Origin of the sequence: Streptomyces lienomycini, assembly GCF_027947595.1 — a bacterium.
In the GTDB taxonomy this organism is placed as follows: domain Bacteria; phylum Actinomycetota; class Actinomycetes; order Streptomycetales; family Streptomycetaceae; genus Streptomyces; species Streptomyces lienomycini.
This window is the reverse complement of record NZ_CP116257.1, coordinates 5217501-5446809: the sequence shown is the minus strand read 5'-3', so window position 1 is coordinate 5446809 and position 229309 is coordinate 5217501. Positions and strand designations below refer to the sequence as shown.

Here is a 229309-nt window from a genome sequence, read left to right as displayed (position 1 = left end):
GCAGCCTGGAGGCCGAGATCAAGGACCGCGGCCAGGGCCAGGAGGAGAAAGCCGTCGCGGCCTGGCTGGAGGAGCACCCGGACATGGTCGGCCGGATGACCCCGTAGCAGCACGAGCCGCAGTGCTCCGCGGTACGTCGGTACCGCGCGGCACCGCGTGACGGTCACCCCGAGGGGTGGGCCCGGCGACGTCTCCTGACGGCACGCCGCCGGGCCCACCCCTCGGGTCGTGTCCGGCCGGGACACGGTAAGGATCTGGCCAACCACGGAGCGCCAACCTCATGCCCGAGCAGCGCCCCACCAGTGCGGAAGCGGCTGGCGGGAACACGGAGGACCGCCCGGGCCTTGAACCGGTAGGACGTCCGGCACGGCGCGCGGACGGCCCCGCCGATGGCGAGAACTGTGAGGTCGCGGCCACCGCACCGTGACATCGATGTGACGGCCGCGTGAAACGGTTTGCCGAACATGCGTAGGGTGCAGAGAACTCAACAGGAGGACGGCGCCCCGACAGGGGCCCGGCGGCGGCACGACGACGGGTGAAGGAGGGAGCCGGAGCGATGGGCGACCACAAAGATCAGCACCTCCGGGTGGGCGCGGCCGTACGGCGGCGGCGCCGGGCCCTCGAACTGACCCTCGCCGTGGTGTCCGAGCGCAGCGGCCTGTCCGTGCCCTTCCTGAGCCAGATCGAGAACGACCGGGCCCGGCCCAGCCAGAGCTCCCTCGAGAAGGTGGCCGACGCCCTGCGCACCACCGCCGTGGAGCTGCTCGCCGCGGCCGACCCCGCGTGCAGCGTCGACGTGGTCCGCGCCGAGGACCCCGACCCCGAGCTGGCGCCCAAGGTCCGCTCCCTGGTGCGCGGACACCACCAGATGCACGCCTCCGAGTTCACCGGCGACCACGACGCCGGGCGGGAACTGCAGTACCGCAACGACCAGTTGATGTTCGTCGCCGAGGGCGCCGTGGAGATCGAGGCCGAGGGCCGCGCCTACCGGCTGGGGCGCGGCGACACGCTGTACCTCACGGGTGGGGTGCGGCACCGCTGGCGGGCCACGGTGCCCGACACCCGGCTGATCGTCGTCGCCGTCGCCGAGCACATCGAGGCGGTCCGGGAAGGGCCCCGCAGGTGAGGGCGGGCCGGTGAGGGTCGTCTCCCTGGTGCCGTCGCTGACCGAGGCGGTGGCCCGCACCGTCCCCGGCGCCCTGGTCGGCGCCACCGACTGGTGCACCCGGCCCGCCGGCCTCGACGTCGTACGCGTCGGCGGCACCAAGAACCCGAGGACCGACCGGATCCTCGCGCTCGCCCCCGACCTGGTCGTCGCCAACGAGGAGGAGAACCGCGCCCCCGACCTCGACGCCCTGCGCGCCGGGGGCGTCGAGGTGCTGGTGACCGAGGTGCGCACCGTGCCCCGGGCCCTCACCGAGCTGGACCGGGTGCTGACCGCCTGCGGTGCCCCCTCCCGGCCCCGCTGGCTGGACGAGGCGGAGGCCGCCTGGTCCGACCCGCCCCCGCCCGAGCGGCGCGCCACGGCCGTCGTACCGATCTGGCGCAGGCCCTGGATGGTGCTGGGCCGCGACACCTTCGCGGGAGACGTCCTGGCCCGCCTCGGCGTCGACCACCTGTACGCCGCGCACGCCGAGCGCTACCCGAAGATCCCTTTGGACGCGCTGCGGGCGGCCCGCCCGGACGTGGTGGTCCTGCCGGACGAGCCGTACCGCTTCACCGCCGAGGACGGCCCGGAGGCCTTCCCCGGCCTGCCCTGCGCCCTCGTCGACGGGCGGTACCTCACGTGGTACGGGCCGTCACTGGCCGAGGCGCCCCGGGCACTGGCCGCGGCCCTGCGAGCAGCGCGCCGCTGAGCAGGCCCCGCGCGGTGCGCACGGCGGCCACGGCCCACGCGGCGACGAGGAGGGCGTACAGGGCGACGGAGAGCCCGTCGTAGACCACGAGCCCCGTCCGGCGGGCCAGTGCCTCGGCGCCGGTGACGCAGGTGCCCACCGGGAAGGTGAACGACCACCACGTCATCGAGAAGCCCATGCCCTCCCGCCCGGCCCGTACGACGTGCGCGGCGGCGAGCGCCAGCCACATCAGCGCGAAGCCCGTCACGGGCACCCCGTACAGCACGGCGAAGACCGAGAATCCCTCGGCGTACGGCCCCGGCACGACCCCCGGAGCCACGTCCGCGAACTTCCCCACGGCGGTCGTCGACTGCCCGAGCGGCCCGAGGACGAGGAACAGCGACGGGGTGAGCGCGAGCGGCAGCGGCCCGCCGGTGAGCAGCCGGCCGAAGATCACCGGCAGCGTCACCAGGGTCGCGAACAGACTCACCCCGAACATCGCGACACAGGCGAGCAGCAGCGTTTCGCGGGGCTGCCCCGCCGGCAGGTGCGGCACCAGCAGCGGTCCGACGGCCGCGGACACCATCGGCGCGACCAGCGGCAGCAGCCACACCGGGCTGGCCTGCCCCGGCTCGATCCGGTGGCGGACGGCCATCAGGTACGGCACGGCGACCGCCGCCGCGAGCCCGATCAGCGTTCCGGCGCCGAACAGCACGGTGTCCAGGGCGAGGGCGGCCGGGGTGCCGATCCAGTCCCGGCCGACGGTCAGGGCGCCGCCGCCGACGGCCAGCAGGGCCATCGACAGGCAGCCGTAGAACGGGGCCGCGGCCGGGTCGAGGAGGTGGGCGCGGGCCTGGTCGCGGTGGTGGAGCCAGTGCAGGGACCGTGCGGCGAGCAGGGCCACGAGCAGGACCAGCGACAGGGCCCAGACGGCGGTGCAGAGGGCGCGCAGGCCGGGCAGGTGCCCGGGCAGCGCGGCTCCCGCCGTGCCGACGATGGCGGTCCCCATGACGCAGGCGTACCAGTTGGGCCCGAGATGACGGACGGCCGGGAGCCGCCGGACGGCCGGGCCGGCGACGGGGGCGGAGGGAGACGAGGGAGGGCGGGGCTGGGCTGCGGTGACCATGCGTCCACGGTCCCGGCGGGCGCGTCACCTGACCAGGGGCCACGTTTCTATCAGGGCATAAGCTGAAGTTATGAGCAGGAGTGCGGGGAGCGGCGCGGGGAACGGCACGGGCGGTGGCGTGAGCCGCACGGAGGGTGCGCACGACGACCGGGCACGGTCCGGGGCGGGCTCGCTGGCGCACCGGGTGCCGGACCTCGGGGCGATGGAACTGCTGCTGGCGGTGGCCCGGCTGGGCAGCCTCGGCGGGGCGGCGCGCGAGCTGGGCATCACCCAGCCGGCCGCCAGCAGCCGCGTCCGCTCGATGGAACGGCAACTGGGCGTCGCCCTGGTGGACCGCTCGCCGCGCGGCTCCCGGCTCACCGACGCGGGCGTGCTCGTCACGGACTGGGCGCGGCGGATCGTGGAGGCCGCCGAGGCGTTCGACGCGGGCGCGCAGGCGCTGCGGGACCGGCGGGACTCCCGGCTGCGGGTGGCGGCCAGTATGACGATCGCCGAGTACCTGCTGCCCGGCTGGCTGGTCGCGCTGCGCGGCCAGCTGCCGGACACCGCGGTGTCGCTGCTCGCGGGCAACTCGGCCACGGTCGCCGAGCGCCTGCTGGCCGACGACGCCGACCTGGGCTTCGTGGAGGGGCTGAGCGTGCCCTCCGGCCTCGACTCCGCGGTCATCGGCCACGACCGGCTCATCGTCGTGACCGCGCCGGGCCACCCCTGGGCCCGCCGCAGGCGCCCGCTGGCGGCGGCCGAACTGGCGGCGACGCCGCTGATCCTGCGGGAGACGGGCTCGGGCACCCGGCAGGTCCTGGACGCGGCACTGGGCGGCCTGGCCCGCCCCCTGATCGAGCTGTCGTCGACCACGGCGGTGAAGGCCGCCGCGGTGGGCGGCGCCGGACCCTCCGTCCTCAGCGAACTCGCCGTCGGTGAGGAACTGACCACCCGCCGCCTGGTCAGCGTCCCCGTGGCGGACGTCGTCCTGGCCCGCGACCTGCGAGCCGTCTGGCCCACCGGCCACCGCCCCACGGGCCCGGCCCGTCAACTGCTGTCCCTGACCCGGGCGTAGGAGGCCGTGAGCCGTGCGGCCCGCCGGTCGCCGGTGGGACCCGCTCAGCCCGCGCGTGCCGCGTCCACCAGCGCCCGCATCACCCGTACGTCCTCGCCCATCTCCGGATGCCACTGCACCCCCAGGACCCAGCCGGCGGCGGACGGCGGTTCCACGGCCTCCACGGTGCCGTCCGCCGCGTGTGCCGACGCGACCAGGCCGGTGCCGAGCCGGTCCACCGCCTGGTGGTGGTACGTCGGCACGAACGTCTCCTCCGGCACGGCACCGGCGTACCGCGTCCCCGGCACCGGGCGGACCGGGTGGTCTCCGATCACGCCCACCGCCTCGGCGTGCCCCTCGATGTGCTGGACGAGGGTGCCGCCCAGGGCGACGTTGAGCAGCTGCATGCCCCGGCAGATGCCCAGCAGCGGGACGCGCGCGGCCAGGGCCGCGTCGATGAGCGCCAGCTCCCAGGTGTCCCGGGCGGGGGCCGGCGGGCCGGTGCGCGGATCGCGCTCGGCGCCGTAGCGGAACGGCTCCACGTCCGGGCCGCCCGCGATCACCAGCCCGTCGACGCGGGCGACGACCGCGGCGGCGTGCTCGGGCTCGTCCGGCGGGAGCATCACGGCCAGTCCGCCCGCCCGCCGCACCAGCCGCGGGTAGCCGGCCGGCAGCAGCGCCGCCTCCAGCTCCCACACGCCCCAGCGCGCCGCGGACTCCAGATACGTGCTGACACCGATCAGCGGCCTGTCCGCCATCCACCCTCCAGAACATCCGACCAGGTAAATCCGATCAGGTAATGGGCTGCGTCCACACCTTTGCCGCAGCGCGCCGCCACGGCAAGGCGGTCACGTCAGGAACCCGCGCAGCAGCGCCGCCGTCCCCGCGCAGTGCTCCCGCGCGATCTCCCGCGCCCCGTCCGCGTCCCCGTCCAGCACCGCCGCCACCAGCGCGGCGTGCTGGCGCTGGGAGTGCTCCAGGTTGCGCACCAGCAGCGGGATGCAGTCCAGCAGGTCGTTGAGGGTCGCGCGGACGGCCGCGTACTGCGCCGCCAGCGCCGGGGAGCCGCACAGCTCCGCGAGGGTGAGGTGGAGCATCGTGTCCAGCCGCCGGTACTGCGCCAGCGGCGCCTCCCGCGTCCCCGCCAGCGCCTGCCGCAACCGTGCGGCCCGGGCGTCCGTCAGCCCGTGTGCCGCGCACAGCCCGGCCGCGCCCACCTCCAGCACCTCCCGGAAGCGCAGCACGTCCTCGATGTCGACCCCGGCCACCCGGCGCCGCAACTCGTCCCCGCCGCCGCCGTCCGCGCGGGGCAGCACGAACGTTCCGCCGTACCGCCCGCGCCGCGCCTCCACCAGCCCCTGGTCCTGGAGCACCCGCAGCACCTCGCGCAGCGTCACCCGGCTGATCCCCAGCCGCTCCGCCAGCTCCCGTTCGGCCGGCAGCCGCTCGCCGCCCGCCACCAGACCGAGGCGCACGACCTGGAGGATCTGCTCCAGCGCCTCCTCGAAGCCGTTCCCGGCCCGCACCGGCCGCAGTACCGGCGCCAGCCGGTCCGTCACGCTCCCGCCACTCCCGACGGATTCCTCCCGCACGCGGCCGCGCCCCCTTCCCAACCAAAGGTTCCCGGCCATACCTTATGGCTCCCGGCCAGAAGGAGGCCCGCCCGTGGCAGACCGCACACCCCCGCTCGGGGTCGAGGAACTGCACGCCCTCGTCGCCGCCGGTGACATCGACACCGTCGTCCTGGCCTTCCCCGACATGCAGGGCCGCCTCCAGGGCAAGCGGTTCGCCGCCCGCTTCTTCCTCGACGAGGTCCTGGCCCACGGCACCGAGGGCTGCAACTACCTCCTCGCCGTCGACGCCGAGATGAACACCGTCGACGGCTACGCGATGTCCTCCTGGGACCGCGGCTACGGCGACTTCGCGATGCACGCCGACCCCGCCACCCTGCGCCGGCTGCCCTGGAACGAGGGCACCGCGATGCTCGTCGCCGACCTCGCCTGGGAGGACGGCTCCCCGGTGCTCGCCGCGCCCCGCCAGATCCTGCGCCGCCAGCTGGAGCGGCTCGCCGGACACGGATACACCGCGCAGGTCGGCACCGAGCTGGAGTTCATCGTCTTCCGGGACACCTACGAACACGCCTGGGACGCGGGCTACCGCGGCCTGACCCCGGCCAACCAGTACAACGTCGACTACTCCGTCCTCGGCACCGGCCGCGTCGAACCCCTGCTGCGCCGCATCCGCAACGAGATGGCCGGCGCGGGCCTCACCGTCGAGTCGGCGAAGGGCGAGTGCAACCCCGGCCAGCACGAGATCGCCTTCCGCTACGACGAGGCCCTCGTCACCTGCGACCAGCACGCCGTCTACAAGACCGGCGCCAAGGAGATCGCCGCCCAGGAGGGCATGTCCCTCACCTTCATGGCCAAGTACAACGAGCGGGAGGGCAACTCCTGCCACATCCACCTCTCGCTCGCCGACACCGGGGGCGACAGCGTGATGGCCGACGGGGCGGGCATGTCCGACGTCATGCGGCACTTCCTCGCCGGACAACTGGTGGCGCTGCGCGAGTTCTCCCTCCTCCACGCCCCGCACATCAACTCCTACAAGCGCTTCCAGCCCGGCTCCTTCGCCCCGACCGCCGTCGCCTGGGGCCACGACAACCGCACCTGCGCCCTGCGCGTCGTCGGCCACGGCCGCTCGCTGCGCTTCGAGAACCGGCTCCCCGGCGGCGACGTCAACCCCTACCTCGCGGTGGCCGGCATGGTCGCCGCCGGACTGCACGGCGTCGAGCAGCGGCTGGAGCTGCCCGAGCCCTGCCCCGGCAACGCGTACGCCGCCGACTACGAGCACGTCCCCACCACCCTGCGCGAGGCCGCCGAACTGTGGGAGAACAGCACCCTCGCCAAGGCGGCCTTCGGGGACGAGGTCGTCGCCCACTACCGCAACATGGCCCGCGTCGAACTGGACGCCTACGACGCCGCCGTCACCGACTGGGAACTGCGCCGCTCCTTCGAACGCATGTGAGGCCCCCTTGTCGCACGAGTTCCACGAGTCGCCCGAACTGGTCGTACTGAACCCCGCCACCGAAGAGGTCGTCGCCACCGTCCCCGCCGCCACCGCGGCCGACGTGGACGCCGCCGTCGCACGCGCCGCGCGGGCGCAGACCGCCTGGGCCGCCCTCGCCCCCGGCGACCGGGCCCGGCTGCTGCGCCGCTTCGCCGCCGGTGTCGACGCGCACCTGGAGGAGCTGGCCCGACTGGAGGTCGCGGAGGCCGGGCACGTCATCGGCAACGCCCGCTGGGAGGCCGGCAACGTCCGCGACCTGCTCGACTACGCCGCCGGGGGAGTGGAGCGGCTCACCGGACGCCAGATCCCGGTCGCCGGCGGCCTGGACGTCACGATCCTCGAACCCCTCGGCGTCGTCGGCGTCATCGCCCCCTGGAACTTCCCGATGCCCATCGCGGCCTGGGCCACCGCACCGGCCCTCGCGGCGGGCAACGCGGTCCTCCTCAAGCCCGCCGAGACGACCCCGCTCACCGCGCTGCGCCTGGCCGAACTCGCCCTGGCCGCAGGCCTTCCCGAGGGCCTGTTCCAGGTGCTGCCCGGGCACGGGCCGGTCGCGGGCGACGCGCTCGTCGAGCACCCCGGCGTCGCCAAGATCGTCTTCACCGGGTCCACGGCCGTGGGCCGACGGGTGGCCGCCAAGGCCGCGGCGCTGCTCAAACCCGTCACCCTCGAACTCGGCGGCAAGAGCCCCAACATCGTCTTCGCCGACGCCGACATCGAGGCCGCCGCGGCCGCCGCGCCCATGTCCTTCCTCGACAACAGCGGGCAGGACTGCTGCGCCCGTACCCGCGTCCTCGTCCAGCGGTCCGTGTACGACCGCTTCCTCGCCCTCCTCGCCCCCGCCGTCGAAGCCGTCCGCGTCGGCGACCCGGCCGACGAGAGCACCGACATGGGCCCGCTGATCTCCCGCGCCCAACTGGACCGCGTCCGCTCCTACGTCCCCGACGACGCCGCGGGCATCCGCGGCAAGGCACCCGAGGGCGGCCCCGGCTTCTGGTACCCGCCGACCGTCCTCACCGGCGTCGACGCGCACGCGCGCGTGGCCGTCGAGGAGGTCTTCGGGCCCGTCGCCGTCGTCCTGCCCTTCGACGACGAGGCCGACGCGGTCCGCCTGGCCGACGCCACCGCCTACGGCCTGTCCGGCTCGCTGTGGACCCGGGACGTCGGCCGCGCCCTGCGCGTGTCGAGTGCGCTCCGCGCCGGGAACCTGTCCGTCAACTCCCACGCGAGCGTGCGCTACTGGACGCCGTTCGGCGGATTCAAGCAGTCCGGCCTCGGCCGCGAACTCGGTCCGGACGCGCTGACCGCGTTCACCGAGACCAAGAACGTCTTCATCAGCAACACCCCATCGAGCACGGAGGGCCCCGCACAGTGAGCGAAGACATCGTCTGCCGCAGGCTCGTCGGCCGTACCGCCGTCGTCACCGGGGCGGGCAGCGGCATCGGCCTCGCCGCCGTCCGCAGGCTCGCCTCCGAGGGCGCCCACGTCGTCTGCGGCGACGTGGACGAGACCCGGGGCAGGGCGGCGGCCGAGGAGACCGGCGGGATCTTCGTCAAGACCGACGTCACCGACCCGGAGCAGGTCGAGGCGCTGTTCGCGGCGGCGTTCGACACCCACGGCAGCGTCGACGTCGCGTTCAACAACGCCGGGATCTCGCCGCCCGACGACGACTCCATCCTGGAGACCGGCCTGGAGGCGTGGAAGCGCGTCCAGGAGGTCAACCTCACCTCCGTCTACCTGTGCTGCAAGGCCGCCATCCCCTACATGCGGCGCCAGGGCCGGGGGTCCGTCATCAACACCGCCTCCTTCGTGGCCCGGATGGGCGCGGCCACCTCGCAGATCTCGTACACCGCCTCCAAGGGCGGCGTCCTCGCCCTGTCCCGCGAACTGGGCGTGCAGTTCGCACGGGAGGGCATCCGCGTCAACGCGCTCTGCCCGGGACCGGTCAACACCCCACTCCTCCAGGAGCTGTTCGCAAAGGACCCGGAGCGCGCCGCGCGCCGCCTGGTGCACATCCCCCTCGGGCGGTTCGCCGAGGCCGAGGAGATCGCCGCCGCCGTCGCCTTCCTGGCCAGCGACGACTCCTCGTTCGTCAACGCCACCGACTTCCTGGTGGACGGCGGGATCTCGGGGGCGTACGTCACACCGCTGTAGCACGGCGCTGACGGCGTCCTACAGTGCCGGGATGAGCATGACGCCGCCGCCCGGCTGGTACCCCGACCCGTCGGCCCCGCACCAGGAACGCTGGTGGGACGGCACGGCCTGGACGCAGCACCGGCGGGCCACCGCACCCCTCGGGTTCGGGCCCGCCGAGGGACCGCCGGTACCGTACCCGCCGCCGGAGCAGTCGGACGGCGGCCGCGGGAAGGCCGTCGCCCTCACCACCGCCGCGGCCGTCCTGGTGGCGGCGATCGTCGCCGGCGTGCTCGTCCTGGACGAGGACGACGGCGGCCCCGGGGCACGGACGCCGGCGGTCACGGCGAGCGCCACCGGCCCCTCGCCGGTGAGTGACCCGCCGTCCCCCTCGCCCACCCCGTCCGAACCCTCCGCCGACGACCCCGCGGTGGTCGAGGACCAGCTCAACGGCGTCACCTTCCCCCTGCCGGACGGCTGGGTCAGGCCGCGGCACGTCACCGAGGACGACGTCATGATGACCACCGACGGCACCTACGACTGCCCCGCCGACGGCAGCGTGTGCCGGCACGGCCTCGTCGTCTCCCGCACCGTCACGGCGAACGCCGAGTCCTCCCCCCGGGTCCTGGCCCGGCAGGACATCGAGGACGCGGCCGACGACGCCTACGACCGCGACGTGGTCGGCAACAGACCCTTCGGCGGCATCGAGTCCCACGAGGAGGTGGCGTCCGGCCCCGTCGCCGTCGCCGGACGCGCCGGGTACTACGTGCGCTGGCGCGTGACGACGAACAAGGGGCCCGGCGGCTACGTGCAGTCGCTGGTGTTCCCCTCCACCGTCGGCACCGAGTCCCCGGTCCTCGTCCGCTACGTCTTCGACGCGGGCGAGGACGGGCCGCCGCTGGCCGACATGGACCGGATCACCAAGGGCATCCGGCCCGTCGGCGACGCGGCCACGGGCGGCGGCGTGGGCAGCGGCATCGGCCCCACCGACTGACCGACGGAGCCCGTGGGGTCACAGCACCTAGAGGAAGGTGAGTCCCTCGCCCCGGTACGTCGGCACCGTCGCCGTCACCGCGTCCCCCTCCACCAGGTGCAGCGCGTCGAACCGCTCGCACAGCTCACCGGCCTTGGCGTGCCGGAACCACACCTTGTCGCCGATGAGCAGGTCGTCGGCGGGCGTCCCCAGCAGCGGCGTCTGCACCTCGCCGGCGCCCTCCTGGGGGTCGTAGCGCAGCCCTTCGGGCAGATACGGCACCGGCAGCCGGTCGGCACCCGCCGCGCCGGACGCCGGATATCCGCCGCCGAGCACGGTCACCACGCCGACGCCCGGCCGCCGTACGACGGGCTGCGCGAACAACGCCGCCGGACGGCCGCGGAACGACGTGTAGTTGTCGAACAGCCGCGGCACGTACAGCCCGGACCCGGCGGCGATCTCCGTGACCGCGTCCTCGGCGGCGGTGTGCTGCACGCTGCCCGTGCCGCCGCCGTTGACGAACTCCAGGCCGGGCGCCACGGCCCGGACCGCCCGCACCACGGCGGCCCGCCGCTCGGCCAGTTCCCGGCGCGCGGCGGCCTGCATCAGCCGCACCGCCCGCGACCGCAGCGGCCGCCCGGCCACCGCGTCCCCGACACCCGCGACATGACCCTCGTACGCCATGATGCCGACGACCTCGAACCCGGGCCGGCGGGCCACCGCGCGGGCCAGCTCGGCGACCTCGGCGGGGGAGTGCAGCGGGGAGCGGCGGGCCCCGACCCGCACCCGTCCGCCGAGCAGCCGGAGCGAGGTGTCCAACTCCAGGCAGACCCGCACGACTTCGCGGCCGCCGTCGCGCGCCGCGTCGACGAGGTCCAACTGCGCCGGGTCGTCGACCATCACGGTCACGGCGGCGGCGAGCTTCGGATCGGCGCTCAGTTCGGCGTATCCGGCACGGTCCGCCGAGGGGTAGGCGAGCAGCACGTCCTCGAAACCGGAGCGCGCCAGCCACAGGGACTCGGCCAGCGTGAACGACATGACGCCCGCGAAGCCGTCCCTGGCCAGGGCGCGTTCCAGCAGCGCACGACAGCGTACGGACTTGCTGGCAACCCGGATCGGTTTCCCGCCGGCCCGGCGGACCAGGTCGTCCGCGTTGGCGTCGAAGGCCGCCAGGTCCACGATCGCCACGGGGGCGTCCAGATGGGCGGTGGCCCGGTCGTAACGGGCCCGGTCGGTGGCACGCGCAGTCATGGACGCAGCCTGCCAGACAGGATTACCGCAGGGTAGGGGGACGATCCGGGCCAATGCCACCGGCGCGCGGACTGGTTCCCCCTCGGGCGGGGTCACGCCGTAGAGTGACGCGCACGCACGGCGGGCCCGACCCCGGCGGCGGGGCCCCGGAGCCCGCGCCGGGATGGCGGTCCGCCCACGCGGGTATGCGTGTCCGGGACGGATCGTTCCGCGCCGGGCCCGGGGGCAGGGGACCACGACACCGGCCCGCGTCGGAGAAACGGGCCGGGCCCGAGGAAACGGGGGGTGCATGAGCACGGAAGCGCGCCGCGCCTCCCTTCCCCCACACCCCGAAACCCCGCCGGGCCCCGAGACACCGCCGCATCCCGAGCCGCCGTCGCGCCCGGAAACCCCGCCGCGTTCGGAGACGCCGCCTCGTCCGGAAATGCCGTCGCGTCCTGAGACGCCGCCTCGTCCGGGAATGCCGTCGCGTCCGGGGTCCCGGTCGGAGTCCGAGCCGCCGTCGGGTTCCGGGACGCCGCCTCGTCCGGGGTCCTCGCCGCGTTCCGAGACGCCGCCCTACCCGGGTGCCCCGCCGCGTCCCGGTGTCCCGCCCCGTCCGGCGCGGGCGCCGGGTGAGGGCGGTGGTGAGCAGGGCGTCCCGACGCCCGACACCCGACTGCGCACCGGTGTCGGCTCCGACCCGGTGGGCGAGGACGCCCAGGGGCGGCCCACGGCGTCGGGCGACGGCAGCGCGGCGACGCCCGTCTCCCCGGACCGCGGCACCGAGGGCTCCCGGCACCGCAACCCGCTCTTCCGGCTCGGCACCCCCGGTCCACCGAGCCCGCGCCCCCGCCGCCCCGCGCCTCCGCCCGCTTCCCCGACACGGCGCCGAGCGTCGGCCGCGGGGCCCCGGACCGGAGCGGCGTGCCGCAGGAGCCGTCCCGTCGCACCGACCCTCCCGCGGAGACCCCGGCGGAGACGACCACACGCCTGCGCCCGATCCCGGCGACGGCGACGGCAGCGGAGGCGGAACCCGGCCCCGCCTCGGGACGGATGCCCGCACCCGCCGCCGGATCGGCGCCCCGCACCCGCGCGGGGCGGCCCCCGCCCCCTTCTCCGACCCGGCGTCCGCCGTACCCGACGCCGCCTTCGCGTGGAACGCGCCGGACGGCACCGCGACACCTCCTGGAGACGGGCGGCCCCGGGTGTCGTTCGGGGAGCCCGAGGGGTACGACGGCTCGGCCCGCCCCCGTCCGCTCGGTGGGCGCCCGCGTCCCCAGGTCGTCGCCGCGGCCGTCTGCCTCGTACTCGGAGCGGGGCTGCTCACCGGAGCCGTCACCGGCAGCTGGCTCGCCGGGGACCCCGGCGACGAGGGCGCGCGCAGTGCCTTCACCGAAGCCCGCGACCTGTGGCACAGCGTTCCCGTCGACCAGCTCTTCCCGCCCACCGTCCAGGGCCGGGGCGCCGGCCCCGGCGGAGCCGACCGCACCTGGACGCGGGTCGCAGTCGCCCCGGACGGCGACTGCGCCGGAGCCTTCGACCGGCTGCTGGCCAAGGTGCTCGACCCGGTCGGCTGCGCCCGCCTGCTGCGCGCCACCTACACCGACGCCACCCAGAGCCACGTCACCACCGTCGGCCTGCTCTTCACCAAGGCCGACGCCGCCGCCATGACCTCGCTGGCGGGCCGCTTCGACAAGGAGGGCCTGGGCCGCCGGGACGACCTCATGCCACTGCCGTACGCCGTCAAGGACACCGTCGCCGCGGACTTCGGCGCGCGGCAGCGGGCCGCGTGGACCGTCTCCGTGCTCACCGACGCCCCCGTCGTCGTCTACGCCGTCTCCGGCTGGGCCGACGGCCGCACCGTCGACGAACCCCAGCCCGCCGAGGAGGCGACCGAGTCCGGCGCCACGTCGGCACCCGCCCAGGCCGGCCTCGGCCACGAGGCGCAGGGCCTCGCCGACCGCGTCGAACGCGCCCTGCGCAAGAACGTCGGCCCGGCCACGGAGCACCCGTCGTGAACGCCCCCCGAAGCCCCCGACCCCCCCGAACCATCCGGACCATCCGCCCCCGCCGGTCCACCCGCCGCACCGGCGGCGCCGTGAGCCTGCTCCTCGCCGCCGCCCTCGTCATCGTCCCGGCACCCGCGGCGCACGCCGACGGCATCCGCGCCCAGCAGTGGGCCCTGGACGCCCTGCACACCCAGGACGTCTGGCGCACCACCAAGGGCGCGGGCGTCACCGTCGCCGTCCTGGACACCGGCGTCGAGGCCGACCACCCGGACCTCGCCGGAAACGTCCTCGCCGGCAAGGACCTGGTCGGCTTCGGCGCGAGCGAGGGCGACCGCTCCTGGGCCCGGCACGGCACCGCCATGGCCGGGATCATCGCCGGTCACGGGCACGGCATCGGCGACACCGAGGGCGTCATGGGCATCGCCCCGGAGGCGAGGATCCTTCCCCTGCGCGTGATCCTGGAGGACGGCGACCCCTCCCGCGCCAAGGCCCGCAAGACCCGCGGCAACGCGCTGGCCGAGGGCATCCGCTGGGCCGCCGACCACGGCGCCGACATCATCAACCTGTCCCTCGGCGACGACTCCGCCTCCGCCCACCCCGAACCCGCCGAGGACGAGGCCATCCAGTACGCCCTGAAGAAGGGCGTGGTCGTCGTCGCCTCCGCGGGCAACGGCGGCGAGAAGGGCGACCACGTCTCCTACCCGGCCGCCTACCCGGGGGTGATCGCCGCGACCGCCGTCGACCGCTACGGCACCCGCGCCTCCTTCTCCACCCGCCGCTGGTACGCCACGGTCAGCGCCCCCGGCGTCGACGTGATCATCGCCGACCCGGACCACCGCTACTACGAGGGCTGGGGCACCAGCGCCGCCTCCGCGTTCGTCTCCGGCGCCGCCGCCCTGGTGAAGGCCGCCCACCCCGGTCTCACCCCGGCCCAGGTCAAGTCCCTGCTGGAGGACTCCGCACGCAACGCCCCCGCCGAGGGCCGCGACGACTCCCGCGGCTTCGGCTTCGTCGACCCGGCCGCCGCCATCGAGGCGGCCGGACGGCTGAAGCCGGAGGGCCTGAAGGCCGCGGCGTACGACGACGAGTACTTCGGCTCGGGACCGGCCGCCCCCGCGTCCGACGACGACACCTCCGCCTGGGCGGCCCCGCTGGCCGGCGGCGCGGGCGGCGTCCTGGTCGTCGCGGCCGTCGTCCTGTGGCGGGGCCGCCGCGAACGCCACGACGACTTCTGAACACCGCCGCGGCCCCCGGGTCCGGCCGCGGCTAGCCGGTGAACACGGCCACCGCCGCCCGCGCCGCCGCCTCGGTCAGCGAGATGCCCTCCGCCTGCGTGCCGCTGCCCCGCGACACCACCGCCACCAGGTAGCCGTGGCCGCCCGACTCGACCCGGCCGATGCTGTTGACGACCCACAGCCCGGTGGTGCTGCGCCGCAGCCAGCCGTTCTTCAGCGCCCACGCCGAACCCCCGCCCCCACCGCCGTCGTCGGCCGGGTCGGCCGCGGCCGACACACCCCACCGCTGACCGACGGAGATCCGCCCCATCATGCCCCGCACATACGCTCGCGACGCCTCACTCAGCCGCGAACCGTCCGCCACGAACACCTGCCGCAGCAGCGCCACCTGGTCGGCGGCCGTGGTCTGCGTCAGACCCCACAGGGGGCCGTCGCCACCCGCGGTCCCCGTCAGCCCGAAGCGCTCGTTGGCGGCGTCGAGCCCGTCGGCCGCACCGATCGCCCGCCACAGCGCGGACGCCGAGTCGTTGTCACTGTCCTCGATCATCGCGACGGCGTACGTCCTCTCCCGCGCGGTCAGCGAACGCCCCGCGTCCTGCGCCCGCAGCAGCAGCGCCGCCAGGATGTCCACCTTGACGACGCTCGCGGTGTCGAAGACCCCCGTGCCGTACGAGGCGCCCTCGCCGGAGTCCGGGTCGAGCACCGCCACCGACACCTCGGCGCCGTCCGCCACCGCCACCGACGCCATGGCCGCGGCCAGCCGCGCGTCACGGTCCACCACCGGCTCGACCGTCTCCACCGATGCCTCCCCGCCCGAGGGTGCCGAGGCGGACGACGATACGGCGCCGCCCGCGTCCGGACGCGCGTGGCCCTGCCAGTACACCGCGCCGGTGGCCGTGGCGCCGACGACGGCGAACGCGGTCAGCGCCGACCACACCGGGACACGGCGCCGGTGCCGCCGCCGTCGTCGCCGGTGCCGCCGGGTTCCGGGGGACTCCATGGCGATGATGGTCCGGGCGGTTGCTGTGCGAGGCGTGGGACGGACGTGAGAACCGGGTCGGAGAACCGTGAGAGGCCGATGAGTGGCGCCGAAGACGGGTGCATGACGGGTGAGGCGAGCGGAACCGTTCTCGACCCGGAGTCGCCCGCCGGCGGGGGACGCGTCGGCGAGCTGATCCGTACGCTGGATGCCGCCCTGCGTCCCGCGCCCGCCGCACGGGGCCCGCGACGAGCCGCCGACGCCCTGGACTAGGGTCGGGGACCGTGGCGAACAAGAACATTCCCGACTCCGCCTTCTCCGACGACGACGGCTCCGCCGACCCCCGGCTGAGCGCCGCGCTCGCCGCCTGGGCCGAGGACCGCAGCGCCGTGACCCCGGTGCTGGAGGCGCTCAAGGGCGCCCGGCTGCTGGTGCCCGTCGTCGCCGTCCTCGGCGAGGTGGAGGAGGACGCGAACGGGCTGCGCCGCGAGAAGACCAGCGACATGGCCGTACCGACCCTGAAGGCCGGCGACCGCACCGCACTCCCCGCGTTCACGTCCACCGAGTCGCTCGCCCGCTGGGACCCCGCGGCCCGCCCCGTCGCCGTACCGGTGCACCAGGCGCTGCAGGCCGCCGCGCACGAGAAGGCGGACACCGTCGTACTGGACCTGGCCGGGCCGGTGCCGTTCGAGCTGACCGGGGCGGTGCTGCTGGCCCTCGCCGAGGGGCGTACGACGACCGACCCGCTCGCGGACCCGGCCGTGGGCGAGGCCGTACGCGCCGCCCTGGCCGTCGAGCCCGCCGTGCTCCGCGCCCACCTCGGGCCGGGACGGGCCGACGGCACCCTGGCGCTGGTCCTCGACCCGGGGGCCGACGCGGCGACCGCCGCCCGCGCCGTCGCCGAGCGGCTGGCCGCCGACGACACACTGAGGGCCCGCCTGGTGCGCGGCCTCGACCTGGCACTGCTGCCGGCCGGGGCGACGCCGCCGGGCGAGCCCTTGTACGTGCGGGGGTAGCTCCGGGTGCGCGGGCGGCACCTCAGCCGTAGATCGCGCCCGTGTACTTCTCGCCCGGACCCTGGCCCGGCTCGTCCGGGACGAGCGAGGCCTCGCGGAAGGCCAGCTGCAGCGACTTCAGACCGTCGCGCAGCGGCGCCGCGTGGAACGAGCTGATCTCGGTCGCGGTGGCGTCCAGCAGACCGGCCAGCGCGTGCACCAGCTTGCGGGCCTCGTCCAGGTCCTTGTGGGCGTCGCCCTCCTCGGTCAGGCCCAGCTTCACGGCGGCGGCGCTCATGAGGTTCACGGCCACCGTCACGATCACCTCGACCGCCGGGACCTCGGCGATGTCGCGGGCCATGGCGTCGAAGTCGGGGTTCGCCGAGGACTCAGCAGGGGTCTCACTCATGCCGCACACGATAGGCGCAGCGCGGGGCCCGTCCCCACTCGGTCCCGGTTAGCCCTTCCCCCGCCGAACTGCTAACCTTGTGTAACGACCGGTCGGACACGTACGCCCACGGCAGCGGATCCGGCCCACAAGTGGAGGCTTCGAACTCCCACCTGGCCGTCCTCCGGGCGGCGGGTCACCGGTCAGGCGGTCCCGTCCAGCGGCGGCGACCAGCCCGAAAGCGCGCCCCGCGGTCATCGCGGCGGTGCTCCGGTAGCAGTTCGAGGAGCCCCGCCTGTGATCGTCCGGGGCATTTTTCATGTGCCGGCGCGGTTAGGTCTATCGAACACAGACGTTACGCGGCTGTCCGCCAGACCGCCGCGTGGTGCTACCGAGGAGGATCCATCAGCGCCGAGCCCCGCATCAACGACCGGATTCGCGTTCCCGAGGTGCGACTTGTCGGTCCCAGCGGCGAGCAGGTCGGGATTGTCCCGCTTGCCAAGGCCCTGGAGCTTGCGCAGGAGTACGACCTCGACCTCGTCGAGGTCGCGGCGAACGCCCGTCCGCCCGTGTGCAAGCTCATGGACTACGGGAAGTTCAAGTACGAGTCGGCCATGAAGGCCCGTGAGGCGCGCAAGAACCAGGCGCACACGGTCATCAAGGAGATGAAGCTCCGGCCGAAGATCGACCCGCACGACTATGACACCAAGAAGGGTCACGTCGTCCGGTTCCTCAAGCAGGGCGACAAGGTCAAGATCACGATCATGTTCCGTGGCCGCGAGCAGTCCCGCCCCGAGCTGGGCTACCGACTGCTGCAGCGTCTCGCGGAGGACGTCCAGGACCTCGGCTTCATCGAGTCGAACCCGAAGCAGGACGGCCGAAACATGATCATGGTTCTCGGTCCGCACAAGAAGAAGACCGAGGCGATGGCCGAGGCCCGCCAGGCGCAGGAAGCGCGCAAGGCGGACGCGAAGGCCAACCCCGGCAAGTCGCAGAACGCCGCGGAGACCGAAGGCGAGGCCGCCGAGGCTCCGGCCGAGGCACCTGCCGAGGCACCCGCCGAGGCGTGACCCCCGGGGGCGTCAGTCCCCAGGACCCAGACCGATACAAGAGCGACGCTCCACCCCGTGCCCGGTTTCACGACCGGGCACCGGAGCGCCACCGACGAGGAGAGAACGGCGCTATGCCGAAGAACAAGTCGCACAGCGGTGCCAGCAAGCGCTTCAAGATCACCGGCTCCGGCAAGGTGCTCCGTGAGCGCGCCGGCAAGCGCCACCTGCTCGAGCACAAGTCGTCCCGCGTGACGCGTCGCCTCACCGGCAACGCCGAGATGGCCCCGGGCGACGCCGCGAAGATCAAGAAGCTTCTCGGCAAGTGACGTACGGGCGCCACTGAGCGCCGTACGGCAGGACCGGGACCCCATCAACACCGGGCCGCGTGAGGACCACCGCGGCCCCGCTACAAGGAGTTAACAAGTGGCACGCGTCAAGCGGGCAGTCAACGCCCACAAGAAGCGCCGGGCGATCCTCGAGCAGGCCTCCGGCTACCGCGGTCAGCGTTCGCGCCTGTACCGCAAGGCCAAGGAGCAGGTCACCCACTCGCTGGTCTACAACTACAACGACCGCAAGAAGCGCAAGGGTGACTTCCGCCAGCTGTGGATCCAGCGCATCAACGCCGCTGCCCGCGCCAACGGCATCACGTACAACCGCTTCATCCAGGGCCTGAAGGCCGCCAACGTCGAGGTCGACCGCAAGATCCTCGCCGAGCTGGCCGTCAACGACCCGAACGCGTTCGCCGCGCTCGTCGAGGTCGCGCAGAAGGCGCTGCCGAGCGACGTGAACGCGCCGAAGGCCGCGTGACGCTGCGCCGGCTTGAGCCGTAGTCGAAGGGACCCGCAGGCTGGAGCCTGCGGGTCCCTTCGGTTGCCGTTGTGTTCGGTTCGTTGTCTGCCGCGGGTGCGTTGTGGCTGGTCGCGCAGTTCCCCGCGCCCCTTTGGGGCGCGTTGCAGTCCACGACGATTCAGATGTGAAGGTGAGCAAGAGTGCGTCCTGTCAGCCCCGAGCTGATCTCCCCCCGGTCCCCCCGTGTCGCCGCCGCGCGGCGGCTCGAGAAGCGGAACTTCCGGGGGAAGGAGCGGCTGTTCCTCGCCGAGGGGCCGCAGGCCGTGCGGGAGGCCGCGGGGTTCGGGCAGACGTTGGTCGAGCTGTTCGCCACCGTCGAGGCCGCGGAGCGGTACGCCGACATCGTCGGCGCCGCCCGGGAGGCCGGCGCCCGGGTGCACCTCGCCGCCGACTCGGTGATCGAGGACATCTCCACCACCGTCACCCCGCAGGGCCTGGTCGGGGTCTGCCGGTTCCTGGACACGCCGTTCGACGAGATCCTCGCCGCCCGCCCCAAGCTCGTCGCCGTCCTCGCCCACGTCCGCGACCCCGGCAACGCCGGGACCGTGCTGCGCTGCGCCGACGCCGCGGGGGCCGAGGCGGTCGTGCTCACCGACGCCTCCGTCGACCTGTACAACCCCAAGGCCGTACGCGCCTCCGTCGGCTCGCTGTTCCACCTGCCGGTCGCCGTCGGCGTCCCCGTCGAGCGGGCCGTCGCCGGGCTGCGGGACGCCGGGGTGCGGGTGCTGGCGGCAGACGGCGCGGGCGACGACGACCTCGACGCCGAACTGGACGCGGGCACCATGGGCGGGCCCACCGCCTGGGTGTTCGGCAACGAGGCCTGGGGGCTCCCGGAGGAGACCCGCGCCCTCACCGACGCCGTCCTGCGGGTCCCGATCCACGGAAAGGCCGAGAGTCTGAACCTCGCGACCGCCGCCGCCGTATGTCTCTACGCGTCGGCGCGTGCACAGCGTGCCGCCGGAGGGTGCCGCTCCGTCACCACGAGCTAGTAGGGTGACCAGCTCAGGGCCCCTGCGCGGTTGAGAGGTGGGGTACGGGGATGAGCGTCGGCACCAGCAGCGCACCGGGTGCACGGGGAGCGCCGCGTCCGCCCGCGCCCCGCACGCCCGAAGATCCCGCCGATCCCGCCGACCTCGGCATCCATCCGGACCAGCTGCCCGACGGCCTCGTCGTCGCCGACGAGCACGGCCGGGTCGTCTGCTTCAACGCCGCCGCCGTCCGTATCACCGCCACTCCCGCCGCCGAAGCCCTCGGACAGCCCCTGGAGAGCGCACTGCCCCTGGAGGACCTGGAGAGCCGCCGCTGGTGGCAGCTCACCGACCCCTACGGCGGCCTCGCCATCCGCGTCCGCCAGCCCGAACGCAACCTCCTGCTCCCCGGCGGCCGGGAGGTCCTGGTCACCGCCCGCTACGTCCGCACCGAACCCCTCGGCCCCGTCCACCGCGTCGTCGTCACCCTGCGCGACACCGAGGCCCGCCGCCGCACCGAGCGCAGCCACGCCGAGCTGATCGCCACCGTCGCCCACGAACTGCGCTCCCCCCTCACCTCCGTCAAGGGCTTCACCGCGACGCTGCTGGCCAAGTGGGAGCGGTTCACCGACGACCAGAAGCGGCTGATGCTGGAGACCGTCGACGCCGACGCCGACCGCGTCACCCGGCTCATCGCCGAGCTGCTCGACATCTCCCGGATCGACTCCGGCCGCCTGGAGGTGCGCCGCCAGCCCGTCGACATCGGCGCCGCCGTCGGCCGGCACATCCAGGCGTACGTCGCCGCCGGCCAGGAGGCCGACCGGTTCCTGCTCCGCGTCGCCCAGCCGCTGCCCGACCTGTGGGCCGACCCCGACAAGGTCGACCAGGTGCTCAGCAACCTGCTGGAAAATGCCGTGCGGCACGGCGAGGGAACCGTCACCATTGACGTCACGCCCACGGCGTCCCCCCGCGAGGGTGAGGACACCGGCACGTCGGTCACGGTGAGCGACGAGGGGGCCGGCATCCCGGAGGAGTCCATGAACCGCGTCTTCACCCGCTTCTGGCGGGGCAGCAAGCGCGGCGGCACCGGTCTCGGGCTGTACATCGTCAAGGGCATCGTCGAGGCCCACGGCGGCACCATCACGGTCGGCCGCGCCCCCGGCGGCGGCGCCGAGTTCCGATTTACGTTGCCCGTGGCGGCACCGGCCTACCTCACCTGAGACCCACCTCGGACGGCCGACGACCCCACGGGCGTGATTCAGCGTTCCACCGCCCCGTTAGACTCGGTCTTTGGCACCTTTGCGTCCAGCTCCGCGGACGAAGCGCAGACGAAGCGCCTGCGCCGTGTCCGAGGACCGTGGACGGGGCGTCCCAGCCAGCCAATCGGAAGCACGGGAAGAGATGTCGGCACCGAATAAGTCGTACGACCCGGTCGAGGTCGAGGCCTTGAAACCGGAAGAGATCGAGCGCATGCGGGACGAGGCGCTCGCCGCCTTCGCCGCCGCGGACTCCCTCGACGCGCTCCAGGAGGCCAAGGTCGCCCACACCGGCGGCACCTCCCCGCTGTCGCTGGCCAACCGCGAGATCGGCGCCCTGCCCCCGCAGGCCAAGGCCGAGGCCGGCAAGCGCGTCGGCATGGCCCGCGGCGCCGTGAACAAGGCGCTCGCCGCCCGCCAGACCGAGCTGGAGGCCGAGCGGGACGCGCGCGTCCTGGTCGAGGAGGCCGTGGACGTCACACTGCCCTACGACCGCGTACCGGCCGGCGCCCGCCACCCGCTCACCACCCTGTCCGAGCGCATCGAGGACGTCTTCGTCGCCATGGGCTACGAGGTCGCCGAGGGCCCCGAGGCCGAGGCCGAGTGGTTCAACTTCGACGCCCTCAACATCGGCCCGGACCACCCCGCCCGCGGCGAGGCCGACACCTTCTTCGTCCAGGGCCCGGAGGGTGGCTCCGAATCCGGCGTCGTGCTGCGCACCCACACCTCGCCCGTGCAGATCCGCTCCGCGCTGGAGCGCGACCTGCCGGTCTACGTGATCTGCCCCGGCCGGGTGTACCGCACCGACGAGCTGGACGCCACGCACACCCCCGTCTTCCACCAGGTCGAGCTGCTCGCCATCGACGAGGGCCTGACCATGGCGGACCTCAAGGGCACCCTGGACCACATGGTCCAGTCGCTGTTCGGCGCGGAGATGAAGACCCGGCTGCGGCCGAACTTCTTCCCCTTCACCGAGCCGTCCGCCGAGATGGACATGCTCTGCTACGTCTGCAAGGGCGCGTCCGTCGGCAACCCCGACCGGCCCTGTCGCACCTGCTCCAGCGAGGGCTGGATCGAGCTGGGCGGCTGCGGCATGGTCAACCCGCGGGTGCTCACGGCCTGCGGTATCGACCCCGAGAAGTACAGCGGCTTCGCCTTCGGGTTCGGCATCGAGCGGATGCTGATGTTCCGCCACAACGTCGAGGACATGCGAGACATGGTCGAGGGTGACGTCCGGTTCACCCGGCCGTTCGGGATGGAGATCTGATGCGGGTCCCGCTTTCCTGGCTGCGGGAGTACGTCGACCTGCCGGCCACCGAGACCGGCCGCGACGTGCAGGCCAAGCTGATTTCGGCCGGGCTGGAGGTCGAGACCGTCGAGCACCTCGGCGCCGACCTCAAGGGCCCCCTCGTCGTCGGCCAGGTGCTGACCATCGAGGAGCTGGAGGGCTTCAAGAAGCCGATCCGCTTCTGCACCGTGAACGTCGGTCAGGCCAACGGCACCGGTGAGCCCCAGGAAATCGTCTGCGGCGCCCGGAACTTCGCCGTCGGCGACAAGGTCGTCGTGGTCCTCCCCGGCGCCACCCTGCCCGGCGGCTTCTCGATCAGCGCCCGCAAGACCTACGGCAAGACGTCCCACGGCATGATCTGCTCCAGCGACGAGCTGGGTATGGGCGACGACGGCACCCACGGCATCATCGTGCTGCCGCCGGAGACCGAGGTCGGCAAGGACGCCATCGAGCTGCTGGAACTGGTCGACGAGGTGCTGGACATCGCCGTCACCGCCAACCGCGGCGACTGCCTGTCCATCCGCGGTGTCGCCCGTGAGGCCGCCATCGCCTACGGCCTGCCGCTGCGCGACCCGGCCCTGCTCGACGTGCCCGGCCCCAACGCCTACGGCTACCCGGTGAAGATCGCCGACCCCACCGGCTGCGACCGCTTCACCGCCCGCACCGTGACCGGCCTCAGCGCCGAGGCGCGCTCCCCGATCTGGCTCCAGCGGCGGCTCCAGAAGGTCGGCATGCGCCCGATCTCCCTCGCCGTCGACGTCACCAACTATGTGATGATGGAGCTGGGCCAGCCCCTGCACGCCTACGACCGCTCACTGGTCCAGGGCACCATCGGCGTACGCCGGGCCCAGGAGGGCGAGAAGATCGTCACCCTCGACGGCACCGAGCGGAAGCTGCACGCCGAGGACCTGGTCATCACCGACGACCGCGGCCCGATCGGCCTCGCCGGGGTCATGGGCGGCGCCAACACCGAGATCGCCGACCACGGCGACACCGAGAACGCGACGAGTGACGTGGTCATCGAGGCCGCCCACTTCGACCAGGTGTCCATCGCGCGCACCGCCCGCCGGCACAAGCTGTCCTCCGAGGCGTCCCGCCGCTTCGAGCGGGGCGTCGACCCGCAGGCCGCCGCCGCTGCCGCGCAGCGCACCGTCGACCTCCTGGTGCTGCTCGCGGGCGGCACCGCCGAGGCCGGGGTCACGGAGATCAGCGCCCCGTCCGCGCCGCACACCATCAGCGTCCCGGCCGACCACCCGGACAAGGTGGCCGGTGTCGCCTACGGCCGCGAGACCGTCGTACGCCGCCTCCAGGAGGTGGGCTGCGACGTCTACGGCCAGGACGAGCTGATCGTCACCGTGCCGTCCTGGCGGCCCGACCTCACCGACCCGAACGACCTCGCCGAAGAGGTCATCCGGCTGGAGGGCTACGAGAACCTGCCCTCCACGCTGCCCCGGCCCCCGGCGGGCCGCGGCCTGACCTCCCGGCAGCGGCTGCACCGCCGCGTCGGGCGCGCGCTGGCCGGTGCCGGATACGTCGAGGCGCTGAACTACCCGTTCGTCGGCGAGCAGGTCTTCGACCAGCTCGGTCTCGACGCCGACGACCCGGCCCGCCGCGTCGTCAGGCTCGTCAACCCGCTCAGCGACGAGGAGCCCGCGCTGCGGACCTCGCTGCTGCCCGGTCTGCTGGGCGCGCTGCGCCGCAACGACGGCCGGGGCGCGCACGACCTGGCGCTCTACGAGACCGGCCTGGTCTTCCACCCGCGCGACGAACAGCGCGTCGCCGCCGACCTGCCCGTCGACCGGCGCCCCAGCGCCGACGACCTCGCCGCGCTGGACGCCGCGCTGCCCGACCAGCCCCGGCACGTCGCCGCGGTCCTGGCCGGTGCCCGCGAGCAGGCCGGCTGGTGGGGCAAGGGCCGTCCGGCCGACTGGGCCGACGCGGTCGAGTCCGCCCGGACCGTCGCCCGCGAGGCCGGCGCCGAACTGGGCGTCCGCAAGGGCCAGTACGGGCCCTGGCACCCGGGCCGCTGCGCCGAGCTGTTCGTCACCGTGGACGGCGAGGAGCGCGTGATCGGGCACGCGGGCGAGCTGCACCCGCGCGTGCTCAAGACGCTGGGCCTGCCCGCGCGCACCTGCGCGATGGAGCTGGACCTCGACGCCGTGGCGCGGGTCGGCGACGACACCCCGCAGGCGCCGGGCATCTCCACGTTCCCGGTCGCCACGCAGGATGTCGCCCTGGTGGTCGACGCGTTCGTCCCGGCCGCCGACGTCGAGACGGCGCTGCGCGACGGTGCGGGTGAACTGCTGGAGTCCATCCGGCTGTTCGACGTCTACGACAACGCGGAGCAGCTCGGTGAGGGGCGCAAGTCCCTCGCGTACGCGTTGCGCTTTCGCGCGGGGGACCGGACGCTGACGGTCGACGAGGCGTCGGCCGCCCGCGACGCGGCGGTGGCCCTCGCGGGCGAGCGGGTCGGAGCGGTGCTGCGTAGTTAGGGCGAGGTTCGCCCAAGGGGCGTGGGGTTTCTGCCGGTTCGGCGGCTGCGGGTACGTCGTGGTCGCTCGCGCAGTTCCCCGCGCCCCTTGAGGGACGTCAGCGCAACGTGCCCTGCTTTTCAGGGACGCGGGGCTGTGACATGTGCGGCTCCGCCGCGTGGGCGCGACCAGCCACAGCGAAGCCGCGCCGGAGAACGCGCCGCAACTCTCTCACGCCCCCGGTGGAGCCAGCTCGCCGTCCGCCCCGCCACGGAGTGTCGGGCAGACGGCCGGGCGGACGGCGTGGATTCGGGCCGCCGCACTGTACGAGGGGGAGCCGGCGGCCCGGCCGGCCTCTTTCGAGGCCCTTCAGTCAACCGGCACGGAACTCTCCGCGACAGCGCGCACACGCTGCGGATGCGCGTACTCCGTTCGCACCCCGTGTGAAGACCGACGCACTACGCTGTCGGCACCGATTCACCGGGGGGCACCCATGCAGCCCAACACCCTGCTCGACGCGATCCTCGACGAGGCCGGGATCTCGCACGCGGGACTGGCCGCGCACGTCAACCAGGCGGGAAGAGCCCGCGGTCTCGCACTGAGATACGAACACACCGCCGTCGCCCGGTGGTTGAGAGGGCAGCGGCCGCGCGGCCAGGTGCCCGACCTGATCTGCGAGGTCCTCGCGTCCCGGCTGCACCGCCCCGTCACGCTCGACGCCATCGGCCTCGGCGTGCCCGGCGAGCCCGCCGCCCCGCACACCGGCTCGCTGTCCGGGTTCGTGGAGCGCGCGACCGCCCTGTGGCGCTCCGACCAGCAGCAGCGCCCGCACATCCTCGGCGCCCCGGCCCTCACCGGCACGCCCGCCGTGATGCCGGTGTGGGAGTGGGAGAACCCGCCCGAGGACACCGACGTCTCCCGCGGCGGGCGGCACCGGGTCACCACCGCCGACCTGGACATGGTGCGCTGCGCCCGCACGCACTACGAGCAGATGTACCGCAAGGCCGGCGGCATCGCGACCCGCGCCCGCATCGTCGGCTTCCTCAACTCCGAGGCCACGCCGCTGCTGCGCGGCAGCTACACCGACGCCACCGGGCGTCACCTGCACCGGGCCACCGGGGGCCTGGTGGCCGTCGCCGGGATCTGCGCGTACGACTCCGACGCGCACGGCCTCGCGCAGCGCTACTTCCACCAGGCGCTCCGGCTGGCCAAGGCCAGCGGCGACCGGGGGCTCGGCGCCTACGTCATCGCGCTGCTGGTCAACCAGGCGCTGTTCCTGCGGGAGTACCGGCAGGCCGTCGCCTTCGCCGAGGCCGCGCTGCGCGCCGCGGGCCGGCACATCACCCCGGCGCTCGCCTCCGACCTGTACGCGATGCAGGCCAAGGCGTACGCGCACCTCGGCGACGGCACCGGAGCCCTGTCCTGCATCCGCCGGGCCGAGCAGGCCGCCGAGCGCATCCGGCGCGGCCACGAGCCCGACGAGACCGGCTACGTCCAGCCGGGCCTGGTCAACGTCCAGGTCGCCGAGGCCCTGCTCAGACTCGGTGAACTGGCGGCGGCCGGGGAGCACGCCGCGGCGGCCGTCGACACCCCCGCGCACGACCGGGGCCGCGTGCACCGACTGGCCATGCTCAGCACCATCGAACTGCGCCAGGGGCACGCCGACAAGGCCGTGGCGACCGCCGTGCGGATGGCCGAGCAGGCCCGGGGCATGGAGTCCCAGCGTCTGCGCGACCGACTGCGCGCGGTACGCGAACACCTGGTGAGCAGCGGGTGCGCGGGTACGGACGAGGCCGCCGAACTCATCGACGGGGCCCTGCGCGTACCGCTGTAGCACTCCGGGCCCCTGCGCCACCCCTGCGCCGTGAGCGGCCGTCGTGCGCCTGCTGCCGGGCCCACCGCTGCTGCGATATTCCACCTACTCCAGGAGAGGTGGCAGAACCGTGCAGTGGACGAAACAGAGCGAACAAAACGTGTACTCGAATCGCTGGTTCAGCGTCAGTCTCGCCGATGTGGCGTTACCGGACGGCCGGCATCTCGACCACTTCCTGATCCGGATGCGCCCCGTGGCCGTGGCCACGGTCGTGAACGAGGCGGCCGAGGTCCTGCTGCTGTGGCGGCACCGCTTCATCACCGACAGCTGGGGCTGGGAACTCGCGGCCGGCGTCGTCGAGGACGGCGAGGACGTCGAGACGGCGGCGGCCAGGGAACTGGAGGAGGAGACCGGCTGGCGACCCGGACCGCTGCACCACCTCATGAGCGTGGAGCCCTCCAACGGCCTCACCGACGCCCGGCACCACATCTACTGGGCCGACGAGGGCACCTACGCCGGACACCCCGTGGACGACTTCGAGTCGGACCGCAGGGAATGGGTGCCCCTGAAGCTCGTCCCCGACCTGGTCGCCCGCGGGGAGGTCCCGGCCGCCAACATGGCGGCCGCGTTGCTCCTCCTGCACCACCTCAGGATCGGGCGGGATCAGCCGTAGGAGTAGAAGCCCGAGCCGCTCTTGCGGCCGAGGCGGCCCGCGTCGACCATGCGCTGGAGCAGCGGCGGAGCGGCGTACAGCGGCTCCTTGTACTCCTCGTACATCGAGTACGCGACCGAGGCGACCGTGTCCAGGCCGATCAGGTCGGCCAGCTTCAGCGGGCCCATGGGGTGGGCGCAGCCCATCTCCATGCCGTTGTCGATGTCCTCGCGGCTGGCGATGCCCGACTCGAACATCCGGATCGCGGAGAGCAGGTACGGGATCAGCAGCGCGTTGACGACGAAGCCGGAGCGGTCCTGGGCGCGGATCGCGTGCTTGCCCAGCACCTTCTCGGTGAACAGCTGCGCGCGGCTGAGCGTGCCCTCGGAGGTGGTGAGCGCCGGGATCAGCTCGACGAGCTGCTGCACCGGGGCCGGGTTGAAGAAGTGGATGCCGATGACGTGGTCGGGCCGCGAGGTGGCGACCGCCAGCTTCACCAGCGGGATCGAGGAGGTGTTGGAGGCCAGGATCGCGTCCGGCCGGGTCACGACCTGGTCCAGCACCTGGAAGATCTCGGTCTTGACCTGCTCGTTCTCGACGACGGCCTCGATCACCAGATCGCGGTCGGCGAACTCGCCGAGGTCGGTGGTGAAGCTGAGGCGTGCCTGCGTCGCGTCCCGCTCCTCCTCCGAGATCTTGCCGCGCTCGGCGGCCTTGGTCAGCGAGTTGTACAGCCGGGTACGGCCGATCTCCAGAGCCTCGCCGGTGGTCTCGGCGACCATCACCTCCAGGCCGGAGCGGGCGCACACCTCGGCGATGCCCGCCCCCATCTGACCGCAGCCCACCACGCCGACGCGTGCGATATCTCCCGAGATGCCGGTCACATCGTCCCTTTCGCTGACTCCACGGCTGGCAGCAGGTCCGCCGGGGTCCCCGGCGTCTGCTCCGATCGAGCACGTTACCTCCGAATGGCCACGGATCCGTCCTCCGGGTCGGGCATGCTGAGGCCCCGTACACGATCCGTGACCCCGCGGATCCGCAGCGTTCAGGAGGACTTCCCATGGGCCGTGTCTCGCGCCGTGCCTTCACGGTGGCGGCGTTGTCGGCGTTCACCGCGGTGCCCAGGGCGTCGGCGGCCCCCGGCCCCGCCGAGCCGCCGCCCTCGCGCAGCGCCGCCGCCGGGATGCGGGGCATGTGGCTGGCCACCGTGGCCAACCGGGACTGGCCCACCCGGGCCGGACTGCGCGCCGCCGAGCAGCGCGCGGAGCTGGTCGAGCACCTCGACAACGCGGTCCGGCACCGTCTGAACACGGTGTTCCTCCAGGTGCGGCCGTCGGCCGACGCGCTGTGGCCCTCGGCGTACGAGCCCTGGTCGCAGTACCTGTCCGGCAGCCAGGGCCGCGACCCGGGCTGGGACCCGCTGGGCACGGCCGTGCAGGAGGCGCACGCCCGCGGCCTGCAACTGCACGCCTGGTTCAACCCGTACCGCGTCGCCACCCACGCCGACCCGGCCCGCCTCGTCTCCTCCCACCCGGCGCGTAAGAACCCCGGCTGGGTGGTGCCCTACGGCGGGCAGCTGTACTACAACCCGGGGCTGCCCGAGGTCCGGGCCTTCGTGCAGGACGCGATGATGGACGCGGTGGAGAAGTACGCCGTGGACGGCGTGCACTTCGACGACTACTTCTACCCCTACCCCGTGGCAGGCCAGACCTTCGAGGACGGCGGGACCTTCAGCACCCTCGGTACCGGCTTCGCCACGAAGGCCGCCTGGCGGCGGGACAACATCGACCGGCTGGTGCGCGAGACCGCGGAGCGCGTGAAGCGGATCCGGCCGGCCGCCCGCTTCGGCGTCAGCCCGTTCGGCGTGTGGCGCAACGCCGCCACCGACGAGCGGGGCTCGGACACCCGCGCGGGCGTGCAGACGTACGACGACCTGTACGCCGACACCCGCACGTGGGTCCGCGAGGGCTGGATCGACTACGTCGTGCCGCAGCTGTACTGGAACATCGGCCTGGACGGCGCCGACTACGCGAAGCTGCTGCCCTGGTGGGCCGAGGTGGCCAAGGGCAGCCGCACCCAGCTGTACGTGGGGGAGGCGCTGTACAAGTCCGGGGACCCGGCGCAGCCCGCGGCCTGGCAGGACCCCGCCGAACTGTCCCGCCACCTCGCGCTGGCCGCGCGGTACCCCGAGGTCCGGGGGCACGTTTACTTCTCCGCGAAGGACGTCGCCGAGGACCGCGGGGGCGCGATGGCGCGGCTGGCGGCCGACCACTACACGCAGCCGGCCACCGCCCCGCGCTGACCCGCGTCCGCGACAGCGCTAGAGCCGCATCTCCCGGTGCCGGATCTCCGCGTCGGGGCCGGGCGAGCACACCGCTTCGTGCCCGTCCTCCTCGAACCGGACCCGGTACGGGGGAGCGCCCTGCGCGCCCATGACTTCGACGATCTCCGCGACCTTGTCGTGTTCACCGACCACCCGGCCGTGCTGGACCAGCTGGTCGCCCTTGGTTGCGTGCATCCGTGAGGCCTCCTCACCTGTGTGCCGCGCTCAGCCCCGGGCCCGCTGGGTGACGGCGATGCACACCAGGACGGCCGCGGCCGTCAGCGGAGCGGCCACCGTCAGGTGCTCGCCCAGGAGAAGTACCGACCACACCAGTGTGAGCAGCGGCTGGGCCAGCTGCAACTGGCTGGCCTTCGGGATGCCGATCGCCGCCATGCCCCGGTACCAGACGACCAGACCGAGGAACTGCGAGCCGATCGCCACCCACAGCAGCCCGGTCACACTGTGCGCCGTCAGGTGCACCGGCTCGTACGACAGCGCCACCGCCGCCATCGGCACCGTCACCGGCACGCACAGCACCAGCGCCCAGCCGATGACCTGCCAGCCCGGCATCACCCGGGCCAGCCGGCCGCCCTCCGTGTAACCGGCCGCGCACACCAGCAGTGCCGCGAAGAGATACGCGTCGGCCGAGGTCAGCGCGCCGCCGCTCTGCTGCACCGTGAACGCGATGACGGCCGCCGCACCCGCCAGGGCCGCGATCCAGAAGGTGCGCGAGGGGCGGGTGCCGATGCGCAGGGCGGACAGCAGCGCGGTGGTCAGCGGGAGCAGGCCCACCACCACGGCGGCGTGCGCGGTGGTCGAGGTCTGCAACGCGAGCGTGGTCAGCAGCGGGAAGCCCAGCACCACCCCGGCGCCGACCACCGCGAGGCCGAACCAGTGCCGCCGCTCGGGCGGTGCCACCCGCAGGAGGAGCAGACAGGCCCCGGCGACCGCGGCGGCCAGGATGCTGCGCACGGCGATCAGGGACCAGGGGCCGAAGCCCTCCAGACCCCAGACGGTGGCGGGGAAGGTGAGGGAGAAGGCGACGACACCGAGGGCGGCCTGGACGGTGCCGAACGACCTGCCGCCGGTGTCCGCGTCCGTCGCGCCGACTGCTATCCCGGAAGGTGCGATAGCGCTACTCTGTGCTCTCATGCATGAGCGTAGCAGTGTCGCTGACCTGGTGGCCGTGTTGCGGCGGGAGCTCGACCGCTACTCACCCGGCGGAAAGCTCCCGTCCAGCCGGGCCCTCGTCGACCGGTTCCGGGTGAGCCCGGTGACGGTCTCCCGGGCCCTGGCCCAACTGGCCGCCGAGGGGCTGGTCGTCACCCGGCCCGGCGCCGGCGCCTTCCGGGCCCGGCCGCGCCCCTCGGCCGCACCCGCCGGGGACACCTCCTGGCAGGAGGTCGCCCTCAGCGCCGACGGCGCCGCCGACCTCGTACCGCGCTCGGTGGACGCCTCCGGCGTGCTGGTCTCGCTGGCCGCGCCACCGCCCGGCGTCGTGGAGTTCAACGGCGGCTATCTGCACCCGTCGTTGCAGCCGGAACGGGCGATGGCGGCGGCTCTGGCCAGGGCCGGGAGACGGCCCGGTGCGTGGGGCCGGCCGCCGATGGAAGGGCTGCCGGAGCTGCGCGAGTGGTTCGCGCGCGGTATCGGCGGCGCCATCACGGCGGCGGAGGTGCTGGTCACCGCGGGCGGCCAGTCCGCGCTGACCACCGCCCTGCGCGCGCTCGCCCCGCCCGGCACCCCCGTCCTCGTCGAGTCCCCGACCTACCCCGGCATGCTCGCCATCGCGCGGGCGGCCGGACTGCGCCCGGTGCCCGTCCCCGTGGACGCCGACGGCGTGCGGCCCGCCCTGCTCGCCGACGCCTTCCGCGCCACCGGCGCCCGCGTCTTCGTCTGCCAGCCCCTGTTCCAGAACCCGACCGGCGCCGTACTCGCCCCCGAGCGGCGCGGCGAGGTGCTGCGCATCGCGCGGGCGGCCGGTGCCTTCGTCGTCGAGGACGACTTCGTGCGCCGGCTCGTGCACGAGGACGCGGGCCCGCTGCCCGCCCCGCTCGCCGCCGACGACCCGGACGGCGTCGTCGTCCACGTCTGCTCGCTGACCAAGGCGACCTCGCCCAGCTTCCGGGTGAGCGCCCTGGCCGCGCGCGGGCCGGTCCTCGAACGCCTGCGGGCCATCCAGGTCGTCGACACCTTCTTCGTGCCCCGACCGCTCCAGGAAGCGGCGCTGGAACTCGTCGGCTCGCCCGCCTGGCCGCGTCATCTGCGCGCTGTCTCGGCCGAGTTGAGGGCCCGGCGGGACGCGATGACGTCCGCGCTGCGGCTGCACCTGCCCGAGGTGTCGCTGCCCCACGTCCCGTCCGGCGGCTACCACCTGTGGCCGCGACTGCCGGAGGGCACCGACGAGCGAGCCCTGACAGCGGCCGCCCTGCGCGCGGGCGTCGCGATCACCCCCGGCCGCCCGTACTTCAGCGCCGAACCCCCGGCCGCCCATCTGCGGCTGAGCTTCGCCGCGGTCGCGGGCGTCGGAGAGATCGCGGAAGGGGTACGACGCCTGCGCACCGCCTGCCCGCGGGCGTGGGGCGGTTGACGCGGGCGGGCCGCCACGGCGCCGGGACGCGGTCGGTGAGCCGTGGTACACCCTGGGTGACCACAGGTAACACCCCTTGACCGGGGTGGCTCCGCGCTCCACCATCACCGCATGGCGCTTCGGGTCACGTTCGTCGCGGCTGCGCGCAGCTCACCCCTGCTCGCGGAGCGCTTCGACGACGGCCGCCCCCTGGACCAGGCCGGATGGGACGAGGTGCTGCGCGCCGCGGGCACCCTGCTGCCGCTCGCCGCGGCCGAGTTGCGCTACTGCTCGCCGACGCCCCGCAGTCGCGCCACCGGAGACGCCCTCGGCTGCGCGCCCCTGGTGCAACTCGCCCTGAGGGAGTGCGACATGGGCCGGTGGCGCGGTCTGACGCTCGGTGAGGCGATGGCGCGCGAGCCGGCGGCCGTGGACGCCTGGCTCGCCGATCCGCGCTCCGCCCCGCACGGCGGGGAGCCGCTGCTGGCCTTCATCACCCGGGTCGGCGGCTGGCTCGACACCCGTCCCGGCGAGGACGGCGACCGCATCGTCGCCGTCGCCGAGCCCTCCGTGATCCGGGCCGCGCTGGTCTACGCGCTGAAGGCACCGCCCGCCACGTACTGGAACCTTGACGTCCAGCCGCTGTCGACGACCACGGTGACGGGCCGCGCGGGCCGCTGGAGCCTCCGGTTCGCCGGCGTGCCGGGCCAGGGCGCTACGAACCCGGTGTTTCGCGAAGGTAATCCGTTGTGAGCAGCAGGTCCTTGGCCGGACCGCCCACCCGCCACACGGTCCGCCAGCGGCCCGGGCCCCGGACGGTGAACTCGCCGCGGTAGAGGTCGGCGGCGCACGGGTGGTCGGCCACGTGGTGTCCCGAGGTCAGGTCCAGGCCGTGGAAGGGGCGGCCGTCGGCGAAGCGCACGTCCGCCGCGCCCGGCGCGTTCCCCGGTTCGTAGCGCAGCGTCCGCTCGGCGGGCCGGGTCACGCCCTGCCAGGTGAAAGCGCCCGACTCGCGGCTGATCAGCCCGCCGGTCTCGAGCGCGTCGAACGCGGTGACCCCCGCGAACCGTCCCTCCAGGCCGTTCGCCAGATCCCGCACCGACCGCTCGGTGCGCCAGCGCCCCGCGAGGTACGCCAGTACGTCGTGCACCGGCCACCACTCGCCCATGTCCACTCGCTTTCCCACTCCGGCCCACGGGTTGCCGCGCGACCCATCGACGCGTCTGGTCCTCTCCCTATCTTGCCGTTCGACGTACCGACCAAGGCCCGACATCCCGAATGGCGGGTTCACCCACCTCCGGCGAACCCGGCGACGTTCCCGCGGACGGGCAGCGGTGGCCCGGCACTACGCACGTTCCCGGACCAGTGACGAAGCCGGCCTGCGGCGTCGTCCTTCCGGGCTAGCCTGCGGGGCATGATCGTATGGCTCAACGGCACCCACGGGGTGGGCAAGACGACGACCGCCGCACTCGTGCGGCGGCTGCTTCCGGACTCCCGTGTGTTCGACGCCGAGAAGGTCGGCGAGACGCTCATGGACATCAGTCCGGGGCTGCCCGAGACGGACAACTTCCAGCACTGGGCGCCGTGGCGGCCGCTCGTCGTCGAGACCGCCCGCCGGGTGCTCGACTACACCGGCGGCACCCTGGTGATGCCGATGACGGTGCTGGTCGAGGAGTACTGGCGCGAGATCGGTGCGGGCCTCGCCGGCCACGGTATCCCCGTGCGGCACTTCGTCCTCCACGCCGACCAGGACACCCTGCGCGGGCGTATCGCGGGGGACACCGTCCTCGGGCCGGACTCGCCGTTCCGTCTCCAGTACCTCCAGCCCTACGCCGAGGCGGCCCGCACCTGGCTGCACGCCGAGGCCGAGGTCGTGGACACCACGCACCTCACCCCCGACCAGGCCGCCCGGCGGATCGCGGAGGCCGTCAAGGGCTGAGGGCGCCGCAGTCCGGCGCGGGACGGGTCGGCATCCATCGCGTTGCATAAACGTGCAGCGAAACGTATAGTCATGCTCTCTAGGAGGAGGGTTTCCCATGGCGGTACGTGCGGCGGTGGCCGGAGCGAGCGGGTATGCGGGCGGTGAGCTGCTGCGCCTGCTCCTGACCCACCCGGAGGTCGAGATCGGCGCCCTGACCGGCAACTCCAACGCGGGGCAGCGGCTGGGGGCACTCCAACCGCACCTGCTGCCGCTGGCCGACCGGGTGCTGGAGCCGACCACGGCCGACGTGCTCGCGGGGCACGACGTCGTCTTCCTCGCGCTGCCGCACGGACAGTCCGCCGCCGTCGCCGAGCAGCTCGGCCCGGACGTCCTCGTCGTCGACATGGGCGCCGACTTCCGGCTCAAGGACGCGGCCGACTGGGAGACGTTCTACGGCTCCCCGCACGCCGGTACCTGGCCCTACGGCCTCCCCGAACTGCCGGGTGCCCGCGCCGCGCTGGAGGGGTCCAAGCGCATCGCGGTGCCCGGTTGCTACCCCACGGCCGTGTCGCTGGCCCTCTTCCCGGCCTACGCCGCGTCGCTGGCCGAGCCCGAGGCCGTGATCGTCGCCGCCTCCGGCACCTCCGGCGCGGGCAAGGCCGCCAAGCCCCACCTGCTGGGCAGCGAGGTCATGGGCTCCATGTCGCCCTACGGAGTCGGCGGCGGCCACCGGCACACCCCCGAGATGATCCAGAACCTCGGCGCGGTCGCCGGCGAGGCGGTCACCGTCTCCTTCACCCCGACCCTCGCCCCGATGCCGCGCGGCATCCTCGCCACCTGCACCGCGAAGGCCAGGCCCGGCGTCACCGCCGAGTCGGTCCGGGCGGCGTACGAGAAGGCCTTCGCCGACGAACCGTTCGTGCACCTGCTGCCCGAGGGCCAGTGGCCCGCGACCGCCTCCGTGTACGGCTCCAACGCTGTCCAGGTCCAGGTCGCCCACGACGCCGCCGCGGGCCGGATCATCGCGATCAGCGCCATCGACAACCTGGCCAAGGGCACCGCGGGCGGTGCCGTCCAGAGCATGAACCTCGCCCTCGGTCTCGACGAGACCACCGGACTGACGACGATCGGAGTTGCGCCGTGAGCGTGACGGCAGCGAAGGGATTCACGGCGGCGGGCATCACCGCCGGGATCAAGGAGAGCGGCAACCCCGACCTGGCCCTCGTGGTCAACACCGGCCCCCGCCGCTCCGCCGCGGGCGTCTTCACCTCCAACCGCGTCAAGGCCGCCCCCGTCCTGTGGTCCGAGCAGGTGCTCAAGAGTGGCGAGCTGACCGCCGTCGTCCTCAACTCCGGCGGCGCCAACGCCTGCACCGGGCCCAAGGGCTTCCAGGACACCCACGCCACCGCCGAGAAGGTCGCCGAGGCGCTCGGCACGGGGGCGGGCGAGGTCGCCGTCTGCTCCACCGGGCTCATCGGCGTACTGCTCCCCATGGACAAGCTGCTCCCGGGCGTCGAGACCGCCGTCGGTCAGCTCTCGGAGCACGGCGGCGAGAAGGCCGCCATCGCCATCAAGACCACCGACACCGTCCACAAGACGTCCGTCGTCAGTGGGGACGGCTGGACCGTCGGCGGCATGGCCAAGGGCGCGGGCATGCTCGCCCCCGGCCTCGCCACCATGCTCGTCGTGATCACCACCGACGCCGACCTGGAGACCGGGGCCCTGGACCGCGCCCTGCGCGCCGCCACCCGCGTCACCTTCGACCGGGTCGACTCCGACGGCTGCATGTCCACCAACGACACCGTGCTGCTGCTCGCCTCCGGCGCCTCCGGCATCACCCCGGAGTACGACGCCTTCGCCGAGGCCGTACGCGCCGTGTGCGACGACCTCGGGCAGCAGCTCATCCGGGACGCCGAGGGTGCCAGCAAGGACATCAAGGTCGAGGTCGTCAACGCCGCCACCGAGGACGAGGCCGTCCAGGTGGGCCGCACCATCGCCCGCAACAACCTGCTCAAGTGCGCCATCCACGGCGAGGACCCCAACTGGGGCCGCGTCCTCTCCGCCATCGGCACCACGTCCGCCGTCTTCGAGCCCGACCGCCTCAACGTCGCCATCAACGGCGTCTGGGTCTGCAAGAACGGCGGCGTCGGGGAGGACCGCGAGCTGGTCGACATGCGCTACCGCGAGGTCCACATCGTCGCCGACCTCGCCGCCGGCGACGCCACGGCCACCATCTGGACCAACGACCTCACCGCCGACTACGTCCACGAGAACAGCGCGTACTCCTCATGAGCAACGGACCCACGCGGAAGCACACCGCGCTCCCCAAGGCCCAGATCCTCATCGAGGCGCTGCCCTGGCTGACCCGGCACCACGGCAAGACCGTCGTCATCAAGTTCGGCGGCAACGCCATGATCGACGAGGACCTCAAGGCCGCCTTCGCCCAGGACGTCGTCTTCCTGCGCCACGCCGGTCTCAAGCCCGTCGTCGTGCACGGCGGCGGCCCGCAGATCAGCGCCGCCCTCGACAAGCACGGCATCGTCAGCGAGTTCAAGGCCGGCCTGCGCGTCACCACCGAGGACGCCATGGACGTCGTACGGATGGTGCTCGCCGGGCAGGTGCAGCGCGAGCTGGTCGGGCTGCTCAACCAGCACGGACCGCTCGCCGTCGGCCTCACCGGCGAGGACGCGCACACCCTCACCGCCACCAAGCACCAGCCCGAGATCGACGGCGAACGCGTCGACATCGGCCGGGTCGGCGAGATCACCGAGATCGACACCGGCGCCATCGAGGCACTGCTGGCCGACGGCCGCATCCCGGTCGTCTCGTCCATCGCCCGCTCCCAGGACGATCACCATGTCTACAACGTCAATGCTGATACGGCGGCTGCGGCACTCGCTGCTGCGCTCGGCGCCGAGACTCTCATGGTCCTCACCGACGTCGAGGGCCTCTACGAGGACTGGCCGCGCTCCGACGAGGTGATCAGCCGCCTCACCGCCTCCGAGCTGGAGAAACTGCTGCCCGACCTCTCCAGCGGGATGGTGCCGAAGATGGAGGGCTGCCTGCACGCGGTGCGGGGCGGCGTCACCACCGCACGCGTCATCGACGGCCGGGTCCAGCACTCGATCCTGCTGGAGATCTTCACGGACGAGGGCATCGGCACGATGGTCGTGCCGGACGAACAGGGGGAGTCGTGAGCAACGAAGAGCTGACCGAGCGGTGGCAGGGCACGCTCATGAACAACTACGGCACCCCGCGCCTGCCCCTGGTGCGCGGCGAGGGCGCCCGCCTCTGGGACGCCGACGGCAACGAGTACCTGGACTTCGTCGGCGGCATCGCGGTCAACGCGCTCGGCCACGCCCACCCGGCCGTGGTCGAGGCGGTGAGCCGGCAGATCGCCTCCCTCGGCCACGTCTCCAACCTCTTCATCGCCGAGCCGCCCGTCGCCCTCGCCGAACGGCTGCTCCAGCACTTCGGCCGCGACGGCAAGGTCTACTTCTGCAACTCCGGCGCCGAGGCCAACGAGGGCGCCTTCAAGATCGGCCGACTGACCGGCCGGCCGCACATGGTCGCCACCCGCGGCGGCTTCCACGGCCGCACCATGGGCGCCCTGGCGCTGACCGGCCAGCCCGGCAAGCAGGAACCGTTCCTGCCGCTGCCCGGCGACGTCACGCACGTGCCCTACGGCGACCCGCAGGCGCTCGCCGCCGCGGTAACCGAGGAGACGGCGCTGGTGATCATCGAGCCGATCCAGGGGGAGAACGGCGTCGTCGTCCCGCCCCCCGGCTACCTGAAGGCCGCCCGCGCCATCACCGCCGCCACCGGTGCGCTGCTCGTCCTGGACGAGGTGCAGACCGGCGTCGGCCGGACCGGGCACTGGTTCGAGTACCAGGCCCACGAAGGTGTCCTGCCCGACGTCGTCACCCTCGCCAAGGGCCTCGGCGGCGGACTGCCCCTCGGTGCGACCATCGCCTTCGGCCGCGCCGCCGACCTGCTCCAGCCCGGCCACCACGGCACCACCTTCGGCGGCAACCCGGTCGCCTGCGCCGCCGGACTCGCCGTCCTCGACACCATCGCGGACGAGGGGCTGCTGGACCACGTCAAGCGGCAGAGCGAGACGCTGCGCGGCGGAATCGAGAGCCTCGGCCACCCGCTGGTCGCCCACGTCCGGGGGGCGGGACTGCTCCTGGGTATCGTGCTCACCGAGCCGCTCGCCGCCCGGGTGCAGCAGGCGGCTCAGGACGCCGGAATCCTGGTGAACGCGCCCGCGCCCGATGTCGTACGGCTGATGCCCGCGCTGAACCTCGGCGACGACGTGGTGGAGGCGTTCCTCGGGGCGCTGCCCGGCATCCTTGACCAGGCCGCCGAGACGGCCCACGGGGACGGACGATCCGGAGAATGAGACGACGATGAGCCACGCGCAGGAGCACGAGCAGACGGCGGGGCCCGCCCTGCCGCAGACCCGCACCGCACGCCACCGCCGGATCGTGGACATCCTCAACCGGCAGGCGGTGCGCTCGCAGAGCCAGCTGGCGAAGCTGCTCGCCGACGACGGGCTCACCGTCACCCAGGCGACGCTCTCCCGGGACCTGGACGAGCTGAACGCGGTCAAGATCCGCAACACCGACGGCGACCTCATCTACGCGGTGCCCAGCGAGGGCGGCTTCCGCACCCCGCGGGCCCCGCTCGGGGAGTCGGCCAAGGAGGAGCGGATGCGGCGGCTCTCCGCGGAGCTGCTGATCTCCGCGGAGGCGTCCGCGAACCTCGTGGTCCTGCGGACCCCTCCGGGGGCGGCGCAGTTCCTCGCGTCGGCGATCGACCAGGCGGAGCTGCACGACATCCTGGGGACGATCGCGGGTGACGACACGTTGATGCTGATCAGCAGGGAGCCTGCGGGTGGGCAGGCGCTGGCGGATCATCTGCTGCGGTTGGCCCAGAACGGGGGCTGAGCGCCGCGGCGGCTTCCCGTGTCCGTCGACCGCGGGTAGGCGGTGGCTGGTCGCGCAGTTCCCCGCGCCCCTGAGGGCGCTGCGGCGAGGTCGGCCACAAGGTCCCCCGCTCCCTGCGCCCCTGAGGGCGTTGCGGCGAGGCCGGCCACAAGGTCCCCCCGCAACCTGCGGGCATTCGTGCCTCCCCCAGTGCCTGAACGGCCTGGGAGGGACCCCCAGGCGGCGCGGGTGGGCGCAGGCGGCACCCCGCGAGCGCGGGATGCCACGCCGGTGCCTCAGCCCAGACGAGCCGCCAGCCCTCCCGTGCACCGCACCTCGTCCCCGGCCGTGATCAGCAGCCCCTCGACGCCGGGCAGCGACTCCAGCCACCGCAGCCCCTCCCGCGAACCCCTCGCGAACGCCGCCGTCGCCCAGCAGTCCGCCCACGTCAGCCGGGGCGCCACCACCGTCACGGACACCAGGTCGGTCACCGCCGAGCGGCCGGTGCGCGGGTCGACGACATGGGCGCCGCGCTCGGCGGAGCCGGACGTCGCCACGGCCAGCTCCGCCGCGCCCGCCGCCGAGACGACCGCCGCGAGCCCGCCAGGACGCAGCGGATCCGACACCCCCACCCGCCACGGCCGCCGCGTCCCCGGAGCGCCGAGCAACTGGACGTCTCCGCCGCCGTTGACGCTGACGCCCCTCGCACCCGCCGCCGCGATCCGCCGTGCGGCGCGCTCCACGGCCCACCCCTTGACGATCCCGGTCGGGTCCAGCCGGCCCTCGTACCGGGTACTGAACCAGCCCTCGCTCACCCGCTCCGCCTCGGCCGCCAGCTCCAGCACCTCGGCGACCTCGGGCGCGCAGGCGGCGACGGTCAGTTCCCCGCGCGCCAGCCGGGAGACCTCGCTGTCCTCCCGGTACGTGCTGAACACCTCGTCGGCCCGGTGCAGCCCGGCGACCGCCTCGTCCAGTGCCTCCCGTACGGCCGGGGGTTCCCCGCCGCGGACGTCGAAGGAGAAGACGGTCCCCATCGCCTCCTCCACCCGACGTACCGCGACGGGAGCCCCGGCGGGCCCGGTCGCGGCGTCAGCCACCGGCCCGGTCCAGCGCCGACTGGAGGGACTGCTTGTATCCGGCGCTGGTGTAGGTGGCGCCGGACACGGCGTCGATGTCGGCGCTGCCCGCGGTGACGGCGGCCCGGTTGAGCCGGGGCACGGCGTCCGCGGTGATCCGGTCGCTCTGCCCGCCCTCGGGCGCCCGCACGGCCTCGGCCTTGGTGATCTTCCCGCCGCTCACCGTGAGCCTGACCTGCACGGTCCCATACTGGGTCTGCGCGGCGTCACCCGTGACCGTGCCCGTCCTGGCTTCCCGGCCGCCCTGCGGCGACTGTGCCGCCACGGGCGGGGCCGCGCCGCCCGCCGCCGAGGCGGAGCCCGGGTCGGACGCCGGTTTCAGCGACAGCAGCAGCACGATCCCGGACACGGTCGCGGCCCCGGCGAGCACGGCACGCCGAACGGAGTGGCTCTTCCTCATCTGCCTGGACTCCCGATGTCCGTCGCTCACATCGCGAACGACTCGTGGTGGATACGGCGAGCGGGGACCCCCGCGCCGCGCAGTGCCTCGTACACCGACTGGGCGAAGCCGGGCGGACCGCACAGGAAGACGTCGTGACGCTCGACGTCCGGGATCTTCCGGGCCAGCGTCTGCGCGGAGATGTCCGGGCGCTCCCCGTCCGGGCTGTTGACCGCGTACATCAGCCGCGCCCCGCGCTCCTCGGCGATACCGGCCAGCTCGTCCCAGAGCGCCAGGTCCTGGGTGCTGTTGGCCCGGTAGAGGAGCGTGATGTCGCCGGACGCGCCGGGCAGCGTCTCGAACAGCGCCCGCATCGGCGTGATCCCCACCCCGCCCGCCACCAGCAGCACCTTGCCGCGGCTGCGGCGCTGCGCGGTGAGGGCGCCGTACGGGCCCTCCGCCCACACCCGGGTGCCCGGCGTCAGCTCGCGCAGCCGGGCGCTGTGGTCGCCGATCGCCTTCACGGTGATCCGCAGCATGTCCGGGCGCGGCGCCGCCGACAGCGAGTACGGGTGCGAGCTGAACCGCATCCCGGGCGCGAGGAACCGCCAGCGGAAGAACTGGCCCGCCTCCGCGCCCAGCCGGTGCAGCCGGCGCCCGCCGACCAGCACCGACACGATCCCGGGCGTCTCCTCGATCACCGCTTCGACCCGCATCCGGTGGCGCAGGTTGAGCCGGAGCGGGGTCAGGACCCGGTACCAGAGCACGAGCGCGGTCACCGATCCGTACAGGGCGTACCAGACGGTCCCGGCGACCGGTTCGACGGCGAACTCGTTGCCGGTGGTCAACTGGTGCCAGAAGGTCAGGAACACCGCCGCGTAGGTGAGCAGGTGCACGTGGTACCAGGCGTCGTAGGGGATGCGGCGGCGGACGGGGCCGACGGACAGGAGCCCGATGACGACCAGCAGGCCGGTGCCGACGGCCGCCTTGCCCATGTCGGGCAGCCGGTTCACGGAGTCGACGGTCTGCGCGACGACGTCGCCGAGGCCCCGGCCGGCCTGTGCCGCGTAACCCCACATGATCAGGAAGACGTGGGCGAGGACCAGGCAGAGGGTGTAGCGGCCGGTCATGGCGTGCCAGCGGGCGACCCGGTCGGACCCCACGCGCCGCTCCAGCGCCGGCACCCGGGCCATCTGGAGCACGACCAGCGCCGTCAGGTACCCGGCGAGCAGACCGGTGATCCGGCCCGCGCCGAGGATCCTGCCGGTGTCGTCGGAGATGGCGGGCGTGTTGCGCCACCACAGCCACAACACGCCCGCCGCGCCCGCCCACACGGCGAGCAGCAGGGGGACGGCGGGGGAGCGGCGCGGACGGATGCGCCGCATCGTCTGACGACGGGCGGCACGGCCGCCGGCGAGCGTGGTGGTCACGGTTCCTCCGTGGGGACTTGACCCTTGGCCCACAGATACGCGCCGCGCCGGGCGAGTGTTCAGCCCGGGCCGGTACAGGCGCCCGGGACCGGCACCGGGCGGGCGCCGTTCAGTAGCGGGTGACCGCCGTCGCCCCGCCCGAGGTGCCGATCGCGATGTGCGGCCGGGCCGCCGGGCTCGCCCAGGTGAGGATCCGCCGCATGGCGTCCTCGGGCACCGACACGCAGCCCGCCGTCGCCCCGCGCCCGTCGACGTGCAGGAAGATGCCCGCGCCGCGGCCGCGCACCGGACGGTCGTAGTTGAAGCCGACGACCAGGGCGTGCGCGTACTGCGTGGGGTAGGTGATCAGGCGCTCGGCCTCGGTGGCCCGGCAGTCGGCGGGGCGCGGCTCGGTCCAGCGGTTGTAGGAGCGGGAGCCGTTGTCCTGGCACCACCAGGAGTCCTGGCGGACCGGGCGGTACCGGTAGGCCGTGCCGCGCGGCGCCGCCTCGGTGCCGAAGGCGTACGGCAGGTCGTAGAGCCCGGTCGGGGTGGTGTTCGTGCCCTGCACGCGGGTCGGCCCGTCGGCCAGCCCGCCCGACCCGAAGCGGGCGGGTGCCGAACCGGCCGCCACCCAGCGGCCCCCGCCCCCGCTCCCTCCCTCGCGGTCCCACCAGGTGACGGTGCCCGTCGTGGCGTCCGTGTCCGGCGCGACCGCGGTGATCAGCTGCGCGCCGCCGCCGGTGTCCGCCATCCGGTCGGGCAGCGGCCGGGGAGCGGTCCCGCCGGCGGGGGCGGCGCCGAGGGCGAGGAGGGAGGCGGAGACGAGGACGGCGACGAGGACACCGGGGCGCATGGCTCAGACGGTAGAGGGAGGCAGCGGCAACGGCAGCCCGGGGAGGCCGTCGATGCTCGACGCGATGTACTCCTTCTTGGTGAAGTACGCGCTGAGCGAGGCGTCGTCCTCGCGGGCGAACCGCTTGCCGTGCAGGTCCCGGTCGCTCTCGTACGCCATGAAGGGGACGGCGTAGCCGCAGGTGTCGCGGATGAGTTCGGCGGACACGACGATGACCGCGCGCAGTCCGTGCGCGGTGGGGTCGATGTCCGGGAAGTGGGTGAGCAGTTCCGGGAAGCGGGGGTCGTCGCGGAAGACCGGCTCGCCGCGGCCGTGCACCCGGACGATGTTCGGCGGGCCCTGGAAGGCGCACCACATCAGGGTGATGCGGCCGTTCTCCCGCAGGTGGGCGATGGTCTCCGCGTTGGAACCGGCGAAGTCGAGGTAGGCCACGGTCAGTTCGTCGAGCACGGCGAAGCAGCCGGTGAGGCCCTTGGGGGACAGGTTGACCGTGCCGTCGCCGGCCAGGGGAGCGGTGGCGGTGAAGAAGAGGGGCTGCGCCTCGATGAACGTGCGGAGTCTGCCGTCTATGCGCTCATAAGTCTTTCCCATGTCTAACGATTATGAGGGGGCGGGGCGCGGTATGCGCCGCCAACCTGCAAGATTGACGAAACATGCAGAGTTCTGCATACTCATGCATGACAGTGATCGTACGGTGAGGAGCGACCCAAGTGAGCAGCAACAGCGGTGACGTCCGGCTCTGGGGCGGCCGGTTCGCCGACGGTCCCGCCGAGGCCCTGGCCAAGCTGTCCGCGTCCGTCCACTTCGACTGGCGGCTCGCGCCCTACGACATCGCCGGGTCGCGGGCCCACGCGCGCGTGCTGCACTCGGCGGGCCTGCTCACCGCGGACGAACTGACCCGGATGGTCGCCGGTCTCGACCGACTGGAGTCGGACGTCGCCGACGGCTCCTTCACCGGCACCATCGCCGACGAGGACGTGCACACCGCCCTGGAGCGCGGCCTGCTGGAGCGGCTCGGCCCGGACCTCGGCGGCAAGCTGCGCGCCGGCCGCTCCCGCAACGACCAGGTCGCCACCCTCTTCCGGATGTACCTGCGCGACCACGCCCGGACCGTCGGCGCGCTGATCGCCGACCTCCAGGACGCGCTGGTCGGCCTCGCCGAGGCCCACCCGGACGTCGCGATGCCCGGCCGCACCCACCTCCAGCACGCCCAGCCGGTGCTCTTCGCCCACCACGTCCTCGCCCACGCCCAGGCGCTGGGCCGGGACGCGGAGCGGCTGCGCCAGTGGGACGAGCGCACGGCCGTCTCGCCGTACGGCTCGGGCGCGCTCGCGGGCAGCAGCCTCGGCCTGGACCCGGAGGCGGTCGCCCGGGACCTCGGCTTCGAGCACGGCAGCTCCGGCAACTCCATCGACGGGACGGCCTCGCGCGACTTCGTCGCCGAGTTCGCCTTCATCACCGCGATGATCGGCGTCAACGTCTCCCGGATCGCCGAGGAGATCATCATCTGGAACACGAAGGAGTTCTCCTTCGTCACCCTCCACGACGCCTTCTCCACCGGCTCCTCGATCATGCCGCAGAAGAAGAACCCCGACATCGCCGAGCTGGCCCGCGGCAAGTCCGGCCGCCTCATCGGCAACCTCACCGGCCTGATGGCCACGCTCAAGGCCCTCCCGCTCGCGTACAACCGCGACCTCCAGGAGGACAAGGAGCCCGTCTTCGACTCCATCGACCAGCTGGAGGTCCTGCTCCCCGCCTTCACCGGCATGATGGCCACCCTCACCGTGCACCGCGAGCGGATGGAGGAGCTGGCCCCGGCCGGGTTCTCGCTCGCCACCGACATCGCCGAGTGGCTGGTCAGGCAGGGCGTGCCGTTCCGGGTCGCGCACGAGGTGGCCGGCGAGTGCGTGAAGGTCGCCGAGGCCGGCGGCAAGGAGCTGGACGAGCTGACCGACGAGCAGTTCGCCAAGATCTCCGACCACCTCACCCCCGAGGTGCGCACCGTCCTCGACGTCCCCGGCGCCCTCGCCTCCCGCAGCGGCCGCGGCGGTACGGCGCCCAGCGCGGTCGCCGTCCAGCTCGCGGAGGTCAAGGCGGACGTGGCGGCCCAGCACGCCTGGGCGGATGCCAAGAAGTAGCGTCGAGCAGCGGCAGCCGGTGTGCCCGAGGGGTATCGCGGTTACGTTGGTCAACAGCGTCAGGAGCCCCAGAGCTTCAGCAGTCGACCGAACGGAGCCCGCGATGCCCTTCGCCCGCCTGGCCACAGCAACGACCCCGACCTGCCACATCGGCCTCGGTCTCGCCGCCGTCGGGCGCCCCGGCTACATCAACCTCGACCGCGACCGCGACCTGGGAGAGGACCGCGGTGTCGGGGCGCTGCGCACCCGCACCCACGACCTCCTCGACGCCGCCTACGCGCAGGGCGTCCGCTACTTCGACGCGGCCCGCTCCTACGGGCGCTCCGAGGAGTTCCTCGCCGACTGGCTCCGGGACCGCCCCGACGTCGACGACGTGGTCGTGGGCAGCAAGTGGGGCTACACCTACACCGCCGACTGGTCCACCGAGGCCGAGAAGCACGAGGTCAAGGACCACGGCCTCGCCACGTACGACCGCCAGCGCGCCGAGACCGACGCCCTGCTCGGCGACCGGCTCGACCTCTACCAGATCCACTCGCTCACCCCGGACAGCCCCGCCCTCACCGACAAGGACCTGCACGCCAGGCTGGCCGAGGCCGCCGCACAGGGCCGCACCGTCGGCTTCTCCACCAGCGGCCCCGCCCAGGCCGACGCCATCCGCGCCGCGCTCGCCGTGACCGTCGACGGCGAGCCGCTCTTCCGTACCGTCCAGTCGACGTACAACGCGCTGGAGACCTCCGCCGGACCCGCGCTGGCCGAGGCGCACGAGGCCGGGCTCACCGTGATCGTCAAGGAGGGCATGGCGAACGGACGCCTCGCGGACCGCCACGCTCCCGCCGCCCTCAAGGCCGTCGCGGAGGAGACCGCCCTGGGCTGCGACGCCGTCGCCCTCGCGCTGGTCCTGCGGCAGCCCTGGGCCGGCGTCGTCCTGTCCGGCGCCGCGACCGTGAACCAGCTCGGCTCGAACCTGCACGCCGCCGTCATCGACTTCGACGGCGACCAGGTGGCACGCCTCGGCGCGCTCGTCGAGGACCCGCACGCCTACTGGGAGCGGCGCGGACAGCTGCCCTGGCACTGAGCCCCCTGAGCGGTGACCACCCCGAGCGGTGAGTCACGTACGCCTCGGATGAGACGTGAATGTCTCACGTGGGTTATCGTTGTCTCATGGCCGTCGATCGTGAACAGGTGCTGCGCAGCGCCGCAGCCCTGCTGACCCGAAAATCCACCGCGACCATGGACGAGGTCGCCAGGGCGGCCGGACTGAGCCGTGCCACGCTGCACCGGCACTTCGCGGGGCGCGACGCCCTCGTCCGGGCCCTGGAGTCGCTCGGCATCGCCGAGTGCGAGGCCGCCCTCGACGCGGCCCGCCTCGACGACGGACCGGCGGCCGACGCGGTGCGGCGGCTCGTCCGCGAGATCGAGCCCGCCGCCGGTCTGCTCGCCTTCCTCTACACCGAGAACCAGCTCTTCGAGGGCGAGGAGCAGAACGCGGGCTGGGCCCGCCTCGACGCCCGGATGGCCGCGGTCTTCCGCCGCGGCCAGGAGAGCGGCGAGTTCCGCATCGACCTCACGCCCGCCTGGCTCACCGAGGCGCTGTACGGCCTGCTGGCCTCCGGCGCCTGGGCCGTGACCGAGGGCCGCGTGGCCCGCAACGACCTGAACCACATGATCGTCGAGCTGCTGCTCGGCGGCGCACTCCGGAGAGAGCAACCATGACCCGCACCCCGCAGTCGGCCAACCCGAGCGAGGAGGTGAAGCGCCCCGGCCGCTGGCTGGCGCTGTCCGTCCTGGTGCTGGCCGTACTGCTGGTGGCCGTCGACGCGACCGTCCTCGGTCTCGCGACCCCCTACATCAGCGAGGACCTCGCCCCGTCCGGCACCCAGCTGCTGTGGATCGGCGACGTCTACTCCTTCGTCATCGCCGGTCTGCTCGTCTCCATGGGCAGCCTCGGCGACCGGATCGGCCGCAAGCGGATCCTCCTCCTCGGCGCCACGGCGTTCGGCGCGATCTCCGTCCTCAACGCCTACGCGCACACGCCCGAGGTGATGATCCTCGCCCGGGCCCTGCTCGGCGTCGCGGGCGCCACCCTCATGCCCGCCACCCTCGCCCTGATCCGCAACCTCTTCCACGACCCGCGCGAACGCAGCCTCGCCGTCGGCATCTGGGGCGCGGCGGCCTCCGCCGGCGCGGCCGTCGGCCCGGTCGTCGGCGGGTTCCTGCTGGAGCACTTCTGGTGGGGCTCCGTCTTCCTGATCAACCTGCCCGTGATGGCCGTCCTGGTCGTCGTCGGCGTCAAGACGCTGCCCGAGTCCCGCAACCCGAACCCGGGCCCCTGGGACCTCATCAGCGTCGTCCTGTCCCTGGTCGGCATGGTCGGTGTCGTGTACGCCGTCAAGGAGGCCGCCGCCCACGGGTTCGCCTGGGCCACGCTCGCCGCGGGCCTGCTGGGCGCCGCCGCGCTCTACGGCTTCGTCCGCCGCCAGCTGACCATGCCGGTTCCGCTGCTCGACATGCGGCTGTTCCGCAACCGCGGCTTCAGCGGCGCGGTCCTGGCCGACCTGCTGACCATCCTGGGCCTGTCGGGCCTGGTGTTCTTCCTCTCCCAGTACCTGCAACTCGTCCAGGGCAGGCGGCCCTTCGAGGCGGGCCTGGCCGAACTGCCCGCCGCCGTCGGCGCGGTGGCGGCCGGGCTGATCGCCGGACGGGCGGCGCGGCGCTTCTCGGTCCGCGCCGTGGTCTCCGGAGGACTCGCGGCCGTCGGTCTCGCGCTCGCCGCGCTGACCGTCATCGGCCAGCACACCGCGTACCCGCTGCTCGGCGCGGCCCTGCTGGTCGTCGGCCTGGGCGCGGGCTTCGCGTTCACCGTCACCGCCGACGTGATCCTCTCCAGCGTGCCCGGGGAGCAGGCGGGCGCCGCCTCCGCGGTCTCCGAGACGGCGTACGAACTCGGCGCCGCCCTCGGCATCGCCGTACTCGGCTCCATCGTGACCGGTGTCTACCGCGACTTCACCGGTCCCGCGGGCACCCCGGACGCGGCCCACGAGTCACTGGGCGGCGCGGTGGAGGCCGCCGCCGAGCTCCCCGCCCCCACCGCCGAGGCTCTCCTCGACTCCGCCCGGCAGGCCTTCGTCGACGGCCTGACCCTCGCGGCGGGCGCCGGCGCCGTCGTCCTGCTCGCCGCCGCCGCGGCATCCTGGTTCCTGCTGCGGGGCCAGCGCCTGGAGGACGGGGTGGAACACCCGTAGCCCCACCGCACGCCCACGCGAAACGGCGGGCCCCCGCGACCGCGGGCCCGCCGTTTCGCCTTCGCTGCCCGAGCGGCGCTACGCCGCCTTCGCCTTGCTCGCGTACATGTCCACGTACTCCTGGCCGGACAGCCGCATGACCTCGGTCATCACGGAGTCGGTCACGGCCCGCAGGACGTAGCGGTCGCGGTCCATGCCCTCGTAGCGGGAGAACTCCATCGCCTCGCCGAAGCGGACCGTGACCTTGCCCGGCCGCGGCAGACCCGCGCCGCCCGGCTGGAGCTTGTCGGTGCCGATGACGGCGAACGGGACGACCGGGGCGCCCGTCATCAGGGTGAGCCGGGCGATGCCGGTGCGGCCGCGGTAGAGGCGGCCGTCGGGGGAGCGGGTGCCCTCCGGGTAGATCCCGAAGACGTGGCCCTCCTCCAGGATCCGGCGGCCCGTCATCAGGGCCGCCACCCCGCCCCGGCCGCCGTCCCGGTCGACCGGGACCATGCCGACCCCGGTGAAGAACCAGGCCATCAGCCGCCCCTTGAGTCCCTTGCCCGTGACGTACTCGTCCTTGCCGATGAAGAAGACCTGCCGGTCACAGGTCAGGGGCATGATCACCGAGTCGATGAAGGTGAGGTGGTTGCCGGCCAGGATCACCGGACCGTCGCCCGGGATGTTCTCCACACCCTCCACCCGTGTGCGGAACATCAGGCGCATGATCGGACCGAGCACTGCCTTGATGAACACGAAGCGGGACAACGGGCCCTCCGGTGTCGGGGATGCGGTATGAGTCTGTGCAGGTGAGGACATTACTCGCGGTCAGGGGGGTCACGCACCTCGGGTCACCCGGGTCTTACACCGTGTTGACGTGTGTTCACCTGCGGTGCCGTGACGTTTCCCGGCCGCGACGCCCGCACGGGATGTGAGGCAGGTCGCCCTGGCGAGGACCGGCACCCCGGAGCCCCGGGGACGCCCGCCCGGCCCGGATCGAAGCACGGGTTCGGCCCGGACCGTGTGAGGCACGCCGCCCGGGCGGCACCACCGACCCTCCTGCTGTTCGCCTACCCGGCCACGGCGCCGGCAAGCGACGGCGGGCAGCCTCCCGCCCGTCGGCCCCGCCCGCGCGACATCCCCCGGCGTCCGCGTGTTCGCGTCGCGGTCTCCCGCTCGTCATGTACGCGCCCTTACGATCGGCCCGCACCGGACGGTCAACGGCAGGAGGCTCCATGGCAACGCGGGACTCGGACGAGCGGGCGGGCGGCGGCACCGGACGGCGGGCGCTCCTCGGCGCGGCGGTGCTCGGCGCGGGCGGGGCCGTCCTGGGCGTGCCCGGCGCCGCGAGCGCCGCCGGCCCCCGGCACGGCGGCGGACACGGCGGCCTGAAGGGGCTGCCCGTCCCGACCGTCATCGGGCACCGCGGCGCCAGCGGCTACCGCCCCGAGCACACCTTCGGCTCCTACGAGCTGGCCCTGGACCTGGGCGCCGACATCGTGGAGGCCGGCGACCTGGTCCCGACCCGGGACGGTCACCTCGTCTGCCGGCACGAGCCGGAGATCGGCGGCACCACCGACGTCGCCGACCACCCCGAGTTCGCCGACCGCAGACGCACCAAGACACTCGACGGCGCCTCGGTCACCGGCTGGTTCACCGAGGACTTCACGCTCGCCGAACTCAAGACGCTCCGCGCCGTCGAGCGCATCCCGGCCAACCGGCCCCACAACACCCTCTACGACGGCCGGTGGGAGATCCCCACCTTCGAGGAGGTGCTCCGCTGGCAGAACGACCAGACCCGCAGGCGCGGCAAGCAGGTCTGGATCTACCCCGAACTCAAGCACCCCACCTACTTCCGCAAGCTGGGCCTGGGCACGGAGGAGCGCCTGGCACGGCTGCTGCGCCGGTACGGCAAGGACCGCCGGAACTCGCCCGTCATCATCCAGTCCTTCGAGCCCACCAGCATCCAGCGGATGAACAAGCTGGTCGCCAACCCCCTCGCCGTCCTGCTGTCCGGCGCGAACAGCCGCCCCTGGGACTTCGTCGAGACCGGCGACCCGCGCACGACCGCCGACCTCGTCACGCCCGAGGGCCTGAAGGAGATCGCCTCCTACGCGCAGGGCATCGGCCCCACCCTCGACCTGATCATCCCGAAGGACTCCACCGGCCGCCTCACCGAGCCGACGACACTCGTCCGCGACGCGCACCGCGCGGGCCTGATCCTGCACCCCTACACGATGCGCAACGAAAACCCCTTCCTGCCCGCGGAGTTCCGCAAGGGCGCCGACCCCGACGCCTACGGCGACGCCTTCGGCGCGTTCCGGACGTACTTCGCCACCGGCATCGACGGCGTCTTCACCGACAACCCGGACACGGGCGTGCTGGCCCGTGCGGACTTCGTCAACGACTGAATCCGCGTCCCCCTCTTGGGGGTGAGCTTCGGCCGTCCGGGCAACCCGCCGCCCGGACGGCCGCGTCGACGTGCATATGTCGCACGACCTGGTCACCTCTCTGCGCCCCCTGCTCACCGCCGAGGCCTCGGCCGAGGCATATGCGTCCGGAGTCGAGCCCGGCGACCTCGAACAGGCGGTCTGGCTGCGCCTGCTGGAACGCCTCCAGGCCGACGGCCCGCCCCACGACCCGCACCGCTGGCTGCGCAGCGCCGTCCGCACCGAGGCCCGCCGCACCCGCCGTACGGCGCGCGACGAGCGGCCGTACGGGACCGAACCCGCCGGGGCCGCCGAGCACGAGCCCGAGCAGCTCGCGCTCACCGCGGCCCGGCACCGCGCCCTGCGCGACGCCGTGCGCCGACTGCCCGGACGCTGCCCCCGGCTGCTGGAGGCGCTGTTGTCGCCGCGGGACCTCACATACCGGGAGATCGCGGGGGAGTTGGGTATCTCACAGGGCAGTCTCGGTCCGGAACGCTCCCGATGTCTGGGATGTCTGCGGCGATTGCTGACGCCGGAGGTTGCGGCCCGCTGAGGACGGGGATAGGAGTGGGGGACCCACAGGTGATCAGGTGAGCGGGAGGCATGCGCACATGGGCATGAGCGTGACCATCTCGGCGGCGACCGGAGCGGACGCCGAGCAGATCTTCCGGCTGCAGTACCTCTGCTTCCAGAGCGAGGCGGCGCTGTACGCCAACTACCGCATCGACCCGCTGGTCCAGACCCTGGACTCGGTGCGCGAGGAGGTCGCCGCCGACTGCGTCTTCGTGGCGCGGCTCGGCGACGAGGTCGTCGGTTCGGTGCGGGGGCGGGTGACCGAGGACGGTGCGGCGTCCATCGGCAAGCTGTGCGTCCACCCCCGCCTCCAGGGGCACGGCATCGGGGCCCGGCTGCTGCGCGCCGCCGAGTCCAGCCTGGGGGAGGAGCGCGGCGCCAAGCGCTTCCGGCTGCACACCGGGCACCGCAGCGAGAGCAACCTGCGCCTGTACCGGCGGGTCGGCTACGAGAGGGTGGGGACCGCCGAGGGCGCGGACGGCGTACTCATGATCGTCCTGGAGAAGGCGGCCGGAACGTACGCGACCACGGCCTGAGCGACGCGGGGACCGCCGGGCCCGGAAGCCGTCACGCGGTGCGGGCCCGGCGCAGCCAGTACAGGGCCGTCAGCGGCAGCAGCACCGGAATGAAGAGGTACCCCATCCCGTAGTCCGACCACACGGTCGCGTCGGGGAAGGCGGACGGCTCCACCAGCGTCCAGGTGCCCACGGTCAGGACGCCCACCAGCTCGGCGGCGCAGCACACCAGCGCCGCCCTGCGGGCCCGCTCGCCGCCGCGCACCAGGGTGTACGTGATGAACCCGTAGACGACGCCCGCGACGGCGGACAGCGTGTAGGCGAGCGGCGCCCGGTCCAGCTCGGTCGCGATCTGGTACACGGACCGGGACACCGCGCCGACGACCATCACGCCGTACAGCCACACCAGCAGGATGCCGGGGCCGCTGATCAGCCGCTGCCGGGGCTGCTTCTCCTGCGTGGCCACCATGTCAGCCTCCCCAGATGTCATACAGCCGCACCTCCAGCACGGCGAGGACGACACCGCCGGCGGCGACCGTCACCGAGCCCCAGCGGGTGCGCTCGGCCAGCGACATGAACCCCGCCGCCGGTACGCAGGCGAAGGCGCCCAGCAGATACGCCACGAAGATCGTCGTGCCCTGCTCCGGTTCCTCGCCCCGCGCCAGCTGCACGACGCCGACCACCAGCTGGACCAGCGCCAGTGCCGAGACCACGGCCATGCCGATGAAATGCCAGTCCTTCGTCGGCTGGTCACGGTAGGCCGCCCAGCCGCACCAGGCGGCGAGCAGCAGCGCGGCGACGCCGGTCACCAGCATCAGGACGTCAAGCATGGCAGCGAGCCTATTACGCCCCGAAAGGCCCGCTGCCCCCGGGCCCGCGTCCCCGCGCCGCGGGGACGCGGACCGTGGCGTTGGCCACAACCCGCCGGGCCGGCGAACGGGTCGCGCCCCGGTCGTCGACACCCTCTCGCCCTTGTCGGTACTGGTCACCGGGGCCGGAGCCGGGACCTCCGCCCGGGGCCGATCCGGACGCCCGCGACCGCCCGCCGTCCACCGCTGTCCAGTATCCGGACAGCGGTCTCCGGCCAGGGGGATACGTCTGCTTTACTGATCGGCATGAGCACCACGAGCGACCGCACCCCTGCGACCGAGGCGACGACGACGCCCGGTGCTCGTTGTATGTGCCGCCGAATGTGCGCCTTCTAGAGGGCCCCCGCACCACCTGAGCCTCGCGCCCCGAAGCGAGCGCCCGCTCATGCCCGTCCGCGCCCCACGCGCACGCGGCCGAGCCACGCCCCGCGCACACGTTTCTCCCCGGCCCCACCGCCATGGCGCACCGCCACCGCGAGAACCGTGCCGCGTTCCGAAGGGCTCCCAGAACCCGAAGAACAACGCCCCGTGCCCGGCGCACACCACCGCGCCGCGCACTCGACAGTGACGGAAACCCACGTGATCACCACATCGGGCCTCACCAAGGTCTATCGTTCACGCGGCCGTGAGGTCACCGCCCTGGACGGCGTCGACCTGCACGTCCGCGAGGGCGAGGTGTACGGCGTCATCGGCCAGTCCGGCGCCGGCAAGTCCTCGCTCATCCGCTGCGTCAACCTCCTGGAGCGCCCCACCGCCGGCACGGTGACCGTCGCCGGGCAGGACCTCACCGCGCTGGCCGGCCGCGGCCCCCGCGCCGGCCGGGAGCTGCGGCAGGCGCGCAGCCGCATCGGCATGGTCTTCCAGCACTTCAACCTGCTCTCCTCCCGGACCGTGCGGGACAACGTCGAACTGCCGCTGGAAATCCTCGGCACATCCGGGAAGGAACGTTCCCGCAAGGCGCTGGAACTGCTCGACCTCGTCGGTCTCGCCGACAAGGCCGGGGCCTACCCCGCCCAGCTCTCCGGCGGCCAGAAGCAGCGCGTCGGCATCGCCCGCGCCCTGGCCGGCGACCCCAAGGTCCTCCTCTCCGACGAGGCCACCAGCGCCCTCGACCCGGAGACCACCCGCTCCATCCTCCAACTGCTGCGCGACCTGAACCGGCAGCTCGGACTGACCGTCCTGCTCATCACCCACGAGATGGACGTCGTCAAGAGCATCTGCGACTCCGCCGCCCTCATGGACCGGGGCCGCATCGTCGAGTCCGGCACGGTCGGCGAACTCCTCGCCACCCCGGGCTCCGAACTGGCCGCCGCGCTCTTCCCGGTCGGCGGCGAGCCCACCGGCGACGACCGCACCGTCCTCGACGTCACCTTCCACGGCGAGGCCGCCACCCAACCGGTCATCTCCCAGCTCTCCCGCACCTACAACATCGACATATCGATCCTCGGTGCCGCCATCGACACCGTCGGCGGCCTCCAGGTCGGCCGGATGCGCATCGAACTGCCCGGCCGCTACGAGGACAACGTCGTACCCGTCGGCTTCCTGCGCGAACAGGGGCTCCAGATCGACGTGGTGAACGAGGCGCCGGACGCGACGGCCGCGCCCGCCGACCCGACCGCGCCCGCCTCGCTCGTGAAGGAAGGTGCCAAGTGAACTGGTCGCAGATGCAGCCGCTGCTGGAGCAGGCCTCCTGGGAAACCCTGATCATGGTCGGCTGGTCCACCCTGATCGCCGTCGTCCTCGGACTCCCGCTCGGCGTCCTCCTCGTCCTCACCGACCGGGGCGGCCTGCTGCAGAACGTCCTGGTCAACAAGGTCATCGGGCAGATCGTGAACATCGGCCGCTCGATGCCGTTCATCATCCTCATGGTCGCGCTGATGAGCTTCACCCGCTGGGTCACCGGCACCACCATCGGCAGCGAGGCCGCGATCGTGCCCCTCGCCATCGGCGGCATCCCGTTCTTCGCCCGGCTCGTCGAGACCGCCGTGCGCGAGGTCGACGGAGGGCTCGTCGAGGCCGTCCAGTCCATGGGCGGCAACACCTGGACCATCGTCCGCAAGGTCCTGGTCCCCGAGTCGCTGCCGTCCCTGATCGCCTCCACCACCACCACGGTCATCGCCCTCATCGGCTACTCGGCCATGGCCGGGACCGTCGGCGGCGGCGGACTCGGCGACCTCGCCGTCCGCTACGGCTACCAGCGCTTCGACCCCGGCTTCATGTGGATCACCGTCGCGCTCCTCGCCGTCGCCATCTCCCTCATCCAGTTCGCCGGCGACTACGCGGCCCGCACCCTGCACCGCCGCGGCCGCGGCGGTGGCGCGGGACCCAGGCTCCGGCTGCTCAAGGCCAAGGAGCCCGCGGCGGCCGACGTGAGCAGGGTCGCGTGACCGGTGGGCCCCCGGCCCGCCACCCCCAAGACTCCCCGTCCTCACCCGGCACGGGGTCGCACCACCTCAGGAAAGGCACTTTTCGTGCGCAACACCGCCAGGATCACCACCGCCGTCCTCGCCGCCGGAGCCCTCACCCTCGGCCTGAGTGCCTGCGGCTCGGACAAGGACTCCGCCTCCGACACCTCCGGCCCGCTGATCGTCGCCGCGAGCCCCACCCCGCACGCCGAGATCCTCGACTACGTCAAGGACAACCTGGCGAAGGACGCGGGCCTCGACCTCGAGGTCAAGGAGTTCACCGACTACGTCACGCCGAACACGGCGACCGAGGACGGGTCCGTCGGCGCCAACTACTTCCAGACCCAGCCGTACCTCGACGACTTCAACAAGAAGAACGGCACCCACATCGTGTCCGTCGTCGACGTGCACCTGGAGCCGCTCGGCCTCTACTCCCACAAGGTGAAGAAGGCCGACGACCTGAAGAACGGCGCGACCGTCGCCGTCCCCAACGACACCGTCAACGAGGGCCGCGCGCTGCAACTGCTCGCCGCCAACAAGATCATCACCCTCAAGGACGGCGTCGGAACCTCGGCCACCCCCGCGGACATCACCGAGAACCCGAAGAAGCTCGAGTTCAAGGAGTTGGAGGCGGCCCAGACCCCGCGCTCCCTGGCCGACGTGGACGCGGCGGTCGTCAACGGCAACTACGCCATCGAGGCCGACCTGAAGCCCGCCGAGGACGCCCTCGTCCTGGAGAGCGCCAAGGGCAACCCGAACAGCAACCTCCTCGCCGTCAAGGAGGGCCGGGAGGACGACCCGCGCGTCAAGAAGCTCGCGAAGCTCCTCAACTCGCCCGAGGTGAAGAAGTTCATCCAGGACACGTACGCCGGCGCCGTCCTGCCGTCCTTCTGAGCCTCCGTCCGAGGCGGCACCCGGCTCGCCCACCGGGCCGAACCCCGCGTCACCCACCGGGTCCGCTCCGTGCTCACGGGGCGGACCCGGTGGTGTGGTCGCGTGCTTTCATGCTGCATGCTGGGCAGTTCGAGCAGGCCCTGACGGTTACCCAGGTTATGGAGCGGCGCATGACGAGCACCTTCCCCAACATCTCCATCAGCACGGAGCGGTTGGTGCTGCGCCCCCTCGACGAGGACGACGTCCCGGCGCTGACCGCGATGATGAACGACGAGCAGGTCGCCGCCTGGACCCACGTCCCCCAGCCCTTCACCGAGGACGACGCCGCCACCTGGATCGGCGACTACGCACCCCGCGAACGCACGGCGGGCCGGGGACTCGACCTCGCCGTCACCGAGTTCCTCACCCAGCGACTGGTCGGCATCATCCAGCTGACCAAGACCAACTGGCACGTACGGTCCACCGAACTGTCCTACATAGTCGCGCCCTGGGCCCGCGGCGAGGGGTACGCCTCCGAGGCGGCCCTCGCCACCGCCCAGTGGCTCTTCGGCGACCAGAAGTTCGAACGCCTCGAACTGCGCACCGCGGCCGACAACACCGCCTCCCAGCAGGTCGCCCAGAAGATCGGCTGCATCAGCGAGGGCGTCCTGCGCGGCGCCTGCATCGCGCGCGCACGCACCGACGACGGGGTCTGGACGGACGTACGCACCGACTTCATCGTGTGGAGCCTGCTGCCCGAGGATCTCGAAGGCGCCGCCGGGCCCCTGACCGACAGCGACGGTTTCACCACCTTCACGGACTGGAACTGATACACGAGGGCGTCCGGCGCCGTCGCCCCGTGGCCAGGCCGCACCAGGTACCCTCACGGGGCGTGCCCGCGAACGGTTCCCCGACCACGACCTGCGACAACCCTGGAGACTGAGGACGATGGCCGACCGGGTCACGGTGATCGGCTGGGACGGTTCGCCGCTGACCGCCGCGGCACGCTCCGCACTGGGTGCCGCCACGCTCGTGGCCGGTGCCGCCCACCACCTGGCACTTCCCGAGGTACCCCCCGCCGCCGAACGCATCCGCCTCGGCAGCGTCGCCCTCGCCGCCCGCCGCCTCGCCGCCCACCGCGGCACCACGGTCGTGCTGGCCGACGGCGACCCCGGCTTCTTCGGCGTCGTACGCACCCTGCGGGCCCCCGAGTTCGGCCTGGAGGTCGAGGTCGTCCCCGCCGTCTCCTCCGTGGCCGCCGCCTTCGCCCGCGCCGGCATGCCCTGGGACGACGCACACGTGGTCGTCGCCCACCCCCGCACCCTGCGACGCGCGGTGAACGTGTGCCGGGCCCACACCAAGGTCGCGGTCCTCACCTCACCGGGCGCCGGACCGGCCGAACTCGGCCTGCTGATGGAGGGCATCCACCGCACCTTCGTCATCTGCGAGGAACTCGGCACCACCCGCGAACGGGTCACCGTCGTCACCTCCGACAAGGCAGCCGACCACACCTGGCGCGACCCGAACGTCGTCATCGTGGCCGGCGGCAGCGCGGCCCCGGCCACCACGGGCGACGGCACCGGCTGGGTCGCGGGACGGGACCCCGCCACCGGACCGCGCGGCTGGTCCCTGCCCGCCGCGGCGTACGGCGGTGAACTGGGCGAGGGCGAGACCGACCTGCTCCGCACGGCCCAACTCGCCCGGCTCGGACCGCGCCTCGGCGACCTCGTGTGGGACATCGGCTGCGGCAGCGGCGCCTTCGCCACCGAGGCCGCCCGCGGCGGCGCCGCCGTCATCGCGGTCGACCGCGACCCGGACGCCTGCGCCCGCACCGAGGCCACGGCACGGCACTTCGGCGTACAGCTCCAGACCGTGCGCGGCAGTGCCCCGCACATCCTGGAGAACCTCCCCGAACCGGACGTCGTACGCGTCGGCGGCGGGGGAGCGGCCGTGGTCTCCGCGGTCGCCGACCGCCGCCCGCAGCGCATCGTCGCGCACGCCGCCACCCGCGACGCGGCCGAACTCGTCGGCAGGGACCTGACGGAGCACGGATACCGCGTCGAGTGCGCCCTGCTGCAGTCCGTCGGGCTCGACACCCGGGCCTGGACGGAGACGGAGCGGAGCGTCGCGTTCCTGCTCAGCGGAGAGATCGTGCGGCGCGAATCACCTCGCTGACGACCGCCGACGACCGCGCCCCGTGATCGGTTCGTCATACCGCGCGGGGTAGGCTGGCGGATTGTTGTACCGCATGCGGACACCCGGCAGTTCGTCGGTCGATGTCCGTAAAAACCCGCTCCTTCCGGGGCGGGTGTGGTACGGCAGAACCGGAGGACGCGCAACGTGGCGCAGTCCACAGTGGGCCGTCGCGGATCAAGCTGTCGTGGCGGGGGAACGACCGGGACAATGCCACTCAATGGCTTTGTCGTCTTTTCCCGCGGGTCGTTCGTGCCGCTGGGCACGCACGCTCGTTCTTCACTACGGGCGGTCGGTGCGCCGTCCCGGGCGAGCTGGTCGTAGAAGCACTAACCGATGGGCGAGGGGTTACGCATGACCGACACCGGCCAGATCCCGGGCGAGGGGCTGCCGGAGAACGCAGGCATGGTGGAGCAGCCGGGCGTCCCCGTACCCGGCGCTTACACCTACCTCTCCGAGGCCACAGCCGAGGACGAGGACCTGTTGTTGCTGCCGGGAGCCCAGAGTGCCTGGGGCAACGAGGTCGCGCCGCCGGCGCCGGAGCCGGTCGTGGAGACCGTGCACCAGCCGGGCCCGCACGAGATGTCCGGCCGTGACAGCGGCTCGGTCGACCTCGGCGGTGTCCGCCTGCCCGAGCCGGCGCAGGACGCCGCGCCCGCCCAGGTCCCCCCGCGCAGGCCCCTGCACCTCGGCCCGCCCATCCCCGACACCTCCGCCAGCCCGGTCCGTTCCCTGGCCGACCGCGGCCCCGCCGACGCGCCCGTACGCCACCCCGGCCCGCCCACCGCGGGCCCCGAGTACCTCGACGTGCCGCAGGCCACCGCGATGCCTCCGCAGGCGGCGGCTCCCTGGGGCGCGCAGCCGGCACCGCGGGCCCAGGAGGCCCCGGCGAGCACCGGAGCGGGGCATGCGGAAACGGTTGCTCCGGTACCGGAACAGGCGGCCGAGCCGGTGGGCGCCGCCCAGGCGCTCGTCACCCGCGTGGCGACGGAGGCCGTGGCCGCGACGGGCGTGCCGACCGGAGGCGCCGGGGAGTCCGGCGAACCGGACGGGGAACCCGCGCCGCCGTCCCCACAGGTCGCCGCCCCCGCGGAGGAGGCCGCACCGGCTCCGGAAGCGGCCGCCGCGGCACCCGTGGCCGAACCCGCACACGAGGGCCAGGACCTCGCGGAGACCGTGGAGGCCCACGAGGCCCCCGGAGTCGACGAGACCGCGCAGGAACCCGAGTCCCCCGAGCAGTCGGAGCCGGTCGAGGCTCCGCTCGGAGCACCGGCAGAGGAAGCCGAAGCGCTCGAAGAGCCCTTGGCCGACGCCGCCGAGGCGCCCGAGCCCGAACACGTCCAGACGCCGGACGCGCCCCCGGCCGCCGCGGAACCGGAAGACACTGCTCCGGAAGCCGCCGCCACCGAAGCCCCGGCCCCCGAGGCCGCGGAACCCGCGCCGGCCCCGGCACCGGAGGCCGCGGAGCAGCCCGTACCGGTGCGGGACGAGGACGCCCAGCCGCAGCCGGAGGCCCAGCCCGTACCGCAGGCCGTGGCTTCCCAGCCGGACGTCCACGCCGTACCGCAGGCTGTCGCCGGGCCCGCCGCCGAGGTCCGGTCCGCGACCGAGCCGCAGGCCGACGCCCACCCCGATGCCGAGCACCTCCCGGCCTCGCACGCACCGCAGCCCGCTCAGGGCCCCCAGTCCCTCGTGGACGCCGACGTACCGCCGGAAGCGGCCGTGGCCGACAGCGCGCCGGAGCCCGTGGCGGCCGACACGCCTCCCGAGGGCACCGCCGTACCGCAGGCGCACCCCGACCGTTCGGTGGCCGGGTTCACGCCGGTCGACGGAGGGCAGGTGCCCACCGCCCCGCACCTCGCGCCCACGCCGCCCGAGGCCGTCCCGGTCCCGCGCGAGGCCCCGGCGCCGGAGCCCGTCGTCACGCAACCGGTGGCCCCCGGACCGGTGGTGGCCCCGCACCCGGTGGCCGAGGCCCCCGAGGCCCCGGTACCGGCGCCGCGCGAGTCCGAGCCCGCACTCGTACAGAACGCCGACGACCTGGACACCCGCGGCGCCGGCCAGGAAGACGAGGCCGCGGTGCCGGAACCGGCCGCGGCACACGAGGAGCCCGCGCCCGGCGAGGAGACCGCGCCCCAGGAAGAGACCGGGGAAGACCCGCACGACCTGAGCACGGCCACGGCCGAGGCCGAGGTCGCGACCGAGGTCGCGGAGGCACCGCGACCCACCGGCCCGGCGGCCCCCGCCTACGACGACGCCGAGCGCGAGGCCGTACTGAAGGTCATGCGCGAGCGCCGGGACATCCGCAACGGCTTCCGCGGCGACCCCATTCCGCACGAGGTGCTGCTCCGTGTCCTGGAGGCCGCGCACACCGCGCCCTCCGTGGGCCACTCGCAGCCCTGGGACTTCGTCGTCATCCGCTCCGCCGACACCCGGCGCGCGATGCACGAACTGGCGACGCGTCAGCGCGACGCGTACGCCAAGTCGCTGCCCAAGGGCCGGGCCAAGCAGTTCAAGGAACTGAAGATCGAGGCCATCCTCGACACCCCCGTCAACATCGTCGTCACCGCCGACCCGACCCGCGGCGGCCGGCACACCCTCGGCCGCCACACGCAGCCGCAGATGGCGCCGTACTCCTCCGCGCTCGCCGTCGAGAACCTCTGGCTCGCCGCCCGCGCCGAGGGCCTCGGCGTCGGCTGGGTCAGCTTCTTCGACGAGCGCGAGATGGTCCGCGCCCTCGGCCTGCCCGAGCACCTGGACATCGTCGCCTACCTGTGCGTCGGCTACGTCGACGAGTTCCCGGACGAGCCCGAGCTGATGCAGGCCGGCTGGTCCAAGCGCCGCCCGCTGTCCTGGGTGGTCCACGAGGAGACGTACGGCCGCCGCGCCCTGCCCGGCGAGGCGCCGCACGACCTGCTCGCCGAGACCGTCGCCCAGATCCGCCCGCTGGACGCCAAGGCGCTCGGCGAGGCCTGGGAGCGGCAGAAGCGCATGACCAAGCCGGCCGGTGCGCTCGGCATGCTGGAGATCATCTCCGCGCAGCTGTCCGGGCTGTCCCGGCAGTGCCCGCCGCCCATCCCGGAGCCCGCGGCCGTCGCGGTCTTCGCCGGCGACCACGGCGTGCACGCCCAGGGCGTCACCCCCTGGCCGCAGGAGGTCACCGCCCAGATGGTGGCCAACTTCCTGGGCGGGGGAGCGGTCTGCAACGCCTTCGCCACCCAGGTCGGCGCCGAGGTCTGCGTCGTGGACGTCGGGGTCGCCACCGACCTGCCCGCCACGCCGGGCCTGCTGCCGCGCAAGGTCCGCGCGGGCACGTCCGACATGACGACCGGCCTCGCGATGACCCGCGAGGAGGCCAAGCAGGCCATCGAGGTCGGCATCGAGACCGCCCGCGACCTGGTGGCGGCCGGCAACAAGGCGCTGCTCACCGGCGAGATGGGCATCGCGAACACCACCGCGTCCGCCGCGCTCATCTCCGTCTTCACCGGCGCCGACCCGGCCGAGGTCACCGGCCGCGGCACCGGCATCAACGACGAGACGCTGGTCCGCAAGACCGAGGTCGTCCGCCGCGCCCTCGAACTCCACCAGCCGGACCCGGCCGACCCGATCGGCGTCCTCGCGGCGATCGGCGGGTTCGAGCACGCGGCCATGGTCGGTCTGCTCCTCGGCGGCGCCTCCCTGCGCACCCCGGTGATCCTGGACGGCGTCAGCGCGGGTGCCGCCGCCCTGGTGGCCCGCGCGATCGCCCCCGAGGTCCTGGCGGCCTGCATCGCCGGTCACCGCAGCGCCGAGCCCGGCCATGTCGCCGCGCTCAACAAGCTCGGCCTGCGCCCGCTGGTCGACCTCGACCTCCGCCTCGGCGAGGGCACCGGCGCCCTGCTCGCGCTCCCGATGGTGCAGAGCACGGCACGGGCCATGCACGAGGTGGCGACGTTCGACTCGGCGGGCGTCACCGAGAAGTAACCCGCGGCGGGGGAGGAGCGGCACGGCACGAATCCGTCGCCGCCGCTCCGCCCCCACCACGGGCTCGGCCCGCCGTCCGGCATCCGGACCGTCCCGCCGTATGCCGGACGCCTCTCGTGCCGCCCCCACACGTCTCCTAGAATCCGCACGTATCCCCACGTCAGCCACGTCAGGGCCGCTCCAGAGCCGCAGCGCCCGCCGCACCGCCAGGACGAGGAGCCCACCCTCATGGCCGAACACCCCGCCTACCCCGTAGGCCTCCGCCTCACCGGCCGTCGCGTGGTCGTCCTCGGCGGCGGCCAGGTCGCCCAGCGCCGCCTGCCCGCGCTCATCGCGGCGGGCGCCGACATCCGCCTCGTCTCCCCCGAGGCCACCCCGTCCGTCGAGGCCATGGCGGACGCGGGCGAGATCACCTGGGAGCGGCGCCCGTACGCGGAAGGCGACCTCGCGGACGCCTGGTACGCCCTCATCGCCACCAACGACACCGAGGCCAACACCGCCGCGTCCGCCGAGGGCGAGCGGCACCACGTGTGGTGCGTCCGCTCCGACGACGCGGACCTGGCTACGGCCTGGACCCCGGCGACCGGCCACAGCGAGGGCGTCACCGTCGCCGTGCTCACCACCGACGCGCGCCACCGCGACCCCCGCCACACCGCCGCCATCCGCGACGCGGTGGTGGAGGGCCTGCGCGACGGCACCCTCGTCGCCCCGCACCGGCGCACCCGTACGCCCGGCGTCGCCCTGGTCGGCGGCGGCCCCGGCGACCCCGACCTGATCACCGTCCGCGGGCGCCGCCTGCTCGCCGAGGCCGACGTCGTCATCGCCGACCGGCTCGGCCCGCGCGACCTGCTCGCCGAACTGCCGCCGCACGTCGAGGTCATCGACGCGGCGAAGATCCCGTACGGCCGTTTCATGGCCCAGGAGGCCATCAACAACGCGCTGATCGAGCACGCCGAGCAGGGCAAGGCGGTCGTACGGCTGAAGGGCGGCGACCCGTTCGTCTTCGGCCGGGGCATGGAGGAGGCGCGGGCACTGGCCGAGGCGGGCATCGCCTGCACCGTCGTCCCCGGCATCTCCAGCTCGATCTCGGTCCCCGGTGCGGCCGGCATCCCGGTCACCCACCGGGGCGTCGCCCACGAGTTCACCGTGGTCAGCGGGCACGTCGCCCCCGACGACGCGCGTTCCCTGGTCGACTGGCCGTCCCTCGCGAAGCTGACCGGCACGCTCGTGATCCTCATGGGCGTCGACAAGATCGGCCGGATCGCCGAGACCCTCGTCGCGCACGGCAGGTCCCCCGGCACCCCGGTCGCCCTCGTCCAGGAGGGCACCACGGCCGCCCAGCGCCGGGTGGACGCGACCCTCTCCACCGTCGCGGAGGTGGTCGTCGCCGAGGAGGTCAGGCCGCCCGCCGTCATCGTCGTCGGCGAGGTCGTCGCCGTCGGACCGCACGGGACGGTGTGACGTGGCCGACCTCGTCACGATCGACGACCCCGACGACCCGCGCCTGCACGACTACACCGGCCTCACCGACGTCGAGCTGCGCCGCCGGCGCGAACCCGCAGAGGGCCTCTTCATCGCCGAGGGCGAGAAGGTCATCAGACGGGCCGGCGAGGCGGGCTACGCGATGCGCTCGATGCTGCTGTCCGCCAAGTGGGTCGACACCATGCGCGACATCATCGACGAGGCACCCGCCCCGGTGTACGTCGTCGACCCGGCGCTCGCCGAACGCGTCACCGGCTACCACGTGCACCGCGGCGCGCTCGCCTCCATGGCCCGCAAGCCCCTGCCCACGGCCGCCGCCCTCCTCACGCGTGCCCGTCGCGTCGTCGTCATGGAGTCGGTCAACGACCACACCAACATCGGCGCGATCTTCCGCTCCGCCGCCGCGCTCGGCATGGACGCGGTCCTGCTCTCCCCGGACTGCGCCGACCCCCTCTACCGGCGCAGCGTCAAGGTCTCGATGGGCGCGGTCTTCTCCGTGCCGTACGCCCGCCTCGACGTCTGGCCGGCCGGTCTGTCGACGGTCCGCGAGGCGGGCTTCACCCTCCTCGCCCTCACCCCCGACGAGCGGGCCGAGTCCCTCGACGCGGTGGCCCCGCACCGCATGGACCGGGCGGCCCTCATGCTGGGCGCCGAGGGCAGCGGCCTGTCCCGGCGGGCCCTGGAGGCCTCCGACACGTGGGTCCGCATCCCCATGTCCCACGGCGTCGACTCCCTGAACGTGGGAGCGGCGGCGGCGGTCGCCTTCTACGCGGTGACCGCGGGACGCCCCACGGCGCCCTGAGCCCCGCCGGGCGGTGACCCTCGCCGGGCAACTGGCCCGTACGGGCCCCTCGGCGCGACGGCGAGATGGCGCGGCGGTCAGCGCGGCCAGGGTGTTTCCGCGGCCGGGGACTACAGTCCGGGCGCCCGCTCTTCCGGGACGCCGCCCGTCGCCTCCGCCTGTTCCCACCGCTGCGCCGCCCGTACGCCGTCCCGCTCGTCGCCGAGCCCGCGCGACGGCCCCTGGCAGCCCTGTGCGGCGGCGATGCCCAGCGCGACCAGCAGCGTCACCACCACGAACACGAACAGACGCTGCCGCAGCAGCCGCGGATTGGCGGGCCGCCGCCATCCGGTCCTCGTGGTCCTCGGCGCCGGACGTCCGGCCCCGCTGCGAGGCCCGGGCCGCCCCCCGCCGTTGGTACGCGAGGTGTTCCGGCCGTTGCCGTTGCCGTGCCCGTCGCGGGGGGCGGGCGTGGGCCGGGACGCGGACCGGCCTCCGGTGCCGCTGTTGCGAGAGGGTCCGCCCCCGCGCGACGGAGTGGCGCCCCGGGGAGCCGGCCCCCGCGACCCCGAGGTGTGCCTCGAAGCGCCGGTGCCCTGCGGACCCGGCCGGCCCTGCGGACGCCGCTGGGCACGCTCCGGGTAGGTGTCGGCGAGCCGCCCCGTGGGCACGTCCGCCTCACCGCTGCGCGGCGCGGGCGGCCGCACGTCGGGCATGCCCTGGGCCTCGCGGGCCGCGATCTCCTTGAGCCGCAACGACAACTGCAGGGTGCTGGGCCGCTCCTCGGGGTCCTTGGCCAGGCACGCCCGCACCAGCGGGGCCAACGCGTCCGGCACCCCGTGCAGCTGGGCCTCCTCGTGCACCACGCGGTAGAGCATCACCTCGGAACTGCCGTGCCCGAAGGGCGAGTCGCCCATCGACGCGTACGCCAGCGTGGCCCCGAGCGAGAACACGTCCGTGGCCGGGGTGACCGCCGCCCCGCGCACCTGCTCGGGCGCGAGGAACCCGGGGGAGCCGACCGCCGTGCCGACATGAGTGAGCGTGGAGGCGCCGGTGGCCCAGGCGATGCCGAAGTCGATGATCCGCGGCCCCTTCGGGGACAGCAGGATGTTGGACGGCTTCAGGTCCCGGTGCACCACCCCGGCCTCGTGCACGGCGACCAGGCCCTCCGACAGGGCAGCGCCCACGGCCGCGACATCGGCCGCGACGAGCGGCCCCCCGTCGACGACCTTGTCGTGCAGGGAGGGGCCGGGCACGTACTGCGTGGCGAACCAGGGGCGGTCCGCCTCCAGGTCCGCGGCGACCAGCCGGGCGGTGCAGCCGCCCCGGATGCGCCGGGCCGCCGAGACCTCACGCGCGAACCGCGACCGGAACTCCTGGTCCTCGGCCAGGTCGGGCCGGATGACCTTCAGCGCGACCCGCTGCCCCTTCTTGTCGGAGCCCAGGTAGACCACGCCCATCCCACCCGCGCCGAGCCGCCTGTGAAGCCTGAACGAGCCGACGACGCGCGGGTCCTCGCGCCTCAGGCGCATCATCGCCATGTTCATCCCCGCTGCCCGGTCCCTGTGACGAGCCACAGCTTACGTTTCCCCGGCCGCCCGCGCGCAGAGGCCGCGCCCTCTCGCGACGACGGATTGTCAGTACCGGGGGCGAGAGTTGAGGGTCGGTCAGCGTCCCGACGGACCGCGCGGCCGTGCTCCGGCCCTGATCCCAACCGGCAGCCGGGACGCGGTGATTGGGCCGAGGGAGGGTGACCGGAAGGGGACGGCCGGGGCGCCCCGGGACGTTCCGCCCACCGGAGGCGCGGCGGCCGGCGCGGTGGGGTGCGGGGCGGACACGGGGGCGTGCGGGAAGACGGCCGAAGTGAGGGAAGTCACCGGACACCACGGAGATACCGGGGCACGGTGGGCACCCTGTCCGGGAAGACCCCGAGACCCGTGAGCCGGTCTCCACCCAGGGGAGTACTCGGCAGGTCATGGCTCATCCTCCTGGAGGCCCGGCAATCGGTACGAGGGCATGACGTCGGGCGATCGCCCGACGCATAGATTTGAGGTCAAGCGGCGGGTGCAGCACTCGTCCCCCGAGGTCAGACACCCGCCGCTGCAACGGGACAACGAGCACGAGACAACGAAACGGTCAGGAGAGGGACCATGGCCCAGACGGTTCCGCGGACGCCGGTCCGCACACGGCAAAGCCGCCGTCAGGGCCGTCGCCACCCCGCGGTGGCGACGCTCATGGCCCTGCCCCTGGCGGTCCTGCTCCTCCTCGTCTTCGACGGGTGGGAGACAGTGGCCACACAGGCGTCGTCCGTGGGTGTGGTGCTGGGGCGCTGAGCGGCGACCCCAGGCCCGGAAGAGCGGTCCGGGCGGGGACATCCATCCATGAAACCCCGTGGGGACGGGGGTGCGGCGGACGGCAAAATGCCGGCGCAGCTGGGGAGCTGCGCCGGCATTGCTCTGCCCACCCGGACGCCCACACCGGCCCCCTGCCCGGACGACGGCCCCCGCCGGTACGCATGGCCCGCCGCCGCGTTTCATCCGGCGGGTACGGCTCCTCCCTCTCCGCGGCGGCCCCCGTGCGGATCGGTGGCGACCGGGAGCGGCGACCGCACCCCTGCGTACCCTCACCCACGTGACAACGGACGCCCTCCTCCCCGCCCTCGAGGCCCGCGCCAGGGCGACGGCGCATGCCCGCACCCCGGCCTGCCCCTGCGGCGCGGGCACCCTCGCCGACCGCCCCGACGCCACCGTCGTCCGGCACGCCGGCACCGTCGCCAAGGCCCACGCGGCGGACGCCGACCCCGCCGAGCTGTCCCTCCGTGTCACCGCCGCCGCCCGGCTCCCCGGCGTGCTCCTGCCCCCGCTCGCCCCGGCGCCCGTCGTCCTGCACGGGAGGCTCGTCACCCAGTGGCCCTACGGCGCCCCCGTGGACCCGGCGGATCCGGACGCGGCGCCGTGGGAGGCCGCGGCCACCCTCCTCGCCCGCCTCCACCGCACGCCGCCCCCACCGCCGTACCGCCCATGCGCGGCCCCGCGAAGGCGGCCCTGGCCGTGAACCGCCTCCGGGACACCGCACCCGGCCACCCGGCCACCGCACCCGTGCTCGCGGCCTGGGCCGCCCTGCCCGCCTGGGCGCGCGGCGAGGCCCCCATGGCGGACACGGCCACCCTGTGCCACGGCGACCTCCACCTCGGCCAGCTCATACGCCACCCCGCCCCCGAAGGACCCTGGCTGCTGATCGACGTCGACGACCTGGGCACCGGCGTCCCGGCCTGGGACCTGGCCCGCCCGGCCGCCTGGTACGCCTGCGGGCTGCTCCCGCCCGACGCGTGGCACCGCTTCCTCACCGCCTACCGCGCCCGCGGCGGCCCCGCCGTTCCTGCCGACGGCGACCCCTGGCCCGCCCTGGACGTCCCGGCCCGCGCCCTCACCGCGCAGACCGCCGCCCGGGCCGTCACCAAGGCGGTCCTCGCGGACCGGGCGCTGGACGAGGTGGAGCGGTCCCTGGTCGACGCCTGCGCGCGGATGACCTCCGTCCGCCCCGCCGCCCCGGCCGGTTGAACCGAAGTTCCGCGAAGTAGGGTGCAACCGACCCGCGGTGGGACAGAGTCTGTCCTGGCGATACGCGAAGCAGGACCGACCGGCGAGGAGTTGAGCCGAGCATGCAGTGCCCCAAGTGCCACGCACCGATGCACACCTACAACCGCAACGGCGTTCAGATCGAGCAGTGCAGCGGTTGCCGCGGGATCTTCCTCGACTACGGTGAGCTGGAGTCGCTGACCCGCCTGGAGGCCCAGTGGGCCCAGCCCGCTCCGCCGCCCCCGCCCGCCGCACCGCAGGCGTACCCGGCCCCCGCCCCGCAGGCCCCCGCCTGGGGCGCCCCGCACGGCGGTCACGGCCACTACGGCCACCACCGTCAGAAGAGCTTCGGGCGCATGCTCTTCTCCAGCTGATCCGCCGAGTGCGGGTCCGGCCCGTCCGGCCGGATCCGCGCACGACGAACTCCGCGCACGACGAAGCCCCCGACCGTACGAGACGGTCGGGGGCTTCGGTGAGTGTGGACGATACTGGGATTGAACCAGTGACCTCTTCCGTGTCAGGGAAGCGCTCTCCCGCTGAGCTAATCGTCCGGGTGATGCTGGTGCTGCGTGCGCGATACTGGGATTGAACCAGTGACCTCTTCCGTGTCAGGGAAGCGCTCTCCCGCTGAGCTAATCGCGCGGGGATCCTTGCGGACCGGTGATCCTTGCGGATCAGTGGACGATACTGGGATTGAACCAGTGACCTCTTCCGTGTCAGGGAAGCGCTCTCCCGCTGAGCTAATCGTCCTTGGAGGTGGAGACGGGATTTGAACCCGTGTAGACGGCTTTGCAGGCCGTTGCCTCGCCTCTCGGCCACTCCACCAGGAGTGCAGGGGCCCGGGAGGCCCCCATGTCCTGCGAGCGGACGACGAGGCTCGAACTCGCGACCTCAACCTTGGCAAGGTTGCGCTCTACCAACTGAGCTACGTCCGCCTGTCGGTTCGGTCCGCTTGTGCGGCCCGGCGACGTGATGAACTCTAGCGGATTCCCGGGCCAGCACAAAAACGCGTTTGTGCAGCGTGCTGCGGTGCGCCCGCCCGCGGACCTGGTCAGGGCACCCGGAAGGACACGTTCGGGTCACCTCGGGGCCACCGGCCTAGACTCGACGGCGTGCTCGACCTCCCGCCCCTCGCCCGCTTCGGCGACCGCCTCGCCACCGGTCTCCTCGACGTCACGAGCGACCCCGCCGCTCTCGAATCCGAGGGGTTCTGGGCCGTCAGCGCCGACTTCGAGGGCCGCCTGACCTGCGCACGCTTCGCCGAAGTACGGACGGAGCCGGTACCCGCGCCCGCGCCGGGGGCGTGGCGGGGCCCGGCCGTCGGCGACTGGACGTCCTCGCTCGACCGCGCCGCGTACACGACGGCCGTAGGGCGCATCCGCGCGCACATAGCCGCCGGCGAGGTCTACCAGGCCAACCTCTGCCGGGTGCTCTCGGCGCCCGTCCACCCCGGCGCGGACGTGGACGCGCTCACCGCCCTGCTGGCCCGCGGCAACCCGGCGCCGTACGCCGGAACGATTCGGCTGCCGGGGCACGGCGTCGAGATCGCCACCGCGTCGCCCGAGCTGTTTCTGCGCCGGGACGGCCGCACGGTCGAGTCCGGGCCGATCAAGGGCACCGGGCGGACCGAGGCGGACCTCCTGGAGAAGGACTACGCCGAGAACGTGATGATCGTGGACCTGGTCCGCAACGACCTGGGGCGGGTCTGCGCCACGGGCACCGTCACGGTCCCCGACCTGTGCGCCGTCGAGAAGCACCCCGGCCTCGTCCACCTGGTGTCCGCGGTGCGCGGCGAACTGCGCGCCGGGACCGGCTGGCCCGAACTCCTCGACGCGGCCTTCCCGCCCGGCAGCGTCACCGGCGCTCCCAAGCCGAGCGCCCTGCGGATCATCGACGCGCTGGAGACCGCGCCCCGCGGCCCCTACTGCGGGGGCGTCGGCTGGGTCGACGCCGACCGGGGCACCGGCGAGCTGGCCGTCGGCATCCGCACCTTCTGGATCGACCGGGGCGCCGACGGGGCCGCCGGACGGCTGCGCTTCGGCACCGGCGCAGGCATCACCTGGGGCTCCGACCCCGACGGCGAGTGGCGGGAGACCGAACTGAAGACGTCCCGGCTGCTCACGGTAGCGTCGGGGGCGTACGAGGCCACCGGAACTGGAGAGGCACTGGCGACGTGAAGATCTGGCTCGACGGCGGGTTGCAGGACATCGCGTCCGCCCGCGTCTCCGTCCTCGACCACGGGCTGACCGTGGGCGACGGCATCTTCGAGACGGTGAAGGCGACGGACGGCAGACCGTTCGCGCTGACCCGGCACCTCGACCGGCTGACCCGCTCGGCCCGGGGTCTGGGCCTGCCCGACCCGGACCTCGACGAGGTGCGCCGCGCCTGCGCCGCCGTCCTCGAGGCCAACCCGATGCCGCTCGGCCGGCTGCGTATCACCTACACCGGCGGCCACGGCCCGCTCGGCTCCGACCGGGGCGAGCACGGGCCGACCCTCGTCGTCGCCCTCGGCGAGGCCGCCCGCCGCCCCGACTCCACGGCCGTGATCACCGTGCCGTGGACCCGCAACGAACGCGGCGCGCTCACCGGCCTGAAGACCACCTCGTACGCCGAGAACGTCGTCGCCCTCGCCCGCGCCCGCGAACGGGGTGCCACCGAGGCGCTGTTCGGCAACACGGTGGGGCAACTGTGCGAGGGCACCGGATCCAACGTCTTCGTCGTCCTCGACGGCGAGATCCACACCCCGCCGCTCGCCTCCGGCTGCCTCGCCGGGATCACCCGTGCCCTGGCCGTCGAGTGGACGGGAGCCCGCGAGACCGACCTCCCGCTCGACGTCCTGGACCGCGCCGACGAGGTGTTCCTGACCTCCACGCTGCGGGACGTCCAGGCCGTGCACCGCGTCGACGACCGTGAACTGCCGGGCGTCCGGGGACCGGTGACGTCGAAGGCCATGCGGATCTTCGAGGAGCGGTCCGGGGACGACCTCGACCCGTGACCCGCCGATATTCGGCTGCCGTCGCGGCTCCCGGTGGGTAGAACTGCCGTGATGACCACGACCCTGCGGCCGACCGAGCCGCTCCAGCGCGCCGCCGACGGAACCCGTACACGCTATTACCAGGTGTGCGTGAACAGCCGCCCCGTCGGTGTGCTGCACCTCGGCACCTCGCCCGCCCTCGGCGACTCGGTGGCCGTGATCCGCGAGCTGCGCATCGACGAACCGGACCGTCGGCGCGGCCGGGGCACGGTGGCCGCGCTCGCCGCCGAGGAGGTCGCGCGCGGCTGGGGCTGCCGGCAGATCGAGGCGGGCGTCCCCGGTGACACCGAGCCGGGTGTACGGCTCGCACAGGCGCTCGGCTACGCCCTGCGCAACCGCACCATGACCAAGCCCCTCGGCGACACCCCGCCCGCCCTGCCCGCGGGCAGCCGCGCACGGCCCATGACACCGGAGGACTTCACCGCCTGGCAGGCTTACGAGTCGGAGCAGTACGCCAGGACCTGGATCGAACGGGGCGTGCCCGAGGCCGACGCGTACGCCAAGGCCCGCCGCGATCACGAAGTGCTGCTGCCCCGCGGGCTGGACACCGAGAACATGCTGTTCCGCGTACTGGAACACGAGGGCGAGCGGGTCGGCATCCTCTGGCTGGCCCTGCGGGAGGACCGGGCCTTCGTCTTCGACGTCGAGGCCGACGCGGCCCACCGCGGCCGGGGACACGGCCGGACCCTGATGCTGCTGGCCGAGTCCGAGGCGATCACCGCCGGGCGGCCGCTGATCGGCCTCAACGTCTTCGCGGGCAACACCGCCGCCGAGCGGCTCTACGAGTCGCTCGGCTACGGAACCACGCGGTACGGCTACTTCAAGCCGCTGCTGTGACCGCGCGCGCCCGGCACCGGACCGCGCCCACTCGGTGAAGCGGGCCCTACCCGCTCCGTGACCCGGGCATGTCCGCCAGGTCATCCGGACCGCGCCCGCGCCGTGGATCGGGAACCGGGGACATGCCCGCTGGGTGAAGCGGGCCGCACCCGCTCCGTGGACCGGGGACATGCCCGCTCGGTGAACCGGGCCCCGCGCTCGCCCCGCGAACCGGGCCGCGCCCGACCCGTGGACCGGGAACCGGGGACATGCCCGCCTCGAGAACCGGGCCGCGCCCGCCCATGAACCGCCGCCGGACCCGGCCCCTCAGCCCCGTCCCTCGGTCAGCAGCCGGTCCGCGATCTCCTCGACGCGCTCGCGCAGCCCCTCCTGGCTCTTGCCGCCGTCGAGACGCTCCCCGTCGATCACGTACGTGGGGGTTCCGGTCACGCCGATCGCCTTGCCCTCGGCCTGGTCGGCGTCGACGATCAGGATGTGCCGGCCGTCGATGAGCGCCGTGTCGAACTCCTCCGCGTCCAGTCCCAGCTCCCGGGCCACCTCGACCAGGAAGGGTTCGCCGTCGCGGTCCAGCTCCGCGACCCGGTCCAGCACGGCCTCCGCGTACGGCCAGCCCCGACCCTGGGCCGCGGCCTCCTCGGCGGCCTGCGCTGCGGCGAAGGAGTGCTTGTGCTTCTCCAGCGGGAAGTGCCGCAGCCGCACCTCCAGGCGGTCGCCGTAGCGGGCGCGCAGGGCACGGAGGTCGTCCAGGGCGGTGCGGCAGTCCGGACACTGGAGCTCGCACCAGACGTCGAGGACGGGCACGACGGGGCGGGCGGGGGAGGAGTCGCTCATGCCCCCATCCTCCCAGCCCACCGGACGGCACCCCAACCGGCGTCGTACTCGGCGCACCGGCACCTCCGGAGGAGCCGACCCGGAGATCTCCCTGATCTCGGGGGCCGCGGCATGGCCTCACGGCGGGGGGACGGTGCAGGATGGAAGGGACGAAGCAGCCATGCCCGACCGAGCCCAGCCCTGGAGGACCGGATGATTGCCGAGACCGTCTGCTCCGCGGTGTCCGCGGCGGGCCTGGGCATCGCGGCGGTCACCGCGTACCGCAGGCGTTTCCTCACCGCCGCCCGTGTCGCCGCCTACTCGCTGGTCCCGATCGGCCTGGTGATGACCGGGGTCGTCGAGTGGCTGGCCGACACCGCCTTCAGCCCGGTGGCCTGGGCCGGCTTCGGAGTGCTGGGCGTCGCCTGGGTGCTCTTCATGACCACACGCGCGGTGGAGCGCCGCCGCGGTGGCACCCGCAAGGAGCGCAAGGCCGCCCGGGCCGCCGCACAGCGTGACGCGGTGGCCCCGGACGCCTCCGCGCCCTCCCTCGGTTCGGGCTCCCGCCCGTCCGCCGATCCCGCGCGACCCGCGGCCCGGCCGGCGAAGGCGCCGCGGGGCGGTGACGACGACTTCAGCGACATCGAGGCCATCCTCAAGAAGCACGGGATATGACAGCGGGCGCCGTCCCGCACCCCATCGACACCGCACCGAATCGACACGGCCCCGCAACGACACAGCGGTCCCAGGCCGACAGTCCCCGCTCCGGAATGATCACGATCCGACCGGAGATTGCGACATTCAACGAACTCCCGGTCGTCACGGGCGTGTTGATCGCGCAGGCCACGCCCGCTGCGTCATCATCGCGGCGAGATGCCGGACACCACTCAGCTGGATTCCCAGCTGGACACGAGACAGAGCGAAACCGCGCGGACGCAGGACGAACCACGCGGCTGCCTCTTCGCCCTTTCCCAGCCACCGCTCATGATCTTCCTTGCGGTGATCGGGTGTCTGCTGCTCATGGCTTCGTTGCACGATCTGCTGTTGCTGTGAGCCGTACCCGCGCTCCCCGGCGCCACCCGCCGGGGGCCGCGTCGCCCTCCGTGCACCGGCGGCGGCCGTTCGGTCCGTGAACGGCGTCAGCCCGCCGCCTCCTTGCGCCGGGCCCGGTAGGCCGCCACGTGCAAGCGGTTTCCGCAGGTGCGACTGTCGCAGTACCGGCGCGAGCGGTTCCGGGAGAGATCGACGAAGGCCCGTCGGCAGTCCGGCGCCTCGCACCGCCGCAGCCGCTCCTGCTCCCCGGCGACCACGAAGAACGCCAGGGCCATCCCGCAGTCCGCGGTGAGATGGTCCGCGACGGAGGCGCCGGGCGCGAAGTAGTGGATGTGCCAGTCGTAGCCGTCGTGGTCGGTGAGCCGGGGCGTGGTGCCGGCGGCGGCGACCAGGTCGTTGATCAACCCCGCGGCGGTCCGGGCGTCGGGGGCGGCGAAGACCGCCGCGAACCGCCCGCGGACCCTGCGCACCGCCGAGAGATCGAGCGCCGAGAGCACTCCGACGTCGCTGATCTCATGCGTTCCCACGAATTCCTGCAGGGTCGCGACGTCCGGCAGCCCGTCCGGAGCCGATTCGTCCTCCGGCACGGTGTTCACCAGATCCACCACGGTGTCGAGCGCGCACCGGGTGTCGTGGGTGATCAGCACGTTTCGCTCCCTGGCCTGGGGGTCGGGCGGGCGCCCGCCGATGCTGGCCGATGGTAGTGGCTCCGGCGGCGGGCGAATCGGCCGTGATCCTCTCCCGGCCGTCGGTTGCCTCTACAACGGTGACCGGCCGGCCTTCGTTCCCCGAGGCGTCGCACACGACGGCGCCGCCGCCGCGGAGGTCCGCGGCGACGACGCCGGTGTGTGCCGTATGCGGTTGTCCGAGCCCGTGCCGTCACCCCGAGTCGACGGCGACGGGCGGCTTCACGCGGGGCCCCGCCCTAGCTTTCCGCCAGGATGTGCGAGAGCTCCTGATCGAGATCGAAGTGCCGGTGCTCCGTGCCGGGGGGCACGGCGGCGTCTGTGCGCTTCAGGAAGGACTCCAGGGCCCGCGCCGGGGCCTCGAGCAGTGCCTCGCCCTCCGGGGAGCTGAGAGCGATGCACACGACGCCCTGGCCGTGACTGCGGGACGGCCAGACACGGACGTCGCCGGTCCCGGTGGGACGGTGGAGACCTTCGGCGAGGAGGTCGCGGGCGAACACCCACTCGACGGTCTCCTCGGCTCCGGTGTGGAAGGTGGCGTGCACGGCGTAGGGGTCGGCCGTGTCGTACCGCAGGCCTGCGGGGACAGGCAGGGAGGACTCGCTCGACACAACGAGGCGCAGGTGCAGCTCGCAGCTGACCGTGGTGTTCATAAGCGCCAGGGCCTTTCGCTCAGTGTGCGCTCGGGGATTCGCACGTCGGCGAAATCGACATGCCACCTACGGTGCCGTTGTAAACCCCTCTGAGTGTTTTGCGTGTGTTTACGTAACTCTTCCGGCCGAGAGATCGTTCGGGTCGTACGCCCATTCCGGTGACAGGTTTCGCTCCGGTAGTGTTTGGCCGTATGAACACGGGGAGTAACAAGCCCGGCGAGGCAGCCGTGGCGGCAGACCGTACGGGGACGGACGAGGCCACGGCCGAGCGGGCGCTCGGTTCGCGGGCACCGGAATTCGTCAAGGCCCGCCGTGCCCTGCACCTGAGCTGGCAGGTCGGCGTCTTCGTCGTCGGACTCGCGGTCGTGGTGGCCGGTGTCGCCATGCTGGTGCTGCCCGGGCCGGGCTGGGTCGTGATCTTCGGCGGCATGGCGATCTGGGCGACCGAGTTCGTCTGGGCCCAGCTCGTCCTGCGCTGGACCAAGCGCAAGGTCACCGAGGCGGCGCAGCGTGCCCTCGACCCCAAGGTGCGCCGCCGGAACATCATCCTGACCTCGATCGGGGTGGTGATCATCGCCGTGCTGGCCGGGATCTACCTGTGGAAGTTCGGCCTTGAACTGCCCTGGAAGATCAAGGACCAGTGAGCGCCCGCGGGGGTGCGCCGTCGCGGCCCCCGCTGGTCACGGGCGCCCCTGACATGGGGTAATGTTCTTCCTGCGTCCGGGCGATTAGCTCAGTGGGAGAGCGCTTCGTTCACACCGAAGAGGTCACTGGTTCGAACCCAGTATCGCCCACCGGATCATCAGGCGGCCCGGCTCACGATCGTGAGCCGGGCCGCTTTGCCGTGCGGGTGCGAGTGCGGGAGCGTGCGGGTTCGCACCGGCGTACGGGCGCGCGGGGCCGTGTACGGCACGCGGCCGAGTGCGGGGGATACCTGCGCGTGTCCGCCCCGCTGGCCGACGCGTCCCGTGCGGGCATTCCGCTTGCGCCGTGTTCATCCAACCGTGACCTTCGGCTGTGCGGCCCTCCGGGTGGCCGCCGGCGTTCGACCGGTCGGTCGCGCCATGCCGACCTGGGTGTTTCCCCGCCCCTCCGAACGGCTCGCCGGGAAGGACGGTCTTGACCGGTCGCGCCCCCGCCCGGCAATTCCTGTCCGAATCATTGACGCGCCCCCGGGCCCTTCGTACCTTGTGCCAGCAAGCGCTTACTTGAAACGATTCATGTGGCGATCGCGATGTCGCGGGGAGGCTCGTATGCAGCAGGGCGGGAATGCGGAGCGGCAGGCCGGGAGGCGGACGGTCCTCAAGGCGGCCGGGGCCTCGCTGGCCGTCGCGGGCCTGGGGGCCACGGCCACCGCGTGTGGCGGCGGCAGCGGCTCGGGGGACGGAACGGTGACGATCCGTTACTCGTGGTGGGGTGCCGAGGACCGGGCGGAACGCATCAACAAGACCATCGCGCTCTTCGAGAAGAAGTATCCGAAGATCAAGGTCAAGACCGACTTTCAGCCGTATACGGACTTCTGGAAGAAGTTCAACACCCAGGCATCCGGAGGAAATCCGCCGGACGTCTTCCAGAATGCCATCGGGTTTCTCCGCAAATACGACGCCAAGAATGTCCTGCTCGACCTGGGCGGACAGGTGAAGGCGGGAAACCTCTCCATGGACGGATTCCGCGCGGGACTGGAGAAGTTCGGCGAGATCGACGGCAAACTCCTCGGCGTGCCCGTCGGTTCGAACTCCATGGCCCTGGTCATCGACAAGCCCGTCTACACCCGGGCCGGTGTCAAGCCGGAACAGGGCTGGACGTGGGACGACTTCGACGCGGCGATGACGAAGGTCCGCGACAGGACCGGTCGCGCCGGGGACAGCGGAATGTACGGCGTCATGTACCTCTACGACCTGTACCTGCGCCAGAACGGCAAGGCCTTCTTCACCGAGGACGGGCTCGGCTTCACCGAGGCGGACCTGACCTCGTGGTGGACCAAGGCGGAGAAGGGGGTGAAGTCCGGCCTGTTCGCCGACGCCAAGAAGGTCGCCCAGATCAAGCCCAAGTCGGCGCTCTCCGCGGAGTTGGCCGGCAGCGAGTTCACCTGGGACAACTTCACCGTCCGCTACACCTCCGAGGGCAAGAGCGAGTACGGGCTCGCGCCGATCCCCACCACGGACGGCAAGCGGACCGGGCAGTACCTCGGCTCCCTGATGCTCAGCGGCTACAAGCGCACCGAACATCCCAAGGAGGTCGCCCAGTTCATCGACTTCATGGTCCACGACCCCGAGGTCGCCAAGATCATGGGCTACGACCGGGGCGTCCCCACGACGCAGGCCCAGTACGACGCCTACGAGCCGACCGACCCGGTCAACAAGGCCATCGCCGCCTACGAGGAGTCGCTCGTCGCGGCCGGCGTCCTGGAGCGGATCACCCCGCACCCGAACGGGGCCGACATCTGCGAGGCCGCGTTCCTGCGCATCGCCGAGGAGATGGCGCTGGGGTCACGGTCCGTCGAGGAGGCCGTCAAGCAGTTCTTCACCGAGTCGAAGACGGCACTCGCCGGCTGATGGGAAGCGCCGTGACACACGCCCCCGCGCCGGAGGGCCGGGCGGACCCCGAGCCGCGGCACGGCCCGGTGAAGTCCCCGCGCCCCGCCGGGCTGAAACGGCGGGGCCGCCGGGAGAACCTGGCCGGCTACCTCTTCATGTCCCCCTGGATCGCCGGATTCCTGCTGCTGACGGCCGGCCCGATGGTCGCCTCGCTCTACTTCGCCTTCACCGACTACAACCTGTTCGACGCACCCAGGTGGATCGGCCTGGACAACTTCTCCGAGATGTTCGGCGACCCGCGCTGGCGCCACTCGGTCAGGATCACCCTCTGGTACGTGGTCGTCGGCACGCCGGTCAAGCTGGTCGCGGCGCTCGGCGTCGCCCTGCTGCTGGCCCAGAAGCGGCGCGGACAGGCCTTCTACCGGGCCGCGTTCTACGCGCCGTCACTGATCGGCGCGAGCGTGTCCGTCGCCATCGTGTGGAAGGCGATCTTCTCGGACGACGCCGTCGTCGACCGTACGCAGCAGCTCTTCGGGATCGACGCCGGCGGCTGGACCGGCGACCCGGAGCTGATCATCTACAGCCTGGTGGCGCTCACCGTCTGGCAGTTCGGCGCCCCCATGGTGATCTTCCTGGCCGGTCTCAAGCAGGTGCCGCGCGAACTGTACGAGGCGGCCGACGTGGACGGCGCGGGGAAGGCGCGGCAGTTCTGGAACATCACCCTGCCGATGATCTCCCCGGTCCTCTTCTTCAACGTCCTGCTGGAGACCATCCACTCCTTCCAGATCTTCAGCTCGGCCTACATCGTCGGCGGCGGCGCCGGAGGCAACGCCTGCGGTCCCGCGGACGGCACGATGGTCTACACCTGCTACCTGTACGTCCAGGGCTTCGAGAACAGCCGCATGGGCCTGGCTTCCGCCATGGCGTGGATGCTGCTGGTCGCCGTCGCCCTGGTCACCGCCGTGCTGTTCTGGTCCCAAAAGCGCTGGGTGCACTACGAGGAGGGCGCCCGATGAGCGCGCGGGCCACCGACGCCATGCCGACCGCGAATGGTACGCCGCCCCCGTCCGGCAGGGCGGCCGCGCTCCGGCGCCGACTGCCCGGGTCCCTCGCCTGGCATCTCGGGTCCCTGGCGATCCTCGCGGTGATCCTCTACCCGGTGCTCTGGGTGATCGGCGGCTCCTTCAAGGAGAGCGGCGACATCGTCGGCAGCCTGGACCTCTTCCCGGGCGACCCGATCACGTCCAACTACACGAGCCTCGCCGACGGCATCGCGGACATCTCGATCTCCACGTTCTTCTTCAACTCGCTCTTCCTCGCGTTCGGTTCGGTGCTCGGCATCGTGGTGTCCTGCTCGCTGACCGCCTACGCCTTCGCGAAGATCAGGTTCGCCGGCCGCAACCTGCTGTTCACGCTGATGATCGGCACGCTGCTCCTGCCCTACCACGTGCTGCTGATCCCGCAGTACGTGCTCTTCCGCAACCTGGACATGATCAACACGTACACCCCGCTCCTGCTGGGCAAGTACCTGGCCACCGAGGCGTTCTTCGTCTTCCTGATGGTGCAGTTCATGCGCAACCTGCCCAGGGAACTGGACGAGGCGGCCCGCCTCGACGGCTGCGGGCACCTGCGCATCTACTGGTCGATCGTGCTCCCGCTGTGCCGGCCCGCCCTGATCACCAGCGCGATCTTCACCTTCATCAACTCCTGGAACGACTTCATGGGCCCGCTGATCTACCTCAACGAGCCGAGCAAGTACACCGTCTCCCTCGGCCTGAAGATGTTCGTGGACCAGGAGGGCCTCGCCAACTACGGCGGCATGATCGCCATGTCGCTCGTCGCCCTGCTGCCGGTCCTCGCCTTCTTCCTGGCCTTCCAGCGCTATCTCATCGACGGCATGGCGACGTCCGGCCTGAAGGGCTGAGGTGAACCTCCGATGACCGAAGCGCGTGCCAAGGCCCGTCCGGAACCGGGGGAGTCCCGGCTCGCCCGGGGCTTCGCCCTGTTCGCCGAATGCCTGCTCACCGGCGTGTGGATCGCGGTGGCGGCGCTGCCGCTGGTCACCTACCCCGCCGCCTTCGCGGCCGGCGCCCGGCACCTGGAGCGCCGGCTGGCCCACGAGCGCGGCGGAATCCGGGAGTTCACGGCCGACTTCCGGGCGGCGGCACGCCGCGGGTGGCTCGTCGGGGCCGCCGGCTGGGCCGCCCTCGCGGTGGTCTGGGTCGACGTACGGGCCGTACGGGACGGCCTGCCCGGCGGCCCGGTGGTCGGCGCCGTCGGCGTCCTCGCCCTGATCGGCGCGGCCGTCGCGGGACTGCGCGCGGCGGCGGACTGGCACCCGGGTGCCTCCTGGCGGTCGCTGCTCGCGCAGGCGGGCCGTCGTACCGTGCTCGACCCCGCCGGCTCCTTCCTCCTCGTCGGCGGACTGGCCGTCGTGGTCTGCTCCGCCTGGTTCAGCGCACCGCTGGCGGTCGCGGCCCTGGGCGCCGTCGCCGCGGCGGCCGTCGCCGTGGAGGAACGCCACCGACGCCGCTGACCGGCAGGTCCCGTGCGAAGCGAGGCGGCCCCGGGGCGGGGCCGCCGTCCTACGCAGACCGGTGCGGTGCCGCGGCTCCGCCCCTCCGCTGCACTGTCATGCCCTTGACAGCCACGATCCCGTCCCACGCACCTCGCACGGCTCTGCCCTCGACACACCCCGCACATCCGCACGGAAAGGAACGGTCATGTCCCCCGTCCCCCGCGGGTCCCTCCTCACCGAGAAACTGAACGGACCCGCCACCCTGGTCCCGGGCGGCGAGGCCACCTGGGTCTCCACCAACGACACCGCGCTCTACGGCCTCGCCGCCATCGAGAACCTCGCCCTCCTGGGGGACAGGATGCCGTAGCGGGCCCGTGCCGGACGCGGACGCGGGCACACTGAACGGGTGGACTGGAACCATTACCGCTTCCGCAGCCTGTGGCCGCTGCCCGCCCCCGCCCCGGACGTCTACCGCGCCCTGGAGCGGATCGAGGACTACCCCCGCTGGTGGCCGCAGGTGCGCGAGGTCACCCGGCTCGACGACACCAGCGGCGCCCTCCGGTTCCGCTCGCTCCTCCCGTACGACCTCACCGCGACCGTGCGGGAAGGCCGCCGGGACCCGGCCGCGGGGGTGCTGGAGGTCGCGATGAGCGGAGACATGGACGGCTGGGCACGCTGGACGGTCGCCCCCCGCGGCTCCGGCACCCTCGTCCGCTACGACCAGGAGGTCGTCGTGCGCAAACCGCTGCTGCGCCGCCTGGCGGTGCCCGGACGCCCCCTGTTCCGCGCCAACCACCGCCTCATGATGCGGGCCGGACGGCAGGGGCTTGCCGCCCACCTGGCAGGCGGCAGGCAAGCGGTTTGATGGAAGCACGCGGCGCCCTGTATGGTTCAGTGCGTTCCCGGGCGATTAGCTCAGTGGGAGAGCGCTTCGTTCACACCGAAGAGGTCACTGGTTCGAACCCAGTATCGCCCACGCTCGAGACAGCGACGTGTGTCCGCGGAAATCGCGGACCACGTCGCTTCGTCGTTTCCGCGCGGCATCACCGCGCGCAGTGGGGGCTCCGCCGAGGTCACGCCGCCGCGGGCAGCTCCGGTCGCAGCGGCCAGGCCGGGTCCACCGCCTCCTCCGTGCCGTTGAGCGCGAACCACGCCTGCAGCCCACGCGCCTGACCCGCGTGCCACACCGCCTGCAGGGTGTGCAACTCGGCGGGGGAGAGGCGCTCGAGTCGCCCCTGGAAGCGGCGCCCCACCGCCCGTACCACCTCCAGCGCCGCCTGCGCGTCGGCCGCCGCCTCGTGCGCGCCCTCCAACTCCACGCCGTAGTGCGCGCACAGGTCGGTCAGGGTGCGACGGCCCTTGCGGTAGCGGTCCAGATGCTTGTCCAGCACACGCGGGTCCAGGACCTGCAGCGGCGTCCGCTCCAGCCACCGGCCCAGCGACGAGGCGCGGTGCCGGCGCAACTCACGGTCCAGCAGCGTGAGGTCGAACGGCGCGTTCATCACCACCAGCGGCCGACCCGCACGGGCCTGCTCGGTCAGCGCCTCGGCTATCTCGTACATCACCGGCGCCGGCCACCGCCCGTGGCGCTGCACATGCTCCTCGGTCAGCCCGTGCACCGCCGTCGCCGCCTCCGGCACCGGCACGCCCGGATTCACCAGCCACCGGGTCACCCGCGGCCGCAGCCCCGGCGCGTCCTGCACGACGAGAGCCGCCGACACGATCCGGTCGGTCTCGGTGTCCACACCCGTGGTCTCCGTGTCGAAGGCGGCCAGCGGCCCCTCGAACCAGCTCGTCATAGGGCACTCAACTCCTCGTCCGCGCGCGGCGGCTGACGCGCCGTCCCTTGTCCCGGTTCGGTGATACCCGGGCTGTTTGCGCCGTACGCCGGAAGGACACAACAGGAGTACGGGTCTTTGCAGTTCACAGACCCGCAGCGAGGACACACCAGTTCTGGAAGGCTGTTGGTCATGGCCATCGCGCAGCCCGAACGGGGCGGGCTGCTGCCGGAGCGCACGGCGCCCGCACGCGGCTCTCTCGCCACCACCGCCTGCATGGAGACCCTGCAGGTCGGCTACCTCCACGCGGTCGCCGCCGCGGCGGGCTGCTCACTCTCCCAGCCCTTCCCGGACAACGGCATCGACTGGCACGTCAGCCACAGCGCCCCCGGGCACACGGTCGACGACGAGGTCACCGTCAAGGTGCAGCTCAAGGCCACGTACCAGATCGCGCCGAGCCCACCCGGCCGCTTCTTCTCCTTCACCCTCGACAACGACCACCTGACGAAGCTCGCCCGCACCCCCGTCTCGGTGCACAAGATCCTCGTCGTGATGATCGTCCCCCGGGCCCGGGACCACTGGCTGCGCGCCGGCCACGACCGGCTCGACCTCAGGCACTGCTGCTACTGGACCAACCTCGCCGGACATCCGGTCACCGGCCGGCGGCGCACCACCGTGCGGATTCCGACCGCACGGATCTTCGACGACCGGGCGCTGTGCGAGATCATGACGCGGGTCGGGACGGGAGGGACACCATGACGCACCGCCCGACCGGCGAACCCCTCAGGCCGGTGCGGCCGCACCCGGCCGACACCCTCGGCGGCACCGCGAGCGCCGACCGCACACCCGAGCCCGGCACCGTCGACCCGGCCGTGCTGGCCGCCCTGCTCCACCGGCACGGCTGGCGGCGGCGCGGCGGCGCCCCGGGCCGCTACGGCCGCTGGACCCCGCCCGGCCCGGCCGCGGGCGCCACCAGCCTGCTCGTGCCCGTCAGCCGCGCCTTCCCCGACAGCGACGACCTGCTCGGCGAGGCCCTGCTCGCGCTCTCCCGCAGCGGCACGCCCACCGCCCGGGAGATCCTCTTCTCCCTCGCCGTGCCCAGCGACGAGATCCGCTGGGCACGCGACGTACCCGCCGGGCCCGGCGACACGGCGTCCTGGACCACGGAGGAGCAACTGCGCTCCGCCGCCCGCCGGATGCTGCTCGCCGGTGCGCTCGCCACCCGCGCGCGAGCGGGCTACTACGGCGCCCGGCACCGGCACGCCGCCGCCGCGGCCCTGGAGAACGTCCTGGTGAGCCCCGCCCCCGGCGGCCGCGACCTCACCGCGTTCCTGCCGGTCACCGTCGCCCGCCCCCTCGCCGTACGCCTCCACCAGGCCCTGTACGCCGCCCGGGAGGCCGTCGACTACCGGCGAGCCACCGGCGGCACGGAGGCCTTCGACTCGGCCGTCGCGGCGGGCGTCAGTCACGAGCTGACCGAGGCGCTCGTCGCCCTGGTCCGGGGCACGGAGGGCGCCCGGATCGCCGTCGCCTGGGCACCGGCCGCGGGCGTCCCCGACGGCTGCGGCGCCCTCACCGAACCCGTCGAGTTCTCGCCCGGTGACCTGCCCGCCCTGCGTGAGGCCGCCACCCGCTACCGGCGCGCGGAACCCTCCGTGCCGGTACGGCTCACCGGCACCGTCGTCCGGATGCGCCGACCCGGACCGCGCGGCCCGGGCACCGTACGGCTGCGGGTGCTCGCCGGGGCCGAGGTACCGCACGTACGGATCGCGCTGGACGAGGAGGCCTACCGGATCGCCGGGCACGCCCACCTCGTCGGGCTGCCGGTGCGGGTGCTGGGACGGCTGGAGAGCCGGGGCGGGTTCCGGCGGCTCACCGGCGCCTGCGAGATCACCCCCGTACAGGTCGACGACGCGGAACGCGACCGGCTGCTGAAGGCCGTCCAGGAGCATGTGGAGGTGGCGGCCCTCTTCGAGGAGGCCTGCGGCGACGGAGGGGACTGCCGGGACTAGCGGGTGTCGTCCGGAGCAGGCCGGCTTCGGCGGACGGCGCCCCTGGTTTCGCGGTGCACGGGCCCGGGTCGGTACGATCGCCCCCATGCGTGCGCTCCGGTATGGCGCCGCGGACCCACTTCAGTCAGGAGAGACCGGTGTCAGACGTCCGTGTGATCATCCAACGCGATTCGGAGCAGGAAGAACGCGTGGTGACGACGGGCACTACGGCCGCCGAGCTCTTCGCCGGCCAGCGCTCGATCATCGCGGCGCGGGTGGCCGGTGAGCTGAAGGACCTCGCCCACGAGGTCAAGGACGGCGAGACCGTCGAGGGCGTCGAGATCTCCTCCGAGGACGGCCTGGACATCCTGCGCCACTCCACCGCGCACGTCATGGCACAGGCCGTGCAGGAACTGTTCCCCGAGGCCAAGCTGGGCATCGGCCCGCCCGTCAAGGACGGCTTCTACTACGACTTCGACGTCGAGAAGCCCTTCCACCCCGATGACCTCAAGGCCATCGAGAAGAAGATGCAGGAGATCCAGAAGCGGGGGCAGAAGTTCTCCCGCCGCGTGGTCACCGACGACGAGGCCCGTGAGGAACTCGCCGACGAGCCGTACAAGCTGGAGCTGATCGGCCTCAAGGGCTCCGCCTCCCACGACGACGGCGCCGACGTCGAGGTCGGCGCCGGCGAGCTGACGATCTACGACAACCTCGACGCGAAGACCGGCGACCTGTGCTGGAAGGACCTCTGCCGGGGTCCCCACCTGCCCTCGACCCGCAACATCCCGGCCTTCAAGCTGATGCGCAACGCCGCCGCCTACTGGCGCGGCAGCGAGAAGAACCCGATGCTCCAGCGCATCTACGGCACCGCCTGGCCCACCAAGGACGAGCTGAAGGCGCACCTGGAGTTCCTCGCCGAGGCCGAGAAGCGCGACCACCGCAAGCTCGGCAGCGAGCTGGACCTGTTCTCCATCCCGGAGCAGATCGGCTCCGGCCTCGCCGTCTTCCACCCCAAGGGCGGCATCATCCGCCGGGTCATGGAGGACTACTCGCGGCGCCGCCACGAGGAGGAGGGCTACGAGTTCGTCTACACCCCGCACGCGACCAAGGGCAAGCTCTTCGAGACCTCGGGCCACCTGGACTGGTACGCCGACGGTATGTACCCGCCCATGCAGCTCGACGAGGGCGTGGACTACTACCTCAAGCCCATGAACTGCCCGATGCACAACCTGATCTTCGACGCGCGCGGCCGCTCCTACCGTGAGCTGCCCCTGCGCCTGTTCGAGTTCGGCACCGTGTACCGGTACGAGAAGTCGGGCGTCGTGCACGGCCTGACCCGGGCCCGCGGCTTCACCCAGGACGACGCGCACATCTACTGCACCCGCGAGCAGATGTCGCAGGAGCTGGACAAGACCCTCACGTTCGTCCTGAACCTGCTGCGCGACTACGGCCTGAACGACTTCTACCTGGAGCTGTCCACCAAGGACCCGGAGAAGTTCGTCGGCACCGACGAGGCATGGGAAGAGGCCACCGAGACGCTGCGCCAGGTCGCCGAGAAGCAGAACCTGGAGCTGGTGGCGGACCCGGGCGGCGCCGCGTTCTACGGCCCGAAGATCTCCGTCCAGGCGCGCGACGCCATCGGCCGCACCTGGCAGATGTCGACCATCCAGCTCGACTTCAACCTGCCGGAGCGCTTCAGCCTGGAGTACACGGCCGCGGACGGTTCCAAGACCCGCCCGGTCATGATCCACCGCGCGCTGTTCGGCTCCATCGAGCGCTTCTTCGCGGTGCTCCTGGAGCACTACGCGGGCGCGATGCCGCCCTGGCTCGCCCCGGTGCAGGCGGTGGGCATCCCGGTGGGGGACGCGCACGTCGAGTACCTGGAGAAGTTCGCCGCGGCGGCCAAACAGAAGGGCCTGCGGGTGGAGGTCGACTCCTCCTCGGACCGTATGCAGAAGAAGATCAGGACGGCCCAGAAACAGAAGGTCCCGTTCATGATCATCGTGGGTGACGACGACATGAACGCGGGTACGGTGTCGTTCCGTTACCGCGACGGCTCGCAAGAGAATGGCATCCCGCGTGACGAAGCCCTGGCGAAACTCGTTGACGTCGTAGAGCGCCGCGTGCACGTGTGATTGCTCCCCGCGACAGCGGGGATGGCCCCAAGATTCGCACGCCTCACAAGCACAAGGTGCCGTGCTCCCCGCCGAAGCGGGGCTTCAGGCCCCCGGGAACTTCCCGGGGGCCTTCTCCGTCGCAGCACGCGACGCCATATGCTGCACACATGACGAGTGAGCCGGAGCAGCAGCTGGGGGTGGGGACGCCGGACGCTTTCCAGCGTCTGTGGACGCCCCACCGGATGGCGTACATCCAGGGCGAGAACAAGCCGAGCGGCCCGGGTGCCGACGACGGCTGCCCCTTCTGCTCGATCCCGGCCAAGTCCGACGAGGACGGTCTGATCGTCCGGCGTGGCGAGCACGTGTACGCGGTGCTGAATCTGTACCCCTACAACGGCGGTCACCTGATGACCGTGCCCTACCGTCACGTCGCCGACTACACCGAGCTGAACGCCGTGGAGACCGCGGAGCTGGCCGAGCTGACCAAGCAGGCGATGACGGCTCTGCGTGCGGCCTCAGGGGCCCACGGGTTCAACCTGGGGATGAACCAGGGCACCGTGGCGGGCGCGGGCATCGCCGCCCACCTGCATCAGCATGTGGTGCCTCGCTGGGGCGGCGACACGAACTTCATGCCCGCGATCGGCCACACGAAGGTGCTGCCGCAGCTGCTGGGGGACACCCGCAAGATGCTCGCGGAGGCCTGGCCCTCCAGCCCGTCCGGCGTTTGAGGACGAGGCCGTCCAGGCCGAGGCGGGGGCCTGGGGGCGGCAGCCCCCAGGGACGCCACCCCAACCCGACACCCCCGCCCGACCGCCGGAGGCCTACGCGTCGTAGACGTCCGCCTTCTTCGGCGTGGCCTCCTGCACCGCCCCGCTCAGGCCGCCCGCGCGCGCACCGAACTTCTCCGTGTCCACGCCGTTCTCCTTCAGCACCTTGATCGCCGCGGAGTGCACCGCCCGCAGCACCGGCGTGGCCGCCCGCAGCGCGTCGTCGGCCATGAACCGGTGCCGCCAGGGACGGTCCGCCCAGGCGTGCCGCACGCCGAAGGGCTCCGGCAGCGAGAGCTTGCCGCCCAGCCAGTACAGCAGCGGCGGATACCAGGTCAGCGGTGCCCGCGCGGTCAGCCGCACCACCTCGTCGGTGTCGACCAGCGGCAGCTTCACCGTGCGGGTCTCCCAGAACCTGACCGACTTCTGGACCTGCTTCTCCTTGGCGGCGGGCTTGCTCGTGAACAGGCCGTGCACCGGCCCCAGGGCGTGCCCCGTGACCTCGATGCGCAGCGTCTCGTGCAGCACCGTCACCGTGATCAGCATCGAGATGACCAACTGGCCGTCCCACAGCGTCCACTGCACGCCCAGGTAGTGCCGGTCGCCCGCGCCGAACTGCTGCTTGTCGCAGATCTCCTGTATGGCGTGCTGCTTGACCTGGTACGCCTCGACGTCGGTGCCGTCCGGCCGGGACACCGAGTCGGCGTTCTCACCGATCGGGGTCACGATCCAGTGCCGCACGGTCGGCTTGGGGAAGCCGCCGGTGTGCAGCGGGCCGCGCTCCAGCATGCGCAGCCGGTCGTGGATGGCCTTGATGACGTCCCAGCTGCGGAACGGGTTGATCTCCCGGTCCGGGTCGACCGGAACCAGCTCCTCGGCGAGCTGCCAGTTGCCCCAGCGGGTGCCCATGCCGAGTATCCCCTTGGGACCGGCGTAGAAGACCGAGTTGGACTGCTGCTCGGCGCTGAGCCGGGCCAGCGACTGCCGCAGCTCCTCGGCGGCCGTCTCGCCGGGGCTGCTCGGCACCGCCTCGGGCACCTTGGCGCCCACGCCCGCGCCCGACAGGAGGCCGCTCCAGCGCTCCCGCAGGTCCCGCGCCGTGCGCTCGCAGATCCGCTTGGCCCAGAACCAGCCGATCACCGGGGCGACGACGCAGGCGCGCGCGTACCAGGCCCAGAAGCCGCTGAACGGCATCTTGAGCAGGAAGAGCACGGCGAGAGCCGCCATGGCGAGCAGCAGGGCGGTGGCGAGCGCGCCGGCCCGCTTGTCCTCGCGCTTGGAGACGGTGAGGCGGATCTGGAAGACGAGCAGCCAGACCAGCAGCCCCGGCAGGAAGAGCACCCCGCACAGCACCATCACGGCACTGAGCCAGTTGTCCCGGTCCCGGCGTATGCGGTGGGCCGCGAGGCTGTGCTCCACGACCACCTGCGGCTGGGTGCCGAAGGACTGGATGAGCGGGGCACGCCCGGATCCCAGCATCCGGTCGATGATCGCCCGGGAGAACGCCTCGCCCAGATTCGGCCGGAACAGCTTGATGCGTGGCTTGCTCACGGACGACTTGTGCCACTCGCTGTTGGCCTTGAGTATCTCGTCGGCCTCATTGTCCCGGTAGGCGGCCGAGGCCAGCGCGAAGGTGGCCGTCTGGCCGCCGTCGTCCGTACGCGGCACCTGCGGTCCGAAGAAGTCCGCGTAACCGCCGTCAACGGTCATTCCCGCCCCCGATCGCCACCACTGTCGCTCCTGCGGCCTTCCCGACTTCCCTGCCCCGCACACCTGTTGATCTGGTCATCAGCGTATCCGCCACCGCCCGCACACGTCACGGGACGGCCAAAGGCGCTCCCGTACGCGCGGGTTGGACCGTCTCGTGCGCCGTCGTACGCCGCAACGGCCCGCTCGCGGCACGGGTCCCGGGCGTCCCCGGCCGCGGGCCCTGCGGGCTGTCCGCGGCGGTCGTCCGGACGGCGCTACGACGCCGCCCCCACCTCCTCGCGCAGCCGGTCCGCGACCCGTGCCGGCATCGGTTCGTGCCGGGCGTAGCGGCGGTCGAAGCGCGCGGTGCCGTGCGACAGGGAGCGCAGGTCCACCGCGTAGCGGCCGATCTCGATCTCGGGCACCTCGGCCCTGATCAGGGTCCGGCCGCCGCTGGTCTGCTCGGTGCCCAGCACCTTGCCGCGCCGTCCGGACAGGTCGCTCATCACCGCGCCCACGTAGTCGTCGCCGACCAGCACGCCCACCTCGGCCACCGGCTCCAGCAGATGGATCCGCGCCTCGGCCGCGGCCTCCCGGAGCGCCAGCGCGCCCGCCGTCTGGAACGCCGCGTCGGAGGAGTCCACCGAGTGCGCCTTGCCGTCCAGCAGCGTGACCCGTACGTCGATCAGCGGGTGGCCCGCGGCGACGCCCTTGGCGGCCTGCGCGCGTACGCCCTTCTCGACGGACGGGATGAACTGCCGGGGCACCGCGCCGCCGACGACCCGGTCCACGAACTCGATGCCCGAGCCGCCCGGCAGCGGCTCCACCTCGATCTCGCAGACGGCGTACTGGCCGTGCCCGCCGGACTGCTTCACGTGCCGCCCGCGCCCGGCGGCCCGGCCGCCGAACGTCTCGCGCAGGGAGACGCGGTGGGGTACGACGTCGACCTGGACGCCGTAGCGGCTGCGCAGCCGTTCCAGCGCCACGTCCGCGTGGGCCTCGCCCAGGCACCACAGGACCACCTGGTGGGTGTCCTGGTTGTGCTCCAGGCGCATCGTCGGGTCCTCGGCGACCAGCCGGGCCAGCCCCTGGGAGAGTTTGTCCTCGTCGGGTTTGCTGTGCGCCTCGATGGCGAGCGGCAGCAGCGGGTCGGGCATCTCCCAGGGGGCCATCAGCAGCGGGTCGTCCTTGGCGGAGAGCGTGTCGCCGGTCTCCGCGCGGGTCAGCTTGGCCACGCAGGCGAGGTCGCCCGCGATCACGTGCGTGACCGGCCGCTGCTGCTTGCCGAACGGTGTCGACAGGGCGCCGATCCGCTCGTCGGCTTCGTGGAGGGCGCGACCCTCGTGTCCGCGGTCGGCCAGGCCGTGTCCGGAGACGTGCACCGTCTGGTCGGCGCGCAGGGTGCCGGAGAAGACGCGGACCATCGAGATCCGGCCGACGTACGGGTCGGAGGACGTCTTGACGACCTCCGCGACCAGCGACTCCTCCGGATCGCACATCCGCAGTTCGCGTCCGGCGCCCCCGGGGATGGTGACCCTGGGGGCCGCGCGCTCCAGGGGCGTCGGGAAGCCGCGCGTGATCAGTTCCAGGAGTTCGACCGTGCCCAGGCCCTGCCGGGCGCCCTCGGCGGCGGGCGCGGCGGCCAGCACCGGGAAGAACACCCCGCGCGCGACGGCCCGTTCCAGATCCTCGACGAGCGTCCTGACGTCGACCGGCTCGCCGCCGAGGTAGCGCTCCATGAGGGTCTCGTCCTCGCTCTCCGAGATGATCCCCTCGATCAGCAGGGAGCGGGCCTCGTCGAGCTGCGGCAGCCGTTCCTCGCCGGGTTCGGACTCCGCGCGCTCGCCGGACGCGTAGTCGAACAGCTTCCGCGTCAACAGCCCGACCAGCCCGGTCACCGGCGCGTGCCCGTCGGGGGCGGGCGGGCCGTGCAGCGGCAGGTACAGCGGCAGTACGGCGTCGGGGTCGTCGCCGCCGAAGGCCTCCGCGCAGACCCGCGTCATCTCGTCGAAGTCCCCGCGGGCGGCCTCCAGGTGGGTGATCACGATGGCGCGCGGCATGCCGACGGCGGCGCACTCCTCCCAGACCATGCGGGTCGAGCCGTCCACCCCGTCGGAGGCCGAGACGACGAAGAGGGCCGCGTCCGCCGCGCGCAGACCGGCCCTCAGCTCACCGACGAAGTCGGCGTACCCGGGAGTGTCCAAAAGGTTGATCTTGATGCCGTCCCATTCGACCGGCACCAGGGAGAGCTGCACGGAGCGCTGCTGCCGGTGCTCCATGTCGTCGTAGTCCGAGACGCAGCCGCCGTCCTCCACGCGGCCCGCCCGGTTCACCGCCCCCGCCGTCAGCGCGAGGGCTTCCACCAGGGTCGTCTTGCCCGATCCGGAGTGGCCGACCAGCACCACGTTCCGTACGGACGTGGGGTGATCGGCCGCCGTCGCCCTTCCGGCGGCTCCGGGACGGGTGTGTGCCTTGTCGCCCATGTCCTGCCTCCCGTGCACGGTGAGGTCGTCGGGGGCGCGGACACGCGGGACCGCGTGCACTGGCGGCTCCGGCGACGCCCGCGGTCCTTCGAGCTTTCCACTCCCGTCACCCCGCGTCCATACGAAGGACCCGATCCCGCCGCCCCGCGGTCCGCCCGCGGCGTCGGCTCAGGGTGCCCCGCCCCCGCCCACGCGCGCGCGTGACTACGATGGGCCAGCCGGTGGCCAGCAAGGGCCGCGGCGCCACACCGACCGTCGGGAAGGCCATGCTGAACAAGTACGCGCGTGCATTTTTTACGCGTGTCCTCACACCGTTCGCCGCGTTTCTCATCCGCCGGGGCGTCAGCCCGGACACGGTCACGTTGCTCGGCACCGCCGGTGTGGTCGCGGGTGCGCTGGTCTTCTACCCCATGGGTGAGTTCTTCTGGGGCACGGTGGTGATCACGCTCTTCGTCTTCTCCGACCTCGTCGACGGCAACATGGCCCGCCAGCTCGGCCGCTCCAGCCGCTGGGGCGCGTTCCTGGACTCCACCCTCGACCGGGTCGCCGACGGCGCGATCTTCGGCGGCCTCGCCCTGTGGTACGCGGGGTCGGGCGACGACAACGTCCTGTGCGCGGTCTCGATCTTCTGCCTGGCCAGCGGCCAGGTGGTGTCGTACACGAAGGCGCGCGGCGAGGCGATCGGCCTGCCGGTGGCCGTCAACGGGCTGGTCGAGCGCGCCGAGCGGCTCGTGATCTCGCTGGTCGCCGCCGGATTCGCCGGACTGCACAAGTTCGGCGTGCCCGGCATCCAGTACCTGCTGCCCGTCGCCCTGTGGATCGTCGCCGTCGGCAGCCTCGTCACCCTGGTCCAGCGCGTCGTCACGGTCCGCCGGGAGGCCGCCGAGGCGGACGCCGCCGCGCAGGACAGCCAGGGCACCGAGGCGGCCAAGTGAGCGCTCGGGACCGGCTGACCGACGGTCTGTACGGAGCCGGCTGGGGCACCGTGAAGAAGCTCCCCGAGCCCGCCGCCGTACGCCTCGGCCGCACCATCGCCGACGTCGCGTGGAAGCGGCGCGGCGCGGGGGTGCGCCGCCTGGAGAGCAACTACGCGCGCGTGGTGCCCGGCGCGAGCCCGGAGCGGCTCGCCGCCCTCTCGCGCGCGGGCATGCGCTCCTACCTGCGCTACTGGATGGAGTCCTTCCGGCTGCCGGCGTGGAGCACGGGGCGGATCAAGGGCGGCTTCGCCCCCGATGACCTGCACCACCTCACCGACGGCATGGACGCGGGCAAGGGCGTGATACTCGCCCTGCCGCACCTGGCCAACTGGGACCTCGCGGGCGCCTGGGTCACCACCAGGCTCGGCATCCCGTTCACCACCGTCGCCGAACGCCTCAAGCCGGAGACCCTCTACGACCGTTTCGTCGCCTACCGCGAGGGCCTCGGCATGGAGGTCCTGCCGCACAGCGGCGGCACCGCCTTCGGCACGCTGGCCCGGCGGCTGCGCGACGGCGGCCTGGTCTGCCTGGTCGCCGACCGCGACCTGTCCGCCTCCGGCGTGGAGGTCGACTTCTTCGGCGAGACCGCCCGGATGCCGGCCGGCCCCGCCCTGCTCGCCCAGCAGACGGGCGCGCTGCTGCTGCCGGTGACCCTCTGGTACGACGACTCGCCCGTGATGCGGGGCCGCGTCCACCCGCCGGTCGAGGTGCCCGAGTCAGGCACCCGGTCCGAAAAGACGTCTGTCATGACACAGGCGCTGGCCGACGCCTTCGCCACGGGGATCGCCGACCACCCGGAGGACTGGCACATGCTGCAGCGTTTGTGGCTCAAGGACCTCGACCCCGCCAAGGCGCCGCGGGCGGCGGCCGGGCAGGGCGACGCCTCGTGAGGATCGGCATCGTCTGCCCGTACTCCTGGGACGTGCCGGGCGGCGTCCAGTTCCACATCCGGGACCTCGCGGAGTACTTCCTCCGGCTCGGCCACGAGGTGTCCGTCCTCGCCCCCGCCGACGAGGACACCCCGCTGCCCCCGTACGTCGTCTCCGCGGGCCGCGCGGTGCCGGTGCCGTACAACGGCTCGGTGGCCCGGCTCAACTTCGGCTTCCTGTCGGCGGCCCGGGTCCGGCGCTGGCTGCACGACGGCGCCTTCGACGTCATCCACATCCACGAGCCGACGTCGCCCTCGCTGGGCCTGCTGACCTGCTGGGCGGCGCAGGGCCCGATCGTGGCCACCTTCCACACCTCCAACCCGCGCTCCCGCGCGATGATCGCCGCGTACGCGATCCTCCAGGCCGCCCTGGAGAAGATCAGCGCCCGGATCGCCGTGAGCGAGTACGCCCGCCGCACCCTCGTCGAGCACCTGGGCGGGGACGCGGTCGTCATCCCCAACGGCGTCGACGTCGACTTCTTCGCCGGCGCCGAGCCCAAGCCGGAGTGGCAGGGCGACACGATCGGCTTCATAGGGCGCATCGACGAGCCCCGCAAGGGCCTCCCGGTGCTCATGCGGGCGCTGCCCGCGATCCTCGCCGCCCGGCCGCGGACCCGGCTCCTCGTCGCCGGGCGCGGGGACGAGGAGGAGGCCGTCGAGAGCCTGCCCAAGGAGCTGCGCTCCCGCGTGGAGTTCCTCGGCATGATCAGCGACGAGGACAAGGCCCGCTTCCTGCGCAGCATCGACCTGTACGTGGCGCCCAACACCGGCGGCGAGAGCTTCGGCATCATCCTCGTCGAGGCCATGTCGGCCGGCGCCCCCGTCCTCGCCTCCGACCTGGACGCCTTCGCCCAGGTCCTCGACCAGGGAGCGGCCGGGGAACTCTTCCCCAACGAGGACGCGGACGCCCTGGCGGAGGCGGCGCTGCGGCTGCTGGCCGACCCGGAGCGCCGTACCGCGCTGCGGGAGCGGGGCAGCGCCCACGTACGGCGCTTCGACTGGTCCACGGTCGGCGCGGACATCCTGTCCGTCTACGAGACGGTCACGGCCGGAGCGGCGGCGGTGGCGGCCGACGACCGGGCGACGGGACTGAGGGCCCGCTTCGGCCTGGCGCGGGACTGAGCCACCGGCCCGCACGGGCCCGCGGGCGCGTACGAGCCCACGCGCGCGTACGGCCACTGCTGGGCGCGGGGACGGCCGGGGCGCTACCGCCCCGGCCACCATCGGGCGCGATCGCCCCCGCGGGCACGAGGGGACCGTCAGGCGTGCACCCGGCGGCCGCGGCCACCCGGCGGACTCGGGGCCGCCGTCGCGCCCCGCGGCACGTCGTGCACCGAGGCTGCCGCTCTATCGGGAGGCCTCACAGGGCCAAGGTTGCGTCAGACCTTGCCCGGCTCCTACGCACCACCAGTCGATGGTTGGGCAGCGGCGCCGGTCTCAGAGCGAGCCTCGTGGACTGGAGAGGGCCAAGGCGTCCGCTGCCCGTGCAAGCGACTCGTCGCCACCTTGCGGGGTCCGCGCCGAGCTGCTTACACCCTGGATTAGGGTTGCGGCCCGTGACCGCAACCCTCATCTGGATCCTGGTCGTCCTCGTCGCCGTCGGCCTGTACCTCAGCTGGACCGCGGGCCGCCTGGACCGGCTGCACGCCCGGATCGACGCCGCCCGTGCCGCCCTGGACGCGCAGCTGCTGCGCAGGGCGTCCGTGGCCCAGGAACTCGCGACCGCTGGTGTGCTCGACCCGGCCGCCTCCATGGTCCTGTACGAGGCCGCGCACGCCGCCCGGCAGGCCGAGGAGGAGCTGCGGGAGGTCGCCGAGAGCGAGCTGAGCCAGGCCCTGCGCGCCGTGTTCGCCGACGCGCAGCAGGTGGACGCCCTGCGGGAGGCGCCCGGGGGAGAGGCGGCCGCACACGAACTGGCCGAGGCCGTACGACGGGTACCGATGGCCCGGCGCTTCCACAACGACGCGGTGGGCGCCGCCCGCAGGCTGCGCGAGCACCGCAAGGTCCGCTGGTTCCGCCTCGCCGGACACGCGCCCTTCCCCCTGGCCTTCGAGATGGACGACGAGTCGCCGGCCGCCCTGGTGGAGCGGGCGGCGTAACCCGTCCCGTCGGCGCCCGCCACCAAAACGATCCACCGCCTGCCCATTGGCCCTTGCTGTGGCCTGCTCGCCCGGCGTTTCCTCGTTGCTGCAGAAGCCCCCTTCCCTCAGCGAGGTACCCGTGTCCAGCACGCTCTCCGAAAACCAGGCACCCGAGACCGGCACCGCGCGCGTGAAGCGCGGCATGGCCGAGCAGCTCAAGGGCGGCGTCATCATGGACGTCGTCACGCCGGAGCAGGCGAAGATCGCCGAGGACGCGGGCGCCGTGGCCGTCATGGCCCTGGAGCGCGTCCCCGCCGACATCCGCAAGGACGGCGGCGTGGCCCGGATGTCCGACCCGGACATGATCGAGGGCATCATCGGCGCCGTCTCCATCCCCGTGATGGCCAAGTCCCGCATCGGCCACTTCGTGGAGGCGCAGGTCCTGCAGTCCCTCGGCGTCGACTACATCGACGAGTCCGAGGTCCTCACCCCGGCCGACGAGGTCAACCACAGCGACAAGTTCGCCTTCACCACCCCCTTCGTCTGCGGCGCCACCAACCTCGGGGAGGCCCTGCGCCGTATCGCCGAGGGCGCGGCGATGATCCGCTCCAAGGGCGAGGCCGGTACCGGCAACGTCGTCGAGGCCGTCCGCCACCTGCGCCAGATCAAGAACGAGATCGCCCGCCTGCGCGGCTACGACAACAACGAGCTGTACGCCGCCGCCAAGGACCTGCGCGCCCCCTACGAGCTGGTCAAGGAGGTCTCCGAGCTGGGCAGGCTCCCGGTCGTCCTGTTCTCGGCCGGTGGCGTCGCCACCCCCGCCGACGCCGCGCTGATGCGCCAGCTCGGTGCCGAGGGAGTCTTCGTCGGCTCCGGCATCTTCAAGTCCGGCGACCCGGCCAAGCGCGCCGCCGCCATCGTGAAGGCGACCACCTTCTACGACGACCCGAAGATCATCGCGGACGCGTCCCGCAACCTCGGCGAGGCCATGGTCGGCATCAACTGCGACACCCTCCCCGAGACCGAGCGCTACGCCAACCGCGGCTGGTAAGGCACCCGAACCATGACCGACACCCCCGTCATCGGCGTCCTGGCGCTCCAGGGCGACGTGAGGGAGCATCTCGTCGCCCTGGCCGTGGCCGACGCCGTGGCCAGGCCGGTGAGGCGCCCCGAAGAGCTCGCCGAGGTGGACGGCCTGGTCATCCCCGGCGGCGAGTCCACCACCATCTCCAAGCTCGCCGTCCTCCTCGGAGTGATGGACCCCCTTCGCGCGCGCGTGCGCGCCGGACTGCCCGTCTACGGCACCTGCGCGGGCATGATCATGCTGGCCGACAAGATCCTCGACCCGCGCTCCGGGCAGGAGACGGTCGGCGGCATCGACATGATCGTGCGCCGCAACGCCTTCGGCAGGCAGAACGAGTCCTTCGAGGCGGCCGTCGACGTCGACGGCGTGGAGGGCGCCCCGGTCGAGGGAGTCTTCATCCGGGCCCCCTGGGTGGAGTCCGTGGGCGCCGCCGCCGAGGTACTGGCCGAACACGACGGCCACATCGTCGCCGTCCGCCAGGGCAACGCGCTGGCCACCTCGTTCCACCCGGAACTGACCGGCGACCACCGTGTGCACCGCCTCTTCGCCGACATGGTGCGCGCGAACCGGGCGGCCCGGTCCTTGTAGGATTCCTGCGTTCGTTGCAGGAGATGGGTTACGCGAAGGAGACAGGCAGATGTCCGGCCACTCTAAATGGGCTACGACGAAGCACAAGAAGGCCGTGATCGACGCCAAACGCGGCAAGCTCTTCGCGAAGCTGATCAAGAACATCGAGGTCGCGGCGCGCATGGGCGGCGTCGACATCGAGGGCAACCCGACGCTGTACGACGCCATCCAGAAGGCGAAGAAGCAGTCGGTCCCCAACAAGAACATCGACTCCGCGGTCAAGCGCGGCGGCGGCCTCGAGGCCGGCGGCGCCGACTACGAGACGATCATGTACGAGGGCTACGGCCCGAACGGTGTCGCGGTGCTCATCGAGTGCCTCACCGACAACCGCAACCGCGCCGCCTCCGACGTCCGCGTCGCCATGACCCGCAACGGCGGCTCCATGGCCGACCCGGGCTCGGTGTCCTACCTGTTCAACCGCAAGGGCGTCGTGATCGTGCCCAAGGGCGAGCTGGGCGAGGACGACGTCCTGACCGCCGTCCTGGACGCGGGGGCTGAGGAGGTCAACGACCTCGGCGAGACCTTCGAGGTCCTCAGCGAGGCCACCGACCTGGTCGCGGTCCGCACCGCCCTCCAGGCCGCCGGCATCGACTACGAGTCCGCCGACGCCAACTTCGTCCCGACCATGCAGGTCGAGCTGGACGAGGACGGCGCCCGGAAGATCTTCCGGCTCATCGACGCCCTGGAGGACAGCGACGACGTGCAGAACGTCTTCGCCAACTTCGACGTCAGCGACGAGGTCATGGAGAAGGTGGACGCATAGGCCGCGCCCTGTGCTCAGCGGGCCGACGGGGACACCACCCGTCGGCCCGTCGCTTTGTCAGTGGCACCCGATAGCCTGCACAAACAGGTGATCGACGAGAGGGGCCGGCGGTGCGCGTGCTGGGGGTGGACCCGGGGCTGACCCGCTGCGGGGTCGGCGTCGTGGAGGGCGTCGCGGGCAGACCGCTCACCATGATCGGCGTCGGCGTCGTCCGCACGCCGGCGGATGCCGACCTCGGCCACCGCCTCGTCGCCGTCGAGCAGGGCATCGAGCAGTGGCTGGACGAGCACCGGCCGGAGTCCGTCGCCGTGGAGCGCGTCTTCAGCCAGCACAACGTCCGCACCGTCATGGGCACCGCCCAGGCCAGCGCCGTCGCCATCCTGTGCGCCTCCCGCCGCGGCATCCCGGTCGCCCTGCACACCCCCAGCGAGGTCAAGGCCGCCGTCACCGGCAGCGGACGCGCGGACAAGGCGCAGGTCGGCGCCATGGTCACCCGCCTGCTGCGGCTCTCCGCCCCGCCCCGGCCCGCCGACGCCGCCGACGCCCTCGCGCTCGCCATCTGCCACATCTGGCGGGCCCCCGCGCAGAACCGGCTCCAGCAGGCCGTCGCCCTGCACGCCTCCCAGGGCGCGCGCCGCCCGCAGCCCTCCCACCCGTCGAAAGGCCGCCCCGCATGATCGCCTTCGTCAGCGGCACCGTCGCCGCCCTCGCACCCGACGCCGCGGTGGTCGAGGTCGGCGGCGTCGGCATGGCCGTCCAGTGCACGCCGAACACGCTCTCCACCCTGCGGCTCGGCAAGCCCGCCAAGCTCGCCACCTCCCTCGTCGTGCGCGAGGACTCGCTCACGCTGTACGGCTTCGCCGACGACGACGAGCGCCAGGTCTTCGAGCTGCTCCAGACCGCCAGCGGCGTCGGCCCCCGCCTGGCCCAGGCGATGCTCGCCGTGCACCAGCCCGACGCCCTGCGCAGAGCCGTCTCCACCGGCGACGAGAAGGCGCTCACCGCCGTCCCCGGCATCGGCAAGAAGGGCGCGCAGAAGCTGCTCCTGGAGCTGAAGGACCGGCTCGGCGAGCCCATCGGCGCCCCGGCCGTCGGCGCCCCCGTCAGCACCGGCTGGCGCGACCAGCTGCACGCCGCCCTGATCGGTCTGGGGTACGCGACCCGCGAGGCCGACGAAGCGGTCACCGCAGTCGCGCCGCAGGCGGAGGCCGCCGAGGGCACGCCGCAGGTGGGCCGGCTGCTCAAGGCCGCCCTGCAGACACTGAACCGCGCCCGCTGACGGCGCCCGCCCGCCGCGCCGCCACAGCCACCCCGAACCACGAGGCAATCAATGAACTGGGATGACACGACCGACGCAGAGGCCGCCGCCGAGCGGCTGGTGGGCGCTGTCGCCGACGGCGAGGACCAGGCCGTGGAGGCCGCCCTGCGCCCCAAGGACCTCGGCGAGTTCATCGGCCAGGAGAAGGTCCGCGAGCAGCTCGACCTCGTGCTGCGGGCCGCACGCGCGCGCGGGGCGACCGCCGACCACGTGCTCCTCTCCGGCGCCCCCGGCCTCGGCAAGACCACCCTCTCGATGATCATCGCGGCCGAGATGGAAGCCCCCATCCGCATCACGTCGGGGCCCGCCATCCAGCACGCCGGCGACCTCGCGGCGATCCTCTCCTCGCTCCAGGAGGGCGAGGTCCTCTTCCTCGACGAGATCCACCGCATGTCGCGGCCCGCCGAGGAGATGCTCTACATGGCGATGGAGGACTTCCGCGTCGACGTCATCGTCGGCAAGGGCCCCGGCGCCACCGCCATCCCGCTGGAGCTGCCCCCGTTCACCCTGGTCGGGGCCACCACGCGCGCGGGCCTGCTGCCGCCGCCGCTGCGCGACCGCTTCGGCTTCACCGCCCACATGGAGTTCTACGGGCCGGCCGAACTGGAGCGGGTGATCCACCGCTCCGCCGGCCTGCTCGACGTCGAGATCGACCCCACCGGCGCCGCCGAGATCGCCGGCCGCTCCCGCGGCACCCCCCGCATCGCCAACCGCCTGCTGCGCCGGGTCCGCGACTACGCCCAGGTCAAGGCCGACGGCCTGATCACCCAGGAGATCGCCGCCGCCGCCCTCGCCGTCTACGAGGTCGACGCCCGGGGCCTGGACCGGTTGGACCGGGGGGTGCTGGAGGCCCTGCTCAAACTCTTCGGCGGCGGGCCGGTCGGCCTGTCCACGCTCGCCGTCGCCGTGGGCGAGGAGCGTGAGACAGTGGAAGAGGTCGCCGAGCCCTTCCTCGTACGGGAGGGCCTGCTCGCCCGCACGCCACGCGGGCGGGTCGCGACCCCGGCAGCCTGGGCGCACCTCGGCCTCACCCCGCCGAGCGCGCAGAACGCCGGAAAGGGACAACAGGACTTGTTCGGGACGTGACGTCCCCGTCACGACGAGGACATTCGCCCGAGCAGGAACCCCAGTGCCATGCTGAGCGTTGTTCCATGCGCGCGGACTCGCTTAGACTCCGCCGATGCCGCCCTTGGCGGCGGCGTACACACCCCCAACCATCAGGCCGCTCCCCATCGCGGTCGTGTGAAGGAAGTACCGACCCGTGAGTCTCGTGACCCTCCTCCCGTTCATCGTGCTCATCGGGGCCATGTTCCTGATGACCCGGTCGGCGAAGAAGAAGCAGCAGCAGGCCGCCAACATGCGGAACGAGATGCAGCCCGGATCCGGTGTCCGCACCATCGGGGGCATGTACGCCACGGTCAAGGAGGTCAACGACGACACGGTCCTCCTCGACGCCGGTCCCGGGGTCGAGCTGCTCTTCGCGAAGAACAGCATCGGTGCCGTCCTCACCGACGACGAGTACAACCGCATCGTCCACGGCGTCGAGCACGACCTGAAGTCCGACGCGGACGTCGTCCCGGACGATGCCTCCTCCCTCACCGGGACCGACGCCCCCGCCGACGCCGCCTCCGACGACAAGTCCGTCGACCTCGGCAAGAAGGACGCGAGCGACGAGCCGGCCGACGAGCCGGCCGACGAGCCGACGGTCGACGCCGCGCCCGCCGAGGCGAAGACGGACGAGCAGGCGAAGAAGTCCGACGGCGGCTCCGAGGCGAAGTAGGCCGTGCCCCGGGATGCGCGGGACGATGTCCCGCGCATCCCGCGTGACGCGCGGCTCGCACGGATCCGGACACCATGTGATGGCCGCCGGTGACGCCTTCTGGGCGCGAAGCGGCCCGAGAGGGAGTACGCAAAGGTGGTAGCACCTAAAAAGGGAAAGAATGCGAGCGCTCAGAGTAAGCCCGGGCGCTCGCTGGCCCTGATCCTGATCGCCATCGTGGCGCTCACCGGTGGCATGTTCGCCTCCGGACACACGACTCCGCGTCTCGGTATCGACCTGGCCGGCGGCACCAGCATCACGCTCCGGGCGGTCCCCGAGGCGGGCCAGGAGTCCGCGATCAACAAGACCAACATGGACACCGCGGTCGAGATCATGAACCGCCGTGTCAATGGTCTGGGTGTTTCCGAGGCCGAGGTCCAGACCCAGGGCGACCGGAACATCATCGTCAACATCCCCAAGGGGACGAACTCCTCGGAAGCCCGGAAGCAGGTCGGCACCACCGCCAAGCTGTACTTCCGTCCGGTCATGGCCACCGAGATCTCCGGCCCCAACGCGACCGGCACCCCCTCGGCGAGCGAGACCGGCGGCGCCACGGACAAGGCGACCGACAAGGCCACGGACAAGGCCACCGACAAGGCGACCGAGGGCGACAAGGCCACCGACGGCGACAAGGCGAGCGACAAGCCGTCCGACTCCGCCTCGGCGAGCGCCACCACCCAGGGCCGCGCCGCCAGCGACGCCCTGAAGGCCGACCCGAGCCCGTCCGCGACGAGCTCCGACGGCGCCTCTCCGTCGCCGAGCGCCAGCGCCTCCGGCGACGACGCCACCGCCAAGCTGCAGCAGCAGTACGCGGCCCTCGACTGCAGTGACGAGGGCGCCCGCGCCAAGGCCGGCGACGGCGCCAAGCCGGGCGACTCCATGGTGGCCTGCGGCCAGAACTCGCAGGGCCAGTGGCAGAAGTACATCCTCGGCCCCGCGGCGGTCGACGGCACCGACGTCGACGAGGCCGACGCCGTCTACAACACGCAGACGGCCGCAGGCTGGACCGTGACGATGAAGTTCACGGACAAGGGCTCCAAGAAGTTCGCGGACATCACCGGCAAGCTGGCGCAGAACCAGTCCCCGCAGAACCAGTTCGCCATCGTCCTGGACAACGAGGTCGTCTCCGACCCCTACGTCAGCCAGGCGCTCACCGGCGGCAACGCGGAGATCTCCGGCAGCTTCGACCAGGAGGAGGCCCAGGGCCTCGCCAACATGCTGTCCTACGGCGCGCTGCCGCTGACCTTCAAGGAGGACAGCGTCACCACCGTCACCGCCGCGCTCGGCGGTGAGCAGCTCAAGGCCGGTCTGATCGCGGGAGCGATCGGCCTCGCCCTGGTCGTCCTCTACCTGCTGTTCTACTACCGCGGCCTGTCGTTCATCGCCGTCTGCTCGCTGCTGGTCTCGGCCGGCCTCACCTACGTGATCATGGCGCTGCTCGGCCCGACCATCGGCTTCGCGCTGAACCTGCCGGCCGTGTGCGGTGCCATCGTCGCCATCGGTATCACCGCGGACTCGTTCATCGTGTACTTCGAACGCGTCCGCGACGAGATCCGGGAGGGACGCACGCTGCGCCCCGCCGTCGAGCGGGCCTGGCCGCGGGCCCGGCGCACCATCCTGGTCTCCGACTTCGTGTCCTTCCTCGCCGCCGCGGTGCTCTTCGTCGTCACCGTCGGCAAGGTCCAGGGCTTCGCGTTCACGCTGGGTCTGACGACCCTGCTCGACGTCGTGGTGGTCTTCCTCTTCACCAAGCCGCTGCTCACGCTGATGGCCCGGCGGAAGTTCTTCGCGAGCGGTCACAAGTGGTCCGGCCTCGACCCCAAGGCCCTGGGTGCCAAGCCGCCGCTGCGCCGCACCCGCCGGCCCGCCCGTCCCGCCGCCGGCCCCGTCGACCCGAAGGAGGCGTGAGATGGGGAAGCTCGGCAACCTCGGCGCCAGACTGCACCACGGCGAGGTCGGCTACGACTTCGTCAAGAACCGCAAGATCTGGTACGGCATCTCGATCCTCATCACCATCACGGCCATCGTCGGCCTGGCGGTGCGCGGACTGCACATGGGCATCGAGTTCCAGGGCGGCGCGGTCTTCACCACGCCGAAGAACATGAGCGCCTCGGTCTCCCAGACCGAGACCTGGGCGGAAGAGGCCTCCGGCCACGACGCCATCGTCCAGAAGCTCGGCGACGGAAGTCTCCGCATCCAGATCGCGGGCACCGACACCCAGCAGTCGGACCAGATCAAGGAAGACCTCTCCAAGAACCTGGACGTCCCGGCGGAGAAGATCAACGCCGACCTGGTCGGCCCCAGCTGGGGCGACCAGATCGCGAACAAGGCCTGGCAGGGCCTCGGGATCTTCATGGTCCTCGTGGTGATCTACCTGGCGATCGCGTTCGAGTGGCGCATGGCGCTCGCCGCCTTCGTCGCGCTGATCCACGACATCACCATCACGGTCGGCATCTACGCCCTCGTCGGTTTCGAGGTCACACCCGGCACGGTGATCGGTCTGCTGACCATCCTCGGCTACTCGCTCTACGACACGGTCGTCGTCTTCGACAGCCTCAAGGAGCAGACCAAGGACATCACCAAGCAGACCCGGTGGACCTACGCGGAGATCGCCAACCGCTCGATCAACAGCACCCTGGTCCGCTCGATCAACACGACGGTGGTCGCGCTGCTGCCGGTGGGGGGCCTGCTGTTCATCGGCGGCGGTGTCCTCGGCGCCGGCATGCTCAACGACATCTCGCTGTCGCTGTTCGTCGGTCTCGCCGCGGGCGCGTACTCGTCGATCTTCATCGCCACGCCGCTGGTCGCCGACCTCAAGGAGGCCGAGCCGCAGATGAAGGCCCTCAAGAAGCGGGTCCTCGCCAAGCGGGCCCAGGCGGGCGCCAAGGGCGAACCGGCACCGGCCGCCGACGAGGAGGCGCCGTACGCCGACGACGGGCCCGACGACGAGGCCGCCGCGGTCGTCGGCCCCCGTCACCAGCCCGCGTCCCGCGGCAGGGGCCGCGGCCGACCCTCGGGGAAGCGCCGATGAACGGTACGACGGACATCACGGAGCTGCTCCTCAGCCGCATCCGGGACGTGGCCGACTACCCGGAGCCGGGCGTGGTGTTCAAGGACATCACCCCGCTCCTGGCGGACCCGGCGGCGTTCACCGCCCTCACCGGCGCGCTCGCGGAGGTCGCCGGGCACACCGGCGCCACCAAGGTCGTCGGCCTGGAGGCCCGCGGTTTCATCCTCGGCGCCCCCGTGGCGCTGCGGGCGGGCCTCGGCTTCATCCCCGTACGCAAGGCGGGCAAGCTCCCCGGAGCCACCCTCAGCCAGGCGTACGACCTGGAGTACGGCTCCGCCGAGATCGAGGTGCACGCCGAGGACCTGAGCGCCGGCGACCGCGTGCTGGTCGTCGACGACGTCCTCGCCACCGGCGGCACCGCCGAGGCCTCGCTGGAGCTGATCCGGCGGGCCGGGGCCGAGGTCGCGGGCCTCGCCGTCCTGATGGAGCTGGGCTTCCTCGGCGGGCGGGCCCGCCTGGAGCCGGCCCTGGCCGGGGCACCCCTGAAGGCGCTGCTCACGGTCTGAACCAAGCGAACCGCACCCCTGGGGCGGGCCCGGAGGAATCCGGCGCCCGCCCCAGGCGTTGCAGGGGTTGACGGCCTTCACATTGGCCTGAAGGCGATCCCGGAGCACAGGATCGCTACCATGGGGTATCCGGAGCCTGACCGGGGGACCCGGATCGCGCACGAGGAGTCCTCTTGCCAGACGAGGCCCAGCCACTGACCGCCGCAAAGCCCGAGTCCGCCTCGGCGTCCGAGGCGAAGCCCGCGCCCAGCGCGCCCCAGGCGAAGAACGACACGCGTGGGCCGATCCAGCACGCCCCGTCCGCGCCGGTCGACAAGCCCGCCGAGCAGCAGCCGCGCCCCAAGGCGCTGCCCGCCGAGCGCCCGCAGAACTCGCCCGTGGTCCGCGCCCCCGCCGGGCAACCCGCCCGCTCCGGCTCCTCCAACCGCGTCCGCGCCCGCCTCGCCCGCCTCGGCGTCCAGCGCGCCAACCCGTACAACCCGGTCCTGGAGCCGCTGCTGCGCATAGTGCGCGGCAACGACCCCAAGATCGAGACGGCGACCCTGCGCCAGATCGAGCGCGCCTACCAGGTCGCCGAACGCTGGCACCGCGGCCAGAAGCGCAAGAGCGGCGACCCCTACATCACGCACCCGCTCGCCGTCACCACCATCCTCGCCGAGCTGGGCATGGATCCGGCCACGCTGATGGCCGGGCTGCTGCACGACACCGTCGAGGACACCGAGTACGGCCTGGAGGACCTGCGCCGCGACTTCGGCGACGTCGTCACCCTCCTCGTCGACGGCGTCACCAAGCTGGACAAGGTCAAGTTCGGCGAGGCCGCGCAGGCCGAGACCGTGCGCAAGATGGTCGTCGCCATGGCCAAGGACCCGCGCGTCCTGGTCATCAAGCTCGCCGACCGCCTGCACAACATGCGCACCATGCGCTACCTCAAGCGCGAGAAGCAGGAGAAGAAGGCGCGCGAGACCCTGGAGATCTACGCGCCGCTCGCCCACCGGCTGGGCATGAACACCATCAAGTGGGAGCTGGAGGACCTCGCCTTCGCGATCCTCTACCCCAAGATGTACGACGAGATCGTCCGCCTGGTCGCCGAGCGCGCCCCCAAGCGCGACGAGTACCTCGCCGTCGTCACCGACGAGGTCCAGCAGGACCTGCGCGCGGCCCGCATCAAGGCGACCGTCACCGGCCGCCCCAAGCACTACTACAGCGTCTACCAGAAGATGATCGTCCGCGGCCGGGACTTCGCGGAGATCTACGACCTGGTGGGCATCCGCGTCCTGGTGGACACCGTCCGCGACTGCTACGCGGCGCTCGGCACGGTCCACGCGCGCTGGAACCCGGTTCCGGGGCGGTTCAAGGACTACATCGCGATGCCCAAGTTCAACATGTACCAGTCGCTGCACACGACGGTCATCGGCCCCGGCGGCAAGCCCGTCGAGCTGCAGATCCGCACCTTCGACATGCACCGCCGCGCGGAGTACGGCATCGCCGCGCACTGGAAGTACAAGCAGGAGGCCGTCGCGGGCGCCTCCAAGGTGCGCACCGACGCCCCCAGGTCGTCCGGCAAGAGCAAGGACGACCACCTCAACGACATGGCGTGGCTGCGCCAGCTCCTGGACTGGCAGAAGGAGACCGAGGACCCGGGCGAGTTCCTGGAGTCCCTGCGCTTCGACCTCTCCCGCAACGAGGTCTTCGTCTTCACCCCCAAGGGCGACGTCATAGCGCTGCCGGCCGGGGCCACCCCCGTGGACTTCGCCTACGCCGTCCACACCGAGGTCGGCCACCGCACCATAGGGGCACGGGTCAACGGGCGGCTGGTGCCGCTGGAGTCCACCCTGGACAACGGCGACCTCGTGGAGGTCTTCACCTCCAAGGCGGCCGGCGCGGGCCCCTCCCGCGACTGGCTGGGCTTCGTGAAGTCGCCCCGCGCCCGCAACAAGATCCGCGCCTGGTTCTCCAAGGAGCGCCGCGACGAGGCGATCGAGCAGGGCAAGGACGCCATCGTCCGCGCGATGCGCAAGCAGAACCTGCCGATCCAGCGCATCCTGACCGGCGACTCGCTGGTCACGCTCGCGCACGAGATGCGCTACTCGGACATCTCCGCGCTGTACGCGGCGATCGGCGAGGGCCACGTCTCCGCGCCGAACATCGTGCAGAAGCTGGTCCAGGCGCTCGGCGGCGAGGAGGCGGCCACCGAGGAGATCGACGAGTCGGTCCCGCCGTCCCGCGGCCGCGGCCGCAAGCGCCGGGCGAACGCCGACCCGGGCGTGGTGGTCAAGGGCGTCGAGGACGTGTGGGTCAAGCTGGCCCGCTGCTGCACGCCCGTCCCCGGCGACCCGATCATCGGCTTCGTCACCCGCGGCAGCGGCGTCTCCGTCCACCGCAGCGACTGTGTGAACGTCGACTCGCTCTCCCGCGAGCCCGAGCGCATCCTCGAGGTCGAGTGGGCACCCACCCAGTCCTCGGTCTTCCTGGTCGCCATCCAGGTGGAGGCGCTGGACCGCTCACGGCTCCTCTCGGACGTCACCCGCGTGCTGTCCGACCAGCACGTCAACATCCTCTCGGCGGCCGTCCAGACCTCCCGCGACCGGGTCGCCACCTCCCGCTTCACCTTCGAGATGGGCGACCCGAAGCACCTGGGGCACGTTCTGAAGGCCGTACGCGGCGTGGAGGGCGTCTACGACGTGTACCGGGTGACCTCGGCGCGCAGGCCGTCGTAGCGGGCCGCACAGGCGCACACACGAGAGGGGCTCCCGTACGCGATGTACGGGAGCCCCTCTCCTGTGCGCGGTCCGCGACCGTCAGCCGCCGAACTCGTGCAGCCCCTTGAGCGCCTGGTCGAGCAGCGCCTGCCGGCCCTCCAGCTCACGGGCGAGCTTGTCGGCCTTGGCGTTGTTGCCCTGGGCGCGAGACTGCTCGATCTGGGAACGCAGCTTGTCCACGGCGGCCTGGAGCTGACCGGTCAGACCCTCGGCACGCGCGCGTGCCTCCGGGTTGGTGCGGCGCCACTCGGTCTCCTCTGCCTCCTGGAGCGCCCGCTCGACCGCGTGCATCCGCCCCTCGACCTTCGGCCGGGCGTCGCGCGGAACGTGGCCGATGGCCTCCCAGCGCTCGTTGACCGAGCGGAACGCGGCGCGGGCGGCCTTCAGGTCGGTGACCGGGAGGAGCTTCTCGGCCTCCCCGGCCAGCTCCTCCTTGAGCTTCAGGTTCTCCGTCTGCTCGGCGTCCCGCTCGGCGAAGACCGAGCTGCGGGCGGCGAAGAACACGTCCTGGGCGCCGCGGAAGCGGTTCCACAGGTCGTCCTCGTGCTCGCGCTGGGCACGGCCCGCGGCCTTCCACTCGGACATCAGGTCGCGGTAGCGCGCGGCCGTCGGCCCCCAGTCCGTCGAGTTCGACAGCGCCTCGGCCTCGGAGACCAGCCGCTCCTTGGTCCGCCGGGCCTCCTCGCGCTGGGCGTCGAGCTGCGCGAAGTGCTGCTTGCGGCGCTTGGAGAACGCCGAGCGCGCGTGCGAGAAGCGGTGCCACAGCTCGTCGTCGGACTTGCGGTCCAGGCGCGGCAGGCCCTTCCAGGTGTCGACCAGGGACCGCAGCCGCTCGCCGGCCGCCCGCCACTGGTCGGAACGGGCCAGCTCCTCGGCCTCCGCGACCAGGGCCTCCTTGGCGCCCCGCGCCTCGTCGGACTGCTTGGCCCGCTGGGCCTTGCGCTCCTCGCGCCGGGTCTCCACGAGCGCCACCAGCTTGTCCAGCCGGGCCCGCAGGGCGTCCAGGTCGCCGACCGCGTGGTGCGCGTCCACCTGCTCGCGCAGGTGGTCGACGGCGGCCTGGGCGTCCTTGGCCGACAGGTCGGTGGTCTTCACCCGCTTCTCGAGGAGGCCGATCTCCACAACCAGGCCTTCGTACTTGCGCTCGAAGTAGGCCAGGGCCTCCTCGGGGGAGCCCGCCTGCCAGGAGCCGACGACCTGCTCGCCGTCGGCCGTACGCACGTACACGGTCCCCGTCTCGTCGACGCGGCCCCACGGGTCGCTGCTCACAGCGCCTCCTCCACATGATGCCTGCGGAGGGCTTCGCTACCCCCGGGCATCGTCCACAGTTTCGTCACGGCCAACATAGGCGACCGGCGGGCGGCCTGTCCGCATCCCGCACGACCGAACTTTCGCTGATGAGGGTCAGGATTTGGTGACCGTGGCCTTGTTGATCACGACCGTCGCGTTGGGTGCGGTGTTGCCGGTCGTGGGGTCCGCGGGCTGGGCCCCCGCGGCGGCGAGCTTCTTCAGCACCGTCATGCCCTCGTCCGAGACGGTGCCGAACGGGGTGTAGCTGGGCGGCAGCTGGCTGTCCTGGTACACGAGGAAGAACTGGCTGCCGCCGGAGTCGGGCTGCCCGGTGTTCGCCATCGCGACCGTGCCCGCCGGGTACACGTTGTCCTTGAGGCTCTTGTCCTTGAGGTTCTCGTCCGGGATGGTGTAGCCGGGCCCGCCGTTGCCCTGGGCCGTGGGGTCGCCGCACTGGAGCACGTAGATGCCCTCGGTGGTCAGCCGGTGGCACTTGGTGTGGTCGAAGAAGCCCTTGCCGGCCAGGAAGTCGAACGAGTTGACGGTGTGCGGCGCCGCCGACGCCTTCAGCGCGATGTCTATGTCGCCGCAGGTCGTCGCCAGCTTCATCGTGTACTTCGCCGACTTGTCGACGGTCAGCGCGGGTTCCTTCTTCCAGGTCTGCGTCTTGACCTTGCCGTCGGCCGGCTTGTCGCACGGGTCCGGAGCCTTGCTCGGAGCCGAGGCGCTCGGCGTGACGTCCGCGCTCGCGTTCGTCTTGTCGTCGTCGTCCCCCAGGACCACGCCGGTCGTGTACAGCGCGACACTGCCGATCACGATCACGCCGAGCACCGACGCGATCGCGGCGTTGCGCATGCGTGCCTTGCGCCGTGCCGAGGTGCGTCGCTGCTGCTGCCGCAAGAACTTCTCCCGGGCGAGCTGACGCCGCCGCTGCTCCTGGGTGACCACCGGGTTCTCTCCTCATGCGTCTTCGTGTGCCGACCGGTACGCGTGGGTGCGATGAGCCGACCGTGGGCGTGTAGCCCCGTACCGTATATGGGTTCGCTGAGGAATCGGCACCGCCGGTAGGCTCTGACCATGGGCGCGGCCCGTTCGCAAGCCCACCCGTACCGACACAAACGAAGGACGATCGTGCTCATTGCCGGGTTCCCCGCCGGTGCCTGGGGGACGAACTGCTATCTCGTCGCCCCCGCCGCCGGTGAGGAGTGCGTGATCATCGACCCGGGCCACCAGGCGGCCCCCGGAGTCGAGGAAGCGATCCGCAAGCATCGGCTCAAGCCCGTCGCCGTCGTCCTCACCCACGGCCACATCGACCACGTCGCCTCGGTCGTCCCGGTCTGCGGCGCGCACGACGTGCCGGCCTGGATCCACCCCGACGACCGGTACATGATGAGCGACCCCGAGAAGGGCATCGGCCGCAGCGTCGGCATGCCGCTCATGGGCGAGCTGACCGTGGGGGAGCCGGACGACGTCAGGGAGCTGGCCGACGGCGCGAAGCTGGCGCTGGCGGACCTGGAACTGACGGTCGCGCACGCCCCCGGCCATACCAAGGGGTCGGTGACCTTCGGCCTGCCCGAGGCGGCGGACATCCCGCCGGTCATGTTCTCGGGCGACCTGCTGTTCGCCGGCTCCATCGGACGCACCGACCTGCCGGGCGGCTCCATGGACGACCTGCTCGAGTCCCTGGCGCGCGTGTGCCTGCCGCTCGACGACGCGACCGTGGTGCTGTCCGGCCACGGCCCCCAGACCACCATCGGCCAGGAACGGGCCACCAACCCGTACGTGCGGCAAGTGGCCGCAGGCCGCCAAGGGAACAGCGCTCCCGACGCGCCCCGACGAGGAATGTGACGAGACCTTCCGTGAGCACCTTCAAGGCCCCCAAGGGCACGTACGACCTGCTGCCGCCCGACTCCGCCAAGTTCCTGGCGGTCCGCGAGGCGATCGCCGCCCCGCTGCGCAACTCCGGCTACGGCTACATCGAGACGCCCGGTTTCGAGAACGTCGAGCTGTTCGCGCGCGGCGTCGGCGAGTCCACCGACATCGTGACCAAGGAGATGTACGTCTTCGAGACCAAGGGCGGCGACCGGCTCGCCCTGCGCCCGGAGACCACCGCACCCGTGCTGCGCGCGGTCCTGGAGGCCAACCTGCACAAGGCGGGCAACCTGCCGGTGAAGGTCTGGTACTCGGGCTCGCAGTACCGCTACGAGCGCCCCCAGAAGGGCCGTTACCGCCACTTCTCCCAGGTCGGCGCCGAGGCGATCGGTGCCGAGGACCCGGCCCTGGACGCCGAACTGATCATCCTGGCCGACCAGTCGTACCGCGCCCTCGGCCTGCGGAACTTCCGCATCCTGCTCAACTCCCTGGGCGACCAGGAGTGCCGCCCCGTCTACCGGGCCGCGCTCCAGGACTTCCTGCGCGGTCTCGACCTGGACGAGGACACCCTGCGCCGCGCCGAGATCAACCCGCTGCGGGTCCTGGACGACAAGCGCCCCGACGTCCAGAAGCAGCTCACCGACGCCCCGCTGCTGCGCGACTACCTGTGCGACGCCTGCAAGGCGTACCACGAGGAGGTGCGCGAGCTGATCACGGCGGCGGGCGTGGTCTTCGAGGACGACCCGAAGCTGGTGCGCGGCCTGGACTACTACACGCGCACGACGTTCGAGTTCGTCCACGACGGCCTCGGCTCCCAGTCCGCGGTGGGCGGCGGCGGCCGCTACGACGGCCTGTCCGAGATGATCGGCGGCCCCTCCCTGCCGTCGGTCGGCTGGGCCCTCGGCGTCGACCGCACCGTCCTCGCCCTGGAGGCGGAGGGCATCGAACCGGACATCCCGTCGGCCACCTCCGTCTTCGCGGTCCCGCTCGGCGAGGAGGCCCGCCGGATCCTGTTCGCCAAGGTCACCGAGTTGCGCAAGAACGGCGTCGCCGCCGACTTCTCCTACGGCGGCAAGGGGCTCAAGGCCGCGATGAAGGCCGCCAACCGCTCGGGCGCCCGCTACACCCTGGTCCTGGGCGAGCGCGACCTCGCCGAGGGCGTCGTCCAGCTCAAGGACATGGAGTCCGGCGAGCAGACCGCGATCGGCGTCAACGAGATCGTGGCCGAACTCGAGTCGAGGCTCGGCTAGCCCGGCGACACCCCTGCGGGGCACGCGTGTTCGCGCGCGCGTGCCCACGGGGAACGGGTGTTGGCCGGAACGCGCCGCTCCGGAGTGATCGCCGACCCTTTCATAGGCTCATCGAACGGTGCCCCTACAGGCTGGTGCGGCACAATGGCCCCTGCCCGAAGCAGGTCCCACTCTCCAGTGACGGAATCGGCGTGATGAGCAAGACGACAGTGAAGGACGCCTCCACCGTGGCAGAGTCCGCGCCGGACCCCACCACCCGAGCCACACGCACCGAGGGCGGCAGCCGCGCCCTCGCGCTGCTGCTGGTGATCACGGGCGCGGCCGGCCTGCTCGCCGCCTGGGTCATCACGATCGACAAGCAGAAGATCCTCGAGGCCAAGGTCGCCGGCACCACGTTCACGCCCGGCTGCAGCCTCAACCCGGTCGTCTCCTGCGGCAACATCATGGAGAGCGACCAGGCCTCCGTCTTCGGCTTCCCCAACCCGATGCTCGGCCTCGTCGCCTACGGCATCGTCATCTGCGTCGGCATGAGCCTGCTCGCCCGCGCCACCTACCCGCGCTGGTACTGGCTCACCTTCAACGCCGGCTGCCTCTTCGGTGTCGCGTTCGTCTCCTGGCTGCAGTTCCAGTCCCTGTACCGGATCAACTCGCTGTGCCTGTGGTGCTGCCTGGCCTGGGTCGCCACCATCCTGATGTTCTGGTACGTGACGTCCTTCAACGTCCGCAAGGGCTTCCTGCCCGCGCCGAACTGGCTGCGCGGGTTCTTCGGCGAGTTCACCTGGGTCCTGCCGGTGCTCCACGTCGGCATCATCGGCATGATGATCCTCACCCGCTGGTGGGACTTCTGGACCAGCTGACGGGCGGCCCGGTTGTCAGTGCGGTCATTTAGGGTTCAGAGCGTGGAGCCCGACCTGTTCACCGCCGCAGCCGAAGAACGCCAGGAGAAGGACCCGACCGGCAGCCCCCTCGCCGTGCGGATGCGCCCGCGCACCCTCGACGAGGTCGTCGGTCAGCAGCACCTGCTCAAGCCCGGATCCCCCCTGCGCCGTCTGGTGGGCGAGGGAGGCTCCGGCCCCGCCGGCCCCTCCTCGGTCATCCTCTGGGGCCCGCCGGGCACCGGCAAGACCACCCTGGCGTACGTCGTCTCCAAGGCCACCAACAAGCGGTTCGTGGAGCTGTCGGCGATCACCGCGGGCGTCAAGGAGGTCCGCGCGGTCATCGACGGCGCCCGCCGCGCGGTCGGCGGATACGGCAAGGAGACCGTCCTCTTCCTCGACGAGATCCACCGCTTCAGCAAGGCCCAGCAGGACTCCCTCCTCCCGGCCGTCGAGAACCGCTGGGTCACCCTGATCGCCGCCACCACCGAGAACCCGTACTTCTCGGTGATCTCCCCACTGCTCTCCCGCTCCCTCCTGCTCACCCTCGAACCCCTCACCGACGACGATCTCCGGAACCTGCTGCGCCGCGCCCTGACCGACGAGCGCGGCCTGGGGGGAGCCCTCGCCCTGCCCGAGGACACCGAGGAGCACCTCCTGCGCATCGCGGGCGGCGACGCCCGCCGCGCCCTGACCGCCCTGGAGGCCGCCGCCGGGGCCGCGCTGGACAAGGGCGAGCCGGAGATCGCCCTGAGCACGCTGGAGGAGACGGTCGACCGGGCCGCCGTGAAGTACGACCGCGACGGCGACCAGCACTACGACGTCGCCAGCGCCCTGATCAAGTCCATCCGCGGCTCCGACGTGGACGCCGCCCTGCACTACCTGGCCCGGATGGTCGAGGCCGGCGAGGACCCCCGCTTCATCGCCCGGCGCCTGATGATCTCCGCCAGCGAGGACATCGGCCTCGCCGACCCCAACGCGCTGCAGATCGCCGTGGCGGCCGCCCAGGCCGTCGCCATGATCGGCTTCCCCGAGGCCGCCCTCACCCTCAGCCACGCCACCATCGCCCTGGCCCTCGCCCCCAAGTCCAACGCCGCGACCACCGCCATCGGCGCCGCCCTGGAGGACGTGCGCAAGGGCCACGCCGGACCGGTCCCCGCGCACCTGCGCGACAGCCACTACAAGGGCGCGGGCAAGCTGGGGCACGGGCAGGGCTACGTGTACCCGCACGACCTGCCGGAGGGCATCGCCGCCCAGCAGTACGCCCCGGACGAGCTGAAGGACCGCACGTACTACGCGCCGACCCGGCACGGAGCCGAGGCGAGATACGCGGACGCGGTGGAGTGGACCCGCGGGCACCTCGGTCGCAAGCGGTCCTGAGCAGCCTGTAGAATGACCCGCAGTGCCGTGCCCCGTGCAGTCAGAACGGGGCGATCGGCCGGAACCCCCAGCGGGTTCCAGGAGCGTCGCGCACCGTCGATGGTGTCGCGGGCAGCCCACCACCACCCGGAGTTCCGGAAGCGGTCGGTGGGCCACTCGCGTGCTGCACGTATGTGCCCAGACCAGGGGAGCGGCTGCCCGACAGGTCCCGAGCGGACCCGGCGGGTTTCCCCGGCTGCGGATGCGACCTCCCTCAACCCTGACAAGCCGGAAACCAGGAAAGAGACACAGACAGTGGCGAACCAGCCCCGTCCCAAGGTCAAGAAGTCGCGTGCCCTCGGCATCGCGCTGACCCCGAAGGCCGTCAAGTACTTCGAGGCCCGCCCCTACCCGCCGGGCGAGCACGGCCGCGGCCGCAAGCAGAACTCGGACTACAAGGTCCGTCTGCTCGAGAAGCAGCGTCTGCGCGCGCAGTACGACCTCAGCGAGCGCCAGCTCGTCCGCGCCTACGAGCGTGCCTCCAAGACCAACATGAAGACCGGCGAGGCCCTGGTCATCGAGCTCGAGCGCCGTCTCGACGCGCTGGTCCTGCGTTCGGGCATCGCCCGCACGATCTACCAGGCCCGCCAGATGGTCGTCCACGGCCACATCCAGGTCAACGGCCAGAAGGTCGACAAGCCGTCCTTCCGCGTCCGCCCGGACGACGTCGTGCAGGTGCGCGACCGCTCCAAGGAGAAGACGCTCTTCACCATCGCCCGCGAGGGTGGCTTCGCCCCCGACGGCGAGACCCCGCGCTACCTCCAGGTGAACCTCAAGGCCCTGGCGTTCCGCCTGGACCGCGAGCCGAACCGCAAGGAGATCCCGGTGATCTGCGACGAGCAGCTCGTCGTCGAGTACTACGCCCGCTGATCCCAGCCCCGGCGCAGTACCACCAGCGGTACCTCAGCCCGCCGTCTCCCCGCCCTTCCGGGTGGGCGAGGCGGCGGGCTTCGCCGTCCCGGCGCCCGCCGCGGCCCGCCGGCCGGCCGCCGGGCGCGGCGCCGGCAGCGAGGCCGGCACCCCGGCCGGCGCAGCGCCCGCGCCACCGCCTCCCGCCGCCCGAGCCGCGCCCCGTGCCGCACGCACTCCTCGTACCGCTCGTCGCCCAGTTGCTCCCGCGCCGCCGCCTCGCACAGCTCGTGCGGCGCGTTGTAGTGCGCCGAGCCGAACAGCGGCAGACCCACCGACGGCCACATCCGCCCCGCCGCGCCCTGCAGCACCGCGGCCTCCGTGGCGTCGCCCTCCGCCACCGTGACCAGGGCGAGCAGCTCCACCGCCAGCACCGAGCCCAGCTGGTCGCGGAAGCGGTGCGCACCGCCCAGGCAGTCGGCCAGCAGCTCGCGGGCGCGCACCGGATCCCCCTCGCTCCAGGCCGCGTACGCCAGCACGTACAGGGCGTACCCCCGGGCCCAGCGCTCGCCGTGGTCCACGCACACCTGGCGCACGTCCTCGCACAGGCGCACCGCGTCCGGCAGATCGCCCTGGAACGCCCGGGCCATCGCCAACTCCACCTGGCCCATCAGCACGTTGCTGTTGAGTTCGCCGATCTCCCGGTAGCGGTGCAGCGCGGAACGCAGCAACGCCTCCGCGCGCGGCAGGTCGTCCGTCACCAGCGCCAGGCAGCCGGTGCGGTGCTCCGCGTACGCCACCGCCGTCGGGTTCGCCGACCGCTCCGCCTCCCGGCGGCACTCCTGCAGCGCCGCCAGCGCGGGCACCGTGTCGCCCTGGAGGATCGCCACGTGCGCGAGCACCCACAGCGCCTTCAGCCGGGACTGCTCGCCCGCCGTCGGCTCCGCCTCCAGCCGCACCGCCTGCTCCAGCCAGTGCCGCCCCTCCGACAGCCGCCCGCAGCCGACCCAGTGGAACCAGAGGGCACCCGCCAGGTACTGGCCCAGATGCACCCCGTCCGGTTCGCTCAGGCAGTGCTCCAGCGCGCCGCGCAGATTCGGCAGCTCCGCGTCGACCCGCGCCGCGACCTCGCTCTGCCGGGGCGAGAACCACTCCAGCTCGCACCAGGTCGCCAACCCCACGTACCAGTCCCGGTGCCGCCGCCGCAGCCGGGGCGCGTCCCCCGTCGCCTCCAGCCAGTCGGTGCCGTACGCCCGCACCGTGTCGAGCATCCGGAAGCGCACCCCCACCGGGGACTCCTCGCGGGTCAGCACCGACTGGGCGAGCAGCGCGGAGAGCACGTCGAGCACGTCCTCGGCCGGCAGCCCGTCGCCGCTGCACACGTACTCGGCGGCCTCCAGGTCGAACGGCCCGGCGAACACCGACAGGCGTGCCCACAGCAGCCGCTCCGGCGGCGTGCACAGCTCGTGGCTCCAGCCGATCGCCGTGCGCAGCGTCCGGTGCCGGGGCAGCGCGGTGCGGTCCCCGCCCGTCAGCAGCCGGAACCGGTCGTCCAGCCGCCGCAGCACCTGCCCCGGGGACAGCGCGCCCAGGCGCCCCGCGGCCAGCTCGATCGCCAGCGGGATCCCGTCCAGGCGCCGGCACAGCTCCCGCACCTCCCGGTGGTCCGCGTCCGGATCGGCGTCGTAGCCGCACGTGACATGGAGCTGACCGGCCCGGACCGTGAGCAGCTCCACCGCCTCCTCCGGCCCCAGCGGCGCCAGCGGGATCAGCCGCTCCCCGGCCACGCCCAGCGGCCTGCGACCCACCGCCAGCACCCGGAGCCCGGGGGCGCGGCCCAGCAGGTCGGTCACCAGCGCGGCACAGGCGTCCACCAGGTGCTCGAACCCGTCCAGGACCAGCAGCAGCTCCCGCTCGGCGAGGTGCGCGAACAGCGTCTCGCGCGGCAGCCGGGTGGTGTGGTCGGTCAGGCCCAGCGTCTCCACGACCGCGTAGTCCACGAACTCCTCGTCGCGCACCGGCGCCAGCTCCACCCGCCACACCCCGTCCCGGGGGGTGCGCCGGACGGCCGCCCGTGCCGCGAGGCGCGACTTGCCGACGCCACCGGCCCCGGCGACCGTGACCAGCCGCCCGGAGTCCAACGCCCGGCCCAGCTCCGCGAGCTCCCTCGCTCTGCCCACGAACGTGTCGAGTTCCAGCGGTAGGTTGCCGTGCGGGATGCCGTCGCGCCGATGGTCTCGCATGAAACACGGAGCGTACTGAACCGAATTCACTCCGTACAATCGCTTCCCGCGACTTCACCGCACTCCGCCGCGCGGACGGCGATCGGGTACGGAGCCCCGCGCGCGGCGCGATAGGCTCGCCGCACGACTTTTTCGAAGCTCAGGTACGTCAATTCTCAGGTACGTCGTTTCAGGGAGCGGGTGCACACAGTGTCCGGTGGCGAGGTGGCCGGGATCCTGGTGGCCGTCTTCTGGGCGATCCTGGTCTCCTTCCTCGCCGTCGCACTGGCGAGGCTGGCCCAGACGCTCAGGACGACCACCAAACTCGTGGCGGACGTGACCGACCAGGCGGTGCCGCTGCTGGCCGACGCCTCGTCGGCGGTGCGCTCCGCGCAGACCCAGATCGACCGGGTCGACGCGATCGCCTCCGACGTCCAGGAGGTCACGTCGAACGCCTCCGCGCTCTCCACGACCGTGGCCTCCACCTTCGGCGGCCCCCTGGTCAAGGTCGCGGCGTTCGGGTACGGCGTGCGCCGGGCACTCGGCGGTCGCAAGGAAGACGTGCCCGCCGGCCGGGCCAAGGAGCCGCGGCGTGCCGTGATCGTCGGCCGTACGATCCCGGCCGCGCGGCGGACGAAGCGGAAGAAGGACTGATCCAGCGATGTTCCGCCGTACGTTCTGGTTCGGCACCGGCGTGGCCGCCGGCGTGTGGGCCACCACCAAGGTCAACCGGAAGCTGAAGCAGCTCACCCCCGACAGCCTCGCCGCGACCGCGGCCAACAAGGCGCTGGACGTGGGCACCCGGGTCAGGGACCGCGCGGTGGGCTTCGCGCTCGACGTCCGCGACAACATGGCCCAGCGGGAGGCCGAACTGGACGACGCGCTGGGCCTGGCGGCCCCCGTCGACCAGCCGCTCGCCGCACCCCGGCACCGCGCCGCCATCGAGAACCGCACCAACCCCCAGTACGTCGTCGACGACAGGACGCCGTACTCGTACAACCGGAATGAGGACCACTGATGGAGTCGGCCGAGATTCGTCGCCGCTGGTTGAGCTTCTTCGAGGAGCGCGGTCACACCGTCGTCCCTTCGGCGTCGCTCATCGCGGACGACCCGACTCTGCTCCTCGTCCCGGCCGGCATGGTGCCCTTCAAGCCCTACTTCCTCGGTGAGGTCAAGCCGCCCTTCGACCGCGCCACCAGCGTGCAGAAGTGCGTGCGCACACCGGACATCGAAGAGGTCGGCAAGACCACCCGCCACGGCACGTTCTTCCAGATGTGCGGCAACTTCTCCTTCGGCGACTACTTCAAGGAAGGCGCCATCAAGTACGCCTGGGAGCTGCTCACCAGCCCCCAGGACAAGGGCGGTTACGGCCTCGACCCCGAGCGCCTGTGGATCACCGTGTACAAGGACGACGACGAGGCCGAGCGCATCTGGCACGACGTCGTGGGCGTCCCCTCCGAGCGCATCCAGCGCCTCGGCAAGAAGGACAACTACTGGTCCATGGGCGTCCCCGGACCCTGCGGCCCCTGCTCCGAGATCAACTACGACCGAGGCCCCGAGTTCGGTGCCGAGGGCGGCCCCGCCGTCAACGACGAGCGGTACGTGGAGATCTGGAACCTCGTCTTCATGCAGTACGAGCGGGGCGAGGGCATCGGCAAGGAGGAGTTCGAGATCCTCGGCGAGTTGCCGAGCAAGAACATCGACACCGGCCTCGGCCTGGAACGCCTCGCCATGATTCTGCAGGGCGTGCAGAACATGTACGAGATCGACACCTCCATGGCCGTCATCGACAAGGCCACCGAACTGACCGGCGTGGCCTACGGCGACGCCCAGGCCTCGGACGTGTCCCTGCGCGTGGTCACCGACCACATGCGCACCTCCGTGATGCTCATCGGCGACGGGGTCACCCCCGGCAACGAGGGCCGCGGCTACGTGCTGCGCCGCATCATGCGCCGCGCCATCCGGAACATGCGCCTCCTCGGTGCCACCGGGCCGGTCGTCAAGGACCTGATCGAGGTCGTGATCGGCATGATGGGGCAGCAGTACCCCGAGCTGATCACCGACCGCGAGCGCATCGAGAAGGTCGCCCTCGCCGAGGAGAACGCCTTCCTGAAGACGCTGAAGGCCGGCACCAACATCCTCGACACCGCCGTCACCGACACCAAGGCCTCCGGCGGCACCGTCCTCGCCGGCGACAAGGCGTTCCTGCTCCACGACACCTGGGGCTTCCCCATCGACCTCACCCTGGAGATGGCCGCCGAGCAGGGGCTCTCCGTGGACGAGGACGGCTTCCGGCGCCTGATGAAGGAGCAGCGGGAGCGCGCCAAGGCCGACGCCCAGGCCAAGAAGACCGGTCACGCGGGCGCCGGCGCCTACCGGGAGATCGCCGACAAGGCCGGCGCCACCGACTTCGTCGGCTACACCGACACCGAGACCGAGTCCACGATCGTCGGCATCCTCGTCGACGGCGCCTCCTCCCCGGCCGCCACCGAGGGCGACGAGGTCGAGATCGTCCTGGACCGCACCCCGTTCTACGCCGAGGGCGGCGGCCAGATCGGCGACACCGGCCGGATCCGCGTCGACACCGGCGCCGTGATCGAGGTCCGCGACTGCCAGAAGCCGGTGCCGGGCGTGTACGTCCACAAGGGCGTCGTCCAGGTCGGCGAGGTCACCGTCGGTGCCAAGGCCCAGGCCTTGATCGACGACCGCCGCCGGCACGCCATCGCCCGCGCCCACTCGGCCACCCACCTCACCCACCAGGCCCTGCGCGACGCCCTCGGCCCGACGGCCGCGCAGGCCGGCTCCGAGAACCAGCCCGGCCGCTTCCGCTTCGACTTCGGCTCGCCGTCCGCCGTGCCGACGGCCGTGATGACCGACGTCGAGCAGAAGATCAACGAGGTGCTCGCCCGCGACCTCGACGTCCGCGCCGACGTCATGGGCATCGACGAGGCCAAGAAGCAGGGCGCCATCGCCGAGTTCGGCGAGAAGTACGGCGAGCGCGTGCGCGTCGTCACCATCGGCGACTTCTCCAAGGAGCTGTGCGGCGGCACCCACGTGCACAACACCGCCCAGCTCGGCCTGGTCAAGCTGCTCGGCGAGTCCTCCATCGGCTCCGGTGTGCGCCGCATCGAGGCCCTGGTCGGCGTGGACGCCTACAATTTCCTCGCCCGCGAGCACACGGTCGTCGCCCAGCTCCAGGAGCTGATCAAGGGCCGTCCGGAGGAGCTTCCGGAGAAGGTCTCCGCCATGCTCGGCAAGCTGAAGGACGCCGAGAAGGAGATCGAGAAGTTCCGCGCCGAGAAGGTCCTCCAGGCCGCCGGCGGTCTCGCCGACTCCGCCAAGGACGTGCGCGGTGTCGCCCTGGTGACCGGTCAGGTCCCGGACGGCACCACCGCCGACGACCTGCGCAAGCTGGTCCTCGACGTGCGCGGCCGCATCCAGGGCGGCCGGGCCGCGGTCGTGGCCCTGTTCACCACGGTGAACGGCAAGCCCCTGACGGTCATCGCCACCAACGAGGCCGCCCGCGAGCGCGGTCTCAAGGCCGGTGACCTGGTGCGCACCGCCGCCAAGACCCTCGGCGGCGGCGGTGGCGGCAAGCCCGACGTCGCCCAGGGCGGCGGTCAGAACGCGGCCGCCATCGGTGAGGCCGTCGACGCCGTCGAGCGCCTCGTGGCGGACACCGCCAAGTGAGTACGCCCGAGAACGACCAGGCGGACGGCCCGGCGATGCGCCGCGGCCGTCGCCTGGCCGTCGACGTCGGCGACGCCCGTATCGGGGTCGCGTCCTGCGACCCCGACGGCATCCTCGCCACCCCGGTGGAGACCGTCCCCGGACGCGACGTGCCCGCGGCGCACCGACGCCTGCGACAGCTGGTCGAGGAGTACGAGCCGATCGAGGTCGTCGTCGGCCTGCCCCGCTCCCTCAAAGGGGGTGAAGGCCCGGCCGCGGCCAAGGTCAGGCGCTTCACCCAGGAGCTGGCCAAGGGCATCGAGCCCGTCCCGGTCCGGCTGGTGGACGAACGCATGACGACGGTCACGGCCAGTCAGGGGCTGCGGGCCTCGGGAGTGAAGTCCAAGAAGGGCAGGTCGGTCATCGACCAGGCCGCCGCTGTGATCATCCTTCAGCAGGCGCTGGAATCCGAACGGGTGTCAGGCAGGCCACCTGGCGAGGGCGTCGAAGTGGTCATCTGATCGCGGTACGGTAACGTTCCGCGCGATGCGGAGGCATTCGAACAGCCACCGCACAGCAAGAGGCGGAACGGAAGCGGGCCCTTCGGCACAGGCCGCGCCCCCCGTCGCCTCGCGGCTCTAGGGGATCCATGACTGAGTATGGCCGGGGCCCAGGCTCCGAACCGTGGCATCCGGAGGACCCGTTGTACGGGGACGGCGGATGGGGCGGACAGCAGGCCCACGCGGGTCAGCAGTCCCCCTACGGCGGCCAGCCGCAGCAGTATCCGGAGCAGCAGGCGCAGCAGCAGGGCTACGGCGACTGGAGCAACGGCGGCCAGTCGTCGTACGGCGGCGGGCAGCCGCAGTACGACCAGTACGGCCACCAGCACCCCGAGCCGCAGTACGACCAGTACGGTCGCCCGTACGACCAGCAGCAGTACGACCAGCACCAGTACGGTCAGCAGCAGTACGACCAGCAGCAGTACGACCAGCACCAGTACGGTCAGCAGCAGTACGACCAGCAGTACGCGCCCCAGGCTCAGCCGCAGCAGGGTTACGACAACGGTGGCTGGGACGGCGGCACCCACCCCCAGGCGCATTACCCGGCCGACCCGTCCGACCCCTACGGACAGCAGGCCGGCGGCTACGGCGCCGAACAGCCCGACCTCTACGGCACCCCCGACGCGTACCCGCCGCCGGAGCCGCCCACCCGCCGCCGCGCCGAGCCCGAGCCCGAGCGCACCGACTGGGACCCGGGCCCCGACGAAGGAGAGCACGCCTTCTTCGCGGGAGAGGACGGCGACGGTGACGACGATGCGGAGGACGAGGGCCGCGGCGAGCGCGGGGACCGCAGGGCGCGGGGCGGCGGCAAGCCCAAGAAGCGCCGCAGCGGATGCGCCTGTCTGGTGGTCTGCCTCGTGCTCGGCGGCGGCGTGGCCGGTATCGGCTATTTCGGCTACCAGTACTACCAGGATCGTTTCGGCGCCGCCCCGGACTTCGCGGGCAGCGGCAACGGCGAGCAGGTGACCGTCACGATCCCCAAGGGCGCCGGCGGCTCCACGATCGGCCAGGAACTCAAGCGCCAGGGCGTGGTGAAGAGCGTCGACGCCTTCATCTCCGCCCAGCAGAGCAATCCCCGCGGCAAGAGCATCCAGGACGGCGTGTACACGCTGCAGAAGGAGATGTCGGCCGAGAGCGCGGTCGAACTCCTGCTCAGTCCGAAGAGCCGCAGCAACCTGATCATCGCCGAGGGCAAGCGCAACGCCGCCATCTACAAGGACATCGACAAGCGTCTCGGACTGGACGAGGGCACCACCGCCCAGGTCGCCAAGAGCGAGTACAAGAGCCTTGGCCTGCCCGACTGGGCGCTGAACCACAAGGACGTGAAGGATCCCCTGGAGGGCTTCCTCTACCCGTCCAGCTACTCGGCGGCCAAGGGGCAGAAGCCCGAGGACGTGCTGAAGCAGATGGTGGCGCGGTCCACCGAGAAGTACGAGGAACTCGGCCTGGAGAGCAAGGCCGAGAGTCTGGGCCTCGAAGGGCCGTGGCAGGTGCTCACCGTCGCCAGCCTCGTCCAGGCGGAGGGCATGGGCCACGAGGACTTCCGCAAGATGGCCGAGGTCGTCTACAACCGCCTCAAGCCGGGCAACGAGCAGACCAACGGGATGCTGGAGTTCGACTCCACGTACAACTACATCAAGAACCAGAGCAAGATCGACCTGTCCCTCAGCAAGCTGCGCAACTTCGACAACCCGTACAACACCTACCACGCCAAGGGTCTGCCGCCCGGACCGATCAGCAACCCCGGCGAGGAGGCGCTGAAGGGAGCCCTCGACCCGACCGACGATGGTTGGTACTACTTCATCTCGCGCGACGGCAAGACGAGCGAGTTCACCAAGACCAATGCGGAACACCAGAAGTTGGTCGACCAGTGGGAAGCCTCGAAGAACCAGTGATGTCCGCACCCCGCCGAGCCGCCGTTCTCGGCTCTCCCATCGCCCACTCCCTCTCCCCGGCGCTGCACCGCGCCGCCTACGCCGAGCTGGGCCTGGCGCAGTGGACGTATGACCGGTTCGACGTCGACGAGGCCGCGCTGCCCGGCTTCTTCGCGGAGCTGGGGCCCGAATGGGCCGGGCTGTCGCTGACCATGCCGCTCAAGCGGGCGGTCATCCCGCTGCTCGACTCGGTCAGCGACACCGCGGCCTCCGTGGACGCGGTGAACACGGTCGTCCTCACCGAGGACGGCCGCCGCACCGGCGACAACACGGACATCCCCGGTATGGTCGCCGCCCTGCGCGAACACGGCGTCGAGAAGGTCGAGACCGCCGCGGTCCTCGGCGCCGGCGCCACCGCGTCCTCCGCGCTCGCCGCCCTGGCCCGGATCTGTACCGGCGAGGTCACCGTGTACGTCCGCAGCGCCGCGCGTGCCGCCGAGATGCGGGGCTGGGCGCAGCGGCTCGACGTCGAGGTGCGCATCGCCGACTGGGCGGACGCCGAGCAGGCGCTGCGTGCCCCGCTGGTCGTGGCCACCACCCCGGCCGGAACCACCGACGCCCTCGCCGCCGCCGTTCCGGAGACGCCGACGACCCTCTTCGACGTGCTCTACGAACCCTGGCCCACCGCGCTCGCCGCCCGCTGGTCGGCGTACGGCGGAGCCGTGGTCGGCGGCCTCGACCTGCTGCTCCACCAGGCGGTGCTCCAGGTGGAGCAGATGACCGGCCGGGCTCCGGCCCCGCTGGCCGCGATGCGAGAAGCGGGGGAGCGCGCGCTCGCGGACCGCTAGGGTCTGACCGGTTCCGCAGGGGGCGGGACGGGAGGGAAGACGACCCATGGACACAGGCGTGCCGCTGGCCTCCGCCAAGAGCCAGATCTTCGAGGCCGCCCTGGGCTTCCTGCCGGACTGGGTGCAGCTCACGGTACTCGCGCTGATCGTGCTCGCCGTCCTCGCGAGCTGGATGCTCGGGCTGAAGCGCCGGGTCGCCCGGCGGCGCGCGATGCGGACGGGCCCGCCCGCGCCCGGGCCGGCCCAGCCGGGACAGAGCGGCGCCGACTTCCTCGGCCCCTACGCACCGCGGCGGCGGCAGGAGAGCGGCGCCGACTTCCTGGGCTCCTACGCACCCGCGCGGGGGCCGGGCGACGGCGCCGCCTGACGCCGGCCGGGGCCGCGCGTCCGTCAAATGGACCGGCGACCGGGTCGGGCGGCCGGACATGGGAGGATCGGAGGCGGCGGGCCGGGGCCGCGCACCCGGTCGGACCGTCGCGTACATGGACAAGGCGTGTACGCGGGGCATACCGGGGCGCGAGCACTGAGGAGCACCGTTGAGCAGGTTGCGCTGGCTGACCGCGGGGGAGTCCCACGGTCCCGCACTCGTCGCGACGCTGGAGGGTCTGCCCGCCGGCGTGCCGATCACCACCGACATGGTGGCGGACCACCTGGCGAGGCGGCGGCTCGGCTACGGTCGCGGTGCGCGGATGAAGTTCGAGCGCGACGAGGTCACCTTCCTCGGAGGCGTCCGGCACGGTCTGACCATGGGTTCCCCGGTCGCCGTCATGGTCGGCAACACCGAGTGGCCCAAGTGGGAGCAGGTCATGTCGGCCGACCCGGTGGACCCGGAGGTGCTGGCCGGCCTCGCGCGCAACGCCCCGCTGACCCGGCCGCGGCCCGGCCACGCCGACCTCGCCGGCATGCAGAAGTACGGCTTCGACGAGGCCCGCCCGGTCCTGGAGCGCGCCTCGGCCCGGGAGACGGCGGCCCGCGTCGCGCTGGGCGCGGTGGCCCGCTCGTACCTGAAGGAGACGACCGGCGTCGAGATCGTCAGCCATGTCGTCGAACTGGCCTCGGCGAAGGCGCCCCACGGCGTGTACCCGACGCCGGCCGACGTCGAGAAGCTGGACGCCGACCCCGTGCGCTGCCTGGACGCGGACGCGTCGAAGGCGATGGTCGCCGAGATCGACCAGGCCCACAAGGACGGCGACACCCTCGGCGGCGTCGTCGAGATCCTCGCCTACGGCGTGCCGGTGGGCCTCGGCTCGCACGTCCACTGGGACCGCAAGCTCGACGCCCGGCTCGCGGGCGCGCTCATGGGCATCCAGGCGATCAAGGGCGTCGAGATCGGCGACGGCTTCGAACTGGCCCGCGTGCCCGGCTCCCGGGCGCACGACGAGATCGTGAGCACACCCGACGGCATCCGCCGGGTCTCCGGCCGCTCCGGCGGCACCGAGGGCGGCCTCACCACCGGCGAACTGCTGCGGGTGCGCGCCGCGATGAAGCCGATCGCGACCGTGCCGCGGGCCCTGAAGACCGTGGACGTGGCCACGGGCGAGGCCGCGCAGGCGCACCACCAGCGTTCCGACGTGTCCGCGGTCCCCGCCGCCGGAATCGTCGCCGAGGCCATGGTGGCCCTCGTCCTCGCGGACGCCGTCGCGGAGAAGTTCGGCGGCGACTCGGTCGCCGAGACCCGCCGCAACGTGTCCTCGTACCTCGACCACCTGGCCATCCGATGAGCGGGGCCCCGCTGGTCGTCCTCGTCGGCCCGATGGGCGTCGGCAAGTCCACCGTCGGACAGCTGCTCGCCGAGCGGCTCGGCGTCGGCCACCGCGACACGGACGAGGACATCGTCACCGCCCAGGGGAGGACCATCGCCGACATCTTCGTCGACGACGGCGAGCCCGTCTTCCGCGAGCTGGAGAAGGACGCCGTACGCACCGCGCTCGCCGAGCACGACGGCGTCCTCGCCCTCGGCGGCGGCGCGGTCCTCGACGCGGACACGCGCGCCCTGCTCGCCGCTCAGCGCGTCGTCTACCTCTCGATGGACGTCGAGGAGGCCGTCAGGCGCACCGGCCTGAACGCGGCGCGTCCGCTGCTGGCCGTCAACCCCCGCAAGCAGTGGCGCGAGCTGATGGAGGCCCGTCGGCACCTCTACGAGGAGGTGGCCACGGCAGTCGTCGCCACCGACGGCCGCACACCCGAAGAAGTCACCCAAGCCGCTCTGGACGCGCTGGAGTTGAAGACTGTATCCCCCGGGGGGCAGCCCCCGGACCCCCGGCCCGAGGACGCTGTTGTGCACGATGTGACGAGGATCCGGATCGGCGGCACCGCCGGGTCCGACCCCTACGAGGTCCTGGTGGGCCGTCAGCTCCTGGGGGAGCTGGGCGCCCTCATCGGGGCGAAGGCCAAGCGGGTCGCGGTGATCCACCCCGAGGCGCTCGCCGAGACCGGTGACGCCCTGCGCGCCGACCTCGCCGAGCAGGGCTACGAGGCCGTCGCCATCCAGGTGCCCAACGCCGAGGAGGCCAAGACCGCCGAGGTCGCCGCGTACTGCTGGAAGGCGCTCGGCCAGTCCGGGTTCACCCGCACCGACGTCATCGTCGGCGTCGGCGGCGGCGCCAGCACCGACCTGGCCGGATTCGTGGCCGCGACCTGGCTGCGCGGAGTGCGCTGGATCGCCGTCCCCACCACCGTGCTGGCCATGGTGGACGCGGCCGTCGGCGGCAAGACCGGCATCAACACCGCCGAGGGCAAGAACCTCGTCGGCTCCTTCCACCCGCCGGCCGGTGTCCTGTGCGACCTGGCCGCCCTGGACTCGCTCCCGGTCAACGACTACGTCTCGGGCCTGGCCGAGGTCATCAAGGCCGGCTTCATCGCCGACCCGGCGATCCTCGACCTGATCGAGTCCGACCCGCAGGCCGCGCGCACCCCGGCCGGACCGCACACCGCCGAGCTGATCGTGCGCTCCATCAAGGTCAAGGCCGAGGTCGTCTCGTCCGACCTGAAGGAGGCGGGCCTCAGGGAGATCCTCAACTACGGCCACACCCTCGGCCACGCCATCGAGAAGAACGAGCGCTACAAGTGGCGCCACGGCGCCGCCGTCTCCGTCGGCATGCACTTCGCCGCCGAACTGGGCCGACTGGCCGGCCGCCTGGACGACGCCACCGCCGACCGCCACCGCAGCATCCTCGAATCCGTGGGACTGCCGCTGCACTACCGGCACGACCAGTGGCCCAAGCTGGTCGAGAACATGAAGGTCGACAAGAAGTCCCGCGGCGACATGCTGCGCTTCATCGTCCTGGACGGCCTCGCCAAGCCCACCGTGCTCGAGGGCCCCGACCCGGCCGTCCTCCTCGCCGCCTACGGCGAGGTGGGCGAGTAGTACCCGGCTGCGGCCTTCCGTCCGATTCGCCCTGCCGGACGGGCACTTCGGGGCGCCCCCGGCCGTTCACCAAACGACGGCCGGGGGCGGTACCGTTCGGACGGGGGTCCCCCAGCACCTTCTAGGCTGTGGGGGCACGCGGGTGTTCCCCCACCCGCCGTCAGCGCCCATCGCCTGTACGAGACGGAGTGGCACCGGATGCAGCACCCAGTGGGTTCTCCGCTGCCGCCGCCCCACCAGCCGGGGCACGGACCGGCCGCCGGCTGGTCCCCGGCGGCACACCACCCCGGTCCGCACCAGGGACCCGCTCCCGTGCCGCCGCCCCCGGCTCCCGGGTATCCGCTGCGGGCCCCGCATCCCGTGGCACCGCAGCAGGCCCCCGCGCCCCATCCGGGTCCGGGCCCGCACCAGCCGGCTCCCGCCCCGCCCGCGCCGGACACCACCGGTCATGTGCGGCTGCCCCCCGGCGGCCCGGTGGCCGTGCCCAGCCTGCCCCCGGCCACCGCCGCCGCACCCGACCCCACCACGACCACCCTCGCGGTGCTGCTCATCGGCCCCGCGGGAGCCGGCAAGACCAGCGTCGCCAAGTACTGGGCGGAGCACCGGCGGGTCCCCACCGCGCACATCAGCCTCGACGACGTCCGCGAATGGGTCCGCTCCGGCTTCGCCGACCCCCAGACCGGGTGGAACGAACACTCGGAGGCCCAGTACCGCCTCGCCCGCCGCACCTGCGGCTTCTCCGCCCGCAACTTCCTCGCCAACGGCATCTCCTGCATCCTCGACGACGCGGTCTTCCCGGACCGCCCGGTCGTCGGCCTCGGCGGCTGGAAGCGGCACGTCGGCCCCGGTCTGCTGCCGGTGGTCCTGCTGCCGGGCCTCGACATCGTCCTGGAGCGCAACGCCGAGCGCAGCGGCAACCGGCGCCTCACCGACGAGGAGGTCGCCCGCATCCACGGCCGCATGGCCGGCTGGTACGGCTCGGGCCTCCCCATCATCGACAACTCCCAACTCGACGTCCCGGAAACCGCCCACCTCCTGAACGAGGTCCTCTCCCGCTCGATAGCCAGCCCGCCGAACTGGTAGGCACCGGTAAGCGGAAGCGCCCCTCAAGAGGCGCGGGGAACTGCGCGAACGACCCCCACCGGCGGTCAGGCGCCAGACAACGACAAGCCCCGACCCATTAGGCGCACCACGGCATCCCCGCCCCGCCCACTCGGCCCACCCGAGCGGCGCACCCCCCGGCGGAGCCATACGCTCGGCTCATGTCAGAGGTGTACGCGGCCCGCCGGACGCGCCTACGGGAACGCTGCAACGCGGGCGGCAGCGCGGCGGCGCTCGTCTCCCGGCCCGCCAACGTGCGCTATCTCGCGGGCGCCGCCCCGCACGGCGCCGTCCTGCTGCTCGGCAGGACCGAGGACCTGCTGGTCTGCTCGGGCCCGCCGGACGACCGGCCGACCGTGGGCCGGCCCGACGAGTCCCTTCCGGTACGCACGCTGCCCGGACCCGGCGGCGATCCGGCCGTCGCGGCCACCGGCCTCGCCGCGGAGCAGGGCGCCGAGTCCCTCGCCGCGGAGGACCACCACCTCACCGTGGTCCGGCACCGCTCCATGCGCTCGGTCGCGCCCCGACTGCGCCTGACCGACCTCGGACAGGCCGTCGAGCAGCTCCGGGTGGTCAAGGACGAGGAGGAGATCTCCTGCCTGCGCATCGGCGCCGAGATCGCCGACCAGGCCCTCGGGGAACTCCTGGAGTCCATCCTGGTCGGCCGCACCGAGCGGCATCTCGCCCTGGAGCTGGAACGCCGCCTCGTCGACCACGGAGCCGACGGTCCCGCCTTCCCGACGTCCGTCGGCACCGGCCCGAACTCGGGCCGCCGCGGCCACCGGCCCACCGACCGGCGCGTGGAGGAGGGCGACTTCCTCTCCGTGTGCCTGGGCGCGACCTACCGCGGCTACCGCTGCGAGATCGGCCGTACGTTCGTGATCGGCACCTCACCGGCCGACTGGCAGATCGAGCTGTACGACCTCGTCTTCTCCGCCCAGCGCGCCGGACGCGAGGCCCTCGCACCCGGCGCCGCCTGCCGAGATGTGGACCGCGCCGCCCGCCAGCCACTGGACTGCGCGGGGTACGCGGAGAACCTTCCCGCACTCACCGGTCACGGTGTCGGACTGGAAATCGACGAGGACCCGCAGTTGGCCCCCGCGGCCATGGGTAAACTGGACGCTTGTGTGCCGGTCACCGTCGAACCGGGGGTCCACCTCCCGGGCCGGGGCGGGGTCCGGATCGATGACACGCTCGTCGTGCGCCCCGAGGCGGACGGCGGACCCGAGCTACTCACCATCACGACCAAGGAGCTGCTCGCGCTCTAGCCTCGCGCTGTGCGCGCAACCCCGAGGTCGTCCACGTCAGTCCAGTCCAGGAGATTCCCAAACCGTGGCTTCCACGAACGACCTCAAGAACGGCCTGGTGCTCAAGCTCGAAGGCGGCCAGCTCTGGTCCGTCGTCGAGTTCCAGCACGTCAAGCCCGGCAAGGGCCCGGCCTTCGTGCGTACCAAGCTCAAGAACGTGCTTTCCGGCAAGGTGGTCGACAAGACCTTCAACGCCGGCGTCAAGGTCGAGACGGCCACTGTCGACAAGCGTGACATGCAGTTCTCGTACATGGACGGCGACTACTTCGTCTTCATGGACATGGAGACGTACGACCAGCTGATGATCGACCGCAAGGTCGTCGGCGACGCCGCCAACTTCCTGATCGAGGGCTTCGAGGCCACCGTCGCGCAGCACGAGGGCGAGGTGCTCTTCGTCGAGCTGCCCGCCGCCGTCGAGCTGGTCGTCAAGGAGACCGAGCCGGGCGTCCAGGGCGACCGCTCCACCGGCGGCACCAAGCCCGCCACCCTGGAGACCGGTCACCAGATCAACGTCCCGCTCTTCATCACCACCGGTGAGAAGATCAAGGTCGACACCCGTACGAGCGACTACCTCGGCCGGGTGAACAGCTAACCGTGGCTGCTCGCAACACGGCCCGCAAGCGCGCCTTCCAGATCCTCTTCGAGGGCGACCAGCGCGGCGCCGACGTCCTGACGGTGCTCGCCGACTGGGTCCGGCACTCCCGGTCCGACACCCGGCAGCCGCCGGTGAGCGAGTACACGATGGAGCTGGTCGAGGGCTACGCCGTGCGTGCCGCACGCATCGACGAGCTGATCGGGCAGTACTCGGTCGACTGGACGCTCGACCGGATGCCGGTCGTCGACCGCAACATCCTGCGCCTGGGTGCCTACGAGCTGATCTGGGTCGACGCGACCCCGGACGCCGTCGTCCTGGACGAGATGGTGCAGCTGGCGAAGGAGTTCTCCACGGACGACTCGCCCGCGTTCGTCAACGGCCTCCTCGGCCGGCTGAAGGACCTGAAGCCCTCGCTGCGCCGGGAGTAGCTCCACGAGCCCCGCCCGCGCCGCACCCACGCAAGAAACCGCCGGGGTGGCCGGAACCGAAAGGTTCAGGCCACCCCGGCGGCACGTTTCTGCTGGGGCTGCCGGAGGTCAGAGCTCCTCGTGGGACGCCACCGCGCGACGCGCGTCCGCGTCCAGGACACCCCAGCTGATCAGCTGCTCGGTGAGGACCGAGGGCGACTGGTCGTAGATGACGGCGAGTGTGCGCAGGTCGTCCTGGCGGATCGAGAGCACCTTGCCGTTGTAGTCACCGCGCTGCGACTGGATCGTCGCCGCATACCGCTGGAGCGGGCCCGCCTTCTCGGCCGGCACGGTGGCCAGCCGCTCCAGGTCCAGGACCAGCTTCGGCGGCGGCTCGGCGGCACCGCCCGGGGTGGTGCCCGGCAGCAGCTCCTGCACGGGGACGCCGTAGAAGTCCGCCAGCTCGGCGAGGCGCTGCACGGTCACGGCACGGTCGCCGCGCTCGTACGAACCCACCACCACGGCCTTCCAGCGGCCCTGGGACTTCTCCTCGACACCGTGGAGGGAAAGGCCCTGCTGGGTGCGGATGGCCCGGAGCTTGGCCCCGAGCTGTTTGGCGTATTCGCTGGACATATGGCTCCCCGGACAAGGTGTCGACGCGGCAGGCTGTGTTGTCGGCCGCGCGGCTGGTAACTCACTGTGAGGTTACGCAGCGTTACTCTGCTGCGTCAAGCCGAATGGTCCGCACCGACTCTTCCGTGATATCCGCCCTCCGTTGCTCCGGACGGGTGACACGAGTGCGGCAGAGGGGTGGCGAGGGAGCGCCAGGGGGGTCACGGGGCGGCGCCGCGAGCCTGCTACGGTAGGTGGCGCATATCCGACGTCCTTTAAGGTCCGTCCCGTGAGGCGGAGAAGGGGGTCCGTTTCGTATGGACAAGCAGGAAAATCAGCACGGCGGGCAGGACGGCCGGCGGCGTGACGCGCAGTCCGAGGCGCGGCCCGTTCTGGAAGGGCCCGACATCGCCCGGGTCCTGACCCGCATCGCCCACGAGATCGTCGAACGCGCCAAGGGCGCCGACGACGTGGTGCTCCTCGGCATCCCGACCCGCGGCGTCTTCCTCGCCCGGCGGCTGGCCGACAAGCTCGAGCAGATCACCGAGCGCAAGATGCCGGTCGGCTCGCTCGACATCACGATGTACCGCGACGACCTGCGGATGCACCCCCCGCGCGCCCTCGCCCGCACCGAGATCCCCGGCGACGGCATCGACGGCCGCCTCGTCGTCCTCGTCGACGACGTGCTCTTCTCCGGCCGCACCATCCGCGCCGCCCTGGACGCGCTGAACGACATCGGCCGCCCGCGCGCGGTGCAGCTCGCCGTCCTCGTCGACCGCGGCCACCGCGAACTGCCCATCCGCGCCGACTACGTCGGCAAGAACCTCCCCACGTCGCTGCGGGAGACGGTCAAGGTCCAGCTCGCCGAGGAGGACGGTCGCGACACCGTGCTGCTCGGTGCCAAGCCGGACGCCCCGGGCGCCCACCCGTAGCACTCCGCGTACGCGCAGCCGTGCCGTACGTCCGCTCGGTGTGCCCGCGCGCACGCCCGGCCGCCCGAATTATCCCGCTCTTCCGCATGAATCGCCCTACGGAGCCTGACAGATGCAGCGTCATCTCATCTCGGCCGCCGACCTCACCCGCGACGACGCCGTCCTGATCCTCGACACCGCCGAGGAGATGGCCCGGGTCGCCGACCGGCCGATCAAGAAACTGCCCACCCTGCGCGGCCGTACCGTCGTCAACCTCTTCTTCGAGGACTCCACCCGGACCCGGATCTCCTTCGAGGCCGCCGAGAAACGGCTGTCCGCGGACGTCATCAACTTCACCGCCAAGGGATCCAGCGTCTCCAAGGGCGAGTCCCTCAAGGACACCGCCCAGACCCTGGAGGCGATGGGCGTCGACGCCGTCGTCATCCGGCACGGCGCCTCCGGCGCCCCCTACCGCCTGGCCACCTCCGGCTGGATCGACGCCCACGTCATCAACGCGGGCGACGGCACCCACCAGCACCCCACCCAGGCCCTCCTGGACGCCTTCACCATGCGCCGCCGCCTGGTCGGCCCCGACGCGGGCCTCGGCAAGGACCTCGACGGCCGCCGCGTCACCCTGGTCGGCGACATCCTGCACAGCCGCGTCGCCCGCTCCAACGTCGACCTCCTGCACACCCTCGGCGCCGAGGTCACCCTCGTCGCCCCGCCCACCCTGCTGCCGGTCGGCGTCGAGACCTGGCCCTGCGAGGTCTCCTACGACCTCGACTCCACGCTGACCAAGTCCGACGCGGTGATGCTGCTGCGCGTGCAGCGCGAACGCATGAACGCCGCGTTCTTCCCCACCGAGCGCGAGTACTCCCGCCGCTACGGCCTCGACGGCGACCGCATGGCGAAGATGCCCGACCACGCCATCGTGATGCACCCCGGCCCGATGGTCCGCGGCATGGAGATCACCGCCGAGGTCGCCGACTCCGACCGCTGCACCGCCGTCGAGCAGGTCACCAACGGAGTCTCCATCCGGATGGCCGTCCTGTACCTGCTGCTCGGCGGCAACGAGCCCGCCGTGTCCCACGCCCGCTCCACCGAGGAGAAGTAAGCAGATGAGCAAGACCCTGATCCGCGGTGCGAAGGTGCTCGGCGGCGAGCCCCAGGACGTACTGATCGACGGCACCGTCATCGAGGCGGTCGGCCGGAACCTGTCCGCCGACGGCGCCGAGGTCGTCGAGGCCGACGGCAAGGTGCTGCTGCCGGGCCTGGTCGACCTCCACACCCACCTGCGCGAGCCCGGCCGGGAGGACTCCGAGACCGTCCTCACCGGCACCCGCGCCGCGGCGAGCGGCGGCTACACCAACGTCTTCGCCATGGCCAACACCTTCCCGGTCGCCGACACCGCGGGCGTCGTCGAGCAGGTCTGGCGGCTCGGCCAGGAGTCCGGCTACTGCGACGTGCAGCCCATCGGCGCCGTCACCGTCGGCCTGGAGGGCGCCAAACTGGCCGAGCTGGGCGCCATGCACGAGTCCGCGGCCGGTGTCACCGTCTTCTCCGACGACGGCAAGTGCGTCCACGACGCCGTGATCATGCGCCGCGCCCTGGAGTACGTGAAGGCCTTCGGCGGCGTCGTCGCCCAGCACGCCCAGGAGCCCCGGCTCACCGAGGGCGCCCAGATGAACGAGGGCGTCGTCTCCGCAGAGCTGGGCCTCGGCGGCTGGCCCGCCGTCGCCGAGGAGTCGATCATCGCGCGCGACGTGCTGCTCGCCGAGCACGTCGGCTCCCGCGTCCACATCTGCCACCTGTCGACCGCGGGGTCCGTCGAGATCGTCCGCTGGGCCAAGTCCCGCGGCATCGACGTCACCGCCGAGGTCACCCCGCACCACCTGCTCCTCACCGACGAACTGGTCCGGTCCTACAACCCGGTCTACAAGGTCAACCCGCCGCTGCGCACCGAGCGCGACGTGATGGCCCTGCGCGAGGCGCTCGCCGACGGCACGATCGACATCGTCGCCACCGACCACGCCCCGCACCCGCACGAGGACAAGGACTGCGAGTGGGCCGCCGCCGCCATGGGCATGGTGGGCCTGGAGACCGCGCTGTCGGTGGTGCAGGAGACCATGGTGGACACGGGCCTGCTGGACTGGGCCGGCGTCGCCGACCGCATGTCCGTCAAGCCCGCGCAGATCGGACAGGCCACCGGACACGGCCGCCCCGTCTCGGCTGGTGAGCCCGCCAACCTCACCCTCGTCGAGGAGGCATACCGTGGCCAGGTGGACCCCGCGGGCTTCGCCTCGCGCAGTCGCAACACCCCCTACGAGGGTCGTGAGCTGCCGGGCCGTGTGACGCACACGTGGCTGCGGGGCAAGGCCACGCTCGTCGACGGGAAGCTCACGTGACATCTGTAGCACCGGTAATCCTGCTGGCCGCCGAGAAGGAATCGGCGGAAGTGACCGACTGGGCCGCCCGCGTCGGCTGGGTCGTCGGCCTCGGCCTGTTCGTCGCCCTCGTCTACTGGCTGATGCGCGAGGGCTGGAAGTGGCGCGGCACGCTCCAGAGCGACCTGCCCGAACTGCCCGCCGCGCCGGACGAGCCCGGCCCGGCGAAACTGGGCATGAGCGGCCGCTACCACGGCTCCACCACCGCCGGGCAGTGGCTGGACCGCATCGTGGCGCACGGCCTGGGCACCCGCAGCCGGGTCGAGCTGACCCTGACGGACGCGGGTCTGGACGTCGTACGCCCCGGCGCCGCCGACTTCTTCGTCCCGCTCGCCGCCCTGCGCGAGGCCCGGCTCGACAAGGGCATCGCCGGCAAGGTCCTCACCGAGGGCGGCCTGCTGGTCGTCACCTGGGCGCACGGGGACAAGCTGATCGACTCCGGCTTCCGCTCCGACCACGCGGCCGAGCACAACGAGTGGGTCGAAACCCTGAACGACATGATCAACAAGACGGAAACGGAAGGCGCACGATGACGACCTCCACCAGGGGAGCCCGCCGGACTCCCGCCGTACTCGTCCTGGAGGACGGCCGGATCTTCCGCGGCCGCGCCTACGGGGCCGTGGGGGCCACCTTCGGCGAAGCCGTGTTCTCCACCGGCATGACCGGCTACCAGGAGACCCTCACCGACCCGTCGTACCACCGCCAGGTCGTCGTCATGACCGCCCCGCACATCGGGAACACCGGCATCAACGACGAGGACATGGAGTCCAAGAAGATCTGGGTCTCCGGCTACGTCGTGCGCGACCCCGCGCGCGTGCCCTCCAACTGGCGCTCGACGCGCTCCCTCGACGAGGAGCTGGCCGCCCAGGGCGTCGTCGGCATCTCCGGCATCGACACCCGCGCCCTCACCCGCCACCTGCGCGAACGCGGCGCGATGCGCGTCGGCATCTTCTCCGGCCAGGCCCTGCCCGACGAGGGCACCATGCTCGCCGAGGTCCGCCAGGCCCCCGAGATGAGCGGCGCCGACCTCTCCGCCGAGGTCGCCACCACCGAGGCGTACGTCGTCCCCGCGATCGGCCCCGACGGCGAAGCCGTCCCGCTCGGCACCGCGAAGTTCACCGTCGCCGCGATCGACCTCGGCATCAAGGGCATGACCCCGCACCGCATGGCCGAGCGCGGCATCGAGGTGCACGTCCTGCCCGCCACGGCCACCGTCGAGGACGTCTACGCCGCCGAGCCCGACGGCGTGTTCTTCTCCAACGGCCCCGGCGACCCCGCCACCGCCGACCACCCGGTCTCCGTGATGCGGGGCGTCCTGGAACGCGGTACCCCGCTCTTCGGCATCTGCTTCGGCAACCAGATCCTGGGCCGCGCCCTCGGCTTCGGCACCTTCAAGCTGAAGTACGGCCACCGCGGCATCAACCAGCCGGTGCAGGACCGTACGACCGGCAAGGTCGAGGTCACCGCGCACAACCACGGCTTCGCCGTCGACGCCCCGCTCGACCAGGTCTCCGACACCCCCTACGGCCGCGCCGAGGTCTCCCACGTCTGCCTCAACGACAACGTGGTGGAGGGGCTCCAGCTCCTCGACCGGCCGGCCTTCAGCGTCCAGTACCACCCCGAAGCGGCAGCCGGCCCGCACGACGCCGCCTACCTGTTCGACCGCTTCGTGAACCTCATGGAGGGCCAGCGTGCCTAAGCGCACCGATATCCAGTCCGTCCTGGTCATCGGCTCCGGCCCGATCGTCATCGGCCAGGCCGCCGAGTTCGACTACTCCGGCACCCAGGCGTGCCGCGTGCTCAAGGCCGAGGGCCTGCGCGTCGTCCTGGTGAACTCCAACCCGGCGACGATCATGACCGACCCGGAGATCGCCGACGCCACCTACGTCGAGCCGATCACCCCCGAGTTCGTCGAGAAGATCATCGCCAAGGAGCGGCCCGACGCGCTGCTGCCCACCCTCGGCGGCCAGACGGCCCTGAACACCGCGATCTCGCTGCACGGCAACGGCGTCCTGGAGAAGTACGGCGTCGAACTGATCGGTGCCAACGTCGAGGCCATCAACAAGGGCGAGGACCGCGACCTGTTCAAGGAGGTCGTCGAGGAGGTCCGCAAGAAGATCGGCCACGGCGAGTCCGCCCGGTCCTACATCTGCCACTCCATGGACGACGTCCTCAAGGGCGTCGACGCGCTCGGCGGCTACCCCGTCGTCGTCCGCCCCTCCTTCACCATGGGCGGCGCCGGCTCCGGCTTCGCCCACGACGAGGAGGAGCTGCGCCGCATCGCCGGACAGGGACTCACCCTCTCGCCGACCACCGAGGTGCTCCTGGAGGAGTCCATCCTCGGCTGGAAGGAGTACGAGCTGGAGCTGATGCGCGACAAGAACGACAACGTCGTGGTCGTCTGCTCCATCGAGAACTTCGACCCCATGGGCGTGCACACCGGCGACTCGATCACCGTCGCGCCCGCGATGACGCTGACCGACCGCGAGTACCAGGTGCTGCGCGACGTCGGCATCGCGATCATCCGCGAGGTCGGCGTCGACACCGGCGGCTGCAACATCCAGTTCGCGGTGGACCCCGAGGACGGTCGCGTGATCGTCATCGAGATGAACCCGCGCGTGTCGCGCTCCTCGGCACTCGCCTCCAAGGCGACCGGCTTCCCCATCGCCAAGATCGCCGCGAAGCTGGCCGTGGGCTACACCCTCGACGAGATCCCGAACGACATCACGCAGGAGACCCCGGCCTCCTTCGAGCCCACGCTCGACTACGTGGTCGTCAAGGCCCCGCGCTTCGCCTTCGAGAAGTTCCCGAGCGCCGACTCCACCCTCACCACCACCATGAAGTCGGTCGGCGAGGCCATGGCCATCGGCCGGAACTTCACCGAGGCATTCCAGAAGGCGCTGCGCTCGCTGGAGAAGAAGGGCAGCCAGTTCACCTTCGTGGGCGAGCCGGGCGACAAGCTGGAGCTGCTGCGGGAGGCCGTGCGGCCCACCGACGGCCGCATCAACGCCGTCATGCAGGCCATCCGCGCGGGCGCCACGCCCGAGGAGGTCTTCGAGTACACGAAGATCGACCCCTGGTTCGTCGACCAGCTCTTCCTGATCAAGGAGATCGCCGACGAGCTGGCCGCCGCGCCCGAGCTGACCGCCGACCTGCTCGCCGAGGCCAAGCGGCACGGCTTCTCCGACCAGCAGGTCGGCGAGATCCGCGGCCTGCGCGAGGACGTCGTCCGCGAGGTCCGGCACGCGCTCGGCATCCGCCCGGTCTACAAGACGGTCGACACCTGCGCCGCCGAGTTCGCCGCGAAGACGCCGTACTTCTACTCCTCCTACGACGAGGAGACCGAGGTCGCGGTCCGTGAGAAGCCCGCGGTGATCATCCTGGGCTCCGGCCCGAACCGCATCGGCCAGGGCATCGAGTTCGACTACTCCTGCGTCCACGCCTCCTTCGCGCTGTCCGACGCCGGGTACGAGACCGTGATGGTCAACTGCAACCCCGAGACCGTCTCCACCGACTACGACACCTCCGACCGGCTCTACTTCGAGCCGCTCACCCTGGAGGACGTCCTGGAGATCGTCCACGCGGAGCAGCAGGCCGGACCGGTCGCGGGCGTGATCGTCCAGCTCGGCGGCCAGACCCCGCTGGGCCTGTCCCAGGCGCTCAAGGACAACGGCGTGCCGGTCGTCGGCACCTCGCCCGAGGCCATCCACGCCGCAGAGGACCGCGGCGCCTTCGGCCGGGTCCTCGCCGAGGCCGGGCTCCCGGCCCCCAAGCACGGCACCGCCACCACCTTCGCCGAGGCCAAGGCCATCGCCGACGAGATCGGCTACCCGGTCCTGGTGCGGCCCTCCTACGTCCTCGGCGGACGCGGCATGGAGATCGTCTACGAGGAGACCCGCCTCGAGGCGTACATCGCCGAGTCGACCGAGATCAGCCCGTCCCGCCCGGTCCTGGTCGACCGCTTCCTGGACGACGCGATCGAGATCGACGTCGACGCCCTGTACGACGGCGAGGAGCTGTACCTCGGCGGCGTCATGGAGCACATCGAGGAGGCCGGCATCCACTCCGGCGACTCGGCGTGCGCCCTGCCCCCGATCACGCTGGGCGGCTTCGACATCAAGCGGCTGCGCGCCTCCACCGAGGGCATCGCCAAGGGCGTCGGCGTGCGCGGCCTGATCAACATCCAGTTCGCGCTGGCCGGGGACATCCTCTACGTCCTGGAGGCCAACCCGCGCGCCTCGCGCACCGTCCCCTTCACCTCGAAGGCGACCGCGGTGCCGCTGGCCAAGGCCGCCGCCCGCATCTCGCTGGGCGCGACCGTCGCCGAACTGCGCGCCGAGGGCCTGCTCCCGGCCACCGGTGACGGCGGCGAGCTGCCGCTGGACGCGCCGATCTCCGTCAAGGAGGCCGTGATGCCGTGGTCCCGCTTCCGGGACATCCACGGCCGCGGCGTCGACACGGTGCTGGGCCCGGAGATGCGCTCCACCGGCGAGGTCATGGGCATCGACTCCGTCTTCGGCACGGCCTACGCCAAGTCGCAGGCGGGCGCGTACGGGCCGCTGCCCACCAAGGGCCGCGCCTTCATCTCGGTCGCCAACCGGGACAAGCGCTCGATGATCTTCCCGGCCCGCGAACTGGTCGCCCACGGCTTCGAACTGCTCGCCACCTCCGGCACCGCCGAGGTCCTCAAGCGCAACGGCATCAACGCCACCGTCGTGCGCAAGCAGTCCGAGGGCACCGGCCCGAACGGCGAGAAGACCATCGTCCAGCTCATCCACGACGGTGAGGTCGACCTCATCGTCAACACCCCGTACGGCACCGGCGGCCGCCTCGACGGCTACGACATCCGGACGGCGGCCGTGGCGCGCTCCGTGCCCTGCCTGACGACGGTCCAGGCACTGGCGGCGGCGGTCCAGGGCATCGACGCCCTCACCCACGGCGACGTGGGAGTGCGCTCACTCCAGGAACACGCAGAGTTCCTGATCGCCGCCCGCGACTAGCAGCCCCGAGGGGGACACCGGAAACGGTGTCCCCCTCTTCATGAGCCCCGGCGCACCACAGAGGCTTCACGAGGACACATGTACAAGATCTTCTTCAAGCTCGTCTTCTCCCGCATGGACCCGGAGCGGGCCCACCATCTCGCCTTCCGCTGGATCCGCCTGGCCGTGCGCGTCCCCGTCCTGCGTACCTTCGTCGCCGCCGCGCTCGCGCCCCGGTACGAGGAGCTGCGCACCGAGGCGCTGGGCCTGCGCATGCACGGCCCCTTCGGGCTGGCCGCCGGCTTCGACAAGAACGCGGTCGCGATCGACGGCATGGCGATGCTCGGCTTCGACCACGTCGAGATCGGCACCGTCACCGGCGAGCCCCAGCCCGGCAACCCCAAGAAGCGGCTGTTCCGCCTGGTGAGCGACCGGGCGCTGATCAACCGCATGGGCTTCAACAACGACGGCTCGCTGGCCGTGGCGGCCCGCCTGGCCTCCCGTACGCCCGTCTTCCGGACCGTCGTCGGCGTCAACATCGGCAAGACCAAGGTCGTCCCCGAGGTGGAGGCCGTCGCCGACTACGTGAAGTCCGCCGAGCGGCTCGCCCCGCACGCCGACTACCTGGTCGTCAACGTCTCCTCGCCCAACACGCCCGGACTGCGCGACCTCCAGGCCACCGAGGCGCTGCGCCCGCTGCTGAGCGCGGTCCGCGAGGCCGCCGACCGCGCCGTGACCGCGCGACGCGTGCCGCTGCTGGTCAAGATCGCGCCGGACCTCGCCGACGCGGACGTGGACGCCGTCGCCGACCTGGCCGTGGAGCTGGGCCTGGACGGCATCATCGCCACCAACACCACCATCGCGCGCGAGGGGCTCGGCCTGACCTCGCCCCCCGACCTCGTCGGGGAGACCGGCGGCCTGTCCGGCGCCCCCCTCAAGGCACGCTCCCTGGAGGTGCTGCGCCGCCTGTACGCGCGCGTGGGCGACCGCATCACCCTCGTCGGTGTCGGAGGGGTCGAGACCGCCGAGGACGCCTGGGAGCGCATCCTGGCCGGTGCCACGCTGGTCCAGGGCTACAGCGCGTTCATCTACGAGGGGCCCTTCTGGGGCCGCGCGATCCACAAGGGGCTCGCCGCCCGCCTGCGGCAGAGCCCGTACGCCACCCTCGCCGACGCGGTCGGCGCCGACGTGAGGAAGCACGCATGACGGTGATGGAACCCTTCGGTGCCCGGCTGCGCCGCGCGATGGACGAGCGGGGGCCGCTGTGCGTCGGCATCGACCCGCACGCCTCCCTCCTCGCCGAGTGGGGCCTGAACGACGACGTGGCCGGGCTGGAGCGCTTCAGCCGCACCGTCGTGGAGGCGGTGGCCGACCGGGTCGCGGTCCTCAAGCCGCAGAGCGCCTTCTTCGAGCGCTTCGGCTCGCGCGGCGTCGCGGTCCTGGAGACGTCGGTCCAGGAGGCGCGGGCGGCCGGTGCGCTGGTCGTCATGGACGCCAAGCGCGGCGACATCGGCTCCACCATGGCCGCGTACGCCGAGTCGTTCCTGCACAAGGACGCGCCGCTGTTCTCGGACGCGCTGACCGTCTCCCCGTACCTCGGCTACGGCTCCCTGAAGCCGGCCGTCGATCTGGCGCGGGAGAGCGGCGCGGGCCTGTTCGTGCTGGCGCTGACGTCCAACCCGGAGGGCGGCGAGGTCCAGCACGCGGTGCGGGGCGACGGGCTCGGCGTCGGGGCGACGATGCTGGCGCACCTGGCCGCCGAGAACGCGGGGGAGGAGCCGCTGGGCTCCTTCGGCGCGGTGGTCGGTGCCACCCTCGGTGACCTGTCCTCGTACGACCTGGACATCAACGGCCCGCTGCTGGCGCCGGGCATCGGAGCCCAGGGGGCCACGCCCGCGGACCTGCCGGGCGTGTTCGGCGCGGCGGTGCGCAACGTGGTGCCCAACGTCAGCCGGGGTGTCCTTCGTCACGGTCCGGATGTGGGGGCGTTGCGGACGGCCGCCGACCGTTTCGCGGCCGACATTCGGAACGCGGTCACGGCGTCCTGACTCTGGATACATCCTCAAATCAGAGGGAGTATGTCCTAAATGTCCGCCCTGACGGAGGCTGACCAGGACTTTTCCGCTGTTCTCGCTGACTCTGGAGGAGTTGACCGCTAGTCTCCGTCGAGAGTCAACGGGCGAGCGTGTTGCTCGTGGCTCACCAGGTGAGGGGCGACTAGGTTCCTCACCGGTCCGTATCCGACAGTTCGACATCCGAGGTGACGTAGGCGTGGCTCTTCCGCCCCTTACCCCTGAACAGCGCGCAGCCGCGCTCGAAAAGGCCGCCGCGGCTCGCCGGGAGCGGGCCGAGGTCAAGAATCGACTCAAGCACTCCGGCGCCTCCCTCCACGAGGTCATCAAGCAGGGTCAGGAGAACGACGTCATCGGCAAGATGAAGGTCTCCGCCCTCCTCGAGTCCCTGCCGGGCGTGGGCAAAGTCCGCGCCAAGCAGATCATGGAGCGACTGGGCATCTCCGAGAGCCGCCGCGTGCGCGGTCTCGGTTCCAACCAGATCGCGTCCCTCGAGCGGGAGTTCGGCAGCACCGGCAGCTGAGTCCCGACCACTGCGCGATTGCTGGAATAATCGCTGCATGGCTGCAACACCCCGGGGGACGTCCCCCGTACCCCCGGACGCACGTCCGCGGCTGACCGTGCTCTCCGGCCCCTCGGGGGTCGGCAAGAGCACGGTCGTCGCCCATATGCGCAACGAACACCCCGAGGTATGGCTGTCGGTCTCGGCGACGACCCGCCGGCCCCGCCCCGGTGAGCAGCACGGCGTCCACTACTTCTTCGTCAGCGACGAGGAGATGGACAAGCTGATCGCCAACGGTGAGCTGCTGGAGTGGGCCGAGTTCGCCGGCAACCGCTACGGGACGCCGCGCACGGCCGTGCTGGAGCGCCTGGAGGCCGGTGAGCCGGTGCTCCTGGAGATCGACCTCCAGGGCGCGCGGCAGGTCCGCGAGTCCATGCCCGAAGCCCGCCTGGTGTTCCTGGCCCCGCCCTCCTGGGACGAGCTGGTGCGCAGGCTCACCGGCCGGGGCACCGAACCGCCGGAGGTCATCGAGCGCCGCCTCGCCGCGGCCAAGGTCGAGCTGGCCGCCGAGCCGGAGTTCGACCAGACCCTGGTGAACACCTCCGTCGAGGACGTGGCGCGCGAGCTGCTAGCCTTGACGAACGTCGTGTGATCGCCACTGGTCACCCTGTGGTCATCCCGGCTGAATCTTTCCCATCCATCGGAAGGTAGAGCGTGTCCTCTTCCATCTCCGCGCCCGAGGGCATCATCAACCCGCCGATCGACGAGCTCCTCGAGGCCACGGACTCGAAGTACAGCCTCGTGATCTACGCGGCCAAGCGGGCCCGCCAGATCAACGCGTACTACTCGCAGCTCGGCGAGGGCCTCCTCGAGTACGTCGGTCCGCTCGTCGACACCCACGTCCACGAGAAGCCGCTCTCGATCGCCCTGCGCGAGATCAACGCCGGGCTGCTGACCTCCGAGGCCATCGAGGGTCCGGCGCAGTAGTACCGACAGCATCGGCGATAGTATTTTCAGCCTTGTGCTGACTTATCCACAGGCCCGGCAGCCCGACTGCCGGGCCTGTGGTGTGTGATGGGACCTACGCGCATCCGAGTCGGGGAGAGGTCGGCGAGACACAGTGGACAAGCCCAAGGTCGTTCTGGGGGTCAGCGGCGGCATCGCCGCGTACAAGGCCTGTGAGCTGCTGCGCAGACTCACGGAGTCCGGGCACGAGGTCCGCGTCGTGCCCACCGCCTCCGCACTGCACTTCGTCGGCGCCGCCACCTGGTCCGCCCTGTCCGGCAACCCCGTCTCCACCGAGGTGTGGGACGACGTCCACGAGGTCCCGCACGTGCGCATCGGCCAGCACGCCGACCTGGTCGTCGTCGCCCCCGCCACCGCCGACATGCTCGCCAAGGCCGCCCACGGCCTCGCCGACGACCTCCTCACCAACACGCTCCTCACCGCCCGCTGCCCGGTCGTCTTCGCCCCCGCCATGCACACCGAGATGTGGGAGCACCCGGCCACCCAGGAGAACGTCGCGACGCTGCGCCGCCGCGGCGCCGTCGTGATCGAACCGGCCGTCGGCCGCCTCACCGGCGTCGACACCGGCAAGGGCCGGCTCCCCGACCCCGGCGAGATCTTCGAGGTCTGCCGGAGGGTCCTCGCCCGCGGGGTGCGCGAGCCCGACCTCGCCGGGCGGCACGTCGTCGTCAGCGCCGGCGGCACCCGGGAGCCCCTCGACCCGGTCCGCTTCCTCGGCAACCGCTCCTCCGGCAAGCAGGGCTACGCCCTCGCCCGCACCGCCGCCGCCCGCGGCGCCCGCGTCACGCTGGTCGCGGCGAACGCGTCGATGCCGGACCCGGCCGGCGTCGACGTGGTACCGGTGGGCACCGCGGTGGAGCTGCGCGAGGCGATGCTGCGCGCCTCGGCCGACGCCGACGCCGTCGTCATGGCCGCGGCGGTGGCGGACTTCCGCCCGGCGGCGTACGCCACGGGGAAGATCAAGAAGAAGGACGGCCAGGAGCCCGCGCCGATCGCCCTGGTGCGCAATCCGGACATCCTCGCGGAGATCTCCGGGACCCGGGCCCGCCCCGGGCAGGTGATCGTCGGCTTCGCCGCGGAGACCGACGACGTCCTCGCCAACGGCCGCGCCAAGCTCAAGCGCAAGGGCTGCGACCTGCTCGTGGTGAACGAGGTGGGAGAGCGCAGGACCTTCGGCTCCGAGGAGAACGAGGCCGTGATCCTGGGCGCCGACGGAAGCGAGACCCCGGTGCCCCACGGCCCGAAGGAAGCCCTGGCCGACCAGGTCTGGGACCTCGTCGCCGGGCGGCTGGAATGAATGGCCCATTCGTTTGAGGCGGCCTCGAAGACGGCGCATTCGAGCGTGGCGACCCTGGCCAACGGCGCCTCCTTCTGGGCAGAATGCCCGTGCCGCAGGTCACAGCCCTCCCGAGAGCTGAGACAGGTGGGCCCGCGGCAGAGTGCGACCGATAAACTGTTCTCGGACGTCGCCGGGTGCAGCTCCCCGTGCCGTCCACAAATGATCAGCCAGCAGCCGCTGCAACCCCAGGGAGCGTTGTGTCCCGTCGCCTGTTCACCTCGGAGTCCGTGACCGAAGGTCACCCCGACAAGATCGCTGACCAGATCAGCGACACCATTCTCGACGCGCTTCTGCGTGAGGACCCGGCCTCCCGGGTCGCCGTCGAAACCCTGATCACCACCGGTCTGGTGCACGTGGCCGGCGAGGTCACCACCAAGGCCTACGCGGACATCGCCACCCTCGTCCGCGGCAAGATCCTGGAAATCGGCTACGACTCCTCCAAGAAGGGCTTCGACGGCGCCTCCTGCGGTGTCTCGGTCTCCATCGGCGCGCAGTCCCCGGACATCGCCCAGGGCGTCGACACGGCGTACGAGAGCCGGGTCGGGGGCGCGGCCGCGGGCGACGAGGACGAGCTGGACCGGCAGGGCGCCGGTGACCAGGGCCTGATGTTCGGCTACGCGTCCGACGAGACGCCGACGCTGATGCCGCTGCCGGTCTTCCTGGCGCACCGCCTGTCCAAGCGCCTGTCCGAGGTCCGCAAGAACGGCACGATCCCCTACCTGCGCCCGGACGGCAAGACGCAGGTCACCATCGAGTACGACGGCGACAAGGCCGTCCGCCTCGACACGGTCGTCGTCTCCTCGCAGCACGCGAGCGACATCGACCTCGAGTCGCTGCTCGCCCCCGACATCAAGGAATTCGTCGTCGAGCCCGAGCTGAAGGCGCTCCTCGACGACGGCATCAAGCTCGACACGGAGAACTACCGTCTCCTGGTCAACCCCACCGGCCGCTTCGAGATCGGCGGCCCGATGGGCGACGCCGGCCTGACCGGCCGCAAGATCATCATCGACACCTACGGCGGCATGGCCCGCCACGGCGGCGGCGCCTTCTCCGGCAAGGACCCGTCCAAGGTCGACCGCTCCGCCGCCTACGCGATGCGCTGGGTCGCCAAGAACGTCGTCGCCGCCGGGCTCGCCGCCCGCTGCGAGGTTCAGGTCGCCTACGCCATCGGCAAGGCCGAGCCGGTCGGCCTGTTCGTGGAGACCTTCGGCACCGCCAAGATCGACCACGAGAAGATCGAGAAGGCGATCGACGAGGTCTTCGACCTCCGTCCGGCCGCCATCATCCGCGACCTCGACCTGCTCCGCCCGATCTACGCCCAGACCGCCGCGTACGGTCACTTCGGCCGCGAGCTGCCCGACTTCACGTGGGAGCGCACCGACCGCGTGGACGCGCTGCGCAAGGCCACGGGGCTGTAGGAAGGCCACGGGGCCGCGGGAAGGCCACAGGGCGGTAGGAGGTCCGGGCGTAACGCGTCCGAAGGCACGTGACGAGGCCCGGTGTCCCCGGTGGGGACGCCGGGCCTCCTCGTGCGACCCGGCTCCGGCCGCGTTGTCAGTGGTCTTTGCGAGAATGCAGGCGTGAGCAGCGAGAACGGACCGGCTAAGGGCGGCGCGCAGGACGCGCCGCCCGAGCAGCTCGCGCTCATCCGGGAGACGGTGCGCCGGGCGAACACCCCACGGGCCAAGCCGCGCACCTGGCGCGGAGCCGCCCTCGCCAAGGAGCTGCCGGTCGCCAGGGTCCTCGTCGACAAGGGCGTGCTCCATCTCGACCGGTACTTCGACTACGCCGTGCCCGAGGAGCTGGACGCCGAGGCGCAGCCGGGGGTGCGGGTGCGGGTGCGTTTCGGGGCCGGGCGGCACCGGGTGCGCGACGGCCGACGCGAGGGCGGCGGGCTCATCGACGGGTTCCTGGTCGAGCGGCTCGCCGAGTCCGACTACGCGGGGCCCCTGGCGGCGCTCGCCCAGGTCGTCTCGCCCGAGCGGATCCTCGACGAGGAGCTGCTGGGCCTCGTCCGCGCGGTCGCCGACCGGTACGCGGGCAGCCTCGCGGACGTCCTCCAACTCGCCGTACCGCCACGCAACGCGCGCGCCGAGAAGCGGGCCTCGCCGCAGCCGCTGCCCGCGCCGCCGGCACCCGAACCGGGGTCGTGGGCGCGTTACGAGCAGGGCGCCGCGTTCATGGCGGCCCTCGCGTCGGGGGGTGCGCCGCGCGCGGTGTGGAACGCGTTGCCCGGTCCGCTGTGGACCGAGGAGCTGGCGCGGGCCATGGGGGCGACGCTGGCCTCCGGCCGGGGGCCCTGGCCGTCCTGCCCGACGGACGGGCGGTCGCCCGCGCCGACGCCGCGCTGACCGCCCTCCTCGGCGAGGGGCGGCACGCGGTGCTGACCGCGGACGCCGGTCCCGAGAAGCGGTACGCGCAGTGGCTCGCCGTGCGCCGGGGGGCCGTACGGGCCGTGATCGGGACCCGGGCCGCCATGTTCGCGCCGGTGCGCGACCTCGGCCTGGTCGCCCTGTGGGACGACGGCGACGGCAGCCACAGCGAGCCGCATGCCCCGCAGCCGCACGCGCGGGAGGTGCTGCTGCTGCGCGCCGCCCAGGACCGGTGCGCCTTCCTGCTGGGCGGCTGGAGCTGCACCGTGGAGGCGGCCCAGTTGGTGGAGACCGGCTGGGCCCGGCCTCTGGTCGCGGCGCGGGAGCAGGTGCGTGCGGCCGCCCCGCTGGTGCGGACCGTCGGGGACCAGGACCTGGCCCGGGACGAGGCCGCCCGTGCCGCGCGGCTGCCGACCCTGGCCTGGCAGGCCGTCAGGGACGGGCTGCGGCTCGGTCCGGTGCTCGTCCAGGTGCCCCGGCGGGGTTACGTACCGCGGATGGCCTGCGCGGCGTGCCGTGCGCCCGCCCGGTGCCGGCACTGCGCGGGGCCGTTGGAGGGGCAGGAGTCGGGGTCCGCGCTGCGGTGCGGCTGGTGCGGGCGGGAGGAGGGTGCCTGGCACTGCCCGGAGTGCGGAGCCTTCCGGCTGCGGGCGCAGGTCGTGGGCGCCCGGCGCACCGCGGAGGAGCTGGGGCGGGCCTTTCCCGCCGTGCCCGTGCGGACCTCCGGGCGGGAGCACGTGCTGGACACCGTGTCCGAGGCTCCCGCGCTGGTCGTGAGCACCCCGGGGGCCGAGCCGGTCGCCGAGGGCGGCTATGCGGCGGCCCTGCTGCTCGACGGCTGGGCGATGCTCGGGCGCCCGGACCTGCGCGCAGGCGAGGACGCGTTGCGGCGTTGGCTGGCCGCCGCCGCCCTGGTGCGCCCGCACAGTGCCGGGGGCACCGTCGTCGCGGTCGCCGAGCCGACCCTGCGGCCGGTGCAGGCGCTGGTGCGCTGGGACCCCGCAGGACACGCGCTGCGGGAGCTGAGTGAACGGGCCGAGCTGGGTTTTCCGCCCGTGTCGCGGATGGCGGCCGTGGCCGGGTCGCCGGAGGCGGTGGCCGAATTCCTGAGCGCGGTCGAGCTGCCGCCGGAGGCGGAGGTTCTCGGACCGGTGCCGTTGCCGGTCACGGCGGCCGGGCGGCCGCGGCGGGTGGGGGCGCCGCCGCCGGGGAGCACTGGGAACGGGCGCTGGTCCGGGTGCCGCCGGGGCGCGGGGCGGCGCTGGCCGGCGCGCTGAAGACCGCTCAGGCGGCGCGGACGGCACGGGGGAGCGAGGCCGCGGTGTGGGTGCGGGTCGATCCGCCCGACATCGGCTGAGGACCCCTGCACGCCGCGGCCCCCGCCTCCCCGGAGGGGCGCCGGGGGGCGGGGGCCGGTGTGACATCTCGGCCGGCCGGTGCGGGTCGGCCGGTGGTGTGGTGGAGCCGTGGTGCGGGTCGCGTCGGTGGTGCGGTGGAGCCGTGGTGCGGGTCGGGTCGGTGGTGCGGTGGAGCGAGTCGGCCGGTGGTGCGGTGGTGCGAGTCGGTCGGTGGTGCGGGGTGCGTCGTCGGCGGTCAGCCGTTGCGCGGGCCGGGGAAGGCCGTCGGGCGGACCTCGTCGCGCAGCGCCGGGCTGCCGGAGGTCGGCTGCGTCGGCATGGAGCGGGCCGCCGGAACGGTGGGCACCGGGGGGAGCCCGGGGCCCACGTCGACCGCGCGGGTGCCTGTCGGCTCCGGTACGTGCTCGGGCGCCTCGGTGGCGGACGCCGTCTGGGCGGCGGCGCGGCGGGCGCCGTAGCGGCGGTGCACCGCCTGCTTGGTGACGCCGAGTGCCGAACCCACCGCGTCCCACGAGAAGCCGAGCGAACGGTCGAAGTCCACGGCGGCCGTGACCAGGGTCTCGACGCTGTCCCGCAGCTCCTGGGCGAGACGGACGGTCGGGGCGGGAGCACGTCCGTAGACGACGAAGCCCGCGGAGGGGCCGGAGCGGCGCGGGCGGTAGACGTTGCCCAGCTGGGCGGTGAGGGTGCGCAGTGCGTCCACCTGCCGGCGGACCCGCTCGATGTCCCGCACCAGCAAGTGCAGGCTGGCCCGAGCCTGGGCGTCGTGGGTTGCGTGGTCGGCCATGAACAAGCCTCTCGAACCGGCGTTGAAAGGAATCGGGTCGCGCGGACGGCCCGGTGTGTCAACTCTTCCTTGACCAACGTGCGGGTGCGCCGTTGGTCACGGGGCGGGGGCGTGGGGGTTTGTTCGTGCGCCCCCTCGGCCCGCGGCCCCGGAGCGCCTCCCACCCCCGTACCACCGGCCTCGCGGCGGCGGTGCGCCGTCGGCGGTTCTCCGTGACCCGCGGGCTCGTAGACTGGTGCGTCGCCCGCCACCACCCCCGCCCCGAGAGGCCCGTCCCACCCATGAAGCTCGTCTTCGCCGGTACCCCCGAGGTCGCCGTTCCCGCCCTGGACGCCCTGATCGCCTCCGGGCGCCACGAGGTGGCCGCCGTCGTCACGCGGCCCGACGCCCCGGCAGGGCGCGGGCGCCGGCTGGTCGCCTCGCCCGTGGCCGAGCGGGCCGAGGAGGCGGGCATCGAGGTACTCAAGCCCGCGAAGCCCCGCGACCCGGACTTCCTGGAGCGGCTGCGCGAGATCGCGCCCGACTGCTGCCCCGTCGTCGCCTACGGCGCCCTGCTGCCCCGCGTCGCCCTGGACGTGCCCGCCCGCGGCTGGGTCAACCTGCACTTCTCGCTGCTGCCCGCCTGGCGCGGGGCCGCTCCCGTGCAGCACTCGCTGATGGCGGGCGACGAGATCACCGGCGCGTCCACCTTCCTGATCGAGGAGGGCCTGGACTCCGGACCCGTCTACGGGACGGTCACCGAGACCGTCCGCCCCACCGACACCAGCGGCGACCTGCTGACCCGGCTGGCCTTCGCCGGCGCCGGCCTCCTCGCGGCCACCATGGACGGCATCGAGGAGGGCAGCCTGGAGGCCGTGCCGCAGCCGGCCGAGGGCGTCACCCTCGCGCCGAAGATCACCGTCGAGGACGCCCGGATCGACTGGACGGCACCGGCGCTGCGCGTGGACCGGGTGGTGCGCGGCTGCACCCCGGCGCCCGGCGCCTGGACCACCTTCCGGGGCGAGCGGCTCAAGCTCGTGCAGGCCCTGCCCCTGCCCGACCGGACCGACCTCGCCCCGGGGCAGCTCGCCGCCGCGAAGAACAACGTGTACGTCGGCACCGGCTCGCATGCCGTCGAGCTGCTGTGGGTGCAGGCCCAGGGCAAGAAGCCGATGCGTGCCGCGGACTGGGCGCGCGGGGCGCGGATCACCGAGGGCGAGCTGCTCGGCCGCTGACCTGCGGCTGCGCGCCCCAGCGCCTCCGCTTCACCGTTCACCGGCCCGGCGTACGCTGGTGGGCACCCTTCACCCCACACCCGGAGCACCTTTTTCGTGAGCGAGCAGCCTCGTCGTCCCCGCAAGCCAGGCAAGCCGTACCGCAGGCCCCAGAAGGACCCCGTCCGCATCCTCGCCTTCGAGGCGCTCAGGGCCGTGGACGAGCGGGACGCGTACGCCAACCTCGTCCTGCCGCCGCTGCTGCGCAAGGCGCGGGAGAAGGAGGGCCCCGAGAAGTTCGACGCCCGGGACGCCGCCCTCGCGACCGAGCTGGTGTACGGGACGCTGCGGCGGCAGGGGACGTACGACGCGATCATCGCGGACTGCGTGGACCGGCCGCTGCGCGAGGTCGATCCGCCGGTCCTGGACGTGCTCAGCCTGGGCGTGCACCAGCTGCTCGGCACGCGGATCCCGAGCCACGCCGCCGTCTCCGCCTCCGTGGAGCTGGCCCGGGTCGTGCTCGGGGACGGGCGGGCCAAGTTCGTCAACGCCGTGCTGCGCAAGGTGGCCCGGGACGACCTCGACGGGTGGCTGGAGCGGGTCGCCCCGTCCTACGACGAGGACCCCGAGGACCACCTCGCCGTCGTGCACTCGCACCCGCGCTGGGTGGTCTCCGCGCTGTGGGACTCCCTGGGCGGCGGCCGGAGCGGCATCGAGGAACTGCTGGCCGCCGACAACGAACGCCCCGAGGTCACGCTCGTCGCGCGGCCGGGCCGGGCCACCCGCGAGGAACTGCTCGGTGAGGAGGCCGCCGTAGCGGGACGCTGGTCGCCGTACGCGGTGCGGCTGAGCGAGGGCGGCGAGCCCGGGGCCGTGGACGCCGTACGGGAGAACCGGGCCGGTGTGCAGGACGAGGGCAGCCAGCTCGTCGCGCTCGCCCTCGCCAACGCGCCCCTGGACGGGCCGGACCGGCGCTGGCTGGACGGGTGCGCCGGACCGGGCGGCAAGGCCGCACTCCTCGGGGCCCTGGCCGCCGAACGGGGTGCCTTCCTGCTCGCCTCCGAGAAGCAGCCGCACCGCGCCGGGCTCGTGGCCAGGGCGCTGGACGGCAACCCCGGGCCGTACCAGGTGATCACCGCCGACGGGACCCGTCCGGCGTGGCGGCCGGGAAGCTTCGACCGCGTGCTGGTCGACGTGCCGTGCACCGGCCTGGGCGCCCTGCGGCGCCGTCCCGAGGCGCGCTGGCGGCGGCGCCCCGAGGACCTGGAGGGCTTCGCCCCGCTCCAGCGCGGGCTGCTGCGCGGCGCCCTGGAGGCCGTGCGGGTCGGAGGCGTCGTCGCCTACGCGACCTGCTCGCCGCACCTCGCGGAGACCCGCGCCGTCGTCGCGGACGTCCTCAAGCAGCATCCCGACGCCGAACTGCTCGACGCCCGGCCGCTGCTGCCCGGCGTCCCCGACCTGGGCGAGGGACCCGACCTCCAGCTGTGGCCCCACCTCCACGGCACGGACGCCATGTACCTCGCCCTGATCCGCCGCACCGCGTAACGCGTGCCGACAACGCGCCCCAGAAGTCGGCGCGGGGCTGCGACTCTTCGCGGCTCCGCCGCCGCCCACGGGCGATCCACCACCGGGCCCGCGGCCGGCGAACAGGCCGGCCACCCCGGACCCGTGCCCGCCCGCCCCGGAGGGCATGGGAGGCTTGGGGCATGGCCGCGCAGATCAACCCCAGCATCTTGTCCGCCGACTTCGCCCGCCTCGCGGACGAGGCCGAGGCGGTCGGGGGAGCCGACTGGCTCCACGTCGACGTCATGGACAACCACTTCGTCCCGAACCTCACGCTCGGCGTGCCGGTGGTCGAGTCCCTGGCACGGGCGACGGACACCCCGCTGGACTGCCACCTGATGATCGAGGCCCCCGACCGCTGGGCGCCGCAGTACGTGGAGGCGGGCGCCGGTTCCGTCACCTTCCACGCCGAGGCGGCCGCCGCCCCGGTGCGGCTGGCCCGCGAGATCCGGGCCAAGGGCGCCCGCGCGTCCATGGCGCTGAAGCCGGCGACGCCGGTCGAGCCGTACGAGGATCTGCTGCCCGAACTCGACATGCTCCTGATCATGACGGTTGAACCGGGCTTCGGCGGGCAGGCGTTCCTCGACATCATGCTTCCGAAGATCCGGCGCACCCGTGAGCTGATCAAGAGGCACGGTCTGGAGCTGTGGCTCCAGGTCGACGGCGGGGTCTCGGCGTCGACGATCGAGCGGTGCGCCGACGCCGGCGCCGACGTCTTCGTCGCGGGATCCGCCGTGTACGGGGCGTCCGACCCGGCCGAGGCGGTGCGTGCACTGCGCACGCAGGCCGAGGCGGCGGCCACCAAGGCGTCCTGGTCGTGCGACCACTGAGGAACAGAACGTGAACGGCTCCCATCAGGGCTGATCAAGTGCGCCGAATCTGCAAGGATGAACGGCGTATCCAGAGTGTGAACAGCAGTGAGGAGAACGCCGTGTCGGGTATGTCGGCGGGCCGTTCAGCCATGCGGATGGGACCCGCTGAGCTGGTCCAGGCGGCGGCCATGGCCCGCCGCTTCTACCTCGAGGGCAAGTCCAAGATCCAGATCGCGGAGGAGTTCGGCGTCAGCCGCTTCAAGGTGGCCAGGGTTCTCGAGACCGCCCTCGAGAGAGACCTTGTACGAATCGAGATCCGGGTGCCTGCCGAACTGGACGCCGAGCGCTCGGACGCGCTGCGCGCCCGCTACGGGCTCAGGCACGCGGTCGTGGTGGAGTCCCCGGCCGACGCCGAGGAGACGCCCGACCCGGAGAACCTGGGGGAGGTGGCCGCCGACCTGCTCGGTGAGCTGGTCAACGAGGGCGACGTGCTGGGCCTGGCCTGGGGCCGGTCCACCATCCACATGGCGGCGGCGCTCGACCGGCTGCCGCCCTGCACGGTGGTGCAGCTGACGGGCGTGTACGACGCCGGGACCGCCGAGCGCGGCTCGGTCGAGGCCGTCCGCCGCGCCGCCCAGGTGTCCGGCGGCGACGCGCACCCCATCTACGCGCCGATGCTGCTGCCGGACGCGGCGACCGCGCAGGCGCTGCGGCACCAGACCGGGATCGCCCGGGCCTTCGAGTACTTCGACAAGGTCACGGTCGCCTGCGTCTCCATCGGCTCCTGGGAGCCGGGCATCTCGACGGTGCACGACATGCTCAGCGACGAGGAGCGCGCGCACTACGCGTCGCTCGGTGTCGCCGCCGAGATGTCGGCGCACCTCTTCGACGCCGAGGGGCGCCGGGTCGGGCGGGACCTGGGGGAGCGGTGCATCACGGTCAAGGCCGACCAGCTCCGCCGCATCCCCGAGGTCGTCGCGATCGCGGGCGGGCAGCGCAAGGCGGCGGCCATCGACGCGGTGCTGCGCTCCGGCCTGGTCACCAGCCTGGTGACGGACACGTCGGCCGCGGACTACCTGATGACGGCGGGCTCGGCGCCGAAGTCGACGCTCAACCGGACGGACCCGGACGGGATCTGACGGCGCCTCACACAAGGGCAGGGTCGTCGGGGCGGACGACCGGGAGGAAGCGCGCGGCACGACCGAGGACTCCGCGGGACGGCTCGTGGCCGTCCCGCGGAGTCCTCGGTCGGGCACGGGCGGGCGAACTCGAGGGGCCGCCGCGTCCGTGACCCGGCGCAGTCCGCCCCCCCTCGTCGCCCCTCCGGTCCGGCCGGTCCGGCCGGTCCGGCCGGTCCGTCCGATCCGTCCGATCCTGGAGGTTCCTCCAAGACGGTCGCTGACCAGCCTGGATGATCTGCCCGGGGGTGGCGGGCGGCCGGTCGTGGGAGAATGAAGTACGTGCTCTTTCCCCCTGGCTGACCTGTCCGGGGGCCACCTCTGATCGACTGGGATGTGCAGCACGTGCGTTTCCTGAATGACATACAGCCCTCGTACGACCTGACGTACGACGACGTGTTCATGGTGCCGAGCCGCTCCGCCGTGGGCTCCCGGCAGGGCGTGGACCTCGGCTCCCCGGACGGCACGGGCACCACCATCCCGCTCGTCGTCGCCAACATGACCGCCATCGCGGGCCGCCGGATGGCCGAGACGGTCGCCCGGCGGGGCGGGCTCGTGGTCATCCCGCAGGACATCCCGATCGAGGTCGTCACCGACGTCGTCACCTGGGTGAAGAGCCGCCACCACGTCCTGGACACCCCCATCGTGCTGGCCCCGCACCAGACGGTCGCCGACGCGCTGTCCCTGCTGCCCAAGCGCGCGCACAACGCCGGCGTCGTCGTCGACGGGGACAACAGGCCCGTCGGCGTGGTCACCGACACCGACCTGACCGGCGTGGACCGCTTCACCCAGCTCGAGGAGGTCATGTCCAAGGACCTGATCCTCATCGACGCCGACCTGGACCCGCGTGAGGCCTTCAACACCCTAGACGCGGCCAACCGCCGCTACGCGCCCGCCGTGGACGGGGACGGCCGCCTCGCCGGCATCCTCACCCGCAAGGGCGCCCTGCGCGCCACCCTGTACACCCCGGCCGTCGACGCCGGAGGCAGGCTCCGTGTCGCCGCCGCCGTCGGCATCAACGGCGACGTGGCGGGCAAGGCCAAGCAGCTGCTCGACGCGGGCGTGGACACCCTCGTCATCGACACCGCGCACGGCCACCAGGAGTCGATGATCAGCGCCGTCAAGGTCGTGCGCGCCCTCGACCCGCGGGTCCCGATCGTCGCGGGCAACATCGTCTCCGCGGAAGGCGTGCGCGACCTGATCGAGGCGGGCGCCGACATCATCAAGGTCGGCGTCGGTCCGGGCGCCATGTGCACCACCCGCATGATGACGGGCGTGGGCCGGCCGCAGTTCTCCGCCGTCCTGGAATGCGCCGCCGAGGCGAAGAAGTACGGCAAGCACGTGTGGGCCGACGGCGGTGTCCGCCACCCGCGCGACGTGGCCATGGCCCTCGCGGCCGGTGCGTCCAACGTGATGGTCGGCTCCTGGTTCGCGGGTACCTACGAGTCCCCGGGCGACCTCCAGCACGACGCCAACGGCCGCGCCTACAAGGAGTCCTTCGGCATGGCCTCCGCCCGAGCGGTGCGCAACCGCACCTCGGAGGAGTCGGCGTACGACCGGGCCCGCAAGGGGCTGTTCGAGGAGGGCATCTCCACCTCCCGGATGTTCCTCGACCCGGCCCGGCCCGGCGTCGAGGACCTGATCGACTCGATCATCGCGGGCGTCCGCTCCTCCTGCACCTACGCCGGGGCCGGTTCCCTGGAGGAGTTCGCCGAGAAGGCGGTCGTCGGCGTGCAGAGCGCCGCCGGATACGCCGAGGGCAAGCCCCTGCACGCCAGCTGGAGCTGATCCACGCCCCGGTCCGGACATCGACTCGTCAGGCCTGCTTGACGTCAAGCAGGCCTGACGAGACGCTGGACGCATGACGACACCGCAGAGCATCGAGCCGCAGCACACCCTGCTGACCGCCGTGGCCCGTCTCGACGAACTGCGTGCCCGCGAGTCCCTCGCCGGGTTCGGAAGCGACGACGAGGCCCTCGACCGCTCCCAGCTCCTCGAACTGCTCGCCCTGAGCGAGGTGGTCGCCCGCAAGGCCGCCTACGGGCGTCAGCTCACCGTCCGCGCCGCCCGCGAGGCCGGTGCCTCCTGGACGCGGATCGGGGCGGCGCTCGGCACCAGCAAGCAGGCCGCCTGGGAGGCGCACACCCGCTGGATCGACGCCCAGGAGGCCGCCCGCGGCCGGCCCGGAGAGATCGGCTTCGACGCGGCGGACGCCGCGGAGGCCCGCGCCGCTGCGGGCGAACCGGACGACCGCTGACCGGCCAAGATCCGCAGTCCGCCACCCCTCGGCCGGGTCTTCCGGGTCCTGCTGCCGACGGCCCGGCCCGCCCTCGGCCTCGGGTCGCGCGTCCGGACGACGGGCGGCCCGCCCACCGTCACCCGGGTGGTCTTCGGGGTCCGGACGGCCGTCGGGCCCGTGGTCTACTTCGTGTACGGCCACCGCCGCTCCCGACCGCCACGCCGGACACCTCCGGGGCCCGGACGCACCAGAAGTGAAGTGAACGACCCGCAGTGCTGAACGATCTCGACGAACGCATCGTGCACGCCCTCGCCGAGGACGCCCGCCGCTCCTACGCGGACATCGGGCAGTCGGTCGGCCTGTCCGCGCCCGCCGTCAAACGGCGCGTGGACCGGCTGCGCGCCACCGGCGCCATCACCGGCTTCACCGTACGGGTCGACCCCGCCGCGCTCGGCTGGGAGACCGAGGGGTTCGTCGAGATCTTCTGCCGCCGCAACACCTCGCCGGAGACCATCCAGCGGGGCCTGGAGCGCTACCAGGAGGTCGTGGCCGCGTCCACCGTCACCGGGGACGCGGACGCGGTCGCCCAGGTCTTCGCCTCCGACATGCGCCACTTCGAGCGGGTCCTGGAGCGGATCGCCGGGGAACCGTTCGTGGAACGCACCAGGTCCGTGCTGGTGCTCTCGCCGCTGCTGCGGCGCTTCTCGTCGGGCTCGCCCACATGACGCCGGCGGGCAGACGGAATGCGGTGGCAAGCCCTCCGACACCCCCTAGCATCGGTGCCATGACCTGGCGACATTGATCCACCCGTAGCGCCTCCTCCCGAGGGCCGCCCCGGACGCCGTACCTCCGGTGTCCGATCCGCCCCCTCGGGAAGGCCCCATGACCGTCTCGCCCTCGCCCTCGCATGCCGCCACCGCGCCCGCCGGCACCCGCCGACTCGTGCGCACGCTGTACGCCTCCGCGTTCTGCGACGAATTCGTCCTCCTCTATCCGGTGTACGCGCTGCTGTTCGCCGACACCGGCCTGTCCGTCTGGCAGACGGCCTCGCTGTTCGCCCTGTGGTCGCTGACCGGCGTCCTGCTCGAGGTGCCCTCCGGCGCCTGGGCCGACGCCGTCTCCCGGCGGCTGCTGCTGATCCTCGGCCCGCTGCTCACCGCCGCCGGCTTCGCCCTGTGGGTGCTCGCCCCCTCCTACGGCGCCTTCGCGCTCGGCTTCGTGCTGTGGGGCGCCGGCGGCGCGCTCGGCTCGGGCGCGCTGGAGGCGCTGGTCTACGACGAGCTGGACCGGGCCGGCGCGGCCCACCGCTACGCCCGCGTCATGGGCCGGGCCCGGGCGACCGGCATCGCCGCGACCATGTCCGCGATGGGCCTGGCCGGTCCGGTGTTCGCCTGGGGCGGCTACGACGCGGTGGGCGCGGCGAGCGTGCTGGCCTGCCTGGCCGGGGCGGCCGTGGCGACCCGCTTCCCCGAACACCGCACCCCCTCCGGAGGCGGTGAGCACCTGTCCGCGCCCCTGCGCGCCGGACTCGCCGACGCCCGCGCCGACCGGTCCGTGCGCGGCGCGCTGCTCCTCGTACCGGCCGTGACCGCGGTGTGGGGAGCACTCGACGAGTACACGCCGCTGCTGGCGCTCGGCACCGGGGTGGCACCCGAGACCGTGCCCTGGCTGCTGCTGGTGATCTGGGCCGGTGCCACGGCCGGCAGCCTGCTCGCCGCTCCCGCCGAACGCCTCACCGACCAGGGGTTCGCCGCCCTCCTCACCGGTTCCGCGCTCGCCCTGGCCGTGGGCGGCCTGGCCGGGACGCCCGTCGCGCTGGTCTCGGTGGCGCTCGCCTTCGGCGGCTTCCAGCTCGCGACCGTGCTGGCCGACGCCCGCCTCCAGCAGCGCATCGACGACACCGGGCGGGCCACCCTGACCTCGGTCGCGGGCCTCGGCAGCGAGCTGGGCAACCTCGCCACCTACGCCGTCTACGCCGCGGCGGCCACGGCCTGGGGCCACGGCACCGCGTTCGCGCTGTCCGCGGTGCCGTACGTCCTGACGGCGCTGGTCCTGGCCGGCGCCGTCCGCACTACAGCCGCGGCCGCCAGGGCACGACGTCGAAGTCGCCGGTGCCCTTCCTGACCTTCTCGAAGGGCGCCGACGACACGCACCGGGGCGGCTCCCCGCCCAGCGCGGGGCTGCCCGTCGCGGCCCAGCTGTAGCCGAGCCGGTCGTGGCGGCCCAGGTCGTGCACCGTGACGCCGACCCGCCTGCCCTCCGCGCCGGGCAGGTCGGAGTCGGTGACGACGCCCGACACGACGGCCACGTCACCGCCGGTCAGCAGACAGTCGACCGCGACCTCGGCGCGGGTGCCCGCGCCGTTCAGGTAGTGGCTGAACTCGAAGGTGCCGGTGGCCTCGAGCGGGTCGTCGTCGTGCTCCGCCGCGAGATGGGCGTCGAAGGTGAAGGTGATCTCGTCCCCGCCGAGCGGTACAGCCGCGCGCTGCCGGTCAGCGCGGCGGCCTTGCTCGGGGGGCGGGCCGTCGTACGGGCCCTCGTGGGGTCCGGAGGCGACGGCCGCGCCCGAGGCGACGGCCGCGCCCGAGGCGACGGCGGTGAACAGGAGGGCGGTGCAGAGTGCGGCGGTCGCGGTACGGCGTCTCATGGCGGTCCTCTCCCAAGGACCGAAGCCGGTGAACCCAACGGCCACCACTGTCCCGGCGCCGCACCCGCACCACATCGCGCCCGGGGCGGGAGCGGCCTCCGCCGCACGGCGGGGGAGGACGGAACCGGCCTGCTCCTCGGGGACGACGGGAGGGCCCGCCGCGACACGCGGGGGTGCGCAACGAATCGCCGCGGCACGCCCGGCGCACGCAACGATCCGCCCACCGGCGCGCAACAGGTCCGTCTTGTCCGGCCGAGTCCGCCGACCGTACCGTCTATCTGGCCCCCGAACCCCCTCCGACCGGTGAGGATCCCGCATGCGCACCGCCCTGCTCCAGAGCTCCGGCCGCCCCGGCTCCCCCGCCGCGAACCTCAAGGTCCTCGACGAGGCCGCGGGCCGCGCCGCCGCCGCGGGCGCCGCGCTGCTCGTCACCTCCGAGCTGTTCCTGACCGGCTACGCCATCGGCGACGCCATCGGCCGCCTCGCCGAGCCCGCCGACGGCGACGCGGCCGACGCCGTCGCGGAGATCACCGGGCGCCACGGCCTGGCCGTCGCGTACGGCTACCCCGAGCGGGACGGCGAGCGCGTCTACAACTCCGTCCAGCTCATCGCCGCGGACGGCACCCGGCTCGCGGGCTACCGCAAGACCCACCTCTTCGGCTGCTTCGAACGCGACCACTTCACGCCGGGCGAGCAGCCCGTCGTGCAGGCCGAGCTGAACGGCCTCACCGTCGGCCTGATGATCTGCTACGACGTGGAGTTCCCGGAGAACGTCCGCGCCCACGCCCTGGCCGGCACCGACCTGCTGCTCGTCCCGACCGCCCAGCTGCACCCCTTCCAGTTCGTCGCCGAGTCCGTCGTCCCGGTGCGGGCCTTCGAGAACCAGATGTACGTCGCCTACGTCAACCGCGTCGGCCCGGAGGGCGAGTTCGAGTTCGTCGGCCTGTCCACCCTCGCCGGGCCCGACGGCATCGCCCGCGCCCGTGCCGGGCGTGCCGAGGAGCTGATCCTCGCCGACGCCGACCCGGTCTTCCTGGCCGCGTCCCGCGAGGCCAACCCGTACCTGACGGACCGCCGCCCCGGCCTCTACGGCGCCCTCGCCTGAGACCCGGAGCCACGCGCGTCCCGAACCCCGTTCCACCCGTGCAAGGAGCCCGTACCCCATGACGTCCACCGTGCCCAACGCGATCGAGCACGCCGACGAGCAGCAGCCGCCGATCACCATGTTCGGGCCGGACTTCCCGTACGCGTACGACGACTTCCTCGCCCACCCGGCGGGACTCGGCCAGATACCCGCGACGGAGCACGGCACGGAGGTCGCCGTCATCGGCGGCGGCCTGTCCGGCATCGTGGCCGCCTACGAGCTGATGAAGATGGGCCTGAAACCCGTCGTCTACGAGGCCGACCGGATCGGCGGCCGCCTGCGCACCGTCGGCTTCGACGGCTGCGACCCCTCGCTGACCGCCGAGATGGGCGCGATGCGCTTCCCGCCGTCCTCCACCGCCCTGCGGCACTACATCGACCTGGTGGGTCTCCAGACCCGGGCCTTCCCCAACCCCCTGGCCGAGGCGACGCCGTCGACCGTCGTCGACCTCAAGGGCGAGTCGCACTACGCCGAGACCCTCGACGACCTGCCGCAGGTCTACCGGGACGTGGCCGACGCCTGGGGGAAGTGCCTCGAAGAGAGCGCCGACTTCTCCGACATGAACCGGGCCCTGCGCGAGCGCGACGTCCCGCGCATCCGCGAGATCTGGGCGAAGCTGGTGGAGAAGCTCGACAACCAGACCTTCTACGGCTTCCTCTGCGACTCGGAGGCCTTCAGGTCCTTCCGGCACCGCGAGATCTTCGGCCAGGTCGGCTTCGGCACCGGCGGCTGGGACACCGACTTCCCCAACTCCATCCTGGAGATCCTCCGCGTCGTCTACACCGAGGCCGACGACCACCACCGCGGCATCGTCGGCGGCTCCCAGCAACTGCCGCTCAGGCTCTGGGAGCGCGAGCCGGAGAAGATCGTCCACTGGCCGTACGGCACCTCGCTGAAGTCCCTGCACGCCGGCGGCGAGCCCCGCCCGGCCGTGACCCGGCTGAACCGCACCGCCGGCAACCGCATCACCGTGACCGACGCCGACGGCGACATCCGCACCTACCCGGCGGCGATCTTCACCGCCCAGTCCTGGATGCTGCTCTCGAAGATCGCCTGCGACGACTCGCTCTTCCCGATCGACCACTGGACCGCCATCGAGCGGACCCACTACATGGAGTCCAGCAAGCTCTTCGTGCCCGTCGACCGGCCCTTCTGGCTCGACAAGGACGAGGTCACCGGACGGGACGTCATGTCGATGACGCTCACCGACCGCATGACCCGCGGCACCTACCTCCTCGACGACGGCCCGGACCGGCCCGCAGTCATCTGCCTCTCCTACACCTGGTGCGACGACAGCCTGAAGTGGCTGCCGCTGTCCGCGAACGAGCGGATGGAGGTCATGCTGAAGTCGCTCGGCGAGATCTACCCCAGGGTCGACATCAGGAAGCACGTCATCGGCAACCCGGTGACGGTCTCCTGGGAGAACGAGCCCTACTTCATGGGCGCCTTCAAGGCCAACCTGCCCGGCCACTACCGCTACCAGCGGCGCCTGTTCACCCACTTCATGCAGGAGGCGCTGCCCGAGGACAAGCGGGGCATCTTCCTCGCCGGCGACGACATCTCCTGGACGGCCGGCTGGGCCGAGGGCGCCGTCCAGACCGCGCTGAACGCGGTCTGGGGCGTCATGCACCACCTCGGCGGCGCCACCGACGCGACCAACCCCGGCCCGGGCGACCTGTACGAGGAGATCGCGCCCGTGGAACTCCCCGAGGACTAGGGCGTTTCCAGCCGGGGGCCTAGACCCCGGCCGCCCTCGCCGTCTCGTAGACCTGGGCGGCGACGTCCTTCAGTTCCTCGGCGTCGCGTGCGGTGCTCTGCAGGTCGACGAGGATCTCGTCCAGGCCGATCTCGGCGTGCGCGGCCAGGTCCTCGACGATCTGGTCGACGCCGCCCTGGAAGGGGGCGCGGTCGGAGCCCTCGTAGTTCTTCGCGCTGTAGCGGGTGTTGGCCCGCAGCACCGTCCGGACCGGCTTCGTACGACCCCGTTCGTCGGCCAGGTCCCGCAGCTCCCGCAACCGCGCGGCGACGGTCCCGGCGCCGATGCCGGTCGGCAGCCAGCCGTCGGCGTGGTCGACCAGGCGACGCCGGGCCCGGCCGCTGTTGCCCGCCGCCAGCAGGATCGGGATCGGCCGGGCCGGTTTGGGGCCGACCACGGCGGACGCGATCCTCGTGACCTCCCCGTCGTACACCACCGGGTCCGGGCCCCACACCGCGCGGCACACCCCGATCAGCTCGTCCAGGGCGGCGCCGCGCTCGGCGAACGGCCGCACGGAGGCCGCCGCGTACTCGTCGTGGGACCAGCCGGTGCCGAAGCCCGCCAGCACCCGGCCGCCGCTTGCCGCGTCCAGCGAGGCCAGCGTCTTGGCGAGCTGGAACGGCACGTGCAGCGGAGCGACCAGCACGCTCGTACCCAGCCGGGCCCGCTCGGTGACCGCTGCCGCGAGGGCCAGGGTGACCAGCGGCTCCGCCACACTCCGGTACGTTTCCGGCCAGGGCAGGCCCTCGACGCCGTACAGCCCCTGGGTGGCCGGCTCGGGGAACAGGGCCCGCTCGAACACCCACAGGCTCTCGTAGCCCGTCCGTTCCGCCGCCCGCGCCACGTCGGGGACGTCCTTGCCGATGTCGTACTGCCGCATCTGGGGGAGGCCGAGTCCGAGCCGGGTCGTCATACCGGGGTGCTCCTTCGCCGTCGGGGTGCGATGTTGCCCGTGGTCCGAAAGGTTCCAACCGGTTTCAACGTACAGCCGTCTTCGGAGAGTTCCGCGCCGCGCACCGCGAGGACCGGCCGGATCAGTCCGGCAGCGGGGTGAGCAGCATGCGCCCCGCGAAGCCCACCGCGGCGTCCAGCCGCTCGGTGAACTCCCCGGCGACGTCCGGCAGCCGGCGCAGCGCCCACAGCGCGCGGGCCGCGGCCCAGGTGGCCTCGCGGGCGCGGTCCAGGCTCCAGGAGCCGAGCAGATGGGTCAGCGGGTCGGCGATCTGGAGGAGGTCGGGGCCCGGCATCAGCTCGTCGCGGACCCGCTCCTCCAGCGAGACGAGGAGATCACCCACGCGGTCGAACTCGTCCTCCAGGTCGCGCGGTTCGCAGCCGAGGGTACGACAGGTGTCCACCACGGCCAGCGCCAGGTCGTGGCCGATGTGCGCGTTGATGCCCGCCAGCGCGAACTGCAGCGGCCGTACCCCGGGATGGCGGCGGAACTGGAACAGGGGGCGCCAGCAGGCGGGCGGACGACGGCCCTCCTCCGCCGCGTCCACGGCGGCCAGATAGCGCTCCGCGAACCGCACGTCCAGCGCGGTCGCGGCTCCGGCGTCCGCGAACCGGCCGCCGTCGATGTGCCGGTCGACGGCCTCCGTGACGGACAGGTAGACGCGGTTGAAGACCGCCACCCCGTCCCCGGCCGGCAGCGCCGTGCCGAGGGCGCGCATCCTGGTGAGAACGGAGCCCACCGTCAAGGTGGCCGTCGGGACTTGCTCGCGGTGCGCCATGGCGGCAGCGTCCCAGCTTTAGGCTGGCGGCAGTGCCGGCGGGCCCGACGCTTCCCCGAAACGGAGGAACGCGCCCGCCGCGCGGGGGAGGGGGAACCGTACGTGTCAGGCCTTCGTGCCCGGCGCCTGGCCGCTCGCAGGGCCGAGCGCAGGCGCACCGCCCGCCGCGGCGCGATGGTCGCGGCGGCGTCCGTCGTCGTCGCGGTCGGCACCGTGACCGGCATGCTCACCGCGCTCGGCGACGACGAGGGCCGCGCCGCCGACGAGGCCCGGCCGGGGACGACGGCGTCGCCGCGAACCCACTCCGAGCCCGGCACACCGTCCCCGGCCGCGCCGACGACACCGTCGCACTCCGCCCCGCCCTCCCCGACGGCGACGGCGACGGCGACGAGGAAGAGTCCCGGACCCCGGCCGGGGAAGACGTCCGAGCCCCCTCCGGAGAGCGGGCCCCCCACCACGGCGGCCGCCACCCGGCTCTACCGGCACCCCGACTCCCAGGTCCTCGACTGGACCCGGACCCACCCCGACGACCCGCGCCGGGACGTCATCGCGTCCCGGATCGCCGGCAACCCGGCCGCCGTCTGGTTCGCCGACCACAGCCCGGCCACCGTCACCGCCCGGGTCCGCGCCGTCACCTCCGCGGGCGCCGCCCAGAGCCGGGTGCCGGTCCTCGTGCCGTACGCGATACCCGACCGCGACTGCGGCGGCCACTCCGAGGGCGGTGCGCCCGACCTCGACGCCTACGACGCCTGGATCGACCGGTTCGCCGCCGGGCTCGGCTCCGGCGAGGTGATCGTCGTGCTGGAACCCGACTCGGTCGCCCAGTCCGCGTGCCTGTCCGCCGGTGAGCGCGCCGACCGCTTCGCCTCCCTGGCCCGCGCCGGCCGGGTCATGAAGGACGCCGACCCGGCCGCCCGGGTGTACTACGACGCGGGTCACTCCGGCTGGCACGCGCCCGCCGAGCAGGCGGGCCTGCTCAGACAGGCGGGCGCCGCCTCGGCCGACTCCTCCGACGGCGTCTTCAGCAACGTCTCCAACTTCCACACCACCGCCGACGAGGTCGCCTACGACCGCGCGGTCCTCGACGCCCTCGGCGGCCCGGAGAACCTCGGTGCCGTCATCGACACCAGCCGCAACGGCAACGGCGCCCCGCCCGACGGCGAGTGGTGCGACCCGGCCGGCCGCAGGATCGGCAGGTCACCGACCCTGAACACCGGCATGGGGCGCATCGACGCCTACCTGTGGGTCAAGCTGCCGGGGGAGTCCGACGGCTGCAAGGGGGAACCGGGCACGTTCACCCCGTCGTACGCCTACGACCTGGCGCGCTGAGACCCGTCGCCGCCGTCGCCGTCGCCCGCGCCGCCGTCCGCCGCCTTCTCGTCGTACGACGAGGTGCCCTCGTCCAGCAGCGGCTGCTGCGTCTTGAGGTGCGCGGGGGCGAACGCGCGCAGCGCGTGGTATCCGGTGATGACGACCAGGGTGCCGAGCGCGATGCCGCTCAGCGAGAAGGTGTCGGTGAACTCCATGCTGACGTTGCCGACGCCGATGATGATGCCCGCCGCGGCCGGGACCAGGTTCAGCGGGTTGCGCATGTCCACCTTGGCGTTGATCCAGATCTGGGCGCCGAGCAGGCCGATCATGCCGTACAGGATGACGGTGATGCCGCCGAGCACGCCGCCCGGGATCGCCGCCACGACCGCGCCGAACTTCGGGCAGAGGCCGAAGAGCAGGGCGAAGCCCGCCGCTGCCCAGTAGGCGGCGGTCGAGTAGACCCGGGTCGCCGCCATCACGCCGATGTTCTCGGAGTACGTGGTGTTGGGCGGGCCGCCCACCGCGGTGGACAGCACCGAGCCGATGCCGTCGGCCGAGATCGCCGTGCCCAGCTTGTCGTCCAGGTTGTCGCCGGTCATCTCGCCGACCGCCTTGACGTGCCCGGCGTTCTCCGCGATCAGGGCGATCACGACGGGCAGGGCGACCAGGATGGCCGACCACTCGAAGCTCGGCCCGTGGAAGGTCGGCAGCCCGACCCAGTCGGCCTGGCCCACGGCGGAGAAGTCCAGCCGCCAGTGGTCGGTGAGCTTGCCGCTGCCGTCCACCGAGTGGATCTTCCCGAAGGTCCGGTCGAGCGCCCAGGACAGGACGTACCCGAAGACCAGCCCCAGGAAGATCGCGATCCGGGACCAGAAGCCCCGCAGGCACACCACGGCCAGACCCGTGAACAGCATCACGAGGAGCGCCGTCCACTGGTCCTGCGGCCAGTACGTCGACGCGGTGACGGGGGCAAGGTTGAAGCCGATCAGCATCACCACCGCGCCGGTGACGATCGGCGGCATCGCGGCGTGGATGATCCGCGCCCCGAACCGCTGCACGGCGAGCCCCACCAGGAACAGCGCGACGCCGACCACGAGGACCGCGCCGGTCACCGTGGCGCTCGTGCCGCCCTGGGCCCGGATCACCGCGGCGACACCGACGAAGGAGAGGGAGCAGCCGAGGTAGCTGGGCACCCGGCCGCGGGTGGCGAGCAGGAAGATGACGGTCGCGACGCCCGACATCATGATCGCGAGGTTGGGGTCGAGGCCCATCAGGACCGGAGCCACGAAGGACGCCCCGAACATGGCCACCACGTGCTGGGCGCCGAGCCCGGCCGTACGGGGCCACGAGAGCCGTTCGTCGGGACGGACCACCGCTCCGGGGGCGGGTACCTTGCCGTCCCCGTGCAGCTTCCAGCGCACGCCGAGGTCCATGGTGAGGTTTCGCTTTCTCTGTACTGACGACTGTCCGGACCATTGTCAGGGGTAACCGCCCCGTCCCCGTCCCGCGCCCCCCGCTGACCAGCACCTTCCCGGAAGTCCCTGGTGAGCGTCCGCTTAGGATGAGGGGGAACCGCCGTACGTGAGCACCGCCGAGCACGACCAGGAGCCCCGCCCGTGACCGCCGAAGCCCCCACCGCGCCCGTCCTGTCCCACGGACGGCTCGTCCCCGTCACCGTCCACTTCGACGACCTGGACGCGCTCGGACTGCTGCACAACGCCCGCTACCCCGTGATGGTCGAACGGGCCTGGACGGAGCTGTGGGCCGGGCACGGCGTCCGGTTCGAGGGCGACTGGGCGGCGGCCGGCGACGCCTGCAACGCCGTGAAGGAACTGACGATCGGCTACGAGGCGCCGGTCACCCGGCCCGGCGCGTACGCCGTCCACCTGTGGCTGGACCGGCTGGGCACCACCGGGCTGACCTACGGCTTCCGGTTCTGCTCGGCGGACGGCGCCACCACCTACGCCCGCGGCACCCGGGTGCTGGTCCGGCTGGACTCCACGACGCTGCGCCCGGCGCCGTGGAGCGAGGCGTTCAGGACTGCCGGTCGGGAACTTCTGCGACCGACGGACTGATCTTCGGCCGGTCCCGGTCCCCGGCCCGCAGCACCCGCGCGAACACCACCAGGCAGCAGGCCAGCAGGGTCACCAGACCGAACGACACCACCAGGCTGGTCGCCTGGGCCAGGCCGCCGATCGCGCTCGGCGCGACCAGACCCGAGGTGTACGTGATGGTGGCCACGCCCGCGATGGCCAGGCTCGGGTTGGAACCGGCGCGGCCGGCCGCGGCGAAGCACAGCGGGACGACCACGGCGATGCCGAGGCCCATCAGCGCGAAGCCGCTCATCGCCACCGCCGGATGGCCCCCGACGACGACGAGCAGACCGCCGAGTGCGGCCAGCACGCCGCTCACCCGGACCGTGCGCACCGCGCCGAACCGGTCCACCACCCTGTCCCCGGCGAGCCGGGCCAGCGCCATGGTGAGCGTGAAGCCCGTCGTGCACGCCGCCGCGAGACCGGCCGAGGTCTCCAACTCGTCCCGCAGATAGACCGCCGACCAGTCCAGGCTCGCGCCCTCCGCGAACACCGCGCAGAACCCGACGGCACCGATCAGCAGCGCCGACCTGGGCGGCAGCGCGAAGCGCGGCGGCGGCTCCTCGTCCTCGGCGGGCTGCAGGTCCAGCACCCAGGTGCAGGCGACCAGGCCCGTCACCGTCAGCACCGCGGCCGCCAGGACGTGGTGGATCCGGGCGTCCGCGCCCAGGTGGGCGGCGATCGTGCCGGCCGCCGAGCCGATCAGCGCGCCCGTGCTCCACATGCCGTGCAGCCCCGACATGATCGACTTGTCGAGACGGTTCTCTATCTCCACGCCGAGCGCGTTCATCGCCACGTCCGACATGCCCGCCGTGGCGCCGTAGACGAACAGGGCGAGGCACAGGGTGAGCAGGTTCGGGGCGAGGGAGGGCAGGATCAGCGCCAGGGTCCACAGGGCCAGCAGTCCGCGCAGGGCGGCACGGGCGCCGAAGCGGTGGCTGACGCGTCCGGCCAGCGGCATGGCCAGGGAGGCACCGAGCGCCGGGAAGGCGAGCGCCAGGCCCAACTGGCCCGCGCTCACCCCGGCGTGGTCCTGGATCCAGGGCACGCGGGTCGCGAAGGACCCGGTGACGGAGCCGTGCACGGCGAACACGGCCGCCACCGCGTACCGGGCGCGCTTCACCTCGCGTTGCCCGTAGACCACTGTGCTCATGCTCCACCCCTCCGTCGTTCCAGTGCGCCGCGTAAATTATCAGGGAGCCTGCCTGATAGATAGTGGATTACCGGCGTGGGCCCCCGCGCCGCCGATCTGGAAGGATCCCGGCATGCCCGCATCCCCGAGCACCGCCCGGGCCATCAACGACCGACTCGCCCTCGATCTCCTCCAGCGCGACGGCCCGTTGACGGCAGGACAGTTGAAGCAGCTGACCGGCCTCTCCCGGCCCACCGTCGCCGACCTCGTCGAACGCCTCACCGCCTCCGGCCTGATCGAGGTGGCGGGGGAGTCCGGCGAGCAGCGCCGGGGACCGAACGCCAAGCTGTACGGCATCGTCGCCGAACGCGCCCACCTCGCCGCCCTCGACGTCCGCACCGAGGGCGTCGCCGTACTCGTCTCCGACCTGCTCGGCCGGGTGCTCGCCGAGGCGTCCGCGCCCATCGACGGCCAGTACGGCACCGGCCCCGCGGTGGAGCAGGCGGTCGGCCTGGTCGAGCGGGCGGCCAAGGAGGCCGGCGCCGACCGGCTGCACACCATCGGCATCGGGGCGCCCGGCCTGATCGACCCGGCCAGCGGCGAACTCCGCGACTCCACCGGGCTGCCCGAGTGGCACCGCCGGCTGATGGCCGCGCTGCAGGAGAAGTTCCCCGAGGCGCGGGTCGGCGTCGAGAACGAGACCAACCTCGCCGCCCTGGCCGAGCAGCGCGACGGGGCGGCCCGGGGGCGCGACACCTTCGTCCTGCTCTGGCTCGGGCTAGGCATCGGAGCCGCCGTCGTCCTCGACGGCACCCTGCGCAAGGGTGTGTCCGGAGGCGCGGGCGAGATCGGCTTCATGCCGGTGCCGGGCACCGCGGGCCTGCCGTCGGCCACCGACTGCGACGGCGGCTTCCACTCCGTGGCGGGGGCGGCGGCGGTGACCGCCCTCGCGGCGGAGCACGGCGCGACGGAACGGCCCGCCCGGCCCGAGCCGCACGCCGCCGCCGCGCTGGTCCGCGAGGCGGTACGCCGGTCGGCGTCCGGCGGCGACCCGGCCGCCGAGCGGTTCCTCGACGCGCTCGCCGACCGCGTCGTCCTCGGGGCCGCCGCCGTCGTCTCCGTCCTCGACCCCGGCTGCGTGGTGCTCGCCGGTGAGATCGGCCGGGCCGGTGCCGACACCCTCGCCGACCGCGTCCAGGACCGCCTCACCCGCATGTCCCCGCTGGCCACCGAGGTACGGCCCAGCACCCTGGGCGGCGGCGCCGTCCTGCGCGGCGCGCTGCTGACCGCCCGCGACCGGGCCCAGGACGAGCTGTTCGCGCCGCCCGAGCGGTAGCCCGCGACGCACGGGTGTCCCGCCGGGCCGTCCGGTCGGGCCCCCGGGCCATCCGGTCGGGCCCCCGGGCCGCCCGGTCGGGACCCCGCGGCGCCCGCGGGCCGCCGCTCAGGGCGCCGTCCGCCTCCCCGTGGGGCCCGGCTCCCGGAACGCCGACCCGTCCGCCGCCAGCCACACCAGTACCGCCGGGAGCAGCACCGCCGCCCCCAGCAGCACCATGAAGCCCGCGGCGCTCGGCGCCGACAGGGGCTCCAGATGCCGGGCGTGGAAGAGGAGGTGGGCGACGGAGGAGACCAGGTAGGCCACCAGGGCCGTCAGCACCAGGCGGCGTTCCATCACCGCCACCGCCGCGCACAGCACCACGGCGAGTCCGAGGCTCGCCCCGCCGAAGTCCTGGAGCAGATGCTCGTTGTAGGGCGGCAGGTGCGACACCCAGGGCCACTTCCAGAACAGCTCGGGCAGCAGCAGGATCCACAGCCCCAGCACCACCTGGCCGCCCGCGAGCAGTCCCAGTCCCGCCCGCAGCCACGCCCGCGCGCTCATCCGCCGCCCACCCGTCCGCTCGTTCGCGGCCCCACCTGTCCGCTCATCCGCGCCGCCCGTCCTCCCCGCCGCCGAACCGTGCCGCCAGATACTCCTCGAACGTGACCTTGCCGACCGCGTGCCCGGGCGCGAGGTGCCCGCCCTCGCGGAACGCGCGGTAAGCCTTCCCCGCGAGAGGCACGTTCACCACGGCCCGGTGGCGTCCCGTCGCGTCCAGGTACGCGCGGGCCAGTGACCCGAAGGTGCGCACCTCGGGACCGCCCATGTCCGGCACCCGCCCGGCGGGGGCGCCCACGGCCAGTGCGGCGAGCCGGTCCGCGACCTCCGCCACCTCCACCGGCTGGTCGCGGACGCCGAGGGACGGCACCACGAACGGCACCCTGGTCAGCACCCGGAGCACCCCCACCACCAGGTCGTGGAACTGGGTCGTCCGCAGCACCGTCCACCCGAGGCCCGACTCCTCCACCGCCTTCTCGACGGCGAGCTTGGACCGGTAGTAGCCGTACGGCACCCGGTCGACGCCGACGATCGAGATGTAGACCAGGTGGGCCACCCCGGCCCGCCGGGCCGCCGCGACCAGGTTCGCGGCCGACCGCTCGTCACCGCCGCGCAGGGTCGTCGCGCAGTGCACGACCGTGTCGACTCCGGCGAGCGCCGTGTCGAGAGCGCGGCCGCCCTCGCGCAGGTCGACGGCGTACGGCTCGCTGTGCCGGCTGAGCACCCGCACCTCGTGCCCGTCGGCCCGCAACCGGTCCGTGACGAGCCGGCCGAGCGTGCCGGTGCCGCCGGTCACCAGGATCGTCGTCATGCTGTTCAGCCCCTGTCGGACGCGGGGCCCCCGGGTGGGGCGCCCTGTCGTCAGCTGGGACCGCGCGACCCCCGCGGAATGTGACAACGTCGGGGCGGACATCTCACGGCCGGGCCAGCTGACGGCCTGCGAATCCCAGTTTGTCCGGGTTCATCACGGCGTGCAGTTCGCCGATCGCACCGTCGCGCAGCTCGAACGACAGCACGCCGACGAGCACCGCACCCGAACGCGCGACCAGCGCCGGCGCTCCGTTGATCTCGGCGAGGGTGAGTTCCCAGCCCGTCGCGTAGCGCCGCAGCACGCCCGCCATCAGGCGCAGGACCTTGTCCCGGCCCTCGACGGGGCGGCGGGCCGCGGAGACCTTGCCACCGCCGTCGCTCCACCAGGTCACGTCCTCGGCGAGCAGCCTCTCCAGACCCGTCAGGTCGCCCTCGCGCGCCGCGGTGAGGAACGACGCGACCAGCCGCTCCCGCCGCCCGGGCGCGGGTTCGAACCGGGATCCCGGCTCCCCCACCCGCCGCGCCGCCCGGCGGTACAGCTGACGGCAGTTGGCCTCGCCCAGGTCCAGGACCCCGGCGATCTCCCGGTACCCGTACGCGAACGCCTCCCGCAGCACGTACACCGCCCGCTCGGTCGGGGTGAGGCGCTCCAGCAGCAGGAGCAGCGCGGTGGACACGGCGTCGCGCTGCTCGGCCGACTCCAGCGGACCCAGCGTGCCGTCCGCGGTGGCGACGGGCTCCGGCAGCCAGGTGCCGACGTAGCTCTCGCGGCGGGCGCGCGCGGAGGTGAGGCGGGTCAGGCAGAGGTTGGTGACGACCTTGGCCAGCCACGCCCCCGGATGCTCGATCCCCGTCCGGTCGGCCGCCGTGAAGCGCAGCCAGGCGTCCTGGACCGTGTCCTCGGCCTCGTCGGCGGAGCCCAGCATGCGGTAGGCGAGTCCGAAGAGGCGGGGGCGGTGCCGTTCGAACTCGTCGGAGGCGCTCGGGGTAGTCGCGGTGGTCATGACCGCACCCTGCCAGAGCCCGGCAGGGTGCGGTGGGGTGACCCGGCGGCGGGCAAGGGCCTTCGTCACCGCCGCCGGGCCCGTTCGGCCGGGGGTCAGCAGGCTCCGAGGTCCTGCCAGACACCCCATTCACCGGTGGTTCCGGGCTCCTCGCCCTTCGTCCACCACTTGGACTTCCACGTGTGCCCCCGGTGGGACACGGAGGTGCCGCCGCCGTAGGACGAGGCCGTGTCCCAGGCCGGGGCGGCGCACTGCCCGGTCCCGCCCGTCGGGCTGGGGCTCGGCCCCGGGGACGCGGTACCCGTGGGCGTGGGCGTGGGCGTGGGGGTGGGGGTCTGCGTCCCCGGGTCCACCACGGTCGTGCCCCGGGCGAGGTCACCGGCCAGGGCGTACGCCGTGCCGCCGATCGTCACCGTCCAGTTCGACGGGGTCGACACGGGCAGGTAGTAGTTGAACGCCAGGTCGACGGTCGCGCCCGGCGCCAGCGACTGCCACGCCGGCAGCTTCAGCGACACCCGGTGGAAGTCGCCCTTCAGGCCGCCCACGTTGCCGCCCGTGTGGTCGCTGTGGATGACCTTGGTGCCGAAACCGGACTGGTCGGAGGCGTTCCCCGGGGCCGAGGTCCCGTAGTCGAACTGGAACTCCGTGCCGCCCGGCAGCGCGGTCCCCGTGTTGTTCGTGATCCGCAGCTTGGGCGTGATCGGGTAGTTGGAGTCGCCCAGCTTGAAGTCGGTGAACTCCACGTCCACGTCCACGGCCTGCGCCGGCAGGTCCGCGTTGGACTTCTTCGCGCCGTACGGCGCGGCCGACTTGAACGTGTCGTACATCAGCGAGGTGAGGGTGTCGCCCATCTCGTACTGGCCCTTGGCGGCGTTCCAGCCGTAGTCGCCGGCCAGCTCCCAGATCATCGCGCCGCCGATGCCGCGGTCCACCACGTAGTCGGCCTTGGCCCCGACCGACTGCTCGTCCTCGGTGGACAGGAACACCTTCTTCTCGGCGTTCCACAGCCAGGGGGCGACCAGCGTCGCGTCGTACTTGCGGGCGTAGGTACCGGTCAGCTTCGTGTCCGCAGGGAAGCCGTAGTCGGTGACGTAGTCGCCGACGATGCCCTTCTCCAGGTTCTTGGCGTGCCACATGGGGTTGGAGCCCGCCGGGGACTCCTTGCCGTTGGTGTCGAGGTCGTGCCAGAGGTTGTCGATGCCGACGGCGCCGTCACCGCACTTGGTCAGGCCGGAGCCCGCCGGGCAGGTGGACGCGGACGCCTTGCCCCACAGGCCGTCGGTGCCGCCCTGAACGTTCTTGTGGCCGCGGGTGTAGTACGGCAGGCCGATGTTGATGCGGCCGGCCGGCATGGAGCCGCGGAAGTAGTGGTAGGCCCAGTCGGTGTTGAGGTAGCCGACACCGCCGTACTGGGCGCTGCCGTAGACGTTCGCGGCGGCCAGTTCGGCGTCCCTGCCGTCGTCGAAGAGCGAGGCGTTCGGGCCGACGTACTCGTTCCAGGCGCCGTGCAGGTCGTACGACATGATGTTGACGTAGTCCAGGTACTTCTGGACCTGGAAGGTCTCCATGCCGCGCAGCAGATAGCCGGAGGAGGGCGCGGCGACGGAGAGCAGGTAGTGCCTGCCGTCCGCGGCGCCCGCGCGGTCCAGCTTCTCGCGCAGCGTCTTCATCAGCGCCGCGTAGCCCTTGACCAGCCCGGCCCGGCGGCCGTTGGCAAGGGACCAGTCGAGCGGGTTGCCCGCGTCCTTCATCGTGGTCGGGTACTCGTAGTCGATGTCGACGCCGTTGAAGCCGTACTTCCGGACGAAGTCGACCGCCGAGTCGGCGAAGGTGTCGATGCCGGCCTGGTTGACCGAGCCGTCGGCCTTGGTGGCCATGGAGTAGAAGCCGCCGGAGTCCACGCGCGAGCCGTCGTCCGCGAGGTAGCCGCCCGTCTCGGCCCAGCCGCCCACCGAGATCATCGTCTTGACGTCCGGGTGCTGCTTCTTGAACTTGCCCAGCAGGTTGAAGTGGCCCTTGTAGGGGAGCCCCGGGTCCATCTCGGCGCCCGCGACCCCGGGCCAGGTCATGCCGGTCGCCGCGTTCTTCTCGCCGTCCGGGCCGACGGAGAGCCGGTTGCCGCCGTCGACGTGCGCGAAGGCGTAGTTGATGTGGGTGACCTTGTCCCACGGGATGTCCGAGGCGAGGTAGGCCGGCTTGCCGTCCTTGCCCGTGCGCCAGCCCGTGAAGTAGCCGATCACCCGGCGCGGGTGGTCGGCGCCCATCTTCTCCCTGCCGTCCGCGTCGTAGACCGAGCAGTAGGGGACGTCGACGCCGGGCGTCCGGTAGAGCCCGTCGGGTCGACAGGAGTCCTGGGCGGCGGCCTGCGACGCGGTCGCCGGGAGACCGGCGAGCAGCAGGCCGGCTACGGCGGCGGCCGCCGCGAACAGGGCCGGCGCCGCTCTGCGGCGGGATCTGGAGCGTGACGGGGAAGGCACAGTCGGTTCCTCTCCACGGAAGTTGCGCAGACCCTAGAGAGGACTAGACCAGTGAGTCAATAGGTATGGACCAATCTCAACGCGCCTGGATCGCGGCCCGGTTGGAGCAGCACGGCGCGGTGGAGTCCAGCCGGAGGAGCGCTCTGTGATCCACTCCACACACTCCGTCCGTATGGACGGCCGCCGGGCGTGGCACACTGGCCCTGTACCAGAAGCAGCGCACTCCGGGGTCGGTGAAAGTCCGAACCGGCGGTTACAGTCCGCGACCCGGTCGCTTCCAGCGGCCGGTTGACCAGGTGAAATTCCTGGACCGACGGTTAAAGTCCGGATGGGAGGCAGTGCGCGGCGGGCGAGCACACGTGCGCGCCGCCGATCTCTGGGGCACGTCCGTCACGGGCGGGCCCCGTCCGGCGTCGTCGTTCCGAGTACCCGTCCGTCCCTTCTGTCGTTCGTCGACAGCCCCGGAGTCCGTGCCCGAAGAGGCAGGAGGACCCGGGAAGTGTTCACCGGAATCGTCGAAGAGTTGGGCGAGATCACCGCCGTCGAGACCCTCGACGACGCCTGTCGCTTCCGCCTGCGCGGCCCCGCGGTCACCGAGGGAGCCCGCCACGGCGACTCCATCGCCGTCAACGGCGTCTGCCTCACGGTCGTCGACCACGAGGGCGACGAGTTCACCGCCGACGTCATGGCCGAGACCCTGAAGCGCTCCAGCCTCGGCGTCCTCGCCGTCGGCTCCCGCGTCAACCTGGAACGCCCCACCGCCGTCGGCGCCCGGCTCGGCGGCCACATCGTGCAGGGCCACGTCGACGGCACCGGCGAGATCCTGGAGCGCAAGCCCTCCGAGCACTGGGAGCTCGTGAAGATCTCCCTGCCCGCCGACCTCGCCCGCTACGTCGTGGAGAAGGGCTCCATCACCGTCGACGGCATCAGTCTCACCGTCGTCGACGCCGGTCCCGACTTCTTCACCGTCAGCCTCATCCCCACCACCCTCGCCCTGACCACGCTCGGCATCAAGCAGCCCGGCGACCCGGTCAACCTCGAGGTGGACGTCATCGCCAAGTACGTGGAGCGGCTGCTCGGCACGCAGGGGGGCACCCGGTGAACTGGCTCAACTCCGAGGCGTTCACCCTCTTCGACCAGCACATCAAGTGGTCGGACATGATCGGCAACGTGATCGGTCTGCTCGGCCTCGCCCTCGGCTGGCGACGCTCGATCTGGACCTGGCCCGTGCAGTTCGCCTCCGGACTCGTCCTCCTCGCCGCCTTCGCCACCGCCCACCTCTCCGGCAGCGCCGGCAAGCAGCTCGTCGTCATGGTCGTCGCCGCCTGGGGCTTCTGGCAGTGGAACCGGGGCCGGCAGCAGAGCCAGGACGGCTCCATCGCCGTACGGTTCGCCACCTGGCGCGAACGCGGCGCGCTGGTCGCCGCGGCCGCCGTCGGCACCCTCGCGGTGGGCGGTCTGTTCACCGCCTTCCCGACCCTTTCCTGGGACCCCTGGCCGGACGCGTACATCTTCGTCGGCACCGTCGTCGCCATGTACGCCCAGGCGCGCGGCATGGTCGAGTTCTGGTTCGCCTGGCTGCTCGTCGACCTCGTCGGCGTCCCGCTCAACTTCGCCAACGGCTTCGCCTTCTCCGGCTTCGTCTACGTCCTCTACGGCGCGCTCGTCCTGTGGGGCCTGCGCGACTGGTGGCTGCGCTCGCGCGACGCGGCCCGCCCCCTCCCGGAAGGAGCGCCCGCATGAGCACGGCACCCATCCTCTACAGCCCCGACGGCATCGACGACCTCTCCCTCGACCCCGTCGAGCGGGCCGTCGCCGACATCGCCGCGGGCCGCCCCGTCGTGGTCGTCGACGACGAGAACCGCGAGAACGAGGGCGACCTCGTCGTCGCCGCCGAGAAGGCGACCGAGGAGATCGTCGCCTTCATGATGACCGAGTGCCGCGGCCTGATCTGCGCCCCCATGGAGGGCGAGGAACTGGACCGGCTCCGCCTCCCGCAGATGGTCGACGACAACACCGAGTCCATGAAGACGGCCTTCACCGTCTCCGTGGACGCCACCGCCACGCACGGCGTGAGCACCGGCATCTCCGCCGCCGACCGCGCCACCACCCTGCGACTCCTGGCGGGCGGCACCGCCGAACCCGCCGACCTGGTCCGCCCCGGGCACGTCTTCCCGCTGCGCGCCCGGTCCGGCGGCGTGCTCGTCCGCGACGGCCACACCGAGGCCGCCGTCGACCTCGCCCGCCTCGCGGGGCTGCGCCCGGCCGGCGCCATCGTGGAGATCGCGGGGGAGGACGGGCGCATGCTGCGGCTGCCCGAGCTGATCCCGTTCGCCCGCAAGCACGGCCTGACGATCATCTCCATCGAGGACCTCGTCGCCTACCGGCGCAGCGAGGAGCCCACCGTCCGCCGCGAGGCCGAGGTCCGACTGCCCACCACGCACGGCGAGTTCACCGCGTACGGCTACCGCTCCACGGTCGACGGCGTCGAGCACGTCGCCCTCGTGCACGGCGAGATCGGCGACGGCGCCGACGTCCTGGTCCGTGTCCACTCCGAGTGCCTCACCGGCGACGTCTTCGGCTCCCAGCGCTGCGACTGCGGCCCCCAGCTCGACGCCTCCCTGGACCGCATCCAGGCCGAGGGCCGCGGCGTCGTCGTCTACCTGCGCGGCCACGAGGGACGCGGCATCGGCCTGATGTCCAAGCTGCGCGCCTACGAACTCCAGGAGCGCGGCCGCGACACCCTCGACGCCAACCTCGAACTCGGCCTGCCCGCCGACGCCCGCGACTACGGCGCCGGCGCCCGGATCCTCGAGGACCTCGGCGTCCGCACGGTCCGCCTGATGACCAACAACCCCGACAAGAGCGACGCCCTCGAACGGCACGGCATCGAGGTCACCGGCCGCGAGCCCATGCCCGTCCAGGCCGGCGAGCACAACCTCCGCTACCTGCGCACCAAGCGGGACCGGATGGGACACGACCTGCCCTGGCTGGACACGACCCCCGTGTCCACCTGCGGCAACCAGTAAGCAAGCGAGACGAGGAGACACGTGAGCGGCAAGGGTGCACCGGAACTGTCCGTACGCAACGTCGGAGACCTCAGGGTCGCCGTGATCGCGTCGCAGTGGCACGACAAGGTGATGGACGGACTGGTGGACGGCGCCCTGCGCGCCCTGCGTGAACTCGGCATCGACGAGCCGACCCTGCTCCGCGTCCCCGGCAGCTTCGAGCTGCCGGTCGTCGCCAAGGTCCTCGCGGGCCGCGGCTACGACGCCATCGTCGCCCTCGGCGTCGTCATCCGCGGCGGCACCCCCCACTTCGACTACGTGTGCCAGGGCGTCACCCAGGGCCTCGTCCAGGTCTCCGTCGAGACCGGCGTCCCCGTCGGCTTCGGCGTCCTCACCTGCGACACCGAGGAGCAGGCCCTGGACCGGGCCGGCATCGAGGGCTCCCGCGAGGACAAGGGGCACGAGGCGGTGACCGCGGCCGTCGCCACGGCGGCCACGCTCCGCTCAGTATCCGAACCGTGGCGCTAGGCCGTCCGGCGCACGCGTAAAGTGGGGGCCACCATGTCCAAGAAGACGTTCGAGGAGCTGTTCACCGAGCTCCAGCACAAGGCAGCCAACGGCGATCCCGCCACCTCCCGCACCGCCGAACTGGTCGACAAGGGCGTCCATGCCATCGGCAAGAAGGTCGTCGAGGAGGCCGCGGAGGTCTGGATGGCCGCCGAGCACGAGGGCAAGGAAGCCGCCGCCGAGGAGATCTCCCAGCTGCTCTACCACGTCCAGGTGATGATGGTCGCCCGCGGCATCTCCCTGGACGACGTGTACGCCCACCTGTAAGCCCTGTTCCCCGTTCCACCCACCCCGTCACGCACCCGTCACGCGAAGGAAGCCGACCTCATGCTGCGCATCGCCGTCCCCAACAAGGGTTCCCTGTCAGGCCCCGCGGGGGAGATGCTGCATGAGGCCGGCTACCAGCAGCGCCGCGAGTCCAAGGAACTCCGGATCGTCGACCCGGTCAACGAGGTCGAGTTCTTCTACCTCCGCCCCCGCGACATCGCGATCTACGTCTCCTCCGGCAAGCTCGACATCGGCATCACCGGCCGCGACCTGCTGATCGACTCCGGCGCCCACGCCGAGGAGATCCTCCCGCTCGGCTTCGCCCGCTCCACCTTCCGCTTCGCCGGCAAGCCCGGCACCGCGCACGGCATCGACGACCTCAAGGGCCGCACCGTCGCCACCTCCTACGAGGGCATCGTCGCCGCCCACCTGGCCGACCGGGGCGTCGACGCCTCCGTCGTCCACCTCGACGGCGCCGTCGAGACCGCCATCGAACTGGGCGTCGCCGAGGTCATCGCGGACGTCGTCGAGACCGGCACCTCCCTGCGCAACGCGGGCCTCGAGGTGTTCGGCGAGCCCATCATGAAGTCCGAGGCCGTCGTCATCCGCCGCTCGGACGCCGAGCCCGACGCCACCACCGAGCCCAAGGTCCAGCAGTTCCTGCGCCGTCTCCAGGGCGTCCTGGTCGCCCGGACCTACGTGATGATGGACTACGACTGCCGGGTCGAGCAGCTGGAGAAGGCCGTCGCCCTCACCCCCGGTCTGGAGTCCCCGACCGTGTCCCCGCTGCACAACGAGGGCTGGGTCGCCGTCCGCGCGATGGTCCCCGCCAAGGAGGCCCAGCGGATCATGGACGACCTCTACGAGATCGGCGCCCGGGCCATCCTCACCACGGCCATCCACGCCTGCCGGCTCTGACCCGCCCGCCGCACAGGAGCACGACCCGGAGCGACGCCATGCCCGACACCACGCCGGACGACCTGCCGGCCCTGCCCGTCACCTTCCGCCCCGGCCGCACCCGCGCCGTCCTGATCGTCCTCGCGGCCGTCACCTTCGTGACCGTCACGGTGCTCGGGATGGTGCTGGCCGGCCTCGGCCCGGGGGAGCGCCTCAGCTTCGTGCTGACGGCACTCCTCCTGGCGGGCGTGCTGCTCCTGCTGGCCCGGCCCCGGGTCGCCGCCGACGAGACGGGCGTCACCGTGGTCAACCTGACCACCACACGCCGCCTCGCCTGGCCGGAGATCCTCCGGGTCAACCTCCGCCAGGGCGACCCCTGGGTCTTCCTCGACCTCAGCGACGGCACCAGCCTGCCCGCGCTCGGCATCCAGCCCGGCATCGCCAAGCAGCGCGCCCTCGCCGACGCACGCGCCCTGCGCGACCTGGTGGAGGCCCGTTCCGACGCCCTCCCCGAGGCTCCGTGCGACTGACGCGGAGCCGCCGCCCCTGCCGCGGGCACCCTTTTCGTGATTAATCTGGGAAGGAGGACGCGGCCGTCGCGTCCCCACCCCTGTCGCTCCGCCCGGTGCGCGGGGGTTCCTGCTACCCGAGGAGTGACTCCCTCCGGCGATGGACGGACCGTCCTGCAGTACCTGCGCCGCCCCCTGCTGTGACACCCCACAGGCGGCGGCATCATGACCACCCCCCTGCTGCTCCTCGCAGCCGCGTTCCTGCTGATCCTCGCCAACGGCTTCTTCGTCGCGGCCGAGTTCGGCCTCGTGACCGTCGAACGCCCGGACGCCGAGCAGGCCGCCGCGGCCGGCGACCGGCGTGCCCGCCGGGTCGTCGAGTCCCTCAAGGAGCTGTCCTTCCAGCTCTCCGGCACCCAGCTCGGCATCACCATCACCTCCCTCGTCGTCGGCATGCTCGCCGAACCGGCGCTGGCCCGGCTGCTCGACGGCCCGTTCACCGCGGTCGGCGTCCCCGACGGCGCCGTGTCCGGCGTGTCGGTCGTCGTCGGCATGCTGCTGGCGTCCGCCGTGCAGATGGTGATCGGTGAACTGGTGCCCAAGAACTGGGCGGTCTCCAAGCCGCTCCAGGTCGCGCGCTTCGTGGCCGGCCCGCAGCACGCCTTCGCCCGGCTCTTCCACCCGGTGATCGCCACGCTCAACACCGTGGCCAACCGGCTGGTCCGCGCGCTCGGCATCGAGCCCGCCGAGGAGCTTGCCTCCGCCCGCACCCCCGGCGAACTGGTCTCCCTGGCCCGGCACTCCGCCCGGGCCGGCGCCCTGGAACAGGACACCGCCGACCTCTTCGTACGGACCCTGTCCCTCGGCGAACTGACCGCCCAGCACGTCATGACCCCCCGCGTGAAGGTCAGCGCCCTGCACTCCTCGGCCACCGCCGAGGACGTCGTCAACCTGACCCGCGCCACCGGCCTGTCCCGCTTCCCCGTCTACCGGGAGAAGATCGACGAGATCGTCGGTATGGTCCACCTCAAGGACGCCCTCGCGGTCCCCGTGCACGACCGGCTGCGCACCCCCGCCGGCCGGATCGCCCGCCCGGCGCTGCTCGTCCCCGAGACCCTGCCCGTACGGCCGCTGCTCACCCGCCTGCGCAGCGAGCAGCCCATCGCGGTCGTGGTCGACGAGTACGGCGGCACGGCCGGCGTCGTCACCCTGGAGGACATCGTCGAGGAACTCGTCGGCGAGGTCCGCGACGAGCACGACGGCCTCGACGTGCCCGAACTCGCCCCGGCCCCGCCCGAGGACGGCCGCCCCGCCTGGGACGTCGACGGCAGCTGCCGCGTCGACGCCCTGCGACGCGTCGGCCTGGAGGCGCCCGAGGGCCCCTACGAGACCGTGGCCGGACTCGTCGCCGACCTGCTCGGCCGCATCCCCGCCGTCGGAGACCGGGCGGAACTGCCCGGCTGGCGGCTCTCGGTCCGCCAGGTCGGCCACTACCGCGCCGAGCGGATACGACTGGTGCGCACCGCGCCGGTCTCCGTGCTGGAGGCCGCCCGATGAGCGTCCTGCAACTCCTCTTCGCCGCCCTGCTCGTGCTCGCCAACGGCTTCTTCGTCGGCGCCGAGTTCGCACTCGTCTCCGTGCGCCGCAGCCAGATCGAACCGCTCGGCACCGCCCGCGCCCGCCAGGTGCTGTACGGCCTGGAGCGGCTGCCGCAGATGATGGCCGCCGCCCAGTTCGGCATCACCGTCTGCTCGCTGACGCTCGGCGCGGTCGCCGAACCGACCGTCGCGCACCTGCTGGAACCGGTCTTCGAGTGGATCCGCCTGCCGCACGGCATGATCCACCCGCTCGGCTACGTCATCGCACTGGCCGCCGTAATCTTCTGCCACCTCGTCATCGGCGAGATGGTCCCGAAGAACCTCGCCATGGCCGCACCCGAGAAGGCCGCGCTGTGGCTCAGCCCCGGCCTGGTCGCCTTCGCCCGCCTGTGCCGGCCGATCACCGTCGCGCTGGGCGCCTGCGCGCAGGGCATCCTGCGGCTCTTCCACGTCGAGCCCAAGGACGAGGTCGAGGCCGTCTTCACCAGCGAGCAGCTCAACCGCCTCGTGGAGGACGCCGGCCAGGCCGGACTGCTCGACCCCGAGGAGCAGGAGCGCCTGGAGGACGCCCTGGAACTGGGCTCCCGCCCGGTCACCGACGTACTCCTCGGACGTGAGTCCCTGGTGACGGTCAGCCCCTCGGTCACCCCCGGGGAGATCGTCGAACTCACCGCGCGCACCGGGTACTCGCGCTTCCCGATAGCGGCGCAGCAGGGCGCCTTCATGGGATACCTGCACGTCAAGGACGTCCTCGACCTGGAGGAGTCCGACCGTGCCGTCCCCCAGCACCTGTGGCGCCACATGACGACCCTGCGCCCCGAACTCCCCCTGGACGACGCCCTCACGGTGATGCGCCGGGCGGCGACCCACCTGGCCCAGGTCACGGACGCCTCGGGCAAGGTGCTCGGCCTGGTCGCGCTGGAGGACGTACTGGAACTCCTGGTGGGCGAGGTGAACGACCCGGCCCACAGAGAGGTGACCCTGGCGACGTAGTGCCGCCGCCGCGGGCAGTCGTGCCTCCCCGGTGCCCGAACGGCCCGGGAGGCACCCCGCCGACTCCTCAGACCGCCGAAGGGTCCCCCGGCCCCCGGCCCGACAGAACCTCCCCGTACGCCTGCATCAGGTCCGGCAACCGCAAGGTCGCCAGATCGTCCCGGGTCAGCATCCCCGGGTACACGGACAACCGCAGATCCCGGTACGCACAGCTCTTCTCGTACAGCGTCCGCAGGAACCGCCCGTTCCCCAACTCGTCGATCCACCCCTGGTCCACCACGTGCCCCGCGATCGACCGCAGCTCGTCCAGCGCCTCCTCGTCCCACACGTCCCCGTTCTCCGCCGCGAGCACCTCACCGATCGAGGTCAGCTCCAGCGGCCGGTACGAGGGGAAGTCCACCCGTGAGGTGAAGCGGGAGGACAGCCCCGGGTTGGCGCCCAGCAGCCGGTCCATGCCCTCCGGATAGCCGGCCAGGATCACCACCAGGTGGTCCCGGTTGTCCTCGGCCCGCTTCAGCAGCACCTGGAGCGCCTCGTCGCCGTACGCGTCGCCCTTGCCGTAACCGGAGTTGGACAGCGAGTACGCCTCGTCGACGAAGAGGACGCCGCCGAGCGCGGAGTCGATCAGCTCGTTCGCCTTCACGGCGGTCTGGCCCAGGTACTCGCCGACCAGGTCGGCCCGCTGTGCCTCCACCAGGTGGTCGCCGCCGAGCAGTCCGAGGGCGTAGAACACGCGGCCCAGGATGCGGGCCACGGTGGTCTTGCCGGTGCCGGAGGGGCCGGAGAAGACGAAGTGACGTTTGGGCGGTTGCACGGGCAGGCCCTGCCCGGCCCGCAGCCGCGCCATGTTCAGCTGCGCGGACAACGCCTTGACCTGCCGCTTCACCGGTTCGAGGCCCACCATCCGCTCCAGCTCGGCGAGCGCCTCCTCCAGGAGCGCCGGGTCCGTCGGCCCGGACGGCAGGGACGGGTCGGGGCCGCCCGCCTTCTCCCGCACCGACGGGCCGCCGAGCGGGGGCAGCGGGACGGACAGCGGGGACTCGGGCGTGGAGAGTTTGAGGTCCCGCTCCTCGGTGCCGAAGAGGGGGTCGAGCCCGTCCAGCGCCTCCGCTCCCGCGCCGGGCGGCACGAGCCCAGCGAGGTCGGTGGAGTCGTCGTAGCCGTCGCTCTCGGCGATCGCCGCCAGCCGGGCCGAGGTGTCCATGAAGGCGGGGTCGACGCGGTGCACCGCCCGGTACAGCGGGAGTGCGGCGGCGCTGCGCCCCGTGCCCTCGTGGGCCCGCGCCAGCCAGTAGCGCAGTTCCTTGCGCTGCGGCTGCTCGCTGCGGCAGCGCATCAGGGCCGCCGACAGCAGCGGCTCGGCCTGCCCGTACATCTCCAGGCGGACCCGGGCCATGCCGCTGAACAGTCCCGCCTCGATGCCCAGCAGGGGGTCGCCGAGCAGCGGGTCGGTGTGCCGGACGAGCTGCTCCCAGTCCTTGACGAGGTAGGCGCGGCAGGCGTGCAGGAAGCGGACCTGGGAGTCGGAGTCCACGGGCGGCAGCCCGGCCAGGGCCCGGTCCAGCTCCGGGACGTGCCGGCCGTCCAGCCAGTGCGAGGCGTGCGCCAGCAGCAGGTCCCGGGGGTTCTCGAGCACCGGCTGCACCCACCAGCCGAGCCAGTACCAGGAGTTGAGCGTCCGGCGGTGGCGGGCGCGCTGCTCGCCGAAGCGGTCGCGGTTGCGGAACATTCGCAGCAACGCGTTCGTGGTGTCGACGCGCAGCGCGTGCAGTCCCAGCCAGCCGTCGGCCATCGTGGGATCGATGCGTACGGCGGCCCGGAACTCCTCCTCCGCCTGCGGGTAGGCCCCCATGGTGTAGGCGTCCACGCCGCGCAGCCAGGCGAGTTCGGCCGGAGCCCGCGGGCCCTGCGTGCCGAAGTCCATCACGTCCCCCACCTACCGTGCCCCCGTCGGTATGGCGACGAGCCGTCACCCGTCGACCGCCTCGGCCAACGGCGCCACCGCCGACCGGAGTTGCAGGTGCGTGCGGCAATCTCCCGTAGGTCGCACCGAGGGCATCGTACCCGCGGCGGTCATTCCTCCGAAGGGTGCGGGGAGGGGCCGTTCCAGGAGGTGGAAGCATCCGGGGCGCACGGTCCGGCGGTGACCGAGGGTGAGCATTCGGCGTCACCGAGCAGCCGCGAAGTGGGGTCGGGGCAGAACGAAGCCCCCGATCACGGGGGAACAATCGGGGGCTTCGCGTCTGCCGGCGGCTTCGAACTGCCGCACATTCAGAACGTAAGACCTGTACGGCCCCTGGGTCAAGCGGAGTTGGGGCACGTCGGCGGGTTACCGAGCGGCGATCTTCACCAGTTCAACACATTGCGGAGGGTCCGTCACCCAGCGTGAGGAAGTGGGCTCCGGAGGCGGTTCCCGCGGGCCCCGGTAGCACCTCGTACCCCTGTTCGCGCTGTCGTACCAGAAGGTGCGCGTAGGGGCGTGAGGGATCCTCGGCGAAGTGCCGGCGCTCGGCCGGGATCCACCCGTCCCAGAACGTCCGCTGCTCCGCTCCGTCGCGCGCCCGTCCGCGCGCCCACGCCTTCTTTTGGGGCAGCTCCATCCAGAACAGCCGGGCCAGGTGCGGCCGCAGCGCCTCACGGCCCGCACCGACGCCCTCGACCAGGACCACGGGAGCGGCCGGCAGCGGGCGGGGCGCTCCGAAACGCCGGGCCCGCCAGTCGTAGGGGGCGTAGTGCGCGGTGGCGCCGCGCCGCAGGGGCTCGATCACCTGGTCGAGCAGCCGCCCGGTCCAGTCGAACAGCTCGTCGTGACTGGCGATGTCGTCGAGGTGCAGCACCGGCGCCCCGCCCAACTCGGCCGCCAGCCGCCCGGCGAACGTGGACTTCCCGGACCCGGCGTACCCGTCGACGCCGACCAGGCGCACGGGCCCGCAGGAGGGGGGAAGGCGGCGGAGCAGGGCTGCGAGGTCGAGGATGGCGGATCCTGTGGGGAGGGAGGGGCGGGCACGGTTCGCTGCGCACTCTAATCGCCCGCGTCCGCGACGGTGCCGTTCCGGGGACGGGGCGGGGGGCCCGCCCACGGTCCGTACCGGACGGGGCCGGTCCGCCACTGGTCGACACCAATATTGGTGGCGTGGCGTGCGTGGAAGTGCTGGCAGGAGCGGGCACCTGCGGCCATAGTTGGCCCACGACCGTGCAACGGAACCGCCCGCCCCGCCCGACCCGGACACCTGGGGGTCTCCCGCCCATGAGCAGAGTCGAACAGCCGTCCCGCAGAGCCGTCCTGGCCGCGGCCGTCGCCGCGGCCGCCATGGCGGGCGCGCTCCCGGCCGCCGCCGAAGCCGCACCCGCGGCGGGCACCGGCGGCGGCGCCCCGGACCCCGACCGCGCCTCCGCCCGGCGACCCGTCGACTACCGCGCCTGGACCACCTTCAACGACTGGCGGCGAGGGACGGCCGAAGGCGCCCGTCCCGTCGCGGGCGCCCGCCCCGGCGTCGTGATCGGCACCCCGGCCGGCACCACCGAGTACACCGACCCGCACACCGGCACCACCGCCGCCTGGGAGTACGCGACCTGGACCTCGCCCGTCCACCGGCTCGCGGTGCCCGCGACGGAGGCCATCGCCTCCTGGAACGCGCACACCCCGGCCGGCACCTGGATCCAGGTCGACCTCAAGGGCACCTACTCCGACGGCACGGACACGCCCTGGTACGTCATGGGCCGCTGGGCGGCCGGTGACGGCGACCGGGACATCCGGCGGACCTCGGTCGACGACCAGGGCGACGGCAGGAGCAGCGTCTGGACCGACACCTTCTCGGTCGACGACGCCTCCACCGGCCTGCGCCTGGCCTCCTACCGGCTCCGCCTCACCCTCCACCGCCGCCCCGGCACGCGCACCACGCCCACCGTGTGGCGGCTCGGCGCGATGGGCTCCGACGTCCCCGACCGCTTCACCGTCCCGGCCTCCGCCCCCGGACTCGCCCGGGAACTGCGCGTCCCGCGCTACTCGCAGGAGATCCACAAGGGCCAGTACCCCGAGTACGACAACGGCGGCGAGGCCTGGTGCAGCCCCACCTCCTCGCAGATGATCGTCGAGTACTGGGGCGGCCGCCTCACCGAGGCGCAACTCGCCTGGGTCGACCCCTCCTACGCCGACCCGCAGGTCTGCCACGCCGCCCGGTACACGTACGACAACCAGTACGAGGGCTGCGGCAACTGGCCCTTCAACGCCGCCTACGCCGCCACCTTCGCGGGCCTCCAGGGCGTGGTCACCCGCCTCGGCTCGCTCACCGACCTGGAGACGCTGGTCGCGGCCGGCATCCCGGCCATCACGTCCCAGTCGTTCCTGGAGGAGGAGCTGACCGGGTCGGGATACGGCACCTCGGGCCATCTGATGACCGTCATCGGCTTCACCGCCGACGGCGACGTGATCGCCAACGACCCGGCCTCGGACGACAACGACGCCGTGCGCCGCGTCTACAAGCGGCGCGAGTGGGAGAACATCTGGCTCAGGACCAAGCGGTACAACGCCAGTGGCAAGGTCGTCTCCGGCACCGGCGGCGTCTGCTACCTGTACTTCCCCGCCCGTCCCAGCGCGCACCAGCGCAGGGCGCTCGCGGCGGTGGGCGTGCGCTGACGCACCCCGCTGCGGCGTCTCGTCGTGGTTCCCCCTCCGACATCCGCTGTGACCAAGCTCTCGGCCGCAAAAGCCGCTCACGGTGGCAAGGTGGACAGCGTTGCCCGGGGGGTCCACCGAAGCCGAAGCCCGAGATCAGCGAGACGCCATGACCGCACACACCGCCACCGCCGCCCGCGCCGCACGCACCCGTACCGGCGGCCCCGAGGACGACGGCCCGAAGATCTTCGAGCACGTCATGGGCTGGACCCTCGTCGTGGTCGTCGCGATGCTCGTCGTCCAGCTGGGCCTCCTGTGACGTGATCCGCGTGTGACCTGCCCCACGCCCCGACCTGCCATACTGCGGATGTCCCGACGCCCGTAGGAGACCAGGGTCCAAATTGAATATCAGTCAACAACGTGCCGATGCCCGTCCCCGGGCGCGCGGCACCGAGCGCTCGCTGGCACGCCGCGCCGAACTCATCGCCATCGGGCGGAGGTTGTTCGCGGACACGTCGTACGACGCGCTCTCGATGGACGACATCGCCCGCCAGGCGCATGTCGCCAAGGGGCTGATCTACTACTACTTCCAGTCCAAGCGGGGCTACTACCTGGCGATCATCCAGGACTCCGTCGCCGGTCTCGTCACCACCGCCGCGCGCGGCACCGAACTGCCCCAGGTGGACCGCGTCCACCGCACCATCGACGGCTACCTGCGCTACGCCGAGCAGAACCAGGCCGCGTACCGCACGATCGTCAGCGGCGGAGTCGGCTTCGACGCCGAGGTGCACGCCATCCGGGACGGCGTGCGCGAGGCCATCGTCGCCACCATCGCCGAGGGGGCGTACGGCCGTTGCGACATCGGTTCGCTCGCCCGCATGGGCCTGCTCGCCTGGGTGTGCAGTGTCGAGGGCGCCACCCTGGACTGGATCGGCGGCTCCGAGATGCCTCGCGAGACCATGCGCGAACTGCTGGTGAGGACGCTGGGCGGCACCCTGCGCGCCATCGAGGAACTGGACCCCGCCTGCCCGGCCCCGGCCGCTGCCCGCCGTGACGGCGCCTGACGGCCGGGGCGACGTCTGACGAAGGGGCGGAGGCCCGAGCCGGCCTCCGCCCCTTCGCCCCCCGTCCACACGGTCAGTCGATCGCCTTGATCAACTCACCGTCCGCGGTGTCACCACTGAGCTCCCAGAAGAACGTGCCGCCCAGACCCTGCTCGTTCTTGTAGGCCATCTTGGTCGCGATGGTCTCCGGGGTGTCGTAGCTCCACCAGTCGCTGCCGCACTTGGCGTACGCGGTGCCGGCCACCGTGCCGGTCGCCGGGCAGCTGTTCTTCAGCACCTTGTAGTCCTCGATGCCGTTCTCGTAGGTGCCCTTCGCCGGTCCGGTCGCGGTGCCGCCCGGTTCCGACTGGGTGACGCCGGTCCAGCCGCGGCCGTAGAAGCCGAGTCCGAGCAGGAGCTTCGAGGACGGAATGCCGAGCCCCTTGAGCTTCGCGATCGTCGCCGAGGTGTGGAAGCCCTCCTTCGGGATGCCCGAGTACGAGGTCAGCGGCGAGTGCGGAGCGGTCGGGCCGGTGGCGTCCCAGGCGCCGAAGAAGTCGTACGTCATCGGGTTGTACCAGTCGACGTACTGGGCGGCGCCCGCGTAGTCCGCCGCGTCGATCTTGCCGCCGGACGTGGCGTCGGCCGTGATCGCCGCGGTGACCAGGTAGTCCTGGCCGAACTTGGCGCGCAGGGCGCCCATCAGCTTCGAGAACGCCTCACGGCCGCTGGTGTCGCAGCTCAGACCGCAGGCGTTCGGGTACTCCCAGTCGATGTCGATGCCGTCGAAGACGTCGGCCCACTTCGAGTTCTCGACCAGGTCGTAGCAGGACTGGGCGAACGCCTCCGGGTTCTGCGCGGCCTGCGCGAAGCCGCCGGACCAGGTCCAGCCGCCGAAGGACCACAGGATCTTCAGGTCGGGGTGCTTCTTCTTCAGCTTGAGCAGCTGGTTGAAGTTGCCGCGTAGCGGCTGGTCCCAGGTGTCGGCGACGCCGTCGACGGAGTCGGCCGCGGTGTAGGCCCGGTCGGTCGCCGCGTAGGCGTCGCCCATGGCGCACTTGCCGCCGGTGACGTTGCCGAACGAGTAGTTGATGTGGGTGAGTTCGCCGGCGGAGCCCGACGACTCGATGTTCTTGACGTGGTAGTCGCGGTCGTAGACGCCCCATTCGGTGAAGTAGCCGACGACCTTGGACCCGGCCGCGGCCGACGCGGCGGGGGCCTCGGCCGGGGCGGCGACCGAGGCCGAGGCCGGGCCGCCGCCGGCCAGCAGCCCGGCGCCGAGGGCGGCGGCACACAGGGCGGAGAAGAGCGCCCGGGTGGGGCGGACGCGGGGGAGGTGCGGGACGTGCATCGGGTGTCTCCTCGTGGGGGGAAGAGGGAACGCGCGCCGATTGGCATGAACGCGGTAATGCGTTCGGTCCGTCACCGTAGGAGGACTAGACCAGTACGGTCAATGGTGCGGACCAACTTCGGCTTCCGGGGCCTCGATCCGGGCCCGCCGGTGCCCGCCGCGGATTTCTTGGAGTAAGCGGTCGTTAACTGGTGACTCCGTGCCGCCGATCGGGCATACTCACAGCGCACAGCCGCTGGTCAGCAGCTTCCGAGACCCGGGAGTGCGAGCATCGACCAGGCCCGAACGACCCGGCGGAGCCGCCTCCACCCAAGGCGCACGTCCGCCGATGTGCCCGACAGGGAGGAGAGCGTCGCCATGCCCGACCGCGCCCCGCAGCCGGTGGACCGGCAACTGCCCACGGACGAGGCACGGGATCTGATCTCGCTCGTCCGCGACATCGCGCAGCGTGAGATCGCCCCGAGCGCGGCCGAGGAGGAGGACGCCGGACGCTTCCCGCGCGAGGTCTTCGCCCTCCTCTCCGACTCCGGCCTGCTCGGCCTCCCTTACGACGCCCAGTTCGGCGGCGGCGAGCAGCCGTACGAGGTCTACCTCCAGGTTCTCGAGGAGCTGGCCGCGGCCCGGCTCACCGTCGGCCTCGGCGTCAGCGTGCACACGCTCGCCTCCTATGCGCTGGCCGCCCACGGCACCAAGGAGCAGCAGGCCGAGCACCTGCCCGCGATGCTCGCAGGTGGCCTGCTCGGCGCCTACTGCCTCTCCGAACCCACCTCCGGCTCCGACGCCGCCTCGCTGCGCACCAAGGCCGTGCGCCAGAGCGGGGGAGACTGGGTGATCACCGGCACCAAGGCATGGATCACCCACGGCGGCATCGCCGACTTCTACACCGTCATGGCGCGCACCGGCGAGGAGGGGCCGCGGGGCATCACCGCCTTCCTGGTGCCCGCCGACGCCGAGGGGCTGAGCGCCGCGGTGCCGGAGAGGAAGATGGGGCTCAAGGGCTCGCCCACCGCACAGGTCCACCTCGACGGCGTGCGGGTCCCCGACGCCCGCCGCCTCGGCGACGAGGGGCAGGGCTTCGCGATCGCCCTGTCCGCCCTGGAGTCCGGGCGGCTCGGCATCGCCGCCTGCGCGATCGGCGTGGCCCAGGCGGCGCTGGACGAGGCGGTCTCCTACGCGGCCGAGCGGCGCCAGTTCGGCAAGCCGATCGCCGACTTCCAGGGGCTGCGGTTCATGCTGGCCGACATGGCGACGCAGATCGAGGCGGGCCGCGCCCTGTACCTGGCGGCTGCGCGACTGCGCGACGCCGGGCTGCCGTTCGCCAAGCAGGCCGCCATGGCCAAGCTGCACTGCACCGACACCGCGATGCGGGTCACCACCGACGCCGTGCAGATCCTCGGCGGATACGGCTACACCGCCGACTTCCCGGCCGAGCGGTACATGCGCGAGGCCAAGGTGCTGCAGATCGTCGAGGGCACCAACCAGATCCAGCGGATGGTCATCGCCCGTCACCTCGCGGGTCCCGAGAGCCGGTGAAGTCGGGGCTGACCCGGAAGTCACCGGTGACCCGGAAGTCACCGGTGGCGCGACATCCGTCCGTGGCGAAGAAGTCACCCGTGGCGAAGAAGTCGCCGAGTTGGCGCGGGGGTTCCGCGAGCCTGGCCCACTCCGGGTCGTGCCGCCCCGGCAGGGTGCGGCCGCCGTCGGCCCAGGTCCGCATCAGTTCACGGTAGATCGGCGGGTCCGGGACGCGCGGGGCCGGGGGGACCGGTCCCGCGGACACCGGGACGAACACACGGCGCCGGAGCCCGGTCGCCGAGGACGTGTGGGTCATACCCGGGCAACGCGGCGAAGCGCGCACAGGTCACCGGCGGGGGCATTCGAGCGTGAGTTCGCGGGCGTCCGTCGCCATGCCCTCGTTGCCGTGGGCGGCCTGACATGCCGTCGGCCATCGGCGGCCGACTGCCGGCGAACGCCTCCGGCAGGGCACACCGGCTCGCGCCACGGCGGTCTGCGAGCCGTGGCGCGGTCGGGGACGGAGGAAGGCGGCGGCGTCTCCCGGAGGGAGGTGCCGGGAAGCCTCAGGCCGCTTCGCGCCGCATCGTCGGCACCCGCATCGGGCGCGAGCCCGGGCCGCCCACGTGGGAGAAGGGCTGGGTCCGCCAGTCGAGGCCCCGGGGGAGCGTCAACAGCAGGGCGGTGTCCTGCTCGTGGGGCTGGAAGGACTCGTCCGCGGGGCGCGCGTCGGTGGCCCTGCGGCCGGTGCCCGCGCAGACCGTGAGCCCGAACGGATTCCACGGCGAGGCGCACAACGCGTGCTCCGGCAGCGCCTCCTCGTCCGCCAGCAGGGCGATGGGCTGCGCGCAGTCCGGGCAGATCACCCGGTACATCTCGAAGGTGTCGTAGGCGTCGGGCTCCGGGTCGTCGAACGCGTCGGGTTCGACCCCCTCCGATACGGGCTCGACGACCGGCTGCTGCCGCTTGGACGCGGTACGACCAGGGCGCTTAAGACTCTGCATGGGATTCTCCCCCTCGGGCTGGGCCGTGACGGCACTGCGGCCTCGACCACAGCAAGCACTTCCCGTCCCCCCTTCGGGGTAATCACGAGAACATCACGGAGACCGCCCAAGAGGTGTGGTCTTCGTCACATGACGCTCACAGGTGTCCCCTGCGGCGGTTTTGTCCCCGCCCGGCCGCGGTCCGACGTCCCGTCACATCACGAACGGGGCATGACCCGGACCGCTCAGGTATCCGAGGAGATCAACCGCACTGTAGGTTCTTGCGCCATGGAGGAGCTGGACCGACAGATCGTGCAGCTGCTCGTCAAGGACGGGCGGATGAGCTACACCGACCTGGGCAAGGCCACGGGCCTGTCCACGTCGGCCGTGCACCAGCGGGTGCGGCGGCTCGAACAGCGTGGCGTCATCCGCGGTTACGCCGCGGTCGTCGACCCGGAGGCCGTCGGGCTGCCGATGACCGCCTTCATCTCGGTGAAACCCTTCGATCCCAGCGCCCCCGACGACATCGCGGACCGCCTCGCCGGCGTCCCCGAGATCGAGGCCTGCCACAGCGTCGCGGGCGACGAGAACTACATCCTCAAGGTCCGAGTGTCCACCCCGCACGAGCTGGAGGAACTGCTCGCGCGCGTGCGTTCCCTCGCCGGTGTGTCGACCCGCACCACCGTGGTCCTGTCGACCCCGTACGAGGCCCGTCCGCCGCGGATCTGAACCCGCGCCCGCGGGCGAGGGCCGGACACGGGACGCCGCCCGACCCGCCCCGGCTGCCGGGCGGCCCCCGTGAGGGGCGAGACTGGTGTCCATGAGTGAGTCCACCACCCCCTCCACGACCGTCCTGCTGCGCCGCGGCGAGGTCCACAGTCCCGCCGACCCCTTCGCGACGGCCATGGTCGTCGAACGCGGCCAGGTCGCCTGGGTCGGTTCGGAGGGCGCCGCGGACGCCTTCGCGGACGGCGTGGACGAGGTGGTCGACCTGGACGGCGCGCTCGTCACCCCGGCGTTCACCGACGCACACGTGCACACCACGGCGACGGGCCTCGCCCTCACCGGCCTCGACCTCTCCGGTGCCCCCGACCGGGCCGCCGCCCTCGCGCTCGTACGGGAGTTCGCCGCCGCCCGTCCGGACGACCGGGTGCTCCTCGGCCACGGCTGGGACGCGGCCCGCTGGCCCGACGGACAGCCCCCCACGCGCACCGAACTGGACGCGGCGACCGGTGGCCGGCCCCTCTACCTCAGCCGTATCGACGTCCACTCGGCCGTCGTCACCACCGCCCTGCTCGACCTGGCACCCGGCGACCTCCCCCGCGAGGACGGCCCGCTCACCGGCGACGCCCACCACGCCGTACGCGCCGCCGCCCTCGGGGCCGTCACCCCCGCCCAGCGCGCCGGGGCCCAGCGCGCCGCCCTCGCGCACGCCGCCTCCCTCGGCATCGGAACCGTTCACGAATGCGCAGGCCCGGACATCTCCTCCGAGGACGACCTCACCGGCCTGCTGCGCCTGTCCGCCGAGGAGCACGGGCCGCGGGTGATCGGCTACTGGGCCGAACAGGACGTCGACAAGGCGCGGGAGCTGGGCGCCGTCGGGGCCGCCGGCGACCTCTTCGTCGACGGCTCCCTCGGCTCGCACACCGCCTCCCTGCACCAGCCCTACGCCGACGCCGGACACACCGGCACCGCGCACCTGGACGCCGCCGCCGTCGCCGCCCATGTCGTCGCCTGCACCGAGGCCGGACTCCAGGCGGGCTTCCACGCCATCGGCGACGCCGCCGTGACCGCCGTCGTGGAGGGGGTGCGCGCCGCCGCCGACAAGGTCGGCCTCGCCCGCGTCCGCGCCGCCCGGCACCGGATCGAGCACGCCGAGATGCTCACTCCGGAGTCCGTCGCGGCCTTCGCCGAACTGGGCCTGACGGCCTCCGTGCAGCCCGCCTTCGACGCGCTCTGGGGCGGCGAGGACGGCATGTACGCCCGGCGCCTGGGCAGCGAGCGGGCCCGCACGCTCAACCCCTTCGCGTCCCTGCTGCGCGCCGGGGTGCCGCTCGCCTTCGGCTCCGACAGCCCGGTCACGCCCCTCGATCCCTGGGGCACCGTCCGGGCCGCCGCCTTCCACCGCACGCCGGAGCACCGCGTCTCCGTCCGCGCCGCGTTCACCGCGCACACGCGCGGCGGCTGGCGGGCGATCGGCCGCGACGACGCGGGCGTCCTGGTCCCGGGCGTGCCCGCGGACTACGCCGTGTGGCGCACCGGCGAACTCGTCGTCCAGGCCCCCGACGACCGGGTGGCGCGCTGGTCCACCGACCCGCGCTCCGGCACCCCCGGCCTGCCCGACCTCACCCCGGGCCGGGACCTGCCCGTCTGCCTGCGTACCGTGGTGGGCGGCCGGACGGTCTTCGTACGGCCGGGCGAGTGATCTCCACGGCCGACGGGGCGATGATCTTCGCCCGGCCACGACCTGCGTCTCCTCCGCGCTGACCTGCGCATTGACAGTAAAGGCGCAGGTCGAACGACTGTTGACAGGCGACGGCGGGGGGCCGGTAGGTTCGGCCGAGTCCACCACCGGACGCCCGACCGGGGAACCTTCCGCGTCGCGGCGCCGCTGAGTCAGGGACGGTGTGCCGCACCGGGGCACCGCCACTGGGAGCCAGGCTCAGCGCTCGCGCCGGGACGAGGGAACGTTACGGCCGGTCGGGAGGTGTGACCCGGGTGGGGCCCGGGCGCTCAGTAGACAACGGCTCAGGTCGACCCGCAGCCGGCGGGTCCCTGGCCGGCCCGAAGGGTGCCGGGCCCCCATCCGTCGCACAACGGCCCGAATCGGCCATCCCTACCCCGGTCCCGGGAAAACGACACCACGGTACGGCCGTCCTGTCGCGTCGGCGCAGGCCGCGGCGATTATGGTGGTCCTCTGTGTACGGACACGAAGGGGCAGTGGTGAACGACGGCGACGGGACGCCCGCGGCTGCGGGGCGGGGGAGGAAGTTCGGCCCCCTGGGCACGGCCCTGGTGATCATTCCGACCTACAACGAGGCGGAGAACATCAAGGCGATCGTCGCGCGCGTGCGCGAGGCGGTCCCCGAGGCGCACGTTCTCGTGGCGGACGACAACAGCCCCGACGGCACCGGCAGACTCGCCGACGAACTCGCGGCCGGGGACGACCACGTCCGGGTCATGCACCGCAAGGGCAAGGAAGGGCTGGGCGCCGCCTACCTCGCGGGCTTCCGCTGGGGCCTGGAACACGACTACGGCGTGCTGATCGAGATGGACGCCGACGGCTCCCACCAGCCCGAGGAACTGCCCCGGCTGCTGACCGCCCTCAAGGGCGCCGACCTGGTGCTCGGCTCCCGCTGGGTGCCCGGCGGCCGGGTGGTGAACTGGCCCAAGTCCCGCGAGTTCATCTCGCGCGGCGGCAGCATGTACTCGCGGATCGCGCTCGATCTGCCGCTGCGCGACATCACCGGCGGCTACCGCGCCTTCCGCCGCGAGACCCTGGAGGGGCTCGGCCTCGAAGAGGTCTCCTCGCAGGGCTACTGCTTCCAGGTCGACCTCGCCCGCCGGGCGATGAAGGCCGGCTACCACGTCGTGGAGGTGCCGATCACGTTCGTCGAGCGCGAACTCGGCGACTCCAAGATGAGCCGCGACATCCTCGTGGAGGCCCTCTGGCGGGTCACCACCTGGGGCGTGGGGGAGCGGGTCGGCAAGGTCCTGGGCCGCGACAGGCGGCCCGACGCGACCCCCGACGGTCAGCAGGTTCCGAGCGAGAAGTCGACAAAGGCGTCCGACGCGAACGCCTGACCGCCTCCTGCGTCTGACCACTGCCTTCGCCCGACCGCCCCCTTATGCCGCACTGAGCCGGGGCCAGGCACACTGGGAGTATGACGACTGGCGCTCAGACCCCCAGGTCCCCCGCCCGGCCTCCGCGTTCCCGGCTGCGCACGCTTTTGCCGCTGGGCGTCGCCGTCTGGCTCGTGCTGGAGATCTGGCTGCTGACGGTGGTCGCGGGGGCGTCCAGCGGCTTCGTGGTCTTCCTGCTCCTGGTCGCCGGCGTGGTCCTGGGCTCCGTGGTCATCAAGGCGGCCGGCCGCCGGGCCTTCCGCAATCTCACCGAGACGCTCAACCAGCAGCAGTCGGGCACACCGCCCGAAGCCGCCCGCCCCAACAGCGAGGGCAACGGCCTGATGATGCTGGGCGGGCTGCTCCTGATCCTGCCCGGCCTGATCTCGGACGCGCTCGGCCTGATCATGCTGCTGCCGCCGGTGCAGAAGGCCGTCAGCCGCTACGCCCAGCGGACGGTGGAGCGCAGGCTCCGCGACGCCGGTCCGGGCAGCCTGGGCGACGCCTTCCGCCAGGCCCGCATGCACCGCCCGGACGGCAAGGTCGTCCAGGGCGAGGTCATACGGGACGACCCGGACGACTCCCCGCAGGACCCCCGCCCTCCGCTGACGCGCTGAGCCCCGGCTCCGCCCGGACACAACGAAGAACCGCGGGTGCCGCACACGGACTTCGTGTGCGGCACCCGCGGTTCTTCGTTGTGTCGCCTAGGGTTTCCCGCTACGCACTCTTGCGGCTGTCTCGCGGATGCACCGCGATGTTCATCGCGCCGGAGCGCAGAACGGCCAGCCGCTCCTCGAGGACCTCTTCGAGTTCCTCGCGGGTGCGTCGCTCCATCAGCATGTCCCAGTGCGTACGCGCGGGCTTGGCCTTCTTCTCCTCAGGGCCGTCGCCGTCAACCAGGAGTGCCTGGGCCCCGCAGACCTTGCACTCCCACTCCGGCGGGATCTCCGCCTCGACCGAGAAGGGCATCTCGAATCGATGCCCCTTCTCGCATGCGTACTCCACGGCCTGGCGCGGGGCCAGGTCGATGCCGCGGTCCGTCTCGTAGCTGGTCACCACGAGGCGCGTGCCGCGAAGAGCTCGCTCACTCATGAATCGTGCCTCCCGGGCTTGTCGCCCACAGGACAGGTGTCGCTGTCGTCGTCATCCGGTCAACGTCCGGGCGGCGGTAAAGATTCCCGTCCGGACTCCCGATCCGGGCCCTGCGTCGCCGTCGCAGCCGCAGCCTTGCAACCAGTGCAGTACCCGCCGACGTCCGGTTTGTCACCTCTGTCGACAGAGGTGACATAGCGATTCGGCACCTTTGACGCGCAGTAACGGTACGCCTGGCAGGCCAAACGCGTACACTACAGCCCTTTCGCGCCGAGTGCTAAATCCTTTCGGGTACCGGATTGCCCGCGTCCCGGATCGCCCGCCGCACCGGTACCCGCGCCAGCAGCACGAAACCGATCACGAAGAAGGCGACCAGCGAGATGATCGCGTCGCGGTAGCTCCCGGTGAGCTGGTAGGTGAGACCGAAGAGCAGCGGCCCCAGCCAGCTCATCCCGCGGTCGCTCAGTTCGTACGCCGAGAAGTACTCGGCCTCCTTGCCGGGCGGGACCAGGTGGGAGAACAGGGACCGGGACAGCGCCTGGCTGCCGCCCAGGACGAGGCCGATCCCGGCGGCCAGTACGAAGAACCACGCCGGTGCCCCGGCCGGCAGGAAGTACCCCGCCGCGAGGGTCACCGTCCAGGCGACCAGCGAACCGAGGATCGTGCGCCTGGCCCCGTACGTCCGGGCCAGCCGGCCGAGCGCCAGCGCGCCCACCACCGCCAGGACCTGCACCAGCAGCACCGCCACGATGAGCGTGGACTGCCCCAGGCCGAGTTCCTCGGAGCCGTACACCGACGCCTGGGAGATCACCGTCTGGATGCCGTCGTTGTAGACCAGGTACGCCAGCAGGAAGGCCAGCGTCAGCGGGCGGCGGCGCATGTCGCGGACGGTCGCCGCGAGCTGCCGGAACCCGGGCAGCGCCGCCTCCCGGGCCACCGCGCGACGATCGCGCAGCCGCCGCAGCGGAATGAGCGCGAAGGCGCCCCACCACAGCCCCGCCGAGGCCAGGCAGACGCGGACCGCCGCGCTCTCGCTCAGCCCGAAGGAGTCGTGGCCGGTGTAGAGGACCAGATTGACGACCAGCACCAGGCCACCGGCCGCGTATCCGAAGGCCCAGCCGCGCGAGGAGACGGCGTCGCGCTCCTCGGGCGGGGCGATCTGGGGCAGATAGGAGTTGTAGAGCATCATCGCGACCGACTGCGCGGCGTTCGCGACGACCAGGAGCAGCCCGCCCAGCAGATAGCGGTCGCCGTCGAGGAAGAACATGGCGGTCGTGGCCGCCGCGCCGGTGTACGCGGCGGCGGCCAGCAGCGGCTTCTTGCGCCCCGAGCGGTCGGCGGCGGCCCCCACCAGGGGCATCACCAGCACCGCCACGATCACCGACAGGGACACCGAGTACGCGAAGAACGACCCGGCCCGCACGGGTATGCCCAGCGGGTGGACGTACCCGTCCGCGTCCGCCGCCGACTCGGCGACCGACGTCAGATAGGGACCCAGGAACACGGTGAGCACGCTCGTGGAGTAGACCGAGCACGCCCAGTCGTAGAAGTACCAGCCCCGCTGTTCGCGCCGCCGGTCGGCGGCCCCGTCGGCCGCCTCGCTGTGCAGGGTGTCGGTACCCACCCGTGCCCTCGCTTCCCCGTGAGTGCGCACCGTCCCCCGGGGCCCCGCCAAGGCTCATGCCCAGACGCCGCGGTCCTCCATGACCTTGCGCAGTGTGTCGATGTGATCGGTCATGATGCCATCCACTCCCAGGTCCAGGAGCCGGTGCATCCGGTCCGGATCGTTCACCGTCCACACGTGCACCTGCTGCCCGCGCGCGTGGGCGGCCCGCACGAAGCGGCGGTCCACCACCGGGATGCCCGACTGTGCCTCGGGAACCTGCGCGGCCACCGCCGAGCGGCGCGGCCCGGCGGGCACGCCCCAGGAGCGCAGCCGCAGACCGAGGACGCCCCGGGTGCCGTACGAGGTGGCCAGGCGAGGACCGGCCAGCCGCTGGGCGCGGACCACGCGTGCCTCGGAGAACGAGCCCACGCAGATCCGGTCCCAGGCGTCCGTCCGCGCGATCAGCTCCAGGAGGGGCCGCAGCGCCGGCTCCGCCTTCACGTCGATGTTCCAGCGCACCTCGGGGAGGGCCTCCAGGAGCTCCTCGAAGAGCGGCACCGGTTCCTCGCCCGCCACGCGCGCGTGGCGCACCCGTTCCCACGGCAGGTCGGCGATCCGGCCGGCCCCGTCCGTCACCCGGTCCAGGGTCGCGTCGTGGAAGGCGACCAGCCTCCCGTCCCGCGTGGCGTGCACGTCGGTCTCGATGTACCGGTAGCCCGTCCCGACCGCCCGGCGGAACTGCCGCAGCGTGTTCTCCAGGCCGTCCGCCGCCCCGCCCCGGTGGGCGAAGGGGATCGGGCCCGGATGGTCGAGGTACGGGTGGCGTATCGGCGTGGTCACCGACGCAGTATCGCGCGCCGGGGCCGAGCGGCGGCAACCACCGTGCTGCCGTCCGGTGCCGTCGGCACGGCGAACACGCGCAGGAACACCTGGGCGAGCGGGCCGATCGACACGGCGTACAGCAGGGTGCCGAGGCCGACCGTGCCGCCGAGGGCGAAGCCCGTCACCACGACGGTGATCTCGACGGCGGTCCGCACCAGGCGCACCGAGAGCCCCGTGCGCTGGTTCAGCCCGGTCATCAGGCCGTCGCGCGGGCCGGGACCGAACCGGGCCGCGATGTACAGCCCGGTCGCCGCGCCGTTCAGCACGATGCCCGCCACCATCATCGCGATCCGCAGGCTCCAACCATGGGCGTCGGGCACGACACCCAGCGTGGCGTCCATGGCGGCGCCGATCACGAGCACGTTGGAGACGGTGCCGAGGCCCGGCCGCTGGCGCAGCGGTATCCACAGCAGCAGGACGGCCGCGCCCACGATCGTGAGCACCACGCCCATCGACAGGCCGGTGTGCTCCGCGAGGCCCTGATGCAGCACGTTCCACGGCTCCAGACCGAGCCCGGACCTGACCAGCAGGGCCGAACTGGCCCCGTACAGCACGAGGCCGCCGTAGAGCTGGGTCAGCCGCCGTGCGAGGTGCGTGGACTTCCCGGACCGCCTGGACATGAGGTGCCCCCTGTGTGGTGGTAGTGGCCTGCCGCATGACACCCTGTGGCTTGAGAAGGAGAGTCAACCATGGCCAATTCCGGGAAGGTGGACTGATTTCCATGGCGCAGTGGACCTCGGCCGTGGGGGCGGGCCAGCTCGCCCGACTGCTCGGCTCCCAGCAGGACCGTCCGGCCGGGCCCGGCACCCGCCGCCCGCCGGCCTACCGGGCGCTCGCCGACGGTGTCCGGCTGCTGGTGCTGGAGGGCCGTGTCCCGGTCGCCGCCCGGCTGCCCGCAGAACGCGAGCTGGCCCTCGCGCTGACCGTCAGCCGCACCACCGTCGCCGCCGCCTACGAGGCGCTGCGCGCCGAGGGCTTCCTGGAGTCCCGGCGCGGCGCGGGCAGCTGGACCGCGGTCCCGGCCGGGAACCCGCTGCCGGCCCGCGGTCTCGAACCGCTGCCGCCCGAGGCCCTCGGCTCGGTGATCGACCTGGGCTGCGCGGCCCTGCCCGCACCGGAGCCCTGGCTCACCCGCGCGGTGCAGGGCGCCCTGGAGGAGCTGCCGCCGTACGCGCACACCCACGGCGACTACCCGGCCGGACTGCCCGCGCTACGCGCGATGATCGCCGAGCGCTACACCGCGCGGGGCATCCCCACCATGCCCGAGCAGATCATGGTGACCACGGGCGCGATGGGCGCGATCGACGCCATCTGCCACCTCTTCGGCGGACGCGGCGAGCGCATCGCCGTGGAGTCCCCGTCCTACGCCAACATCCTTCAGCTGATGCGCGAGGCAGGGGCCCGGCTGGTGCCCGTCGCGATGGCCGAGGGACTCGCCGGCTGGGACGTGGACCGCTGGCGCCAGGTGCTGCGCGAGGCGGCGCCCCGCATCGCCTACGTCGTCGCCGACTTCCACAACCCCACCGGCGCGCTCGCCGACGACGACCAGCGACGGCGCCTGGTGGACGCGGCCCGCTCGGCGGGGACGGTGCTCGTGGCCGACGAGACGATGAGCGAGCTGCGGCTGGACGACGACGTGGAGAAACCGCGACCCGTGTGCGCCTTCGACCCGGCCGGGTCCACCGTCGTCACCGTCGGCTCCGCGAGCAAGGCCTTCTGGGCCGGGATGCGCATCGGCTGGGTCCGTGCCGCGCCCGACGTGATCCGCAGCCTGGTCGCCGCGCGGGCGTACGCCGACATGGGCACGCCGGTGCTGGAGCAGCTCGCCGTGAACTGGCTGTTCAGCACCGGCGGCTGGGAGCAGGCCGTGACGGTGCGCCGGGAACAGGCCAGGCGGAACCGGGACGAGCTGGTGGCGGCGGTGCGGCGGGAGCTGCCCGACTGGGAGTTCGAGGTGCCCCGCGGCGGGCTGACCCTGTGGGTGCGGACCGGGGGCCTGTCGGGCTCCCGGCTCGCCGAGGCGGGGGAGCGGGTGGGCGTACGCGTGCCGTCCGGGCCCCGCTTCGGGGTCGACGGTGCCTTCGAGGGCTACGTCAGGCTGCCGTTCACCGTCGGCGGCGCGGTGGCCGAGGAGGCGGCGGTACGACTGGCGGCGGCGGCCCGGCTGGTGGAGAGCGGCGGGGCCGGGGGCGGCGAGGCACCGCGGACGTTCGTGGCGTGACCCGAACCGTGCGGGGCGGGTCACGCCCCGCACACGTGGTGCGGCGGGAGGCGGCGCGGTGGGTCGCGCCGCCCCGGCCACGGCGTCAGGAGGTTTCCGCCGCGACGGCCTTGCCGGGGACTGTCTCAGCGGGAACCGGCTCGGCCGTCGTCCCGGCCGCCTCCACCGCCACCACCACCGGGGCGGTGTCCGTCCCGGCCTCCACCGCCTCGCTCCCGGTATCCGCCTCGCCCCCGGGGTCCGGCTCGCCCCCGGTGTCCGGCTCGCCCCCGGTCAGGTCGTCCGGGGCGTCCATCCTGTCCGGCTTCTCCATGGACACGGCCCTCGCCGACGCCTCCGCCTCCGCCTCGGCTTCCGGGGGGAGGGGCGCCTGCTCCCCGTCCGCCGGTGTCGTGCGCGGGGGGAGCAGGTCGAGCACCGCCTGCCGGTGTGCGTCGCTCGTCGCGTCGTCGTAGGGGTCCGGGGTGGCCGGGACCTGGAGCCGGTGCACCGGGCCGCCGCCCAGACGGGCGTACCCCCGGCCGGGCGGGACCTGGTCGACGGGCGTGGTGCGCGGGGGTGCGCCCAGCGCGCTCGTCAGCTCGTCCGCCGTGGCCGGTCCGAGGACGACACGCGCGCGCGTGTGCTGCCGTACGGCGTCGGTGAGTCCGTCCAGGGCGTCCAGCTGGTCGGCGACGACCACCGTGACGTTGGCCGCCCGGCCGTGCCGCAGCGGAACCTGGAGCAGGGTCTGCGGGTCCCGGCGGCCGTTCGTGTCGGCGAGGTGGGTGAAGGCGGTCGGACGGTCCAGGAAGACCCACAGGGGCCGCCGGGTGTCGTCCGGCGCCGCCAGACCCTCCTGGCGGGCCCGGTTGACGGAGATCAGCCGGCGTTCCGTCTCCGCCGCGGCCCACTCCAGGCTGGTCAGCGCGCCGGTGAGGCCGCACTCGACCGCCAGGACGCCGTCCCGCCCCACCAGGCAGGCGTACTCGCCGGTGCCGCCGCCGTCGACGATCAGCAGGTCGCCGTGGTGCAGCGCCTGCAGGGCGACCGAGCGCAGCAGGGTGGACGTGCCGGTGCCCGGCTGCCCCAGGACCAGCAGGTGGGGTTCGGTCGAGCGGATGCCGGTGCGCCAGACGACCGGCGGTACGTCCCGCTGCTCCGCGCCGTGGGTGAGCGGGAGCGTGCGCTGGACCCCGGTCGGGTCGGTGAAGCCGAGGACGGTCTCGCCGGGCGTCGTCACGAAGCGCTGGGCGGTGATGTCGGTGGGGAGCGCGGGGAGCACGTCGACGGAGAGGTGGTTGGCCTCCTCGTCCCATGTGAAGCGGTACTCCCTGCCCCGGCCGGACTTCGCGGCGAGCAGGTGCTCGATCCGGACCCGGGACGCGGCCTCGCCGTCGGTGAAGTAGGCGGGGTAGCGGATCACCAGGTGGGCGAAGCGGCCGCCGCCGTCGAACTCGTACGCCGGGAACGCCTTCTCCCAGTCGCCGCCGTGGGCGTACAGGGGCTCGGGGTCCTCGGCGACCGAGAAGTACGGGACGAGCGCCTCGTAGAGCGACTGCAGGCGCTTGCTCTGGGTGTCGTCGGGCCCCTGGGGCGCCGGTGGGGTGCGGTCCCTGCCCTGCCAGGCTGCCGCCGCCATCAAGGCGATGACGGCGAGCAGCGGGCCGTACGGCACGAGTGCCACGACCAGGACCACCGAGGCCACCAGGAACAGCAGCGCGCCGCGCCGGTCCTTGGGGGTCTCGGTCCATCTGCGCCCCGCGGCCGCGGCCAGTCGGCGCAGACCGCGGGCGATCGTGATCAGCGGCTGGAGGACGTCGGTGGCGCCGTCGGCCGCCGTCCGGGCCAGCTCCCGGCTCCGGGCGAGCTGCGCGCCGCCGTTGCTCAGAATGCGGGGGAGGGGCCGCCGGGCCACTGCTGCCTCCTGGGAGTGCGTACGTGCGGATGTCGGGCGTGGGGGGAGCGGGCGGTCAGAACTTGATGCCGCCGAGGAGGCCCGCCAGGCTCTCACCGCCTGCCTTGATGCTCGGGGCGATGGCCGTACTCGCGAGGTAGAAGCCGAACAGCACGGCGACCAGCAGGTGCGAGGCCTTGAGGCCGTCCTTGCGGAAGAAGATGAAGACGACGATGCCGAGCAGGACCACGCCTGAGATCGAGAGGATCATGTGAGTTCTCCTGGTTCACGGGGACAGTCACCATGAGTACTTCCAGGCTCACAGCATGTATCCATACGATAAAAGGTGCAAATGGGGGAAATTCGACTGAATTGCCCCAAGTGGTGGAGTGTCGGCTGGGCCGGTTGCACGGCCCTGTTGCGCCCGCCCGGATCCGAGTCGATCTTTACCCCCGGGCATGGCGACCCCGGTGACCTCCGAGCCAGTACCCTGGCGTATTCACTCGCACGGCCGCACCGCTCGCGGTCGTGCGCACACGTGGTCCCCAGCGTTCGTCCCGTCCGAGGCGCCCGGATCGTCCCGAGATGCCGGAGGCGCGCGACGTGTTCGCAACGTTCCCAAGTGATTCGCAAGTGAGAGGTGGTCCGGCCGATGAGTGAAGCCCCCGACCCCGAGGTCGTGGAGCTGGCGACCAAGATCTTCGATCTGGCCCGGCAGGGGCGGACCGAGGACCTGGTGGCCTACGTGGACGCCGGCGTTCCGGCCGACCTCACCAACGACCGCGGCGACTCCCTCGTGATGCTCGCCGCCTACCACGGCCACGCCGACGCGGTGCGCGCGCTGCTGGCCCGGGGCGCCGACGCCGACCGTGTCAACGACCGGGGTCAGACGCCACTCGCCGGAGCCGCCTTCAAGGGGGAGACGGAAGTGACCAAGGCGCTTCTGGAGGCGGGCGCGGATCCCGCGGCGGGCACACCGTCGGCCGTCGACACGGCGCGGATGTTCGCCCGGACGGACCTGCTGGAGCTGTTCGGCACCCGGTGACGGGATGCCGGAGTGATCCCTTCCGGGGAGCTCCACATTTTCTGACCAGGTAAAACACTGAAAACGGGGGAGGCGGTACAGGGCCGCCGAAATTTCGGTCGCGGCAGATGTGACCGCCGGGCCATCATGACGACGTGGTTCACGGACGTGATGGCTGGGCAGATGTTGCCGCACCGCGCGGGCCGTGACACGGCCCGCAAGGGCCACCGACGAGAGGCAGAGGAACATGGTCTTCAGCAAGCAAGAGACGGCGGGCGCTCCGACGTGTTGGCGCACGGCCAGGTAACGCGTGCTCCCCGGTTGCGTCGACGCTTGATGTGAGGCTGTTTCCCATGTTCGATCCGGTCATAGCGCCCAGCGGTACGCTGCTCGGCCTGCTTCAGCGGGGTCGCGGCGACGGCACGCTGCACGCGCTCACCGCTCCGCGCGCCGAAGCGCTCGCGGCTCTGAACCACTGTGTGCTCCACGATCCGCGCCACGACTGGCAGGTCGAGAACCGCTCCCTCTACTACGCCCGCCTCTACCTCGACCTGAACGGCGAGCTGGACGCGATCGAGGCCCACCTCTTCGCCCCCGAGGACGTCCTGGACGCCGACGAGTCGCGCACCGGGCTGGCCCTCGCCGTCCTCGGTCACCTCGCCTCCTACGGCAGGCTGGACGCGCTCCGGCTGCTGCGCCGGTACGCCGCCCACGGCGTCAACTGGGCGTGGGCCCTGGACGAGCTGGCGCTGCGCGACGACGACGCCGGCCTGCGGGCCCTCGCCGCGCCCGTGCTGGCCCGCTTCCCGCGCGACGCCGAGGGCGAGGCCGAGCTGGCCGTCGCCGTGCGCGACGCCTTCGAACCCCGGCCCTGGCGTCTGTGGGCCGACGACCCCCGCGCATCGATCGCCACCCGCGTGCGTGCCGCCCAGGAAACGGGCTGCTTCGACCGCTGGCAGCGCCAGATGAACTCCACCGGACCGCGTCCGGGCTGGAGCGTGCGGGCCGTGTTCGAGTGGGCCGAGCAGGGCGTCGAGCGCGGCACCCCGCTCCATGTGCCGGCCGCCCGCTGCCTCACCGCCGTCGCCGGTCCCGAGGACCGCCCCGAGATCGTCGAGGCCGCCCGGTCCGGCACCGAGGGCGCCCGCTGCACCGCCCTGCGCTATCTCGCGGACAGTAACGATCCGGAGGTTCTCGACCTGGTCGAGGGCGCCGTGGCCACCGGCTCGGTGCCCGTCGTCGAGGCCGCCGTGGCCGCCTACGAACGCATGCGCAGCGTCGCCGCCGTCGACCGCGCGCGCGGCTGGACGCACCGTCCCGACGCCCTGGGCGCCGCCGCCGGACGGGTGCTCGCCTGCCGGGGCGCCGCGCAGGACCGGGACCTCGTCCTCGCCGCACTCCGGGAGGCGGTGCGCGGCGAAGGCCCCGACGCGCCGACCCTGTGGACCCTCGTGGACGGCACCGGACGGCTCGGTATCGCCTGCGCCGCCCCCGTACTGCGCCACATCTACCGCGAAACCGCCTCCTCCCACCTGCGCGGGCGGGCCGCCCGCGCACTGGCCGCCACCGATCCGTCCTTCGCGGCCGGCTTCGCCATCGAGTGCCTGTGGGACTGCGAGGAGACCACCCGCGAGGTCGCCGCGCGCCATGCCGAGACCGGCGACAACCGCGTCGTCGAACGGCTGCGCAGGCTCGCCGCCGACCCGGCCGAGGAGGACGAGGTCCAGACGGCGGTACGCAGCCGCTTCGGCCCGGACGCCCCCGCGGTGTGAGGGCCGCGGGCGGGCCGCCCGTGCCCGCGGCCCGCGGAGTGCCGGTCGGGGGCCTCCGTTTTGTGTCGGCCCGCCGCAACGTCCCGGCCCGGCCGACAGCGCCCCGCCCGCCGCGGGGTGTGCGCCGCCCGCGCGGCGGACCTGCGGCGCCGGAGACGGCGCCCACCGGCGACGGCGGGCCGAACGCGGTACGGAACCCGCGCGCCGATCGGCACGTTCCGCTCGGTCACCGGTTCGCACACCCGGCAGCCCCTCGTCGTCGGTGAGCCGCCGGCGCCGGCACCCGGGATCACCCCACGCGGTACTGCTCGTCACGGGCGTCGGTGAGGAACATCTGGCCCGGCGCGTGGGTGAGGGCGAAAGGCGGCCGCGAGGCCATGACCGCCGCCTGCGGGGTCACACCGCAGGCCCAGAAGACGGGGATGTCGTCCGGCTCGCGCTCCACCGCGTCGCCGAAGTCCGGCCGGTCGAGGTCGTCGATGCCCAGTGCCGACGGATCGCCGCAGTGCACCGGACTGCCGTGCACCGCCGGGAGCAGCCCGCTCTCGCGGATCGCCGCCGACAGGTGCGCGGGCGGCACGGGACGCATCGACACCACCATCGGCCCGTGCAACCGCCCGGCCGGACGGCACTCGCGCGAGGTGACGTACATCGGGACGTTGCGGCCCTGCTCGACATGGCGGATCGGGACGCCCGCCGCAGCGAGCGCCCACTCGAAGGTGAAGCTGCAGCCGAGCAGGAACGTCACCAGGTCGTCCCGCCAGCGCGCCCGCACGTCCGTCGGCTCGTCCACCAGCTCGCCGTCCCGCCACACCCGGTAGCGCGGCAGATCGGTGCGCAGGTCCGCGCCGTCGGCGAGCACCGTGGTCCAGGACCCGGCGTCCGTGACGTCGAGCACCGGGCAGGGCTGCGGGTTGCGGGTGCAGAACAGCAGCATGTCGTACGCCCAGTCGGCGGGCACCGAGATCAGGTTGGCCTGGGTGTGGTCGGCCGCGACGCCTGCCGTGGGTCCGGTCAGGCCCTCCCGGAATCGGGAACGGGCCGCTTTCGGGCTCCACGCGTGCGCGTGCTCGTCGACGAGGGCGAGTGGCCGGTCCCCGGTCGAGTGCCGCGGGGGATTCATGTGCATCGGGTGGTTCAGGTGGTTCATGCCAGTTCCCTTCCGCGCGTCTCCGGCAGCCACAGCAGAGCCAGCGCCGCGATGCCGTAGCCGATGGCGCCGAAGACCAGCGCGCCGCCCACGCCCCAGCTGTCGGCGAGGAAGCCGACCGTGGTCGGGAAGACGGCGCCCACGGCGCGTCCGGTGTTGTACGTGAACCCCTGGCCCGCGCCCCGTACCGCCGTCGGGTACAGCTCGCTCAGATACGAACCGAATCCGCTGAAGATCGCCGACATGCAGAAGCCGAGCGGGAAACCGAGCACCAGGAGCAGGGCGTCGGCGCCGCTCGGGATGTTCGCGTACGCCAGGATGCAGACCGCCGACAGCAGCGCGAAGAGCCAGATGTTGCGCCTGCGGCCCAGCAGATCGGTGAGATGACCGCCGGTGAGGTAGCCGAGGAACGCGCCCGAGATGAGGAACGTCAGGTAACCGCCGGTGCCGACGACCGACAGGTCGCGCTCGTCCTTGAGATACGTCGGCACCCAGGTGGCCAGGGTGTAGTAGCCGCCCTGGACCCCGGTGGAGAGCAGGCTCGCGAAGAGCGTGACGCGCAACAGGCCCGGTGAGTCCGCCGTGCCCGGCTCGAAGATCGCGGCGAACGAGCCCTTGCCCGCACCCTTCTCACGGGCCTCGGCGGCCCTGGGCGCGTCGTGCACGCTGCGCCGCACCCACACCACGAGCAGCGCCGGGAGCGCGCCCGTCCAGAACATGACACGCCAGGCCAGATCGTCGCCGACCAGTGAGAACACCAGCGTGTACACGACCACCGCGAGGGCCCAGCCCACGGCCCAGGAGCTCTGGACCGCGCCGAGCGTGCGCCCCCGGTGCCTGGCGCTCGCGTACTCGGCGACCAGGACGGCGCCGACCGCCCACTCGCCGCCGAAGCCGAGACCCTGAAGGGCGCGGAAGACGAGCAGCGTCTCGTAGTTGGGCGCGAAGCCGCAGGCCACGGTGAACACGGCGTAGGTGATCACGGTGAGCAGCAGTGCCTTGACCCGGCCGATCCGGTCCGCCAGGACACCCGCGAGGGCGCCGCCGATCGCCGAGACGACCAGGGTCACCGTCGTCAGCAAGCCGGTCTGGCCGCTGTCCAGACCGAAGTAGGCGGCCAGCGCGACCATGGTCAGCGGCAGGGTGAAGTAGTCGTACGAGTCGAGGGCGTAACCGCCGAACGCGCCGCCGAAGGCGCGGCGGCCTCGCGGACCGAGAGCCCGCAGCCAGCCGAACGGACCGTCGTTCGCGGGGTGTTCACCCGCGCCCGACGGAGGGGCACCGGCGGTCGGGGCCTGAGGGGGAGGGGGAGTGCTCATGGTGCACCTCGCAGTGGGAGGACGGAGGGTGCTGGTCGAGCGGAACGCCAAGCGGTACGTCGAGCGGTACGGCGAGTGGCGCTTGGTGGCACCGTAGGGGATCGTTGAACGATCCCTCAATACCCCTGTTGTTTCGTTCTGATATCTGCGATTGAATTCCGGGCATGGCAGAGCAGTTGACGGGACTGGCCGACGACCGCGCCCTCCTCGGGCGGACCAGTACCGCGGAGCGCGTCTCGGACATCCTCAGGAGCCGGATCGCCGAGGGCTACTTCCCACCGGGGACCCGTTTGTCGGAGGACAGCATCGGTGGCGCGCTCGGCGTCTCCCGCAACACCCTGCGCGAGTCGTTCCGGCTGCTCACGCACGAACGCCTGCTCGTCCACGAACTGAACCGCGGCGTCTTCGTGCGGGTGCTCACCGTCGAGGACGTCGAGGACATCTACCGGACCCGCTCTCTCGTCGAGTGCGCCGTCGTCCGGGGCCTCGGCGACCCGCCGTACACGCTGGACGGTCTCTCCGAGGCCGTCGACGAGGGGCGGCGGGCGGCTCGCGAAGGTGACTGGAAAACCGTGGGCACGGCCAACATCCACTTCCACCGGGAACTGGTCGCCCTGGCCGGCAGTGAACGCACCGACGAACTGATGCGCAGCGTCTTCGCCGAACTGCGCCTCGCCTTCCACGTCGTGGACGATCCCCGGCGCCTGCACGAGCCCTACATCGCACGGAACGCGGAGCTCCTCGCGACTCTGGAGAACGGCGAGCGGGAAGCGGCGGCGCGACTGCTCGCGGTCTACCTCGACGACTCGCTCGAACGCGTCGTGGAGGTCTACCTGCGGCGGGTCGGGGACGAGGGGTAGGCCAGGGCCGCACGGCGGCCGGCCACCGTGTCGCCGAGGGGCCCGTCTGCGTCGTTTGGGCCGATGTCAGACCGAGGACCTAGTCTGTGCACCGTGACTTCGCCTGCATCGACGGACAGCGTTCCGCCCCAGCTCAGCGCGGGGCCGCGCCCCGCCCCGGGCCCGGCCGCCGACGAGGGACTGGCGCGGCGGCTGCGCGCGCTCGCCTGCACGGCGCCGCTGCACGACCTCGATGCCCGCAAGGCCAACCTCGCGGGTGAGTACTCGGTCTACGGCATGGCCGAAGTCGCCCTCGCCGCCATCGACCTCGTCACGCTGAACATGGACTTCGACACCGGCGCCGACCACGACCAGATAGTGGCCAGACTGATCCCCCGCGTCGCCGCCCAGGCCCCGCGCCGCCCCGCCGCCGAGCACGAGCGGGTGGCCCGCTGGGTCCTGGAGAACCTGATCAACGTCGGCAGCGTCGACCGCGGCTTCCGCGCGGTGTACGGCACCTTCGGACCGGACGGCACCTACGTGCGCCGCGACTACGACTTCAAGCTGCTCGAAGAGGTGCCCGGTCCCGGCGGCACCGTCTACCTGCGCACCACCGACGAGGCCGTCAACGTCCTCGTCGGCGCCCTGGACACCGACGTCACCAGCGCCCAGATCGCCGCCGAGGTCAAACTCGAGGTGCTGATCAACCGCGGCCGCCTCGCCGACGCCCAGCTCGCCGCCGAACAGGCCCGGTACCGGACCGTGCAGTACTCCGAGACCCTGCGCCGCGCCCTGGACGCCACCCGGCGCAACGTGCGCGCGGTGGACTGGCTCAGCGCCGTCCCCGACATGATCGCCGAAGCCCTGGACCACGTCGCCGACCGGTACCGGCACGAGAACGCGATCCTCACCAACATCCGCAAGGCCCGCGACGAGACCGAGGACGCCGAGCACAAGCGCCGCGCCGCCGAACTGGTCGACATCGTCAAGGACTGCATCCGCCGCCACACCCAGCTCCAGTCCCGCCTCCTGGAAGCCGGCCCGCTCTTCCGCGCCGAACAGGACCGGCAGGCCTTCGCCACCCCCCTGACGACCTCCGGCCTCGACCTGTACGGCCACCTCGTGGCCCCCGTGCTCCCACTGCCCCTGGAACAGGCGCTCCGCGTCACCGACGCCTTCTTCGCCCGCGGCACCGGGCTGCGCACCCCCGTCTCCGTCCGGGTCGGCGACCTCGTCGACATTCTCCTGACCCCGCCGGTCGAACGGGAGCACCTGGGCGCCGAGATGCCGGAGCCCGACCTGATCGCCACCCCGGACGACAGCCGTTTCAGCGAGGAGCAGCTCGCCGCCGCCATGGAGCTGCTAGACCTGCCGCACGATGCCCCGCGCCGGCTGTCGGGGCTGCTCGCCGACGCCCGCGCCCGTGACGCCGAACTGCCCTATCTCGTCGCCCTGCTCGCCGTCCACGCGGCCAGCCCTCCGGTCGGCACCGCCTACCGCCAGGGCGAGCCGAAGCTGCTCTTCGCCGTGGACGACGGCACCGAGCTGGACGACCCCGGGTTCGGCGGCGCCGACCTCATCGTCGGCACGGCACTGCTGGACGCGGCGGGGATGGCCGCCGACCGGACGGAGGCGGCATGACCGGCCCGCGCCCCCTCACCCGCCACCCCGGCCTCGCGCCGCAGCACGACTTCGCGCCACAGCACCTCGAGGAGAACCGACCGTGACCGACCACGTCGACCGGAGCGAACCCGGGGCGGGCGCCGCGCCGGCCACCGCGGCCGTCACGCCCGCCGACGCCGCCGACGCGGCGCGGCTCGTCGCCTTCGGCCTCCAGCCCAAGCTGCTGCCCGCCCGCGACCAGGAGTACGCCGACCTGCTCCGCCGCTACCGGGAGGACCCGCCCTTCGCACGGCTCGCCGACGCCGTGGCAGCCGGCCTCGGGCTGATCGTCCTGGAGGTGTCCCCGCGCGCGGGGATGGCCGTGACCGCCGCCGAGGACTCGGTGTTCGCCGTCCGCATGGGCGACTACGCGCGTCGCGCCGCCACCGACTCCGGCGACCGCTTCCTGCACGGCCTCGCCCACCTCGCCGTGGCCGCCATGGCCTACCCGCGCCCCGAGGACCTCGCCGACGACGGCTACATCGGCCGCGTCACGGTCAACGGCGTGGACGCCTTCGTCCGCCAGGCCTGCCGGAGACTGGAGGAACGGGCCGAGCAGCAGGGCGAGAACACCGACCCGGCCACCGATGCACCGGGCCTGGAGGCCGCCTGGCGGATCTGGGTGCGGCGCAGCGCGACCGGCGCCACCAAGGACGCGCGCAGACTCCCCGGCTCCACCACCGGCATCGTCGGCAAGGCCGCCGCGTTCCTCACCGAGTCCGGCTTCCTCCAGCGCACCGGCGACGACAACGGCGGCACCTACCGCACGACGGCCCGCTACCAGCTCCAGGTGCGCGACATGGCGGGCAGCGCCGCCCTGGCCGAGCTGCTCGACCTGGGCGTCGTCCCGGTCACCGACGGCACCGCCACCCTGCTGCCCGCCGAGGAGACGGACGACCTGGACCTGGTCGCCGACGCGGGCCTCCCCTTCCACTCCTCCTGACGCCCGCCCCGAACCCCGAACCCGAACGTCCCCGACTTCCCGAAGACTTACGAGAGTCCGCCATGTACGAGCTGTCCCGGGTCCGCCTCTACTCCATCGGACCCGCCGGTGCACGCTACGCCGACACCGTGCTTGACCTGCGCGGTGTGGGCGAGCCCGTGCCCGACCCCGCGCCCACGCAGGCGGAGTTCTTCGAGGAGGAACCGGTCGGCCCACCGCGTCGGCCCGCACCCGCCGGAGTGCTGTTCCTGGAGAACGGCGGCGGCAAGTCCGTGCTGCTCAAGCTGATCTTCTCGGTGATGCTGCCGGGCCACCGCAACACCCTGGGCGGCGCCAGCTCCGGCGTGCTGCGCAAGTTCCTGCTCGCCGACGACTGCGGGCACGTGGCGCTGGAGTGGCAGCACGTGCAGACCGGCGAGTGCGTCGTCGTCGGCAAGGTCAGCGAGTGGCGCGGGCGGCAGGTCTCCGGCGACCCGCGCAAGTTCGCCGAGGCCTGGTACTCCTTCCGACCCGGTCCCGGACTGACCCTGGACAACCTGCCGGTCGCCGAGGCCACCGCCGTACGCCCGCCCGTCGAGGGCGCCTCCGGCGCACAGGGCAGGCGGCGCACCATGAAGGGATTCCGGGACGCGCTGACGGAGGCCGGCAAGGGCTACCCGCATCTGGAGGTGCACTGGGAGGAGATCCACGACCGCTGGATCGAGCACCTCGGCGACCTCGGCCTCGACCCGGAACTCTTCCGCTACCAGCGCGAGATGAACGCCGACGAGGGCGAGGCCGCCGGACTCTTCGCGGTCAAGAAGGACTCCGACTTCACCGACCTGCTGCTGCGGGCCGTCACCGACACCCGCGACACCGACGGACTCGCCGACCTCGTCGGCGGCTTCGGCAACAAGCTGGGCCGCCGCGCCGAGCTGATCGCCGAACGCGACTTCACCGCCGGGTCCGTGGACCTCCTGGGCCAGATCGTCGAGGCCGCCGAGGCGCGCACCCGCGCGCGGGACATCCACACCGCCGCCGAACGCCGCACCAGGAACCTCGCCCGCCGGCTCTCCGCCCGCGGTGCCCGGGAGCGGGTCCGCGCGGGCGATCTCGCCCAGCGGGTCACGGCCGCCGCGTACGCCGTCACCCACGCCGAGTCCGCCCGTGACCGCAGCGGCCTCATCGCCGCCGAACTCGCCTACCGGCACGCCTCGCTGGCCCTGACCGGCGCCGAGAAGTCGGCCGCCGCGCAGAAGCGCGAACTGGCCGACGCCCGCACCCTGCACGCCGCCTGGCAGGCCGCCGAGGCCGTCCTGCGCCACCGCGCCGCGTCCGACCGCGTCACCCGCGTGTCCGCCGCCATCCAGGAGGCCGAACGGGACGCGGCCCCCGCGCTCGCCGCCCGCGCCAAGGCCGCCGTCGCCCTCGTCCGTGCTCTGCACGCGGCCGCCGGGAAGGCCGAGCACCACGCCAACGAGGAGGAGGAGAGGTCCGCCGCCCTCCAGGAGGTCAGCGAGGCCGCCCACCGGGACTCCACCGGCGCCGCCACCGAGGCGCAGCGGGCCCGCAGCGAGGCCGGTCACCTGCGCCAGCGCCTCACCGAGGTCGAGCAGGAGACCGCCGAGGCCGTCCGCGTGGGCTGGCTGGACGACAGCGCGCCCGACGCCGACCCGGCCCGCGCCGCCCTCGCGGCCAGCGACGCCGAGAAGACGACCGTCGCCGCCTGGGACACCGCTCGTGAGGCCGCCCGCCGGGCCACCGAACACGCCCGTGAGGCCGCCGCCGCCGAGAGCCGCGCCGAACTGACCGCCGCCCGCGCGGCGGACGCGGCGACCGCTGCCGAGCGCGCCCACGAGGGCGAGCGGCGCACCGCCGAGGCACTGGCCGCGGAGGAACGGCTCGCCGACCTGCTCGGCCTGGCCGCCGAGACCCGCCCCGGCATCCCCCAGCCCCGCCGGGACACGGACCGGGACGACCGGACCGCCGCCCCCAGGACCCCGGACGGCGCGCTGACCCCCGAAGAACTCGACCGCTTCGCCGACGAACTGCGCGAACTGCTCGAAGACACCGTCTCCGCCGCAGAACGCCAACTGTTCGAACTGCGCACCGCCGCGGCCGACGACTCCCGCATCCTCGGCGCGCTCGGCGACGGCGGACTGCTGCCCCCGGGACCGGACGTGCTGGCCACGGTCGAGTTCCTCGGCGAACACGGCATCCCGGCCCTGCCCGGCTGGCGATACCTGGCCCAGGCCGTCGACCCCGCCGACCACGCGCGCGTGCTGTCCGCCCGCCCCGAGCTGGTCGACGGCGTCATCATCACCGACCCGGACTCCCACATCCGCGCCCGCGAGGTCCTCGGCGACGCCGCCCTGCTGCCGCGCTCCGCCGTCGCCGTCGGCACGGCCGCCGCTCTCCTCGCACCGACCCCGGCCGCCGAGTCGGCCGACACCGGCGACGTCTTCCTCGTACCGCCGAACCCGGCGATGCACGACGAGCACGCCGCCGACGAGGAGCGGCACGCGCTGCGCGCACGGGCGGGAGAACGGGACGAGGAGATCCGCACCCTCGCCGCCCGGCTCGGCAAGGACCGGGAGCTGGCGGCGAGGCTTGCCTCCTGGCGCACCGGCTGCCCCGCCGGGCGCCTGGCGGAGTTGGCCCGGACCGCCGAGGAGGCCCGCGCCTTCGCCGAGGAGGCCGAGGCCGAGCTGACCGAGGCGCGCACCGCACGGGCCGATGCCGACGAGAGCGCCGCCGAGACCGTTCACCTGCGGGACGAGCGGCAGGAGGCCGCGCAGAAGGCCCGCCGCGCCGCCGACGCCCTCGCCGGACTCGCCTTCCGGCTGCGCGAACGCGCCGGCTGGCAGGTCAGGGTCCGTGAACTCGCGGACGAGGGCGCCGAGGCCGAGGCCCGCGCCCAGGCCTGTCTGGAGCGGGCCCGCGCCGCCGACGAGGACCGGCGTGCCGCCCAGCGCGCCGCCGACGACGCCCGCCGCACCGCCCGCGCACTGCGAGCCGAACGCTCCGAGATCGCCGGCGCCCCCGACGACGTACCCGAGGACGAGACCGGAGACGGAACAGAAGCCGGAACCGGAGACGGAACCGGGGACACCCCCCGCAGCGGCAAGGGAACCGTCAGGGTGTCCCTGCCCGACCTCCGCGAGGCCTACCGCGCCGCCTCCCAGCTGTACGAGAAGGTCGGCGTCGGCGCCGACCTGCGCGCCGAACAGGCCCGTGCGGAGAGCGACGAGAGCGCCGCCCGCGCGGAGCTGGACCGGCTCAGCAACAAGGTCCGCACCCGGGCCGGGCAGCTCCTGGAGTCGCCCGACGGTTCCGACGGGCCCTCCCGGCAGGCCGCCGCCGCCCGCGCCGAGGAGCTGGTGCAGCTCCTGGAGACCCGCATGTCGACCGCGAGCGAACAGCTCGGCCGACTGCGCGGCGAGGCCGAACGGCACGCGCCCGAGGACGGCGACACCCACACCGACCTCCCCGGCGAACTCGTTCCGCGCGACGCCGAGCACGCCCAGACGCTGCTGCGCACGGCGACCGCCGAACTCGCCTCCCGCACCGATGCGCTCACCGGGGCCCGTGAGGCCCATGCCGAACTGCTCGACGCGCACCGCGCCGCCGAGGACGCGGCCGGCGGCTTCGACGAGATCGCCGCCATGCTCCGCGACCTGCTGCGCGAACCCGCTCCGGAGGAGGAGCCGGAGGAGTCCGAGCCGTACGCCGGGGACCTGGAGGAGGCCCGCCGGGCCGCCGCCGAGGCCCGCCGTTCGCTGCGCGGCTGCGCCGCCGACCTGTCCGCCGCCGAGGCCGCCGTACGCGAGGCGAGCGACGTACTCGTCCGGCACGCCAACTCCACCCGCTACGAGCAGGTCCGCACCCCCGCCCGCCAGCAGATCCGCGAGCTTCCCGCCGCCGCGCTGCCCGACCACGCCGCCAAGTGGGCGGACGCCTTCGCCCCACGGCTGCGCGTCCTCACCGACGAGCTGGCCCAGCTGGAGCGCAACCGCGACTCGATCGTGGACCGGCTGCGTGGCCTGGTCGAGTCCGCCCTGGCCACGCTCCGCTCCGCCCAGCGGCTCTCCCGGCTGCCGGAAGGGCTCGGCGAGTGGTCCGGTCAGGAGTTCCTGCGGATCCGCTTCGAGGAGCCCGACCAGGCCACCCTCACCGAGCGGCTCGGCGAGGTCGTCGACGAGGCCACCCGCGCGGCCGTGAAGAAGAACTCCGACCTGCGCCGCGACGGCATGTCCCTCCTGCTGCGGGGTGTGGCCGCCGCCCTGCAGCCCAAGGGCGTCGCCGTCGAGATCCTCAAGCCCGACGCCGTACTGCGCGCCGAACGCGTCCCCGTCGGACAGATGGGCGACGTCTTCTCCGGCGGCCAGCTGCTCACCGCCGCCATCGCCCTGTACTGCACGATGGCGGCGCTGCGCAGCAACGACCGGGGCCGTGACCGGCACCGCCACGCCGGCACGCTGTTCCTCGACAACCCCATCGGCCGTGCCAACGCCACCTACCTGCTGGAGCTGCAGCGAGCCGTCTCGGACGCGCTCGGGGTCCAGCTCCTGTACACCACGGGCCTGTTCGACACGACCGCCCTGGCCGAGTTCCCGCTGGTCATCCGGCTGCGCAACGACGCCGACCTCAGGGCCGGACTGAAGTACATCAGCGTGGAGGAGCACCTGAGGCCGGGACTGCCCCAGCCGACGCCGGGCGCCGAGGGGGAGGGCGACGCGGTGCACAGCGAGATCACAGCGACCCGTATGTACAAGCGGCCCGCCCAGACGCCCGCCTGACCGACGCCGGGAGGGAAGCCCGGTGGAAAGCCGGGCTTGGTCAGAGGAGCCGGGCGGCGGCGGGGCCCGAGCGGGTGCCCCGCCTCGCCGCGATTGAGCGCCGGGCCGCCGAGCGGCGGCCGGAGTCCGCTCAGGAGTGCGACAGCCGGCCCGCGCCGCCCTGCCTGCGTATCCGCTCCTGGCCGCGCTCCGCGGACCGCGCCTGCCGCCTGGCCCGGCGACGCTCGCGCCGCATGGCCCGCGCCGTGCTGCTCGGCGCAGAGACCACACCGTGCCGCTGGTTCCACACCTGGCGCGTCACCCAGACGTCCAGCACGCCCCAGGTGGCCACCACCGTGCCCGCCACACTGCCGACCACCATCGGGAACGCCAGCCACGACTCGGCCAGCGTGCTCAGGAAGGCGACCATCGCCATGATCAACGTCACGGCGACGACGAGTATCGCCCGCACCGCGGCCGTACGCACCGGGTCCGGCAGCCGACGGCGCCGCGCGGGCTCCTCCGTCCACAGCGGCCGGTAGCCGGGCGGCCGCTCACGCGCCGCCGGGGCGTGCGGCCTCTCCCGCCCCTCGTCCGCCGCGTGTTCACGTGCCGGCGTGTCCTGCCCGGCCGCGGGAACGCCGCGACCACGTGCTCCGGAGGCCGATCGGACCGTCGCCCCGTCCGCGGGGTCCTCCTCGGGCGCCCTGCGCCGCTCCGCCGTGCCCATCACCATGTCACTCCCCACCGCCGGCAGACACTCGTCCGTGTCCCACGACACGGCTCCCCTCTGGCTGCCCGGCTTGCGCTGCTTTACGCCGCCCGGGGGCGGGATGCGGCTCCTGTGGCCGATTCCGCCTCCGTTTCCCGTAGTGAAGGACGAACGACCAGGCCCCAAGATTCCCGAAAATCCCGCGCAGTCGAAGAATTTCGGCCAATCCGCCCGTCACGACCGGCGGGCTCCCTCCCGTCCCCCCACGGATCCCGGGAGGCAATCTCCCGTAATGACGGGACAACTGACCATCGCGCACCCACGTGGCGGAGGTTCGGCCTCCGGGCGGGTCTTCGAGTTACCTGTGCGTCAGTAGTAGGCTCGCGCCGTTTGTTGACGCACATGTGTACCCCCGCCGGTGGGGGTCGAGCTGGGGGAGGCCATGCGCTTTCGCGGGAAGTCGATCCGCCGGAAGATCGTGGCGCTGCTTCTCGTGCCGCTGGTGTCCCTGACCGCGATCTGGGCGTTCGCCACGGTACTGACGGGGCGTGAGGCGGGACGGCTGTTCAGCGTCTCGACCGTGGTCGAGAAGGTCGGCTACCCGGTCGAGGACACCGTCCGCGTCCTCCAGCAGGAACGCCGCCAGACCCTCGTCCACCTCGCCGACCCGCGCGCCTCGGACGGACTCGCCGCCCTGCAGCGCAGCCGCACCGCCACCGACGAGGCGGTCGCCGAGGTCCGCCGCAACGCCGCCGACGCCGACGTGCGGGACGACCTCGGCCGGGCCGGGGACGAACGGCTCACCGCCGTCCTGGACGCCCTCGACGGCATCGGCTCCCTGCGCCGCAGCGTCGGGGACGGCACCGTGGACCGCGCGCAGGCCCTCGTCCTCTACAACCGCCTGGTCGACCCCTGCCACGAACTGCTCGCCAACCTCGAGGTCGTCGACAACGTGGGCCTGGACAAGCAGTACCGCGCGCTCGTCAACGTCTCCCGCGCCCGCGAACTGCTCTCCCGCGAGGACGCCCTCCTGGGCTCCGCCCTGGTCACCGGCCGGCTGACCCGGACCGAGATACGCGACGTCTCCGACCTCGTGGCGCAGCGCACCATGATGTACGACATCAACCTGCCGTTGCTGCCCTCCGCCGAACGCGGCCGCTACCAGCGCTTCTGGAAGAACGCCTCCTCCGCTCCGCTGCGATCCGCGGAACAGGCCGCCGTCTCCGCCGAGCCCGGCCCGCCGCACGGCGTCACCGCCAAGAGCTGGGACACCGCCGCCGGCAGTGCCCTGGAGGAACTCGGCGACCTCGACGACCAGGCTGCCGACCGCTACCAGGACCGGGTCGACCCGGTCGCCACGAACGTCATCGCCAAGGTGGTCGTCGCCGGAGCGCTGGGTCTGATCGCCCTGCTCTACTCCGTCTTCCTGTCCGTGCGCGTCGGCCGCTCCCTCATCCGCGACCTCAAGCAACTGCGCCTGGAGGCCCACGAGGCGTCCGGCGTCCGCCTGCCCAGCGTGATGCGCCGCCTTTCGGCGGGCGAAGAGGTCGACGTGGAGACCGAGGTCCCGCGCCTGGAGTACGACAAGAACGAGATGGGCGAGGTCGGCCAGGCACTCAACACCCTCCAGCGGGCCGCCGTGGAGGCCGCCGTCAAACAGGCCGAACTGCGCGCCGGTGTCTCCGAGGTCTTCGTCAACCTCGCGCGCCGCAGCCAGGTACTCCTGCACAAGCAGCTCACCCTGCTCGACACGATGGAGCGCAGGACGGAGGACACCGAGGAACTCGCCGACCTGTTCCGCCTGGACCACCTGACCACGCGCATGCGCCGGCACGCGGAGGGCCTCGTCATCCTCTCCGGCGCCGCGCCGTCCCGGCAGTGGCGCAAACCCGTGCAGCTCATGGACGTCGTACGCGCCGCCGTCGCCGAGGTCGAGGACTACGAGCGCATCGAGGTCCGCAGGCTGCCGCGCATCGCCGTCACCGGACCGGCGGTCGCCGACCTCACCCATCTCGTGGCCGAACTCCTGGAGAACGCCACGGTCTTCTCACCCCCGCACACCGCCGTGCAGGTCCTGGGCGAGCGCGTCGCCAACGGCTTCACCCTCGAAATCCACGACCGCGGCCTCGGCATGGCCGCCGACGCCCTCCTCGACGCCAACCTCCGGCTGGCCGAAACACCCGAGTTCGAGCTGTCCGACACCGACCGGCTCGGCCTGTTCGTCGTCAGCCGGCTCGCCCAGCGGCAGAACGTCCGGGTTTCCCTCCAGCCCTCTCCCTACGGCGGTACCACCGCGATCGTCTTCGTCCCCGACGCGCTGCTCACCGACGACGCCCCCGACACCAACGGCGTCGGCTTCCGCCTCGACCGCCCCCAGCCCGCCAAGGGGAGGGAGCGGCAGGACAACCGCCGTTCCGCCCTCTCCCACGTGCCCGCACGGCTCCCGGACCGGGCGGCCACGCCGCTGCTGGACGGGCCGGTCGAACTGGAGCCGCCCGTCGACCTGGACGCCCTCGACGGCCTGCCGGGTTCGCTCGGCGACCAGGACAGCGAACGCGGCGGCCTGTTCCGGCCGCGCCGCTCACTGGCCGCGGCCGACGACGACCGGGCGGCCCGCCGCACCGACCGGCGAAGCCCGGCGCCCCGTCGCGACGACGAGCCGACCGAGGACGGCAACGGGGCGGACGCACCGGTCGCGCTGCCCCGCCGCCGGACGCCCAAGCTGGTCAGCTCGCACGGCCGCCCCGTCCCCGAACGGGCCGCCCGGGACAGTGCCGACGAGTTGCCTGCCCTGCCCGCCCGACGCCGCGAGCCCCGCACCGGCGACGCTCCCGCCGAAAGCCGCGATGGTGGCGATGGCGATGGTGGAGGCGGCGGTGGCGGTGGCGACAGAGCCCGCGACGCCGACACGCGCGGTGCCGACCGTACGGAGCCCGACGCCCTGCCGTCCCTCCCCGCCCGGCGCCGGGACGCGTCCCCCGCGCGCGAGGACGCCGCGTCCGCGAACGCCGAGGCCGGCGCGCTGCCCCGGCGCGTACGCCAGGCCAGCCTCGCCCCTCAGCTCAGGCAGAGCCCCGACCCCGCCACCGAGGACCGCTCCGACCCCGCCGACCGCGACGCCGAGGAAGTGCGCAGCCGCATGGCGTCGCTCCAGCGCGGCTGGCAGCGCGGCCGCGAGGAGAACGCCGTGAGCGACGACGACCCCGACGGCACAGCACCATCAGCACCATCAGCACCACGAGGAACGAACAAGGGGGACGGTCGATGACCGCACCGAAGACGACCGGCCACAGCGCGACCAAGTCCGGGGAGCTGAACTGGCTCCTCGACGACCTGGTGGACCGTGTCGCGAGCATCCACAAGGCCGTCGTCCTGTCCGGCGACGGCCTGGCGACGGGCGCGTCCAAGGACCTGACCAGGGAGGACAGTGAACACCTGGCCGCCGTGGCGTCCGGATTCCACAGCCTCGCCAAGGGCGTGGGCCGGCACTTCGAGGCGGGCAGCGTCCGGCAGACGGTCGTCGAACTCGACGACGCCTTCCTCTTCGTCACCGCCGCCGGCGACGGCAGCTGCCTGGCCGTCCTGTCGGACGCCGACTCGGACGTCGGGCAGGTCGCGTACGAGATGACCCTCCTCGTGAAGCGGGTCGGCGTGCACCTGGGCACCGCTCCGCGCACCGATCTGCCCTCGGGCGGGTAAGTGGGATGACATGAGCGCAGACGGTCAGGGAAGAAACCACTGGTTCGACGACGAGGCCGGCCCCGTCGTCCGTCCGTACGCCATGACACGCGGCCGCACCACCAGCGCGGCCCAGCACCGCCTCGATCTGATCGCGGTGGTCGTCACGGAGCCCCACGCGGACGACCCGGAGGCGGACGTCACCCTCTCCCCGGAGCACGTCGACATCGTCGGCCTGTGCCGGGACACCCCGCAGTCCGTCGCCGAACTCGCCGCCGAACTGGACCTCCCCGTCGGGGTCGTGCGCGTCCTGGTCGGCGACCTCGTGGACATCGAACTCGTCCACGTCAACCGGCCCGTACCCCCGGCCGAACTGCCGGACGAGAACATCCTGCGCGACGTGATCAACGGACTGAGGGCACTGTGAACCGGCCCCCGGCCGCGTCGGGCGGCACGTTAAGGAGAAGAGATCGATGATCTTCGGGCGTTCTCAGCGCGGCAAGCCGCCGGTCGAGCCCGTCACACTGAAGATCCTGGTGGCCGGCGGCTTCGGGGTGGGCAAGACCACCCTCGTCGGCGCGGTCAGCGAGATCAGGCCGCTGCGCACCGAGGAACTGCTCACCGAGGCCGGGCGGCCCGTCGACGACGTCAGCGGCGTCGAGGGCAAGCACACCACCACGGTGGCCATGGACTTCGGACGGATCACGCTGCGCGAGGATCTCGTGCTGTACCTCTTCGGTACGCCCGGCCAGGAACGGTTCTGGTTCATGTGGGACGAACTGTCCGAGGGCGCGCTGGGTGCCGTCGTGCTCGCCGACACGCGGCGCCTCGAGGACTGCTTCGCCGCCGTCGACTACTTCGAGCGGCGCTCCATCCCGTTCGTGGTGGGCGTCAACCGCTTCGAGGGATCGGCCCGCTACCCGGCCGAGACCGTCCGCCAGGCCCTCGATCTCGATGCCGGCGTCCCCCTGGTGATGTGCGACGCCCGGGACCGGGAGTCCGTCAAGGAGGTCCTCATCGGTGTCGTCCAGCACGCGATGGCCCAGGCGGCGGACCGCCGCCGGCCCGTCACGACCTGAACACGCCCGGCCCCTTCCCCCGCCGAACCGAACCCTGATAGATGCAGGGGACATGACACCAATCTCCACCAGCCTCCGCGGTCTGGTCACCGCCTTCGCCGCCGTACTCGCCGTCACGGCCGTCCCGGCCACCGCCCAGGCACGGCCCGAACCGAGGGCACCGCAGGACTTCGTGGCCCTGAGAAGCGTCGACCCGACGATCATCGAGGAGATGCGCTACGCCACGGCCCACAACTTCGTCGGCGAACGCGTCGACGGCTACCGGCAGCCCCTGTGCATCCTCACCCGGCCCGCCGCCGAAGCCCTGCACCTCGCCCAGACCCGGCTGCTGCGCGAGGGCTACTCCCTCAAGGTGTACGACTGCTACCGGCCCCAGCGCGCCGTCGACCACTTCGTCCGCTGGGCCGAGGACCTCGACGACCAGGCCATGAAGGCCGAGTTCTATCCGGACGTGGACAAGACCCGGCTGTTCGCCGACGGCTACATCGCGGAGAAGTCCGGCCACAGCCGCGGTTCGACCATGGACCTGACCATCGTGAGGCTCCCGGCGAAGCCCACCCGTCCGTACCACCCCGGACAGCCCCTGAAGTCCTGCTTCGCGCCGCAGGACGAGCGCTTCCCCGACAACTCCGTCGACATGGGGACCGGCTACGACTGCTTCGACACCCGCTCACACACCCTCGACCCCCGCATCCAGGGCGCTCGGCATGCCAACCGGATGCTGCTGAAGAACACCCTGGAGGCCGTCGGCCTGGTGAACCTCCCCGAGGAGTGGTGGCACTTCACGTACAAGCCCGAGCCCTACCCGGACACCTACTTCGACTTCCCGGTCTCCGCCAAGTCGCTCGCAGGACGCCGCTGACCGGCCTGCCGGAGCCGCCCCCTCCATGATCGGATACAGTCCGCCGCGTGTCCGAAACCGAAACCTCCCTTCCCAACTCCGCGCCGGGATCCCACTGTTCGAGCTGCGGATCGCCCTACGGAGAGGGCGTCTCCGGCTGGCCCCGCACCTGCCCCGCGTGCGGCACCGCGGCCTACCGCAACCCCCTGCCGGTCGCGGTGGCCCTCCAGCCCGTGTACGACACGCAGGGCACCGCCCTGGTCGTCGTCACCCGTACCGTGGCCCCCGCGCGCGGGGGAGTCGCCCTGCCCGGCGGCTACGTCGACGACCGGGAGGACTGGCGGCAGGCCGTCGTCCGCGAACTCGGGGAGGAGACGGGCATCGACGCGGCGAGCCGCGACGTACGGCTGGCCGACGCCATGAGCTCGGCCGACGGTCACCTGCTGCTCTTCGGGCTGCTGCCCGAGCGGCCGGCCGAGGGACTCCCGCCGTCCGCCGCGACGGACGAGACCGAGGGATGGCACCTGCTGCGCGGATCGGAGGAGCTCGCCTTCGCCCTGCACACCCGGGCCGTACGCGCCTTCTTCGAGGGCCGCTACATCTGAGCCGGGCGCTCCACGAACCCACGGACGCGGACCGGGCGGGACGGCTCGCCCGGCCCGCCCTCGCCCACCCGCTCCACGACCACCCGCCGATCCTCCCAGCGGGACACGTACCGTTCGATCTCCGGATCCACCCAACCGTCGCCCGCGTCCGGCACGACCAGCCCACCGCCGGTCCGTCCCCGCGCGGGCGCCCACACCTCGAGTTCCGCCGTGCCGTCCACCCCGCGCACCGGAATCACCGCTCCCGCGCGCGCGAAAACCGCGATCCGCGCCAAAGGAGTGTCGACGACAACCCGCGCGGGCCCCTCGTACGCCCGCTCCGTCGCCACGTCGTACCAGCGTCCCCGCGGCAACCGCACCGCACGCCGGCCCACCCCGGGCCGGAACACCGGGGCCACCAGCAGGCAGTCGCCCAGCAGAAATGCGTCCTCGCACTCCCGCAGCGCCCGGTCCTCCGGCGCCGACCACCACAGCGGGCGCACGTACGGCGCCCCCGTACGCCGAGCCAGATGCGACAGCGTCACGAAGTACGGCAGCAACCGCCGCCGTTCGACAAGCGCCACGCGCGCGTGCCCCAGCACTTCGGTGCCGAACCCCCACGGCTCCCGACCCCCTGCCCCCGGCCCCGCGTGGGTGCGCAGCAGCGGCAGGTAGGCGGCCAGCTGCAACCACCGCAGATACAGCTCCGGCGAAGGACGCCCCTCGTACCCGGCCACATCGGGCCCCGAGTGCGGCACCCCGCACAGCCCGAGCCCCATCACCAGCGCCAGCGACTCCCGCAGCCCCGGCCAGCCCGCCGCCACATCGCCGGACCACGTGCCGCCGTAGCGCTGCGTGCCGGCCCACCCGCACCGTGAGAGGACGAACGGCCGCTCGTCGGGTGCCAGCGTCCGCAGCCCCTCGTACCCGGCCCGCGCCATGCACAACGCGTAGACGTTGTGCGCCTGCCTGTGATCGCCGCCCCCACCCTCCAGGGAGTGCCGGGCCGACCGGGGCAGCGTCGACTCGCCGAACGCGGCGAACGACACGGGCCCGTCGAGGTCGTGCCAGAACCCGGCGAAGCCCCGCCCGAGCCGCTCCTCGTAGTGCCCGCCCCACCAAGCGCGCGCCCGCGCGTGCGTGAAGTCCGGAAAGACCGCGTCGCCGGGCCGCCCCACACCTCGGACCACCGCCCCGTCGGCGCCCCGCACGAACACGTCCTCACGCGTCCCGCCGTCGTACACGGTGCCGCCGGGCTCGGCCTGAACCGCCGGCTCGACGACCGACACCAGCCGGACGCCTTCCCTGCGCAGCTCGTCGGCGAGCACGGGCAACTTGGGGAACCGCTCCTCGTCGACGGTGAAGACCCGCCGGGCGTCGGCATGGCCGACCCCGAGGTGCACCGCGTCGAGCGGCAGATCACGCTCCTGGTGGCCGGTGACGACCCGACGTATGTCCTGCTCGTCACCGGAGCCCGACCGCACGTGATGATGCCCGAGCGCCCACGCCGGCGGCAGCGCGGGCGGCCCCGTCAGCGACGCCCAGGTCAGCAGCACGCGCGCGGGCGTGCCCACCAGCACCCAGCACCGCAACGGCCCGCCCTCCATCCGCAGCACACTCCGCCCCGGCCGGTCGTGCCCCGACCCCGCCCCCTCCTCGCCCTCCCGCAGGGCCACCGTGCCGTCCCACGCGTTGTCGTGGAAGGCCAGGTGCGTCCCCGCGTCCGCCACCACCATCTGCACCGGCATCGTGACGGACGACGCGCCCGCACCGCCCGTGGAGCGCGGGCCCGGGAGGGTGTTCCACAACCGGTACGTGCCGTCCGGCAGCCGGGGGCCGGCCGTCCGCCCGCCGAGCCCGAAGAACCGGGCGTCCGCCGCCACCTCCGACCGCAGCGTCCAGCGCGCCGGACCCCCGTCGACCGGCTCCCACCAGCGGGGCGGCAGCTCGCGGCGCAGGACCACACCTCCCGGCGTCCGGACCTCGACCGCACCGTGCCGCGACACGGCCACCGTCGCCCGCTCCGCCACCACCCGCCAGCCGCCGTCCTTGTCCGGCTCCAGTACAGCCCGCGGATCCGGCTCCGGACACCGGTCCGCCAACGCGTACGACGGCTGCGGCCCGGCCCCGTCCCAGCCCCAGAACACGGCTCCGTTCATCGCGACGAGCACACGCAACTCCGAGCGAGAGAAGCGGACGACACCGCCCCCGGGCCCGGGCCGCGCCTCGCGCACCTGACCCGGCACCCGCGCCCGCTCCGCGCCCCGCGGCCGCAGCCCGGCGGCATCGGCACGCCGCCCGCGCCACGCCGCCCGTACGGTACGCATCCCCTGGGCCACCCCCGCGGAACCGACCGTTCTCATCAAACGCACCAGGTCACGACCGTCCATGCCGCTCACCCTGCCATCGACCACCGCGCGCAGGGGCGTCGTTCAACTGCCGTTCACCCGTGACCGGACCACATCTTCATGTCAGCGACTATGTGGGGAGCGCCCTGGTGCGGAAGTCGATCACATGGCATCGTCCCTGTCAGCCGCGTCACGCGCACACCCCAGCCCGTGCGCGCAGGACGCACACGAAGCGCACAGTCCGGGAGCCGCCCCATGTCGACCGTGAACCCCCAGCCGCTCTGGCAGCCAGAACCGCAGCGCATCGCGAGGGCGCGGATCACCAGGTTCCAGACCTGGGCGGCCGAGCACCACGGAGCCCCCGCCGAAGGCGGGTACCCCGCGCTGCACCAGTGGTCCGTCGACGAACTGGACACCTTCTGGAAAGCCGTCACGGAGTGGTTCGACGTCCGGTTCTCGACCCCCTACGCGCGCGTGCTCGGCGACCGGACCATGCCCGGCGCCCAGTGGTTCCCCGGCGCCACGCTGAACTACGCCGAACACGCCCTGCGCGCGGCCGGCACCCGCCCGGACGAACCCGCCCTCCTGTACGTCGACGAGACCCACGACCCGGCCCCCGTCACCTGGGCCGAGCTGCGTCGCCAGGTCGGCTCCCTCGCCGCCGAACTGCGTGCCCTCGGCGTACGCCCCGGCGACCGCGTCAGCGGCTACCTCCCCAACATCCCCCAGGCCGTGGTCGCCCTCCTCGCCACCGCCGCCGTGGGCGGCGTCTGGACCTCCTGCGCGCCCGACTTCGGCGCCCGCAGCGTCCTGGACCGCTTCCAGCAGGTCGAACCCGTCGTCCTCTTCACCGTCGACGGCTACCGCTACGGCGGAAAGGAACACGACCGCCGCGACACCGTCGCCGAACTGCGCCGGGAACTGCCCACCCTCCGCGCGGTGATCCACATCCCGCTCCTCGGCACCGCCGCCCCGGAAGGCGCCCTGGAATGGGGAACCCTGACGGCCGCCGACACGGAACCCGTGTTCGAGCAGGTGCCCTTCGACCACCCCCTGTGGGTGCTCTACTCCTCCGGCACCACCGGACTGCCCAAGGCCATCGTCCAGTCCCAGGGCGGCATCCTCGTCGAGCACCTCAAACAGCTCGGCCTGCACTGCGACCTCGGCCCCGAGGACCGCTTCTTCTGGTACACCTCGACCGGCTGGATGATGTGGAACTTCCTCGTCTCCGGCCTGCTCACCGGCACCACGATCGTCCTCTACGACGGCAGCCCCGGCTTCCCCGCCACGGACGCCCAGTGGCGCATCGCCGAACGCACCGGCGCCACCCTCTTCGGCACCTCCGCCGCCTACGTCATGGCCTGCCGCAAGGCCGACGTCCACCCGGCCCGCGAGCTGGACCTCTCCGCGATCCAGTGCGTCGCCACCACCGGCTCCCCCCTCCCGCCCGACGGCTTCCGCTGGCTGCACGACGAGTTCGCCGACAGCGGGGCGGACCTGTGGATCGCCTCCGTCAGCGGCGGCACCGACGTGTGCTCCTGCTTCGCCGGCGCCGTCCCCACCCTCCCGGTCCACATCGGCGAACTCCAGGCCCCCGGCCTCGGCACCGACCTCCAGGCATGGGACCCGAACGGCGACCCCCTCACCGACGAGGTCGGCGAGCTGGTCGTCACCAACCCCATGCCCTCGATGCCGATCCGCTTCTGGAACGACCCCGACGGCAGCCGCTACCACGACAGCTACTTCGACACCTACCCCGGCGTCTGGCGGCACGGCGACTGGATCACCCTCACCTCGCGCGGCTCCGTCGTCATCCACGGCCGCTCCGACTCCACCCTCAACCGGCAGGGCGTCCGCATGGGCTCCGCCGACATCTACGAAGCCGTCGAGCGACTCCCCGAGATCAAGGAATCCCTCGTCATCGGCATCGAACAGCCCGACGGCGGCTACTGGATGCCCCTGTTCGTCCACCTGGCACCCGGAGCCACCCTCGACGAGGCCCTCCTGGACCGCGTCAAACAGACCATCCGCACCCAGCTCTCCCCGCGCCACGTGCCCGACGAGGTCATCGACGTGCCCGGCATCCCACACACCCTGACCGGCAAACGCATCGAGGTCCCGGTCAAGCGGCTCCTCCAGGGCACCCCCCTGGACAAGGCCGTCAACGCCGGCTCCATCGACAACCTCGACCTGCTCCACTTCTACGAGAACCTCGCCCGCAAGCGCCCCTGACCAGCACACCAACCGGCCGGCCGCCCCAGCGACGACCGGCCGGCCGCGCCCGCCCGACGCCGTTGTCAGTGCTCCCGATTACTGTGAGTGAGCATTGATCGACCGTGCACAGGGGGAAACATGGCGCACACCGACCAGAGCGAACACACCATGCGACGCGTCCTGCGCCGCGAAATCGCGGGCACCATCGGCCTGCTCACCGACGAACACGACTTCCGCGCCATGCGGCGCTACCGCAGTTTCACCTTCCACGACCACGCCGCCTACCTCCGCCAGGTGGAAGCCCTGCTCAGGGCACGGGCGGCACAGGGCACCCACACCACGATCGCGCTCTTCGACCCGGAGGAGTACGCGGACTACTGCACGGCGGCGGGCCTCGACGCCGACGCACCCGCCAGCCGCTCCCGGTACACCGCCGAACTCGCCGCCCACGGCCCCACCGTGCGCTACGAGGGCCAGTCCCTCGCCGACCTGCTCCCCGCCCTCGTCGACGAAGCCGTCCGCCAGGCCACCTGGGAGTACACGGCCGGCCTGCTCGCCCGTCTCGGCAGCTGCGCCACCTGCGGGGAGGATCTCGGCCGGGCGGCCTTCGCCCGAGCCTCCCGCCTTCTGCACCGCGTCCTCGAAACAGCGCCGCCCGGCAACCGACACCTGGTCTGCAGCGTCTCGGGGCACCCGGCGGAAACCCTCGTCTCCGTCCTCCTCGCCGACGAGGAGACCGACGGCACGCCCCACATCGACGAGACCGAGGTACGGGAATTCACCAGCGTCCTCGCCCTCGGCCTGGCCACCCACAGCCCCGGCGGCCTCGTCATGCGCATCAGCCCCCCGAGCGGCCCGGAGCGCATCCACGGCTGGCGCCTTCGGGGATACGGCCTCGAACCCCTCACAGCCGGTGAGGTCTTCGACGCCTACTGCACCGACGTCGAGTCGGGCGACCTCATCTCCCCGGAATCCAACGTGGACTACTGCGCGCCGCCCGACCTCGGAGAGGACCACCTGCCACCGGGACACCACCACTGAACGAGAGCGGGGCGCCCCACCCGAAGGGTGGAACGCCCCGCACCACAGCCATCACGGCGACAGCAGCACCCGGCACCTACTCGCCGGACAGCACCGCCTGTGCGGCGTTCCGCGCCTCCTCGGCGCTCTCCGCGGCACGGGCGGCCGCCGCCGCACGCTCGCACTGGGCCAGCGTGAACTTGGCCAGGGTCGCCCGGACGTACGGCAGCGACGCCGCACCCATGGAGAGGGAGGTGACACCCAGACCGGTCAGCACACACGCCAGCAGCGGATCCGAGGCGGCCTCACCGCAGACACCGCAGCTCTTGCCCTCGGCCTTCGCCGCCTCGGCGGACAGCGCGACCAGGTCGAGCAGCGCCGGCTGCCACGGGTCCTGCAGCCGGGACACCGCACCGACCTGGCGGTCGGCGGCGAAGGTGTACTGCGCGAGGTCGTTCGTCCCCAGCGACAGGAACTCGACCTCCTGGAGCACCGAGCGCGCCCGCAGCGCCGCCGACGGGATCTCCACCATCGCGCCGAACTTCGCCCGCAGCCCGGCCTCGCGGCACGCGTCCGCGAACGCCTTGGCATCGGCCCGGTCCGCCACCATCGGCGCCATGACCTCGAGGTAGACGGGCAGTCCCTCCGCAGCCTTCGCCAGCGCGGTCAGCTGTGTACGCAGCACGTCCGGGTGGTCGAGCAGCGTCCGCAGACCCCGCACGCCGAGCGCCGGATTCGGCTCGTCACCCGGCGTGAGGAAGTCCAGCGGCTTGTCGGCGCCGGCGTCCAGCACCCGCACCACGACCCGGCCCTCGGGGAACGCTTCGAGCACCTGCCGGTAGGCGG

At 72.7% G+C, this 229309-nt stretch carries 205 protein-coding genes, 7 tRNA genes, 6 pseudogenes and 1 riboswitch (2 of these 219 only partly in view); of the genes and pseudogenes, 158 read left to right on the top strand and 60 right to left on the bottom strand.

Annotated features, from left to right (window positions below):
* The 3 genes from BJ961_RS24815 to BJ961_RS24805 form a co-directional block, all read left to right on the top strand.
* Window positions 1-107, top strand: the final stretch of a protein-coding gene (locus BJ961_RS24815) for an ABC transporter permease/substrate binding protein (protein WP_271415005.1). 2509 nt of this gene lie to the left of the window's left edge; only the last 107 of its 2616 coding nucleotides appear in the window; its start codon lies off the left edge, out of view; its stop codon occupies window positions 105-107.
* Window positions 108-556: 449 nt separating this feature from the next.
* On the top strand, window positions 557-1126 hold the full coding sequence (locus tag BJ961_RS24810) for a helix-turn-helix domain-containing protein (protein WP_271415004.1): 570 nt from the start codon (window positions 557-559) through the stop codon (window positions 1124-1126).
* 10 nt (window positions 1127-1136) lie between these two features.
* Complete coding sequence (locus BJ961_RS24805; protein WP_271415003.1) at window positions 1137-1856, top strand: helical backbone metal receptor; 720 nt, start codon at window positions 1137-1139, stop codon at window positions 1854-1856.
* On the opposite strand, the gene BJ961_RS24800 is transcribed toward BJ961_RS24805, so the two are convergent.
* Window positions 1783-2961 carry a TDT family transporter gene (locus BJ961_RS24800; RefSeq protein ID WP_271415002.1) on the bottom strand — a complete coding sequence of 393 codons (1179 nt, stop codon included), beginning with the start codon at window positions 2959-2961 and terminating at the stop codon, window positions 1783-1785. The genes BJ961_RS24805 and BJ961_RS24800 overlap by 74 nt on opposite strands.
* A gap of 70 nt (window positions 2962-3031) precedes the next feature.
* Here BJ961_RS24800 and BJ961_RS24795 point away from each other — a divergent pair, with 70 nt between their 5' ends.
* Complete coding sequence (locus BJ961_RS24795) at window positions 3032-4018, top strand: LysR family transcriptional regulator (protein ID WP_271415001.1); 987 nt, start codon at window positions 3032-3034, stop codon at window positions 4016-4018.
* A 44-nt stretch (window positions 4019-4062) separates the two neighbouring features.
* Here BJ961_RS24795 and BJ961_RS24790 read toward each other — a convergent pair whose 3' ends face one another.
* Together BJ961_RS24790 and BJ961_RS24785 are read right to left on the bottom strand one after the other, a co-directional pair.
* On the bottom strand, window positions 4063-4755 hold the full coding sequence (locus BJ961_RS24790; RefSeq protein WP_271415000.1) for a gamma-glutamyl-gamma-aminobutyrate hydrolase family protein: 693 nt from the start codon (window positions 4753-4755) through the stop codon (window positions 4063-4065).
* Window positions 4756-4845: 90 nt separating this feature from the next.
* Window positions 4846-5556: a FadR/GntR family transcriptional regulator gene (locus BJ961_RS24785; protein WP_271414999.1), complete on the bottom strand. Its 711-nt coding sequence runs from the start codon at window positions 5554-5556 to the stop codon at window positions 4846-4848.
* A gap of 106 nt (window positions 5557-5662) precedes the next feature.
* Here BJ961_RS24785 and glnA4 point away from each other — a divergent pair, with 106 nt between their 5' ends.
* From glnA4 to BJ961_RS24765, 4 genes are read left to right on the top strand one after another with little or no spacing between them, the layout of a single operon-like run.
* A complete protein-coding gene (gene glnA4, locus BJ961_RS24780; RefSeq protein ID WP_271414998.1) occupies window positions 5663-7021 on the top strand; it encodes a gamma-glutamylethanolamide synthetase GlnA4 in 1359 nt (452 codons plus the stop codon).
* 7 nt (window positions 7022-7028) lie between these two features.
* The gene (locus BJ961_RS24775) at window positions 7029-8438 is read left to right on the top strand and encodes an aldehyde dehydrogenase family protein (RefSeq protein ID WP_271414997.1); all 1410 of its coding nucleotides are present in this window, start codon (window positions 7029-7031) and stop codon (window positions 8436-8438) included.
* Window positions 8435-9217 (top strand): 3-oxoacyl-ACP reductase, encoded by a 783-nt coding sequence (locus BJ961_RS24770; protein WP_271414996.1) that lies wholly within the window; start codon window positions 8435-8437, stop codon window positions 9215-9217. Before BJ961_RS24775 ends, BJ961_RS24770 begins: the two co-directional genes overlap by 4 nt.
* A gap of 37 nt (window positions 9218-9254) precedes the next feature.
* The gene (locus BJ961_RS24765; protein WP_271417159.1) at window positions 9255-10190 is read left to right on the top strand and encodes a DUF2510 domain-containing protein; all 936 of its coding nucleotides are present in this window, start codon (window positions 9255-9257) and stop codon (window positions 10188-10190) included.
* A gap of 27 nt (window positions 10191-10217) precedes the next feature.
* On the opposite strand, the gene BJ961_RS24760 is transcribed toward BJ961_RS24765, so the two are convergent.
* Window positions 10218-11420 carry an amino acid deaminase/aldolase gene (locus BJ961_RS24760; RefSeq protein WP_271414995.1) on the bottom strand — a complete coding sequence of 401 codons (1203 nt, stop codon included), beginning with the start codon at window positions 11418-11420 and terminating at the stop codon, window positions 10218-10220.
* Window positions 11421-12607: 1187 nt separating this feature from the next.
* Between BJ961_RS24760 and BJ961_RS24755 the strand changes: the two genes are divergently transcribed.
* Together BJ961_RS24755 and mycP are read left to right on the top strand one after the other, a co-directional pair.
* A complete protein-coding gene (locus BJ961_RS24755; RefSeq protein WP_271414994.1) occupies window positions 12608-13420 on the top strand; it encodes a hypothetical protein in 813 nt (270 codons plus the stop codon).
* A 32-nt stretch (window positions 13421-13452) separates the two neighbouring features.
* Window positions 13453-14646 (top strand): type VII secretion-associated serine protease mycosin, encoded by a 1194-nt coding sequence (gene mycP / locus BJ961_RS24750; RefSeq protein ID WP_381161340.1) that lies wholly within the window; start codon window positions 13453-13455, stop codon window positions 14644-14646.
* A 31-nt stretch (window positions 14647-14677) separates the two neighbouring features.
* On the opposite strand, the gene BJ961_RS24745 is transcribed toward mycP, so the two are convergent.
* On the bottom strand, window positions 14678-15646 hold the full coding sequence (locus BJ961_RS24745; protein WP_271414993.1) for a serine hydrolase: 969 nt from the start codon (window positions 15644-15646) through the stop codon (window positions 14678-14680).
* A gap of 102 nt (window positions 15647-15748) precedes the next feature.
* Here BJ961_RS24745 and BJ961_RS24740 point away from each other — a divergent pair, with 102 nt between their 5' ends.
* On the top strand, window positions 15749-15898 hold the full coding sequence (locus tag BJ961_RS24740; protein ID WP_271414992.1) for a hypothetical protein: 150 nt from the start codon (window positions 15749-15751) through the stop codon (window positions 15896-15898).
* An 11-nt stretch (window positions 15899-15909) separates the two neighbouring features.
* On the top strand, window positions 15910-16641 hold the full coding sequence (locus BJ961_RS24735; protein WP_271414991.1) for an SseB family protein: 732 nt from the start codon (window positions 15910-15912) through the stop codon (window positions 16639-16641).
* A 22-nt stretch (window positions 16642-16663) separates the two neighbouring features.
* Here the strand turns inward: BJ961_RS24735 and BJ961_RS24730 are convergent, their stop codons facing one another.
* Complete coding sequence (locus tag BJ961_RS24730; RefSeq protein WP_271414990.1) at window positions 16664-17029, bottom strand: DUF1844 domain-containing protein; 366 nt, start codon at window positions 17027-17029, stop codon at window positions 16664-16666.
* Between the two features lie 383 nt (window positions 17030-17412).
* On the opposite strand from BJ961_RS24730, the gene infC reads away from it, so the two are divergent.
* The 9 genes from infC to BJ961_RS24685 all read left to right on the top strand — a co-directional run bounded on the left by infC (window position 17413) and on the right by BJ961_RS24685 (window position 27378).
* Window positions 17413-18078 (top strand): translation initiation factor IF-3, encoded by a 666-nt coding sequence (infC, locus tag BJ961_RS24725; protein ID WP_271417157.1) that lies wholly within the window; start codon window positions 17413-17415, stop codon window positions 18076-18078.
* A gap of 113 nt (window positions 18079-18191) precedes the next feature.
* Entirely contained in the window at window positions 18192-18386 is a 195-nt protein-coding gene (gene rpmI, locus BJ961_RS24720; protein ID WP_003977225.1) for a 50S ribosomal protein L35, read from the top strand.
* A gap of 97 nt (window positions 18387-18483) precedes the next feature.
* Window positions 18484-18867 carry a 50S ribosomal protein L20 gene (gene rplT / locus BJ961_RS24715; RefSeq protein WP_003977226.1) on the top strand — a complete coding sequence of 128 codons (384 nt, stop codon included), beginning with the start codon at window positions 18484-18486 and terminating at the stop codon, window positions 18865-18867.
* Window positions 18868-19049: 182 nt separating this feature from the next.
* The gene (locus tag BJ961_RS24710; RefSeq protein ID WP_271414989.1) at window positions 19050-19898 is read left to right on the top strand and encodes a TrmH family RNA methyltransferase; all 849 of its coding nucleotides are present in this window, start codon (window positions 19050-19052) and stop codon (window positions 19896-19898) included.
* Between the two features lie 50 nt (window positions 19899-19948).
* A complete protein-coding gene (locus tag BJ961_RS24705; RefSeq protein ID WP_271414988.1) occupies window positions 19949-21097 on the top strand; it encodes a sensor histidine kinase in 1149 nt (382 codons plus the stop codon).
* A 181-nt stretch (window positions 21098-21278) separates the two neighbouring features.
* On the top strand, window positions 21279-22400 hold the full coding sequence (pheS, locus tag BJ961_RS24700; RefSeq protein WP_271414987.1) for a phenylalanine--tRNA ligase subunit alpha: 1122 nt from the start codon (window positions 21279-21281) through the stop codon (window positions 22398-22400).
* Window positions 22400-24913, top strand: a complete 2514-nt coding sequence (gene pheT, locus BJ961_RS24695) for a phenylalanine--tRNA ligase subunit beta (protein WP_271414986.1) — start codon at window positions 22400-22402, stop codon at window positions 24911-24913. Before pheS ends, pheT begins: the two co-directional genes overlap by 1 nt.
* A 472-nt stretch (window positions 24914-25385) precedes the next feature.
* Complete coding sequence (locus BJ961_RS24690) at window positions 25386-26726, top strand: transcriptional regulator (protein ID WP_271414985.1); 1341 nt, start codon at window positions 25386-25388, stop codon at window positions 26724-26726.
* 109 nt (window positions 26727-26835) lie between these two features.
* On the top strand, window positions 26836-27378 hold the full coding sequence (locus tag BJ961_RS24685) for an NUDIX hydrolase (protein WP_271414984.1): 543 nt from the start codon (window positions 26836-26838) through the stop codon (window positions 27376-27378).
* On the opposite strand, the gene BJ961_RS24680 is transcribed toward BJ961_RS24685, so the two are convergent.
* Window positions 27369-28241: a 3-hydroxybutyryl-CoA dehydrogenase gene (locus BJ961_RS24680; RefSeq protein WP_271414983.1), complete on the bottom strand. Its 873-nt coding sequence runs from the start codon at window positions 28239-28241 to the stop codon at window positions 27369-27371. The genes BJ961_RS24685 and BJ961_RS24680 overlap by 10 nt on opposite strands.
* A 176-nt stretch (window positions 28242-28417) precedes the next feature.
* On the opposite strand from BJ961_RS24680, the gene BJ961_RS24675 reads away from it, so the two are divergent.
* The gene (locus tag BJ961_RS24675; RefSeq protein WP_271414982.1) at window positions 28418-29659 is read left to right on the top strand and encodes a glycoside hydrolase family 10 protein; all 1242 of its coding nucleotides are present in this window, start codon (window positions 28418-28420) and stop codon (window positions 29657-29659) included.
* Between the two features lie 18 nt (window positions 29660-29677).
* Here the strand turns inward: BJ961_RS24675 and BJ961_RS24670 are convergent, their stop codons facing one another.
* Together BJ961_RS24670 and BJ961_RS24665 are read right to left on the bottom strand one after the other, a co-directional pair.
* The gene (locus tag BJ961_RS24670) at window positions 29678-29875 is read right to left on the bottom strand and encodes a DUF1918 domain-containing protein (RefSeq protein WP_271414981.1); all 198 of its coding nucleotides are present in this window, start codon (window positions 29873-29875) and stop codon (window positions 29678-29680) included.
* 30 nt (window positions 29876-29905) lie between these two features.
* The gene (locus tag BJ961_RS24665) at window positions 29906-30832 is read right to left on the bottom strand and encodes a DMT family transporter (RefSeq protein WP_271414980.1); all 927 of its coding nucleotides are present in this window, start codon (window positions 30830-30832) and stop codon (window positions 29906-29908) included.
* Between BJ961_RS24665 and BJ961_RS24660 the strand changes: the two genes are divergently transcribed.
* Complete coding sequence (locus BJ961_RS24660) at window positions 30831-32270, top strand: aminotransferase-like domain-containing protein (protein ID WP_271414979.1); 1440 nt, start codon at window positions 30831-30833, stop codon at window positions 32268-32270. The two genes, BJ961_RS24665 and BJ961_RS24660, sit on opposite strands and share 2 nt — an antisense overlap.
* Window positions 32271-32381: 111 nt before the next feature.
* Entirely contained in the window at window positions 32382-33002 is a 621-nt protein-coding gene (locus BJ961_RS24655) for a histidine phosphatase family protein (protein WP_271414978.1), read from the top strand.
* On the opposite strand, the gene BJ961_RS24650 is transcribed toward BJ961_RS24655, so the two are convergent.
* The gene (locus BJ961_RS24650) at window positions 32965-33417 is read right to left on the bottom strand and encodes a DUF6314 family protein (protein ID WP_271414977.1); all 453 of its coding nucleotides are present in this window, start codon (window positions 33415-33417) and stop codon (window positions 32965-32967) included. The two genes, BJ961_RS24655 and BJ961_RS24650, sit on opposite strands and share 38 nt — an antisense overlap.
* A 246-nt stretch (window positions 33418-33663) precedes the next feature.
* On the opposite strand from BJ961_RS24650, the gene BJ961_RS24645 reads away from it, so the two are divergent.
* The 6 genes from BJ961_RS24645 to BJ961_RS24620 all read left to right on the top strand — a co-directional run bounded on the left by BJ961_RS24645 (window position 33664) and on the right by BJ961_RS24620 (window position 39119).
* A complete protein-coding gene (locus BJ961_RS24645) occupies window positions 33664-34188 on the top strand; it encodes an AAA family ATPase (RefSeq protein WP_271414976.1) in 525 nt (174 codons plus the stop codon).
* A gap of 97 nt (window positions 34189-34285) precedes the next feature.
* Window positions 34286-35314: an N-acetyl-gamma-glutamyl-phosphate reductase gene (gene argC / locus BJ961_RS24640; protein ID WP_271414975.1), complete on the top strand. Its 1029-nt coding sequence runs from the start codon at window positions 34286-34288 to the stop codon at window positions 35312-35314.
* On the top strand, window positions 35311-36462 hold the full coding sequence (gene argJ / locus BJ961_RS24635; protein WP_271414974.1) for a bifunctional glutamate N-acetyltransferase/amino-acid acetyltransferase ArgJ: 1152 nt from the start codon (window positions 35311-35313) through the stop codon (window positions 36460-36462). Before argC ends, argJ begins: the two co-directional genes overlap by 4 nt.
* Complete coding sequence (gene argB, locus BJ961_RS24630) at window positions 36459-37367, top strand: acetylglutamate kinase (protein ID WP_271414973.1); 909 nt, start codon at window positions 36459-36461, stop codon at window positions 37365-37367. The genes argJ and argB overlap by 4 nt, the downstream gene beginning before the upstream one ends.
* Window positions 37364-38572 carry an acetylornithine transaminase gene (locus BJ961_RS24625; protein ID WP_271414972.1) on the top strand — a complete coding sequence of 403 codons (1209 nt, stop codon included), beginning with the start codon at window positions 37364-37366 and terminating at the stop codon, window positions 38570-38572. Before argB ends, BJ961_RS24625 begins: the two co-directional genes overlap by 4 nt.
* Before the next feature lie 7 nt (window positions 38573-38579).
* A complete protein-coding gene (locus BJ961_RS24620) occupies window positions 38580-39119 on the top strand; it encodes an arginine repressor (protein ID WP_007447727.1) in 540 nt (179 codons plus the stop codon).
* 275 nt (window positions 39120-39394) lie between these two features.
* On the opposite strand, the gene BJ961_RS24615 is transcribed toward BJ961_RS24620, so the two are convergent.
* From BJ961_RS24615 to BJ961_RS24595, 5 genes and pseudogenes are all read right to left on the bottom strand, one after another.
* Window positions 39395-40132, bottom strand: coding sequence for an FAD:protein FMN transferase (locus BJ961_RS24615; RefSeq protein ID WP_271417156.1), 738 nt, complete (start codon window positions 40130-40132; stop codon window positions 39395-39397).
* 64 nt (window positions 40133-40196) lie between these two features.
* Window positions 40197-40634: pseudogene (locus BJ961_RS24610) on the bottom strand (FMN-binding protein); the annotation flags it as partial.
* A 26-nt stretch (window positions 40635-40660) separates the two neighbouring features.
* On the bottom strand, window positions 40661-42043 hold the full coding sequence (locus BJ961_RS24605) for a ferredoxin reductase family protein (protein ID WP_271414971.1): 1383 nt from the start codon (window positions 42041-42043) through the stop codon (window positions 40661-40663).
* 109 nt (window positions 42044-42152) lie between these two features.
* Window positions 42153-42878 (bottom strand): L,D-transpeptidase family protein, encoded by a 726-nt coding sequence (locus tag BJ961_RS24600; RefSeq protein ID WP_271414970.1) that lies wholly within the window; start codon window positions 42876-42878, stop codon window positions 42153-42155.
* 3 nt (window positions 42879-42881) lie between these two features.
* Window positions 42882-43469, bottom strand: coding sequence for a pyridoxamine 5'-phosphate oxidase family protein (locus BJ961_RS24595; protein ID WP_271414969.1), 588 nt, complete (start codon window positions 43467-43469; stop codon window positions 42882-42884).
* Window positions 43470-43588: 119 nt separating this feature from the next.
* Between BJ961_RS24595 and argH the strand changes: the two genes are divergently transcribed.
* From argH to BJ961_RS24575, 4 genes are all read left to right on the top strand, one after another.
* Window positions 43589-45016 (top strand): argininosuccinate lyase, encoded by a 1428-nt coding sequence (gene argH, locus BJ961_RS24590; protein WP_271414968.1) that lies wholly within the window; start codon window positions 43589-43591, stop codon window positions 45014-45016.
* A 103-nt stretch (window positions 45017-45119) separates the two neighbouring features.
* The gene (locus BJ961_RS24585) at window positions 45120-46091 is read left to right on the top strand and encodes an aldo/keto reductase (protein WP_271414967.1); all 972 of its coding nucleotides are present in this window, start codon (window positions 45120-45122) and stop codon (window positions 46089-46091) included.
* Between the two features lie 86 nt (window positions 46092-46177).
* Window positions 46178-46729, top strand: a complete 552-nt coding sequence (locus BJ961_RS24580) for a TetR/AcrR family transcriptional regulator (protein WP_271414966.1) — start codon at window positions 46178-46180, stop codon at window positions 46727-46729.
* Window positions 46726-48258 carry an MFS transporter gene (locus tag BJ961_RS24575; RefSeq protein ID WP_271414965.1) on the top strand — a complete coding sequence of 511 codons (1533 nt, stop codon included), beginning with the start codon at window positions 46726-46728 and terminating at the stop codon, window positions 48256-48258. The genes BJ961_RS24580 and BJ961_RS24575 overlap by 4 nt, the downstream gene beginning before the upstream one ends.
* A 78-nt stretch (window positions 48259-48336) precedes the next feature.
* On the opposite strand, the gene BJ961_RS24570 is transcribed toward BJ961_RS24575, so the two are convergent.
* On the bottom strand, window positions 48337-48957 hold the full coding sequence (locus tag BJ961_RS24570; protein ID WP_232249631.1) for a lysophospholipid acyltransferase family protein: 621 nt from the start codon (window positions 48955-48957) through the stop codon (window positions 48337-48339).
* Window positions 48958-49475: 518 nt separating this feature from the next.
* Between BJ961_RS24570 and BJ961_RS24565 the strand changes: the two genes are divergently transcribed.
* The 3 genes from BJ961_RS24565 to BJ961_RS24555 all read left to right on the top strand — a co-directional run bounded on the left by BJ961_RS24565 (window position 49476) and on the right by BJ961_RS24555 (window position 51778).
* Window positions 49476-50651, top strand: coding sequence for a glycerophosphodiester phosphodiesterase (locus BJ961_RS24565; protein WP_271414964.1), 1176 nt, complete (start codon window positions 49476-49478; stop codon window positions 50649-50651).
* Between the two features lie 76 nt (window positions 50652-50727).
* Complete coding sequence (locus BJ961_RS24560; protein WP_271414963.1) at window positions 50728-51222, top strand: sigma-70 family RNA polymerase sigma factor; 495 nt, start codon at window positions 50728-50730, stop codon at window positions 51220-51222.
* 58 nt (window positions 51223-51280) lie between these two features.
* Entirely contained in the window at window positions 51281-51778 is a 498-nt protein-coding gene (locus BJ961_RS24555) for a GNAT family N-acetyltransferase (protein ID WP_271417155.1), read from the top strand.
* A 31-nt stretch (window positions 51779-51809) separates the two neighbouring features.
* Here BJ961_RS24555 and BJ961_RS24550 read toward each other — a convergent pair whose 3' ends face one another.
* Both BJ961_RS24550 and BJ961_RS24545 read right to left on the bottom strand, forming a co-directional pair.
* A complete protein-coding gene (locus tag BJ961_RS24550) occupies window positions 51810-52226 on the bottom strand; it encodes a hypothetical protein (protein ID WP_271414962.1) in 417 nt (138 codons plus the stop codon).
* A 1-nt stretch (window position 52227) separates the two neighbouring features.
* On the bottom strand, window positions 52228-52587 hold the full coding sequence (locus tag BJ961_RS24545; protein WP_271414961.1) for a hypothetical protein: 360 nt from the start codon (window positions 52585-52587) through the stop codon (window positions 52228-52230).
* A gap of 618 nt (window positions 52588-53205) precedes the next feature.
* Here BJ961_RS24545 and BJ961_RS24540 point away from each other — a divergent pair.
* The 8 genes from BJ961_RS24540 to BJ961_RS24505 all read left to right on the top strand — a co-directional run bounded on the left by BJ961_RS24540 (window position 53206) and on the right by BJ961_RS24505 (window position 64344).
* Window positions 53206-54279: a methionine ABC transporter ATP-binding protein gene (locus BJ961_RS24540; protein WP_271414960.1), complete on the top strand. Its 1074-nt coding sequence runs from the start codon at window positions 53206-53208 to the stop codon at window positions 54277-54279.
* Window positions 54276-55013, top strand: a complete 738-nt coding sequence (locus BJ961_RS24535; protein WP_271414959.1) for a methionine ABC transporter permease — start codon at window positions 54276-54278, stop codon at window positions 55011-55013. The genes BJ961_RS24540 and BJ961_RS24535 overlap by 4 nt, the downstream gene beginning before the upstream one ends.
* 84 nt (window positions 55014-55097) lie before the next feature.
* The gene (locus BJ961_RS24530; protein WP_271414958.1) at window positions 55098-55925 is read left to right on the top strand and encodes a MetQ/NlpA family ABC transporter substrate-binding protein; all 828 of its coding nucleotides are present in this window, start codon (window positions 55098-55100) and stop codon (window positions 55923-55925) included.
* Window positions 55926-56095: 170 nt separating this feature from the next.
* The gene (locus BJ961_RS24525) at window positions 56096-56734 is read left to right on the top strand and encodes a GNAT family N-acetyltransferase (RefSeq protein ID WP_271414957.1); all 639 of its coding nucleotides are present in this window, start codon (window positions 56096-56098) and stop codon (window positions 56732-56734) included.
* 118 nt (window positions 56735-56852) lie between these two features.
* Window positions 56853-58079, top strand: a complete 1227-nt coding sequence (gene cbiE / locus BJ961_RS24520; RefSeq protein ID WP_271414956.1) for a precorrin-6y C5,15-methyltransferase (decarboxylating) subunit CbiE — start codon at window positions 56853-56855, stop codon at window positions 58077-58079.
* A 372-nt stretch (window positions 58080-58451) separates the two neighbouring features.
* Entirely contained in the window at window positions 58452-62060 is a 3609-nt protein-coding gene (cobT, locus tag BJ961_RS24515) for a nicotinate-nucleotide--dimethylbenzimidazole phosphoribosyltransferase (RefSeq protein WP_271414955.1), read from the top strand.
* A gap of 228 nt (window positions 62061-62288) precedes the next feature.
* Window positions 62289-63521, top strand: coding sequence for a uroporphyrinogen-III C-methyltransferase (gene cobA / locus BJ961_RS24510; RefSeq protein WP_271414954.1), 1233 nt, complete (start codon window positions 62289-62291; stop codon window positions 63519-63521).
* Between the two features lies 1 nt (window position 63522).
* The gene (locus tag BJ961_RS24505; RefSeq protein ID WP_271414953.1) at window positions 63523-64344 is read left to right on the top strand and encodes a TrmH family RNA methyltransferase; all 822 of its coding nucleotides are present in this window, start codon (window positions 63523-63525) and stop codon (window positions 64342-64344) included.
* A gap of 110 nt (window positions 64345-64454) precedes the next feature.
* Here BJ961_RS24505 and BJ961_RS24500 read toward each other — a convergent pair whose 3' ends face one another.
* Window positions 64455-65870 (bottom strand): serine/threonine-protein kinase, encoded by a 1416-nt coding sequence (locus BJ961_RS24500; protein ID WP_271414952.1) that lies wholly within the window; start codon window positions 65868-65870, stop codon window positions 64455-64457.
* Between the two features lie 603 nt (window positions 65871-66473).
* Between BJ961_RS24500 and BJ961_RS24495 the strand changes: the two genes are divergently transcribed.
* The 3 genes and pseudogenes from BJ961_RS24495 (at window position 66474) to BJ961_RS24485 (ending at window position 68275) form a co-directional block, all read left to right on the top strand.
* A complete protein-coding gene (locus BJ961_RS24495; RefSeq protein WP_271414951.1) occupies window positions 66474-66656 on the top strand; it encodes a hypothetical protein in 183 nt (60 codons plus the stop codon).
* Between the two features lie 298 nt (window positions 66657-66954).
* A pseudogene (locus BJ961_RS24490) lies at window positions 66955-67883 on the top strand (phosphotransferase family protein).
* A gap of 101 nt (window positions 67884-67984) precedes the next feature.
* The gene (locus BJ961_RS24485; RefSeq protein ID WP_271414950.1) at window positions 67985-68275 is read left to right on the top strand and encodes a TFIIB-type zinc ribbon-containing protein; all 291 of its coding nucleotides are present in this window, start codon (window positions 67985-67987) and stop codon (window positions 68273-68275) included.
* Between the two features lie 105 nt (window positions 68276-68380).
* On the opposite strand, the gene BJ961_RS24480 is transcribed toward BJ961_RS24485, so the two are convergent.
* From BJ961_RS24480 to BJ961_RS24460, 5 genes are all read right to left on the bottom strand, one after another.
* Window positions 68381-68452 (bottom strand) — tRNA-Val (locus BJ961_RS24480).
* A gap of 19 nt (window positions 68453-68471) precedes the next feature.
* A tRNA-Val gene (locus BJ961_RS24475) sits at window positions 68472-68543 on the bottom strand.
* Window positions 68544-68579: 36 nt separating this feature from the next.
* Window positions 68580-68651 (bottom strand) — tRNA-Val (locus BJ961_RS24470).
* 1 nt (window position 68652) lies between these two features.
* Window positions 68653-68726 (bottom strand) — tRNA-Cys (locus tag BJ961_RS24465).
* Window positions 68727-68763: 37 nt separating this feature from the next.
* Window positions 68764-68836 (bottom strand) — tRNA-Gly (locus BJ961_RS24460).
* 177 nt (window positions 68837-69013) lie between these two features.
* Between BJ961_RS24460 and BJ961_RS24455 the strand changes: the two genes are divergently transcribed.
* Genes BJ961_RS24455 through BJ961_RS24445 form a run of 3 tightly spaced genes read left to right on the top strand, consistent with a single transcriptional unit; the run spans window position 69014 to window position 71772 of the window.
* A complete protein-coding gene (locus tag BJ961_RS24455; protein ID WP_271414949.1) occupies window positions 69014-70078 on the top strand; it encodes a chorismate-binding protein in 1065 nt (354 codons plus the stop codon).
* Entirely contained in the window at window positions 70075-70896 is an 822-nt protein-coding gene (locus BJ961_RS24450; RefSeq protein ID WP_271414948.1) for an aminotransferase class IV, read from the top strand. Before BJ961_RS24455 ends, BJ961_RS24450 begins: the two co-directional genes overlap by 4 nt.
* Window positions 70897-70947: 51 nt before the next feature.
* Window positions 70948-71772 carry a GNAT family N-acetyltransferase gene (locus BJ961_RS24445; protein WP_271414947.1) on the top strand — a complete coding sequence of 275 codons (825 nt, stop codon included), beginning with the start codon at window positions 70948-70950 and terminating at the stop codon, window positions 71770-71772.
* Window positions 71773-72078: 306 nt separating this feature from the next.
* On the opposite strand, the gene BJ961_RS24440 is transcribed toward BJ961_RS24445, so the two are convergent.
* Window positions 72079-72603, bottom strand: coding sequence for a DsbA family protein (locus BJ961_RS24440; protein WP_271414946.1), 525 nt, complete (start codon window positions 72601-72603; stop codon window positions 72079-72081).
* 192 nt (window positions 72604-72795) lie between these two features.
* Between BJ961_RS24440 and BJ961_RS24435 the strand changes: the two genes are divergently transcribed.
* Both BJ961_RS24435 and BJ961_RS24430 read left to right on the top strand, forming a co-directional pair.
* Window positions 72796-73257, top strand: a complete 462-nt coding sequence (locus BJ961_RS24435) for a hypothetical protein (protein ID WP_271414945.1) — start codon at window positions 72796-72798, stop codon at window positions 73255-73257.
* 198 nt (window positions 73258-73455) lie between these two features.
* A complete protein-coding gene (locus BJ961_RS24430; protein WP_061445723.1) occupies window positions 73456-73635 on the top strand; it encodes a hypothetical protein in 180 nt (59 codons plus the stop codon).
* A gap of 86 nt (window positions 73636-73721) precedes the next feature.
* Here BJ961_RS24430 and BJ961_RS24425 read toward each other — a convergent pair whose 3' ends face one another.
* Both BJ961_RS24425 and BJ961_RS24420 read right to left on the bottom strand, forming a co-directional pair.
* Window positions 73722-74282 carry a CGNR zinc finger domain-containing protein gene (locus BJ961_RS24425; protein WP_271414944.1) on the bottom strand — a complete coding sequence of 187 codons (561 nt, stop codon included), beginning with the start codon at window positions 74280-74282 and terminating at the stop codon, window positions 73722-73724.
* Between the two features lie 278 nt (window positions 74283-74560).
* Complete coding sequence (locus BJ961_RS24420) at window positions 74561-74974, bottom strand: SsgA family sporulation/cell division regulator (protein ID WP_004002642.1); 414 nt, start codon at window positions 74972-74974, stop codon at window positions 74561-74563.
* A gap of 191 nt (window positions 74975-75165) precedes the next feature.
* Here BJ961_RS24420 and BJ961_RS24415 point away from each other — a divergent pair, with 191 nt between their 5' ends.
* The 9 genes and pseudogenes from BJ961_RS24415 (at window position 75166) to BJ961_RS24375 (ending at window position 81005) form a co-directional block, all read left to right on the top strand.
* Window positions 75166-75618, top strand: a complete 453-nt coding sequence (locus tag BJ961_RS24415; RefSeq protein ID WP_271414943.1) for a TIGR02611 family protein — start codon at window positions 75166-75168, stop codon at window positions 75616-75618.
* A 78-nt stretch (window positions 75619-75696) separates the two neighbouring features.
* A tRNA-Val gene (locus BJ961_RS24410) sits at window positions 75697-75768 on the top strand.
* 459 nt (window positions 75769-76227) lie between these two features.
* Window positions 76228-77529 (top strand): ABC transporter substrate-binding protein, encoded by a 1302-nt coding sequence (locus BJ961_RS24405; protein WP_271414942.1) that lies wholly within the window; start codon window positions 76228-76230, stop codon window positions 77527-77529.
* Entirely contained in the window at window positions 77529-78527 is a 999-nt protein-coding gene (locus tag BJ961_RS24400) for a carbohydrate ABC transporter permease (RefSeq protein ID WP_271414941.1), read from the top strand. The genes BJ961_RS24405 and BJ961_RS24400 overlap by 1 nt, the downstream gene beginning before the upstream one ends.
* Window positions 78524-79435 (top strand): carbohydrate ABC transporter permease, encoded by a 912-nt coding sequence (locus BJ961_RS24395; protein ID WP_271414940.1) that lies wholly within the window; start codon window positions 78524-78526, stop codon window positions 79433-79435. Before BJ961_RS24400 ends, BJ961_RS24395 begins: the two co-directional genes overlap by 4 nt.
* 12 nt (window positions 79436-79447) lie before the next feature.
* On the top strand, window positions 79448-80047 hold the full coding sequence (locus BJ961_RS24390) for a hypothetical protein (RefSeq protein WP_271414939.1): 600 nt from the start codon (window positions 79448-79450) through the stop codon (window positions 80045-80047).
* Window positions 80048-80264: 217 nt separating this feature from the next.
* Window positions 80265-80396 (top strand): annotated as a pseudogene (locus BJ961_RS24385) (exo-rhamnogalacturonan lyase family protein); the annotation flags it as partial.
* Window positions 80397-80435: 39 nt separating this feature from the next.
* Window positions 80436-80894, top strand: coding sequence for an SRPBCC family protein (locus tag BJ961_RS24380; protein WP_271414937.1), 459 nt, complete (start codon window positions 80436-80438; stop codon window positions 80892-80894).
* 39 nt (window positions 80895-80933) lie between these two features.
* Window positions 80934-81005 (top strand) — tRNA-Val (locus BJ961_RS24375).
* A 97-nt stretch (window positions 81006-81102) separates the two neighbouring features.
* Here BJ961_RS24375 and BJ961_RS24370 read toward each other — a convergent pair.
* A complete protein-coding gene (locus tag BJ961_RS24370) occupies window positions 81103-81828 on the bottom strand; it encodes a 3'-5' exonuclease (protein WP_271414936.1) in 726 nt (241 codons plus the stop codon).
* 171 nt (window positions 81829-81999) lie between these two features.
* On the opposite strand from BJ961_RS24370, the gene BJ961_RS24365 reads away from it, so the two are divergent.
* From BJ961_RS24365 to BJ961_RS24350, 4 genes are all read left to right on the top strand, one after another.
* On the top strand, window positions 82000-82566 hold the full coding sequence (locus BJ961_RS24365) for a DUF4365 domain-containing protein (protein ID WP_271414935.1): 567 nt from the start codon (window positions 82000-82002) through the stop codon (window positions 82564-82566).
* The gene (locus BJ961_RS24360; RefSeq protein WP_271414934.1) at window positions 82563-83819 is read left to right on the top strand and encodes a hypothetical protein; all 1257 of its coding nucleotides are present in this window, start codon (window positions 82563-82565) and stop codon (window positions 83817-83819) included. Before BJ961_RS24365 ends, BJ961_RS24360 begins: the two co-directional genes overlap by 4 nt.
* 137 nt (window positions 83820-83956) lie before the next feature.
* Complete coding sequence (thrS, locus tag BJ961_RS24355) at window positions 83957-85933, top strand: threonine--tRNA ligase (RefSeq protein ID WP_271414933.1); 1977 nt, start codon at window positions 83957-83959, stop codon at window positions 85931-85933.
* A gap of 149 nt (window positions 85934-86082) precedes the next feature.
* Complete coding sequence (locus tag BJ961_RS24350) at window positions 86083-86643, top strand: HIT family protein (RefSeq protein WP_271414932.1); 561 nt, start codon at window positions 86083-86085, stop codon at window positions 86641-86643.
* A gap of 93 nt (window positions 86644-86736) precedes the next feature.
* Here the strand turns inward: BJ961_RS24350 and BJ961_RS24345 are convergent, their stop codons facing one another.
* The gene (locus BJ961_RS24345) at window positions 86737-88392 is read right to left on the bottom strand and encodes a hypothetical protein (protein WP_271414931.1); all 1656 of its coding nucleotides are present in this window, start codon (window positions 88390-88392) and stop codon (window positions 86737-86739) included.
* 254 nt (window positions 88393-88646) lie between these two features.
* Window positions 88647-90854, bottom strand: a complete 2208-nt coding sequence (locus BJ961_RS24340; protein WP_271414930.1) for an elongation factor G-like protein EF-G2 — start codon at window positions 90852-90854, stop codon at window positions 88647-88649.
* Between the two features lie 209 nt (window positions 90855-91063).
* Between BJ961_RS24340 and pgsA the strand changes: the two genes are divergently transcribed.
* The 15 genes from pgsA to relA all read left to right on the top strand — a co-directional run bounded on the left by pgsA (window position 91064) and on the right by relA (window position 106744).
* The gene (pgsA, locus tag BJ961_RS24335; RefSeq protein WP_271417154.1) at window positions 91064-91789 is read left to right on the top strand and encodes a phosphatidylinositol phosphate synthase; all 726 of its coding nucleotides are present in this window, start codon (window positions 91064-91066) and stop codon (window positions 91787-91789) included.
* Window positions 91786-92721, top strand: coding sequence for a phosphatidylinositol mannoside acyltransferase (locus BJ961_RS24330; RefSeq protein ID WP_271414929.1), 936 nt, complete (start codon window positions 91786-91788; stop codon window positions 92719-92721). Before pgsA ends, BJ961_RS24330 begins: the two co-directional genes overlap by 4 nt.
* Window positions 92718-93881 carry a glycosyltransferase family 4 protein gene (locus BJ961_RS24325; protein WP_271414928.1) on the top strand — a complete coding sequence of 388 codons (1164 nt, stop codon included), beginning with the start codon at window positions 92718-92720 and terminating at the stop codon, window positions 93879-93881. Before BJ961_RS24330 ends, BJ961_RS24325 begins: the two co-directional genes overlap by 4 nt.
* 434 nt (window positions 93882-94315) lie before the next feature.
* Complete coding sequence (locus tag BJ961_RS24320) at window positions 94316-94858, top strand: LemA family protein (protein ID WP_271414927.1); 543 nt, start codon at window positions 94316-94318, stop codon at window positions 94856-94858.
* Between the two features lie 121 nt (window positions 94859-94979).
* Window positions 94980-95891, top strand: coding sequence for a pyridoxal 5'-phosphate synthase lyase subunit PdxS (gene pdxS, locus BJ961_RS24315; protein ID WP_087810331.1), 912 nt, complete (start codon window positions 94980-94982; stop codon window positions 95889-95891).
* A 12-nt stretch (window positions 95892-95903) separates the two neighbouring features.
* Entirely contained in the window at window positions 95904-96512 is a 609-nt protein-coding gene (gene pdxT, locus BJ961_RS24310) for a pyridoxal 5'-phosphate synthase glutaminase subunit PdxT (protein WP_271414926.1), read from the top strand.
* 49 nt (window positions 96513-96561) lie between these two features.
* Entirely contained in the window at window positions 96562-97314 is a 753-nt protein-coding gene (locus BJ961_RS24305) for a YebC/PmpR family DNA-binding transcriptional regulator (protein WP_271414925.1), read from the top strand.
* Window positions 97315-97424: 110 nt separating this feature from the next.
* Window positions 97425-97991, top strand: a complete 567-nt coding sequence (gene ruvC, locus BJ961_RS24300; protein WP_271414924.1) for a crossover junction endodeoxyribonuclease RuvC — start codon at window positions 97425-97427, stop codon at window positions 97989-97991.
* On the top strand, window positions 97988-98593 hold the full coding sequence (gene ruvA / locus BJ961_RS24295; RefSeq protein WP_271414923.1) for a Holliday junction branch migration protein RuvA: 606 nt from the start codon (window positions 97988-97990) through the stop codon (window positions 98591-98593). The genes ruvC and ruvA overlap by 4 nt, the downstream gene beginning before the upstream one ends.
* Window positions 98594-98644: 51 nt before the next feature.
* Window positions 98645-99718 (top strand): Holliday junction branch migration DNA helicase RuvB, encoded by a 1074-nt coding sequence (gene ruvB / locus BJ961_RS24290; RefSeq protein ID WP_271414922.1) that lies wholly within the window; start codon window positions 98645-98647, stop codon window positions 99716-99718.
* 175 nt (window positions 99719-99893) lie between these two features.
* Window positions 99894-100412, top strand: coding sequence for a preprotein translocase subunit YajC (yajC, locus tag BJ961_RS24285; protein WP_271414921.1), 519 nt, complete (start codon window positions 99894-99896; stop codon window positions 100410-100412).
* 135 nt (window positions 100413-100547) lie between these two features.
* Window positions 100548-102359 (top strand): protein translocase subunit SecD, encoded by a 1812-nt coding sequence (gene secD / locus BJ961_RS24280; protein WP_271414920.1) that lies wholly within the window; start codon window positions 100548-100550, stop codon window positions 102357-102359.
* Window position 102360: 1 nt separating this feature from the next.
* Window positions 102361-103482: a protein translocase subunit SecF gene (secF, locus tag BJ961_RS24275; RefSeq protein WP_271414919.1), complete on the top strand. Its 1122-nt coding sequence runs from the start codon at window positions 102361-102363 to the stop codon at window positions 103480-103482.
* The gene (locus BJ961_RS24270) at window positions 103479-104027 is read left to right on the top strand and encodes an adenine phosphoribosyltransferase (protein ID WP_271414918.1); all 549 of its coding nucleotides are present in this window, start codon (window positions 103479-103481) and stop codon (window positions 104025-104027) included. Before secF ends, BJ961_RS24270 begins: the two co-directional genes overlap by 4 nt.
* 173 nt (window positions 104028-104200) lie before the next feature.
* A complete protein-coding gene (relA, locus tag BJ961_RS24265; RefSeq protein WP_271414917.1) occupies window positions 104201-106744 on the top strand; it encodes a GTP pyrophosphokinase in 2544 nt (847 codons plus the stop codon).
* A gap of 81 nt (window positions 106745-106825) precedes the next feature.
* Here the strand turns inward: relA and BJ961_RS24260 are convergent, their stop codons facing one another.
* Together BJ961_RS24260 and BJ961_RS24255 are read right to left on the bottom strand one after the other, a co-directional pair.
* Window positions 106826-108055 carry a DUF349 domain-containing protein gene (locus tag BJ961_RS24260; RefSeq protein WP_271414916.1) on the bottom strand — a complete coding sequence of 410 codons (1230 nt, stop codon included), beginning with the start codon at window positions 108053-108055 and terminating at the stop codon, window positions 106826-106828.
* Window positions 108056-108190: 135 nt separating this feature from the next.
* Complete coding sequence (locus BJ961_RS24255; RefSeq protein WP_271414915.1) at window positions 108191-109024, bottom strand: peptidylprolyl isomerase; 834 nt, start codon at window positions 109022-109024, stop codon at window positions 108191-108193.
* A gap of 183 nt (window positions 109025-109207) precedes the next feature.
* Here BJ961_RS24255 and BJ961_RS24250 point away from each other — a divergent pair, with 183 nt between their 5' ends.
* From BJ961_RS24250 to rpsD, 5 genes are all read left to right on the top strand, one after another.
* On the top strand, window positions 109208-109924 hold the full coding sequence (locus tag BJ961_RS24250) for an MBL fold metallo-hydrolase (RefSeq protein WP_271414914.1): 717 nt from the start codon (window positions 109208-109210) through the stop codon (window positions 109922-109924).
* An 11-nt stretch (window positions 109925-109935) separates the two neighbouring features.
* On the top strand, window positions 109936-111198 hold the full coding sequence (hisS, locus tag BJ961_RS24245) for a histidine--tRNA ligase (RefSeq protein WP_271414913.1): 1263 nt from the start codon (window positions 109936-109938) through the stop codon (window positions 111196-111198).
* 194 nt (window positions 111199-111392) lie between these two features.
* Entirely contained in the window at window positions 111393-112055 is a 663-nt protein-coding gene (locus BJ961_RS24240; protein WP_271414912.1) for a vitamin K epoxide reductase family protein, read from the top strand.
* Between the two features lie 42 nt (window positions 112056-112097).
* A complete protein-coding gene (locus tag BJ961_RS24235; protein ID WP_271414911.1) occupies window positions 112098-113453 on the top strand; it encodes a replication-associated recombination protein A in 1356 nt (451 codons plus the stop codon).
* A gap of 294 nt (window positions 113454-113747) precedes the next feature.
* Window positions 113748-114362: a 30S ribosomal protein S4 gene (gene rpsD, locus BJ961_RS24230; protein WP_031035730.1), complete on the top strand. Its 615-nt coding sequence runs from the start codon at window positions 113748-113750 to the stop codon at window positions 114360-114362.
* Window positions 114363-114395: 33 nt separating this feature from the next.
* Here the strand turns inward: rpsD and BJ961_RS24225 are convergent.
* Window positions 114396-116584 (bottom strand): annotated as a pseudogene (locus BJ961_RS24225) (ATP-binding protein).
* 180 nt (window positions 116585-116764) lie between these two features.
* On the opposite strand from BJ961_RS24225, the gene BJ961_RS24220 reads away from it, so the two are divergent.
* From BJ961_RS24220 to nusB, 13 genes are all read left to right on the top strand, one after another.
* Entirely contained in the window at window positions 116765-117217 is a 453-nt protein-coding gene (locus tag BJ961_RS24220; protein WP_271414910.1) for a DUF948 domain-containing protein, read from the top strand.
* 7 nt (window positions 117218-117224) lie between these two features.
* On the top strand, window positions 117225-117581 hold the full coding sequence (locus BJ961_RS24215) for a hypothetical protein (RefSeq protein WP_271414909.1): 357 nt from the start codon (window positions 117225-117227) through the stop codon (window positions 117579-117581).
* Window positions 117581-120253: an alanine--tRNA ligase gene (gene alaS / locus BJ961_RS24210; RefSeq protein WP_271414908.1), complete on the top strand. Its 2673-nt coding sequence runs from the start codon at window positions 117581-117583 to the stop codon at window positions 120251-120253. Before BJ961_RS24215 ends, alaS begins: the two co-directional genes overlap by 1 nt.
* A 35-nt stretch (window positions 120254-120288) precedes the next feature.
* A complete protein-coding gene (gene ruvX / locus BJ961_RS24205) occupies window positions 120289-120753 on the top strand; it encodes a Holliday junction resolvase RuvX (protein ID WP_271417153.1) in 465 nt (154 codons plus the stop codon).
* A gap of 128 nt (window positions 120754-120881) precedes the next feature.
* Window positions 120882-122687: an endolytic transglycosylase MltG gene (gene mltG, locus BJ961_RS24200; protein ID WP_271414907.1), complete on the top strand. Its 1806-nt coding sequence runs from the start codon at window positions 120882-120884 to the stop codon at window positions 122685-122687.
* Entirely contained in the window at window positions 122687-123514 is an 828-nt protein-coding gene (locus BJ961_RS24195; protein ID WP_271414906.1) for a shikimate dehydrogenase, read from the top strand. Before mltG ends, BJ961_RS24195 begins: the two co-directional genes overlap by 1 nt.
* A 46-nt stretch (window positions 123515-123560) precedes the next feature.
* Window positions 123561-123881 carry a hypothetical protein gene (locus BJ961_RS24190; RefSeq protein WP_271414905.1) on the top strand — a complete coding sequence of 107 codons (321 nt, stop codon included), beginning with the start codon at window positions 123561-123563 and terminating at the stop codon, window positions 123879-123881.
* Window positions 123882-124050: 169 nt separating this feature from the next.
* The gene (gene aroC / locus BJ961_RS24185) at window positions 124051-125235 is read left to right on the top strand and encodes a chorismate synthase (RefSeq protein ID WP_271414904.1); all 1185 of its coding nucleotides are present in this window, start codon (window positions 124051-124053) and stop codon (window positions 125233-125235) included.
* A complete protein-coding gene (gene aroB, locus BJ961_RS24180) occupies window positions 125232-126881 on the top strand; it encodes a 3-dehydroquinate synthase (RefSeq protein ID WP_271414903.1) in 1650 nt (549 codons plus the stop codon). Before aroC ends, aroB begins: the two co-directional genes overlap by 4 nt.
* 198 nt (window positions 126882-127079) lie before the next feature.
* The gene (locus BJ961_RS24175; protein WP_271414902.1) at window positions 127080-127964 is read left to right on the top strand and encodes a Pro-rich N-terminal domain-containing protein; all 885 of its coding nucleotides are present in this window, start codon (window positions 127080-127082) and stop codon (window positions 127962-127964) included.
* A gap of 179 nt (window positions 127965-128143) precedes the next feature.
* Window positions 128144-129250 (top strand): aminopeptidase P family protein, encoded by a 1107-nt coding sequence (locus BJ961_RS24170; RefSeq protein ID WP_271414901.1) that lies wholly within the window; start codon window positions 128144-128146, stop codon window positions 129248-129250.
* Between the two features lie 64 nt (window positions 129251-129314).
* A complete protein-coding gene (efp, locus tag BJ961_RS24165; protein WP_271414900.1) occupies window positions 129315-129881 on the top strand; it encodes an elongation factor P in 567 nt (188 codons plus the stop codon).
* Window positions 129882-129883: 2 nt separating this feature from the next.
* Window positions 129884-130312 carry a transcription antitermination factor NusB gene (gene nusB / locus BJ961_RS24160; RefSeq protein WP_271414899.1) on the top strand — a complete coding sequence of 143 codons (429 nt, stop codon included), beginning with the start codon at window positions 129884-129886 and terminating at the stop codon, window positions 130310-130312.
* 108 nt (window positions 130313-130420) lie between these two features.
* Here nusB and bldD read toward each other — a convergent pair whose 3' ends face one another.
* The gene (gene bldD / locus BJ961_RS24155) at window positions 130421-130924 is read right to left on the bottom strand and encodes a transcriptional regulator BldD (RefSeq protein WP_007447547.1); all 504 of its coding nucleotides are present in this window, start codon (window positions 130922-130924) and stop codon (window positions 130421-130423) included.
* A 296-nt stretch (window positions 130925-131220) separates the two neighbouring features.
* On the opposite strand from bldD, the gene pyrR reads away from it, so the two are divergent.
* The 14 genes and pseudogenes from pyrR (at window position 131221) to BJ961_RS24085 (ending at window position 147905) form a co-directional block, all read left to right on the top strand.
* Window positions 131221-131835 carry a bifunctional pyr operon transcriptional regulator/uracil phosphoribosyltransferase PyrR gene (gene pyrR, locus BJ961_RS24150; protein ID WP_271414898.1) on the top strand — a complete coding sequence of 205 codons (615 nt, stop codon included), beginning with the start codon at window positions 131221-131223 and terminating at the stop codon, window positions 131833-131835.
* Window positions 131836-131947: 112 nt separating this feature from the next.
* The gene (locus BJ961_RS24145) at window positions 131948-132928 is read left to right on the top strand and encodes an aspartate carbamoyltransferase catalytic subunit (RefSeq protein WP_271414897.1); all 981 of its coding nucleotides are present in this window, start codon (window positions 131948-131950) and stop codon (window positions 132926-132928) included.
* A gap of 4 nt (window positions 132929-132932) precedes the next feature.
* Window positions 132933-134219, top strand: coding sequence for a dihydroorotase (locus BJ961_RS24140; RefSeq protein ID WP_271414896.1), 1287 nt, complete (start codon window positions 132933-132935; stop codon window positions 134217-134219).
* On the top strand, window positions 134216-134791 hold the full coding sequence (locus tag BJ961_RS24135; protein ID WP_271414895.1) for a PH-like domain-containing protein: 576 nt from the start codon (window positions 134216-134218) through the stop codon (window positions 134789-134791). Before BJ961_RS24140 ends, BJ961_RS24135 begins: the two co-directional genes overlap by 4 nt.
* Window positions 134788-135957 carry a glutamine-hydrolyzing carbamoyl-phosphate synthase small subunit gene (gene carA / locus BJ961_RS24130; RefSeq protein WP_271414894.1) on the top strand — a complete coding sequence of 390 codons (1170 nt, stop codon included), beginning with the start codon at window positions 134788-134790 and terminating at the stop codon, window positions 135955-135957. The genes BJ961_RS24135 and carA overlap by 4 nt, the downstream gene beginning before the upstream one ends.
* A complete protein-coding gene (gene carB, locus BJ961_RS24125) occupies window positions 135950-139258 on the top strand; it encodes a carbamoyl-phosphate synthase large subunit (protein ID WP_271414893.1) in 3309 nt (1102 codons plus the stop codon). The genes carA and carB overlap by 8 nt, the downstream gene beginning before the upstream one ends.
* 78 nt (window positions 139259-139336) lie before the next feature.
* Complete coding sequence (locus BJ961_RS24120) at window positions 139337-140443, top strand: quinone-dependent dihydroorotate dehydrogenase (protein WP_271414892.1); 1107 nt, start codon at window positions 139337-139339, stop codon at window positions 140441-140443.
* Window positions 140440-141285, top strand: a complete 846-nt coding sequence (gene pyrF, locus BJ961_RS24115; protein WP_271414891.1) for an orotidine-5'-phosphate decarboxylase — start codon at window positions 140440-140442, stop codon at window positions 141283-141285. The genes BJ961_RS24120 and pyrF overlap by 4 nt, the downstream gene beginning before the upstream one ends.
* Before the next feature lie 223 nt (window positions 141286-141508).
* Window positions 141509-141832 (top strand): integration host factor, encoded by a 324-nt coding sequence (locus BJ961_RS24110; protein ID WP_003977346.1) that lies wholly within the window; start codon window positions 141509-141511, stop codon window positions 141830-141832.
* A 37-nt stretch (window positions 141833-141869) separates the two neighbouring features.
* Entirely contained in the window at window positions 141870-142463 is a 594-nt protein-coding gene (gmk, locus tag BJ961_RS24105) for a guanylate kinase (RefSeq protein ID WP_271414890.1), read from the top strand.
* Window positions 142464-142525: 62 nt separating this feature from the next.
* Window positions 142526-142798, top strand: a complete 273-nt coding sequence (rpoZ, locus tag BJ961_RS24100; RefSeq protein ID WP_003977348.1) for a DNA-directed RNA polymerase subunit omega — start codon at window positions 142526-142528, stop codon at window positions 142796-142798.
* Between the two features lie 133 nt (window positions 142799-142931).
* A complete protein-coding gene (gene coaBC / locus BJ961_RS24095; RefSeq protein ID WP_271414889.1) occupies window positions 142932-144134 on the top strand; it encodes a bifunctional phosphopantothenoylcysteine decarboxylase/phosphopantothenate--cysteine ligase CoaBC in 1203 nt (400 codons plus the stop codon).
* Between the two features lie 239 nt (window positions 144135-144373).
* Window positions 144374-145594, top strand: coding sequence for a methionine adenosyltransferase (gene metK / locus BJ961_RS24090; protein WP_271414888.1), 1221 nt, complete (start codon window positions 144374-144376; stop codon window positions 145592-145594).
* Between the two features lie 162 nt (window positions 145595-145756).
* Window positions 145757-147905: pseudogene (locus BJ961_RS24085) on the top strand (primosomal protein N').
* Between the two features lie 236 nt (window positions 147906-148141).
* On the opposite strand, the gene BJ961_RS24080 reads toward BJ961_RS24085, so the two are convergent.
* Complete coding sequence (locus tag BJ961_RS24080) at window positions 148142-148693, bottom strand: hypothetical protein (RefSeq protein ID WP_271414887.1); 552 nt, start codon at window positions 148691-148693, stop codon at window positions 148142-148144.
* Between the two features lie 281 nt (window positions 148694-148974).
* On the opposite strand from BJ961_RS24080, the gene fmt reads away from it, so the two are divergent.
* The 8 genes from fmt to BJ961_RS24040 all read left to right on the top strand — a co-directional run bounded on the left by fmt (window position 148975) and on the right by BJ961_RS24040 (window position 157802).
* A complete protein-coding gene (fmt, locus tag BJ961_RS24075) occupies window positions 148975-149907 on the top strand; it encodes a methionyl-tRNA formyltransferase (RefSeq protein WP_271414886.1) in 933 nt (310 codons plus the stop codon).
* A 96-nt stretch (window positions 149908-150003) separates the two neighbouring features.
* On the top strand, window positions 150004-151431 hold the full coding sequence (locus BJ961_RS24070; RefSeq protein ID WP_271414885.1) for an RsmB/NOP family class I SAM-dependent RNA methyltransferase: 1428 nt from the start codon (window positions 150004-150006) through the stop codon (window positions 151429-151431).
* A 161-nt stretch (window positions 151432-151592) separates the two neighbouring features.
* Window positions 151593-152279, top strand: coding sequence for a ribulose-phosphate 3-epimerase (rpe, locus tag BJ961_RS24065; RefSeq protein WP_271414884.1), 687 nt, complete (start codon window positions 151593-151595; stop codon window positions 152277-152279).
* 77 nt (window positions 152280-152356) lie between these two features.
* Entirely contained in the window at window positions 152357-153400 is a 1044-nt protein-coding gene (locus BJ961_RS24060; RefSeq protein WP_271414883.1) for a sugar-binding transcriptional regulator, read from the top strand.
* 384 nt (window positions 153401-153784) lie between these two features.
* A complete protein-coding gene (locus BJ961_RS24055; protein WP_271414882.1) occupies window positions 153785-155227 on the top strand; it encodes a GuaB1 family IMP dehydrogenase-related protein in 1443 nt (480 codons plus the stop codon).
* A 73-nt stretch (window positions 155228-155300) separates the two neighbouring features.
* On the top strand, window positions 155301-155696 hold the full coding sequence (locus BJ961_RS24050) for a hypothetical protein (RefSeq protein ID WP_271414881.1): 396 nt from the start codon (window positions 155301-155303) through the stop codon (window positions 155694-155696).
* Window positions 155697-155950: 254 nt separating this feature from the next.
* On the top strand, window positions 155951-156403 hold the full coding sequence (locus BJ961_RS24045) for an Lrp/AsnC family transcriptional regulator (RefSeq protein WP_055415902.1): 453 nt from the start codon (window positions 155951-155953) through the stop codon (window positions 156401-156403).
* A 157-nt stretch (window positions 156404-156560) separates the two neighbouring features.
* Window positions 156561-157802, top strand: coding sequence for an MFS transporter (locus BJ961_RS24040; protein WP_271414880.1), 1242 nt, complete (start codon window positions 156561-156563; stop codon window positions 157800-157802).
* Here BJ961_RS24040 and BJ961_RS24035 read toward each other — a convergent pair.
* A pseudogene (locus BJ961_RS24035) lies at window positions 157750-158325 on the bottom strand (Repetin). The gene BJ961_RS24040 and the pseudogene BJ961_RS24035 overlap by 53 nt on opposite strands.
* Before the next feature lie 316 nt (window positions 158326-158641).
* On the opposite strand from BJ961_RS24035, the gene BJ961_RS24030 reads away from it, so the two are divergent.
* Window positions 158642-159430, top strand: a complete 789-nt coding sequence (locus BJ961_RS24030) for a carbon-nitrogen hydrolase family protein (protein WP_271414878.1) — start codon at window positions 158642-158644, stop codon at window positions 159428-159430.
* 58 nt (window positions 159431-159488) lie between these two features.
* Entirely contained in the window at window positions 159489-161186 is a 1698-nt protein-coding gene (locus BJ961_RS24025; RefSeq protein WP_271414877.1) for a flavin monoamine oxidase family protein, read from the top strand.
* A 19-nt stretch (window positions 161187-161205) separates the two neighbouring features.
* Here BJ961_RS24025 and BJ961_RS24020 read toward each other — a convergent pair whose 3' ends face one another.
* Together BJ961_RS24020 and BJ961_RS24015 are read right to left on the bottom strand one after the other, a co-directional pair.
* Entirely contained in the window at window positions 161206-162138 is a 933-nt protein-coding gene (locus BJ961_RS24020) for an LLM class F420-dependent oxidoreductase (RefSeq protein WP_271414876.1), read from the bottom strand.
* Window positions 162139-162259: 121 nt separating this feature from the next.
* Entirely contained in the window at window positions 162260-162955 is a 696-nt protein-coding gene (locus BJ961_RS24015; protein ID WP_271414875.1) for a DUF5995 family protein, read from the bottom strand.
* A gap of 174 nt (window positions 162956-163129) precedes the next feature.
* Here BJ961_RS24015 and BJ961_RS24010 point away from each other — a divergent pair, with 174 nt between their 5' ends.
* The gene (locus tag BJ961_RS24010) at window positions 163130-164284 is read left to right on the top strand and encodes a glycoside hydrolase family 6 protein (protein ID WP_271417152.1); all 1155 of its coding nucleotides are present in this window, start codon (window positions 163130-163132) and stop codon (window positions 164282-164284) included.
* On the opposite strand, the gene BJ961_RS24005 is transcribed toward BJ961_RS24010, so the two are convergent.
* A complete protein-coding gene (locus BJ961_RS24005; RefSeq protein ID WP_271414874.1) occupies window positions 164266-165699 on the bottom strand; it encodes a uracil-xanthine permease family protein in 1434 nt (477 codons plus the stop codon). The two genes, BJ961_RS24010 and BJ961_RS24005, sit on opposite strands and share 19 nt — an antisense overlap.
* A 183-nt stretch (window positions 165700-165882) precedes the next feature.
* Between BJ961_RS24005 and BJ961_RS24000 the strand changes: the two genes are divergently transcribed.
* Window positions 165883-166341, top strand: a complete 459-nt coding sequence (locus BJ961_RS24000) for an acyl-CoA thioesterase (RefSeq protein WP_271414873.1) — start codon at window positions 165883-165885, stop codon at window positions 166339-166341.
* On the opposite strand, the gene BJ961_RS23995 is transcribed toward BJ961_RS24000, so the two are convergent.
* On the bottom strand, window positions 166301-167512 hold the full coding sequence (locus BJ961_RS23995; protein ID WP_271414872.1) for an MFS transporter: 1212 nt from the start codon (window positions 167510-167512) through the stop codon (window positions 166301-166303). The genes BJ961_RS24000 and BJ961_RS23995 overlap by 41 nt on opposite strands.
* Window positions 167513-167624: 112 nt before the next feature.
* On the opposite strand from BJ961_RS23995, the gene BJ961_RS23990 reads away from it, so the two are divergent.
* Window positions 167625-168827, top strand: coding sequence for an ROK family transcriptional regulator (locus BJ961_RS23990; RefSeq protein ID WP_271414871.1), 1203 nt, complete (start codon window positions 167625-167627; stop codon window positions 168825-168827).
* A 108-nt stretch (window positions 168828-168935) separates the two neighbouring features.
* On the opposite strand, the gene BJ961_RS23985 is transcribed toward BJ961_RS23990, so the two are convergent.
* The 4 genes from BJ961_RS23985 to BJ961_RS23970 all read right to left on the bottom strand — a co-directional run bounded on the left by BJ961_RS23985 (window position 168936) and on the right by BJ961_RS23970 (window position 173658).
* On the bottom strand, window positions 168936-169370 hold the full coding sequence (locus tag BJ961_RS23985; protein ID WP_271414870.1) for a hypothetical protein: 435 nt from the start codon (window positions 169368-169370) through the stop codon (window positions 168936-168938).
* A 43-nt stretch (window positions 169371-169413) separates the two neighbouring features.
* The gene (locus BJ961_RS23980; protein WP_271414869.1) at window positions 169414-170178 is read right to left on the bottom strand and encodes an SDR family oxidoreductase; all 765 of its coding nucleotides are present in this window, start codon (window positions 170176-170178) and stop codon (window positions 169414-169416) included.
* Window positions 170179-170281: 103 nt separating this feature from the next.
* Window positions 170282-171181 (bottom strand): RNA polymerase sigma-70 factor, encoded by a 900-nt coding sequence (locus BJ961_RS23975; protein WP_271414868.1) that lies wholly within the window; start codon window positions 171179-171181, stop codon window positions 170282-170284.
* Window positions 171182-171276: 95 nt separating this feature from the next.
* On the bottom strand, window positions 171277-173658 hold the full coding sequence (locus BJ961_RS23970; RefSeq protein ID WP_271414867.1) for a chitinase C-terminal domain-containing protein: 2382 nt from the start codon (window positions 173656-173658) through the stop codon (window positions 171277-171279).
* 215 nt (window positions 173659-173873) lie between these two features.
* A riboswitch (FMN riboswitch) is annotated at window positions 173874-174004 on the top strand.
* A gap of 153 nt (window positions 174005-174157) precedes the next feature.
* Between BJ961_RS23970 and BJ961_RS23965 the strand changes: the two genes are divergently transcribed.
* The 9 genes from BJ961_RS23965 (at window position 174158) to BJ961_RS23925 (ending at window position 181497) form a co-directional block, all read left to right on the top strand.
* A complete protein-coding gene (locus BJ961_RS23965) occupies window positions 174158-174760 on the top strand; it encodes a riboflavin synthase (protein ID WP_271414866.1) in 603 nt (200 codons plus the stop codon).
* Window positions 174757-175401, top strand: coding sequence for a nicotinamide mononucleotide transporter family protein (locus BJ961_RS23960; RefSeq protein ID WP_271414865.1), 645 nt, complete (start codon window positions 174757-174759; stop codon window positions 175399-175401). Before BJ961_RS23965 ends, BJ961_RS23960 begins: the two co-directional genes overlap by 4 nt.
* Window positions 175398-176687, top strand: a complete 1290-nt coding sequence (locus BJ961_RS23955) for a bifunctional 3,4-dihydroxy-2-butanone-4-phosphate synthase/GTP cyclohydrolase II (protein ID WP_271414864.1) — start codon at window positions 175398-175400, stop codon at window positions 176685-176687. Before BJ961_RS23960 ends, BJ961_RS23955 begins: the two co-directional genes overlap by 4 nt.
* Before the next feature lie 21 nt (window positions 176688-176708).
* On the top strand, window positions 176709-177194 hold the full coding sequence (gene ribH, locus BJ961_RS23950; protein ID WP_271414863.1) for a 6,7-dimethyl-8-ribityllumazine synthase: 486 nt from the start codon (window positions 176709-176711) through the stop codon (window positions 177192-177194).
* Between the two features lie 33 nt (window positions 177195-177227).
* The gene (locus BJ961_RS23945) at window positions 177228-177500 is read left to right on the top strand and encodes a phosphoribosyl-ATP diphosphatase (RefSeq protein ID WP_055564821.1); all 273 of its coding nucleotides are present in this window, start codon (window positions 177228-177230) and stop codon (window positions 177498-177500) included.
* Between the two features lie 60 nt (window positions 177501-177560).
* Window positions 177561-178418 carry an ATP phosphoribosyltransferase gene (hisG, locus tag BJ961_RS23940; protein ID WP_271414862.1) on the top strand — a complete coding sequence of 286 codons (858 nt, stop codon included), beginning with the start codon at window positions 177561-177563 and terminating at the stop codon, window positions 178416-178418.
* Window positions 178419-178456: 38 nt separating this feature from the next.
* Window positions 178457-178927, top strand: a complete 471-nt coding sequence (locus BJ961_RS23935) for a PH domain-containing protein (RefSeq protein ID WP_271414861.1) — start codon at window positions 178457-178459, stop codon at window positions 178925-178927.
* 204 nt (window positions 178928-179131) lie between these two features.
* Window positions 179132-180463, top strand: coding sequence for a hemolysin family protein (locus BJ961_RS23930; protein ID WP_271414860.1), 1332 nt, complete (start codon window positions 179132-179134; stop codon window positions 180461-180463).
* A complete protein-coding gene (locus BJ961_RS23925) occupies window positions 180460-181497 on the top strand; it encodes a hemolysin family protein (RefSeq protein WP_271414859.1) in 1038 nt (345 codons plus the stop codon). The genes BJ961_RS23930 and BJ961_RS23925 overlap by 4 nt, the downstream gene beginning before the upstream one ends.
* A 67-nt stretch (window positions 181498-181564) precedes the next feature.
* On the opposite strand, the gene BJ961_RS23920 is transcribed toward BJ961_RS23925, so the two are convergent.
* A complete protein-coding gene (locus BJ961_RS23920) occupies window positions 181565-183421 on the bottom strand; it encodes an AAA family ATPase (protein WP_271414858.1) in 1857 nt (618 codons plus the stop codon).
* 430 nt (window positions 183422-183851) lie between these two features.
* Window positions 183852-184472 carry a uridine kinase family protein gene (locus BJ961_RS23915; protein ID WP_381161348.1) on the bottom strand — a complete coding sequence of 207 codons (621 nt, stop codon included), beginning with the start codon at window positions 184470-184472 and terminating at the stop codon, window positions 183852-183854.
* 272 nt (window positions 184473-184744) lie between these two features.
* Between BJ961_RS23915 and BJ961_RS23910 the strand changes: the two genes are divergently transcribed.
* From BJ961_RS23910 to BJ961_RS23900, 3 genes are all read left to right on the top strand, one after another.
* Window positions 184745-186133 (top strand): peptidase C39 family protein, encoded by a 1389-nt coding sequence (locus tag BJ961_RS23910; RefSeq protein WP_271414856.1) that lies wholly within the window; start codon window positions 184745-184747, stop codon window positions 186131-186133.
* A 148-nt stretch (window positions 186134-186281) separates the two neighbouring features.
* Window positions 186282-186431 carry an SCO1431 family membrane protein gene (locus tag BJ961_RS23905; RefSeq protein ID WP_271414855.1) on the top strand — a complete coding sequence of 50 codons (150 nt, stop codon included), beginning with the start codon at window positions 186282-186284 and terminating at the stop codon, window positions 186429-186431.
* An 82-nt stretch (window positions 186432-186513) separates the two neighbouring features.
* Window positions 186514-187176 carry a TetR/AcrR family transcriptional regulator gene (locus BJ961_RS23900; protein WP_271414854.1) on the top strand — a complete coding sequence of 221 codons (663 nt, stop codon included), beginning with the start codon at window positions 186514-186516 and terminating at the stop codon, window positions 187174-187176.
* A 73-nt stretch (window positions 187177-187249) separates the two neighbouring features.
* Here BJ961_RS23900 and BJ961_RS23895 read toward each other — a convergent pair whose 3' ends face one another.
* Window positions 187250-188506, bottom strand: coding sequence for a glycoside hydrolase family 18 protein (locus tag BJ961_RS23895; protein WP_271414853.1), 1257 nt, complete (start codon window positions 188504-188506; stop codon window positions 187250-187252).
* A 357-nt stretch (window positions 188507-188863) separates the two neighbouring features.
* Here BJ961_RS23895 and BJ961_RS23890 point away from each other — a divergent pair, with 357 nt between their 5' ends.
* Window positions 188864-190039, top strand: coding sequence for an acyl-CoA dehydrogenase family protein (locus BJ961_RS23890; RefSeq protein ID WP_271414852.1), 1176 nt, complete (start codon window positions 188864-188866; stop codon window positions 190037-190039).
* Here BJ961_RS23890 and BJ961_RS23885 read toward each other — a convergent pair.
* Both BJ961_RS23885 and BJ961_RS23880 read right to left on the bottom strand, forming a co-directional pair.
* Window positions 190002-190337 (bottom strand): hypothetical protein, encoded by a 336-nt coding sequence (locus tag BJ961_RS23885; RefSeq protein ID WP_381160265.1) that lies wholly within the window; start codon window positions 190335-190337, stop codon window positions 190002-190004. The two genes, BJ961_RS23890 and BJ961_RS23885, sit on opposite strands and share 38 nt — an antisense overlap.
* Window positions 190338-190584: 247 nt before the next feature.
* Window positions 190585-191022 carry a hypothetical protein gene (locus tag BJ961_RS23880; RefSeq protein WP_271414850.1) on the bottom strand — a complete coding sequence of 146 codons (438 nt, stop codon included), beginning with the start codon at window positions 191020-191022 and terminating at the stop codon, window positions 190585-190587.
* Between the two features lie 267 nt (window positions 191023-191289).
* On the opposite strand from BJ961_RS23880, the gene BJ961_RS23875 reads away from it, so the two are divergent.
* The 4 genes from BJ961_RS23875 to fxsA all read left to right on the top strand — a co-directional run bounded on the left by BJ961_RS23875 (window position 191290) and on the right by fxsA (window position 195461).
* Window positions 191290-191730 carry an Lrp/AsnC family transcriptional regulator gene (locus tag BJ961_RS23875; RefSeq protein WP_030867874.1) on the top strand — a complete coding sequence of 147 codons (441 nt, stop codon included), beginning with the start codon at window positions 191290-191292 and terminating at the stop codon, window positions 191728-191730.
* Window positions 191731-191821: 91 nt separating this feature from the next.
* Window positions 191822-193426: an amidohydrolase gene (locus BJ961_RS23870; protein ID WP_271414849.1), complete on the top strand. Its 1605-nt coding sequence runs from the start codon at window positions 191822-191824 to the stop codon at window positions 193424-193426.
* 518 nt (window positions 193427-193944) lie between these two features.
* Window positions 193945-194805, top strand: coding sequence for a polyprenol monophosphomannose synthase (locus BJ961_RS23865; RefSeq protein WP_271414848.1), 861 nt, complete (start codon window positions 193945-193947; stop codon window positions 194803-194805).
* A gap of 80 nt (window positions 194806-194885) precedes the next feature.
* Entirely contained in the window at window positions 194886-195461 is a 576-nt protein-coding gene (fxsA, locus tag BJ961_RS23860) for an FxsA family membrane protein (RefSeq protein ID WP_271414847.1), read from the top strand.
* Window positions 195462-195561: 100 nt separating this feature from the next.
* Here fxsA and BJ961_RS23855 read toward each other — a convergent pair whose 3' ends face one another.
* The 4 genes from BJ961_RS23855 to yczE form a co-directional block, all read right to left on the bottom strand.
* Entirely contained in the window at window positions 195562-195936 is a 375-nt protein-coding gene (locus BJ961_RS23855; RefSeq protein WP_003977404.1) for an RNA polymerase-binding protein RbpA, read from the bottom strand.
* Window positions 195937-196213: 277 nt separating this feature from the next.
* Window positions 196214-197560, bottom strand: coding sequence for an MFS transporter (locus tag BJ961_RS23850; protein WP_271414846.1), 1347 nt, complete (start codon window positions 197558-197560; stop codon window positions 196214-196216).
* A 54-nt stretch (window positions 197561-197614) separates the two neighbouring features.
* A complete protein-coding gene (locus tag BJ961_RS23845; protein ID WP_271414845.1) occupies window positions 197615-198382 on the bottom strand; it encodes a glycerophosphodiester phosphodiesterase in 768 nt (255 codons plus the stop codon).
* Window positions 198379-199044, bottom strand: a complete 666-nt coding sequence (gene yczE, locus BJ961_RS23840) for a membrane protein YczE (RefSeq protein ID WP_271414844.1) — start codon at window positions 199042-199044, stop codon at window positions 198379-198381. The genes BJ961_RS23845 and yczE overlap by 4 nt, the downstream gene beginning before the upstream one ends.
* A 101-nt stretch (window positions 199045-199145) precedes the next feature.
* On the opposite strand from yczE, the gene BJ961_RS23835 reads away from it, so the two are divergent.
* Complete coding sequence (locus tag BJ961_RS23835) at window positions 199146-200645, top strand: SCO1417 family PLP biosynthesis transcription factor (protein ID WP_271414843.1); 1500 nt, start codon at window positions 199146-199148, stop codon at window positions 200643-200645.
* Between the two features lie 85 nt (window positions 200646-200730).
* Here the strand turns inward: BJ961_RS23835 and BJ961_RS23830 are convergent, their stop codons facing one another.
* Both BJ961_RS23830 and BJ961_RS23825 read right to left on the bottom strand, forming a co-directional pair.
* The gene (locus BJ961_RS23830) at window positions 200731-202542 is read right to left on the bottom strand and encodes a hypothetical protein (RefSeq protein WP_271414842.1); all 1812 of its coding nucleotides are present in this window, start codon (window positions 202540-202542) and stop codon (window positions 200731-200733) included.
* A 55-nt stretch (window positions 202543-202597) separates the two neighbouring features.
* Window positions 202598-202792 carry a hypothetical protein gene (locus tag BJ961_RS23825; RefSeq protein WP_115741101.1) on the bottom strand — a complete coding sequence of 65 codons (195 nt, stop codon included), beginning with the start codon at window positions 202790-202792 and terminating at the stop codon, window positions 202598-202600.
* Between the two features lie 381 nt (window positions 202793-203173).
* Between BJ961_RS23825 and BJ961_RS23820 the strand changes: the two genes are divergently transcribed.
* Both BJ961_RS23820 and BJ961_RS23815 read left to right on the top strand, forming a co-directional pair.
* Window positions 203174-203566 carry an ankyrin repeat domain-containing protein gene (locus BJ961_RS23820; protein ID WP_271414841.1) on the top strand — a complete coding sequence of 131 codons (393 nt, stop codon included), beginning with the start codon at window positions 203174-203176 and terminating at the stop codon, window positions 203564-203566.
* A gap of 332 nt (window positions 203567-203898) precedes the next feature.
* The gene (locus BJ961_RS23815; RefSeq protein ID WP_271414840.1) at window positions 203899-205317 is read left to right on the top strand and encodes a HEAT repeat domain-containing protein; all 1419 of its coding nucleotides are present in this window, start codon (window positions 203899-203901) and stop codon (window positions 205315-205317) included.
* A 289-nt stretch (window positions 205318-205606) separates the two neighbouring features.
* Here BJ961_RS23815 and BJ961_RS23810 read toward each other — a convergent pair whose 3' ends face one another.
* The gene (locus BJ961_RS23810; RefSeq protein WP_271417151.1) at window positions 205607-206440 is read right to left on the bottom strand and encodes a putative hydro-lyase; all 834 of its coding nucleotides are present in this window, start codon (window positions 206438-206440) and stop codon (window positions 205607-205609) included.
* Window positions 206441-206463: 23 nt separating this feature from the next.
* Window positions 206464-207786, bottom strand: a complete 1323-nt coding sequence (locus tag BJ961_RS23805) for an MFS transporter (RefSeq protein WP_271414839.1) — start codon at window positions 207784-207786, stop codon at window positions 206464-206466.
* A gap of 164 nt (window positions 207787-207950) precedes the next feature.
* Between BJ961_RS23805 and BJ961_RS23800 the strand changes: the two genes are divergently transcribed.
* From BJ961_RS23800 to BJ961_RS23785, 4 genes are all read left to right on the top strand, one after another.
* Window positions 207951-208646, top strand: coding sequence for a GntR family transcriptional regulator (locus BJ961_RS23800; RefSeq protein ID WP_271414838.1), 696 nt, complete (start codon window positions 207951-207953; stop codon window positions 208644-208646).
* 93 nt (window positions 208647-208739) lie between these two features.
* Entirely contained in the window at window positions 208740-210266 is a 1527-nt protein-coding gene (locus BJ961_RS23795) for a hypothetical protein (RefSeq protein WP_271414837.1), read from the top strand.
* Window positions 210267-210348: 82 nt separating this feature from the next.
* Window positions 210349-211230, top strand: a complete 882-nt coding sequence (locus BJ961_RS23790; RefSeq protein WP_271414836.1) for a hypothetical protein — start codon at window positions 210349-210351, stop codon at window positions 211228-211230.
* 62 nt (window positions 211231-211292) lie between these two features.
* Entirely contained in the window at window positions 211293-216008 is a 4716-nt protein-coding gene (locus BJ961_RS23785) for a hypothetical protein (RefSeq protein ID WP_271414835.1), read from the top strand.
* Window positions 216009-216138: 130 nt separating this feature from the next.
* Here the strand turns inward: BJ961_RS23785 and BJ961_RS23780 are convergent, their stop codons facing one another.
* The gene (locus BJ961_RS23780) at window positions 216139-216723 is read right to left on the bottom strand and encodes a hypothetical protein (RefSeq protein WP_271417150.1); all 585 of its coding nucleotides are present in this window, start codon (window positions 216721-216723) and stop codon (window positions 216139-216141) included.
* A gap of 418 nt (window positions 216724-217141) precedes the next feature.
* Between BJ961_RS23780 and BJ961_RS23775 the strand changes: the two genes are divergently transcribed.
* From BJ961_RS23775 to BJ961_RS23750, 6 genes are read left to right on the top strand one after another with little or no spacing between them, the layout of a single operon-like run.
* Window positions 217142-219967 carry a sensor histidine kinase gene (locus BJ961_RS23775; protein ID WP_271414834.1) on the top strand — a complete coding sequence of 942 codons (2826 nt, stop codon included), beginning with the start codon at window positions 217142-217144 and terminating at the stop codon, window positions 219965-219967.
* Window positions 219964-220398 carry a roadblock/LC7 domain-containing protein gene (locus tag BJ961_RS23770; RefSeq protein ID WP_271414833.1) on the top strand — a complete coding sequence of 145 codons (435 nt, stop codon included), beginning with the start codon at window positions 219964-219966 and terminating at the stop codon, window positions 220396-220398. The genes BJ961_RS23775 and BJ961_RS23770 overlap by 4 nt, the downstream gene beginning before the upstream one ends.
* A 10-nt stretch (window positions 220399-220408) precedes the next feature.
* Entirely contained in the window at window positions 220409-220804 is a 396-nt protein-coding gene (locus BJ961_RS23765) for a DUF742 domain-containing protein (RefSeq protein ID WP_076973432.1), read from the top strand.
* Window positions 220805-220850: 46 nt separating this feature from the next.
* The gene (locus BJ961_RS23760) at window positions 220851-221456 is read left to right on the top strand and encodes a GTP-binding protein (protein WP_271414832.1); all 606 of its coding nucleotides are present in this window, start codon (window positions 220851-220853) and stop codon (window positions 221454-221456) included.
* Between the two features lie 52 nt (window positions 221457-221508).
* Window positions 221509-222318 carry a M15 family metallopeptidase gene (locus BJ961_RS23755; protein ID WP_271414831.1) on the top strand — a complete coding sequence of 270 codons (810 nt, stop codon included), beginning with the start codon at window positions 221509-221511 and terminating at the stop codon, window positions 222316-222318.
* Between the two features lie 47 nt (window positions 222319-222365).
* Window positions 222366-222902, top strand: coding sequence for an NUDIX domain-containing protein (locus tag BJ961_RS23750; RefSeq protein ID WP_271414830.1), 537 nt, complete (start codon window positions 222366-222368; stop codon window positions 222900-222902).
* On the opposite strand, the gene BJ961_RS23745 is transcribed toward BJ961_RS23750, so the two are convergent.
* Window positions 222893-225271 carry a glycoside hydrolase family 31 protein gene (locus BJ961_RS23745; protein WP_271414829.1) on the bottom strand — a complete coding sequence of 793 codons (2379 nt, stop codon included), beginning with the start codon at window positions 225269-225271 and terminating at the stop codon, window positions 222893-222895. The two genes, BJ961_RS23750 and BJ961_RS23745, sit on opposite strands and share 10 nt — an antisense overlap.
* Before the next feature lie 213 nt (window positions 225272-225484).
* Between BJ961_RS23745 and BJ961_RS23740 the strand changes: the two genes are divergently transcribed.
* Both BJ961_RS23740 and BJ961_RS23735 read left to right on the top strand, forming a co-directional pair.
* A complete protein-coding gene (locus tag BJ961_RS23740) occupies window positions 225485-227461 on the top strand; it encodes an acetoacetate--CoA ligase (RefSeq protein ID WP_271414828.1) in 1977 nt (658 codons plus the stop codon).
* A gap of 120 nt (window positions 227462-227581) precedes the next feature.
* Complete coding sequence (locus tag BJ961_RS23735; protein WP_271414827.1) at window positions 227582-228484, top strand: thioredoxin domain-containing protein; 903 nt, start codon at window positions 227582-227584, stop codon at window positions 228482-228484.
* Window positions 228485-228560: 76 nt separating this feature from the next.
* Here the strand turns inward: BJ961_RS23735 and ptsP are convergent, their stop codons facing one another.
* Window positions 228561-229309, bottom strand: partial view of a phosphoenolpyruvate--protein phosphotransferase gene (ptsP, locus tag BJ961_RS23730; RefSeq protein ID WP_271414826.1) — the final stretch only. The gene runs 922 nt beyond the window's last position; 749 of the gene's 1671 nt are visible here — the last part of the coding sequence; its start codon lies off the right edge, out of view — the gene reads right to left on this strand; the stop codon is at window positions 228561-228563.

What these genes read in the sequence shown, in the direction of transcription:
- argB (WP_271414973.1), top strand. Translation starts at nt 36,459, where the DNA reads ATGAGCAACGGACCCACGCGGAAGCACACCGCGCTCCCCAAGGCCCAG.
- cbiE (WP_271414956.1), top strand. Translation starts at nt 56,853, where the DNA reads ATGGCCGACCGGGTCACGGTGATCGGCTGGGACGGTTCGCCGCTGACC.
- fmt (WP_271414886.1), top strand. Translation starts at nt 148,975, where the DNA reads ATGAAGCTCGTCTTCGCCGGTACCCCCGAGGTCGCCGTTCCCGCCCTG.
- BJ961_RS23740 (WP_271414828.1), top strand. Translation starts at nt 225,485, where the DNA reads ATGTCGACCGTGAACCCCCAGCCGCTCTGGCAGCCAGAACCGCAGCGC.
- BJ961_RS24350 (WP_271414932.1), top strand. Translation starts at nt 86,083, where the DNA reads ATGACGAGTGAGCCGGAGCAGCAGCTGGGGGTGGGGACGCCGGACGCT.
- BJ961_RS23735 (WP_271414827.1), top strand. Translation starts at nt 227,582, where the DNA reads ATGGCGCACACCGACCAGAGCGAACACACCATGCGACGCGTCCTGCGC.
- BJ961_RS24485 (WP_271414950.1), top strand. Translation starts at nt 67,985, where the DNA reads ATGCAGTGCCCCAAGTGCCACGCACCGATGCACACCTACAACCGCAAC.
- BJ961_RS24040 (WP_271414880.1), top strand. Translation starts at nt 156,561, where the DNA reads ATGACCGTCTCGCCCTCGCCCTCGCATGCCGCCACCGCGCCCGCCGGC.
- BJ961_RS24620 (WP_007447727.1), top strand. Translation starts at nt 38,580, where the DNA reads ATGAGCCACGCGCAGGAGCACGAGCAGACGGCGGGGCCCGCCCTGCCG.
- cobA (WP_271414954.1), top strand. Translation starts at nt 62,289, where the DNA reads ATGGCCGAACACCCCGCCTACCCCGTAGGCCTCCGCCTCACCGGCCGT.
- BJ961_RS23985 (WP_271414870.1), bottom strand. Translation starts at nt 169,370, where the DNA reads ATGAGCGCGCGGGCGTGGCTGCGGGCGGGACTGGGACTGCTCGCGGGC.
- BJ961_RS24560 (WP_271414963.1), top strand. Translation starts at nt 50,728, where the DNA reads ATGTCGCACGACCTGGTCACCTCTCTGCGCCCCCTGCTCACCGCCGAG.
- BJ961_RS23935 (WP_271414861.1), top strand. Translation starts at nt 178,457, where the DNA reads ATGCCCGACACCACGCCGGACGACCTGCCGGCCCTGCCCGTCACCTTC.
- BJ961_RS24030 (WP_271414878.1), top strand. Translation starts at nt 158,642, where the DNA reads ATGCGCACCGCCCTGCTCCAGAGCTCCGGCCGCCCCGGCTCCCCCGCC.
- pheS (WP_271414987.1), top strand. Translation starts at nt 21,279, where the DNA reads ATGTCGGCACCGAATAAGTCGTACGACCCGGTCGAGGTCGAGGCCTTG.
- BJ961_RS23955 (WP_271414864.1), top strand. Translation starts at nt 175,398, where the DNA reads ATGAGCACGGCACCCATCCTCTACAGCCCCGACGGCATCGACGACCTC.
- BJ961_RS23780 (WP_271417150.1), bottom strand. Translation starts at nt 216,723, where the DNA reads ATGGTGATGGGCACGGCGGAGCGGCGCAGGGCGCCCGAGGAGGACCCC.
- BJ961_RS24390 (WP_271414939.1), top strand. Translation starts at nt 79,448, where the DNA reads ATGACCGAAGCGCGTGCCAAGGCCCGTCCGGAACCGGGGGAGTCCCGG.
- BJ961_RS23820 (WP_271414841.1), top strand. Translation starts at nt 203,174, where the DNA reads ATGAGTGAAGCCCCCGACCCCGAGGTCGTGGAGCTGGCGACCAAGATC.
- BJ961_RS24665 (WP_271414980.1), bottom strand. Translation starts at nt 30,832, where the DNA reads ATGAGAGCACAGAGTAGCGCTATCGCACCTTCCGGGATAGCAGTCGGC.
- pyrF (WP_271414891.1), top strand. Translation starts at nt 140,440, where the DNA reads ATGACGGTGATGGAACCCTTCGGTGCCCGGCTGCGCCGCGCGATGGAC.
- BJ961_RS24270 (WP_271414918.1), top strand. Translation starts at nt 103,479, where the DNA reads ATGAACGGTACGACGGACATCACGGAGCTGCTCCTCAGCCGCATCCGG.
- BJ961_RS24340 (WP_271414930.1), bottom strand. Translation starts at nt 90,854, where the DNA reads ATGGGCGACAAGGCACACACCCGTCCCGGAGCCGCCGGAAGGGCGACG.
- fxsA (WP_271414847.1), top strand. Translation starts at nt 194,886, where the DNA reads ATGACGACTGGCGCTCAGACCCCCAGGTCCCCCGCCCGGCCTCCGCGT.
- BJ961_RS24550 (WP_271414962.1), bottom strand. Translation starts at nt 52,226, where the DNA reads ATGGTGGCCACGCAGGAGAAGCAGCCCCGGCAGCGGCTGATCAGCGGC.
- BJ961_RS24190 (WP_271414905.1), top strand. Translation starts at nt 123,561, where the DNA reads ATGGACACAGGCGTGCCGCTGGCCTCCGCCAAGAGCCAGATCTTCGAG.
- ruvB (WP_271414922.1), top strand. Translation starts at nt 98,645, where the DNA reads ATGAACTGGGATGACACGACCGACGCAGAGGCCGCCGCCGAGCGGCTG.
- BJ961_RS23870 (WP_271414849.1), top strand. Translation starts at nt 191,822, where the DNA reads ATGAGTGAGTCCACCACCCCCTCCACGACCGTCCTGCTGCGCCGCGGC.
- BJ961_RS23775 (WP_271414834.1), top strand. Translation starts at nt 217,142, where the DNA reads ATGCGCTTTCGCGGGAAGTCGATCCGCCGGAAGATCGTGGCGCTGCTT.
- BJ961_RS24495 (WP_271414951.1), top strand. Translation starts at nt 66,474, where the DNA reads ATGGCCCAGACGGTTCCGCGGACGCCGGTCCGCACACGGCAAAGCCGC.
- BJ961_RS24215 (WP_271414909.1), top strand. Translation starts at nt 117,225, where the DNA reads ATGTTCCGCCGTACGTTCTGGTTCGGCACCGGCGTGGCCGCCGGCGTG.
- BJ961_RS24615 (WP_271417156.1), bottom strand. Translation starts at nt 40,132, where the DNA reads ATGGGGACCGTCTTCTCCTTCGACGTCCGCGGCGGGGAACCCCCGGCC.
- BJ961_RS24365 (WP_271414935.1), top strand. Translation starts at nt 82,000, where the DNA reads ATGGCCATCGCGCAGCCCGAACGGGGCGGGCTGCTGCCGGAGCGCACG.
- BJ961_RS23885 (WP_381160265.1), bottom strand. Translation starts at nt 190,337, where the DNA reads ATGACCCACACGTCCTCGGCGACCGGGCTCCGGCGCCGTGTGTTCGTC.
- BJ961_RS24195 (WP_271414906.1), top strand. Translation starts at nt 122,687, where the DNA reads ATGTCCGCACCCCGCCGAGCCGCCGTTCTCGGCTCTCCCATCGCCCAC.
- BJ961_RS24015 (WP_271414875.1), bottom strand. Translation starts at nt 162,955, where the DNA reads ATGGCGCACCGCGAGCAAGTCCCGACGGCCACCTTGACGGTGGGCTCC.
- BJ961_RS24430 (WP_061445723.1), top strand. Translation starts at nt 73,456, where the DNA reads ATGCCGGACACCACTCAGCTGGATTCCCAGCTGGACACGAGACAGAGC.
- BJ961_RS24370 (WP_271414936.1), bottom strand. Translation starts at nt 81,828, where the DNA reads ATGACGAGCTGGTTCGAGGGGCCGCTGGCCGCCTTCGACACGGAGACC.
- BJ961_RS24440 (WP_271414946.1), bottom strand. Translation starts at nt 72,603, where the DNA reads ATGAGCGACTCCTCCCCCGCCCGCCCCGTCGTGCCCGTCCTCGACGTC.
- BJ961_RS24420 (WP_004002642.1), bottom strand. Translation starts at nt 74,974, where the DNA reads ATGAACACCACGGTCAGCTGCGAGCTGCACCTGCGCCTCGTTGTGTCG.
- BJ961_RS24800 (WP_271415002.1), bottom strand. Translation starts at nt 2,961, where the DNA reads ATGGTCACCGCAGCCCAGCCCCGCCCTCCCTCGTCTCCCTCCGCCCCC.
- BJ961_RS24010 (WP_271417152.1), top strand. Translation starts at nt 163,130, where the DNA reads ATGGTCGCGGCGGCGTCCGTCGTCGTCGCGGTCGGCACCGTGACCGGC.
- BJ961_RS24650 (WP_271414977.1), bottom strand. Translation starts at nt 33,417, where the DNA reads ATGGGCGAGTGGTGGCCGGTGCACGACGTACTGGCGTACCTCGCGGGG.
- BJ961_RS23995 (WP_271414872.1), bottom strand. Translation starts at nt 167,512, where the DNA reads ATGAGCACAGTGGTCTACGGGCAACGCGAGGTGAAGCGCGCCCGGTAC.
- BJ961_RS24305 (WP_271414925.1), top strand. Translation starts at nt 96,562, where the DNA reads ATGTCCGGCCACTCTAAATGGGCTACGACGAAGCACAAGAAGGCCGTG.
- BJ961_RS24080 (WP_271414887.1), bottom strand. Translation starts at nt 148,693, where the DNA reads ATGGCCGACCACGCAACCCACGACGCCCAGGCTCGGGCCAGCCTGCAC.
- BJ961_RS23905 (WP_271414855.1), top strand. Translation starts at nt 186,282, where the DNA reads ATGACCGCACACACCGCCACCGCCGCCCGCGCCGCACGCACCCGTACC.
- BJ961_RS23895 (WP_271414853.1), bottom strand. Translation starts at nt 188,506, where the DNA reads ATGCACGTCCCGCACCTCCCCCGCGTCCGCCCCACCCGGGCGCTCTTC.
- aroB (WP_271414903.1), top strand. Translation starts at nt 125,232, where the DNA reads ATGAGCGGGGCCCCGCTGGTCGTCCTCGTCGGCCCGATGGGCGTCGGC.
- BJ961_RS24765 (WP_271417159.1), top strand. Translation starts at nt 9,255, where the DNA reads ATGACGCCGCCGCCCGGCTGGTACCCCGACCCGTCGGCCCCGCACCAG.
- BJ961_RS24675 (WP_271414982.1), top strand. Translation starts at nt 28,418, where the DNA reads ATGGGCCGTGTCTCGCGCCGTGCCTTCACGGTGGCGGCGTTGTCGGCG.
- cobT (WP_271414955.1), top strand. Translation starts at nt 58,452, where the DNA reads ATGACCGACACCGGCCAGATCCCGGGCGAGGGGCTGCCGGAGAACGCA.
- BJ961_RS23910 (WP_271414856.1), top strand. Translation starts at nt 184,745, where the DNA reads ATGAGCAGAGTCGAACAGCCGTCCCGCAGAGCCGTCCTGGCCGCGGCC.
- BJ961_RS24595 (WP_271414969.1), bottom strand. Translation starts at nt 43,469, where the DNA reads ATGGGAAAGACTTATGAGCGCATAGACGGCAGACTCCGCACGTTCATC.
- BJ961_RS24760 (WP_271414995.1), bottom strand. Translation starts at nt 11,420, where the DNA reads ATGACTGCGCGTGCCACCGACCGGGCCCGTTACGACCGGGCCACCGCC.
- BJ961_RS23930 (WP_271414860.1), top strand. Translation starts at nt 179,132, where the DNA reads ATGACCACCCCCCTGCTGCTCCTCGCAGCCGCGTTCCTGCTGATCCTC.
- BJ961_RS23785 (WP_271414835.1), top strand. Translation starts at nt 211,293, where the DNA reads ATGTACGAGCTGTCCCGGGTCCGCCTCTACTCCATCGGACCCGCCGGT.
- hisG (WP_271414862.1), top strand. Translation starts at nt 177,561, where the DNA reads ATGCTGCGCATCGCCGTCCCCAACAAGGGTTCCCTGTCAGGCCCCGCG.
- BJ961_RS24745 (WP_271414993.1), bottom strand. Translation starts at nt 15,646, where the DNA reads ATGGAGTCCCCCGGAACCCGGCGGCACCGGCGACGACGGCGGCGGCAC.
- BJ961_RS23925 (WP_271414859.1), top strand. Translation starts at nt 180,460, where the DNA reads ATGAGCGTCCTGCAACTCCTCTTCGCCGCCCTGCTCGTGCTCGCCAAC.
- BJ961_RS24655 (WP_271414978.1), top strand. Translation starts at nt 32,382, where the DNA reads ATGGCGCTTCGGGTCACGTTCGTCGCGGCTGCGCGCAGCTCACCCCTG.
- gmk (WP_271414890.1), top strand. Translation starts at nt 141,870, where the DNA reads ATGGCTGCAACACCCCGGGGGACGTCCCCCGTACCCCCGGACGCACGT.
- BJ961_RS24405 (WP_271414942.1), top strand. Translation starts at nt 76,228, where the DNA reads ATGCAGCAGGGCGGGAATGCGGAGCGGCAGGCCGGGAGGCGGACGGTC.
- BJ961_RS23760 (WP_271414832.1), top strand. Translation starts at nt 220,851, where the DNA reads ATGATCTTCGGGCGTTCTCAGCGCGGCAAGCCGCCGGTCGAGCCCGTC.
- BJ961_RS24360 (WP_271414934.1), top strand. Translation starts at nt 82,563, where the DNA reads ATGACGCACCGCCCGACCGGCGAACCCCTCAGGCCGGTGCGGCCGCAC.
- BJ961_RS24645 (WP_271414976.1), top strand. Translation starts at nt 33,664, where the DNA reads ATGATCGTATGGCTCAACGGCACCCACGGGGTGGGCAAGACGACGACC.
- carA (WP_271414894.1), top strand. Translation starts at nt 134,788, where the DNA reads ATGACGACCTCCACCAGGGGAGCCCGCCGGACTCCCGCCGTACTCGTC.
- BJ961_RS24400 (WP_271414941.1), top strand. Translation starts at nt 77,529, where the DNA reads ATGGGAAGCGCCGTGACACACGCCCCCGCGCCGGAGGGCCGGGCGGAC.
- BJ961_RS24790 (WP_271415000.1), bottom strand. Translation starts at nt 4,755, where the DNA reads ATGGCGGACAGGCCGCTGATCGGTGTCAGCACGTATCTGGAGTCCGCG.
- yczE (WP_271414844.1), bottom strand. Translation starts at nt 199,044, where the DNA reads ATGTCCAGGCGGTCCGGGAAGTCCACGCACCTCGCACGGCGGCTGACC.
- BJ961_RS23815 (WP_271414840.1), top strand. Translation starts at nt 203,899, where the DNA reads ATGTTCGATCCGGTCATAGCGCCCAGCGGTACGCTGCTCGGCCTGCTT.
- BJ961_RS24810 (WP_271415004.1), top strand. Translation starts at nt 557, where the DNA reads ATGGGCGACCACAAAGATCAGCACCTCCGGGTGGGCGCGGCCGTACGG.
- bldD (WP_007447547.1), bottom strand. Translation starts at nt 130,924, where the DNA reads ATGTCCAGCGAATACGCCAAACAGCTCGGGGCCAAGCTCCGGGCCATC.
- BJ961_RS24585 (WP_271414967.1), top strand. Translation starts at nt 45,120, where the DNA reads ATGCCCTTCGCCCGCCTGGCCACAGCAACGACCCCGACCTGCCACATC.
- BJ961_RS24395 (WP_271414940.1), top strand. Translation starts at nt 78,524, where the DNA reads ATGAGCGCGCGGGCCACCGACGCCATGCCGACCGCGAATGGTACGCCG.
- BJ961_RS23880 (WP_271414850.1), bottom strand. Translation starts at nt 191,022, where the DNA reads ATGCAGAGTCTTAAGCGCCCTGGTCGTACCGCGTCCAAGCGGCAGCAG.
- BJ961_RS24690 (WP_271414985.1), top strand. Translation starts at nt 25,386, where the DNA reads ATGCAGCCCAACACCCTGCTCGACGCGATCCTCGACGAGGCCGGGATC.
- BJ961_RS23890 (WP_271414852.1), top strand. Translation starts at nt 188,864, where the DNA reads ATGCCCGACCGCGCCCCGCAGCCGGTGGACCGGCAACTGCCCACGGAC.
- BJ961_RS24740 (WP_271414992.1), top strand. Translation starts at nt 15,749, where the DNA reads ATGACGGGTGAGGCGAGCGGAACCGTTCTCGACCCGGAGTCGCCCGCC.
- BJ961_RS24140 (WP_271414896.1), top strand. Translation starts at nt 132,933, where the DNA reads ATGAGCAAGACCCTGATCCGCGGTGCGAAGGTGCTCGGCGGCGAGCCC.
- secF (WP_271414919.1), top strand. Translation starts at nt 102,361, where the DNA reads ATGGGGAAGCTCGGCAACCTCGGCGCCAGACTGCACCACGGCGAGGTC.
- ruvX (WP_271417153.1), top strand. Translation starts at nt 120,289, where the DNA reads ATGCGCCGCGGCCGTCGCCTGGCCGTCGACGTCGGCGACGCCCGTATC.
- pyrR (WP_271414898.1), top strand. Translation starts at nt 131,221, where the DNA reads ATGGACAAGCAGGAAAATCAGCACGGCGGGCAGGACGGCCGGCGGCGT.
- alaS (WP_271414908.1), top strand. Translation starts at nt 117,581, where the DNA reads ATGGAGTCGGCCGAGATTCGTCGCCGCTGGTTGAGCTTCTTCGAGGAG.
- BJ961_RS23855 (WP_003977404.1), bottom strand. Translation starts at nt 195,936, where the DNA reads ATGAGTGAGCGAGCTCTTCGCGGCACGCGCCTCGTGGTGACCAGCTAC.
- BJ961_RS24500 (WP_271414952.1), bottom strand. Translation starts at nt 65,870, where the DNA reads ATGAACATGGCGATGATGCGCCTGAGGCGCGAGGACCCGCGCGTCGTC.
- BJ961_RS24240 (WP_271414912.1), top strand. Translation starts at nt 111,393, where the DNA reads ATGAGCAAGACGACAGTGAAGGACGCCTCCACCGTGGCAGAGTCCGCG.
- BJ961_RS24545 (WP_271414961.1), bottom strand. Translation starts at nt 52,587, where the DNA reads ATGCTTGACGTCCTGATGCTGGTGACCGGCGTCGCCGCGCTGCTGCTC.
- BJ961_RS24005 (WP_271414874.1), bottom strand. Translation starts at nt 165,699, where the DNA reads ATGGACCTCGGCGTGCGCTGGAAGCTGCACGGGGACGGCAAGGTACCC.
- BJ961_RS24580 (WP_271414966.1), top strand. Translation starts at nt 46,178, where the DNA reads ATGGCCGTCGATCGTGAACAGGTGCTGCGCAGCGCCGCAGCCCTGCTG.
- BJ961_RS24445 (WP_271414947.1), top strand. Translation starts at nt 70,948, where the DNA reads ATGACCACGACCCTGCGGCCGACCGAGCCGCTCCAGCGCGCCGCCGAC.
- BJ961_RS23755 (WP_271414831.1), top strand. Translation starts at nt 221,509, where the DNA reads ATGACACCAATCTCCACCAGCCTCCGCGGTCTGGTCACCGCCTTCGCC.
- BJ961_RS24795 (WP_271415001.1), top strand. Translation starts at nt 3,032, where the DNA reads ATGAGCAGGAGTGCGGGGAGCGGCGCGGGGAACGGCACGGGCGGTGGC.
- BJ961_RS24730 (WP_271414990.1), bottom strand. Translation starts at nt 17,029, where the DNA reads ATGAGTGAGACCCCTGCTGAGTCCTCGGCGAACCCCGACTTCGACGCC.
- BJ961_RS24145 (WP_271414897.1), top strand. Translation starts at nt 131,948, where the DNA reads ATGCAGCGTCATCTCATCTCGGCCGCCGACCTCACCCGCGACGACGCC.
- BJ961_RS24705 (WP_271414988.1), top strand. Translation starts at nt 19,949, where the DNA reads ATGAGCGTCGGCACCAGCAGCGCACCGGGTGCACGGGGAGCGCCGCGT.
- BJ961_RS23920 (WP_271414858.1), bottom strand. Translation starts at nt 183,421, where the DNA reads ATGGACTTCGGCACGCAGGGCCCGCGGGCTCCGGCCGAACTCGCCTGG.
- BJ961_RS24120 (WP_271414892.1), top strand. Translation starts at nt 139,337, where the DNA reads ATGTACAAGATCTTCTTCAAGCTCGTCTTCTCCCGCATGGACCCGGAG.
- BJ961_RS24020 (WP_271414876.1), bottom strand. Translation starts at nt 162,138, where the DNA reads ATGACGACCCGGCTCGGACTCGGCCTCCCCCAGATGCGGCAGTACGAC.
- ruvA (WP_271414923.1), top strand. Translation starts at nt 97,988, where the DNA reads ATGATCGCCTTCGTCAGCGGCACCGTCGCCGCCCTCGCACCCGACGCC.
- BJ961_RS23805 (WP_271414839.1), bottom strand. Translation starts at nt 207,786, where the DNA reads ATGAGCACTCCCCCTCCCCCTCAGGCCCCGACCGCCGGTGCCCCTCCG.
- BJ961_RS24555 (WP_271417155.1), top strand. Translation starts at nt 51,281, where the DNA reads ATGGGCATGAGCGTGACCATCTCGGCGGCGACCGGAGCGGACGCCGAG.
- pgsA (WP_271417154.1), top strand. Translation starts at nt 91,064, where the DNA reads ATGGGCCAGCCGGTGGCCAGCAAGGGCCGCGGCGCCACACCGACCGTC.
- BJ961_RS23835 (WP_271414843.1), top strand. Translation starts at nt 199,146, where the DNA reads ATGGCGCAGTGGACCTCGGCCGTGGGGGCGGGCCAGCTCGCCCGACTG.
- BJ961_RS24435 (WP_271414945.1), top strand. Translation starts at nt 72,796, where the DNA reads ATGATTGCCGAGACCGTCTGCTCCGCGGTGTCCGCGGCGGGCCTGGGC.
- BJ961_RS24415 (WP_271414943.1), top strand. Translation starts at nt 75,166, where the DNA reads ATGAACACGGGGAGTAACAAGCCCGGCGAGGCAGCCGTGGCGGCAGAC.
- argC (WP_271414975.1), top strand. Translation starts at nt 34,286, where the DNA reads ATGGCGGTACGTGCGGCGGTGGCCGGAGCGAGCGGGTATGCGGGCGGT.
- BJ961_RS24575 (WP_271414965.1), top strand. Translation starts at nt 46,726, where the DNA reads ATGACCCGCACCCCGCAGTCGGCCAACCCGAGCGAGGAGGTGAAGCGC.
- BJ961_RS24600 (WP_271414970.1), bottom strand. Translation starts at nt 42,878, where the DNA reads ATGCGCCCCGGTGTCCTCGTCGCCGTCCTCGTCTCCGCCTCCCTCCTC.
- BJ961_RS23770 (WP_271414833.1), top strand. Translation starts at nt 219,964, where the DNA reads ATGACCGCACCGAAGACGACCGGCCACAGCGCGACCAAGTCCGGGGAG.
- BJ961_RS23765 (WP_076973432.1), top strand. Translation starts at nt 220,409, where the DNA reads ATGAGCGCAGACGGTCAGGGAAGAAACCACTGGTTCGACGACGAGGCC.
- BJ961_RS24565 (WP_271414964.1), top strand. Translation starts at nt 49,476, where the DNA reads ATGGCAACGCGGGACTCGGACGAGCGGGCGGGCGGCGGCACCGGACGG.
- BJ961_RS24660 (WP_271414979.1), top strand. Translation starts at nt 30,831, where the DNA reads ATGCATGAGCGTAGCAGTGTCGCTGACCTGGTGGCCGTGTTGCGGCGG.
- BJ961_RS24170 (WP_271414901.1), top strand. Translation starts at nt 128,144, where the DNA reads ATGTCAGAGGTGTACGCGGCCCGCCGGACGCGCCTACGGGAACGCTGC.
- rpe (WP_271414884.1), top strand. Translation starts at nt 151,593, where the DNA reads ATGGCCGCGCAGATCAACCCCAGCATCTTGTCCGCCGACTTCGCCCGC.
- BJ961_RS24025 (WP_271414877.1), top strand. Translation starts at nt 159,489, where the DNA reads ATGACGTCCACCGTGCCCAACGCGATCGAGCACGCCGACGAGCAGCAG.
- BJ961_RS23745 (WP_271414829.1), bottom strand. Translation starts at nt 225,271, where the DNA reads ATGGACGGTCGTGACCTGGTGCGTTTGATGAGAACGGTCGGTTCCGCG.
- BJ961_RS23945 (WP_055564821.1), top strand. Translation starts at nt 177,228, where the DNA reads ATGTCCAAGAAGACGTTCGAGGAGCTGTTCACCGAGCTCCAGCACAAG.
- BJ961_RS23990 (WP_271414871.1), top strand. Translation starts at nt 167,625, where the DNA reads ATGCCCGCATCCCCGAGCACCGCCCGGGCCATCAACGACCGACTCGCC.
- mltG (WP_271414907.1), top strand. Translation starts at nt 120,882, where the DNA reads ATGACTGAGTATGGCCGGGGCCCAGGCTCCGAACCGTGGCATCCGGAG.
- pdxT (WP_271414926.1), top strand. Translation starts at nt 95,904, where the DNA reads ATGACCGACACCCCCGTCATCGGCGTCCTGGCGCTCCAGGGCGACGTG.
- BJ961_RS24050 (WP_271414881.1), top strand. Translation starts at nt 155,301, where the DNA reads ATGACGACACCGCAGAGCATCGAGCCGCAGCACACCCTGCTGACCGCC.
- BJ961_RS24525 (WP_271414957.1), top strand. Translation starts at nt 56,096, where the DNA reads ATGACGAGCACCTTCCCCAACATCTCCATCAGCACGGAGCGGTTGGTG.
- rpmI (WP_003977225.1), top strand. Translation starts at nt 18,192, where the DNA reads ATGCCGAAGAACAAGTCGCACAGCGGTGCCAGCAAGCGCTTCAAGATC.
- BJ961_RS23810 (WP_271417151.1), bottom strand. Translation starts at nt 206,440, where the DNA reads ATGAATCCCCCGCGGCACTCGACCGGGGACCGGCCACTCGCCCTCGTC.
- BJ961_RS23825 (WP_115741101.1), bottom strand. Translation starts at nt 202,792, where the DNA reads ATGATCCTCTCGATCTCAGGCGTGGTCCTGCTCGGCATCGTCGTCTTC.
- pheT (WP_271414986.1), top strand. Translation starts at nt 22,400, where the DNA reads ATGCGGGTCCCGCTTTCCTGGCTGCGGGAGTACGTCGACCTGCCGGCC.
- BJ961_RS24670 (WP_271414981.1), bottom strand. Translation starts at nt 29,875, where the DNA reads ATGCACGCAACCAAGGGCGACCAGCTGGTCCAGCACGGCCGGGTGGTC.
- BJ961_RS23800 (WP_271414838.1), top strand. Translation starts at nt 207,951, where the DNA reads ATGGCAGAGCAGTTGACGGGACTGGCCGACGACCGCGCCCTCCTCGGG.
- BJ961_RS24345 (WP_271414931.1), bottom strand. Translation starts at nt 88,392, where the DNA reads ATGACCGTTGACGGCGGTTACGCGGACTTCTTCGGACCGCAGGTGCCG.
- BJ961_RS23980 (WP_271414869.1), bottom strand. Translation starts at nt 170,178, where the DNA reads ATGACGACGATCCTGGTGACCGGCGGCACCGGCACGCTCGGCCGGCTC.
- BJ961_RS24175 (WP_271414902.1), top strand. Translation starts at nt 127,080, where the DNA reads ATGCAGCACCCAGTGGGTTCTCCGCTGCCGCCGCCCCACCAGCCGGGG.
- BJ961_RS24570 (WP_232249631.1), bottom strand. Translation starts at nt 48,957, where the DNA reads ATGTTCCGCACACGGGTGGAGGGTGTGGAGAACATCCCGGGCGACGGT.
- BJ961_RS23975 (WP_271414868.1), bottom strand. Translation starts at nt 171,181, where the DNA reads ATGACCACCGCGACTACCCCGAGCGCCTCCGACGAGTTCGAACGGCAC.
- BJ961_RS23875 (WP_030867874.1), top strand. Translation starts at nt 191,290, where the DNA reads ATGGAGGAGCTGGACCGACAGATCGTGCAGCTGCTCGTCAAGGACGGG.